The sequence below is a fragment of the Thioalkalivibrio sp. ALE20 genome (assembly GCF_000381405.1).
Lineage (GTDB): Bacteria > Pseudomonadota > Gammaproteobacteria > Ectothiorhodospirales > Ectothiorhodospiraceae > Thioalkalivibrio.
Genome location: NZ_KB906471.1, coordinates 392,949 through 616,764, shown reverse-complemented (window position 1 = coordinate 616,764; position 223,816 = coordinate 392,949). Strand labels below are relative to the sequence as shown.

Sequence of the window (223,816 nt, the reverse complement as noted above, 5' to 3'; positions counted from 1 at the left end):
CTGGAAGGCCAGGCCGATGCATTCGGCGTAGTCGGTCAGGCGCGCCAGCAGGGCGTCGTCGGCGCCGCCGGCCAGCCCGCCCAGGCGAACCGAGGCGCGGATCAGGGCGCCGGTCTTCAGCCGGTGCATGCCCTCCAGCCCCGGCAGATCCAGGCGCCCGCCGCAGGCTCCCAGATCGATGGCCTGGCCCCCGGCCATGCCCTGCAGGCCGGCGGCGCGGGCCAGTTCCTGCAGCATGACCGGGGCGCGCCCGGCCGGCAGTGCCGCCGTCCCGCTCGACAGCGTGACAAAGGCCTGCGCCTGCAGGGCGTCGCCGGCGAGGATCGCGGTGGCTTCGTCGTAGGCCCGATGACAGGTCGGGCGTCCGCGCCGCAGTTCGTCGTCATCCATCGCCGGAAGGTCGTCGTGGATGAGCGAGTAGACGTGGATCATCTCCACCGCCGCGGCTGCGGCATCCAGCGCGTCCTGCGGGGCCCCCAGGGCCTTGCCGGTGGCATATACCAGCAGCGGGCGCAGGCGCTTGCCGCCGGAGAGGGTGGCATAGCGCATTGCCTCGATCAGCCGGGCGTCGGGCGCGCCGGCCGGATCGAGGGCTCGGTCCAGGACCCCCTCGATGCGTTCCTGATACGCGGGGATGGCCTGTTCGGGCGAGGTGGTGGCTGTCACGTCGGGCGTCCGCGGGTCCGGATCAGAAGGGCACCGGGTCATCGTCATCCGTCGCGGGCGGGGTCCCGCTGGCGGCTTCCGGGTTGCCGGAGGTTTCGGTGGTCAGGGCTTCCATGCGCCGCTGGGCCTCGTCGAGGGCCCGCTGGCAGCGATCGACCAGCTGCATACCCTGCTGGAACTCCTCCAGCGACTGTTCCAGACCCAGCTCGCCCGACTCCATGCGGGCCACCAGGGTCTCCAGGGCCTCCAGGCTGGCTTCGAAGTCGGCCGGGGTTCCGGGTGCGGGATCGGGAGTCTCGTCGGACATGGCGATTGTCGGCTGCAAAAGCGGCCAAAGTACCGGATCCGCGCGTGCGTGAAAAGCACGAGGGGGCAGGTTGACAGGGCCGGGGACAGGGCATACATTTGCCGTACGGTTTAGACAGAGTCTAAATCACTGTCTGCACTCGATGCGACACTCGCTCGCTGTGTCTGTGTAGAACCCATACGAAGAAGGAGAGACATCATGGATCTGAAAGGCAGCAAGACCGAAGAAGCCCTGAAGGAAGCGTTTGCCGGCGAATCGATGGCGAACCGTCGCTATCTGTACTTCGCTTCGAAGGCGGACGTGGAAGGCTACAATGACGTGGCTACCGTGTTCCGCTCCACCGCGGAAGGTGAAACTGGCCACGCCCATGGGCATCTCGAGTACCTCGAGGACTGTGGTGACCCGGCCACCGGCCTGGAATTCGGTGGTACCGAAGCCAACCTGAAGACCGCGGTCGCCGGCGAGACCCACGAGTACACCGACATGTACCCGGGCATGGCCAAGACCGCGCGCGACGAAGGCTTCGACGAAGTCGCCGACTGGTTCGAAACCCTGGCCAAGGCGGAGCGTTCCCACGCCAACCGCTTCCAGAAGGCGCTGGACCAGCTGGACGACTGATCGTCGCGGCTCGTGTCCCGCAGCGGGGCCGGCTCAGCCGGCCCCGTCTTGTCTGCAAGAACAGAACAATCAGAACATCCGGAGGGATGAATGTCTGCGCCGACCCATCAACGTGAAGGCAGTCTCGAAGCCCCGACCCGCCATCCACTGGACTGGAAGAACCCCGAGTTCTACAACGAGGAATCGTTGTTCAACGAACTCGAGCGCGTCTTCGATATCTGCCACGGCTGCCGGCGCTGCGTCAGTCTGTGTCATTCATTCCCCACGCTGTTCGATCTGGTCGACGAATCCGAGACCATGGAAGTCGACGGGGTCGACAAGAAAGATTTCTGGCAGGTGGTGGATCACTGCTACCTGTGCGACCTGTGCTACCTGACCAAGTGCCCCTACGTCCCGCCGCACGAGTGGAACGTGGATTTCCCGCACCTGATGCTGCGGGCCAAGGCATTCCGGTTCCAGAACGAGGGTGCGAAGACCTCGCACAAACTGCTCTCCAGTACCGACACGGTGGGCAAGCTGGCGGGCATTCCGGTGGTGGCCGGCGCGGTCAACGCGGCCAACAAGAACGGAACCGTGCGCAAGCTGCTGGACAAGACCGTCGGCGTGCACCCGGACGCCCCGGTGCCCGAGTATCACTCGAACAAGGGCCGTTCGCGCGTGTCGAAGGTGTCCGGCGGGGTGAGCAACCCGGAACCGGCCGGTGCCACTCAGGGCCGGGTCGCGCTGTATGCCACCTGCTACGGCAATTACAACGAGCCGCACCTGGTCGAGGACCTGGTCAAGGTCTTCGAGCACAACGGCATCGAGGTCACGCTGGTCGAGAAGGAGCAGTGCTGCGGCATGCCCAAGCTCGAGCTGGGTGACCTGGAGTCCGTGGAGGCCTCCAAGGACGCGAACATCCCGGCGATGAAGAAGATGATCGACCAGGGCTACGACATCGTCGCCCCGGTGCCATCCTGCGTGCTGATGTACAAGCAGGAACTGCCGCTGATGTTCCCCGATGAGCAGGACGTGGCCACGGTACGCGATCGTATCTTCGACCCGTTCGAGTACCTGATGGAGCGCCACAAGGACGGCAAGCTGAACACCGACTTCCCGGAAAAGCTGGGCAAGATCGCGTATCACGCCGCCTGCCATCTGCGCGTGCAGAACATGGGCCTGAAGACCCGCGATCTGCTCAAGCTGGTGCCGGACACCGAGATCGAGACCGTCGAGCGCTGTTCCGGGCATGACGGTACCTATGGCGTGAAAAGCGAGTTCTACGAGACGGCCAGCAAGATCTGCCGTCCGGTCGTGAACCGCGTGACCAAGGCCGAGGCCGACCACTTCTCCAGTGACTGCCCGATGGCCGGCCACATGATCGAGAACGGCATGAAGGACGACGACAAGCAGCCCGAGCACCCGCTGACGCTGCTGCGTCAGGCCTACGGGCTGTAACACCCATCAGGAGGGAAGCGAATGGCCAGTGACAGCTACCACGAACCGGTCGAGGAGCTCAGCGACGAATCGCGCGAGATGCATCGCGCCATCGTTTCGCTGATGGAAGAGCTCGAGGCGGTCGACTGGTACCAGCAGCGCATGGACGCCTGCAAGGATCCCGAACTGAAGGCGATCCTCGCGCACAACCGCGACGAGGAGATCGAACATGCGGCGATGGTGCTGGAGTGGATCCGGCGCCGGAACCCGGTGTTCGATCGCGAACTCAAAGACAATCTCTGGTCCGACAAGGACTACACCGACAAAAGCCAGCATCACGACCACTGATGCCCCGTGCGGGTGATGTGGCTCCCGGTGCTCGAGGAGGTGAGAACATGGTAACGGAGGAAAACGTGGACAAGCTCAGCCGTGACGACCTGTATTCCCTGGAACAGTATTCCGAGGTACGGCCCAATTTCCGCCGCGACGTGATGGAGCACAAGCGCCACCGCGTGCTGCAGATCGGTCCTGCGGTCACCCTGCACTTCGAGGATCGCATGACCATGCAGTACCAGATCCAGGAGATGCTGCGGGTCGAGAAGATCTTCGACCGCGAAGGCATCGAGGACGAGCTGGGTGCCTACAACCCGCTGATCCCGGACGGCTCCAACTGGAAGGCGACCATGATGGTCGAATTCCCCGACGCGGACGAGCGCAAGGTGCAGCTGTCGAAGCTGATCGGCATCGAGCGCGTGACCTGGGTGCAGGTGGAAGGCCACGACAAGGTCTACCCCATCGCCAACGAAGACCTCGACCGCGAGACCGAGGACAAGACCTCGTCGGTGCACTTCCTGCGCTTCGAGCTGACCCCGGCGATGGTATCGGCGGTCAAGTCCGGCGCGGCCATCGCCGCGGGCGTGGAGCACGAGAATTACAACCACCGCGTGGACGCCGTGCCCGAGGGCATGCGCGAATCGCTGGCGGCGGATCTCGACGCCGTGAACTGACGCGCGGACTTCCACGCGCAGCAGTGAAAAAGGCGCCTTCGGGCGCCTTTTTCGTGTGCAGGCCCGGTCGAACCGGACGGCGGCAGGTTCAGGTTCCCGTCCGACGCTCGCGTGCCAAACCTCGCCAGAACTCCGAGCCGGACTATCCCATCCAATTCTGTCTTCACGACGTTATACAGATTCCGTATAGCATCTCCGGCCCCACCCGAATTGCCAACCCTGTACCGACGATTTCTGCCTCGCGCTAATCCGGTGCTGAGCAATGCCCCCGCCCTAGGGTCCGCCAGGCAACGCCCTGGTAGCGAAGTGATAAACCGTTCCGCCCGGACAGCTTATCGGTGGCCCACCTGTCGGTTAACTCCATGAAAACAGGCACGTTCCGGTGCCTCTCCGCCAAACCGCATCCCCTTCCGGCACGGCTTTCTGTCGCCATGAGTTCCCCCTCCCTGTTTAGCCATGATTCCATCATGGCTAAACTGTCGGAGCAGAAGCGGCCAGAGAAAGGAGCGGTGCCGCGAGGATCAGGTGATATACAGATTCTGTCTATCGGCAATATGGCAGATTCTGTCTAATCTGCTGTTAGGCAATGCAATCTGGAGAGTGGTGAATGCCGCTAAATAAAAAAGCTAGAAATGAAAGCGACGTATTCAAAGAACTAGAGGATCTTTGTCAATCTCCTGGTTACATTCACGCAATCGCATATTTCTGTTTTCGAGATAATACCATCAGGTACGCCGATGAAGTGAAGCCTGAAGACGTATTGCAACAATTCTCAATGGAGCGTTTGGTAAGAACAGAAATATCTACACTAATTGGACTGGCATGTAAAAAGGATATAGATGAAACATTGCCTTCGCCAGATCTGATGCAAGAGTATGTTAGTAGAACTGATGCTCTACTTCAGGAATTGCATCAATCCATGATGCCGCCAATGCAAGAGGTATTTAACCCCACTAAAATTGGGGATGATAACTTTAACCCATTCACCTCTGGCGCCTTATTAAGAGAATCAATTTTTTATGGTGGTGAATCAGCATATCACTTTCAGTATAGAGATTTATCAAAAGATAAGTATAGAAAAGATAATGCATGGCTGATTGAAAACAAGGGCTATTCACTAGAGCAAGCCATCTCCGCCATTTCGTCAATTCAGGCGTTACAGAACGATAAGATTAATGATGTCTTTGTTAGTCTGATTGATAAACATCCAGATGAATGGACTGTCTTTGAGGCCTATACCCTTTCCTTAGGAGAAATAGTCGAGAAGTCCGAATTGGATGCAGAGATTGTTAAAAATATTATTAAATCGTTTGTTTCACCAATTGGGCAGAGCGATTTTAAGTCCTTGGACGACTTTAATCCGATAAACGCCTATCCAATCATAAGGCTGCAAGAAGATAAATATCTATTGTTTCAGAATTACAGTTTGGTAGAGGCGTTCTACGAGACACCATTTTTCTGGTTTAATTCGGATGCATCGTATAAAAATATTGCGATGCGTCATCGTGGTGAGTTTACAGAAGAATTTTCAAGCAGACGGCTTAAGCGTGTTTTCGGAGAAAAGCGAGTCTTTCAAAACGTTGATATAGTAGACGATAAGAACAATAAAGCCGGTGAAATAGATGTGCTTGTTGTGTTTGCAAACAGAGCAATAGTGTTGCAGGCAAAGTCAAAAAAGCTAACTATAGCTGCTCGCAAAGGGAATGACTTATCTCTGAAGGACGACTTCAAGAACGCTGTGCAAGATGCATATGATCAAGCCCTTTCATGCTCGAATTATTTAAATGATAGTAACTACAAGCTTTTCGATGAACATGCTAATGAAATAGCGATTAACAGAGAGTTCAAGGAGATTTATCCTTTCTGCGTGGTTTCTGATCATTATCCAGCTTTGTCATTTCAAGCTAGGCAGTTCCTCGAGCAAAAGCCTACTGATGTGATCAAGCCAGCTTTTGTGATGGATGTCTTCTTCTTGGATGTCGTAACGGAGATGCTGGATTCTCCTCTGCATTTTCTAAGCTACGTCAATAGAAGAACGCTGTATGGCGATAAAATATTATCCACGCACGAGCTAACAATCTTGTCATACCATCTAAAACAAAATCTTTGGATGGATGGGGAGTATACAATGATGCAGCTAGAAGATGACATCTGCGCTGACCTAGATCTTGCAATGCTGGCAAGGCGGGATGGCATTCCTGGTAGCGAGACTCCAGATGGGATATTGACAAAGTACGAAGGAACGCACTTCGATAAATTGATCAAGGACATTGAAACACGCGACCATCCAGCCACTATAGATTTCGGATTTATGCTGTTGACACTTAGTGGCGACACAATCGAAATGATAAATGGCGGCATATCGAAACTAGTTGAGCTGGGGAAAAAAGATGGTAAGCATCATGATTTAACGCTTGGCATTAGTGAAGGCAGGACGGGGCTTACTATTCATTGTAATGATAACTCGGACGCCGAGGCTGCGAAGCGATTGGAGCGTCATTGTGAGCTAAGGAAATATGATCAGAAGGCTAACCAATGGTTCGGTGTGTGCATTGGCGCCAGCTCCCAAAGATTGAGATTTGGCGTTAATAGCGATTTCAAATGGCAGCAGTCAGATGAAATGGATGAGATGACTAAGGATCTTCCTAAGCCGCAATCGTTGAAAAGAAAAAAGAAGGTTAAGTTTGAAACAGTAACTAGGAAATCTAAGAAGATTGGGCGCAATGAAAAGTGCCCATGTGGAAGCGGGAGAAAATACAAGAAGTGCTGCTTAAGCTGAGGTCCTTGATCTAGCCATGCCTAACAAAAAGCTGCACTCGGATAAATTACTCGCTGCGCTCGTAATTTACCGGTGAGCAAGGCGTTAGCTCCTGGAGAGAGGATGGACTTCAAGACCTTCGTCGATATTCTTGCCTCACTTGCGGCGATTGTGGCTATTATCTCTGTTTTGGTCGGGTGGTACCGCAGCACTAGAAAACCCTTGAAAATTGTTCGAGTGGTCGTGCACAAGGCGTCGGAAGATATGACGTTCATCTTGGTGACGAAGAATCGACAGCCTTATCCGGTCACGACCAAGCGCATTGACTGTTATAGGAGAAAAATATTTGAGGTCCAGAAAAAGTTCGGAGGCGAGCCGGAGTACTCTGAACGTCTTTCCAGTCGAGAGGCGCTGTTCATGGGAAAGTCAGAGTTTGAAGTACCTGCAAATGCGAACACAGATCTTCGCATAAAGGTGACCGGAACCGCAGACATTCCGAACCGCCTGCTTTTTTCTATGGATACCTCTCATGGGTATCACGAGCTTTGGTGCGACGAAATTAGCGTCCTAGAAGTAGGAAGGACTGAAGTTTACAGCGTGGATTACAAGAAAGAGTACAAATCAAAGTTGGCGGCAAAGGTGATGTATCGCTGGAGATTAGTGCAAGAGCTAACCAGGCGCTGCAGCCGACGGCTTCGCCGCAGCTGAGCTTCAACGTTAGCTGTCAGGTCTCGCCTGGTTGCGTACCGCCAGAGAAGGTACCCGATTGGGGTGAGGGCTGGCGAGTGCGCAGTAGGCCGGGGGCGCTCGGCTACAGTGCGTCGAGGACTTCGCCCAGTCGCGAGACGGCGACCACCTCCATGCCCTTGATCGGCTTGCGCGGGGCGTTGGCGGCGGGGGCGATGGCGCGGGTGTAGCCGTGCTTGGCGGCCTCGCGCAGGCGTTCCTCGCCGTTGGGGACCGGGCGGATCTCCCCGGCCAGGCCCACCTCGCCGAAGGCCAGCAGTTCCTGCGGCAGGGGGCGGTCGCGCAGGCTGGACAGGGCGGCGGCCAGCATCGGCAGGTCGGCGGCGGTCTCGGTCACTCGGACGCCGCCGACGACGTTGATGAACACGTCCTGGTCGAACAGGGCCACGCCGCCATGGCGGTGCAGCACCGCCAGCAGCATGGTCAGGCGGTTCTGCTCCAGGCCCACGGTGATGCGCCGTGGCTGCGAGGCGTGGCTCTCGGCGACCAGGGCCTGGACCTCCACCAGCAGCGGGCGCGTACCTTCGCGGGTGACCATCACTACGCTGCCGGGCACCGGGTTCTCGTGGCGTGACAGGAAGATTGCCGAGGGGTTGGAGACGGGCTTCAGTCCGGTCTCCAGCATCGCGAACACGCCCAGCTCGTTGACCGCGCCGAAGCGGTTCTTGACCGCCCGCAGCATGCGGTAGCGCCCGTCCGGATCGCCCTCGAAGTACAGCACGGTGTCGACCATGTGTTCGAGGATGCGCGGGCCGGCCAGCTGCCCGTCCTTGGTCACGTGGCCGACCAGGATCACGGTGATGCCGCGCTGCTTGGCCAGCCGGACCAGCGCGGCGGCGGCATCGCGCACCTGGCTGACCGAACCCGGTGCGGACTGCGAAGCGGCGGTGAACAGGGTCTGGATCGAGTCGATCACCAGCACCCCGGGGCGTTCGCTTTCGCAGGTGGCGATGATGTTTTCCACCTGCGTCTCGGTCAGCAGGCGCAGGCCGTCCACCTCCAGCCCCAGGCGCTGCCCGCGCATGCTCACCTGCTGGGCCGATTCCTCGCCGGTCACATACAGGGTCTGCTCCGGTGGCAGGGCGGCCAGGGTCTGCAGCAGCAGGGTGGACTTGCCGATGCCGGGGTCGCCGCCGATCAGGATCACCGAGCCGGTGACCAGGCCGCCGCCCAGCGCCCGGTCGAGTTCCGAGATCCCGGTGGAGGTGCGCGGCAGCTCGCCCGTCTCGACCTCGCCCAGCCGGGTGATGCGTGCGCTCTCGCCGGCATAGCCGCCGCCGCGCGGCCCGGCGGAGGCGACCGGCGCGGCCTCCTCGAGGGTGTTCCAGGCGCCGCATTCCCCGCACTGGCCGGCCCATTTGGGCGAGGTCGCGCCGCAGGCGCGGCAGATGTACTGGGTCTTGCTGCGGGCCATGTCAGTCTTCCGGGGTGGTCGGGCTGTGGTGTTCCGGCGGGATGCGCACGGTGCGGATGGTGTTGTTCTTGATCTGCACGATGTCCATTACCACGCCGTTGATGCGCACGCTGACCGGGGCTTCGGGGATGCTCTCGAGGTGCTCCACGATCAGGCCGCTGAGGGTGCGCGGGCCGTCCAGCGGCAGGTCCAGCGCCAGCGCCCGGTTGATCTCGCGCAGGTGGATGCCGCCGTCGACCATGGCCGCGCCGTCGTCCTGGAACAGCACGTCGTCGCTCATGGTCGGCGAGTCGGTGGTGAACTCGCCGACGATGTCCTCCAGCAGGTCCTCCAGGGTGATCAGCCCCTGGATGTCACCGTATTCATCCACCACCAGGCCGATCCGGCGGCGCTGCTGCTGGAAGTTGATCAGCTGGCGGTTCAGCGGCGTGCCTTCGGGGATGAAGCAGGGCGGCGTGACGACCTGGCGCAGCTCGTCGGGGCCGAACTCGTCGCGCTCGATCAGCGGCAGGACATCGCGCAGGTGCAGAAAGCCCAGCACCCGGTCCAGTTCGCCCTCGACCACCGGCAACCGGGTGAAGCTGCCGTGCAGCAGCTGGTCCAGCACCTCGTTCCATGGCTCGGTCAGGTCCAGCACCACGATCTCGTTACGCGGGATCATGATGTCCTCGACCGTGGCCCGTTCCAGATCCAGCAGGTTGAGCAGCATGCGGCGGTGGTTCGGAGGGATCAGCGAGCCCGCCTCGGAGACCACGCTGCGCAGCTCGTCCGCGCTGAGGGCCGAGCGCTGGCGGGCATCCACCGGCACCCCGAACAGCCGCAGGAAGTTGTTGGCCAGCAGGTTGACCAGCCACACCACCGGCCACAGCACCCGCATCAGTACGCGGTAGATGCGCGCCGCCGGGTAGGCCACCCGCTCGCTGTGCAGGGCCGCCAGGGTCTTGGGGGCGGTCTCGGCGAAGATCAGCAGGGTCAGGGTCAGCACGCCGGTGGCGATGGCCACCCCGGTGTCGCCGAACAGCCGCCAGCCGATGATGGTTGCGATCTGGGCGATCAGGATATTGACGAAGTTGTTGCCCAGCAGGATCAGCCCGATCAGGCGGTCGGGCTGATCCAGCAGGCGCGCGGCGATGGCCGCCCCGCGATGCCCGGTCTGGGCGCGATGGCGCATGCGGTAGCGGTTCAGCGCCATCAGCGCCGTCTCCGAGCCGGAGAAAAAGGCCGACAGCAGGAACAGCACGAGCAGCGCGCCGAACAGGACGGACAGCGGGATCTCTTGCAACGGGGGGACCTGCGGTCAGGTGTGGGCGGATTCCATTTCAGGCAAGCCCCGCGAGGCTGTCAAGCGCGGGGGCAGGGGCTCAGACGCGCCCGAGGATGACCTCCAGCACCAGCTTGGTGCCGAAGTAGGCCAGCACCAGCGCGACGAAGCCGCCGGTGGTCCAGGCCAGCGCGCGCGATCCGCGCCAGCCCAGGCGCCAGCGCCCCAGCAGGAGCACGGAGAAGATGACCCAGGCCAGGATCGACAGCACCGACTTGTGCACCAGGTCCTGAGCGAACAGGTCGTCGACGAAGATCATGCCCGAGATCAGGCTCAGCCCGAGGAACAGCCAGCCGATGAAGATCATGCGGAACAGCCACAGTTCCATGGAGAACAGCGGCGGCAGGTAGCGTACGATCCCGCGCGTGTGGTGGTCGTGCAGGGCGCGGTGCTGGGCGGTCATCACCGCAGCCTGGGCGGTGGACAGGGCGAGGAAGGCCCAGCCCAGCGCCGAAAACAGTACGTGCACCGCGATTCCGGCCGAGGTAGCGTAGCGGGCGTCGCCGTCGCACAGCAGTGCGGTCAGTGCGGCCAGCAGGGTCAGTGGCAGGACCACCATGCCCAGGATCGCCAGCGGGTGGCGCAGGGCGGTGACCCACAGCAGGGCCGCCACCAGCCACATCGAGGCCGACAGGGCGTTGCCCAGGCACAGGTTCCAGCCGGTGCCGGTGACAACCGCCGGTACCAGCGCCACAACGTGGGCGATCAGCGCCAGCAGCCACACTGCCAGCGGTCCGCGTGGCTGCCCGGCGGCCAGCGGTCGGTCGCGTATCCCCAGGGCCAGGTAGCCCAGCGCGATCAGGTACAGAAAAACGGCGATGGTTCCGGCGATCGTGGTCATGCGCGGATTATCCCTTGTCACGCCCGCGAATGCACTTCGTCACCGCGGCTGCAGGGGACCCCCGGTCACGGGTATAATGCCCGATTCGATGCGGGCCGTACCCCCGCCGATTTCATCCGCAGGAGACACGTCCCATGTTCGACGGCCTTTCCAGTCGCCTCCAGGACACGATGAAGCGTCTGAAGGGTCAGGCGCGCCTGACCGAGGACAACATCCAGGAGGCCCTGCGCGAAGTGCGCATGGCCCTGCTCGAGGCCGACGTCGCGCTGCCGGTGGTGCGCGAGTTCGTGAAGGACGTCAAGGAAAAGGCGCTGGGCAAGGAGGTCATCGGCAGCCTGACGCCGGGGCAGGCCCTGATCAAGGTCGTGCACGACGAGCTGGTCGCGACCATGGGGGGCGAGAACGCCTCGCTGAATCTGGCCGCGCAGCCGCCGGCGGTGGTGCTGGTGGCCGGCCTGCAGGGCGCGGGCAAGACCACCAGTATCGGCAAGCTGGCGAAGCTCCTGCGCGAGCGCGACAAGAAACGCGTGGCGGTGGTCAGCTGCGACGTCTACCGCCCCGCCGCGATCCAGCAGCTGGAGACCCTGGCCGGCCAGGTCGAGGTGACCTTCTACCCCAGCGATACTTCGCAGAAGCCCGACGATATCGCCACCGACGCGGTGCAGCGGGCCCGCCGCGAAGGGATCGACGTGCTGCTGGTGGACACCGCCGGGCGCCTGCACGTCGACGAGGACATGATGGCCGAGGTGCAGACCCTGCACTCGGCGGTCGAACCGGTGGAGACCCTGTTCGTGGTCGACTCCATGACCGGGCAGGACGCCGCCAACACCGCGCGCGCGTTTGGTGACGCCCTGCCGCTGACCGGTGTGGTGCTGACCAAGGCCGATGGCGATGCCCGCGGGGGTGCCGCCCTGTCGGTGCGCCAGATCACCGGGGTGCCGATCAAGTTCATCGGCACCGGCGAACGCCCCGACGGGCTCGAGCCCTTCCATCCGGAACGTATCGCGTCCCGTATCCTCGGCAAGGGCGACGTGGTCTCTCTGGTGGAAGAAGCCTCGCGGCAGGTCGACGAGGAAAAGGCCGAGAAGCTCACGCGCAAGCTGAAGAAGGGGCGCGGCTTCGACCTGAACGACCTGCGCGAACAGCTGGCCCAGATGGAGAAGATGGGCGGCATGGGCAGCATGCTGGAAAAGCTGCCCGGCGGCGGCAAGATGCAGGAGGCGATCAAGAATCAGGCCGGCGACAAGGAGATCCGGCGCATGCAGGCCGTGATCTCGTCGATGACCGACGAGGAACGCCGCCACCCGGACATCATCAAGGGGTCGCGCAAGCGCCGCATCGCCGCGGGCTCCGGCTGCCAGATCCAGGACGTCAACCGCCTGCTCAAGCAGCACACCCAGATGAGCAAGGCGATGAAGAAATTTTCCAAGGGCGGCGCATCGAAAATGATGCGGGCCCTTGGAGGACAAATGGGCGGCATGGGCGGCCCTGGAGGCCCCGGAGGGGGGCTGCCGAAACGCTGACGACGGGGCTTCGGCCTTGTCTTGGCGCTGCAATTCGTTATAATCGCGCGTTTTCTCGCGAAACCGAACTTCACGGGGTTCAAGACTTCATGCTTACAATTCGTCTGTCACGCCGCGGCGCCAAGAAGCGCCCCTTCTACTCGATCGTGGTGACCGACTCCCGCGCCCGCCGCGACAGCGGCTACATCGAGCGCGTCGGTTTTCACAATCCGGTTGCCCGCGGTCAGGAAATCCCGCTGAAGATCGACCTCGAGCGGGTCGATTACTGGCTGAGCCACGGTGCCGGCATGTCCGAGCGCGTGGAGCACCTGGTCAAGGGGTACCGCAAGCAGCAGGCTGCGGCGGCCTGACCGCCGGGAGACGCAGGTGAGCGAGGCGGGTGAGCGCATCCGCGTCGGACGCGTCTCCGGGGTCTACGGCGTCAGGGGCTGGGTCCGGATCTTTTCCGAGACCGAGCCGCGTGACGCCATCACCGGTTTCCCCCGCCTGTGGATGAAGCAGGCCGAGGGATGGCGGCTGGTGGAGATTGAAAGCGGCCGCGCGCACGGCCCCGGCGTGGTCATCAAGTTCGCCGGGGTGGCCGATCGCGATGCCGCCTACGGACTGATGGGGGCCGAGCTGGCGATCGAACGCGAGTGGCTGCCCCCGGCGGAAGAAGGCGAGTACTACTGGGCCGACCTGCAGGGCCTGTCCGTTGAACATGTCGACGGCACGCCGCTGGGGACGGTCACCGGTTTCATGGAGACCGGCGCCAATGACGTGATGGTCGTGAGCGGTGAACGCGAGCGGCTGATCCCCTGGGTGCAGGGTCCGTACATCCTCGAGGTCGATCTCGAGGGCGGACGGATCCGGGTGGACTGGGATCCGGAATACTGACGCGGCGATGCGCTTCGACGTCATCACCCTGTTCCCGGAGCTGGTCGCATCCGTGACGCAATGGGGCATCCCGCGCCGGGCCGTGGAGGCCGGGCAGATGGACCTGCGGACCTGGAATCCCAGGGACTGGGCCAGCGGGGTGCACCAGGCGGTGGACGACCGGCCCTATGGCGGCGGCCCCGGCATGGTCATGCAGGTGCCGCCGCTGAAGGGGGCGCTGGACGCCGCCCGGGCCGATGGCCGCGAGGCGCTGCACGTGGTCGCGCTGACCCCGCAGGGACGGCCGCTGGATCAGCAGCGGGTTCGGGCCCTCGCGGCAAGGCCGCGGGTGGCGCTGGTCTGCGGCCGCTACGAAGGGATCGACGAACGCTTCATCGAAGCCGAAGTCGATGAAGAAATCTCGCTGGGAGACTACGTGCTCTCCGGCGGGGAACTGGGCGCCATGGCGATCATCGATGCCTGCGCCCGCCTCCGGCCCGGGGTGCTGGGGCATGCGGATTCCGCCGAGCAGGATTCCTTCAGCGAGGGCCTGCTGGACTGTCCGCACTACACCCGGCCGGAGGAACTGAACGGACACCGCGTCCCCGGCGTCCTCCTTGGAGGCGACCACGGCGCGATCCGCCGCTGGCGCCGCCGTGAGGCGCTGGGGCGTACATGGAGCCGCAGGCCGGATCTGCTGGCCCGGCTCGAACTGGGGGGCACGGATCAGGCCCTGCTGGACGAATACCGCGAGCGTCACCCGCGAGGTGGCGTCCGCTCCGAGAGCGATGATTGAGGTCGAGCAATGAATAACGTCATTCAGCAACTGGAAGCCGAGCAGATGAAATCCGATGTCCCGGATTTCGGCCCGGGCGATACCGTGGTGGTGCAGGTCAAGGTGCGCGAAGGAGAGCGCGAGCGCCTGCAGGCCTTCGAGGGCGTAGTGATCGGCAAGCGCAACCGCGGCCTGAACTCCGCGTTCACCCTGCGCAAGACCTCCTACGGCAACGGAGTGGAGCGCACCTTCCAGACCCACAGCCCGCAGATCGCCGAGATTCAGGTCAAGCGTCGCGGCAAGGTCCGTCGCGCCAAGCTGTACTACCTGCGCGATCGTACCGGCAAGGCCGCGCGCATCAAGGAAGACGTGCGCGCCCGGGCCAAAGGCCGCGGCTGACTTCCGGGCCGCGGTTGGTCCCGCGGACCCCCGCGCGAGCGCATGCAAGGCCGGCGCTGCATCCTCCCGGGTGCATCGCTGGCCTTTGTGTATGCCTGCGATCCCGAAAACTCCCTCCTCCTGCTCGGCTGGGAAGGCCATGAGACGCGGGTTTCCGTCCCGCTGCGCCTGCCCTTCGCTCCCGAGGTCTACGCCCGGGACCCGCGTGCCTGGGTTCCGCCCGATTGCCTGCCGCCCGGCAGCCCGCATCAGCAACGGGTCTGGCACGCGCTGACTCGCATCCCCGCCGGCGAAACCCGCACCTACGGCCAGATCGCCCGCGCCATTGGCTCCTCGCCGCAGGCCGTGGGCCAGGCCTGTCGTGCCAATCCCTGGCCCCTGTTCATCCCCTGTCATCGTGTCCTGCCGGCCGGCGCCGCCCCCGATCGCGGATCCGCGGGGGGATACGCCGGCCAGGTTGAGGGCCCCCTGGCCGCCGCCAAACAGGCCCTCCTGCGCCACGAAGCCAACCGGCAAACCGAAATCAACGGGCACTTTTTGCAAAAAGGGGAATAGATCCGTTCCCCGGGGCGTCTGCCTGTCGGTGCCGGACTGCAAGAACCCTTGAAAAACAGACTTTTAAAAAACGCTAATATAGCGTTTGTTTGTTGACACGGTGTTCACGCATTCCGCACTCTGCAGCGTAGGTTCGGGCGACGGAGACCCGGGCCCATCGAATAAAACCGTGTGATGGAGGTTTCCATGTTCAAGAAAGCATTGCTCGCCTTGCCCGTAGCAATGGCGGTCGGGGGCGCTGCCCAGGCCGGCGAATGGCAGGACCCGACCGATGTCCTGCAGAAGCTGCTCGACGCCAATCCCGATTCGGCGTATCTGCATCAGAGTGAGCAGAACATCATGATGATGCCGGACAACCCCGCCCTGTGGGTGGCGGAAGACGGCGAGCAGCTGTTCTACGAGGAACGCGGGCCGAACAACGCATCGCTGGAAGGCTGCGACTTCGGCAAGGGCGAGGGCGTGCTGGAAGGCGCCTACGTGGAGCTGCCGCGCTACTTCGAGGACGTCGGCAAGGTCATGGATTTCGAGCAGCGCCTGGTGCACTGCATGAAGGAAATCCAGGGCTACGACGCCGATGACGCGGCCGTCGCGCAGCGCCACGGCAGCGGTTCGGACATCATGCAGCTGACCACCTATATCGCCATGCAGTCTTCCGGCATGGAGTGGCAGCCGCAGAACGATCATCCCGAGGAACAGGCGATGATCGCGGCCGGCGAGAAGCTGTTCTTCCGTCGCGGCGGAGCCCAGGACTTCAACTGCGCCTCCTGTCACGGTCAGTCCGGCAAGCGCATTCGTGCGTCGGTCCTGCCCGAGATGCGTAACTCCCAGGAATGGACCAAGGCGGTCTCCTGGCCGGCCCAGCGTGCCGGGCACGACAACGTCCGCAGTCAGAACCACCGCATCCGTGGTTGCGTGTGGCAGATGCGCCACGCCGGCATCAAGCCGGACTCGATGGCCAACACCGCGCTCATCGCTTTCTGGAATGACGCGGCGCGTGGCGAACCGGCGATCCTGCCCGACCTGAAGCGGTAACCCCGGACGCAATAGGAGACAGCAAGCATGTTCAAGAAAAATACTGTTGCGGCCGGTGTGGCCGCCTTTGCAACCGTCGCGCTGGCAACGGGCTGCGCCGTGGCCGAGGGCAACAAGTCGGACGACGTCGACATCACTGCGATGAGTGCGGACGAGCTGGCCGAATACATGATCTTCGAGTCGGACAGCTTCCGCTATGACCAGGTCCCGCAGGAAGGCGGTACCATGGAAGAGCGCATGACCCAGGACGAGATCCAGGCGGCCTGCTCGATCGAGGGTGACCCGGACGGCGAGACCGCCGGCCGCGTGGTGGCCCTGGCCCGCGAGCAGTACGAGGCCCCGGAAGGCGACATCGAGCTGGGCGACTGGGAGCGTGGTGAAGAGCTGGCGTTCTCCGGCTACGGCTATCGGATCGGTCACCGTACCGATGACCATTCCACCCGCGAAGCCGGCGGCAACTGCGTCAACTGCCACGTGTTCGATCCGGAAGGTCCCACGCAGGGCACCATCGGGCCGAGCCTGGTGAACTACGGCGCAACCCGCGGCGACAGCCAGGCCATCCGGGAATACGTCCATCAGGTCATCCACAACCCGCACCAGTACTTCCCGTGTGCGGAAATGCCCCGGTTCCAGGGCCTCCTGAGCGAGGAGCAGATCAGCCACATCATGGCCTATCTGCTGGATCCGGAGTCCCCGGTCAACAACTGATCCGGGGCAGCCGCAAGGCTGCATGACGATCCGTTCGGCGGATCGTGACCCGGGCCGCCGCGTTCCTCGCGGCGGCCCCCTCCCGGGGCATTCGCCACGGGACCAGACATTATTCACCATCGCACCCGCGATCCGGGCTCAACCGGGCGCCGCCGTGCACCCTGCCGGTGCCGCCGGTGTGGCTGCGGTCGCGAGTTCGGCGGCGAAACGGAATCGGGGAGACATCAGGGATGCCAGGCCACAGGGTACGTTGGGGGTTGCCGCTTGCCGTGTCGGCGGCGTTGTTCACCACGGGGTGTCAGTTCTTCGGCGACGCCGATGAGGGCGAGATCGACATCGCCTCGATGGAGACGGACGAACTGGTTGAACATATCGTGTTCGAATCGGACAGTTATCGACTGGACCAGCCCGTTCAGGAAGGCGGTTCGGCCCGCGGGCGCATGGAGCAGGATGACCTGCAGCGTGCATGTTCCGTGGTCGGAGGGGAGCTTCCGGACGATCAGGTGCAGGAGGTGATCACCCTCGCCCGGGAGAGCTACGAGGCACCCCCCGGGGGGCCGCGTCTGGGTGACTGGGAACGGGGCGCGGAGCTCGCCCGTTCCGGCTACGGGTTCCGCGTGGGGCATCGCAACGATGACCACTCGACGCGCACTCCCGGCGGTAACTGCTACGCCTGTCACCAGATGGACCCGAACGAAGCGGTTTATGGCACGATCGGGCCGAGCCTGGCCGGGTACGGGAACGGCCGGGGTACCGACGAGGCGTCCCTGCGGTATGCGCATGAGGTGATCTCGAATCCGCACCAGTATTTCCCCTGTACGGAGATGCCCCGGTTCGGTTCCAATGAACTGCTGAGCGAGCGGGAGATCAGCCACATCATGGCCTATCTGCTGGACCCGGAGTCCCCGGTAAACCAGTAAACTGCCCCCGCAGCGGGCGCCGCGCTTCGTGACCCGGGGCCGGCCGCAAGGAAGTCCAGCCACCGTGGTCCGCTGCGGTGGTTTTTTTATGGCCGGGGCGAAAGGGAGCGAGCCATGCTCAGCTATCAGCACGACTACCACGCCGGCAATTTCGCCGATATCCACAAGCATCTGGTGCTGCGCGCGGTGCTGGCGGCATTGCAGCGGCGGAACAAGCCGTTCGTGGCGCTCGATCTGCATGCCGGGGCCGGGGTTTATGACCTGGACGGCGAGCGGGCGCGCAAGACCGGCGAGGCGGCGCTCGGCATCGAGCGCCTGCGCGCCTGTGCTTGCGAAACCGCGCTGCCGGAGGCGGTGACCGGGTTTCTGGAGACCGTGCAGCAGGTGGCCGGGACCGACGGGTATCCGGGATCACCGGCGTTGATCCGCGCGTCCCTGCGCGAGAATGACCGGCTGGTGGCCTGCGAGATGCACCCCGAGGCCCACGAACGCCTGCAGCGCGCGTTCGCCGGGGATGCGCGCTGCCATGTGCACCGGCGCGATGCGCGCGAGGCCGCCCGCGGGCTGTTCCCGCCGCAGCCGCGGCGCGGGTTCGCCCTGCTGGACCCTTCGTATGAACGCCCGGCGGAATACCGCGAAGTGGCGGAGATGGCGGAGACCATCCTGGCGCGCTGGAACACCGGGATGGTGCTGATCTGGTATCCGGTGCTGGCGGGGCGTCCCGATCACCCCCTGATGGAACGGCTGTGCACCCGGAGCATCCCCTGGGTGCGGAGCGAACTGCGCCTGCGTGATGATCCCGGCGTGGAGCGCGGGGCGCATCCCGGGCTCGCAGGCTCCGGCATGCTGGTGCTGCGTCCGCCGTGGCAACTGGAAGAAGAGCTGGCCGCAACGCTGCCCGCGGTGCTCGGCTGTCTCGATCCGGAGGGCGAGGGGGCGCTTTATCGAGCCGAGGGGCTTGAAGAAGGCGGCGGCGACCCCACCCTTCGGCGTGTTGCCAATGTCTGAACCCATCCGAACCCATCACGGAGTCGTAATCCCATGACCGAAACCCGGACCGAGCAAGCCGCCTGCGCGGAAACCCGCCAGTTCGAGACCGAGGTCAGCCAGCTGCTGCAGCTGATGATCCACTCGCTGTATTCCAACCGCGAGATCTTCCTGCGCGAGCTGATTTCCAACGGCGCGGACGCCTGCGACAAGCTGCGCTTCGAGGCGACCGCGAACCCCGACGAGATCCCGCAGCCGGCCGAGCTGCACATCGACGTGGACGTGGACAAGGATGCCCGCACCGTGACCGTGCGCGACAACGGCATCGGCATGTCGCGCGACGAGGTGATCCAGCAGATCGGGACCATCGCCCATTCGGGTACCCGGGCCTTCCTCGAGAAGCTGACCGGCGACCAGCAGAAGGATGCCCAGCTGATCGGGCAGTTCGGGGTCGGGTTCTATTCCTCGTTCATCGTGGCCGACCACGTGCGCGTGGAGACCCGGCGCGCCGGTACCGGGGTCGAGGCCGGCACGCGCTGGGAGTCGAAGGGCGATGGCGAATACACCCTCGCCGAATGCGAGCGCGCGGAACCGGGCACCGAGATCACCCTGACGCTCAAGGAAGACGCCGACGAGTTCCTCGAGCCGATGCGCCTGCGCCACGTGATCGGGCGCTACTCGGACCATGTGGCCTTCCCGATCCGCATGCGCCAGCAGGACGACGAAGGCAATCCGACGGACGAGTGGGAGACCGTCAACCGCGCCAGCGCGCTGTGGACGCGGCCGAAAAGCGAGATCTCCGACGAGGAATACCGCGAGTTCTACAAGCACGTCGCGCACGATTTCGAGGACCCGGTGGCCTGGACCCACAACCACGTGGAAGGTCGTCAGGAGTACACCACGCTGTTCTACATCCCCGGCCGGGCGCCGTTCGACCTGTGGGATCGCGACGCCCGCCACGGGGTGAAGCTGTACGTGAAGCGCGTGTTCATCATGGACGACGCGGAGAAGCTCCTCCCGAACTACCTGCGCTTCGTGCGCGGGGTGGTGGACTCGTCCGATCTGCCGCTGAACGTCTCGCGCGAGATCCTGCAGGATAACCGCCTGGTGGATTCCATCCGCTCGGGGTCGGTGAAGAAGATCCTCGGCCTGCTGGAGAACATCGCGAAGAACGAGCCGGAGAAATACGCCGGGATCTGGGACAACTTCGGTCGCGTACTCAAGGAAGGCCCCGGCGAGGACTTCGCCAACCAGCAGCAGATCGCGGGCCTGCTGCGCTTCGCCAGCACGCACAACGACGATGACACGCAGAACGTTTCTTTCGCCGACTACAAGGCACGCATGAAGGAAGGGCAGGCCGCGATCTACGTGATCAGCGCCGACAACGCCGCCGCCGCGCGCAACAGCCCGCACCTGGAGGTGTTCCGCAAGCACGGCATCGAGGTGCTGCTGCTGTCCGACCGGGTGGACGAATGGCTGCTGTCCAACCTGCGCGAGTTCGACGGTACGCCGATCCGGAACGTGGCCAAGGGCGACCTTGATCTCGACAACATCATCGGCGAGCAGGATTCCGACGACGCGGACAACACCGAGGACCGGAAGGATGACGAGCTGGGCGACCTGCCCGAGCGCATCCAGGGCGCGCTGGGTGACCGGGTCGACTCCGTGCGCCCGTCGAAGCGGCTGGTGGACTCGCCGGCCTGCATCGTCCTCGGCGAGCACGAGATGGCGCTGTATCTGCAGGAGCTGCTGAAGCAGGCCGGACAGGAGACCTTCTCCTCGAAGCCGGTACTGGAGGTCAATGCGCAGCACCCGCTGGTGGAGCGGCTGAAGACGGCGGAAGGCGACGACTTCAACGACCTCGCCTCGCTGCTGTTCGAACAGTCCCTGCTGGCCGAGGGCGGGCAGCTACAGGATCCGTCCGGGTTCGTGCAGCGCCTGAACCGGTTCCTGCTGCAGGCGGCCTGAGCGGCCGCCCGTCGCGGACTCTGTACGCAACGCATGCGCCGGGCTCCTGCCCGGCGTTTTTGTTTGCGGCAGGTCCCGGCGGCCTGCGTGTCCTGCCAGTACCGGGAGGCGGCCGGCACCGTGACACCGTGGCCGTCATCGCGACCCGCCAGGTTCTCCCTCCCCCGTCATCGCAAGTCGCCAAGCCTCTCCTGCCCCGTCATCGCGAGTCGCCAAGCCTCTCCTGCCCCGTCATCGCGAGTCGCCAAGCCTCTCCTGCCCCGTCATCGCGAGTCGCGAAGCGACGTGGCGATCTCCGGCCGAAGCCAACCGGATCCTGCGTGCAGCCAGCTTCGGCCGATTGCCACGTCGCCTTCGGCTCCTCGCAATGACGAGGACTAGTGGCTTCATGCACGGACGAAGACCAGTGGCTCCATGCAATGAGGGGGAAGTTTCCCTGTGACAGGGAACGGCGTTGCCTGAACACCGTGGCCGGGGCCTGTGACGCGAGGGGGGCGGTCACGTTACCCTGTCGGGCCATATCTCAAGAGAGCAAAGCCCAATGCAAGTCGCGCAGAACTCCGTGGTGTCCATCCACTACAAGCTCACCAACGACTCCGGTGAGACCATCGACAGCTCCGAAGGCCGCGAGCCGCTGGCCTACATGCACGGCAACGGCCAGATCGTGCCGGGCCTCGAGCGCCAGCTGGAAGGCAAGGCCGCCGGTGACAAGGTCCAGGCCACGGTGCCGCCGGAAGAAGGCTACGGCGAGAAGATCGACGCCATGGTCCAGGAAGTCCCGATGGAGGCCTTCCAGGGCGTCGACTCGATCGAGCCGGGCATGCAGTTCCAGGCCCAGACCGAAAACGGTCCGCTGACCGTGACGGTCACCAAGGTCGAGGGCGACACCGCCACGGTGGATGGCAACCATCCGCTCGCCGGCCAGACCCTCAACTTCGATGTCGAGGTGGTGGACGTGCGCGAGGCCTCCGCGGAAGAGCTGGAACACGGCCACGCCCACGGGCCGGGCGGTCACGAGCACTGATCCTGCCTGCCGGGCCGGCCCCCGCCCGGTCCGGGACCCCCGGCGGTCGCATCCCCGTGGCTGCCGGGTCTTTCTTCCCTCTCCCGTTTTCCTGAAGACCTAAAGTGCCAGCCGTGGCCAGTGCGCCGGCATGCGCCGGGGTGCGTGGGTCACGATGACCGTCTGCCGCGCCTCCAGCCAGGGCCCGATGCGCTCCAGGATCGCCGCCTCGGTGGCTTCGTCCAGTCCTGCAAAGGGTTCGTCCAGCAGGGCGACCGGCCGGTCCTGCAGCAGCAGCCAGGCCAGCGCCACCCGGCGTGCCTGCCCGCCGGAAAGATTGCCGGCATCCTCGCCCAGCGGATACTCCAGGCTGTAGCCCATGCGCTGCAGCAGCGGCGCGATGCGCACCTGATCCAGTACCGCCCACAGGCGGTCGGCGGGCAGATCCGGGCGGCCCAGGCGCAGGTTGGCGGCCAGGCTGTCGTCCAGCAGGCGCACGCGCTGGGGCAGGTAGCCGATCAACCGGTGGCGGGTGTCGGGATCCAGCGTGGTCAGATCCTGTTCGCCCCACCGCAGTTCGCCGCCGGTGGGTGCCAGCTCGCCGGCCAGGGTCTCCAGCAGGGCGGTCTTGCCGCGCCCGCTGATGCCGTGAATCACCAGCGGATAACCGGGCTCCGGCCGGATGTCCAGCGGGCCGGCCAGCGGGCGGTCGGCGCGGAAGCCGACGCTCAGGCCACGCGCTTCCAGCGGGCCGGAGGGCAGTTCGACCGGCTCTGCCCCGGCGGGCTCCGGACCCTCGGCTCCGGCCTCGGTCTCGCGCAGGCGCCGGGCCGCTTCCAGGCTCTCGCCGAGGCGCCACCAGGCGCCGGGCAGGCTGCCCAGCGCCTCGTTGAGGCCCAGGGTCATCAGGGTGAGCAGCACGGCGACCGGCCCGGAGATCAGCCCCTCGGCGTAGGCATGCAGCGCGTAGCCCAGCATGGCGAGGGTGGTCAGCATCACCACCAGCTGCACGCCCTGTTCGCCCAGCACCCCCGCGCGTTCCTGGGTCAGGCGCCGCGCGGCACCCTCGCGGGCCCGGCGGGCCAGGGCCGCCCGGTGCTCCTCCAGGCGGCCGAAGGCGGTGAGCTCCGGCAGCCCGCCGAAGTAGTCCAGCAGGGCCACGCGTTCATTGGACTCTTCCCGCACCAGCCGGCGGCCGTGGCGCTGACCGGCAGCCGCCGCGAGCCCGGCGGTGATCAGGGTGATCGCGGCGGCGACCAGCAGAATGACCGCGGCGAGCGGCGGGGCCAGCCACAGGGCGATCGCCACGGCGCCGACCAGCGCCAGCAGGGCCCCGACCATCGGTCCCACCACCCGCAGCGGGATGGCGTCCAGGGTGTCGATGTCGCTGGTCAGGCGGGCCTGCAGGTCGCCGCTGCGCAGACTCGCCAGGCTTCGCGCCGGCCAGCGCGCCAGCTGGCGGAAGGTGGTCGCGCGCAGGTCGGCGAGGATGCGCAGGACCGCTTCGTGTCCGGTCACGCGCTCGAAATAGCGGGCGATCGTGCGCAGCACCGCTGCCGCGCGAATCCCGCCGGAGGGCGAGTAGATGTCCAGGGTGGCGAGTACGCCGGCCCCGGCCAGCGCCGTGGCGGTGATGAACCAGCCCGACAGGGCGAGCAGCACGATGCCGCTGACCCAGGTCACCGCCAGCAGCAGCCAGGCCAGCAGGCTCCAGCCGAGGCGTGCGCGGAACAGGCGTTGCAGGTATTCGCGGTCCGTCATGCGAGGCTCTCCACGCGGCCTTCGGCCAGCCGGACCACCCGGCTGGCACGTTCCCGGACGGCACCGCGGTGGGCCGCGATGACCAGGGTGATGTCGTGCTCGGCGGCCAGGGCGAACAGGGTGTCCAGCAGGGCGGCCTCGGTCGCCTCGTCGAGCGCGCTGGTGGGTTCGTCCAGCAGCCACAGGGGATGCCCGGCGAGGATCCCGCGGGCCATCGCGATGCGCTGGGCCTGCCCCCCGGAGATCCCGGTGTTGCCTTCGCCGATGGCGGTATCCAGCCCGTCCGGCAGCTGCGGGTCATCCACCGGCAGGCCGGCGCGGGCGAGGGCGTTATTCATCGCCGCGTCGCTTACCGGTTCGGCGCTGGCCAGCTGCAGATTGTCGCGCAGGCTGCCATGAAACAGGTGGGCGTCCTGGCCGATCCACACGAACCGCTGCAGGTCGTCGGCCATGCGGATCTCGCCGCTGGCCGGGCGCAGGAAGCCGGCCAGCAGCGCCAGCAGGGTGGACTTGCCGGAGCCGCTGGGGCCGGTTACCGCCAGGTGTTCCCCGCGGCCGATCTGCAGGTCGATGTCGTGCAGGGCCGGTTGGGCGGTATCCGGATACTGCACCTGCACTCCGGCCAGGTGTACCGCCGTCCGCGGGCTGTCCGGCGCCCCGGGCGGGGCGGTGGCGGGGCCACCGGCCGGCTGCAACAGGGGCGCCAGGGACTCGGCCGCGGCCAGCGCGGCAGCCCGGTCGTGATAGCTCTGCGCGAACTGGCGCAGGGGCAGGAAGTATTCGGGCGCCAGCACCAGGATGAACAGCCCGGTGAACAGGGTCAGGCTGCCGGCCGGACCGTAGTCGATCGCCCCGAACAGGCCGAAACCGATATAGATGGCCAGCAGGCCGATGGCGACCGCGCTGAAGAATTCCATGATCGCCGACGACAGGAACGCGACTCGCAGCACGCGCATGGTCAGGCGGCGGTGTTCGTCGCTGGTGGCTACCACCGCCTCGCGGGCCGCCTGCGTGGCGCGCGCGCGGCGCAGAAAGTCGAGGCTGCGCAGGCGGTCGAGGAAGTGCCCGGCGAGGCGGTTCTCCTCGTCCTGCTGGCGGCGGTGGATCTGTTCGGCGCCCATGCCGACCAGGGCCATGAAGGCGGGAATCAGCGGTGCCGAGAGCAGCAGCAGTCCGGCGGCGAGCCAGTCCAGCCAAGCCACCGTCAGCAGCAGCACCAGCGGGGTCAGGATCACCATGCGGGTGCCGGGCAGGTAGCGGGCGTAGTGGCCGGTCAGGTCTTCCACTCGCCGCAGGTAGTGATCGACCCAGGCCCCTGAAGGGGCCCGGTGCGCCAGATGGACGGGGCCGTCGCGCCGGGCCGCGTCCAGCAGTTCCTCGCGCAGTTCACGCTTGACCGCATCCGCCAGACGATGGCCGGCGCCATCGCGCAGGGCCTGCAGGGCATAGCGCAAGACCGCCGCCACCGCCGCGCCCGCCAGCACCATGCCCAGTGGCAGACGGTCCGGTGCGAACAGCGCCATGTGGACTGCCCAGGCGATCAGGCCGGCCAGGGCCACGGTGGCCAGGGTGGCGCCCAGCCCGGCGGCGGTGGCGCCCAGCAGCCAGTGGCGGTGCGGACGCATGCGCGCCTGCAGCCAGGGGCCGGGGCGCGGAAGGCCGGAGTCGGGGGCGTCGGCGGGCATCGAAATCCTTCTGTGACGGGGCGGGGTCCGCGGGTCCGGGGCGGCCCCGGGACGGAAATTCGAAACTAATCTATAAGAAGATGCTGATCAATGGACCCGGCAACGGGTGGGGGCCGACACACCTGAAAAGAATAGTGTTGAAAAGCATTCTCATTAGCGGTAATGTCGCCTCATCCACCCATTGCCAAGGGCCGGAGCCGTCAAAGATGATTGTATGTGTCTGCAATGCCGTGCGCGAACGCCAGATTCGGGAGCTGGTGGCGCAAAGTGATACCCGCGTCCGTATGCGCGATCTGCGCGAACAGCTGGGTGTGTGCGGTGATTGCGGAAAGTGCGCACGGCGGGCCCGGGGGATCCTGCGCGACTGCGCGGATCGCGCGGGCGAGCCGGTGGCCGGACACGCTCCGGCCGGGGGCTTCGCGGGCATTCCGGTGACGGCCGGGAGCATGGCAGCGGGGGCCTGCGCGGCCACCTAGGATCGGTCCGGTGCGCCCCGCGCGCCCCTTCAGGCAACGAATTCGGGATCCAGCATGAATGCATTGATCGAGTCCCTGGCGGGCGAGCGCTTCGCCGGGTTTCTGGACGCGGGCGGGCCCGTGGTGGCCATCCTGCTGGTGGCGTCGGTGGTGGCACTGGCGTTCGTACTGGTAAAACTCTGGCAGCTCTGGCAGCTGCGGGTGACCGACGTGCGTCCGGCCGAACAGGCGCTGGAACTGTTCCACGGTGGGGACCCGGAGGCCGCCATTCGGCATGCCGAAGCCACGCCCAACCCGGCAGCGCGCGCAGTGGCGCGCGGTATTCGCGGACTGCGCTCCGGCGTGTCCGAAGCCACCGTGAGGGAAGAGGTCGTGCGGTATGGCAACGCGACCATCCAGTCCCTGCGCCAGGGTCTGCGGCCGTTGGAGGTGATCGGTGCGCTGGCGCCGCTGCTGGGTCTGCTGGGGACGGTCATGGGTATGATCAAGGCCTTTCAGGCGCTGGAAGAAGCCGGCAGCCAGGTGGATCCGGCGATCCTGTCCGGCGGCATCTGGGAAGCCCTGCTGACCACCGCCGTGGGCCTGGCCGTGGCGATCCCCGTGGTGGCCGCGCTGAACTGGCTGGAGACCCGCGTGGAGCGGGTGGCACATCGCATGGATGACGCGGTCACGCGGCTGTTCACCGGCCAGCTGATGACCCCGGCCCCGCGCGAGCAGGCCGCGGATGCGGAGCCTACCAGCCAATGACCGGTGCCCCGGCGGAACAGCCGACGCTGGACACCGGTCGCCCGCGCCGGCGTAACCTGATCAGCCTGACGCCGCTGATCGACGTCGTTTTCATTCTGCTGGTGTTCTTCATGCTCGCCTCCAGTTTCCTCGACTGGCGCGCCGTGGAGCTGGAGGCCCCGGCCGAGGCCGGGGGAGCCGGTTCCATGGAAGGCGCAATGCTGGTGGAGGTGCGGCCCGATGACCTGCGTCTGGGCGGCATTGCGGTACCCGCCGCTGAACTGCGCGAACGCGTGTCCGCGCGGCTGGCGGAGGATGCCGACACCCGCGTGCTGGTGATGCCGGTGGCCGGGGTGAACATGCAGCGCACTGTCGATGTCCTCGAGGCGCTGGCCGATGCCGGGGTCCGCGACCTGTCCGTGATCCGGGAGGGTGGCTCATGATCGGCCAGCGACGCCACTTTCATGTCGCGCACCGGCCGCACAACGACGACGAGAGCATACTGCCGCTGATCAACATCGTGTTCCTGCTGCTGATCTTCTTCATGGTGGCGGGGCAGCTGAGCGCGGTGGATCCGTTCGAGGTCGAGCCGGTGGAGTCCGCGGTGGATGGCCAGCCCGGCCCCGACGAATTCATGGTGATCGTGGGCACCGAGGGGCGTCTGGCGGTCAACCAGGACGAGATCGATCTCGAGGGCATGGCGCGTCTGGTGGGTGAGCACCTGCAGCGGCACGGCGATGCGGCGCGGGTGCGGGTGAAGGCCGACGGGCGCGCCGAGGCCGTCGAGGTGGTCGGCATTCTCGAACGCCTGCGCGAGGCGGGCGTGGAGCGTATCGATCTGCTGACCGTGCCGGAGACCTGAAGCATGCAGCCCGGCATTCGACACTGGGTGGTCGCACTGATCCTGGCCGTGGTGCTGCACGGACTGGTCGCGATGGCCCTGTTGCTGCGCGAGCCGCCCACCGGGGCCGAGGACGCCGGGGTCGGCGGCCTGGAGATCTCCATGGCGGCCGGGGGCTCCGCACCCCCGGCCGCCGCGGCGGAGCCGCCCGCGGAGACGGCCGAGGCCGAACCGGTCGAGCCCGAAATGCCCGAGCCCGCCCCGGCCGAGCCGGTCCGGCCGGAGGTGGCCGAGGCTCGGGAGCCGGAACGCCAGCCGGTCCGCGAAGCGGAGGAGGTCGAGCCGGAACCCGAACCGGAACCCGAACCGGAACCCGAGCCGGAACCCGAGCCGGAACCCGAGCCGGAACCCGAGCCGGAACCCGAGCCGGAGCCCGAGCCGGAGCCCGCTGGCACGGCCGAGACGGTCGCCGAAACCGATGCCGTGGCCGATGAGCCGGGCGAAGCGGACCCGGCGGCCGACGAGTCCGGCCCCGCCGGGGACGCGGAGGGGGCTGCCGAGACCGATGCCACGGGCGGCGGCGCCCCCGGGGCGGAGACTGACTACCTTGCCGAACTGCAGGCCTGGATCGAGCGGCACAAGCGCTATCCCAGGGCGGCCCAGCGTCGCCGGCAGGAAGGTACCGTGGAGGTCCGGCTGCAGCTCGCTCGTGATGGCTCGGTGATCGACTACGAGATCCAGGAGAGTTCCGGCTCCGGGATCCTGGATCGCGCGGTGGAAGACATGGTGCAGCGGGCCGACCCGTTCCCGGCGCCGGACAGTATCGGTCTGGACGGCTACGAGATCGTGGTGCCGGTGAATTTTTCGGTGCGCTGACGGACGACGGATCGACGAGTGGTGGAGGTAGGCGAGATGACACGAAAGCGGCAGATTCACGGCGGACTCGCGGCAGGCGTGCTGGGGCTGGTCCTGGCGCTGCCGGCACTGGCGGAGGACAGCGGCGGGATCGGCGTCCAGCTGAACAAGCTGGAGCCCGACGGCGACGACTGTCGCGCCCATCTGGTACTGGAGAACGGCCTGGATCAGGCGCTGGAGTCGCTGCAGCTGGATCTGGTGGTGTTCGGCGATGACGGCATCATCCAGAGCCGGACGCTGCTCGAGATGGCACCGCTGCGGGCGGGGAGCACCTCGGTGCGGGCCTTCCGCATGACGGATACGTCCTGTGATCGCGTCGGGCGCATCCTCGTCAACGACGTCGCCGCCTGCGAGGGCCCCGACGGCGCGGTCGCGGACTGTGCCGACCGCATCCGGCCTGAAAGCCTGGCGGAGCCGCCGCTGATTCGCTGAAGCACCGTTCCGGGAACAGGCGCCGCCAGCCCCTGCCGTTTCTGGTTTTATATGGAGCTATTGAAAACAGTTCTCATTCGCTATAGCATTCCCATACCTTGAGGCCATCTTGCATCGCGGAGCCCCCGCGCAGGATCCTGACAGGGGGCGCAGGCCGCTTCATGGCGCGGCTGCCGGACGCGCGGTGCTCGCCGCAATCAGCAACACAACGAGAACGAGAAGGAGAGTCACGATGCAGGGTGATAAGGAAGTAATCCGTTACCTCAACCAGGCACTCAAGGGCGAACTGACGGCCATCAACCAGTATTTCCTCCATTCCCGCATGTTCCGGGACTGGGGCCTGGAGAAGCTGGCCGCGGCCGAATACGAAGAATCGATCGACGAGATGAAGCATGCGGACGAGCTGATCAACCGCATCCTGTTCCTCGACGGCCTGCCCAACCTGCAGGATCTGGGCACGCTGAGAATCGGGGAGACCACGCGCGAGATCCTCGAGGCGGACCTGGCGCTGGAGCACGAGGGGGAAGCGGTCTACCGCGACGCGATCGCCCACTGTGAACAGGTCCGGGACTACGGGAGCCGCGATCTGCTCCAGAAGATCCTGGACAGCGAGGAAAGCCATATCGACTGGCTGGAGACCCAATTGCAGTTGATCGACCGGATCGGCCTGCAGAACTACGAACAGAGCCAGGCGGGCTCCGCCGAGTAAGGCTCCGGGGCATTGAATGCGGCCGTCCCGCAAGGGGCGGGGCGGCCGGGGAGGCAGAATGAGTTCCAGCGAAAACCGCCACCAGCCGGGATCCGTTCCGGAGCACACCGAGCAGCCCCGTGCCGGGGCCGGGCCGGAAGGCCGGCCCGCCGGCGTTCCACGGGAAATCGCCTCGAGCGACCTGCTGTGTGATGCCGATCGACTGTATATCCGCCATGAAGGCCAGTGCTACACCCTCCGGGTGACGTCCAGCAGGAAGCTGATCCTGACCAAATAAAAGCATTCCACGCCGTGGCGGCCGCCACGGCACCCGCCAGCCAGGGGACCCGCTCCCTCAGCCAGCCATTTTTCGTTACTTGAACCGCGACATGTCACCGGTCGAGGCGGTGCGTTGTCGCGCAAACCGAAGGGAGAAAGAAATGGCTCGCAGAGAACGAATGAGAAGCGTTCATTCCTATAGTTACCGGCGTGAGGCCGGCGTTGATCGGGAGCGCGGAATGGGGCCGGCAAGCTGGCGCCATCGCGCGGTAGCACTGGCGGTCCTGGGCGTCGCCGGGATGCCGATAGCCAACGCTCAGGATGCCGATACCGATCGTCTGGCACCGGTGGAGATCATCGGCGATTCGGCTCAGGCGCGGGAGCTGCCGGGTTCGGGGGCCGTCGTGGAACCCGAACAGCTGGAGCTCGACGGGACGACCGACATCCACCAGGCGCTGAAAACCGTCCCGGGTATGTACGTTCGCGAGGAAGAGGGCTTCGGCCTGCGGCCGAACATCGGGGTGCGTGCCGCACCTCCGGGGCGCAGCAGCAAGGTGACGATCATGGAAGACGGTGTGCTGATGGCGCCGGCGCCGTATTCCAATCCGGCGGCCTATTATTTCCCCACCACCAAGCGCCTCCATTCCATCGAGGTTCTCAAGGGGGCGCCGCTTCTGCGGCACGGGCCGCAGACCACCGGTGGCGTGATCAACCTGCGTTCCACGCCGATTCCGGCGGAACGCGCCGGCAGCATCGAGACCGTGGCCGGGGAGCACGGCGGTCTCGACGTGCACGCGACCTGGGGAGATCGTATCGGTGACTGGAGTTACATGATCGAGACGGTCCAGCGTCGCAGCGATGGTTTCAAGGACATCGACCGCAGCAGCCGTTACACGGGCTTCCGCATCGAGGACTACGTGGCCAAGTTGCGCTGGGACGGGGCGCGCCAGAGCGTTGAACTGAAGGCCCAGCATTCCGAGGAGACGTCCAACGAGACCTATCTGGGCCTGACTGACGATGATTTTTCGCGTGATCCCAATCGCCGTTACGGGCTGTCCGAGATCGACCAGATGAACAACGATCATCAGGGTGTCAGCCTCATTCACGAGTTCGACTGGACCCCGGAAGTGCGGCAGACATCGACCGTCTATCGTAACGAGTTCGCGCGCAACTGGTTCAAGCTCGATGGCAACCTGGTGGCGGACGCCAATGAAGGCGATGCGGACGCGCTTGGTACCTTGCGGGGCACCCGGGACACTACGGGTCTCGAGTACAAGAACAACAATCGGGAGTACGTCTCGCAGGGCGTGCAGACCGAGTTCGATCTGGCGCTCGGCGACCACTGGATCCGGACCGGCGTGCGGTACCACGAAGACGAGATGGATCGGTTCCAGCCCGTGGAGATCTACGATCAGGTCAACGGTTCGCTGGTGCGTCAGGGCCGGGTCGAGCCCTCCGGGGGCAACAATCGTTTCGAGGATGGCGAGGCCTGGAGTCTGTGGGTTACCGACGAGTGGCAGGTGAACGACCGGCTGCGTCTGAATCTGGCCATGCGGTACGAAGACGTGAAGACCTCGCGGGTTCAGTACGCGGACGCCAGCCGCAATACCGTGGACTATCGGCGGTCGAACTCTTACAGCGAATGGCTGCCCGGGGCTTCCATGACCTTTGACGTGGACGATCGCTGGCAGCTGCTGGCCGGTGTGCACCGCGGCTTTTCGCCGGCCGGAGGTGGAGCCGAGTCCGGTACCGCCCCCGAGACCAGTATCAACTGGGAGCTGGGCGGGCGCTATCGCTCCGGGAATCTCTTCGCCGAGGCGATCGGGTTCCACAGTGACTTTACCGACCAGAAGGAAGACTGCTCCGTGGGTTCGCCCTGCTCGGACGGTTCCACCTCGGGCACGTTCACTACCGGCGAGGCGGAGATCTCCGGGGTCGAGGTGCAGGCCGGGACGGAGTTCGCGGCAGGTTCTTTCCAGGTGCCGGTGTCGGCGGCCTACACCTATACCCGGGCGCGCATCAGCAGCGACAACCCGGCCTCGGGCCTGGAAAAGGGCGATCGTCTGCAGGATATCCCGCGCCATCAGCTGAATCTGCGGGCAGGCCTGGAGCATCCGAGCGGGTGGGATAACCACGCGGTGCTGAACTATACCGGTGCTTCCTGCAGCTCCGTTGGCTGTAACAACAGTGATTCGGATTTTGATGAGACCGAATCCCTGATGACCGTCGATCTGGTGAGTCGCTATGCGCTGACCGGGGATACCGACGTGTTCCTGCGGGCCCGCAATGTCTTCGACGAACAGCGTATCGTGGCACGTACGCCTTACGGGGCCCGTCCGAACCAGCCCCGGACGATTTCCGTCGGACTGACGCACCGGTTCTGAGCCGCGGGCGACCTCGCTCGCCGGTTGATCCCGGCAGCAATAAAAAGGCCCGACCGGAGACGGTTTCCGGTCGGGCCCGGTGGCCGGGAAATGCGGTCGCATCGCCCTGGCGGAGCATTCGGGCGGGACGATCAGAACTGGGGTTCGTCGTCGCCTTCCATGTCGCCACCCATGCCGTCGTCCATGCCATCGCCTTCGGGCTCCATTCCCTGGCCACCCATGTCACCTTCCGGCGGGGCGCCTTCCTGCATGCCGCCACCCATGCCGTCCTCGGCCGGCGGCGCGCCTTCTTCCATCTGCTGTTCTTCGAACTCGTCCATGCCCATGTCGTCACCGCCGCAGCCGGCGATCAGCAGGGCAAAGGGCACGATGGCGGTGGCTGCCAGCAGTTTCGTGGAACGTTTCATCAAGGTCCTCCTCATTGGGACAAGGGTAAGAATCAGGGACAGGGTCCCGTCACCCCTGCGTCTCCTGCCCCCGGGGGTGAGTTCCTGAGCCGCGCCGGCCGGATCCGCACGCAAGCGGGATGCCGGTGAAAAAAGAGAATGGCGTCACGCTCTGTGGTTCGCGTGCCCGACCGCCGTGGGGGACATCGACGCTGCGTTGTCCGGTCGGTACATTGCCGGCCGACATGTCCCGAACCGAGTTCGCACCATGAATGCATCAAATGATCCGCGCGGGCTGCTCGAGCAGGCGCGCGCGGCCTGGAGGGACGGAGACACCGCGCGGGCGGTGGACCGCTGGCAGCAGGCCGCCACCGCGGGTGATCCGCTCGCGGCCTACAACCTGGGGGTGCTGCTGGATGAAGGCACGCACATGCCGCGCGACCCGGCGCGTGCCGCGATCTGGTATCTGCAGGCGGCCGAGGCGGGCTGGCCGGATGCCGCGTTCAATCTGGCGGTGCTGTTCGAACAGGGCGACGGCGTGGAGGCCAGCCCGAACGAGGCGGCGCGCTGGTTCCATGCCGCCGCCGAGGGCGGCAATCCGCAGGCGATGTTCAACCTTGGCCTGAAGTTCGACGAGGGGCGCGGGTTGCCGCAGGACTCCGAGCAGGCGGCGCAGTGGTATCTGCTGGCGGCCGAGGCCGGCGAGGGCCGCGGGGCCGCCAACCTGGCGCGGCTGTTCGCGATGGGCGAGGGCGTGGAGCGCTCGGATGTCTCCGCCTTCAAGTGGTATGCGATCGCCGCGGAGATGGGCGTGGCCAGTGCGGCGCGCTATCGCGAGCGGGTGGCACGCGAACTCAACGCGGACGAGCGGCTGCATGCGGGGGAGCGGGCGCAGGAGTGGCTGGCGGAGTTCCCGCGGCGGGGAGACGCCTGAGTCCGCAGGGCGGCACCGCCGCGGTCAGACGACGATGTTCAGCTCGCGGCGGGGTTCCTCGGCCGGGCCGGCAAAGCTGAAGGCCAGTTCCACACGCCGGCGCAGGGCTTCGACCCCGGAATCCTCCAGTGCGCCGCCGTCGGCGATGCGCTCCTCGCCCGGACGGGCATCGTCGGCGGTGCCGGACTGAAACGCCTCGATCTCGGCCGCCAGGCGCGCCTGGCTGGCCATTTCGCGGTCGTTGCGGGGCAGAACCAGGTCGGCACGCGGGTCGCCCTCGTCCCCGTTGCGGTTGCGCTGCTGCTCGGCGCGGTCCTCGATCGGACGGCGCGCGGCCCCGGCTTCGGGGTCGTTCAGCGGGCGATCGAACTCCGATGGCGCGGACAGCTGGCCGAGACCCAGGCGGTCCGAACCGCTCGGCCGGGTGGCCGGGACGGTCGGCGGTGCCGGATTGGTCAGCGGTGCTTCCATGGTGTCCCTCGCTTCCGCGTCAGGCGCGGACGTCGAGCAGGCTCCCGATCATGCGGTCTTCGGCTTGCAGGGTCTTCACGTTCGCTTCCACGTGACGCTGGCTCGCGCTCATCTCGACCATCGCCGTGTTGCTCTGGCGGCTGCCGGCGTTCTCGGTGGCCACGGTGTGGGCCTGCTGACGCATCTGCGTCATGCCCTTCTGGATGCCCTGCAGGCCGCTGCTGCCGTCGATCATTTTCCGGTCCGGATTCGCACTTGTTTCAAATTATAGACCAGACCCCGAGAGATATGCTAAGGGCGCTCAGGAAGCCGCGGGGGCAGCCCCGAGATGTTCGGCCAGGCGGGCCGTGACCCGTTCGCGGGCCGTGGCCTGTCGTTCCAGCCATCGGGTCAGCCGCGTCTGGCGCTGCCCGGCATCCGGCAGGGTCGAAAGGGTCTCGAGAATCGCCCCGGCCACGGCATCGGGATCTTCTCCGCGGCGGATCAGGCCGGTGGTCTCCGCGGCGCGACGCAGACGGACCTCGTCTTCCGGGGCGTCGCCGCTGGCGGCCGGGCCGGTCACCACGGCACTGCCGCAGGCAAGGGGGCGTGCCAGATCCGGCGGGGTCCGCGTGGCCGCCAGGGTGCCGCCGGGCAGGGTGATGTCGGCGCAGGCGTAGGCGGCCTGCAGGGTCTGCGGATCCTCGATGTAGTAGACCCGGTTCTTGCGCGGGACGTACGACGTCATGAACCGGTTGTGGCGCACGATCGGCAGCGAGTACTTGATTGCGTCGCGGTAGACCGGCTCGTGGCGTTCGGGGTCCGCCGGCGCCAGCAGGAGCAGGGCGGCGGTCTTCTGCAGGACCGCGAACAGTACTGCGAAGGCGAACGCCTCCTCGTCCGGGCCGGTGTTCGGGGCCAGCAGAATCGGGTGGCCGCGCTCGCGGTATTCGGCGAAGCGTTCGCAGAACGCCCGCTCGGGATCCGGGTCTTCCGGTGCGGGGGGCAGGGATATGGCCCCGGCGAGCGGGTCGCCGGTGGTCTCGGCGCCCAGTGCCGGGTCCACGGCGCCATCCCGGGCGGCCAGCACGGTGGCAAAGGGGAGGCCTTCCGGGGCGGGGCCCTCGGCGTTGACCCAGGCCACGCGGGCCCCGGCGGCCACGACGGCCCGCAGCGCCTCGCCGGGGAGATCGACCGGGCCCAGCAGTACCACGGCCCGGGGGCGCAGGCGCGCCAGGCGCACCGGGGCGAGTTCGGGGGGCAGGGCCACCGCCGGCAGATCATCGGGGGCTCCGGGCACGGCGGCCTCCCTGTCACGGGGGGCATCGCTGACGCCCAGCAGCAGCGGGCCCAGGGCCTCGCCGAGACCGGCGAGCCAGTCGGGCGCCCGCGCGAGTTCGCGGTGCGAGGCGATGATCAGGGTGCGGCCGGTGTATGTGGACGGGACCGAGCGGGCCGTGATCCAGGCAGACAAACGTGAGATCATGCGTGATCGGACGCGGGGCGCCGGGTGGTTTGCGAGCCGCCCAGTATAGCGACCCCGCGAGGATTCGCGCAGGGGCGGCTCGGGAGCAGAAGTCGGCATGAATCTACGCTGGACCATCGGGGCGGTCGCCCTCGCGGGCATTCTGGCCCTGGCGATGTTCGTCTACATGCAGCCCGGCGGGCAGCAGACCCGGCAGTTCGACAGTCTGCCCTGGCAGGTGGAGGTGCTGGACCGGCAGCACACGCGGGTGCTGGGGATTACCCTGGGCGAGACCACCATGGCGGATCTCATGGGGCGGTTGCCGGTGCCCGAGATCCGGATGTTCGAGGATCCCGACGGGACGCGCTCGGTGGAGGCGTATTACGTGAATGCCCGCATCGAGCCGTTCGAGACCAACCTGATCCTGCGCCCCGATCTGGACGAGGCCGACCTGGACCGTATCGAGGCGGGGACGACCTCCGAACGGCCGATGCCGTCGGGTGCCCGGCGCTACGGCCTGGACGACGACACCCTTGCATCGCTGGGTAACGTGCCGGTGGTGGAGATGAGCTATATTCCCCGGGCACGCTGGGACGCGGATCTGCTGCGCCGGCATTTCGGCGAGCCGGCCGAGCGCATGCAGATCGACAGCGACCACGCCTACTGGCTGTATCCCGATCAGGGTGTGGCCGTGCTGCTGCCCGACCGCGGACGGCCGACCATGCACTACACCACGCAGGAGCGCTGGAGCCGGGTCGAGCAGCGCCTGCAGGAAGAGGGGCGCCGGCGGCTGGGCGAAGAGGACCACCGGGCGGAGACGCCGTGAGCGACGAACGGCCCTTTTACCAGCGCCCGCTGGAGGAACTCGACGCGGCCGAATGGGAGGCCCTTTGCGACGGCTGCGGGCGCTGCTGCCTGCACAAGTTCGAGGACGAGGATACCGGCGAACTGGCCCACACCTGGCTGGCCTGTGACCTGCTCGACTGCGAGACCGGCCATTGCTCCGACTATGCCCGGCGTCGCGAGTCCGTGCCGGACTGTCTGCAGCTGACCCTGGAGAAGGTGGCGCAATACGACTGGCTGCCGCCCACCTGCGCCTATCGCCTGCGCTTTGCCGGGCAGCCCCTGCCCAGCTGGCACCCGCTGCTGACCGGCGATCCGGACAGCGTGCGCCGCGCCGGGGTGTCGGTGGCCGGGCGGGTCCTGCGCGAATGCGATGCCCCGGATCTGCCGATCATCGATTACGTGGTGGACTGGCCGGGCGAGGTTCCGCTGGCCGCCCGCCTGTTGCAGCCGGCGTCGGAGCCGGAGGGTGACTCAACCGCAAAATAGAGCGGAGGTGGGGATCGGATCATGTCTTCCCCGTTCATCGACCTGTTCGTCTACGGCACGCTGAAGCGCGGTTATGCCAACTTTGCCGCGCATTGCGGCCATGCCCTGGAGGTGGTTCCGGCGAGCGTGCCCGGCTGGCTGTATCACCTGCCCCATGGGTACCCCGGGGCGGTCATTGCGCAGGAACGTATCCTGGCCGAGGGGTCGGACGACCCGGAGGCCGATGCGGCCCTGCAGTGGCGGCATGACCCTCCGGCCAGCCCGGCGCCGGTCTCCGGTTACGACCGCATTCAGGGCGAGATCATGCGTCTGCCCGAGCCACGCCGCAGTCTGCCGCCGGTGGATCGTCTGGAGGACTTCCGGGCGGACGGGCGGGGCATGTATCGCCGCGCCCTGGTACTCGCCGATCCCGACCCCTCTTCCGGTTCCGGGCCTGCGTCGGGGCCGCGTCCGGTGTGGATGTACTGGATGCCCGAAATCCCCGCCGGCCGGTATCTGCGGCGCGGGGTCTGGCCCGAGGGGTGATCAGCCGTCGCGCAGTGCGGCCGCCAGTTGCCGGGGCGCGGTGCCGGTCTGGCCATCCAGGTAGGTGGCCAGGCGCTGCGAGAAATCCGCCGGCACCGAGTCGCGTACCGCGTCCATCGCCTCCAGCCACTGCCAGCGCGCCGCCAGGCGCGGGAAGGATTCGGGGTCCCAGGGGCTGTCCTCGTGGGTGAGCAGCGCGTAGCGCATCAGCAGCGGCGCCAGGGTCGCATCCACCAGCGAGAACTCCACTCCGGCCAGCGTGCGGTCGCCGGCCATCTGGCGTTCCAGTCGCTCCAGACCTCGTGCCGCCTCGTGTGCGGCCCGTTCGAAGGCGTCCTCGTCGGCTGCGGTCATCCAGCGGTACTGCGCGAAGGTCTGTTCCGACAGGTACTCGATCCAGGCGCGGGCCCGGGCGCGTTCCAGCGGTTCCGGAGGCAGGCGTTCGGGCGGGGTAACGGCGTCGATGTATTCGTTGATGACTGCCGATTCGAACAGGACCGTGTCCCCGTTCACGATCAGGATCGGGACCTTGCCCAGCGGCGAGCGTTCCCGGAACCAGTCGGGCGGGTCGGCGAGGTCGATGCGGGTGAGTTCGTACGGCGCTGCCTTGTAATTCAGCGTGATGAGGCTACGCTGGACGAAAGGACAAATATCGAAGCTGACCAGGTGCAGATGCGGAAAGTCCATGGCATGGCCCGGTGGCCCGCGGGCCACCGGTTCCCCCTCCGGAAATATCGGTGCATGAAGGCGGCATTCTGGTCGCTCCGGTCCGCGGATAAAAGCCCGGGCCGACTACCGGTCGCCGGTGCGCGCGGGGCGCCCGCAGTGCTCGCGCGGGGGTGCTCATGAGCCGGACGGGTCCAGCGGCGGCGCCTGCGTCCAGCCTGCGTCTGGACAAGTGGCTGTGGGCGGCGCGTTTCTTCAAGACCCGCGCCCTGGCGACGGAGGCGGTGTCCGGCGGCAAGGTCCATGTCAACGGCGAGCGCTGCAAGCCCGCGCGCAAGCTGCATCCGGGGGATCGCGTGCGGGTGCACAAGGGGAGCTGGTCCATGGAGGTCGACGTGGTGGCGCTGGATGATCGGCGGCGCCCGGCGACCGAGGCGGAGCAGCTCTATACCGAAACCCCGGAGAGCCGCGAGTCGCGCGAGCAGGAGGCATCCCGCCGGCGGCTGGAACGCGAGGCACGGGCCCCGGCGCCCTCGGGGCGTCCGGACAAACGCGAGCGCCGCAAGATCCGGCGTTTCGTGCGGCAGGATCAGGGAGGAACCGATGAGTGACCGACGCCCGCGTACGCCGGCCCTGGCGGTGGATCTGGTGATCCGGCATGCCGCCGAGCCCGGCCGGATCCTGGTCATCGAGCGTCACAACCCGCCGCACGGGTGGGCGCTTCCCGGGGGCTTTGTCGACGTGGGCGAGAGCGCGGAACATGCCGCCGTGCGGGAGGCCCGCGAGGAAACCGGTCTGCAGGTCGAACTGCAGGCCCTGCTGGGGGTGTATTCGGCGCCCGATCGCGACCCCCGCGGGCACACCGTGAGTGTGGTGTATCTGGCTCAGGGGAACGGTCAGGCGCGGGCCGCCGACGATGCGCGCGACTGTGCCTGGCTGGACCCGGACGACCCCGGTCTGCCACTGGCCTTCGATCACCGCCGTATCGTGGACGACTACCTGCGCTATCGCCTTACCGGCGAAGTGGCTCCCCTGAGAACAAGGACGGATTAGCTGTTAAGATACGCCACCGAAGCCATTTTGACGGCCCTGCGTGACCCGCCCTGATACCGAAATCCCGGCCCCGGCCGAAACTGACCCCCGCGACGACGCCCCGCGCGCCGGCGACGCATCGGTCGTGCCTCGCGTCTACAGCCGCGAGGAGCACGGCATCTCGCGTGCGGCCATCGACAACAACGCGCTCAAGGTGCTCTACCGCCTGCGTGACGCGGGCTACCGCGCCTGTCTGGTCGGCGGCGGGGTGCGCGACCTCCTGCTGGGGCGTGAACCCAAGGACTTCGACGTGGCCACCGACGCCACCCCCGAAGAGGTCCGCGGGGAGTTCCGCAACTGCCGACTGATCGGTCGGCGGTTCCGGCTGGCTCACGTGCTGTTCGGCCGCGAGGTGATCGAGGTCGCGACCTTCCGTGCTCCGCACGATGCCGGTGGGGACGATGACGACGACGACGGCGACGTGGCCCTGAGCGACGACGGCCGCATCCTGCGCGACAACCGCTACGGCACCATCGAGCAGGACGCCCTGCGGCGCGATTTCAGCATCAACGCGCTGTACTACGACATCAACGACTTCTCGGTGCTGGACTACACCGGCGGCGTCGAGGACCTGCGCGAGGGCGTTCTGCGCCTGATCGGCGACGATCCCGAGACGCGGCTGCGCGAGGATCCGGTGCGCATGCTGCGGGCGGTGCGTTTCTCCGCCAAGCTGGGGCTGCGCATCGACCCGGCGGTGGACGAGGCGATGCACCGGCTGGCACCGCTGATGCAGGAAGTCGCGCCGGCACGCCTGTTCGACGAGGTGATCAAGCTGTTCCACAGCGGCGAGGCCGTCACCTGCCTCGACGAGCTCGAACGCTTCGGTCTGTTCGAGGCGATGTTCCCGTCCACCGCCGAGGCCTTCGACGACCCCGACGATCCCGAGGCCGGTCTCAGCCAGCGCGCCTTCCTGGTCGAGGCGCTGCGCAACACCGACAAGCGGCTGGCCGAGGACCAGGGCGTGCACCCGGCGTTTTTGTATGCCGCGCTGATGTGGGCGCCGCTGCACTGGGAGGCCACGGCGCGCATCGAGGAAGGCGAGGATCCGGCGCCGGCCTGGGATCAGGCGATGTCCCAGATCCTCGAGGAACAGGGCGAAACCGTCACTATCCCGCGGCGTTTTGCCCTGGTGATCCGCGAGATCTGGGAGATGCAGAACCGGCTGGAGACCCACTCCGGGGCGCGCGCCCTGAAGCTGCTGACGCATCCGCGCTTCCGCGCCGGTTACGATTTCTACTGCCTGCGGGCGCAGGTGGGCGAGGCCGACGAGCAGATCTGCAGCTGGTGGACCGAACTGCAGGAAAAGGACGAAGCCGGACGCAAGGAAATGACCGGGGCCTCCGGCGGGGATGGCAAGCGCAAGCGCCGCAAACGCAAGCCGCGGGGTCGCGCCGGCGGCTCGGGCGGGAAGAAGGCGGGGGAAGACTCGGCATGACCCGGATCCAGTCCGGCGGGCGCACTGCGGCCGTGTCGGCCTACATCGGCATCGGCGCCAACCTGGGGGATCCGGTGGCACAGGTTCGCGGCTCTTTCGCCCGTCTTGCCCGCGAGGTGCCCGGGACGCGTCTGGCCGGGCGCTCGCGGCTGTACCGCAATCCGCCGATGGGACCGCCGGAGCAGCCGGACTACGTCAATGCCGTGGCCCGGCTGCACACCCGACTGACGCCGCGCGAACTGCTGCATGCGCTGCAGGCCATCGAACAGCGCTGCGGGCGCGTGCGCGACGGCCAGCGCTGGGGGCCGCGGCTGCTGGATCTGGATCTGCTGCTGTACGGCGACCGGGTGCTGAACGAGCCGGGGCTGGCGGTGCCGCATCCGGGGGTGGCCGAGCGCAATTTCGTGGTCCTGCCGCTGCAGGAGCTGGCACCGGGGCTGGAGATCCCCGGGCGCGGCCCGCTGGCGGCGCTGGCCCGTGCCTTTGATCCGGCCGCCCTGATCCCGGTGGAGGAGTCGGGCGACAGCGCAGCGGAGGCCAACGCGGGGGAGCCACCACCGGGCCGTCGCGCGGGGGCGGGCGCATGAGCCTCGCGGATTTCGACTTTATTGCGGTCGAGGGGCCGATCGGCGTCGGCAAGTCCTCGCTGGCGCAGCGGCTGGCGGAACACCTGCGGGCGGAGCTCCTGCAGGAGGCCCCCGACGAGAACCCGTTCCTGGAACGTTTCTATCAGGATCCGGCCAAGCATGCCCTGGCCACCCAGCTGTATTTCCTCGTGCAGCGCGTGCGCCAGCTGACCCCGGTGGCGCAGAAGGGGCTGTTCCAGCAGGCGCATGTCGCCGACTACCTGATGGACAAGGACCCGCTGTTCGCCGAACTCAATCTGGCCCCGGACGAGCTGGAGATCTACCACGAGATGTTCCGCCGGCTGCGCCAGGGGCTGCCGCAGCCGGATCTGGTGATCTATCTGCAGGCGCCGGTGGACGTGCTGCAGGAACGCATCCGCCAGCGCGGACGGGCCTATGAACGCCGGATCGAAACCGCCTATCTGGAACGGCTGAACGCCGCCTACGCGGATTTCTTCTATCATTTCGAGGGACCGGCGCTGGTGATCGTCAACGCGACCGAGATCGACTGGGTGAACAACCCGGCCGATTTCGACCAGCTGCTGCAGTTTCTCGAACCGATCCAGGGCGGGCGACACTACTTCAACCCGCTGCCGATCACGCTGTAGGGGACACGCATGGGTGCGATCACCGTCAACACCCTGGCCGAGCGTCGGCGGGCCGGCGAGCGCTTTGCCTGTCTGACCGCCTACGACGCCGCGTTCGCGCGCCTGCTGGACGAGCAGGGCGTGGAGGTGATCCTGGTCGGGGATTCGCTGGGCATGGTGGTACAGGGACATGCGACCACGCTGCCGGTCACCCTGGAGGACATGGTCTATCACACCGCCGCGGTCGCCCGCGGTACCCAGCAGGCGCTGATCATGGCGGATCTCCCGTTTCTGGGGGATGCCGACCCGGCCACCGCGCTGGCCCAGTCCGGGGCCCTGATGCGGGCCGGGGCGCAGATGATCAAGATCGAATGCGGTGCCTCGCAGATCCCGGTGGTGCAGCGGCTGGTGGACGCCGGCATCCCGGTGTGTGCCCACCTGGGGCTGACCCCGCAGGCGGTGCACCGCATGGGCGGGTACCGCGTGCAGGGCCGCGACGCCGCCGCGGCGGCCGAGCTGGAATCGCTGGCCGGGCGGCTGGAACAGGCCGGGGCCCAGGTCCTGCTGCTGGAGGGCGTGACCGAGGCACTGGCCACCGCGGTGGCGCGGGCGGCCGACGTGCCGGTGATCGGGATCGGGGCCAGCCCGGCCTGCGACGGCCAGGTGCTGGTGATCGCCGACGTGATCGGCCTGACCGCGAATCCGCCGCGCTTCGCCCGCGATTTCCTCGCCGAGGGCGGCTCGCTGGCCGGAGCGGTGCGGGCCTATGTCGGAGCGGTGCGCGAGGGGCGCTTCCCGGAATCCGGCGTGCATACCTTTTTGTAGAGAACCCCGGTTCAGACGAGGCTCGGGACGGCCATGAGAATCCTTCGAGATCGACCCCAGATCCAGGCGATGCGCCGCGAATGGTCGCGCCGTGGCGGGCAGGAGACCATTGCCCTGGTGCCCACCATGGGGCACCTCCACGAAGGGCACATGGCACTGGTGCGCGAGGCGCGGGCGCGGGCGTCGCGCGTGGTGGTGTCGATCTTCGTCAATCCGCTGCAGTTCGACCGCGAGGAAGACCTCGCGAACTACCCGCGCAGCCTCGAAGAAGACTCCCGCCGGCTGGCGGATGCCGGCGTCGACGCCCTGTTCTGCCCGGACGAATCGGTGATGTACCCGGACGACGGGCTGCCGCCGGTGAAGGTGGTCGTGCCGGTGCTGTCGGAGATCCTCGAGGGGGCGTTCCGTCCGGGCCATTTCGACGGTGTGGCGACGGTGGTCGCCAAGCTGTTCAACCTGGTGCGCCCCGACATCGCCCTGTTCGGCGAGAAGGATTACCAGCAGTTCCGCCTGATCGAGCGCATGGTCGGCTCGCTGGACATGCCGGTGCGGGTGGATGCGGTGCCGACCGTGCGCGAGTCCGACGGGCTGGCCTGTTCCTCGCGCAACAGTCTGCTCTCGGCCGAGTCGCGCGCGCGGGCGCCGGCGCTCAAGCGCGTGCTCGACGAGGTCGCCATCGTCTGCCGGCGCGACCGCAGCGGCGCGGCCGACCGCGTCACCGAGATCGAGGCCGAGGCCTGTGATCGTCTGCGCGAGGCCGGGCTGGACGCCGAATACGTGGCCATCCGCCGGGCGATGGATCTCGCCGAGCCGGTAGCCGGCGAGGCCCTGTGCGATCAGGACCTCGTGATCCTCGGGGCCGCCTGGCTGGACAGCGTGCGCCTGATCGATAATCGCCGGCCCTGAGTCGGACGCGGGACATTGCCGCTCCCGCGTGCATCGCGCATAATTCCCGGCGCCGTGAAAAGACCGTTCGCCGACGGAAGACGCTTATGCTGGTCACCATGCTCAAGGGCAAGCTGCACAAGGCCCGAGTCACGCACTGTGAGCTCGAGTACGAGGGGTCCTGCGCGATCGATACGCGTCTGCTGGAGGCCTCCGGGATCCTGCCGTTCGAGCAGATCCAGATCTACAACGTGGACAACGGCGAACGCTTCACCACATACGCGATCGAGGCGGAAGCCGGGTCCGGGGTGATCTCGGTCAATGGCGCCGCTGCGCACAAGGCATCGGTGGGCGATCGCGTGATCATCTGTGCCTACGGCCAGCTGGATGCCGCCGAGGCGCGCGAGTTCACCCCCGATCTGGTGTATCTCGACGCCGACAACGCCATCGCCCGGACCGGGCACGATATCCCCGTCCAGGCCGCCTGAGTACGGCATTATTGGCCCGGGGCCCTGCATGAGCCCCGGGCCCCGGCCAGTGCGTGTCCCGCTCCGGTCTCAGCCGGTGTTGCGCATACCCGCGGCGATCGCGTTGATCGAGCGCAGCAGCGGCGAGATCCAGGGGTTCTCCCGGGCGTCCCCGTTCCCTTCGTTCTCGGCCTCGAAACCCCGTGACTGGCGCAGCAGGTGGATCTGGATGCTGTTGAGCGGATCCAGATAGGGGTTGCGCCGCTGCAGCGAGCGCGCCAGCAGAGGCGTTTCTTCCATCAGCCCGTCCAGCTGAGCCACCCGCAGCACCTCGTTGACGGTGCGGCTGTGTTCCTCGCGTACCCGCGAATAGATGCGCTCGGACAGGTCGGTGTCGTGCGACAGCCGGGCGTACTCGGCGGCGGTGCGCATGTCGGCCTTGGTCAGGGCCATCTGGCAGTTGGACAGCAGCGAACGGAAGAACGGCCACTCCTGATACATGCGCTGCAGCTGTTCCAGGCGTGCCGGATCGTCGCCGCGCCAGCGTTGCAGCGCGGTGCCGATGCCGTACCAGGCCGGCAGGGTGTGGCGCGACTGGGCCCAGCCGAAGACCCACGGGATCGCACGGATGGAGCTCTTGGACCGGTCGGTCTTGCGCCGGTGCGAGGGCCGCGAGCCGATGTTGAGATAGCCGATTTCCTGCACCGGCGTGATCTCGTAGAAATAGTCGAGGGTGCCCGGGGTGTGGTCGATCAGGTCGCGATAGGCCTCCTCGCCCAGACGCGCCAGTTCCTCCATGGTCTCGCGGTAGTCGTCACGGTCGCAGCGCGGCGGGCGGATCAGGCTGCGCGAGGCGAGCATCAGCCCGGTCGCGCCCATGCCCAGCTCGTACACCGCGGTCTCCACGTTGGAGTACTTGTACGACAGTACCTCGCCCTGTTCGGTGAACTTGATGCCGCCCTGCACGGTGGCCGGGGGCTGGGCAAGGATGGATTCGTGGGTCGGGCCGCCGCCACGCCCGACGGTGCCGCCGCGACCATGGAACAGCTGGCAGCGCACGCCGTAGCGGTCGGTGATGCCGACGATCTTCTTCTGCGCCTCGTACAAGTTCCAGCTGGAGGCCAGGATGCCGCCGTCCTTGCAGGAGTCCGAGTAGCCCAGCATCACGTCCTGGACGTTTCCGGAGGCGGCCAGCAGGCGCGCGTAGACCGGATTCGACAGCAGGCCCTCCAGGACGTCCTCGACGTGCAGGAGGTCCTCGATGGTCTCGAACAGCGGCGAGATGCGCAGGTGGCAGTACGCTCCGGTTTCCGGATCTTCGCCGGCCAGTCCGGCCAGGCGCCCCAGCAGCAGGACTTCCAGCACGTGCGAGGCCGCGTGGGTCATGGAGATGACGTAGGTGCCGATTCCGTCCGGGCCAACCTCGCCGCGCATGCGGCGGATGACCTCGAACACCTCCAGGGTCTCGCGGCTGCGCTCGCCGAGCGTGTTGCGGTCGGGCTGCGGCAGATCGTCACCGCGGCCGATCAGCTCCGCCAGACACTGCTGACGGGCGGGCTCGTCCATGGCCGCGTAGTCCAGGGACGGATCGATGTGGCGCAGGATCTCGGCGACCGCCTCGGTGTGCACGGTGGATTCCTGGCGCACGTCCAGATGGTGCAGGTGGAAGCCGAAGGTCTCGACCAGACGGATCAGGTCGGTGAGCGCGCCGCTGGCGATGTTGCGGTCACCGTGGCTGATCAGGGAGTCGCGGATCAGCTTGAGGTCGTGCAGGAAAGAGTCCGGCGTGGCGTAGGCGCTGTTGGTGGGCAGCACCGCGGCCTCGCCCCGGATCCGCCGGCTGACCGTACCCAGGGTCTCGCGCAGGCGGTAGCGCATGATGTAGAGCTTGCGCCGGTAGGGCTCGGTCTCGAAGCGGTCGGAGGCCCCCTGGAACACCGCGTTGGAGATGGTCGCGTCCGATTTCAGGCTGGCGAGGAATTCGGCCGATGGCTCGCACATGTAGGAGGAGTGCGTGAGGACGTTGCGCAGTTCGTTGACCCGCTTGATGTACTCGCGCAGCACCTGTTCCATCGCCAGACGCGAGGCCAGCGCGGTGACCTCCGGGGTGACGTTGGGGTTGCCGTCGCGGTCGCCGCCGATCCAGGAGCCGAAATGCAGGAACGCAGGGATGCGCACCGGCAGGGAGCCGTCCGGGTTGACCCCGTAGATGCGGCGGATCGCCTTCTCGAGGAAGCGGTAGCTCTGCGGCACCGCCTCGAACAGGCTCTCCTCGAAATAGAACAGGCCGTACTTGATCTCGTCCTGGACCTCCGGCTTCCTCACCCGGACCTCGTTGGTGCGCCACAGGATCTGGATCTGGCCCTCCAGCTCTTCGGTGATCAGGCGACGTTCCTCGTCGCCCAGTCCCGGCTGGTTGAGGCGGTCGGCGGTCTCGAACACCCGGCGCTGATTCTCCATGGTGGTCCGCCGCCGGGCCTCGGTGGGATGCGCGGTGAACACCGGCTGGTAGTGCAGCTGCCCCAGCAGTTCCTCCAGTTCCTGCGCGGTGACGCCGTCGTCGTGCAGTTCGCGCAGGGCCTGGTCGAAGGAGCCCAGCCACAGCGGCTCGCCACTGGAGACCTGGGCGCGGCGCCAGCGGTAGAACAGGTCTTCCTCGGCGATGTTGACCAGCGAGAAGTAGATGCTGAAGGCGCGGATCACGCGCTCGGTCAGGGTCGTGTCGAACTGCGTGATGTCATCCATCAGCCTCTGGCGCAGCTCCGGGTCTTCCTCCTTGCGCAGGCTGACAAATCCACGGCGCAGGGTCTCCACCGCGTCGAAGACGGTCTTGCCCTCGAGTTTCCAGATGACGTTGCCCAGCAATTCTCCGAACAGACGCACGCGCGCGCGCAGTTCCTTGTCCTGGGGCAGGAAACGGTCGTTGTGATCGGCTTGGTTCATGAGGCGGCCCGCGCAGCAGGGGGCCGGCCGCAGCCGGCCCCGCCGTGGTGGTTGCTTGCCTGCCGGCCCGTGCCGGTCGGCGGCGAAAGCCGGCGATTATAGCGCAGATGCGCCTGCGCGCGCCCGGGGGCGGTGTGCGCGATAGAGTTCGAGATAGGCCCCTGCGGCGACCTGCCAGTCGAAGTTCTGCTGCATTCCGGTGCGCATCAGCTGTTCCCAGCGGCCGTCGGCGCGGGCGTGGTAAAGCGCCAGGGCCCGCTCCAGGGCGTCGCCGAGCGCCGGGATGCTGTCCGGGGTGAAGCTGAAACCGGTGGCGCGGCCGTCTTCCAGGGTTTCGGGGGTGGCGTCGACCACGGTATCGGCCAGGCCGCCGGTGGCATGCACCACCGGCGGGGTGCCATAGCGCAGGCTGTAGAGCTGGTTGAGCCCGCAGGGCTCGAAGCGCGACGGCATCGCGAACAGGTCGGCACCGGCCTCGATCTGATGGGCCAGCGGTTCGTCGTAGCCGATGTGGACACCCACCCGACCCGGGTGGGCCCGCGACAGGGCGCCCGCGGCGTGCTCCAGATCGGTCTGCCCGGAGCCGACCAGCGCCAGCTGAATGCGCCCGGCCTCGGCCACCGGGGCGGCCACCGCCAGCAGCAGGTCCATGCCCTTCTGCTCGACCATGCGCCCGACGTGACCCAGCAGCGGGATGTCCGGGTCTTCGGCCAGTCCCAGGCGACGCTGCAGGGCGGCCTTGCAGGTGGCCTTGCCGGAGAGGTCGTCGGGCCCGTAGGCGGCGGCGATGTGCGGATCGCGGGCCGGGTCCCAGGCGCGGTAGTCGACGCCGTTGAGGATGCCGTGGAACACGTTGGCCCGCGCGCGCAGCACGCCGTCCAGGCCCATGCCGTGTTCCGGTTGTTGGATCTCGCGGGCATAGGTGGGCGAGACGGTGGTGATGGCGTCGCTGAACATCAGCCCGGCCTTCATGAAGGACAGCTGCTGGTGGAACTCGACGCCGTCCGGGTGCCAGAGCTCGGCGGGCAGCCCCAGCGCGGTCGCGGTTTCGGCAGGGAACAGGCCCTGGTAGGCCAGGTTGTGGATGGTGAACACCGACGCCGGTGCATCCCGCGTGCCGCAGGCCTCGCGCAGGTAGATCGGCAGCAGGCCGCATTGCCAGTCGTTGCCGTGGACGATCTCCGGGGTCCAGTTCAGCCCGGCGTCATCCGCGGCCACTCGGGCCACCGCACGGGCGAAGCCGGCGAAGCGCTGCGCGTTGTCCGGCCAGTCCTGGTCGTTGGAGGCGGTGTACGGGTTGCCGGCGCGCTGGAAATATTCCGGCCAGTCGACCAGGTAGACCGGCATGCGCGTGCCCGGTAGATGGCCCTCGATCAGCTGCCACGGAGCGTCTTCCGGTCCCGGGTGGGTGACCGGCCGGCGCAGGCGCTGCACCGCCTCGGGGTAGGCCGGCAGGATCAGGCGCGCGTCCTGTCGCCGGCGCCGCAGGGCGACAGGCAGGCTGGCGCTGACATCGGCGAGACCGCCGGTCTTGACCAGACCGTAGACCTCGCTGGTGGCAAAGAGGATGCGCATGACGGCTTCTCCGTGACGGGGCGTCCAGTGTAACGCAGTCGCAGGCGGTTCACGGCCGCGCAGGCTGACGGGCGCCGGGTCGCGGATTATGCTGGACCCGTATCCACGACGCGAGTTAAGTGCATGAACCGTTCCGATCGAATCGCCGCGCGCGAAGCCCTGCAGAACGAAGCCCGGCGCCTGGAGCAGGAGCACCTGCGCGAACTGCTGGCGCGTGAGCCGGAACGGGTGGAGCGTGATGTCCGCGAGGTGGCCGACCTGCGCCTGGACTGGACGCGCCAGCGGCTCGATGCCGATGCCTGGGAGGCGCTGTTCGCGGCGGCGCGGGCCGCCGATATCCCTTCGGCGCTGGAGCGGCTGTTCGGCGGCGAGCGGGTGAACGTGACCGAGGGGCGGGCCGCACTGCACACCGCGTTGCGCCTGCCCCGCGAGGCCCGCTGCGAGCTGGACGGCGAAGACGTGGTGCCGGCAGTGCATGCGGTCCTGGACCGGGTGGAGGCCTTCGTGCGGGAGGTGCAGGACGGGACCCACCGGGGGTTCACCGGGCGGGCGATCGACACGGTGGTGAACATCGGGATCGGCGGCTCCGATCTGGGGCCGCGGATGGTTTGCCGGGCGCTTGCCGAGCATGCACGCGCGACCGCCGATGGGAGTCCGCCGGAGATGCACTTCGTTTCCAACATTGATGGCGAGGCCCTGTGGCAGGTGCTGCGTCAGGTGGATCCGGAGACGACTCTGTTCGTAGTGGCCTCCAAGACCTTCACCACCCAGGAAACCCTGACCAATGCCCGGGCCGCGCGGGACTGGCTGGTGCGCCATGCTGGTGGTGACGAGTCCGCGGTCGCGGCCCATTTCGTGGCGGTGTCCACCGCGCGCGAGCGGGTTGCCGAATTCGGGATCGCCCCCGAGCGCATGTTCGGTTTCTGGGACTGGGTCGGCGGTCGCTATTCGGTGTGGTCGGCGATTGGCCTGCCGGTGGCGCTGATGCTGGGCATGGACGGTTTCCGCCGGTTCCTGGCCGGAGCCCATGCGATGGACGAACACGTGCGCACCGCGACGCTGGAGGACAACGCGGCGGTGCGCATGGCGCTGGTGGACCTGTGGAATCAGGACACCCAGGGAGCGGAGTCACGCGCAGTGCTGCCCTACGACGAGCGGCTGTATTTCCTGCCGCCGTATCTGCAGCAGGCGGAGATGGAGAGCCTGGGCAAGCGGGTGCGGCTGGACGGCACGCCGGTGGAGGGGGATACCGGGGCGCTGGTCTGGGGCGCGGTGGGCACCGACGGGCAGCATGCGTTCTATCAGCTGCTGCATCAGGGTACGCGGCGGGTGCCGGCGGAATTCATCGGCGTTGCGCGCGCCGAACACGACCTGCCGCAACAGCACCCGATGCTGCTGGCCAATCTGGTGGCCCAGGCCGAGGCGCTCGCCCTGGGGCGCAGCGAGGACGAGGCCCGGGCGGAGATGGCCGCCGCCGGTCGCGATGCGGCCGAGATCGAGGCGCTGGCGGCGCATCGCAGCTTCCCCGGCGACCGGCCGAGCACGCTGATCCTGATGGAAGACCTGGATCCGGAGCGCCTGGGGGCGCTGATCGCCCTGTTCGAGCACAAGATCTACGTGCTTGCGAGCCTGTGGGAGATCAACGCCTTCGATCAGTGGGGCGTGGAGCTGGGCAAGCAGCTGGCCGGCCGGGTGCTGGCGGATCTGGACCCGGCCGACGAGCCGGGTCCGCACGACCCGGCAACCACGGCCAGCATCGACTGGCTGCGCCGGCACATGCGCTGAAGCGCCCGCGGAGGGACCCGGCGGCGCGCGTTCAGGCCTGAATCGCGTCTTCGTCGTCCGGCAGCACCGGGACGTCGGTGGGCAGCGTGATGGTGCGGGTCTCGCCTTCCAGCCAGAAGCGCAATTCGGCTTCTTCGTCGTCCGGGGTGGTTCCCACGGCCTCGAGGAAGTCGATCGGGGTTTCCGGGCTGCGTCCGTTGACCTCCAGGATCAGCGCGCCCTGCTCGAGGCCGGCCTCGGCGGCGGCTCCCTCGGCTCGGCTGACGAGGACGCCGGGCTCGTCCGGCAGGCCCAGGGCCTCGCGCAGATCGTCGCGTGCTTCGATTACGGTGATCCCCAGCGCGGTGACGATCCCCTCGTCACCCGGGGCCTGGTAATCGAACGGGACATCCGCCTCGAGGATTTCCGGCGCCACGGCGATGGGCGCGCCGGTGCGAACGGCCAGCGCGAGGGCGTCGCTGGGCCGCGCGTCGATCCGGCGTGGTGCCCCCTCGCCGGGGACACGCAGTTCCAGCATGCCGAGGTAGGTGCCGTCTTCCAGCCCGTCCACGATGACCCGTTCCAGCTCCGCGTCGAGTTCGCGCAGCAGGTCGACCATCAGGTCGTGGGTCATGGGCCGCGGCACGTCGACATCCTGCATGGCCAGGAGGATGGCGCGGGCCTGGTCGGTTCCGATGACGATGGGTACCACCTCCCCGGATTCGGGGTCGCGCAGCAGCGCAATGGGCAGGCCGCTGTGCGAGTCCACCCCCACGGTGGCCAGCTCCACCGGCAGGAGGGTGTCCGGGTCGCTGGCCGGCTCGCGTGCGTCGGCGTGGGAGGTGGTGGCCACGGCGCCGAGGAGCAGCCCCAGGGCGGTGGCCCATGCAGCGATCCGGGAGCGGGCGGGACGATGCGGGTAGCGGGACATGGGGGCTCTCCGTAAAAGGGACCTGAATACGGATCATGGCAGTCCCGCACCCGCGGGGTCCATCGCGGACCTGAGGAACGTGCGGTCTTGCACGTGGGCGCTTCGGGCGTCGTTTATGCTGGGCCGGAACCCGCACACCGCAGACCGGAGAACCCCATGGAAGTGACGCAGCGCCCGTATGCCCCGGCGGCCGAACAGAACCGCGAGCCGATCCTGGGGATCCTGGAACAGTGGTTCATCCGTCCGGGTGCCCTGCTGGAGCTGGGGGCGGGGACCGGCCAGCATGCGGCTTTCATGGCGCCGCGCCTGGGGCATCTGCAGTGGCTGCCCACCGATGTCGCCGAACACCTGCCGGGCATCGAGGCGTGGCGGCGCGAGGCGGCGGCGCCCAACCTGCAGCCGCCGCGCGCGCTGGATGTCGCCGCTGATCCCTGGCCGGACGGTCCGTTTCGTTACGTCTACAGCGCGAACACCGTCCACATCCTGCACTGGTCGGGGGTGGAGGCGCTGTTCGCCGGGGTCGCCGGGGTTCTAGAGCCGGACGGGCTGTTCGCGCTGTACGGGCCGTTCGCGCACGACGGGGAGCACACGGCCGAATCCAACGCGCGCTTCGACCGTTCTTTGCGCCAGCAGGACCCGGGGATGGGGGTGCGCGATCGCGCCGACCTGGACGCGCTGGCGAGCGCCTGCGGCCTGACCCGGGAGGCGGTGGTGGACATGCCGGCGAACAACCAGATCCTGATCTGGCGGCGGGATACGGTCTGAGCCGTACGGTTTGTGGACCGGGTCACTGTCCGGCGGGAACTTCGGGCTAGGTGGCGACACCAATGGTCTACCATGAAGTGGCCATGGAAATGGATCCAGGGCGAATCATAGGATTAGGCGATCGGTGTGATTGATATAATAGAATTCACATCATAAGAATTCGCCGATATAGTGATGCACATGATCGATAACGATCATCTGCCACCAACCGAATGAACGGAAACAAGCAAAGGAGATAGCGATATGACGCTTCGTCTGGGCGATACCGCACCGAACTTCCAGGTCGACACCACCTCCGGCAAGATCGACTTCCACGAGTGGATCGGCGATTCCTGGTGCTTCTTCTTCAGCCACCCGGCCGACTTCACCCCGGTGTGCACCACCGAGATGGGTCGCACCGCGCAGCTTGCGAAGCAGTTCGCGGACCGCAACGTGAAGCCGCTGGGCCTGTCCACCGACACGGTGGAAGAGCACAACAAGTGGATCGAGGACGTGAACGACACGCAGAACACGACCCTCGAATTCCCGATCGTCGCCGACGCCGACAAGAAGATCTCGGAACTCTACGAGATGATCCACCCCGGCGAGAGCGACACCGCGGCGGTGCGTTCGGTCTACATCATTGATCCGAACAAGAAGATCCGTCTGATGATGACCTACCCGATGTCGCTGGGCCGCAACTTCGACGAGATCCTGCGTGCCATCGACGGCCTGCAGACCGCCGACAAGCACGGCATCGCGACGCCGGCCGACTGGACCCCGGGTGACCAGGTGATCATCCCGCCGACGGTCAGCAACGAAGAAGCGCAGAAGAAGTTCCCGCAGGGCTTCGACGAGATCCGCTCGTACCTGCGCTACACCAAGGTCTGAACCTCCGGGTTCCGACCACCGGTCCCGGGGTTCTGCCTCCCCGGGCCGGGTCTCTCCGGGCCCCTCCGGTTCTGCCGGGCGGGGCCTTTTTCGTGTGTGCGGCGCGCGTGTGCTTCAGGGCAGCAGCGGGGCGAAGCCGGCCCGGTAGTCGGGATAGCGGAAGCGGTAGCCGGAGTCCTGCAGGCGCCGGCTGTCGCAGCGCCGGCCGCGGGCCCCGTCGCGCGCATCCACGCGGTGGACCGCCGCGTCTGCCGGCAGGGTGCCCAGGCGCGCGGCGAGCCAGTGCAGCACTTCGCTTTTCAGGGCCGGTTCGGTGTCGACTCCGAGATAGACCGGATCGGGATCGGCCAGCGTGAACAGGTGGTGCAGGATGCCGACCGCATCATCGCGGTGGATGCGGTTGGTCCACGTCGGCGGTTCGTCATCGCCCAGCTGGCCGGCGCGCGCCAGGTCCAGCATGCGTTCGCGGCCCGGTCCGTAGATCCCGCCCAGGCGCAGGCGGATGCCCCGGTACGGCGAGGCCTCCAGCAGGCGTTCGGCCTCCAGCAGGCGGCGGCCGGAGAAGCGTTGTGGCAGGGCGGGGGTGTCCTCGTCGACCCGGCTGCCGTCATCGACGCCGTAGACGCCGGTGGACGACACGAAGATCACGCGTTCCGGCTGCAGGCCCTGGCGTTCCAGGGCGCCCAGCGCATGGTGCAGCGCATCGACATAGGCGCGGCGGTAACCCGTGTCGTCCATCCGGTCGGGGGTGGTGATGAAATACACCGCCCGTGCCGTTCGCGGCAGCTCCGGCAGGCCGTCGGGGTCCGTCAGGTCGCCCTGAAGGGGCCGGATCCATTCGGGCAGGTGTTCGGGATGGCGCCGCAGGCCCCAGACCCGGTGCCCGGCGTCGTGCAGCCGACGGCCCAGCCCGGTGCCCAGGTCTCCGCAGCCGAGGATCAGGATATCGTCCATGCGGTTCACTCCGGTGTGGCTGGGGGTTACGCTACTCCCTGCACTGGCGTGGGGGGATTTCCCGCGTCCCGATCATTTTTTCTCGGGGGGTCGAGATGGGTCGCCGCAAGCCGAAACCGGACAGCGTGAACTGCCCCTGCGGGTCCGGTCACCCGCGGGAACGCTGCTGCGGGCCGCGCATCGACGGCAGCGCCCCGGCGGAGACCGCCGAGGCGCTGATGCGTTCGCGGTACACCGCCTACACCGAGCACAACGAGGCCTACATCCTGGCGACCTGGGATCCGCAGACCCGCCCGGCCTCGCTGGAGCTGGATCCGGACCGGCGCTGGCTGGGCTTGAACGTGCGCGACACCGAGGCCGGCGGCCGCGAGGACACCACCGGGGTGGTCGAATTCGTTGCCCGCGCGCGGCTGCACGGCCAGGGCATGCGGCTGCACGAACGCAGCCGGTTCCGGCGCATCGACGGTCACTGGTACTACATCGACGGCGATACGCCGGACGCCTCGTGAACCCCGTCGTCGATGCCGCCGCGGGTGCGCGTACCGGGGGCGATACCGAAGTCGATCCGGGACTGCTGGCGGCGGTGGAACAGGGCGTGCGCGCGCAGGCCGCGGGGCAGACCGAGCACGCGCTGATCGCCCGCCTGCGTGACGCCGGCGTGGTGCCTTTCGCCGGAGCCGACCTGCGCGAACCGCTGGGGCTGTTCCGTACTCATTTCCTGCTGTTTCACTGCCTCTATCGCCTGCGCGACCGGCTGGCGGCCGAGGGCGAATGGCTGCGCATCCATTGCCTGGATATCGGTATTCAGGCGCGGGCCATGGCTGGCGCGGGGGCTGCGGCAACCGTCGGCACGGTCTCCGCGGCCCTGGTGCGCGAGGACCCTTTGCGGGCCTATTACCTCGACCTGAGCACTCTGGATCACATGGATGCGGCCGCGGTGCAGGCCCTGCTGGATGGCTTCTGGCGGCGGATGGACGGTGGCGACCGCCGGGCAACGGCGCTGGAGGTGCTGGAGCTGGCGGATCCGGTGGAGGACGCGGAGATCCAGTCCCGCTACCGCCGCCTGGCCCAGCGCCACCACCCCGACCGGGGCGGCGACACGGCCACCCTGCAACGCCTCAACGAGGCGCGCTGGATCCTGCTGGGGGGCTGATGCGGGAGCGTCAGTCGTCGGCGTCGTCCATGGTGGTCACGAAGGCCTGCTCCACGGTGTAGGTGCCGGTCCCCTTGTAGCTGGTCTGCACCCAGCCGTGCTCCTCCAGCCACTGGCTCATCTCGCGGTTCATCGCCGGGTTGCCGCACAGCATCACGCGATCCTGTTCCGGGTCCGCCGGCGGCAGATCCAGCGCCCGGAACAGCTCGCCGGAGCGGAACAGTTCGGCGCCGCGCTGGTTGTTGTCGAATGGCTGCTGCGCCACCGGACAGGCGAAGTCGTGATCCTCGCGGGTTACGGTGGGCATGTAACGGAAGCGATCGCTGATCTTTGCTTCCAGTTCCTCGCGATAGGCCAGTTCCTCCACGGTACGCACGCTGTGCACCAGGATGACCCGTTCGAAATGTTCGAACACCTCGTCGCTGCGGACCAGGGAGACGAACGGCGCGATGCCGGTGCCGGTAGCCAGCATGTACAGATGACGCCCGGGCTGCACGTAGTCCACCGTCAGCGAGCCGGTGACCTTGTTGTTGATCCAGATCGAGTCGCCCGGTTCGACATGGGCGAGGCGGCTGGTCAGGTCGCCGTCGGGCACGTGGATGCTGAGGAACTCGAGATCCTCGCTGGACGGGTCCGACACGATCGAATAGGCGCGCGGGATCAGCTTGCCCTCGGGGCGCAGGCCGAGGGTGACGAACTGGCCGTTGCGGAATTCGAAGCCTTCCGGCCGCGTGGTGGTGAAGCTGAAGGTCTTGTCCGACCAGCGATGCAGGGACGTGATCTGCTGTTCCGAATAGGGCATGACGAGCGCTTATCTCCTAGTGTTGTACTCAACAATTTAACAGCCGCGGGGCCGGCCTGCCGAAAGCGCCGGTAAGGGCGGGGGCTTCCCGCGCGCCGCAGGTGGACCCGAGAACGCGCACGGAAACGGGAATTTGTGGCCGCGGACTTGAACCCGGGTATGCGTGGCCCCATGGTTCAGGTCAGTTGCCAATTTCGAAGCGAGGATTAATCCAATGCGAATGGATCGCCTGACGACCAAATTCCAGAGCGCGATCTCCGACGCCCAGTCGCTGGCGGTGGGCCGGGATCATCAGTTCATCGAACCCGCCCACCTGCTGCTGGCCATGCTGGATCAGGAGGGCGGCACCACCCGCCACGTGCTCGACCGTGCCGGGGTCAACGTGCGCCAGCTGCGCTCCGCGCTGGGCGAGGCGCTGGATCGCATGCCGAAGGTAGAGGGTGCCGCCGGCGACGTGCACGTGTCCAGCGACCTGGGGCGCATGCTCAACGTGTGTGACAAGCTGGCCCAGGAGCGTAAGGACCAGTACATCCCCAGCGAGCTGTTTCTCCTCGCCGCCATCGACGAGAAGGCCGGCGTGGGCGAGATGCTGCGCAATGCCGGGGCCAACAAGGATTCCATCGAGGACGCGGTGGACCAGATCCGCGGCGGCGCCCAGGTGGACGACCCCAATGCCGAGGAGAACCGGCAGGCGCTGGAGAAATACACCACCGACCTGACCGAACGTGCGGAGCAGGGCAAGCTGGATCCGGTGATCGGGCGTGACGAGGAGATCCGCCGTTCGGTGCAGGTACTGCAGCGCCGGACCAAGAACAACCCGGTGCTGATCGGCGAGCCGGGGGTCGGCAAGACCGCGATCGTCGAGGGTCTGGCCCAGCGCATCGTCAACGGCGAGGTGCCCGAGGGGCTCAAGGACAAGCGCGTGCTGGCGCTGGACATGGGGTCGCTGCTGGCCGGGGCCAAGTACCGTGGCGATTTCGAGGAACGCCTGAAGTCGGTGCTCAACGAGATCTCGCAGGAAGAGGGTCGCGTGATCCTGTTCATCGACGAGATCCACACCCTGGTGGGCGCCGGCAAGGCCGAGGGCGCGATGGATGCCGGCAACATGCTCAAGCCGGCGCTGGCGCGTGGCGAGCTGCACTGCATCGGTGCGACCACGCTCAACGAATACCGCGAGAACATCGAGAAGGACGCCGCGCTGGAGCGCCGCTTCCAGAAGGTGCTGGTGGACGAGCCGTCGCAGGAGGACACCATCGCCATCCTGCGCGGGCTGAAGGAGCGCTACGAGGTGCACCACGGGATCGAGATCACCGACCCGGCGATCGTTGCCGCGGCGCAGCTGTCGCAGCGCTACATCACCGACCGTCAGTTGCCCGACAAGGCGATCGATCTGATCGACGAGGCCAGTTCGCGCATCCGCATGGAGATCGACTCCAAGCCCGAGTCCATGGACCGGCTGGAGCGGCGCCTGATCCAGCTGAAGATCGAGCGCGAGGCGCTGAACAAGGAATCCGACGAGGCCTCGAAGAAGCGCCTGGGCACGCTGGAGGAGGAGATCGAGCGCCTGGAGCGCGAGTACTCCGACCTGGAAGAGGTGTGGAAGTCCGAGAAGGCCTCGGTCTCCGGCGCCGCGCAGCTGAAGGAAGAACTGGAGCGGGCGCGCCAGGAGCTGGAGACCGCGCGCCGTGCCGGTGACCTGTCGCGCATGTCCGAGCTGCAGTACGGGAAGATCCCGGACCTGGAAAAGTCCCTGGCCATGGCCCACGAGATGGAGAGCCAGGAGACCCAGCTGCTGCGCAACAAGGTGACCGACGAGGAGGTCGCCGAGGTCGTCTCGCGCTGGACCGGGATCCCGGTGGCCAAGATGCTGGAGGGCGAGAAGGACAAGCTGCTGCGCATGGAAGAGGCTATCGGCGAGCGCGTGGTCGGCCAGAACGAGGCGGTGACCGCGGTGGCCAACGCCATCCGCCGTTCACGCGCCGGGCTGGCGGATCCCAACCGTCCGAACGGCTCGTTCCTGTTCCTCGGCCCGACCGGCGTCGGCAAGACCGAGCTGACCAAGTCGCTGGCCGGCTTCCTGTTCGACACCGAGGAGGCCATGGTGCGCATCGACATGTCGGAGTTCATGGAGAAGCACTCCGTGGCGCGGCTGATCGGGGCGCCCCCGGGCTATGTCGGCTACGAGGAGGGCGGCTATCTGACCGAGGCCGTGCGCCGCAAGCCGTACTCCGTGATCCTGCTGGACGAGGTCGAGAAGGCGCATCCGGACGTGTTCAACGTGCTGCTGCAGGTGCTGGATGACGGCCGCCTGACCGACGGTCACGGGCGTACCGTGGACTTCCGCAACACGGTGATCGTGATGACCTCCAACCTGGGCTCGCAGCAGATCCAGGAGATGGCCGGCGAGGACAACTACGATCGCATGAAGGGCGCGGTGATGGAGATCGTCGGGCAGCACTTCCGGCCCGAGTTCATCAACCGCGTGGACGACGTGGTGGTCTTCCACCCGCTGGAGCGCGAGCAGATCCGTGCGATCACCGAGATCCAGCTGCGCTATCTGCGCGAACGCCTGGAGGAGCGCGAACTGGGGCTGGAGGTCTCGGACGCGGCACTGGATCACCTCGGCGAGGCGGGCTTCGACCCGGTATACGGGGCGCGGCCGCTGAAGCGGGCGATCCAGACCCAGCTGGAGAACCCGCTGGCGCAGCAGCTGCTGTCCGGCGAGTTCGTCTCCGGCGACACCATCCGCGTGGACATGGAGGGCAACCAGCTCCGCTTCACCAGGGACGCAGCCGTCGCCTGATCCGTCCGATGCATTTCCCCACCTCCAGGGCCCGCCCTGCGCGGGCTTTTTCTGGGAGGGGGCGGGGAAACGATAATTATTGTTTGCTGACCGGGGGCTGCTGCGTCCGCAACGGGTTGCACGTTCAGCAGTGGTGCCGAGTCAGGTATAAGGCGTGCTGGAGTGCCCTACCCCATGATGCAGTAATCCTCTTGCCTCGGAATTGCATCACTCTGCCAGCCCGGTCAGGGCGTGTCGCAGTTCCTGTTCTTCCATGAAATCGGTGTCGATCACGATGATGGCATGGTCGTCGATCACCGAGAAAACGAAGGTGCCATGATCGGCCGTGCGGAAGTAGTAGTGGAGATGGCCCGAGACCTCCCAAACGTCCGTTTCCGCGTCGGCGACGAATATCCGCCGGAAGGCGTCGATGGCCGAGTTTGCACAGCTATCTTCGGCCTGTGAATCCAGGGTCGACCGGAAGAAATCGGGATAACTACATGCCCCGGTTTCCAGGTTGCCCCCCCGGGAGAGGCTGATATAGTCCTTTCCGGACTTTTCGCTGTACTTGATGATCAGAACATTGTCCTTGCCCCCCGCTGACCCTATGGCAACAGGGTTCGGAGGAAGCAGGTATTGCTGTCCGGAGTATGACAGTGTCAGCTGGTCACCTGATGTCGCATTGGGGCTGGCCAGCATGAGGGTGAACGAAAGCGCAAGTGCGACCGAAGCAAGTCGTTTGCTCATGATCACAACCCCATCAGCGCCATATTGATTCTCGACTTGTACGCAACGGCGACCTGACTGCGGCAGGTCTCGTACTGGGACGTATCGCCAGAGGCAATGCGCTTGCCAATCTTCGCCAGCTGCTTGGCCGCATAACGGGGCCCCGCCTTGGTAGCGCCAGGGCGCGGAACCATGTCCATTGCCGCTGTGCAGGACTGAGCTTCCTGAAGCGCTTCCAAGGCAACCTTCGCGACATTCCGGGTTACAGCATGGGGCGCTGCGGTGTCTTCACCCCAGAAATAGTTGATCACCGTGGAGATCCGTTCCCGGTCGTCGTGGTTCATCGCCAATCTCCTTTTGGCTGTTGCTATGTTGTCAACCCTACGTTCGGTCCGAATCGGTTTCAAGCTTGCCTCACTCGCCCTGCAGGCCACCCTTTCCGTCAGAAGTGGTCACCGCAGGTCGCGGGCTTTCTGGTGAGCTGTGCCTCCCCCATGGAAGCGCTGAACCAGGCCGCCCCCGGGGGGTGCTCCTCCGGGACGCTTTGGCGTACCCCCGCTGCGCCTGCACAACGGCCGATGCCCGAGCAGAGGCAATCGGGCCCGGGCATCGGCTCGTTTGTGGTCAGTGCCACCTGCGCGGTGCTGATGTTCCTGCTGCTGGTCGTGGCCGGCATGCTGGAACTGTCGACCCCGGGACCTCAGATGTGGCCCATGGCCTCCATGGCGCGGGCGACCTTGACGAAGCCGGCGATGTTGGCGCCGACCGAGTAATTGCCCGGTGAGCCGTATTCTTCGGCCGTCTCGAAGCAGGTCTGGTGGATGTTCGCCATGATCTCCTGCAGGCGTGCTTCGGTGTGTTCGAAGGTCCAGGAGTCGCGGCTGGCGTTCTGCTGCATTTCCAGCGCGCTGGTGGCCACGCCGCCGGCGTTGGCGGCCTTGCCCGGACCGAACGCGATGCCCGCCTCGCGGAAGGTCTGAATGCCCTCCGGGGTCACCGGCATGTTGGCGCCTTCGGCGACCGCGATGCAGCCGTTTTCGACCAGCGCCTTCGCGTCCTTGCCGGTCAGTTCGTTCTGCGTGGCGCAGGGCAGGGCGACCTCGCAGGGGATCTCCCAGATGCAGCCGTTTTCGCGGTATTTCGCGCTCGGCTTGCGTTCGGCGTAGTCCGAGACCGGCCCGCGTTCACGCTCCTTGATCTGGCGCAGCAGGTCCAGATCCAGGCCGTCCTCGTCGAGGATCACGCCACGCGAGTCCGAGCAGGCGATGACCTTCGCACCCAGCTGCTGTGCCTTCTGCGTGGCGAAGATCGCCACGTTGCCGGCGCCGGAGATCACCACCCGCTTGCCTTCGAGGGAATCGTTGCGGGCCTTCAGCATCTCCTGGGTGAAGAACACCGCACCGTAGCCGGTGGCCTCGGTGCGCGCGCGGCTGCCACCCCAGTCCAGACCCTTGCCGGTGAACACACCCGACTCGAAGCGATTGGTCAGGCGCTTGTACTGCCCGAACATGTAGCCGACCTCGCGCTGGCTGACACCGATGTCGCCGGCGGGGACGTCGGTGTATTCGCCGAGGTAGCGATACATCTCGGTGATCAGGCTCTGGCAGAAGCGCATGATCTCGCCGTCGGAGCGGCCCTTCGGATCGAAGTCGCTGCCGCCCTTGCCGCCGCCGATCGGCAGCCCGGTAAGCGCATTCTTGAAGACCTGGGAGAAGCCGAGAAACTTGACGATCCCCAGATACACCGACGGATGGAAGCGGATGCCGCCCTTGTACGGCCCCAGCGCGCTGTTGAACTGCACGCGGAAGGCACGGTTGATCTGGAGTTCGCCGCGATCGTCCTGCCAGGGCACGCGAAAGATGATCTGGCGTTCCGGTTCGCAGATGCGCTGGATGATCTTCAGGTCGGCGAATTCCGGGTACTTGACCAGAACCGGGCCCAGGGTCTGCAGCACCCCGTGCACGGACTGGTGAAACTCCGTCTCGCCCGGGTTGCGGTGCAGGACTTCCTGATAGATCGGCTCGAGTTTCTCGTCGAGACTTCCGTTCATGCGTGTCTTCCTGTGTGAATCATGGGCGCGCATTAAGGCATAACCCGGTATCCGGGACAATCCTGTCTGCTCTTTTGTGGTGCAAAATGCACATGGATGGTGCGGGCTGGACGGCCGGCGCGTGGCGCGGGAACATGCCCGGAATGGAAGCGTCGGGGACCCGCCGTAGGCCGGGCCGGAGGATGAAACCATGGATGAGCGGGCAGGGGGGGTGACGTGTTCCGCCGGGTGATGTGGCGGCTTGCGTGGATGCCGGTGCTGCTGGCCGTGGCGGTGGCCGGGACCGGCTGCACCCTGCTGGAGGCGCGCGGCCAGTTTGCCGCGATGCAGGGCGCCTGCGTACTGGAGGGCCGCATCGCCGGGGCCGGAGAGCTTGGCAAGGATTCGGACGACGGGGCCTACGTGGTGCTGGCGGTGCGCGAGCGCGGTGAGGGGTTGCCGCCGGAGGTGGTGGATCACGTGCTCACCGGGTCCGGCGGGCAGTGGTTCTTTGCCCTCGAACCGGGCGTGTGGTCGGTGCTGGGCTACTGGCAGGATGGCCGCGATGCGGATGCCGTGCCGGGGGCCGCTCATGCCTGGGAACGCGGTGCAACGCTCGATTGCGGCGCGGGCGAGCGCTACCTGGACCAGCGCATTCGGGTCGACGATCCCGCGAGGCGAATCGACGGGGCGTTCGACGAGGGCGGCCTGACGTTCCCGGGCGCGGCGGCGGAACGGGCGGCACACGAGGATGATTCGCTGCCCAGCCTCGGGCGGGTTACGGCCTTCGGTCTTGTCACCACGCTGGCGGACCCGCGATTCGATCCGGCGACTGCCGCCGCCAGTCAGTGGCGGCCGCTGGATTTCGTCCGCGATGGCTACGCCGGGGTGTATTTCCTCGATGGTCCCTACGACCCCGCGCGCGAGCCGGTGCTGTTCATCCACGGCATGAACGGTTCGCCCGTCTCCTTCGAGGCGCTGGTGGAGGATCTGGATACCCGCCATTTCCAGCCCTGGGCATATTACTACCCGTCGGGTGTCCCGCTGGAAGCGGCCGCGGTGCACCTGGCCCAGGTGATGGAAGAGCTGGAGCTGCGCCACGACCTGGAGCGGTATCAGGTGGTGGCGCACAGCATGGGCGGCCTGGTGGCGCGCGGTTTCCTGCTGGAGCGCGAGCGCCGTGGCGCGCCTGCCCGGGTGCCGCGCCTGGTGACCCTGGCCACGCCCTGGGGTGGCCACCGGATGGCCGCGACCGGGGTCGCGCATGCGCCGGTCGTGGTGCCGGTCTGGCGTGACATGGCGCCGGGCAGCGAATTTCTGGAAGGTCTGTTCGCCGGCTCGGCCGGGATTCCGGCCGAGACCCATCTGCTGTTTGCGCATCGCCGGGACAGCGGGCGCAGCCGCGAGCTCACCGACGGTGTGGTGAGCCTCGAGAGCATGTTGCGGCCGGAGGCCCAGGCGGCGGCCGCGAGTCTCTACGGGGTGGATGCCACGCATGCGGGCATCCTCGAGCATCCACGAACCCTTGAGCGGGTGCGGACACTGCTCGAGGGGCCCTGACGCGGGGCGCCGGAGGGCGTACTCTGGAGCGGTACCGGCAGACCGGGAACGGCGGGGAAGATCCATGCAGTTGTTCGAGTGCGAGGCCTGTGGCCTTGCGGTTCATTTCGACAATACCCGCTGCACCCGCTGCGGCCACCGCCTGGGTTTTCTGCCCGACCGCATGCGGGTGGCGGCCCTGGCCCCGGTCGGGACGGGCACCGACCGGCAGGGCCGCGAGGTCGCGGGGGGATGGTGGCAGGTGGCCGGGGATCCGGACGGCCCGCGCTATCGGCAGTGCCGGCATTATGCGGTGGACGGCATCTGTAACTGGATGGTGCCGGAGTCGGATCCGGATCCGTTCTGCCGCGCGTGCCGTCTCAACCGGACCATCCCCGATCTGAGTGTTCCCGGGAACCGGACGCTGTGGGCGCGTCTGGAGGCGGAGAAGCGGCGTCTGGTCTATGGCCTGCTGCGGCTCGGCCTGCCGGTGACGCCCAGGCGCGATGACCCCGCGGGCCTGGCATTCGATTTCCTGGCGTCCACCGCGCCGGCGTTTCAGGAGGGGGGTGGCGTGGTGACCGGGCATGCCGCCGGTCTCATCACCCTGGATATTGCCGAGGCCGATCCGGCGGTGCGCGAGCGCATGCGCGAGGCGATGGCCGAGCCCTATCGCACCATCCTCGGACATTTCCGCCACGAGAGCGGTCACCATTACTGGGAGCGCCTGGTGCGCGGTGGCCCGGCGCACGAGGATTTCCGCCGGGTGTTCGGCGACGAGCGCGCCGATTATGATGCCGCGCTGCGCCGGCATTATCGCGAGGGGCCGCCGGCCGACTGGCAGGAGCGCTTCGTCAGTGCCTATGCCAGTGCCCATCCGTGGGAGGACTGGGCGGAGACCTGGGCGCACTATCTGCACATTGTGGACACCCTGGACACCGCGCGGGCCTATGGCCTCGAGGTTGGCGCCGAGGGGCTGGCCGGCTCGGCGATGAGCCACGCGCCGGATTACGATCCCTATCATGCCCCGGACATCGATACCCTGATGGATCACTGGCTGCCGCTGACCAATGCCCTCAACAGCCTCAACCGCAGCATGGGGCATGGCCACATCTACCCGTTCACGCTGACCCCGGCCGCGATTGCGAAGCTGCGGTGGGTCCATGCGATCATTCGGGCCGCGCGCGACCGTGCGGGGCCGGGATGCGCGACCAGCCCGGCCGGCGAGTCGTTCACGCCCCGGCGGTCGTCCGCCTGACCCGCCCGCATCGGATCCGGAAACCAGGGGAACCATGTACAACGTTGCCACCCGCGGTCCGTTCAAGGGCCTGAACCCCCGTGTCGCCTTCGTCTCCATCGTTGCCGTGCTGATCATCGTGGCGCTGGCGATCTACCGCACCGATCAGGTGGATGCCGCGGTCAGCGGCGCGCGCGATTTCCTCAGCCCCCTGCTGGAGTGGTATTACGTCGCCGCCATGGCCTTCTTCCTGGTCCTGGTGATCTGGCTGGGCATCGGCCGTTACAAGGACGTGCGCCTGGGACGGGACGACGAGGTCCCCGAGTTCACCACCCTGTCCTGGCTGGCAATGCTGTTCGCCGCGGGCATGGGGGTGGGCCTGCTGTTCTGGGCGGTGGCCGAGCCGCTGAGTCACTACGGCGGCAATCCGTTCGTGGCCGGCGACGGCGACCCGGCGACGGCGGACATGTCCATGGTGCTGACTTATTTCCACTGGGGGCTGAACGCCTGGGCGGTGTTCGCGCTTCTGGCGCTGATGCTGGCGTATTTCGGTTTTCGCCGGGGCCAGCCGCTGGCCCTGCGTTCGGCCCTGCATCCGATGCTGGGCAAGTACGTGCACGGCTGGCCGGGCGACATCGTCGACCTGCTGGCGATCCTCGCGACGGTGTTCGGCATCGCCACTACCCTGGGCCTGGGCATCCAGCAGCTGGGGTCGGGGCTGGATCACCTGACGGGCATGGGTACCTCGGCGACCACCGAGGTGGTGATTACCGCGGTGCTCACCGCGATCGCGGTGCTGTCGGTGGTGACCGGGCTGCAGTCCGGCGTGCAGCGGATCTCGCAGGCCAACATGTGGCTCAGCGCAGGGCTGCTCGCGCTGCTGCTGATCTGGGGGCCGACCCAGTACCTGCTGGCGCTGGTGGTGCAGTCCACCGGCTCCTATCTGCAGAACCTGATGGGGCTGTCGCTGTACACCCATGCCCACCATACCGACGGCTGGCATGCGGACTGGACGGTCTTCTACTGGGGCTGGTGGCTGGCCTGGGCGCCGTTCGTCGGGCTGTTCATCGCGCGTATCTCGCGCGGGCGCACCCTGCGCGAGTTCGTAATGGGCGTGCTGCTGGTGCCCACCCTGATCACCTTCGTGTGGCTGGGCCTGCTGGGCGGGACCGCACTGTACGCCGAGTCCGAGGGGATGGCCGGCATCGCCGCCGCGGTCAGCGAGGACATGACCCGCGCGACCTTCCTGACCATGGAGACCCTGGAGCCGGGGATGATCGCGATCGGCGGCAGCCTGCTGGTCACGGTGCTGATCGCGACCTACCTGCTGACCTCCGCGAACGCCGGCATCGTGGTGATCAACACCCTGCTGGCGCACGGCTCCACCGAACATCGCACGGTGCACCTGGCGACCTGGGGTGGCGCCATGGGCCTGCTGACCGCGGTGCTGCTGCTGGCCGGCGGACTGGAGGTGCTGCAGAGCGCGGTCATCCTCGCGGCCCTGCCGTTCTCGCTGGTGATGCTGGTTATGATCGTCGGCCTGATCCGCGGGCTGGAGGAGGAGCGCTGGGCGCCGCGGCCGGGCGAGCACAACATCGTGCCCTCCGAGCCGTGGCAGGTGCCGCCCGACCGGGCCTACGAGGATTTCGACGTGGAGGACGACGCCCCGCTGGCGGAGGACTCGCCCGAACGCGATGACGAGGGCTGGCGGTCGCGCCAGGGCTGACCAAAGGCCCGCCGCTGCAAGGGCGGACTTTCCGTGCGCCCGGGCATGGCTTAGGGTGCCCGTCGCGAATCCCACGAAAACTTCAGAGCGCGAACGGAGACCGCTACATGAGCGACGAAACCCTGCAGCTGTCCGGTGAACTGATCCAGAAAGTCCAGGGCGTGCTGGCCGAGGCCGACCCGCGTGCCCAGCAGCCGCTGGTGGCCGTGCAGTATCTGAGTGCGATCACCGGCTTTCTGCTGGCGCAGATGCCCGAGTCGGTGGATGAACGCAAGGATTACCTCAAGCAGCTCGCCGCCTTCACCGAATCGGTGTTCGACGACGTGGAAGGCCAGAAGCAGCAGCAGCCCGCTGCGCCGCAGGAAGCCAGCGGCGTGTGGCGCCCCGGCGACGACTGAGCCGGGCGCTTGCGACGGGGACGCCGGGGCGGCCGGTCAGTCCTCGTCGTCCTGACGGCGCTGCCGCATCTGCCGCAGCATCGCCTCCTGTTCGTTGAAGCTGGGCATGCGGCGTTTCCCCCCGGCATCGCGATCGCGGTCGTTGGCACCGGCGGGGCCCGGCTGGCCCGGGCGTTCGCCTTCCTTGACCTCCTGGTATTCCTGCAGCTCGCGCCGGGCGTCCTCGTCGGAGGTGTAGCGCCCGCGATAGTCCTGCGGCGGGCGGTTGCCCTTGCGCAGGAAGGCCCGCATCCGCAGTTCCTTGTTGTAGCGCGTCACGCGGCGGTCGATCCATATCAGATCGAAGGCCGCCAGCGCGGCGACCGGGGCCGCCGAGAGCAGCCACCAGAGTCCGGGTGCGAATACGGCGAGGGCGGCGGTGGCCGCGCTGCCGGCGATGAACGCCACCGCACCGACGGGTTCGTGGAGATAGAAACGGTGCCCGCCGACGGGGAACAGCAGCCACGCGCCATAGGCCGCCGGCCGCGAGCGCATGGTACTGGCCAGCCGGGCGTTGACCGCCTGCAGCCCGCCACCTTCCAGATCGAGTTTCTTCCAGGCCTTGCTCATGGGGCGGAGTCTAGCCACCCGAGACGGCGGTGGCGATTGCGTGGGTCCGGCGCGGGGCCTTTGCGGGCCGCCCCGTCCGCATCTGCCGTGCCGGACAGGTGCTGGTAGCATGGCGTTTTTGCGCGCGAAGGGGTGAACGGGGCCGATGGCCGATCGACGCTTGCAGGTGTTTCTGACGGTGGCGCGGCAGCTGTCCTTTACCCGGGCGGCGGAGAGCCTGCACATGACCCAGCCGGCGGTGACCTTTCAGGTCCGCCAGCTGGAGGAGCAGCTGGACGCGCGGCTGTTCGATCGCAACCACAACCGGGTGGCCCTGACCGAAGCCGGGGAACTGGTGCGGCGTTACGCCGAGCGGATCTTCGATACCTACGGCGAGATGGAAGCCGCCCTGCGCGAGCTGAAGGGGGCCGCCGGGGCGCTGGTGATCGGCGCCAGCACCACGGTGGCCGAATACATGCTGCCGTCGCTGCTGGGGGCGTTCCGCCGTGCGCATCCGGAGATCGGCATCCGCCTGCGGGTGGGCAACACCGGCATGGTGGTGGGCATGGTCGAGGAAGGCAGCGTGGACCTGGGTATCGTCGAGGCGCCGGTGACCCATCGCAGTCTGGAGGTGCAGGCCTGTTTCAGTGACCGTCTGCAGCTGGTGGTACCGCCCGACCATCCGCTCGCCGGACGCGACAGTGTCGGGGTGGAGGCCTTCGTCGACGCCCCATTCATATGCCGTGAGGAGGGTTCCGGGACCCGCGAGGTCATCATGGAGTACCTTGGGCAGTCCGGGTACGACCGCAACGCCCTGCGCGGCTGCATGGAACTGGGCAGCCCCGAGGCCATCAAGGGGGCCGTTGCCGCCGGTATGGGGGTCTCGGTGCTGTCCGAGGCCGTGGTGGCCAAGGAACTGGCCCTGGGCGAACTGGCGGCGATCCCGCTCGATCCCGCGCTGGAACGGCCCATCTCGCTGGTCCATGCGCGACAGAAATTCCGGGTGCCGACGCTGGAGGTGCTCAAGCAGTTCCTGCAGGACTACTGCCGGCCCGGCCCCGACATGCCCAAATAAGGACAAAGTGCGATGAAGAACTACTGCGTAGTACAGCACACCTATTCCGAGTTCCTGGCCCTGATCGAGGCTCAGCTCGAAAAGCGCGACATCGGATTCTCCTACTACCGCCCCTTCGTCGGGCAGGACCTGCCCGGGTCGGCGGCCCAGTTCGACGGCCTGTGGCTGCTGGGCGGGGCCTGGCCCACGGCGGACCGCGAGAACAACCCGCAGGTCGCGGACGAACTGTCCCTGATCGACATCTTCCGCCGCTCGCAGCGCCCGGTGGTCGGTCTTGGCATGGGCGGACTGCTGGTGGCCGAGCAGGCCGGAGGTACGGCCAGCGAGGAGCCGCCCTACGTGGCGCGCTTCACCACCGCCCACAAGACCGCGGCCGGCGAGGGTGACCCGGTGGCCGAGGCGGTGGACGGCCACCGGGTGCTGCAGCTGCACCACGGCTCGGTGGAGCTGCCCGAAGGGCTGGAACCGATCATGGTGGATGACGATGGCCAGTGGCTGATGGTGCGGCCCGACGAGCTGACCTATGGCATGCTGTTCCGTCCGGAGGCCAAACCCGGGATGCTCGAGGATATCCTGATGGAGGGCGACCACAATCCGCCGCCGAACATGGGCGAACTGCTCGGCGAGGCGCGCATGGAATGGAACCAGATGCAGCAGGTCACCGACGAACTGCTCGTTGCTCTGGTCAAGCAGCTGTCGCTGATGCAGGAGCGGCGCAAGATGCCCGTGTTCAGTCTGCAGATCGAGGGTGATGGATGATCCCGCCGAAGGGCTCGACGGGCGCCGGCCTGCCCGGGGACCTCGGGCAGGTCCTGGCCGGAGGCCAGGGCGGGCGGCGGCGTGACGCGACCACCGAGGCAATCGCCGAGGTGGCCGCGCGCCTGTCCGAGGCGGATCGGGCGAGCCTGCTGAAGTTCGCGCGTTTTCTCGAGGCCCAGGGTGACGGTGCCGGTGATGGTGCCGGGGCGGGCGAGGAGGGCGTTGACCCTGCCGCTGCCTCCGAACCCGCCGGCGTGCCGGAACCCGAGCCCATCCCGCGGCCGGAGGGCGAGTCGGTGATCAAGGCGATGCGCCGGCTGACCGCCACCTACTACATGCTGGATCGCGGCAAGCTGCTCAACGAGGCCTCGTCCCTGATGGCCCAGCACGTGATGCAGGGCCGCGAGGCCGAAGAGGTCATCGACGAACTGGAAACGGTATTCTGGTCGCACTATCAGGCCAGGGTGCAGGCCGAGGACCCGCATCGCGGCGGCAACGACAAGGACAGCCCGACGTCATGATCGACATGCTCCGCCAGTGGTACCGGCGGCACTTCACGGATCCGCAGGTGGTGATCCTGGCCATGCTGTTGCTGGCCGGGTTCCTGGTGATCGTGTTCGCCGGGCGCATCCTTGCGCCGCTGCTGGCGAGCGTGATCATCGCCTATCTCCTGGAAGGGGCAGTGGCCAAGCTGCAGCGCCTGCGGGTGCCGCGCATCCTCGCGGTGATACTGGTGCTGCTGGGAGCACTGCTGGCCACGCTGGCCGCGCTGTTCAGCGTGGTGCCGCTGATGTCGCAGCAGGTGACCCAGCTGGTGCGCGAACTGCCGGGCATGATCTCCGAGGGGCAGAAACTGCTGCTGCAGCTGCCGGAGCGCTATCCCCAGCTGATCACCGACGAACAGGTGTTCGAGCTGATGGGCGCGATCCGCGCCGAGGCCACCCAGCTGGGACAGCAGGTGGTGACGTTCTCGCTGGCCTCCGCACGCCACCTGGTGGATGTGGTGATCTACCTGATCGTGGTCCCGCTGATGGTGTTCTTCATGCTCAAGGACCGTGACCAGATCCTCGGCTGGATCCGGGGGTTCATGCCTCGGGATACCCATCTGGCCAGCGAGGTCTGGGGCGAGGTGAACGTGAAGATCGCCAGCTACGTGCGTGGCAAGTTCATCGAGATCCTGATCGTCTGGGTGGTCAGCTTCACCACGTTCAACTGGTTTCAGCTGGAATACGCGGTGCTGCTGTCGTTCATGGTCGGCATCTCCGTGATCATCCCCTACATCGGTGCCGCGGTCGTGACCATCCCCGTGGCGGCGGTGGCATATTTCCAGTTCGGCCTCAGTTCCGAGTTCGCCTGGGTGCTGGTGGCCTATGGCGTGATCCAGTTCCTCGACGGCAACGTGCTGGTGCCGCTGCTGTTCTCCGAGGTGGTCAACCTGCATCCGGTGGCGATCATCGCCTCGGTGTTCATCTTCGGCGGGATCTGGGGCCTGTGGGGCGTGTTCTTCGCCATCCCGCTGGCCACCCTGGTGCATGCGGTGATCAAGTCCTGGCCGCGGTCCCTGCCACCCGGATCCCCGCCGGGCGATCCGCCGCCGTCCGACGGGGACGCGGATCCTGCCGCAGCGACCCCCGCGCGCGACTCCGCCTGAGGCGGAGTCGCGTTCCTTTTTCGTACACGCCGACCAAAGACCCCGCATGACCGGAACCGAACTGCTGATGAACGTCACGCCCCAGGAGAGCCGTGTAGCCCTGGTCGAGAACGGCGTGCTGACCGAACTGCACATCGAGCGCGCGCGTCAGCGGGGCATCGTCGGCAACATCTACAAGGGGCGCGTGGTGCGCGTGCTGCCGGGGATGGATGCCGCGTTCGTCGAGATCGGTCGCGACCGCACCGCCTTTCTGCATGCCTCGGACGTGATCTCGCGCAACGAGGACGAGGGGCGGGGCAGCGAAGGGATCCGCGATCTGCTGCACGAAGGGCAGGAGCTGCTGGTGCAGGTGACCAAGGACCCGATGGGTTCCAAGGGCGCGCGCCTGACGACCTACATCACCGTGCCGGCCCGTCATCTGGTGTTGATGCCCAACCAGAACAACGTCGGGGTCAGCACGCGGATCGAGGACGATGCCATGCGTGCCCGTCTGCGCGAACAGGTCGAGGCCCTGCGCGACGAACTGGCCCCGCAGCACGGCTTCATCGTGCGTACCGCGGCGGAGCTGGCGGACCACGAGGCCCTGGGTACCGACACCGCATTCCTGAAGAAGATCTGGGACAGCCTGCAGGAAGCCGCGCGCAGCGCGCCCGCCGGGACCGAGGTGTACGCCGACCTGCCGCTGGTTCAGCGCATCCTGCGCGACATGGTCGGGGTGGACCTGGAACGGGTCCGCATCGACTCGCGCGAGACCTACCAGAAGATCGTCGATTTCTCCCGGCGCTATCTGCCGGAGCTGACCGAACGCATCGAGCACTACCCCGGCGAGCGGCCGATCTTCGATCTGTTCAACATCGACGAGGAGATCCAGCGTGCGCTGGAGCGCAAGGTCGAGCTGAAATCCGGTGGCTACCTGATCTTCGATCAGACCGAGGCGATGACCACGGTGGACATCAACACCGGCGGCTTCGTCGGCCACCGCAAGCTCGAGGAGACCATCTTCAAGACCAACCTGGAGGCGGCTCAGGCCATCGGTCGCCAGCTGCGCCTGCGCAATCTCGGCGGGATCATCATCATCGATTTCATCGACATGCAGGACGACGAGCACAAGCGCCAGGTGATCCGCGCGCTGGAGAAGGCGCTGGAGCGCGACCACGTGAAGACCCAGATCTGCGACGTGTCGCCGCTGGGACTGGTGGAAATGACCCGCAAGCGCACCCGCGACAGCCTCGAACACCAGTTGTGTGAGCCCTGTCCCACCTGTGGCGGCCGGGGGTATCTCAAGACGGCCGAAACCGTGTGTTACGAACTGTTTCGCGAGATCCTTCGGGAGGTGCGCCAGTACGATGCCCGCGAGCTGCGGGTGCTGGCCTCGCAGAGCGTGATCGACCTGCTGCTGGACGAGGAGTCGGCGAGCCTGGCGGAGCTGCAGAACTTCGTCGGCATCCCCATCCGTTTCCAGGTCGAAACCCTCTACACCCAGGAGCAGTTCGACGTCGTGTTTGTCTGACGGGAGGTCGTCCAGCGTGAATGCAGCGGAGCGAACCGGGTACGCCCGGAACAGGCTGCGCACGATCGCTCGGGGGCTGCTGCCTGCGCTGCTGGTCGTGGTCCTGCTGCTGATGCTCGTGCTGCTGGGCCTGCGGCTGTTCCTGCCGCACTGGGACGGGTTGCACGAACGCCTGGAAACGGCCGCTTCCGAAACCTCCGGCATGCAGGTGCGGGCCGAGTCGGTGGAGCTGGGCTGGCGCGGCTGGACCCCCGAGCTGGTGGTGCGCGGGGTGCACGTGGTCGATGGCGATGCCGAGCCCCTAAAGGTCGAACGGGTCGGGGCCACCCTGGATCCGGTGGCGTCGTTGCGCGCGTGGGCGCCCCGCCTGCGGCTGCAGGCCATCGGCATGGAGGCCCGTCTGGTCCGCCAGGCGGACGGGCGGGTCACCTTCCATGGCCACACCATGGGTACCGGCGAGGGCGCGGTGCTGGAACATGCGCTGGAGGCCTGGCCGGAGTTCGATGGCGAGGCGATCTCGCTGGTGTGGGAGGACCGCGTTGCCGGTATCACGTCGGCCGCCCGGCTGGAACGTCTGAGTTTTCGCAGCGCCGCGGATGGCGACGGCCTACTGCGGCTGGCGGGCGCCCTGGACCCGGAGGCCGCCGGAAGCTTCGAACTGGGCGTGCGGATCCCGGCGTCCGCCGCTCGCGATGCCCGGTTCTTCCTCGAGGGCCAGAGCCTGGAGATCGCTCACTGGGCACCCTGGCTGGCCTATCTCGGCCTGCCGGCGATCGACGGCACCAGCGGGGCGCGGATCTGGGGTGACCTGGAAGACGGTCGCCTCACCCGCCTGCGCGGGTTCCATACCACCCGGCTGAACGGCGACGAGGACGCGCGCGAGCGCGAACTCGGACACCGCTTCGACTGGCACGTGGACGATGCCTGGCACCGCTCCGCCTGGACCGGCACGCGGCCCGGCTCCGGTGACCTGCGCATGCGCTATCGCCTGGAGACGGGGGCGCACGGCGCCGTGGTGGACCGGCTGGAGCTGGCCGCGCGCGGGCTGGATGCCGAGGTCTATGCCCCGTTCAAGCCCCTGCTGGATCATGCGGCGCCCGCCCTGGCGGACCCTGTGGCGCGCCTGCGTCCGCGCGGCCGGCTGGCGGACGGCACGCTGGTGGCGCGGCGCGATGACGACCGTCTGCGGATCCGCGAGGCGGAGCTCGATCTGCGCTCGTTCAGTCTGCGCACCGATGGCGACTGGCCGGGGGTGCGCGGCCTGGATCTGCGTGCATGGTGGGACGCGGAGACCGACGAGGCCGGCGCCACGTTCGATGGCGAACACCTGCGTGCGGAGTTCCCGCGCGTGCTGGGGGACGAGATCCTGTGGCTGGACCGCCTGCGCGGCGAGCTGCATGCACGACGGCATGCGCCGGACGACTGGACCGTGGCCGGGGAGGGGCTGGAGGTCCGGGCCGAGCAGGGGGCGGCTTCGCTGCGCGGAGAACTGCGCCTGGATGGTCACGAACAGGGGCCGCTGCTGGCCATGGCGATGGACATTCATCATGCCGACGGGGCCTACGCCGCTCGCTATCTGCCCGAGCGCTATCTCCCGGCGACCACTTATCAATGGCTGGCGCGCAGCATCGTCGACGGTCGGGGGACCGGCGGGGGCATGGCCTACCGGGGGCGCCCGCTCGAATTCCCGTTTGCGGACCACCAGGGGGTGTTCGATCTGTGGGCCGACATTGAGGACGGAGTGCTGGACTATCAGGAGGACTGGCCGCCGGCGGAGGAACTGGCGGGGCGTCTGTGGTTTCGCAACGAGGCCTTCCGCACCGAGGGTGCGCGGGGCCGTATCCTCGACACCCGCATCACGCGCGGCGATGTCACCGTGACTGACATGACCGGCGAGCCCGATCTCGAACTGGATGCGTCGGCCGACAGCAATGCGGCCGATCTGCTCGCATACCTGCGCCGGGCCGGGCTGGGCGACGAGCTGGCGGAGCTGCGCGACGGGGCCGAGGCCGCCGGCCCGGCGGGCCTGGACCTGCAGCTCCTGCTGCCGCTGGACAGCGATCGCATGGATGACCTGCGGGTGGCCGGGCGGCTGCGGCCGCAGGGGCTGGACCTGAACGTGCCGCAATGGCCGGTCGCACTGGACGGACTGCGCGGCGAGATCCGTTTCGATACCGCGGACCGGGTGCATGCCGAGGGGCTGGAGGCAGGGGTGCACGGCGAACGGGTGGCCCTGGACATCGACTGGCCGCTGGACGGCGAACGCGCCCGGCTGGGGCTGCGTGGTCCGCAGCCGCTCGAGCCCTGGCTGGAGGGGATCCCGGAACTGGCGGCCCATGCCAGTGGCCGCGCCCATTGGGACGCGGAACTGAGCCTGGGGGGCGGGATGGACGGGATGCGCCTGGATCTGCGTTCGGATCTGGAGGGCGTGGCCATCGACTGGCCCGACCCGCTGGGCAAGGCGGAGGATCAGCGACGCGATCTGACCGTCTCCCTGCCGCTGGACAACCGGCGGCCAGCGGTGGGGGGGCTGGGTCTGGGTGATGTCCTGCACGCGCGGCTGCGCCTGCTGCCGCAGGACGAACAGCGGCCGGCGCTGCAGGCGCTGGCGCTGGGCCTGGGGCGAGCCGCCGGCGATCCGCCCGGCCTGCCCTCGCAGGGCGCCGTGGTCGAAGGGCATTTTGCCGAGCTCGACGCGGAGGCCTGGGCGCGGGCCCTGCAGGCGGCGCCCTGGACGGGCAACGTGCAGGTGGCCGGCCCCGGCACCGACGCCCCGGAGGAAGCGGTCACCGGCGTGCCGCTGAATCGCGTGGTCCTGCGTGTGGGCGAGGCCTTGCACTGGGATGACCTGAGTGTGCCCGCGACCCGACTGCGCGCGGTACGCGACCCCGGTGGCTGGCAGGTGGAAAGTCGCTCCGACTGGCTCGCGGGGACCCTGGGCTGGCGCCACGGCCCGAGCGACCGGCGGGATCACCTGCAGCTGGAGCTGGAACAGGTGCACCTGCCCGAGCTGGAACCGGGCGGACCGGACGCCGATTCGCCCCCCGAAGAGACTCCGGCAGCGGAGGGGGTGAGCGATCCGCGCAACTGGCCGTCGGTGCGGCTTGCCCTCGACAGTCTGCGTCTGGGCGATTACCGTTTTGCCGACATCCGTGGTGACCTGATCCCCGATGCCGACGGTCTGGCCCTGCGGGACCTGGTGCTGCGCAGTCCCGAGCCGGGAATCCGTGCGGCCGGCCGCGGCGGCTGGCATGTGGATGCCGGGGGGCGAGGCCGGAGTCGCCTGGAACTCGATCTGGAGGGCGATGACTGGGGGCAGGGGCTGGATTCCAGCGGGCTGACCCGCGCCCTGCGTGGCGGCGAGGGGACCGCCGAGGTGCAGCTGGAATGGCCCGGCGCTCTGTTCCGGCCGAGCCTGGCGCGCCTGCAGGGAACCATGGAACTGACCCTGAGCGATGGCGAGCTCGCCGATGTCGAGCCCGGCGCCGGGCGGCTGCTGGGTCTGGTGAGCCTCGACCTGCTGCCGCAGCGGCTGCGTCTGGACTTCCGCGACCTGTTCGTCGAGGGCCTGGCCTTCAGCGAACTGCAGGGCAATGCCCGGCTGGCGGACGGCGTGCTGCATGTGCCGGAGCTCGGTCTGGAGACCGCCTCCGCGGCGATCCGGGTGCGGGGCGACACCAACCTCGTGGCACGCGAATACGACCAGGAAATCGTGGTCGTACCGCGACTGCGTACGGCACTGCCGATCGCGGGGGCCCTGCTGGGCGGCCCGGTAACCGGAGCCGCAGTGCTGCTGCTCGAACGCGTGCTGGGTATCGGCGATCAAATGGAAGAGGCGGCCCGGGTGGAGTATCGCGTGACCGGGCCGTGGGAGCGGCCGCGGGTGGAAACCCGGGTGGAACCGGCAGAGGACTGAACACTGATGAATCGGAATCACGACAAGGAGCGCGCATGACACCGGTGGCCGCCATTCAGATGGCATCCGGGACCCAGCCGCAGGCCAATCTGGCGGATGCCCGCCGGCGCATGGCCGAGGCGGCGGAGCAGGGCGCCCGCGTACTGGTACTGCCGGAGAACTTTGCCTTCATGGGGATGCAGGAGACCGATGTCCTCGACATCGCCGAGGCCCCCGACGGTCAGGGCCCGCTGCAGCGTTTCCTGGCCGAACAGGCGCGCGCCCTGGGGGTCTGGATCGTCGGGGGCACGCTGCCGCTGCGGGCGCCGGACGGCAGGCGCGTGCGCTCGGCGTGCCTGGTCTGTGACGATCGCGGCGAGGTGGTGGCGCGCTACGACAAGATCCACCTGTTCGACGTGCACCTGCCCGACAACAACGAGGCCTACACCGAGTCGCGGGTGTATCAGCCCGGCGACGAGGTGGTGACCGTGGACACCCCGGCGGGGCGTCTGGGGCTGGCGATCTGCTACGACCTGCGCTTCCCCGAGCTGTTCCGTGCGCTGCTGGACCAGGGTGCGGAATGGGTCGCGCTGCCGTCGGCGTTCACCGCGCAGACCGGCCAGGCCCACTGGGAGGTGCTGCTGCGGGCCCGCGCAGTGGAAAACCAGATGTACGTAGTGGCCGCGGCCCAGGGCGGTTTCCACGTGAACGGTCGCGAGACCTGGGGCCACAGTGCGGTGATCGACCCCTGGGGCCGCGTACTGGGGGAGCTGGGGCGCAACCCCGGGGTGCTGCTGGGGGAGATCGACGGCCGCGAGGTGGAACGCATGCGGACCGTGTTCCCGACCGTCTCGCATCGGCGTCTGGGCTGTGCCATTCCGGAGTGAGCCTGCCGGAGCGCGTGCGGGGTGCGAGAGCCCCCGCGGCTCGCGGGCTTGAAAGCGTTGCCCGGGCCCCAAGCATCATACTGACGAAAACGACCCAATCGAGGGATGCATGATCGACAACCTGGCCCGACAGACCCTGCTGGATCCCGCCGGTCTCGGCGAGTCCGAACTCTCCCGCCTGGTCGGAACGACCTTCGGCCAGGGCATCGACGGCGGTGACTGCTATTTCCAGTTCGCCTGCCAGGAGGGCTGGTCGCTGGAGGACGGGATCGTCAAGTCGGCGAGCTTCAACATCGAGCGCGGTGCCGGCATCCGCGTAGTGCGCGGCGAACAGACCGGCTTCGCGTATTCCGACGATCTCGCGATGCCCGCCCTGCTGGAGGCGGCGGGCACCGCGCGCAGCATCGCCCGAGCGGGCCAGAGCGGCGGCATGGCGGTGCAGGGGCGCACGCCCTCGCGCGAGCTTTACGTGCCCGACAACCCCATCGACTCCCTGGGCGAGCAGGAGAAGATCGACCTGCTCAAGGAGGTCGACGCCGAGGCCCGCGCCGCCGATCCGCGCGTGACCCAGGTGATGTGCTCGCTGGCCGGCTCGCGCGAGGTGGTGATGGTGCTCAACGCGCGCGGCGAGCTGACCACCGACGTGCGCCCGCTGGTGCGCCTGAACGTCCAGGTGATTGTCGAGCAGGGCGGACGCCGCGAATCGGGCAGCTCCGGCGGCGGCGGCCGCTTCGGTTATCGCCAGTTGATCGAGAACGGTCAGGCCGCTGCGCATGCGCGCGAGGCGGTGCGTCAGGCGCTGGTGAACCTCGAGGCGGTGGATGCCCCGGCCGGCAGCATGAAAGTGGTCCTCGGTCCGGGCTGGCCCGGCGTGCTGCTGCACGAGGCGATCGGCCACGGCCTGGAAGGCGACTTCAACCGCAAGGGCACCTCCGCCTTCGCCGGACGCATTGGCGAACGGGTCGCGGCCGAGGGCATCACCATCGTCGACGACGGCACGCTGGCCGGGCGCCGCGGCTCGCTCAATGTGGATGACGAGGGCAACCCCACCGAGGAAACCGTGCTGATCGAGGACGGCATCCTGCGCGGCTACATGCAGGACGAGCTCAACGCGCGTCTGAGCGGCACGCAGACCACCGGCAACGGTCGGCGCGAGTCCTACGCCCATCTGCCCATGCCGCGCATGACCAACACCTACATGCTGGGCGGTTCCGCCGATCCCGAAGAGATCATCGGTTCGGTGGAAGACGGCCTGTATGCGGTCAATTTCGGCGGCGGTCAGGTGGACATCACCTCCGGGAAGTTTGTGTTTTCGGCTTCGGAGGCCTATCTCATAGAGAACGGAAAGGTGACGCGGCCGGTGAAGGGTGCGACCCTGATCGGTAACGGTCCGGATGTCCTGACCCGCGTGTCGATGGTCGGCAACGACATGCAGCTCGACCCCGGCGTGGGTACCTGCGGCAAGGAGGGGCAGGGCGTGCCGGTGGGCGTGGGCCAGCCCACGCTGCGCATCGACGGCATGACCGTCGGGGGCACCCAGGCAGCATGACCCGGCAGCGTCCGGGGCGTCACCGGACCGGATCTGGCGAGCAAGAAAAGGAGAGCCGCATGAATACCGATTTTCTGGAACAGGAACGCTCCCTCCCGGAAGGCCACGGCCACGACAAGGTGGTGCAGTGGCACGTGTTCCGGGCCCGCGACAAGGCCGAGGAATTCGCCCGCCACGTCAATCTGGGCGAGGGCCAGGAGCTGATCGGCGGCTGGACCCGCGACAGCGTGGGCATGCTGTACTGGGTCGGCGTGCACGTGGATGACCTCGAACGCTGGGGCAACGTGGGCGCGGTCCACAAGCACGGCGCGCGCGTCTAGTCCGTCCTCGACACGGGGTCCGTGCCCGCCCCTGGTGGGGCGGGTGCGGACCCGTGGTTTTTTGTCTCCCCCATCGAACAACCGACCGGAATCCGCATGAGTCAACGTCCCGCAGTCGAGACCCCCGAAGCCGCCGCCCAGGCGCTGTCGCACAGCCCCGAATCCCTGCGCGCCCGCGTGCAGCAGGCGCTGGAGGAGGCAAAGAAGCAGGGGGCCACCGATGCCCAGGTGGTCGTCAGCCACAGCGTGGGTCTGGACCTGGGGGTGCGCAAGGGCGAGATCGAGACCCTGGAGCACGAACGCGACCAGAACCTGTCGCTGATCGCGCATTTCGGCCAGTCCAAGGGCGCGGCATCGACCACCGATTTCAGCGAGCAGGCCCTGCTCGACACCGTCGAGGCGGCCTGCCGCATCGCCCGCTATACCGAGCCGGATCCGTATGCCGGCATGCCGTCGATCGCCTTCAAGGCAGTGGACTGGGAAGATCTGGACCTGGATCACCCCTGGGAGCTGTCCATCGCGCAGGCCACCGAGCTGGCGCAGCGCACCGAACAGGCCGGGTTCGACGCCGAGTCGCGCATCGAGAACTCCGAAGGCGCCTCGGTGAATACCCGCCGCGCGATGGCGTTCCTCGGCGACACCCAGGGCTTCATGGGCGGCTATCGCAGCACCCGTCATTCGCTGTCCTGCGCCCTGGTGGCGCGCGGCGATGACGGCATGCAGCGCGATTATGCCTACAGCGTCAGCCGCCGCGCCGCCGATCTGGGCATCCCCGAGGACATCGGGCGCGAGGCGGCGGAGCGCACCGTGCGCCGGCTGGGCGGGGAAAAGCTCTCCACCCGCAGCTGCCCGGTGCTGTTCGCCCCGGAGATGGCGCGCACCCTGATCGGCAGCTTCACCCGCGCGATCTCCGGCCCGGCCCAGTTCCGCGAGAGCTCGTTCCTGCTGAATGCCCTGGACGAACGCATCTTCCCCGAATGGATGCGCATCGAGGAGCGCCCGCTGACCCCGCGCGGGCTCGGCAGCGCACCGTTCGACGGCGAGGGCGTGCAGACCCGCAACCGGCCGTTGGTGGAACAGGGCGTGCTGCGCAGCTACACCCTCGACAGCTACGCCGCCCGGCGCCTCGGCCGCGAGACCACCGGCAACGCCGGCGGCGCGCGCAACGTGACGGTGCGTCCGGGGACGCTGGACGCCCCGGGCATGCTGCGCGAGATGGGCACCGGGCTGCTGGTGACCGAGCTGATCGGTCAGGGCGTGAACCCGGTGACCGGCGACTACTCGCGCGGCGCGGCCGGGTTCTGGGTGGAAAACGGCGAGATCGTCCATCCGGTGGAGGAGATCACCATCGCCGGCAACCTCAGGGACATGTTCCGCGCCATCGTCGCCACCGGCTCGGACGTCGACTATCGCGGGAACATCCGCACCGGTTCGATCCTGATCGAGTCGATGACCGTCGCCGGGGAATAATCAGCCCCCGCAGCAGCGGTTGCGGCCGGCTTTCTTGGCCTGGTACAGAGCGTCGTCCGCTCGCGCGAGCACCGACTGCGCGTCGGCTCCGGGTTCTCCGACGGGGTCGAGGGTCGCGGCCCCCAGACTTACGGTGACCACCGGGGCCGCGCTGGAATGTTCATGCGGAAGGGCCAGCTCCTCAACCGCGTTTCTCAGTTTCTCGGCGACCTCCAGCGCACCGGATGTCGGAGTCCCGGGGAGCAGGGCCACGAATTCCTCGCCGCCATAACGGCACAGGGTGTCCCCGGGCCGGTTCAGCGTCCGCGCAAGTGTTTCAGCGACTTTCTGCAGGCAGCGATCCCCGGCCCCGTGCCCGTAATGGTCGTTGAAGCCCTTGAAGTGGTCGATGTCGAGCATGATCAGTGACAGGGGTTCCCCGTCGCGCTGACTGCGGCGGGTCTCCCGGTCCAGGTGCTCGTCGAAATAGCGACGATTGGGAATGCCGGTGAGGCCGTCGAGCATTGCGTACTGTTCCAGCAGGTCGGTCCTGCGCTTGAGCTTCACTTGCGTGTTGACACGGGCGCGGACGATCGCCGGGCTGAACGGCCGGGCGATGTAGTCCACCGCGCCCAGGTTCAGTCCGTGCTCTTCGTCGCGCGCGTCGTCGAGCGCCGTGACGAAGATAATGGCAATGTCGCTGGTGTGCGGGTCTTCCTTCAGACGTCGGCAGACCTCGTAGCCGTCGATGCCGGGCATCTGGATGTCCAGCAGGATCAGGTCGGGGCGCTCCGGGGCACCCTCTGCGGCCAGCGCCAGGGCCTTCTCGCCGTTGTTCGCAACCCGAATGCGGTAATCGTCCTTCAGAAGGTGTCCCAGCGCCTGGATGTTGGTCGGTTCGTCGTCGACCAGCAGCAGGGTCGGCTTCGGTTCATCGTGGTTCATGTAATGTTTCCTTGATCAGGCCCCTGCCCGGGTGTCAGCTCGTCGAGGGTTTGCAGGGCCTCATCGAATGCCATGCCTTGTACCTGCGCTTCCAGTCTCTCGCAGTCCAGACCGCGACCCCGCAGCCATGCCAGGGCCTCGCGCAGGGTTTCCTCTTCGATCAGTTCGCTGGCTTCCAGTTGCTGGCGCAGGGTGGCGACCGCGTGCACTGAACCAGCCGCATTGTCTTGTGCAATGTCGGGAAGGTTTGCGAGCGATTGTGAGGCTTCCCGGAATGCGGTTTCCAGACGATGTATGAGCCCGGCGGACACCGGGTCGCCGTCCTTGATCAGGCGGTCGATCTGTTCGGCCATGGACTGCAGGGTCGTGGCGGCGAGGGTACCGGCGACCCCCTTCAGGTTGTGCGCGAGCCGGTGCGCGTCGTCGTCCCGTGAGGCGCGCAGGTGGCCGATCAGCGGCTCGTAATCAGAGACCAGTCGGTCCCTGAAGTTGTGCAGCTGTCGGGAGTAAAGGGCCACATCGCCGCCGAAGTGCCGCAGACCCCTTGCCGGGTCGAAGCCTGGCAGCGTGGCGGGAAGAGCAGGGGAGGAAGAGTCTTCCTCTTCTGCGCCGGGCGTGGGCTCCGTTGTGGAGACGTCGAGATGGCTCGCGAGTGCGGCGTAGAGTTCGGTGCTGTCGACGGGTTTGCCGAGGTGTCCGTTGACCCCGGCATCCCGCGCGCGTTGGCGGTCTTCTTCCATGACCGCTGCCGAGAGGGCCAGAACGGGGCCCATGTAGCCATCGGCCCGCAGGCTCCGGGTTGCATCGAAACCGTCCATTACGGGCATCTGCAGATCCATCAGCACCAGATCGGGCTTTTCCGCGCGCACGGCCTCGACCGCCTCGGCGCCGTTGTCGGCTGTGGTTACGCGGGCGCCGGTTTTTTCAAGAAGCTCCCTGCCCACTTCCTGGTTGATCTCGTTATCTTCCACCAGCAGCACACGATGGCCGCCCAGCTTCGGCACCCGGGCTGCCTGCGGAGCACGATCAGGGGGGCCGCCACCTTCTGCCCGCACCAGGGCATCGTAGAGTGATGAGGCGGTGATCGGCTTGGCCAGGTAGTCGGTGGTCAGCCCTTCAGGCAGGGTGATTTCATCCCGGGCGTAGGCGCTGACCATCAGGATCGGGGGCCGCGTCCGCTTCAGTTCGCCGCGCTGGCGCAGGCACTCGAGGGCTTCGCAGGTCTCGCTGCCATTCATGCCGCCCGGCATCATCCAGTCCATCAGGATGAAGTCGAACGGCTCGCCGCGGCGTTCCGCCGCCACCACCTGCTCGACGGCGGCCTCGCCACTGTCGGCCTCCTCGGTGAAGTAATGGCAGTGGTGCAGGAGTTCGCGCATGATCTGCCGGGCACTGGCCTGGTCGTCGACGATCAGCACCCGGCGGCTCGTGGTCTCGGGGCACTCGACAATCGCCTGTCGGTCCTGGCCCAGCGGCAGGGTCAGGGTGAAGGCGAAGGTGCTGCCCTCGTCGGGGACCGACTCCACCTCCAGTTTGCCGCCCATGGCCTCGACCAGGCGGCGACTGATTACCAGCCCCAGCCCGGTGCCGCCATATTTGCGGGTGGTGGAGGTGTCGGCCTGGCTGAAGGGGCGGAACAGCCGGGCGAGCTGCTCTTCGCTCATGCCAATACCGGTGTCGCGTACAAAAAAGCGCAGGGTGGCCTGACCATCCGTCACCGGCCCGGCCGCGCGGATCCCGAGCTCCACCGTCCCGCCGCGCTCGGTGAACTTGGTCGCATTGGCGAGCAGATTGCCGAGCACCTGGGACAGGCGCAGGTCGTCGCCAACCAGGGCGCGCGGCAGGTCGGGCTGGATGTCGTAGAGCAGCTCCAGTCCCCCGGCGTGGGCCTTCTCGCCGAACAGCGTCGCCATCTGCTCGACCACCTCGCCGAGTCTGAAGTCACGCGCTTCCAGCTCCAGCTGGCCGGCCTCGATCTTGGAGAAGTCGAGGATGTCGTTGATGAGGCCGAGCAGCATCCGCGAGGATTGCTGGATCTTGTGCACCTGATCGCGCTGCTTCGCGTCCAGCTCGGTCTGTTCCAGCAGCTGGCTCAGGCCGATGACCGCGTTCATCGGCGTGCGGATCTCGTGGCTCATGTTGGCCAGGAACTCGCTCTTGGCGCGGCTGGCCCGCTCCGCCTGCTCGCGTGCCTGCTCGGACTGCTGCTGGGCCTGCTTGATCTCGGTGAGGTCATCGTAGACCGCGACGATCTCGCCGGAGGAGAGGCGGAAGATCCGGTTCTCGCGCCAGCCGGCGATGCGCTCATCGTGGTACTGGGACATCGGCAGCAGCTCCGGCTCCCCGGTCCGCGCCACCCGCTGGAAGGCCTGCAACAGCCCCATCTCGCGGACACCGGGGAAGCATTCGGTGAGCCGATGTCCGATGACCGAGTCGCGGGTGGTCCGGTCCATCTGCGCCGCCGCGGGATTGTAGTCGATGAACACGAAGTCCTCGCCGTCGTCCACCGGGCGGTAGACCGCCACCCCGCTGCCGGTCTGCTCGAATATGCCGGCGAAGCGCTCCCTGGATTCGCGCAGGGCCTGTTCCGCATTCCGGCGGTCGGTGACGTCGCGGATCAGACAGGCGAAACGTCCGCGCTCCGGCTGGAAGGCAGTGGTGGAAAAGTACCGCCCAAGCTCGGCGGCATAATCCTCGATGCTGCAGTTCTCCCCGGTCAGTGCGACGTGTCCGAAGTTTTCGATCCAGTGTGATTCGACCCCGGGAAGGATTTCGCGCACACGCCGGCCGACCGTCGTTTCGGCTTTCAGTCCGGTGAGTTGCTCGAATGCGGGGTTGACCGCGAGATAACGGTAATCCACCGGGTTCCCGTCGTCGTCGCAGATGATCTCGTGCAGAGCGAAGCCGTCCTGCAGCTCGCGGAACAGGACCTCGTACTGTTCTTGCGCATGCTGCTGTTCTTCCAGCAGGCGGATCTTGTTCCGCGCCAGCTCGACCAGGCCGGCAACCGAGGCGAGAAAACCGAGTTGCTGTTCGTCCGGTTCCGGCTGACGGTCCAGCCAGTTGAGGACCAGCAGATGGAAACCGCTCTGGCGAAAACCGAACGGATACCACAGCAGGGTTCCGATACCCATTTGGTCGTGCAGGATGCCGGTCGCGCCGTCCGCAACCAGGCTCGGGTGGGGCGCGTCTGCATGACTGTTCATCCAGCCCTGGCGGTTACGCATCTCGCGCAAGCCGTTGCCGAATACTGCCAGCGGGTAGGTGCCGATCGACGGCGTGATGGCAGGCCGTTCGGGATTGAGCCATTCCTCCCGGCCGGTGACCAGCTCGCGTTCGAAATCGATGTCGTAGACCAGCGCCCGGTCGGCACCCAGGGCCTCGCCCAGACTGCGGCAGGTGGTCTCCAGGATCGCCCCGACATCGTCCTCCGCGGCAATGGTATGGGCGATGGCGTCCACGGCTGTCCGGTGCCGACGCGTTGTCGACTCGATCTCGGCGGCGCGGGCCTCGGCCTGCTTCTGTTCGGTGATGTCGAGGATGAAACCGTCCAGCCAGGCGACCCCGCCCTGTTCGTCACGCACGGCGATGCCCCGTTCCTGGGCCCAGCGAATGGAGCCGTCGCGATGCCGGATCCGGTACCGGGTCTCCCAGGGCCGGTCGTCGGCGACGGCCTCCGCGACGGTCTGGTCGACCCGGTCGGCATCGTCGGGGTGGATCAGCTGTGCGTACGAGACGACGGTGTTATTGATCAGCTCCGCTGCGTCATAACCCGTCAGCGGGTCGGCTGCCCGGCTCATGAAGAGCATGGTCCAGGCGTCATCGTACAGGCAGCGGAAGGTGATCCCGGGGATGTTCTCCACCAGCGAGGCAAACTGGTTGCGTGCGTCTTCCAGTTCCTGGCGGGTCCGTTCGATATCGGAGATGTCCTGGATGATCGACCAGATCACCTCGCGTCCGTCCGGCGTCGTGGTCCTGAAGCCGTGGAGCAGGACCGGGTAGCGTGAACCGTCCTTGCGGATGTACTCCTTCTGGAACGGCCCGTAGCGGCCGGTGCGCTGCATCGATTCGAGCATGGCCTGTTCGTCGGCCATGTACTCTTCGGGAGTGACCTCCCAGTAGCTCAACTGCCGGAACTCCTCCCGGGTGTAGCCGGCGGGCTCATTGATGGCGGCATTGAAATCGAGGAATTCACCGGTGGCGAAGTCGTTCATGGCGATACCGACCGGGAAGAGCTCGAACAGTCCGCGGAATTTCTCTTCCTCGGCGGCGAGCCGCTGGCGGTTCGCCTCTTCCTCCGTGACGTCACGGTTGACGCCGACGACCCGGGTGGCCCGGCCGGCACTGTCCCGGATGACCTGGGCCTGACCGTGCAGGGTGCGTATGGTCCCGTCATCGGCGCGGCGAATGGTGATCCGGAGGTCGAATGGTGCGTCGGATTCAACGGCGGCCCGGAAGGCGGCCACGGCCGTATCCCGGGAATCCGGGGTCAGTGTCCCGGCCCAGTCCTCGAAGGCATTCCCGAACTCGGCGGGGTCGATGCCGTAGAGGCGGAACATGCCGTCGTCCCATTCCAGGTGGCCGCTGGCCATGTCGTAGTCCCAGATCCCCAGGCCGGCTGATTCCGTGGCCAGGGCCAGGCGCTCGCGGCTGCGCTCCAGCGCGGTGTTGACCAGCTTTTCAGCGGTGATGTTGCGGAACACGGCCAGGAAGAGGGTCCGCTCCTCGAACGGCAGCAGGACCACCGAGACGCGAACATCGATGACTGTGCCGTCCTTGCAACGGTGCCGCGTCTCGAAATCGTCCTGCCCCTGCTCAAGGATGGTCCGGATGTGCGCCTCGGTTTCCTCCGGTGTCTCCTGCGCCTCGTAATCGCCGATACGCAGGCCGGCGAACTCCTCGGCAGTGTAGCCGAGTTGCTCGTGGGCCAGCCGGTTGAACTGTACCGGCAGGCCGCTCTCCGGATCGATCAGCAGCGTGGCATCGGGATAGAGCTCGAACAGTGTGCGGAACCGCTCCTCGCCCACGGTCGAGACCTGCGCAGAACTGCCGTCACCAAGGGGAGGGGTCGCCATTCCGGGGTACACGCACCGCCTGTATGTAATGAAAGTCTCGCGCATTCCGGGGGGCGGTTGCGAGAGCCCGCTCGTGGTGGTTGGTTCCTCTCCGATCATGGGGGGCGTCGGCGATACGGTTCCGGCAGTATGAACCGGCATCACCTGAAGGGAGGGGAGAAACATGCAGGATTCAACCCGGAGACAGCGCGGACCCGTACGGCGCGCGGGGATCGTGGCCGCGTTCGTCGGGCTGGCGGCGGGGGGCGCGGTGGCCGGACCGCCGCAGGACATGGGCGAGGCTGCACGTGATTTCGTCGCAGCGGAAGGGTATTGCCGGGTCGAGAGCGGAGAGATACCGGACCTGTTGCGAGAGCGGCTGCCGCCGGAGCAGCGCGAATCGGTGCGGCCGTTCGAACGGGCCGGGCCGTGGACCGTGCCCGTCCTGCTGCTGGAGGGCCACGAGGGCCCGGCGGAACCGGCGCGTTACCGGATGCAGGCGGGCTTCGAGTGGATGGAGGGTAGTCCGCCCGGGCGGATGCGGGATCTGCATTTCGTGCAGATCGACCGTTTTGAACCTCCGGACGAGGACGCCGGCGACGGTAACGACGGCGGGGCGTGGGACGGGGTCTCCTGGCGCATGGTGATGAGCCCGATCCAGGGGTTCCCGGGTCACGTGGTCGCGGCCTCGCGCCGGAGCCTGGACGCATCGGCCATCGAACAGGCCCGCTGCCTCGAGCAGGCCTGTACCGATCCCGAACCGCTGGGTGACCGGGTCACGCAGTGGCGTGACAACGGCGAGGAGCTGTGGGATTTCGTCCCGCCATCGCTGCCCTCAACGCCGGAAGTCGGTCCGGACCCGGCATTCCTGCTGGGGTCCCTGCTGGATACCCGGCCGGGACAGCTGGAGGCCCGCGAGAGCGTCGGCTTCGCCGAGCCCTTCGCCGAGGCGGTGGTGGAAGTCGGGCTGGAGGAGCCGGGCGGCGTGGATATCCTGCTGCGCGACGGTGACCTGATGGACCACGAGCTGGAGGCGATCTGGCAGCGCCTGAGCGTCGGGCCGGACGCACAGGTCCGCACCGCCTGGGCGGTGGACCGGCGTCCGCCCCCGCCGTGGCTGGAGGAAGATGACGCCCCGGATGCCGCCCCGGACGACCCGGACGACGCCGGGAAGGACGGGCGGGATGCCGACGCCGGCAAGGGCGGCCAGCCCGCCGGTGCACTGCAGGGTTCGTGGCGTGCGGCGCTGGTCGAGGGTGACGTGCCGCTGGCGTATTTCAGCGTGTTTCACGGCCGCAGCGAGACCCGCGCGCAGGGCGATTTCCTGATGGGTAATGCCCGCGGGCCCGGGCTGGACGGGGCCAGCGGTGATCTGGATTCGGTGGAGCTTGCCGCAGACGGGGACCGCGTGGAACTGGTGTGGAACCCGACCCCGGACCGGCAGGAGAGTTACCACCTGGAGCTCGAACGCCTGGATGCGGACACCTGGGAGGGGCGCTTCCATGCGGCGCGCTATCCGCACGAACATGCGGTGCGGATGACGCGGCGCGGGGATTGAGACGGCCGGCCGGCGACGGGCGCCGGCCGGCGGGTCACAGGTCGAAGATCTCGGCCTTCAGGCCCCACTTGGAGGCCAGGGTCTCGGTGGCGTTGAGGAACTCCTCGGCGCGGGCCGGGTGGTTCCACTGGCCCTTCGCGATCCAGTTGAGTGCGGTGTCGCGATCGGGGGCCAGCGACAGGATGTGGATCAGCTCGCCGGCGTCACCGCCGATGACCTCGCCGCCCAGCAGGCCCCCGGTGTCCATGTCGCCGATCAGGCGGACGAAGCCCTCGGGCTCGTCCTGCCCCAGGGCGCGTGGCGAGGTCTCGAACGCGGCGAAGCCGACCGCGGGTTCCAGCTCTTCGTCCTCGGCATCGTCCTCGTCCATGCCCAGGCGCGCCATCTCCACCGCCGAATAGATGGCGATCGGCACGTAGCGCTCGTCCTGCTCGCGGGTGTTGCCGGTCTGGATGTTCTCCACCGCGATGGTGGCGTCGGCCAGCGCGTGGTTGGCGGTCTGCCATTCGCTGGCGACGTCGCCGATGGCATAGATGTGGTCGACATCGGTCTGCAGCGTGGCGCGCCGCTGCACGAAACCGCGCGCGTCCGTCTGCACGCCGACGGCCTCCAGGTTCAGGTCCGCGGTATGCGGCGTGCGGCCGGTGCCGAGCAGGACCCAGTCGACCTCGTGGCGTCCGCCGTCCTGATCGGTGATGACGACTCCGTTATCGGTGGTCTCCACGCTCTCGTAGCCCTTCACCCGGATCGGCTCGACGCCGTTCTCGCCCAGCTTGTCCTTCAGCGTCGACAGGGCCTGGGGGCTGAACTTCTGGCCGTTCAGGGGCTGCGAGCGGGTCAGCCAGGTCACTTCCTTGCCAAGCATGGAGAAGATGAAGGCGAATTCGGTGGCCACCACGCCGGAGCCGATGATCGCCACCCGGCGGCCCTGCGGCGGACGCTCGTCGAACAGCATGTCGGTGGTGATCACCCGCCCGGGGACGGCCTCGAACGGGGCGGGCACGGTGGCGGTGGCGCCGGTGGCGATGATGGTGTGCTTCGCCTCCAGGGTCTCGCTGCCGTCGGCGCCCGTGACCTCCAGGGTGCTGGCGTCGCGAAAGCGGGCGGTGCCCTCGCGGTACTGGATCTTCAGGTGCTTCATGTATTCCAGGTAGGAATCGCGCACCGAGGTCACGACCTCCTTCTGATGGTCCCAGGCCGGGTCCATCTCCGCGCTCAGCGAGCCCCGGATGCCGCGGCCCTCGAAGTGGCGCTGGGCGGCCACCGTGCGCGCGGTGTGGTACCAGTCCTTCTTGGGCACGCAGCCGCGGTTGAGGCAGCAGCCGCCCCAGGTGTCCTTCTCGATGATGACGACGGAGAGTCCGCGCAGGGCGCCGAGGACGGCGGCGCGATAACCGCCGGGGCCGCTGCCGATGATGGCCAGGTCGAAGGTTTCGCTCATGGATGTGCTCACGGATTGGGGTCTTCGGTCAGGTCGATGATGGGTTCGTGCCATTCCAGCGCGGTGAGTTCGAGTTCGAACACGCGCCCCCCGGCTTCGTAGTCGAAGCGCACGGGGATGTGGTTCAGGTCCGGGGCGAACCAGGCGGCGAGTTCGACATCGCCGTTGTCGCTGCGGCGGACCACGCGCACGGTGTCCAGCGAGCCGATGCCGGAGTCCACGGTCTCCTCGCCGTCGCGGCGGAATTCGTATTCGCGCAGGCGGTCGCGCTCCAGGGTGCGGATGCGGACGGTGTCGCCGGTGTTGCCCAGTTCACCGGTTTCCAGCTGCTGCATCATCATGTAGAGCGAGCCAAGGAAGTCGAGGGTGCCCTCGGGCACGTCGAGCGTGAACCGCTCGCTGTCGATGTGGCCGATGGCCTGCTGTTCCTCGTGGTCCAGGCGGGTTTCGACTTTGCGCTCCTCACGCGGGGTGACCTGGTGGGAGCGCGACGAGATCAGGTGCAGGCCGGAACCATTGGTGTTCAACAGCGATTCGCGGCTGAGTTCGAAGCGTCCGAGTACGCGCAGGAATCCGGTCACGTGGGCATCCATCGCCATGCGCGTGCGGAGGTCTTCGTGGTTGAGGCTCATGGAGGCATTCAGCGTGCTGGCCATGGCCGTGGCCTCGAAGCTGGCGGTGAACGGCGGGATCCGCGACGCGTCCGCCGGGTCCGCGTTGCTGTCGGCGGCAGGGGCGGCGGTCGGGAACGCCGTTGCGAGGATCGCGGCCAGCGCCAGGACGAGACCGGTCAGCAACCGCGCCGTGAAACGCCGTCGGGCGGCGTCAGGACGATTCACCTGGGGCATGGGAAGTCACCTCGTGATCGAGCTGCAGGGGCGCCTCCAGCGGGGCGCCATCGTACCGGATCGTGGGTTCCGACCACTGAATCCGCCCTGAACACACCAGCCCGGCTGCTGCGGGGTAGAGGCGGTGCTCGGCCTGCTGCACGCGCGCACTCAGGGAGGCTTCGGTGTCGTCGGCCAGAACCGGGACCCGTGCCTGCATGATAACCGGTCCCCCGTCCAGTTCCGGCGTGACGAAGTGCACGCTGGCGCCGTGTTCGGTCTCGCCGTCGGCCAGGGCGCGGGCATGGGTATCCAGCCCGCGGTACTTCGGCAACAGCGACGGGTGAATGTTCAGCAACCGTCCGGTAAAGCGTTCCACGAATCCCGGGGTCAGGATGCGCATGAACCCGGCCAGCAGCACCAGGTCCGGTTCGAACGCCTCGATGGTTTCGGCCAGGGCCGCGTCGAACGGTTCGCGCCCGGCGTAGTCGCGGTGGTTGAGGACCTGTTCCGGGATGCCGCGGGCGCGCGCAAACTCGAGTCCGCCGGCGTCGGGGCGGTTGCTGATCACGCCGACCACCCGGCCGTTGATCTCGCCGCGTTCACAGGCGTCGATCAGGGCCTTGAGGTTGCTGCCGCGCCCGGAGATCAGCACGACCAGGCGTTGCGGGGCCATGCCTGTCATCCCGCGGTGTACACCACGCCGGGTTCGTGTTCCGCGCACTCGGCGACCACGCCGACCGGCCAGGCCGGGACGCCGGCGGCCGCCAGTTCCGAAGACACCGCCTCCACGCTGGCCTCCGGCAGGATCAGCGTCATGCCGATGCCACAGTTGAAGGTCAGCAGCATTTCCTCGTCGGCGATGCCGCCCTGCTGCTGTAGCCAGCGGAACACCGCCGGCCACTGCCAGGCGTTCGTGTCGATGCGCGCATGCAGGGTCTCCGAGAGCAGCACGCGCGGCAGGTTCTCGGTCAGGCCGCCGCCGGTGATGTGGGCCGCTGCGTGCACCGGGTGGCGTGCCATGACCTCCAGCAGCGGCCGGGCATAGATGCGGGTGGGCGCCATCAGGGCCGCGCCCAGGGTCTCGCCGTCGCCGCCGGGCAGCGGCGCGTCGAGGTCCGCCTGCACGTGTTCCAGGATCCGCCGGATCAGCGAGTAGCCGTTGGAATGCGGACCGCTGGACGCCAGCCCGAGGATCACGTCGCCCGCGGCCACCTGGCTGCCGTCCAGCAGTTGATCCTTCTCCGCGATGCCGACCGCGAAGCCGGCGACGTCGTAGTCCTCGCCCTGGTACATGCCGGGCATCTCGGCGGTCTCGCCGCCGATCAGCGCGCAGCCGGCCTGCTCGCAGCCCTCGGCAATGCCGGTGATCACGTCGCCGGCGACATCGATGTCGAGGCGCCCGGTGGCGTAATAGTCGAGGAAAAACAGCGGCTCGGCGCGCTGCACGATGATGTCGTTCACGCACATCGCCACCAGATCGATGCCGATCGAGTCGTGACGATCGGTCTGCTGGGCGAGCCGCAGCTTGGTGCCCACCCCGTCGGTGCCGGACACCAGTACCGGGCGGCGGTAGCGATCCACGGGCAGTTCGAACAGCGCGCCGAAGCCGCCCAGGCCGGCCAGGACCTCGGGGCGCAGGGTGCGCTGCGCGTGCGGCTTGATGCGTTCGACGAGTTCCGACCCGGCGGCGATGTCGACGCCGGCCTCGCGATAGGTCAGACCGGAAGAGGATTCGGACATGGGCAACGTTCCCGGAAAAGGGCCTTCTGGCGGGCCGCGACGCTGCCCGCGGGCAGGCGCGCATTGAACCCAGGCATGTTAGCCGCCCGTGCCGGGGCGTGCAAAGCGCGGGCGGCGCGCCGGCGGCGGGCGCTGTGCTATGTTGAGCGGCGTGTTGCCTGCCTGCTGCCCGTGAGTCCCATGCCTGCCGTGTCGCGTTCCATTTCCGCTGTCGCTCTGTTCCTGTCCCTGTGGCTGGTCGCTCTGCTGCCACAGGCCGCGGGGGCGGGGACGCTGGTCGTTCAGAGCGATGCGGAAGAGCGCGAAGCGGCGCTGGCGGAAGGGCTCCACGCGGCGCTGGTGCGGGTAGCGGGGCTGGATTCCGACGCGGTGCGGGCGCTCGCCGACGAGCTGCGCGAGACCCCGGACGATGACGAACTGCCGGCGGCGCTGGAGCGCCAGCAGGCGCGCGAGGCGGGCGGCTACCTCCTGGAGTTCGACCGGACTGCCCTGCGCCGGTCGCTGCGCGACGCCGCCGTTCCGATGATCGTCGGCTCGCGTCCGTCCCTGCTGGTGTGGGCGGTGGAGGAGGCCGACGGCCGGCGTGACCTGCTGGGCACCGCGTCCGTCGGGGAGGACTCCGGCGTGCTGGCCGCACTGGAGACCCTGGCCGGCGAGCGGGACATGCCGCTGCTGTTGCCGCTGGGGGATCTGCAGGACCGGCGCGAGGCGCGCATCAGCGACATCGTCGGACGCGTGACCGAACCGCTGTTCGAGGCCGCTCGGCGCTATGGTCCGGACGGCCTGATCCTGCTGCACCTGCGACCGGCGGAAGGCGAGACCCGCGCGCGGGCCCTGCTGGTGCACCGGGACCGCGAATACCGTGCCGAGGCTACCGCCGCGGATGCCCCGGCGGCCGCGCGTCGGGCGACCGCCACGGCGCTGGACCGGATGGGCGCTGACCTGGCGCGGGTGCCGGATGAACCCGAGTGGATCACGGTGGGCTTTACCGGGGTGGCGGGTTTCGACGGTTTTCGCCAGTTGCGAGCCCGGCTGGGTGGCATGGAGGCCATCGAACGCGTGCAGCTGGACTCGCTGGGCGGGGCCGCCCTGACCCTGCGGTTGCGCACCGGTCTGGATGCCGAGGCCCTGGGCGAAGTGCTGCAGGACGCGGGTTTCACCGCGGCCGGGGAGGAGGAGCGGGAAGAGGCCGGACGCCCCGACGCCGCACTGTGGCTGGGTGTGCGTTGATCCGGAGGAGGATCCGATGAGCGCCGCAGGAACCCCGCCCCCCGGTGACCCGACCCCGGGAAACGTATCCGCCGCCACCGTGGCCGCCCTGCTGGGGCTGCTGGTCGTGGCCGGCGCGCTGTATCTGCTGGCGCCCATTCTCATGCCGTTTCTGGTCGCGCTGCTGGTGGGCTACCTGTTCAATCCGCTGGTGACCCGCCTGGGGGTGCGTCTGCAGACCTCCCGCACGGTGGCGACGCTGGTTATCTTCCTGCTGGTGATGCTGCTGCTGGCGGCGGTGGTGCTGGTCCTGATCCCGCTGGTCGCCGCCCAGCTGGAGCGGTTGTTCCTGTTCCTGCCGGAGATCATGGCGTGGTTCGACCAGCAGGCACGGCCATGGCTGGAGCGGCATTTCGGCGACGGCATCCCGGCGCTGGATCCGCAGGCGGTGCAGGACATGGTGGCGCGCCACTGGCAGGAGGCGGGCGGGCTGGCCGGCGGCGCGCTGCACTGGATCGGCAGTTCCACCACCGCGCTGGTGATGGGCGTGCTCAACCTGGTGCTGATCCCGGTGGTGAGCTTCTACCTGCTGCGCGACTGGCCGCGCCTGATCGACGGCCTGCACGACCTGCTGCCGCTGGGCTGGCGGCCCCCGGTGGAGACCTTCGCGCGCGAATCCGACGAAGTGCTGGGTGCGTTCCTGCGCGGGCAGCTGCTGGTGATGGTTTCGCTGGGCCTGTTCTATGCGGTGGCCCTGTCGCTGGTGGGCGTGGAGCTGGGGCTGGCCATCGGCGTGATCGCGGGTGTGGTGAGTTTCATCCCGTATGTGGGCGTGATCGTTGGTATTACCCTGGCCAGCGCTGCAGTGCTGTTCGCCGGCGACGGCTGGGTCCTGCTGCTGGTGGTGTGGGCGATCTTCGCGGTGGCGCAGGTCCTCGAATCGGTCTGGCTGACGCCGTGGCTGGTGGGGGACCGCACCGGGCTGCACCCGGTGGCGGTGATCTTCGCCGTGCTGGCCGGGGGGCAGCTGTTCGGGTTCGTGGGGGTGCTGCTGGCCCTGCCGGTGGCGGCGGTGCTGGCCGTTGCGGTGCGCCACGCGCTGGCGCATTATCGCGCGCTCAATCAGCCCGCCCCCGGAGGGGATGCCGACCCGTGACCCGAGATCCCGCCAGCGCCGACACCGACGTGGCCCAGCTCCCGCTGGACCTGCGGCTGCGCGATGCCTCGCGCTTTGCGGAATACCACGCCGAGGCCAACCGGATCGCGCGCGACACCGTGGAGAGCCTGGGGCGCAACGCCGGGCTGAGTCAGCCGCAGGTCTATCTGCACGGGCCGGGCGCGACCGGCAAGACCCATCTGCTGCAGGCCGCCTGCCACGTGGCGCACGAGCGCGGCGACCGGGCCGCCTACCTGCCGCTGGCCGAACTGGCTACGGCGCCGCCCGCGGCGGTGCTGGACGGGCTGGAGCGTGCAGGGCTGGTGGCGCTGGATGACCTCGCTGCGGTGGTCGGCTCGCCGGCCTGGGACGAGGCGCTGTTCGGCCTGCTCAACCGTCTGCGCGATGCCGGTTGTCGGGTGCTGCTGGCGGCGCCGGAACCGCCGGACGGCATGGGCGCCACCCTGCCGGATCTGAGCTCCCGTCTGGGCTGGGGGCCGGTATTCCGCCTGGAGCCCCCGGAGGAAGAGGACCTCCGGCGCATCCTGGTGGACCGCGCCCGGCGGCGCGGCCTGGAGATGCCGGATGCGGTCGCCAACTACGTACTGCGCCACCAGCGGCGGGACGTGGCCGCGCTGCTGGTCCTGCTGGAACGCCTCGATCTGGCGGCGCTGGCCGAACAGCGCCGCCTGACCATCCCCTTCGTGCGCGATCAGCTGGCGCGTTCGGCCGCCGACTGAGCCGCGCGGGCGCGGCGCGCGTCAAGCTTCACGAACAGCAGGCAGCCGGCGAACCAGGCCAGGCTGAAGCCCGTGACCAGCGCACCGTAGAGACGGTCGCTGGCGACCGATGCCAGTGTGATCCCGAGGGTGATGTAGGCCAGCGCCAGCAGGCTGGCCCAGGCATGGGTGTAGCGGCGCGCATGCAGGATCCCGCGCAGCGGGAACAGCAGCGGCACCAGCAGGATGGCCAGCGCGAGGGCGCGCGGCAGGGCCTCCGGCGGCTGTAGCCAGCCGGTGAACGCCAGCAGGGTGGCGAACAGGCCGAACCACCCGATCAGGGTCATCCAGCGGAACAGGGCCACGAGGTTCATGCCTTGCCGCCTCCCTGGCCCTCTGCGGCCTGCAGCCGCTGCGCCAGCCGTCCCACGCGTTCGCCCAGCGCGCCGGCGATGCGCTGTTCCTCGCGCGAGACCGGCGCCTCGCCGCGTTCTCCGGCCACGTGGCTGGCGCCGTAGGGCGTGCCGCCGGTGGTGGTCGCGGAGAGCTCCGGCACGGTGTACGGCACGCCGGCCCACAGCATGCCCTGATGGATCAGCGGCAGGGCCATGGTCAGCAGGGTGGTCTCCTGGCCGCCGTGCTGGCTGGCGGTGCTGGTGAACACCCCGAACGGGCGATCCACCAGGCCGCCGCTGGCCCAGAGCCCGCTGGTGCCGTCGAGGAAGTGCTTCAGCGGCGCGGCCATGTTGCCGAAGCGGGTCGGCGAGCCCAGCACCAGCCCGGCGCATTCTTCCAGATCGCGGGTCTCGGCCCACGGCGGGCCGCTGTCGGGCACCGCCGGGGTGTCGCCCGGGGTGCCGGTGGTCACCGGCGGGACCGTGCGCACCCGGGCGGTGGCCCCGGACTGCTCCACGCCGGTGGCCACGTGGCGAGCCAGTTCGGCAGTGGCGCCGTAGCGGCTGTAGTACAGCACCAGGACTTCCACGGCGGCGCTCATGGCAGGATCTCCAGGATCTGTTCGGGCGGCCGGCCGATGCGGGCGGCGTCGCCGTGGACGAGGATCGGGCGCTCGATCAGTTTCGGATGTTCGACCATGGTCCGGATCAGCGCCTCGTCGTCCAGCTCGGCGTCCTTCAGGCCGAGTTCGCGGTATTCGGCCTCGCCGGTGCGCAGGACATCCCGCGGGCCCAGGCCCAGGCGGGCGAGGATTGCACGCAGGGTGTCGGCATCCGGCGGGGTCTTCAGGTATTCGACGATCTCCGGCTCGATGTCGCGTTCACGCAGCAGGGCCAGCGCGGCGCGGGACTTGCTGCAGCGCGGGTTGTGGTACAGCGTAGGGCGTGGCGATTCGGACATGCACGGACTCCGGAGGTGAAGGATTCATGACTGAAGCCAATGATAACCGGGCCCGCCGCTGGCGTGTCAGCGGCCGGGTGCAGGGCGTGTTCTTCCGCGCCTCCACGCAGAAACAGGCGCGCCCGCTGGGCCTGACCGGCCATGCCCGCAATCTCCCCGACGGCAGCGTGGAGGTGCTGGCGGTGGGCTCGCCCGAGGCCCTCGACCGGCTCGGGTCGTGGCTGCAGGAGGGCCCGCGCCAGGCCCGGGTGGACGATCTGCAGGTCGAGGACGTTCCGATCCCGCAGCCGCCGCCGGAGCGGTTCACCACCGGCTGAGCCGGGTCGGGTCTTTCCCCCGACGCATTGCGGGTGTAGATTAGAACGAACGTTCGTTTTAGTGGGGCGTCGATGACCGCCAGTCCCGGAAAGGCTGTACGCGGGGAGACCCTGCGCAAGCTGGTGCTGGACACCGCGCTCGAGCGCTTCAGCACCGACGGCTATTTCAATACCTCCATCCACGACATCCGCCGCCAGGCCGGGGTGTCCATCGGTTCGATCTATCACCACTTCGGCAACAAGGAGGCCCTGGCCAAAGCGCTTTATGACGACCTGCTGCAGCGCATGGATGCCGGGCTGCAGCAGGTGATGGAGGAGAGTCAGGACTGCCGCACGCGCTGCGACGGGATCATCGCCTTTCTGTTCGAGACCACCGCACAGGCCCCGCAGACCATGCGCTTCGTGCTGGAGTCCCGCCACCGGGAGTTCCTGCCGGATGAACCGCCGGTGTGTTCGTCGCAGCCGTTCCAGCGCATGCGCGAATGCATCGAGCAGGGCATGGCGGCTGGCGAGCTGCGGCCGATGGAGGTGCCGGTGGCGGCCACCGTGGCCTTCGGTGGAGCCATCCGCCTGCTGCACCTGTACCTCGACGGCGTGCTGGACCGGCCGCTGTCCGACTTTTTGCCCGACATGCAGGAGGCGGCATGGCGGGCGATTGCGATGGATCCGCCTCGCAACACCACCCGGGAGAACGCATGATGATGAAAAGAATGGCCGTACTGCCGTTGCTGCTGGCGCTGGCCGCATGGCCAATGCTGGCGGTGTCCGCCGCCGAAGCCGGCGCTGAACCCACCGACGCGAAGGCGCTGGAGGGCGTCGAGACCGGGCGCGTGGTGTTCGATCTCAACAACAGCGACCCCGAGGGGCTGGCGCTGTACCTGATGGTGATCCGCGAGACCCACGAGGACTTCACCGACCAGGGCGTGGAGCCGGACATGATCCTCGCCTTCCGCGGGCTGGCGGTGACCATGGTCAGCGAGGACCGCGAGCGGTTCGAACTGACGCAGTTCGAGCATCTGGACGCGATCGAGGAGCACATCGCCGCGCTGCGGGAGAAGGGCGTGCGGATGGAGGCCTGTTCGGTGGCCACGCGCCTGTTTGGCGTGGAGAACCACAACCTTCTGCCGGGTATTGATCCCGTACGCAATACCTTCGTGTCGCTGACCGGGTATCAGGCGCAGGGCTATGCGGTGATCCCGATCTACTGAGCCCGAGTGGAGCAACCGGAAAACCACCAGGAGGAGGAAACTACATGAGAAAAACGATACTGAGCATCTTTTTCGCCTGCGTCCTGCCGCTCGGTCTGGCCGTGCCGGCGGTCGCCGACGACGAGGGCCTGGACAACCGTGAGGCCACGCAGGGGATCGAGACCATGCGGGCGGTCTACGACATGCGCAAGTCCGATCCGGACGTGATGCTGGCGTACCTGCGCGGCATCGCCACCAACCACGAGAACCTGCTCAAGGAGGGCGTGGAGCCCGACCTGCGGATGGTGTTTATCGCCGAGGCGGTCAAGTTCATCACCACCGATCCGGAGCCGGAGGTCGACATCGACCACGCGGAGACCCTGGAGGAGATCGCGAAGGCGGTGGACCGGCTGGATGAGCTGGGCGTGCAGATGGAAGTCTGCGCCGCGGCCACGCGCGCCTATGGCGTGGACAACGACACGATCCTGGAGCCGATCAAGCCGGTTCGCAGCGGATTCATCGCGGTGATGGGCTATCAGAACCAGGGCTACGCGCTGGTGCCCGTCTACTGAACCCGCACACCCCATCACACGGGGCCTTTGGGCCGTCGCATCCGTGCGCCGGCCTTTTTTTGTGCAGACGGCTGCGGGCGTAGCGCCCGCCGGGGCTCAGCCGCGCGCCAGCCGGCGGTTGAGCACCCATACGGACAACGGCGCGAACACCCCCGCGATCCCCGCCGCCCAGGCCAGCGATGCGAGCGCCGGGGCCGCGACCGCCCCGTCCGCGTTCATCAGCCCGCGCGCGGCGTCGGTCAGGAGCGACACCGGGTTGGCCTGGACGAAGCCCTGCAGCCACTCGGGCATGGTCTCCACCGGGACAAACGCCGAGCTGACGAACGTGACCGGGAACAGCGCGGTGAAGCCGAACAGCTGCACGTGTTCCGGGTCGCGCGCGAGCACGCCGACCAGCACCATCACCCAGGAGAACGCCACCGCGAAGGTCAGCACCAGCAGTACCATGACCAGCAGATGGCCGAAGGAGGTGGCCAGGCGGAAGCCCAGCAGGTAGCCCACGATCAGCAGCAGGGCGATGCACAGGAGCTGCTTCACCACGTCCGCGAGGATGCGCCCGGCCAGCGGCGCCCAGCGCGGGATGGGCAGGGCGCGGAAGCGGTCGAACACCCCGCGGGTCAGGTCGGTGTTGAGGCCGTGGCCGACATACACCGTGACGAACAGCATGTTCATCACGATTACGCCCGGCAGCACGAAGGCGAGGTAGTCATCCGGCGAGCCGGCGATGGCCCCGCCGAACACGAACAGGAACAGCACCAGAAACAGGATCGGCTGGATGGAGTAATCCCCCAGCTCCCAGGGGTTGCGGCGCACCTGCACCAGGCTGCGCCAGGCCAGCGCGAGGGTCTGGTCGAGGGCATTCATGCGGCATCCTCCCCACTGTCCCCGGCGGCATCGGCCGGCGCGTCGCCGCTGCCGGTCTGCCCGGTGAGTGACAGGAATACGTCGTCCAGGCTGGCGCTGCGCAGGCCCAGCTCCGCGACCTCGATCCCGGCGGCATCCAGCTCGCGCAGCACCGCCGGCAGCAGCGAGGCCTCGGCCACCGGTGCGCTGACGGTCTCGCCTTCTACATGCGGTTCGCTGCCGGTGAGCGTGGCCACCTGGCGGGCGGCCGCATCCGCCTGGTCCGCCCGCGCCAGGCGCAGGAACAGCGTGCGCGTGCCGACCCGGGCCTTCAGCTCCGCGGCCGTGCCCTCGGCGATCACGCGGCCCTGATCCAGCACCACGATGGAATCGGCCAGTGCATCGGCCTCCTCGAGGTACTGGGTGGTCAGCAGCACCGTGGTGCCCGCGTCCTGCAGCCGGCGTACCCGCGCCCACAGGTCGCGGCGGGCACGCGGGTCCAGTCCGGTGGAAGGTTCGTCGAGGAACAGGATGCGCGGGCGGCCGACCAGGCTGGCCGCCAGATCCAGCCGCCGGCGCATGCCGCCGGAATAGGTCTGCACCGGGCGGTGCCCGGCGTCCCGCAGGGAGAAGTCGGCCAGCAGCTCGTCGGCGCGGGCCCGGGCCGCGGCGCGTTTCATGCCCAGCAGGCGGGCGATCAGGATCAGGTTCTCGCGCCCGGTCAGCTTCTCGTCCACCGATGCGTACTGGCCGGTCAGGCCGATGATCTCGCGCACCCGCGCCGCCTCGTCGACGACATCGAGGCCGCCGACCCGCGCGCGACCGGCGGTGGGCGAGAGCAGGGTCGCTAGCATGCGCACCGTGGTGGTCTTGCCGGCGCCGTTCGGGCCCAGCAGTCCCAGTACATGGCCGGCGGGGACCTTCAGGCTGACCTCGTCCACCGCGCGGGTGCCGGCGAAATCCCGGACCAGGCCTTCCACCTCGATGGTGTTGTCCACGCTCACCTCCGCTCGTGCGCGGACCGTCAGCCGCGCTGCAGCTCGCGCCGGATCATCCAGTCCACGTACAGGAACCCGAAGGGCACCACGCCCATGATCAGCACCAGCAGCCACTTGAGTACCGACCAGCCGCGCATGTGGCTGGCCACCACCGTGGCGGCCGCATAGATCAGGAACAGGATGCCATGGATCCAGCCGACCCAGGTGACCGCCATGTGCATGTCCGCGTAGGTGCGCAGCGGCATGGCGACAAACAGCAGCGTGATCAGGGAGATGCCCTCGATCACGCTGATCGCACGAAAGTATTTCATGGCCTTCCGGTATCGCTGGTGAAACGGTCGCGAAGGTTAGCACGCGGGCGCGCCGTCGGCGGCATTCCCGGTGCCTGACGCAGCCCCTACGGCGTGATGGTGACCGGGGCCTCGAGGGCGCCAAGCAGGGCGTCGCCCTGCGGGCCGACCAGCAGCGGGCTGCGGCGGCCGAGCACCACTTCGGCCGCCGGCTGACGTTCCAGTGTGCGGAGCAGCTCGCGGGGAGCGCTCGAGCGCAGCGACTGAACCCGCACCGGAGGGTCGTCGGTCGCCGCCCATTCGCTCAGGGCCCGGTCCCGCTCCCGCACGGCGTCGGGGTCGCCCAGCGGGACGAGCAGCACGGTCAGGGGGCGCCGTTGCTGGCGGGCCCGGGCGCGGGCGAAGGCGAGCGCATCGTGCGCGGTCTCCGGGGCATCGACCACCACCAGGACCGGGCTGTCGGGGCGTGTCGGCCGGGTTCCGGTGAGGTGGACCCGTCCCGGGGCTTCATGGACCAGGCTGCGGGCGGTGGAGCCCAGGCGGCTGCCGGTCGCGGCCGACCATCCGATCTTGCCCAGCACGAGGAAATCACCCGGGGTGGTCAGCGCAAGCACCTCGCGGCGCACCGATCCGCGGCGGACCTCGAGCGAGCAGTGGATCCTTGCACGCGCGGCGGCCTGTTCGGCCGCACGGCGGAGGTGGGCGGCGCGGCGCCGCAGGCGGGTTTCCAGCGGCCCGGTTTCCAGCGGCCGCGGCTGCCCGGAGAGCGAACCGATCTCGCGGGTGAAGGGGTAGGCGGCGCTGCGCAGCAGATCGGCCTCCTCGACGAAGATCGCCTGCAGCTCGCCCTGCAGCGTGGCGGCCAGGGTCGCCGCGGCCTCGAGCGCGGCCTGGCTGGCGCGCGAGGCGTCGAGCAGGACCAGGATGCGCCCGGCCTCCGCCGACGGGAGCGGCTGGGTGCCCGCGGGGTCAGTCATTGTCCTCGTCCCGAGGAACGGGGCCGGCGTCCTCCGCGCCCGCGTCCTCGTGCCGGCGATGCCGCGCAAGGCGGGCGAAGGTCGCCAGCCGGTCGGCGACCGCGCGGTTGAAGCTCTCCGCCGGGAACTCGCCATCGGCGTCCGCCTCCCCGGGGGGCATGTCGGCGAGCAGGGCAACGGCGTCGTCCACCGAGCGCAGCGGGTACACGCGGAAGCGGCCGGCGGCCACGGCTTCGCGCACGTCGCGCCGCAGCATCAGGTGTTCCACGTTGCTGGCGGGGATGAGCACGCCGTGGCCGTTCATCTCGCCCGCTTCCCGACAGACATCGAAGAACCCCTCGATCTTTTCGTTGACCCCGCCGACGGCCTGGACCTCGCCGTGCTGGTTGACCGAGCCGGTCACCGCCAGCGCCTGCTTCAGCGGGATCCGCGCGATGGCCGACAGCAGGGCACAGATCTCGGCGACCGACGCGGAATCGCCCTCGATCCCGCCGTAGGACTGTTCGAAGGCGAGACTGGCCGACAGCGACAGCTCCGCATCCCCGGTGTAACGGCTGGCGAGAAAGCGTGAAAGGATCATCACGCTCTTGCTGTGGATCGGCCCGGCCAGTCTGGCCTCCCGCTCGATGTCGATGACCTGGCCCTTGCCCGGCCGCGCGGTCGCGGTGATGCGCATGGGGCGTCCGAACAGGTGGCTGCCCAGCTGCATCACGGACAGGCCATTGACCTGGGCCGTCTGCCTGCCTTCCGTGGCGATCATCACCGTGCCGCGGCGGATCTGCTCCAGGCTGCGCCGTTGCACGCGTGCCGAGCGCTCGATGCGTTCCTCGATCGCGCGTTCGATGTGGGCGGCGCCGATGGTTCCGGCCTCTGCCTGGCGCGCCCAGTGGTCGGCCTCCATCAGCAGGTCGCGCAGGGTGCGGTCATGGGCGGTGAGCCTGGTCTGGTCCCCGGCCAGACGGCTGGCGTGTTCGATGGTGCGGGCCACGGCGCCGCGGTCCAGCGGGCGCAGCTCGTCGCGCCGCGCCATGCTGGCGAGCATGCGCGCGTACAGGGCGTAACCGGCCTCGTCGCGCTCGAGGTCGTCCTCGAAGTCGGCCTCGACCTTGAACAGCTCGGCGAAGTCCGGGTCGTAATGCGACAGCAGGTAATACAGCAGGCGGTCGCCCACCAGCACCACCTTGGGCGAGACCGGGACCGGTTCGGGTTCCAGGCTGACCGTGCTGACCAGGCCGTAGAGCCGCTCCAGCGACTCGATGCGGATCTCGCCGGAGAACAGCACGCGCTTCAGGCTGTCCCAGGCCATCGGCTGCATCAGTACCCGCCGGGCGTCGAGGATCAGATAGCCGCCGCTGGCATGGTGCAGGGCACCGGCGCGGATCAGCGAGAAGTCGGTGTACAGCGCGCCGTTGTGCACGTGGTGTTCAATCTGGCCGGTCAGATGCTGGTGATTGGGCAGGTCCTCGTAGATCACCGGCGCCCCTTCGGTTTCCGCATGGTCCACCAGCAGATTGGCGCGGAAACGGGCCAGCAGCGCTTCCGGGGGCGCGTGATCCTGCCCGCTCTGCCCATCCTGCCCGCCGTGTTCGTCGTGGCCGCCGCGGAAGACCTCGGCGTGTTCCACCACGTGCCCGTGGATGGCGTCGAGCTGTTCCGCCACCCGCGGCAGGTGCGCCCACTTCTCCTTCAGTTCGCGGATCGGGCCGCCGAGGGTGAGCTGCACCATCTCCTCGTTCAGCGAGTGGACCTTCTCCCGCAGCTCCTTGCGCAGGCGGGGCACCTGCTGGATGGCCTGCTGCAGCTGTTTCTGCAGTTCCTCGGCCTTCTGCTCGATGCGCTCGCGTTCTTCCTCCGACAGCTTCTCGTATTCCTCCGGGTCCAGGACCTCGCCGTCACGGACGGGTGCGAAGGTGAAGCCGCTGGGGGTGCTGACCAGCTCGATGTCGTGCTTGTTGGCCTCCTCCTGGACCTCGCGGACGCCTTCGTTCTGGCGTTCGGACATCTCCTCCTGCAGTTCCCGCAGCCGCCCCTGGTATTCGTCGCTCTCGAAGGCGGCAGGGATGCTGGTGCGCATCTCCTCGACCAGATTCTCGAGATCATCGCGCAGCTGACGCCCCTCGCCGGCCGGCAGACGGATCGCGTGGGGGCGTTCCGGCCGGTCGAAGTTGAAGACATGGCACCAGTCCGGCGGGACCGCCTCGCTGGCCGCGCGGCGGGCGAGAAAGCGGCGCACCAGGTCGTGCCGGTCGCTGCCCTCGGGGCCGAGCACGAACAGGTTGAAACCCGCGCTGCGCATGCCCGCACCGAATTCCAGCGCGCGCAGCAGCCGGTCCTGGCCGCAGGGGAGTTCCAGTTCTTCCAGCTCTTCGGTGGTGTCGAACGCGAGCTGCTCCGGCGGGCAGCGATGGTAGGTCCGTTCCGCGTCCAGGGGTGTCGGTCGGGTCATGCCAGCTCTCCTTGATCCGTACCCCGGACCATAGCCGGATACCTGCCCCGGCGACAAAGGCCTGCACCCCGGGGTTGCCGGGCCGCGCTCCCGCAGCCGGGATCAGCTCTGTGTGTGGACCGAGTCCAGTTCCAGCAGCTCCAGGCGGTGATTGCCCGAGGGGTGCGGCTCGGAGGGGCCCTGGACGAGCAGGGCCAGACCTTCGTTGATTGCGTTCTCCGCGAGCCACTGGTGCGCAAAGTCGTTCCAGTCGCTGCGGTCCTCGGCCACGGCCTCCGGCCGGACACCGTAGGAAAACTGCAGGCCCTGAGCGGTCTCGGGGTGCGGCGTAAAGGCCGCGATCCAGCAGGGCAGGCCCAGGCCGGCGATGCGTCGGGCGGTGGCGCCGCTGAGCGTGGGCACCAGCGTGACCTGCGGTCGGCTCCGGTGCGCGGTGTGGAATACGCTGCGCGCGATCAGGTCGGCGGCACGCTCCTGCTCGGGCAGGTCGGGTTCGTCCGGGTGGTCGGTGCCCGCGGCGGCGTCGCGTTCCGGTTCGATCGAACGGGCGATGGCTGCCAGCATCGCCACCGACTCCACCGGATAGCGCCCCATCGCGGACTCGCCGGAGAGCATCACGCAGTCGGTGCCGCCGAGGATGGCATTCGCCACGTCGGTGGCCTCGGCGCGCGTGGGCCGGCGCGAGTTCACCATCGACTCCAGCATCTGCGTGGCGGTGATCACCGGGCGGTTGTGCCGGTTGGCACGGCGGGTGATGCGGCGCTGGGCCAGCGCGATGCTCGCGATCGGGATCTCCACCCCCAGATCCCCGCGCGCCACCATGATGCCGTCGGCCGTCTCGAGGATGCTGTCGAGCTGCTCCAGCGCATCGGCGCGCTCGATCTTGGCAATGATGAAGGGGTTGTAGCCCAGATCCTCCGCGGCCTTGCGCACCGCCAGGATGTCCTCGCCGTCGACCACGAAACTCTGGCTGACCGCGTCCACCCCGTGCTGCGCCGCAAACCGCAGCCATGCGTGATCGTCCAGCGTGAAGGCGCGGATGCCCAGATCGATGCCCGGCAGGTTCAGCCCCTTGCGCGAGCGCAGCTCCCCGCCGGTCTGCACGCGGCAGCTGACGTCGGGCCCGGCGACCGACTCCACCTCCAGCTCGATGTAGCCGTCGTTCAAAAACAGCGCATCGCCCGGCTGCACCGCCTCCGGCAACCCGGAGAACGACACGCTGACCCGCGAGGCGTCCCCGATGCACTCCTGCGTGGTCAGCGTGATGCCCTGACCCGGCTCCAGCTCGATCGGCTCCTCGGCCAGCTCGCCAATGCGCATCTTCGGTCCCGGCAGATCCCCGAGGATGGCCACACGGGTCCCGGTTTCCTGCGCCGCTTCGCGGATCCGAGCGATCAGACCGGCGTGATAGGCGGGGTCGCCATGCGAGAAGTTCAGCCGGACCACGTTCAGCCCGGCCTGCATCATCCGCCGCAGCGTCTCCGGTGAATCGGACGCCGGCCCGATGGTGGCCACGATCTTGGTCTTCTGTGCGGGAAACGGCATGACAGACCCTTGCTCGATCAATGCCATCGAGAGTAAACCGTCCGCGAAAGTCTGTCGCCACCGAGCCTGGCGGGCGTCCTCCATCCGGAACCCGGATACCTCGCAATGGTCCATGGGTATGTGTTTCGGGGCAGGGGATCGCCAGGCCGACAAACCACGGCTGTCAACATATCAAGCCGGAAGGGTGGTGCACGTGATACGGACGAACGGGATCTGCACATGGCCCATGGTCCTGGTGGCCGTGGCGCTTCTGGTGTTCGGCCTGAGCGGCAACGCGGCCGCCGGGGAACGGCAGGCCGAGATCGTGCAACTGGTGGAGGGCCTCGACGAGGACGAGCTCATCGTCTTTGAGCCGGAGGACCCCCGGTACACCGTGACGGTCTTTACCGACGTCAACTGCCCCTATTGCCGCGAGTTCCACCAGCAAATCGACGACTACCTCCTGTGGGACATCCGCATTCGCTATGCGGCGTTTCCCGTCATCGGCAACGCCTTCGAGCAGATGGAGGCGGTGTGGTGCAGTGACGACCGGCAGGATGCCATCACGCGGGCCAAGCTGGGCGGGACCGAAGTAAAGGCGGAAGGTTGCCCGAATCCCGTGGCCGATCATCTGGCCATCGCCCGGGAGCACCGTTTCCTGGGTACCCCCACCATCATCACCCCCAAGGGGCAGATCAGGTACGGCCTGGTCCCCGCTGCCGAACTCGCAGACATGCTGGAAGCCGAGGCGGCCCGGTAAGCAGCGTATTCTCCATGCGCTGGAGGCCCCCTCTGGTTCTTAGCGATATCGGTGGATGCCTCGGCGCTGACCGGGCCGGGGTAGCCACCTTGCCCGTCGCCCACCTGCTTGCCGCACTACGCGCCTGGTTGTTCGTTGGTCAGACGCCAGTTGCCGCTGACCCGGATGCTCCAGCGTCCCTTTGCAGTGCCCTTCAGTCGGTGCAGGTGGCACCCGGGAATATCCATGTCTTCGACCGTGGCCGCCGTATCCAGCGCTGCCAGCAGTATTCTCGGACGTCCTGCATGTCGAGGCTGTATGCCTGTCACGCTGCCTGACTCGTAGAAGCGGCGCAGTCCCTTGTGCCGACACGACTTGATCTTTGGCGAGCGCAGCGCATTGCGCGACACGCGATATATCATCGATTTGATCAGTCGAGAAAGGCGACGGCTTTGACGAGGGCGTGGGCGCGGGTGCCGGGTTGGAGGCGCAGGCGTTCGGCGGAGAGGCGGGTGAGTTCGGCCATCAGGGTCTGGCCGTCGTGCTGGCGGCAGACGGCGAGGATGCGCGCGGGACCGTGGTGGCCGGGGGCCTCGTCGAGGGACTCGATGGTGACCGGGACGATGTTGAGGACGGAGACGTCGTCGGGCGCGGAGAGGGCGAGGGCGACGTCGCGGGCATCGATGCGCAGGCGGGCCTGGCTCCCGGCGCCGTTGGTGGTGCCGGGGGTGGATGGTACGTGGTAGCGGGCCTCGGGCGGGCCGAAGGGGTGCAGGCCGTGTTCGTCGGGCGGGCCCAGTTCGCCCTGGAGGACGGAGACGGCGCCTTCGTCGCGGAACAGGGGGGAGTCGGCGCGGGCGAGGGCGTCGCGCAGGGGTTCCAGGCGTTCGAGCTGGCCGTCGTGCATGAAGGCGACGCGGGTGGCGAGGCGTTCGACCTCGTCCGGGGCGTGGGTGACGAGCAGGGTGGGGATGCCGGTCTCCTCGGACAGCCGCGCGAGGAAGGGCATGATCTCGCGCCGGGTCTGGGTGTCCAGGGCGTTCAGGGGTTCGTCGAGCAGCAGCAGGTCGGGGCTGGTGAGCAGGGCGCGGCCGAGGGCGACGCGCTGGCGCTGGCCGCCGGAGAGCGCCTCGGCGCGGCGCCCCAGCAGGTCATCGATGCCGAGCAGGCGGGCGACCTCGTCCAGGTGCAGGCGGCGCAGGGGCTCCGGTGTGCGCTTGTAGCCGTAGAGCAGGTTGCCGCGTACCGACAGGTGCGGGAGCAGGGTGGATTCCTGGAACACCAGGCCGACGCGGCGGCGGTGCAGCGGGACGAAGGTCTTGCCGGATTGCCAGGGGGTGGCGCCGAAGTGCACCTCGGCGCCGGGCGGGTGTTCCAGCCCCGCGATAATGCGCAGCAGTGTGGTCTTGCCGCAGCCGGAGCGGCCGAACAGGGCGGTGACGCCCTGCAGCGGGAAGGCGGTGTCCACGTCCAGGGTGAAGCCTGCGCGCTCCAGCCGCGCCTTGATCCGCAGGGTCTCGGTCATGGGGCCGGTCACGGGCGCACCGTGTCGAAGCGGCGGTTGATCGCGTAGACCACGAACAGCACCGCGAAGGCGAAGATCAGCAGGCCCAGCGACAGGCGGTGGGCGGCCTCGAAGTCCATGGCCTCGGCGTGGTCGTAGATCAGGATGGACAGCACCTGGGTCTCGCCGGGGATCGCGCCGCCCAGCATCAGGATCACGCCGAACTCGCCGAGGGTGTGGGCGAAGGCGAGGGTGGCGGCGACGATGAAGCCGCCGCGGGTCATCGGCAGGATGACGGTGAAGAAACGGTCGATGCGCCCGGCGCCCAGCGAGCCGGCGATTTCCACCGGGCGGCGGCCGAGGTTGGCGAAGGCCTGCTGCAGCGGCTGCACCGCGAACGGCAGGGAGTAGATCACCGAGGCGATCAGGATGCCCTGGAAGGTGAAGGCCAGGTGGTTCAGGCCCCAGTTCTCCAGCGTGCTGCCGACCGGGCCGGCCGGGCCCAGCAGGACCAATAGATAGAAGCCCAACACGGTGGGCGGCAGCACCAGCGGCAGGGCGACCAGTGCCTGCACCGCGGTGCGCAAGCCACCGGGGGCGCGGCCATTGGCCAGCCACCAGGCGATGGGCGTGGCGATCACCAGCAGGATCAGCGTGGTGTAGATCGCCAGCTTGAGGGTGACCTCGATCGCCATCCAGTCCGTGGGGCTCAGGTCGAACATGGGCGCTTACGGGGCGGCCGTGGCGGCTTCGGCGGAGCGGTTTTCGGCGAGGTCGTCGCCGGGCATCACGAAGCCGTAGCGGCGCATGATGTCGCGGGCGGTGTCGCCGTGCATGTAGTCGGCGAAGCGGCGCGCGGCCTCGTTGTGTTCGCCGCGTCGGGTGATGATGAAGCCCTGGGTGAGGGGTTCGTGCAGCGCGTCGTCGATCAGGTGGTGCGGGTGTTCGGCGAGGTCCGGGAACTCGGCCAGCGACAGCGCGATGATGCCGATCTCGGCACCGCCGGCCTGGATCATGCGTGCGGTCCGGGCGATGTTGTCGCCGTTGACGATCTTGGGCTGCAGATCCTCCCAGATACCGACGGACTTCAGCGCCTCCATCGCGCGCACGCCGTAGGGCGCGTGGGTGGGCGAGGCGATGGCGACGCGGCGGATGTCGTCGCGCGTCAGGTCTTCAAGCGTCATCTCCGAGGCATCCATGCGGTTGCTCCACAGCACGATGCGGCCGATGGCGTAGACCTCCGGTTCCGTCACGGCATGGCCCTCGGCGCGCAGCTTCTGCGGGTAGGCGATATCGGCGGAGAAGAAGACGTCGTACGGCGCACCGTTCATGATCTGCGTGGTCATGCGGCCGGAGGAGCCGTAGGTCACGCGGACCGCGTCGTCCGGGTGTTCGCGTTCGTATTCCTCGATGATCTCGTCCAGCGCGAAGCGCAGGTCGGAGGCGGCGGCGATGGTCAGCGGGTCGTTAGCGGCCACCAGGCCGGGCAGCAACAGGAGCAGGATCAGGAAGAGGGCGCGCAGGTGCATCATCGGTCGTCCTTTTCGGTTTGTTCTTTCACGCACGGGGGTGCTCGTGCTTTTTGCACGGGATCGGGCCACGGGTGGAGGATCCGGGTGTCGGGTCGGCGGGGATTTTTGCATTCGCGTTATGTTTAATGAAACATAACGGGCTCGATGAACCCGGTCAAGCATCGGGCGGTCGGGCCCGGTGGCCGCAGGGGCCGGGGGACCGCCGGCCGGCCGTGCATTCCGGATCCGGGATGCCTCGATTCAGCGCCTTTTTGAAGGAGTGCGCATGAGTAACGAAAGGAACGAACCGATGGACGAGCCGCAGCTGGAGATCAGCGTGGATGCGTCGCGCGAGCTGGTGGATATCGGGCTGGCGGTACTGCTGGACATCCGCCAGCCGTTCGAGCTGGAGCTGGAAGGCGCGGTGGATGGTGCGGTATCGGTGCCGCTGTTCCGGCTGAAGCAGCTGCTGGGCAAGCACCTGTCGGAAGAAGAGCAGGAGCTGCTGGATGCGGACGAGCCGGACGAGCGGGATTTCCAGCACTTCCTGTCGCTGATCAACCAGCACCATGTGCGCCAGGATCAGATCCTGCTGTGCCTGTGCAACAGCGGGCGGCGCAGCCTGCGGGCCGCGCAGCTGCTGCGCGATCTGGGGTATGTGCGCAGCCTGTCGGTGCGCGAGGGGTTTCGCGGGTGGCAGGGGGCCGGGGAGGCGGATTGAGGGTCGCGGGCCGCGGCGGTTTCGTCACGGCCGGGGCCCTTGAGGGCGTCGGGGTGTTCGCGTGCGAGCACGCTCCCACATACCCACATACCCACATACCCGCATAGTCCCATAGCCCATAGCCAATATGGTCAGATATGCGGGCTATTCGTTGTCGTCGCGGAGCAGCGGGCGCATGGCGTCGAGCTCGTCGCGGATGGCCTCGGCGGCGCGCTCCTCCATGCGGCGGTAGCGGGCGAGGACGTCCTCGCCCAGCGGCGTGACCCGCGCGCCGCCGCCCCGGGTGCCGCCGCGGGCGGTGTCCACCAGGGGTTCGCGGAAGCTGCGGTTCATGGTCTCCACCAGGTTCCAGGCCCGGCGATAGGACATGCCCATGTCACGCGCCGCACCGGAGATCGAACCCGCGCTCCGGATGGCCTCCAGCAGGCGTGCCTTGCCCGGTCCGAGGGCCGTCACCTCGCCCAGCAGGATCCGCAGGCGGGGCGTCGGGTCATGCCGGTTTCCGCTGTTGGGGGCGCTGTCGGGGTTGTCGGGGTCGCTGCTCATGGTCGGCCATGGTCGAAATCTGCGGGGATGGTGCCGTGAAAGGCCGCGGATTGCGAGGCATGTGCCGGGTATGAGCCCGGTATGGACCCGGTGTGCGCCCGGTGTAAGCTCGGCAGGCGGCGCGGTGCGGCGGGATCTGCGAGACTGAGGACATGGTGAGCAATCTTTCCAGATCGGCCCCGTTCCGTCTCGGCCGCGTCGGCCGCGGTGTCCGGTGGCGGCTGACCCGTTCGCGATGAGCGCGACGATGGCGCGGGAAGAAGCGGCGGCGCTGGAGGATCTGCTGGGCCCGCTGGATGCGGCGCTGTCCTCGCACGGGGCGGCGGTGCTGGTGGCCGAGCCCGGGGCGGGCAAGACGACCCGAGTGCCGCTGCATCTGGCCTTCGGGGATTCGCCCGGGCGCGTGGTGGTGCTGCAGCCGCGGCGTCTGGCCGCGCGCATGGCGGCTACGTTCATGGCCGGGCAGTGCGGCGAGGCCGTGGGGCAGACGGTGGGCTATCGCGTGCGCGACGCGCAGCAGGTGTCGGCGCAGACCCGGGTGGAGCTGGTCACCGACGGGATCTTCCTGCGCCGCATCCAGGCCGACCCGCTGCTCGAGGGCGTCGATACCCTGGTCTTCGATGAATTCCACCTGCGTCGGCCGGAGGCGGAGCTGGCGCTGGCCTTCGCGCTGCAGGTGCGCCGGCTGCTGCGCCCGGAGCTGCGCATCGTGGTGATGTCGGCCACCCTGGATGACGATGCGGTCGCGCGCCTGCTGGCCGGGGGCGGATCAGAGGGCGGGGCCGAACCCGTGCCGGTCCTGCGGGCACGCGGCCGGCAGTTTCCGGTGGATGTGCGGCATGCGCCGCCGGCGCCGGACGCGTCGCTGGCGGACGCGGTGGCCGGGGCGGTGCGCGAGGCGCTGGCGGCCGAGACGGGGTCCCTGCTGGTCTTCCTGCCCGGGGAGCGCGAGATCCGCGAGGTGGCCGCGCGGCTGCAGGCGGGCGGGGACGCCGGCCTGGATACGCCGTCCGGTTATGCGCGGGTCGTGCCGCTGTTCGGTCGTCTGGCCGCGGAGGAGCAGGCGCGCGCGGTGCAGCCGGCGCCGGCGGGCGAACGCAAGGTGGTGCTGGCCACCGACATCGCCGAGACCAGCCTGACCATCGAAGGCGTGCGGGTGGTGGTGGATGCGGGGCTGGCCCGCGAGCCGCGTTTCGATGCGGCCACCGGGCTTTCGCGCCTGGTGACGGTGGCGGCCTCGAAGGCCGCGGCCGAACAGCGTGCGGGGCGTGCCGGACGCACCGAACCCGGCGTCGCGATCCGGCTGTGGGCGCAGGCGGACGAGGTCGCCCGGCCGGATTACGCAACCCCGGGACTGCGCCAGGTGGACCTTCTGCCGCTGGCGCTGGAGCTGGCGGGCTGGGGCGAGCCGGTGGCCGGGCTGGACTGGCTGGAACCGCCCCCGGCGCAGGGACTGGCCTCGGCGCAGGCGCTGCTCGCGGAACTGGGCGCGGTGGACGCAGCGGGGCGCATCACCGATCACGGGCGTGCGCTGCTGCGCCTTCCGACCCATCCGCGGCTGGCGCACATGCTGCTGCGTGCGCAGGAACGCGGGTGGTCGCGGCTGGCCTGTGAGCTGGCGGTGCTGGTGGAGGAGCCGGGTCTGGCCGGACCGGAGATGCCCCTGGATCTGGAGTTGCGGCTGGAGCGGGCCCGGCGCGCGGGCGGACGTGCCTGGCAGCGATCCCTGCGGCGTCTGGAGCAGGGGCTGGAACGGGTCGCGGGTGCGGCCGCCGCCGGCGAAGCGGGGGCGAACGAGGCAATGGACGAGCCCGCCGCCCTGGACGTGCTGGCCGCGCTGGCCTGGCCGGAGCGCATCGCCCGGCATCGTGGCGGCACGGCCGGGCGTTTCGTGATGGGCAACGGCCGCGGCGCGGTGCTGCCGGAGCGCGAACGCCTGGCGCATGCGGAATTCCTGGTGGCGGTGGACTGCAGCGATGCCGAACGCGAGGCCCGCATCCGCTGCGCGGTGGCGCTGGATCCGGCGGTGCTGGAACGCGAGGCGCCGGAGCTGTTCCACCGCGAGACGCGCTGCGACTGGGTGGAGGACGGAGCGCGCCTGGAGAATGCGCGTATCCGCCGGGTCGGCACGCTGGTGATCGAACGGCAGATGATCGCGCTGGCGGATCCCGCCGACACCGTCGCCCCGTGGTGCGCACGGCTGCGCCGCGAGGGGCTGGAGCGGCTGCCGTGGGACGCGGCGGCCAGTCAGCTCCGCGCCCGCATCCACCTGCTGCACGAGGCGATGCCGGAGGCGGGGTTTCCGGATATGAGCGATGCCGCGCTGCTGGCGGACTTCGAGCAGTGGCTGGGGCCGTATCTCGCCGGGATCACGCGGCGGCGCGATCTGGAACGCCTCGATCTGGCGGCGATCCTGCGCGCACGCCTGGACTGGGCCCAGCAGCAGCAACTGGAACGCGAGGCGCCGGCGCGCATCGAGGTGCCGTCCGGTTCCGCCCACCGGGTCGACTACACCTGCGAGCCGCCGGTGCTGGCGGTCAAGCTGCAGGAGCTGTTCGGCCTGACCGATACCCCGACGGTTGCCGGCGGCCGGGTGGCGGTGATGCTGCATCTGCTGTCACCGGCCGGGCGCCCGGTGCAGGTCACCCAGGACCTGAAGAGCTTCTGGGCGAACGGCTACCCGGAGGTGCGCCGCGAGCTGAAGGGGCGTTATCCGAAGCATCCGTGGCCCGAGGACCCCTGGGATGCGCCCGCGACCCGGCATGCAAAGCGGCGGTGATCGCGGGGACCGCCCCCCGGAGTCCGGCTCCGGATCGGGTCCACGATGCGGCGCGCGGCGTTCTCGGGTAGTGTCGCGTTCAGCACCACTGCGAGAAGATTCCCCCGATGCTGAAGTTCCTGACCGCGATCCTGATCCTGCTGTTCATCTGGTGGCGGGTGTCGCGCTGGCTGGAGGTCCGCCGGCGCCGGGCACGCGGCGAGGACATCTCCTACGAGGTGCGGATCAAGGGTTATCGGCCGATCACCATCCTCAGCGTGATCTTCCTGATCCTGTACGGGGGGTATGTCGTCTGGTACCTGCTGACGGAACATCTGGGACTGCTGTAGTCCGTTCGTCCCGCGGGTCGAGCCACGGCTCAGCAGTCCCCGATGCGCTCGCCCTCGATCTCCATGATGATCGTCATCGGGCCCATGGGGCTGTCGACGTCGGTGGTCATGGTGCCTTCGGAACGCGTCCCCATGAAGCGCATCTCGCCTTCCATGGTGGCGCGGTCGCCCTGCGGATCGGTGCAGGTCATGGCGAAGTCGGCGCCGTCGGAGCGGACGTCCACGTGATCCAGGGTGCATTCTTCCGGAACCTCGATGACGTCCTCGCCCTTTTCGATGTCTTCCTGCGTCACGCATTCGCGGGTGACTTCGACCTGGTCCTGCATCTGGGGCATGCCTTCGATGGTGGTCGTATGGGTGTACTCCCATTCGCCGGGTTCGATGTTGGGGGTCTCGGCCTGGGCGGCCACGGGCAGGGCCAGCAGGGCCAGCGGGATCAGGAATCGCAGCATGACGGTTCTCCGGATGCGGAAAAGGGCTTTCCCGATCCATCTTGCATGGGGGCCGGAGGTGTGGCAACTCTGCGTTTGGAGGGGACGAGGAGTACGCAATGACGGGACGCTGGTGGTTGCCGCTGATCGTTGTGCTGGTCGCGGCCGGAGCCTGGCGCGAGCTGGTGCAGGACGACGCGCGGGAGGCGGACGCCCCGGCCCCGGCCGCGTTCGCGGAGCACCCGGTTGCGCCGGGGTGCCGGCTCCCGGTGACCTTTCATCTCGATCGGGTGGACACGGCGTTCGGTCTGGAGGAACACGAAGTGCGCGCGGCCCTGCGCGATGCCCGCCGGATGTGGGAGGCGGTGACCGATGCCCGGCTGTTTCGCGAGCGGGCGGGCGAGGGCGTGGCCGTGCGGCTGGTGTTCGACGAGCGGCAGGCCGAGGCCCTGCGGCGCGAGCAGGTCCGCTCGGGGCTGGAAGAACGGTACGCGGAGATCGAGCGACGGCGCGATCGTCTGGATCACGCGCGCTCCGCGCTGGAGGCGGACCTCCGCCGCCACGGGGAAGACCGCGAAGACCTGGCAGAGCGCCAGGCGGCTCACCGGCGCGACGTTTCCGCCTGGAATGCCGGCGAGGGGCGCCGCAGCGAGGCGCGTCGCGCGCGGCTGGAGCGCGAAGCGGAGGCCATCGAGGGCCAGCGGCGCCAGCTGAACCGCCGGGCCGAGCGCCTGGACGAGCGCCGCGAAGAACTGGAACAACGCCGGGCGGAGCTGGACGCGGCGATCGCGGACTACAACGCCCGTGCGGACGGCCACAACGAGCGCTCGCGCGGAGCGACCGGATTCAACGTGGGACTGTACGAACAGTCCGCCGACGGACGCGCCATCACGGTCTATCAGGCCGCCGACCGCGAACGGCTGACGCTGGTGCTGGCGCACGAGCTGGGCCATGCGCTGGGCATCGGCCATGTTGCGGATCCGGCGGCGGTGATGCACGCCAGTCTGGGTGCCGAGAATGCGGGGCGCGAGCGGCTCGCGGAGGCCGACCGGCGTGCGCTGGAACAGGCCTGCGACGTGACCACCGAGTCCACCGGGCCCACCGGGCCCGCACGGGGTCAGTAGCGGTAGCGCAGCCCTGCCGACAGGATGTTCACCCGCCCGCGGGTGCTGCCGCTGTATTCCACCGTGCCGGTGTCGAATTCGCGGGTCAGTTCGATGTCCTCGCTCGACACGTGGACGTAGGAGTAGCCGAGGTCGACGCTCAGTCGTTCCGACGGATGCCAGGAGGCCCCCAGCGACAGCCAGGTGCGGTCGCCGTCCGGGGTTCGGGTCGAGCGGTGGCTGTCGCGGGTGGGGGTGCGGTCGTACTGGATGCCGCCGCGCAGGGTCCAGGCCGGGTTGAGCTCGTATTCGGCCCCGATCGCCAGGGCGTAGCTGTTGCGATAGTCCTGCTCCAGCTCCTGTTCGGCCAGTGGGTGGCTGGACTCCACCGCGATCTCGTCGAAGTTCGACCACTTGAACCAGGTGTACTGCAGCAGCCCGGTCCAGCGTTCGTTGAAGCGATGGCTGAGCGCGGCGCTGGCGATGTCCGGGAGCTTGAGGTCGGCCTCGCCGGTGGCCACCACCGGCCCGGTCAGCGGCGGGCCGTTCTCCGGCATGGCGACGCGCGCCGTGCCCTTGAGCGTGTGGGTCACCCCGCTGCGATAGTGCAACCCGAGGCGAGTGGTGTCCGCGAGGTCGATCAGCACGCCGAGGTTGTACCCCACGTCCCAGCTGTCCCCTTCCAGGCGGTATTCGCCGTCGAGTGCCGGGTCCGGACCAATCGGGTCCGGGATGGCCGCACGCAGCGTGGCATCGGCGTACTGCAGGTCGATGCCACCGCCGACGGAGACCCGGTCGCTGACCTGCACGGCGATGCTGGGCTGCAGATTGAGCACCCGCAGGTCGGTCTCCAGCGAGTCGTAGCGGGCGAAGAAATCGTCGTCGTACTCGCCCTTCAGTCCGAAATGGGTGCCCAGGCCGAAGCCCAGCCATACGCGATCCGACTGCGGCTCGGCCCAGTAGAAACTGGGCAGCGGGGTGGGGTCGTAGGGGTTGTCGCCCTCGCTGCCCTCCACGGGCGACGTCTGGCCGTTCGCATTCGTGAAGCTCGAGCCGTCGTTGCGGGTGCTGGAGCGCGGGAACAGCAGATGCGCACCGGCCTGCACCTCGGCGCTTTCCAGGCGGGTCATGCCGGCGGGGTTGAAATAGATGGTGCTGGCGTCGGAGGCGATGGCGGCCTCGCCGGCATAGGCCCGGCCCAGGCCGGTGACCCCCTGTTCCTGCAGGTAGAAGCCGGCGGCCAGCACGGTGGCCGGGGCCAGACCGAGCGGCGCGGCGATGGCCGCGGCCGCGAGATGGCGCGGTCGAACAGGCATGGTTCCCCCCTTCACACCCGTGACACGGATTCTCGTGATCCGTCTGACAGCCGAAGGTAGCGACCCCGCCGGCCGGACACAAGGGCCGGCTTGCAACGGGGGCTTAAGGAAACACTGATCAATGTACACGCTCGCGCTCGAGTCGCTTTTGCGTGCGAACAAGGCGCGGCGACCGCCGTGCAGTCATTCTGCACAAGGAAGCCGCAACGCCGTGCGCGCGCAAAAGCGGCCGAGCCCCTACGGGGTTGGGCCCCGGGTTCCCCGATCCGGCGTTGCGCCGCTTGCGGGTAGAACCACTACCCGCTGCACGACGCGCCTTGTCTCGGAAAACCCGGGGCACCAACTCGAGCGTGTACATTGATCAGTGTTTCCTTAAATCAGCAGCAGGGCGAGCCCGATGGCGGCGGCCGCCGCGCCGCCACCGGCCAGCCCCAGGGTGCGGGCGGTGAAGCGGCCGATCACCGGGCGTGCCCGTTCGCGCCGGGTGAATGCATCCTGCACGGCGACCAGCGCGGTAATGGCGCCGGCGACCAGCAGGATGATGCCGAAGATGTCCAGCAGTGGGGCGTATTCCATGTCGGTGTCCCTGGCGGCGGTCGAGGCTGCTTTGGTGGATCATCCGGCGCGGCTGCGGGTTCCGCATCCCAACCCTGATCACGTCAGGGTTGGTTGTGAACGGGGTCTCAGTGCCCGAAGGTAGCAATGACCATTCAGGATAGTGGGTTGTCAGGAGACAGCCAATCGGGAGGGATCTCATGTCATCGATCTTGCTCAATCGTTCGCAGCATGCGCGTCACTGGTTTCGGTCGGGCCTGATGGTCGCCGGCGCGGCCATACTGATGGCCTGCGGCCCCGGCGAAGGGCAGTCCGAGGTGCCCGGGGTGGAGGCGTCCGCGCTGGCGCATCCGGAGGAAGCGGGCGAACTGGTGGTGGTCACCCGCAACGCACCCACCGCCTGGTTCTACGACCGCCATACCGAGACCGCGGGCCCCGAACACGATCTGGTGGAGGCGTTCGCCGACGCCCGCGGCTGGGACGTCGAGTGGCAGGTGGTGGATTCGGTCGATGCCGTGCTGCGGGCCCTCGCCTCGGGAGAGGTCCACATGGCCGCGGCCGGGCTCACGCACCTCGAGTCGCGCGATGCCGATTTCCTCCGCGGGCCGCAGCACACCGAGGTGACCGAGCAGGTCGTCTGTCATCGTGACCAGCGTCCGCAGCCGCAGACGGCCGCCGACCTGGACGGGCTGGAGCTGGCGGTGAGTGCCAGCAGTGCCTACGTGGAAACGCTGCAGGCGCTGGAGGAGCCCGTGCCCTACCGTGCCGAGCCCGAGGGTACCGAGCGGCTGCTGGCGGCCGTGGAAGAGGGCCGGCTGGACTGCACCGTGGCGGATTCGCATATCGCCGAACTCAACCGGCGGATGTTCCCGCATCTGGAAGTGGCCTTCGACCTGAGTGACGTCCGCGCGATCGGCTGGTACCTGCACCCCGATTTCGAGGGGCTGGCCGCACAGGCGCGCGCCTGGATGGACACCGACGAGGGCACGCAGGCCCGCGCCCGGGTGGACGAGCTGTACTACGCCTATGTACCCGAATTCGATTTCGTCGACCTGCGCGCGCTGACCCGGCGCATCGACCAGCGGCTGCCGGACTTCCGGCCGGTGTTCGAGGAGGCCGCGGACGAGTACGAACTGCCCGCCGACCTGCTGGCCGCGCTGGCCTACCAGGAGTCGCACTGGGATCCGGAGGCCCGCAGTCCCACCGGGGTGCGCGGCCTGATGATGCTGACGCAGCGCACTGCGCAGGAGCTGGGGATCGAGGATCGCCTGGATCCGGAGCAGAGCATTCGCGGCGGCGCGCGTTACCTGCGTCAGATGCACGAGCGCCTGGGTGAAGACATTCCGGAACCGGACCGCACCTATCTCGCGCTGGCCAGCTACAACATCGGCCGCGGGCATCTGCTGGACGCGCGGCGCCTGGCGCGCGAGCTGGGCCGTGATCCCGACCGCTGGGCGGACATGCGCGAGGTGCTGCCACTGCTGACCGAGGAGCGTTACTACAGCGACCTGCGTTACGGCTATGCGCGTGGCTACCAGCCGGTGTACTACGTCCAGCGCATCCGCAACTACCGCGACGTGATCCGGCCGGTGTTCGTCGAGGACGAATCGGCGCCGCTCACCGGGTCGCGGGTGGCGCTGGACTGAGCACGCTCCCGGTCAGGTCCTCCAGGGCCCGCGCCCAGGCCGGCAGCAGCGCGTCGGTTTCCAGCGCCGAGACGTCCACCGGTGGCGGCAGGCCGTCGGTCAGCCAGCTGTCCAGTCGCGCGGCCAGGGCCTCGGGGTCGCCGGCCGGATAGCGGTATTCGGGCGGATACTGCTCCGGGTAGCAAAGGGCGTCCGGGACCAGCGGACGCGCGCCGGCGCCGCTGGCCTCCAGCATCGACAGTCCCTGGAATTCGTGTGCGGTGGTGCTGACCACGATGCCCGCCCGCCGCAGCAGGGCGTCGTATTCCTCACGCGGCTGGCGCCCGTCGGCCACGACCCGTGCACCGAAACGCTCCCGGATGCGCTGCAGGGCGTCGGGGGGCGGTTCCGGGCGTGGACCCAGCAGGGCCAGGCGAAAATCCCGCCCGCGCGCGGCCAGTCTTTCCAGCGCCTCGGCGAAGAGTTCCGGGCGCTTGTCGTATTCCCAGCGATGGTTCCACAGGATCAGCCTCGGGTCGCGTTCCGGCGTGCCCCCGTCGGGTCGCCGCGGCGGCGCGACCGGGACCGGGAGTACGTGCGCCCGCTCGGCCAGGCGCTCGGGGACGCCGGGCGGGACTGCGTCGGGCATGCGCCGCAACAGGGCCCGCAGGCCGTCGAGGAAGGAATCGCGATTGAATGCGGAGTTGAATGCGATGCGCCCGGCGGACAGCGCGCCGTAGACCTGCACTATCTGCGGCTCGATGGAGCGCACCTGATGCTCGCCCACCGGGTAGGCGAACTGGTTTTCGTGGAAGTAGTACAGCGCGGGCAGGGCCGCCAGCGGCGGGTGCAGGCCCCGCAGCGTGGCCAGATCCACCATCGAGGTGGCGACGATCGCATCGGGGCGCACGCCTTCCAGCGCATCCAGCCACGAGATCGGGTTGCCGCGGATGCGCCAGCGGAAATGGCGCCCGGGCAGTTCGAAGCGCTGCCAGTCGATGCCGGGAAAGGCGGTCACCAGGGCGTCCGCCCACGCGGCATGGCTGTCGGCACGATAGGCCGACAGCAGCAGCACGCGTGGACGTATTTCCCGGTTCATTCGGGCTGCGCTCTGTCTCAGCCGCCGGTCGGGGCGGTCCAGCGTTCGCCCTGCATCGGCTCGTCCACCGGTGTGGCGGCGAGGTGGTTGGTGTAGTTGGACAGGGTCTTGAGGCCGATGGCGAGGATGACCTCCAGCATCTTCTGCGGGGTGTGGCCGGCCTCCAGAAAGGCCTGCTTGTCCTTCTCGTCCACCCAGCCGCGGTGTTCCAGCATGGCCCGGGCAAACCCGCGCAGGGCCTCCAGCGCGGGGTCCTCCAGCGGCCGGTCCTCGCGCAGGGCATCTACCACCGAATCGGCGACGCCGGCCATCCGCCCGGTCATGCTGTGGGCGGCCATGCAGTAATCACAGGCATGGAAACGACTGACGGTGAGCAGCAGCACGGCCTGTTCCTCGCCGCTCAGCGAGGTCTGCTGCAGGAGTTCGTTGAGATCGAGATAGGCCGCGGCCAGGGCCGGGGCGGTGGCCATCTTGCGGATCAGGTTGGGGACCATGCCGAAGGCGGCCTCGGCGCGGTCGAAACTGGCGGCGGCCGCGGGGGCCGATGCGCGGTCATGCAGGGGGAAATCGGATTCGGTCGTCATGGCGCGTCTCCGTCGGGATGGGTGGTGAGCAGCAGGTCCTGCAGCGCCGGGGCCAGGCGCAGGATGGTGTCCGCATCCTGTTCCGCCCGCGCCATCAGCAGGATGCCCTCCATCAGCGCGAGCCAGTGATCGGCGAGGCGGGCGGTGTCAGTGCGTGCGTCCAGTTCGCCGTGCGCGACGGCCGCGTCGAGGGGCGCGCGGAATTGCGCGCGGATCGCGTCCAGATGGCCCTGCATGGCTTCGCGCAGGCGCGGGCTCTGCGTGCCGGTTTCCACCGCCAGGCTGCCGAACGGGCAGCCGGGAAGGCGACCCTCCGCGGCCTGCATGCGTGCCTGGAATGCGTGGATCGCGCCGACGAAGGCGGTGATCCGCTCGCGCAGTCCTCCGGGTCCGTGCAGGGCGGGCTGCAGGACTTCCGCCGCGAACTCGCCGTACAGCGCCTCCAGCGTGGCGATGACCAGATCCTCCTTTCCCGGGAAGAAGTGATAAAGGCTGCCGCGCCGCACGCCGGCGCGCTCGCAGATGCCGGCGATGCCCACCGAACCGTAGCTGCGGGTGAGCACCAGACCACGGGTGGCATCCATCAGGGCCTGTCGGCTTTGGTCTCCGGTCGTCATGATCTACAGTCTAGTTGACCAGTCGGTCAACACAAGGGGAGGGAATCCAATGGGAGATCCAATGAACGAAGCGAAAGGCCTTGAGGGCGGCGTTTCGGATGACGGGGCCCCGGGTACCTCCGGTGGATCGGCCACGTCGCCGGTGCATGTGCCGGTGCGGTATCGCAGGACATGGGAGGATGGCTTCGGCGCGCGCGGCTGGAAGTTGGCCCTTCCGGGACTGGGCGAGGACGTGATTGCCGCGACGCCGTTCACCGGCGAACGCATCCCCACCTCGGTCTTCGTGCATGACATCGTGGACCACCACCTGTGCGGCTTCGCGCTGTCCGGCTACCTCGACGAGGCGGGGGCGCTGATGCAGCTGGCGCTGCGCACGGGCTCGGATCCGGTGGAGGACTATCGTCAGATGATCGACGAGGACCTGCTGCCCGGGCGTCCGGTCGCGGACGACTGGCCGGCCCTGTTGCCGCAAGCCCTGCGGCCCGGCTCGGATACGCGCCCCGATCCGGAGCATCTGCGCGGGCTGGCGCAGTGGGCGGGGCAGGGGGCCCTGCGGGCACTGCTGGTTGCGGGTTTCGTGCAGGCCGGGTACGCGCGTCTGGCGAGCGCGCGCGCGAACTGGGAAGGATACGGTCTGGACGTGCGGGCCCGGGAGGCCATTGCGCTGGCGCTGCAGCGCCTGTTCGACCGTCTGGACGAACGCATGCTGGCGGGCGACGTGAGGCACGCCGAGGGGGTATTCGAGATCACCGACCGGCGGGTGGCTTATCGCGATGCCGGCGGAGCGAGGGAGGATGCGGAGAGCGTAAAAAAAGACCCCGCCGATGCGTGACCGGCGGGGTCGGGGCGTGCCCGTGAATCAGCTCATCACGTGCGCGTCGCACCAGCCGGCTTCGTTGACCAGGACGTTCTGGAAATCCTGGTGGAAGCAGCCGCCCCAGCCTTCCGGGGCATCCACGTTGGCGTTCCAGAAGGCGCAGTTGTCGCAGCGCGCGCCTTCCTGGAACTGCGGGTGATCCGCGGCATCGGCCGCGTCGTTGACGTAGTCGTGGGCGTGACCGTCTTCGGCCTTCTCGTCCGCGGCGTGGACGGACTGCGTGCCCATCAGGCTCACCACCGGAATGGCGGCCACCGCGGCGGATGCGCGGCGCAGGAAGGCACGGCGATTGGCGTTGTGCTTGTCGGACATGGAAAACCTCCGTACTTGCGTAGGCTTGTGAATGTTCTTCGCTGACAACGTCCGGTGTTTTTTACTGTGTATTCCGGACGCTGTTTTCGAGTGTTACAGACCACGAGGGTTCCCGGCCAGATCCGGGATCCGTGTCGCGGGGCTCCGGTCTGCGCATCGGCCTCACCCTGAGTAGATGACACGGGCTCGCGGGAAATTCCTTCCGCTCCCGCCGGTGCGGTCGATCGGTAATGGCTGCGGCGGGCTTCCGGGGTATCGTCACCTGCCCCGGGCAGTTTTACGGAGCGGGTGTCAGCGTTAAACTACCGTGAAACACAAGCTTTTCCGGGAGTTCGACATGCAGGTACGCAGGATGATGTTCGCAATGGCCGCCGCCCCGCTCCTGGCGGTCGGCACCGCCAGTGCCGACGGGATGGGGCTCAACCCGAGCTTTGCGGTGATGGGGGGTGGCCTGTGGACCACCGACTCCGATCTGCGAGATGACCCGGCCTATGGTCTGGAAATCGGCGCCGACTGCCTGCTGTTCCAGCCGGACAACGGCGTGCTGCGCCATCGTCTGAGCGTGACCGAGTTCGACGACGGCCCGCTGCGGATGACCAGCACCGAACTGAACACCCACTGGGAGTTTGAAGTTGCCGACAGCGTGACCATGGGCTTCGGGCCCGGGCTGGGCTATGTAAACACCAAGCTGGACGGTGACCGCAACGGTCTGTGGGCCGGGCAGTTCGGCGGCTCGGTGCAGTACGACGTGGACGACACCCTGTTCGTCGGCATGGAAGCGCGCTACCAGATCACCGAGAGCGATCGCTTCGCCGGCTCGCGCGAGGACATGGACAACATGCGCGTGATGGCCAAGGTCGGTTTCAATTTCTGAACCGGCAGGGCCTTGACTGAGAAAAAGGGCCGTCCCGGGCGACCGGGGCGGCCTTTTTTGTGCGTTCTGTCACGGAATCGGCGGGCTTGTGGCCGGCGCCGAACTCCGACAGGATTGAACCGTGACGCACCAACCACCCGGATGAAGCCCGCCCATGGATGAATCCCGTCCCGATGCCCCCGACACCTCTGACACGCCCGGCGGCTCCGGGGACGATACCGGTGCCACCCCTCCGTGGCATGCACTGGAAGCCGACGAGGCCCTGCGGCGCCACGACGCCGCACGCGAGGGGCTGAGCAGCGACGAGGCCCGTGAACGGCTGGAGCGTTTCGGTCCCAACGCCCTCAAGCCGCCGGAGAAGGCCGGGGTACTGCGGCGCTTTCTGCGTCATTTCCACAACATCCTGATCTACATCCTGGTGCTGGCGGCCATCGGGACCGCCCTGCTGGGCCACTGGGTGGACACCGGGGTGATCCTGGCGGTGGTGCTGATCAACACGCTGATCGGCTTCGTCCAGGAGGGCAAGGCGGAAAAGGCGCTGGATGCGATCCGCAGGATGCTCTCGCCGCAGGCGGTGGTGCGGCGCGACGGCGAACGCCGCGAGGTCCCCGCCGACAGCCTGGTGCCGGGGGATATCGTGTATCTCCAGGCCGGGGATCGCGTGCCGGCCGACGTGCGGCTGTTCGAAACCCGCAACCTGCAGGTCGAGGAGGCGGTGCTGACCGGGGAGTCGGTGGCGGTCGAGAAGGATACGGCCGCGGTCGATGAAGGCGCCGACCTGGGCGATCGGCGCGGCATGGCGTTCTCCGGCACGCTGGTGTCCTTCGGCCGGGGTACCGGGGTGGTGGTGGCCACCGGCGGCGATACCGAGATCGGGCGCATCTCTACCATGCTGGGCGAGGTGGAGAGCCTCGAGACGCCGCTGGTGCGCCAGGTGGCGCAGTTCGGCCGCTGGCTGGCCGGCGTCATCATCGTCATCTCGGCGGCGACCTTTGCCTTCGGCTTCTGGGTGCGCGATTACCCGCTGGACGAGATGTTCCTGGCGGCCGCCAGTCTGGCGGTGTCCACCATCCCCGAGGGCCTGCCGGCGATCCTGACCATCGCCCTGGCCATCGGGGTGCAGAAGATGGCCCGGCGCAACGCGATCATCCGCAAGCTGCCGGCGGTGGAGACGCTGGGTTCGGTGTCGGCGATCTGTTCCGACAAGACCGGGACCCTGACCCGCAACGAGATGACCGTGCAGGCGCTGATGACCGGTGCCGGCGAATACGGGGTCAGCGGGGTCGGTTATGCGCCACACGGCGATTTCACGCGTGACGGGGCGGAGGTGGAGCCGACCGATGCCCCGTGTCTGGAAGAGGTCCTGCGTGCGGGGCTGCTGTGCAACGACGCGGAGGTCTTCGAAAAGGACGGTCAGTGGGTGATGCAGGGCGACCCCACCGAGGGGGCGCTGGTGACGGCGGCGTTCAAGGCCGGCCTGAGCGCGCGCCACGAGCACGAGTGCCTGCCGCGCACCGACGTGATCCCGTTCGAATCGGATCACCGTTACATGGCGACCCTGCATCACGACCACGACGGCCACGGGCGCATCTACCTGAAGGGGGCCCCGGAACGGGTGCTGGAGCTGTGCGAGCACCAGGCCACCGCCGACGGTCGCGAGCCGCTGCGGGCGGATGAATGGCATGCGTCGATGGACGCGATCGCCGCGCGCGGTCAGCGCCTGCTGGCCATCGCCCGGCGCGCCACCACCGCCGAGCAGCGCGAGCTGACCTATGGTGACGTGGAACAGGGCGGATTCATCCTGCTGGCGCTGGTGGGGATCATCGATCCGCCCCGCGACGAGGCGATCGCCGCGGTCGCCGACTGCCAGCGGGCCGGGATCCGGGTCAAGATGATCACCGGCGACCATGCGGCCACCGCGCGGGCGATCGGCGAGCAGCTGGGCCTGCGCGGCGAGGGCGGCACGCTGACCGGGCAGCAGCTGGAGGCCATGGACGACGACGAACTGGCGCGCGCGGTGGAAGACACCGACGTGTTCGCGCGTACCACGCCGGAGCACAAGCTGCGGCTCGTCAGGGCGCTGCAGGGCAATGGCCGTATCGTGTCCATGACCGGGGACGGGGTGAACGACGCGCCGGCCCTCAAGCGCGCGGATGTTGGCGTGGCCATGGGGCACAAGGGGACCGAGGCGGCCAAGGAGGCCTCGGAGATGGTGCTGGCGGACGACAACTTCGCCTCCATCGCGCATGCGGTGGAAGAAGGCCGCACGGTCTACGACAACATCCGCAAGGCCATTCTGCACATGCTGCCCACCAATGCCGGGCAGTCGCTGACCATCATGATGGCGATCCTGATGGGCCTGGCCCTGCCCCTGACCCCGGTGCAGGTGCTGTGGGTCAACATGGTGACCTCGGTGACCCTGGCGATGGCGCTGGCCTTCGAAAGGACCGAGCCGGGGGTGATGGGCCGTCCGCCGCGTGCGCCCGACACCCCGCTGCTGTCGGGCTTTTTGCTGTGGCGCATCCCGTTCGTGGCGATCCTGTTGTGGCTGGGGACCTTCGGCCACTTCGTGTACATGGAGGAGGTGCTGGGGGTGGCCGATGACCTGGCCCGGACTGTCGCCATCAACACCCTGGTGGCCGGTCAGGCCTTCTACCTGCTGAACCTGCGCCTGATCCATCAGCCGGTGCTGGCGGGCGGCGAGCTGTTCCGCTCGCGAGCGATGTGGATCGCCATCGGGGTGCTGGTCGTGCTGCAGCTGGCGTTCACCTACGTGCCGGTGATGCACACCCTGTTCGGCACCACCGCCATCGATACCGGGGACTGGGCGCGCATCCTGCTGTTCGGGCTGGCGGTGTTCCTGATCGTGGAAGGCGAGAAGCTGGTGTTCCGGCGCATGGGGTGGGCCGGGGCCGGTATCAGTCGGTGTGGGTGACCCACTCGCGGCCGGTGGCCTCTTCCCAGTCTGCGGGTGTGGGCGTGCTGCGGTCGTAGTCCAGCCAGGCCTCGTACACCTCGTCGGGCCAGTGCGACTGCAGCCAGTAGATGATGGCCTCGGCGTCTTCTTCGTCGATCTGTTCCTCGAACGAGGGCATGGTGCCGCCACGGGCCTGACCGCCGTACCGGATCATGTCCTTGAGCTGCCACCAGGGGTGGTGCCAGGTGTGGGCCGAGCCGTCGAGCGGCGGCGGGGGCCAGTTGCCGTCTTCGTCCGGCTGGTGCCAGTTCTCCGCCCCCTCGCGGTCCTCGCCATGGCAGGCCGCGCAGTACTGCTGGTAGAGGTGCTCGCCGCGCGCGAGGATCTCCGGGTTGTCGGTGCGTTCGCGGTGTTCCGGCTCGCTGGACCAGAAGCCGCCGTCACAGCCGGCCAGCAGCAGGGGCAGGGCCAGGGCGAGAAGCGGGGAGGCCCGCAGGGTCGCGGTCACTCGGCTTCCCCTTCGTCCGGCGAGTCGTCCCCGCCGAAGGCATCACGGACCCCGTCCCAGGCGTCGCGCGAGCCGTCGCGGATGCGGCCCCAGGCGTCCCGTGACCCGTCGCGTACGCCATCCCAGGCCTCGCGGGAACCTTCGCGGACGCCGCCCCAGGCCTCGCGCGAGCCGTCCCGCACGCCTTCCCAGGCCTTGCGCGAGCCTTCGCGGATCGATCCGCCGGCGCGCCCGCTGCGCAGCTCCATGTCGTCGTACCAGGCGGCCAGGGCATCGCGTTCGTCGTCCAGGGCCTGCAAGGCCCGTTCGCGGTTTTCGCGCGTGGTGTCGGCGAGATCGTCCCAGGTCTCGCTGGCCTCCCGGTGCAGGCGCTGCAGGGTGTCATCCATCGCGTCCAGGGTATCCCGGGTGCGTTCGCGTGCGGTCTCGTCGCCTTCTTCGGCATCGCGCTGCAGCTGCTCGCGGCGCTGCTGCCAGTCGTCGCGCAGGCTTTCCATCGACTCGCTGGTGGTTGCGGCGGCGGTGGTTTCGTCGCCGGATTCCGCCCAGGCGGCCGGTGGCAGCGCCAGCAGGAGCCCGAGCACGGCCAGGAGTAACAGTCGGGTGGCTGGATTGCGGGTCATGAGGAGTCTCCGGATGCCTCGATTTGTCCACCATGGTAGACGAGTGCGGCCCGGTGTAGTTTCCCCAGTTCCGTGCGCGACGGCCGACGAGGAGGTGAATCCGTGAAATTCGACGCTTTTGTCCGCGGTGCTCCGGGCCTGTCCGTGATCATCCCCGCGTGGAACGAGGCGGAATGGCTGCCGCGGACCCTGGCCGCGGTCCAGGGGGCGCTGGCCGGTGTCGAACGGGCCAGCGAGATCATCGTGGTCGACAATGCCTCCACGGATGCCACCCCGGAGATCGCGCAGCGCGCGGGCTGCCGGGTGGTGTACGAGCCCGAGCGTCGCATCAGTCGGGCGCGCAATGCCGGTGCCGGGGCGGCCCGCGGGCAGTACCTGCTGTTCGTGGATGCCGACACCTGGCCCGATGCCGAACTGCTGCAGGCCACGCTGGACGCGCTCGACCGCGGAACGGTGTGCGGCGGTGGTGCCCGGGTCGCCTTCGATCACCTCGACCATCGCATTTATCGCTGGGGCGCGGCCGCATGGAACGCCCTCTCCGCGCGCCTGGGGCTGGCGGCCGGCTGCTACGTGTTCTGCACCCGCGAGGCGTTCACGGCCGCGGGCGGTTTCAGCGAGGCGGTCTATGCCGGCGAGGAGGTGTTCCTGTCACGGGCGCTGAAACGTCGGGGCAGGGCGCGCGGGCAGCGTTTCGAAATCCTGCAGACGCCGGTGCTGACCTCCGGGCGCAAGGAGGACTGGTTTCACCCCGCGCGCCACGTCCTGGTGGTGCTGCAGGTGCTGCTGTTGCCCTGGAGCTTGCGTTCGCGGCGTCTGAGCTGGTTCTGGTACACGCGTCCCCCGCGCAATCCCTGATTCACACAGCGTCGAAGCGGCTGCGCCCCGAGGCCTTGGCCGCATACAGGGCATGGTCGGCGCGTTCGAGGATCTCGTCCACCGGTTCGCCGGGTTGTGCGAGATGGCCCCCGGCGCTGAAGGTCACCGGCGTGTCCTCCGGCGTCTCGACCCGGGCGGCGGCCTCCACGACGGTCTGCCCCGTCGCCGCCAGGCGGCCTTCGTCGCAGGGGTGCAGCAGGATCAGGAATTCGTCCCCGCCCCAGCGCGCGACCCGGTCGTCGGGGCCGAGGAATTCGCGCAGCCGTTCGGCGACCCGGGTCAGGGTCACGTCACCCTCGGCATGGCCGTGGGTATCGTTCAGCGGCTTGAAGTGGTCCAGATCGAGGTAGATCACGCCGAACGGCTCCCCGGAACGCCGGGCGCTCCGGACGTGGTCGTCCAGCAGTTCGTCCATGCCCCGCCGGTTCACCAGGCCCGTCAGCGGATCCTTGCGGGCCATCTCGTGCAGTGCCTCGGTGCGTTCGCGGACCTTGGTTTCGAGGTCGCGGGTGTGGCTGCGGATGGCCTCGGCCATGCCGTGGTAATGGCGGATCAGGCGGCCGATCTCGCCACGCCCCTCGGGCAGTTCGACCGGCCGCAGGTCGCCCGCCTGGATGCGCGCCATGGCCGTTTCCAGTGCGGCCACCGGGCGGAAGATCAGGCGCTGCAGCGCAAGGTGGACCAGCAGCAGCGTGAGCACCAGGGTGAAAGCGAAGACCACCAGGACCGGCGCGAAATGGCGCACCGGCATCACCTTGTCGAGGTCCAGCAGGGTGATTTCATACCAGTCGAGAGCCGGCAACCGGGCAATGCCCGCCAGCTGGCGCTGCCCGTCGACCTGGACGAAGTCGGTGCGCACCTCGCCTTCCGGATCGGACAGATTCCGCAGTTCGTCCATCATGGAGCGGATGCGCTGGTGGTCGCGGGGACGGTCGACCAGGCGTTCCACCGTGCTTTTCTGACCCTCCGGCTGCACCAGGCTGGCGAATTCGATGAACTCCGGATCGCGGTAGAGCTGGATGGCACCGCTGAAGTCGGCGAACACCGTGGTGATCCCCGGCTGCTCGATGTCGACGATGTCGCGCAGGATGCCGTCCAGTTCCAGGCCGGTCCCGGTCATGCCGAGGATCGAGCCGTCGCGGTCGCGGATCAGTACGTCGATCCACAGCTTGGTGACCCCCAGCTCGGTGTCCGGATTGACGTTGAGATGGAAGTCGCGTTCCTCCTCGATCAGGCGGAAGAACCAGGCATCATCGGGGTCGTCGGGGTCCAGGTGATAGCGCAGCGGGTCGTCGGCGAATTCGTCGTCGGCGTTGTTGTGGTAGTAGGCGCCGTTTTCGCGCAGGGCCACGAAGTAGTTTTCGTCGCGGAAATTGCCACGAAAGCTCTCCATCTCCTCGATGGCGGCCGCCTCCCTGTCGGGGTTGTCGGGTTCGCGGGCGAACCGGAGGATGGCGGTGGAGTCGGCCAGCTGGTGCGACAGGGCGATCTCGCGTTCCAGCGGCTGCTGCAGGCGGGCGCTGTCGTAGCGCACCTGAATTTCCGCGACGTGCTGCCCCCATTGCTCGATGATGCCTTCGGCAATGCGCTCGAAGGCGAACCAGACGCCGACCAGTCCGACCAGGAGCAGGGCGCCGGCGAGCATCAGGAAGCGGCTGCGCAGGCTCATGCCGGGGGCGGGAAGGGAGATGGGGGACCGTGCATGGTTCAAGTTTAACCCGCACGGAGCAGAGGGTCACGCGGCCCGTTTGCGCGCCAGTGTCAGGCCGTCGCCGATCGGCACCAGCGACAGGTCCACCCGGTCGTCCCGGTGCACGAACCGGTTGAATTCGCGAATCGCTACCGTGTCCTCGCGCTGATCGCTGCGGTCGGCCACCGTGCCGTGCCACAGGGTGTTGTCGATCATCACCAGGCCCCCGGGTGCCAGCAGGGCGAGGCAGTGTTCGTAGTATTCGCGGTAGCCGGTCTTGTCGGCGTCGATGAAGGCCAGGTCGAAGGGCTCGACTGCGGGGTCTTCTTCGCGCAGGGCCTGCAGGGTGTCCGCGGCCGGTCCGAGGCGCAGGTCGATGCGGTCCTCGACGCCGGCGCGGCGCCAGTAGCGGCCGGCGATGTCGGTCCATTCGCGGCTGAGATCACAGGTCACGATCCGGCCGTCGGCCGGCAGGGCCTCGGCGATGGCCAGGCTGCTGTAGCCGGTGAAGGTGCCGATCTCCAGGTAGCGCCGGGCACCCGTCAGCCGGGCGAGCAGGGCCATGAACTGCCCCTGTTCCGGGGCGATCTGCATGCGCGCCTCGGGCAGGGCCGCGGTCTCCGCACGCAGTTCTGCCAGCAGCGGCGATTCGCGCAGCGAGGCGTCGAGCAGATACGGGTGGAGTTCGTCGTCGAGACCGATGGACCGTGTGGACATGGCAACCTCCGGGTTAAGGAAACACTGCGCGCAGGCGTCGCTGCCGACATTGTCCGGGCTGGGGTCGGGTGGCGACTGGCGGGCGCGGCTTCCCGCCCCGACCAGCAGACCGGTGGCCAGCGCGGTGACCACCGCGCCGAGCCCCCGGACCACGGCCATCAGCGGTCCCAGCAGGATGTAGCTGATCGCCAGCGAATCGATCCCGATGCCGGGGCTGCCGATCAGGAAGGCCGTGGCGGGGCCGCGTCCGGCGCCGCCCCGGTGCAGGGCCAGGGCGGCCGGGATGGCGCCGCAGGAACACAGGGGCAAGGGCGCCCCGGCAACCGCCCCGCGCGCCGTGGCCCCCACCGATGATCCCCCGAGCCAGGCCTGCAGGCGTTCCTGAGGCAGCAGGGCGCGCACCAGCCCGGCGACCGCCAGCCCCGCCAGCAGCCAGGGCGCGGCGGCGAGCGCGAGTTGCAGGGTGGCCTGAAGGATGTCGCTTGCCATGCCTCCATCCTTCGCCGTGTATCGCGGGGGCGCAAGAGCGACCAGCGCGGGTGACGGTTCGGCACCGTCCGGCGCGAGCGGCTACACTGCCGCCCATTCACGCAATGCAACGAAAGGAGATGATAATGACGGGATACGCACTGGCGAACGTGCTCCACGTCCTGGCCGTGGTGATCTGGGTGGGCGGCATGTTTTTCGCCTGGGCCATCCTGCGCCCGGCGGCCAACGCGGAACTGGATGACGCCACGCGCCTGCGCCTGTGGCCGGCGGTGCTGGGGCGGTTCTTCCCCTGGGTGTGGGCGGCCATCGCGGTGGTGCTGGTGACGGGCTTCTACCTGATCTTCGGCGTGCTCGGCGGCATGGGCGGGGTGCATCCCAGCGTGCATACCATGCTGCTGCTGGGCATCATCATGATGCTGATCTTCGCGCACATCTTCTTTGCGCCGTATCGCCGGTTGAAGCAGGCGGCCGAGGCCGGAGACATCGCCGAGGGTCTGCGCCGGGTCGGCCAGATCCGCCTGTTCGTGGCGATCAATACCGTGCTGGGTCTGGTCACCGTGGCCGTGGGCTCCGGCGGCCGGTTGCCGCTGTAAAGGCCGCTCAGGGGCCCGGCCCGGACCGCAGGCGCGGGTGCCAGACGAGTTCCGGCGCCCGCGGCGGTTCGCACTCCACCACTGCGTTCTGCTCGAATTTTTTCAGCCAGTGGTCACGGATCGCCGGCGGGAGGTCGGGGATGCCGAAACCGGGTTCTTCGGGCCATTCTCCGTCCGGGTCGCCGCTGGTGGCCGGCCAGGCGGGTCGTCCCGCGCTGGTGATCGTGGCCCGCAGCTGTTCCTGGCGCCGGGCGTTCTCCGTCGCACCGGACGGCCGACTGAAGGGGTTGTGTGCGGTGATCAGCGTGATCCGTGCATGGCCCCGTGCGCTCAGCTGGCGCGCCAGTTCCGCGTGGGGCTCGCCAATGCGCAGGTCGAGAGTCGTGGCGGCGGTATGCAGGCTGCCGGTAGGGCCGGGCGGCAGCTGTACGCGGTAGTGCGCCGCGGCGTACACCTGCTCCAGACGCCGGATTTCTGCGCGGCTTCCGGGGGCAGACGATCCCCCGCTGCTTGTTTGTTCGGTCATGTCGCGGCACTCTCGAGGTTGCACCTGCACGGCAGGCGATTCGACAGGGGGAGCGGGATGTCGGTCAAGCCATGGATCCAGCGGGGCGGGACGTGAGCCGCGGGTCGGCCCCCGGTCGGGTCCCCGGGCGGACTTCGCATCTGACCGGGGCCTTTCTGCTGGTCCTGCTGCTGGTGGCGGCGGTGGCGGTGGTCAGCTGGTTGCGCGTGCAGCAGCTGCAGCAGGAGGTCCAGTCTCTGACCGCGGAATACGTGCAGCGGGTGGACAGTGTCCACCGCATGCGCGCGCTGGTGCGCGAGCGGACGCTGCGCGCGACGCTGGTCCTGAGCACCGATGACCCCGCCATGCAGGACCAGTACCGCCAGGAATTCCGCGACCTCGCCCGACGCTTCATCGAGGCGCGCGACGAGGTGGATCGGGCGATCGACGATCCCCGCCATGCGCGTCTGCTGGCGGAACTGCGCGAGATGACCGCGGTGGGGGCGCCGCTGATGAGCGAGATGATCGACCTGGCCCTTGCCGGCGGCCGTCAGGAGGCGTTGCCGACCCTGTATTCCCGCATCATGCCGGCGCAGGAGCGCACCCTGGAGCAGATCGAGCGCCTTCTTGCGGCCCTGGAACAGCAGAACGCGGCGGACATTCGCGCGATGGTGCGCCAGCACGAGGATACCCAGCAGGTCATGGTGATGGCCTCGGGCGTGGCCATGCTGCTGATCGCCGGCATCGGTTTTCAGGTGCGCCGGCGCATCCGCCAGGATCATTCGGCCCTGCAGGAGGAACTGGTGCAGCGCCGCCGGGCCGAGGCGCGCCTGCGCGAGACCCAGGCCGGGCTGGAGGCCGCGGTGGCGCGGCGGACCGCCGAGCTGGAGGATGCCTCCGCGCGCCTCGAGGAGGCCCAGCGCATCGCCGGCGTGGGGTACTGGGACTGGGGCATCCGCGGCGAGCAGCTCAACTGGTCGACCAATGTCTATGAGCTGTTCGGTCTGGATCCCGAACGGGACACGGCCGGTTTCGAGGCCTACATGCACGCCATCCATCCGGACGACCGGGTCCGGGTGCGCCAGGGCATCAACGCCGCGCTGGCCGAGGGCAGCCATTATCATCTGGAGCATCGGGTGGTGCTGCCCGATGGCGGTCTGCGGCACGTGCGGGTGGAGGGCGAGATCTCGCGCGATGCCGACGGGCGCCCGCAGCGGGTGCTGGGCATGGTGCGGGACATCACTCGCGACAAGCGCTCCGAGGAACGCCTGTGGCATCAGGCCCATCACGATTCGCTGACCGGACTGCCGAACCGCAGCCTGCTGCAGGAGCACCTGCGTCAGGCGCTGAGCCGGGCGCGGCGCAACGGCACGCGTCTGGCGCTGCTGGTCTGCGATCTGGACGGCTTCAAGCCGGTCAACGACCGTCTGGGTCACGATGCCGGTGACGTGGTGCTGGTGACCGTGGCCGCGCGCCTGCGCAGCGGGGTGCGCGAGAGTGACGTGGTCGCCCGCGTGGGGGGCGACGAGTTCGTCCTGCTGCTGGAGGCCGTGGGCGGACCCGAGGACGTGCGCGCCGTGGGACGCAAGCTGCACCAGCGTTTCGCCGAGCCGGTGGAGATCAATCAGGAGGCGGTGCGCGTGGGCCTGAGTCTGGGGGCGGCGATCTATCCCGACGACGGCGAACGGGCCGAGGAGTTGCTGCAGCAGGCGGACCACGCCATGTACGTCGCCAAGAACGGTTCCGGCCAGGAACTGGTGCTGGCGGATCAGAGGTAGGGTGTGAGCAGCCGGGCGGCGCCGTCGCGCAGGCGGATCGGCAGCGGGCGGCGGTAGATCTCGGTGAGCGTCAGCTCGCGCGAACGTTCCAGCAGGCCGTCGGCCCACTGCGTCAGGCGCCCGCCCAGCCCGGGGTCGTAGCATTCCAGGTTGAACTCGAAATTCAGGCGCAGGCTGCGCGGGTCCCAGTTGGCCGAGCCCGCCAGCACCCATTCGCCGTCGACCAGCATGATCTTGGAATGGTTGAACGGCGGCGGGGTCAGCCACAGGCGGCAGCCGCGTTCCAGCAGTTCCGCCTGGCCCGGCTGGCTGGCCCATTGCACCAGCCGCAGGTTATTGCGCTCCGGCAGCAGGATATCCACCCGGATCCCGCGCAGTGCGGCGGCCTTGAGTGCCCCCACCAGGGCATGGTCGGGCAGGAAATAGGGCGTGGCGATCACGATGCGCTCGCGGGCCTCGGCGATCGCCGCCTGCAGGGTGAAGTTGAGGACCTCGAAGTCCTCGTCCGGGCCGTCGGGCAGCCCGCGGCACAGCAGGGCACCGCCGTCGGCGTCCAGCGGCGGGAACCAGGTCTCGCCCTTCAGCTGTTCGCCGGTGGTGAATTCCCAGTCCTCGGCAAACACCCGTTGCAGCTGGCGGCAGACCGGCCCGCGCACGGCGAAATGCAGATCCTGGATCGGGTGACGTCCGGGGTCGCTGGGGCTGTGCCCGCGGCGGATATTCATGCCGCCGGTGAAGCCACGATACCCGTCGACCACCAGCAGCTTGCGATGGTTGCGCAGATTGAACGCGGCCAGGCTGCGCGGGATGTGGTGCACCGGCAGGAACTCGGCGGCGACGAGGTCGGCACGGCGCAGGTGCCGCACGGTGTTGCGCCGGCTGTAGCGCACGCCAATGCCGTCGACCAGCACGCGCACGGCGACCCCGCGCTCGCGCGCCGCCTTCAGGTGGCGCACGAAGCGCTGCCCCTGGGTATCGTAGTCGAAGATGTAGGTGGCCAGGGTGATGGAGTGTTCCGCCTGGTCGATCGCTTCGAGCATCGCCCCGAAGGCCTGGTCGCCGTCGAACAGCGGTTCCATCGCGTTGCCGCCGGTCAGGCGGAACGGGCTCAGGCGGTCGCCGCTGTGCACCAGGCGTTCCCAGCGCGCCGGGGGCGCCGGACGTGTCCCCTCGCGCGGCTGCAGGTCGGACAGCAGGTGCCCCTCGCGCAGGGCATGCGCACGGCGCCGGATGCGGTTGACGCCGAACAGCCAGTAGAGGATGGACCCGGCCAGCGGCAGCAGGAAGATCAGCCCGACCCACGCGATCAGCATGCCGGTGTCGCGCCGCTGCAGCAGGGCATGCGCGGCGGTGGCGACGGCGATCGCGAGCGAGACGACGGCGAAAACACTGGCGGCCCAGCCGCTGTCGAGCACAGCAGGTCTCCCGGTGACGGTGTGGCGTGGCGGCGTTGTGGATGAACCGCCGCAGGCCCGCTACAGTACGCGGGCCGGGCGGCAGCTTAAAGATTTTCCCCGGTGCCCGCCACGGTGGCCCGCGGGAATCCAGCCCTGTCGCCCTCCGTTTCGCTCCCCGGCCGAGAATCGCGCATGAGCCATTCCCTGACTCCCGAATCGTTCGCCAATGGCGAGCAGCTGCCGCTGAAGGATTTCACCGAGAAGGCGTACCTGGATTACTCCATGTACGTGATCCTGGACCGCGCCCTGCCGCATATCGGCGACGGCCTCAAGCCGGTGCAGCGCCGCATCATCTACGCAATGAGCGAACTGGGGCTTTCGGCCACCGCCAAGTACAAGAAATCGGCGCGCACCGTGGGCGACGTGCTCGGCAAGTTCCATCCGCACGGCGACGCCGCCTGTTACGAGGCGATGGTGCTGATGGCGCAGCCGTTCTCCTACCGCTATCCGTTCGTGGACGGGCAGGGCAACTGGGGCTCGCCGGACGATCCCAAGTCCTTCGCCGCGATGCGCTACACCGAGTCGCGCCTGTCGCGCTATGCGCAGCTGCTGCTGTCCGAGCTGGGCCAGGGCACGGTGGACTGGGTGCCGAACTTCGACGGCGCGCTGGAGGAGCCGAAGATGCTGCCGGCGCGGCTGCCGAACGTGCTGCTCAATGGCGGCAGCGGGATCGCGGTGGGCATGGCCACCGACATCCCGCCGCACAACCTGCGCGAGGTGGCCGCGGCCTGCGTGCACCTGCTGGAGCATCCGAAGGCCACGGTGGACGAACTGTGCGAGCACCTGCCGGGGCCGGACTTCCCCACCGAGGCGGAGATCGTCACCCCGCGCGCCGATCTGCAAAAGCTCTACGCCACCGGCCAGGGGTCGGTGCGCGCGCGGGCGCGCTACGAGCGCGAGGGCGACGACATCGTGGTCACCGCGCTGCCGCACCAGGTCTCCGGGGCGAAGCTGCTGGAACAGATCGCCGCCCAGATCCGCGCGAAGAAGCTGCCGATGATCGAGGACCTGCGCGACGAATCCGACCATGAGCACCCGACCCGCCTGGTGATCACCCCGCGCTCGAATCGCGTGGACATCGAGGCGCTGATGGCGCATCTGTTCGCCACCACCGACCTCGAGAAGAACTACCGCGTGAACATGAACGTGATCGGGCTGGACGGCCGCCCGCAGGTGCGCGATCTGCCCGGACTGCTGCGCGAATGGCTGGAGTTTCGCATCGAGACCGTGCGCCGGCGCCTGCAGTGGCGCCTGGAGAAGGTGCAGGCGCGGCTGCACGTGCTGGAAGGCCTGCTGATCGCCTATCTCAACATCGACGAGGTGATCGCGATCATCCGTGAATACGACGAGCCGAAGCCCGAACTGGTCAGCCGCTTCGGCCTCAGCGAGACCCAGGCCGAGGCGATCCTGGAACTCAAGCTGCGCCATCTGGCAAAGCTCGAGGAGATGAAGATCCGCGGCGAGCAGGACGAGCTCTCGCAGGAACGCGACCAGCTGGAGAAGACCCTGGGGTCCGAGCGCCGCCTGCGGACCCGGGTGCGCCAGGAGATCGAGAAGGACGCCGCCGACTATGGTGACGAGCGGCGATCCCCGCTGGTGGAACGCGAAGCCGCGCGGCCGCTGGACGAATCCGCGCTGGTGCCGGCGGAACCGCTGACCATCGTGCTCTCGGAGAAGGGCTGGGTGCGCGCCGCCAAGGGCCACGACGTGGACGCCCGTGGCCTGAACTACAAGGCCGGCGACGCCTTCCGCGCCGCGGTCGCCGGGCGCAGCAACCAGCCGGTTGCTTTTGTCGACTCCACCGGACGTGCCTATACCCTGCAGGCGCACAGCCTGCCTTCGGCGCGCGGTCAGGGCGAACCCCTGTCGGGCCGGGTGAACCCGGCCGAGGGGGCGCATTTCGTCGGCATGGCCACCGGGAGCGGCGAGGATCGCTGGCTGCTGGCCACCGATCATGGCTATGGCTTCATCACCCGGCTGGAGGATTTGCTGGGACGCCAGAAGGCGGGTAAGAACGTGCTGACCGTGCCGGCCGGGGCGGCGGTGCTGCCGCCGGTGGCGGTGCCGGATCCGGAGCGCGACCATTTGGCGGTGGTCACGACCCGGGGCTACCTGCTGGTGTTCCCCGCGGCCTCGCTGCCGGAGCTGGCCCGCGGCAAGGGCAACAAACTGGCCGGGATCCCGGCGGCGGCGATCAAGGACGGCTCGGAGCGGGTGCAGGAGGTGGTGGCCCTGGCTCCGGGCGATACCCTGGTGGTGCATGCCGGCAAGCGCTTCAAGGCGCTGGCGCCGGCGGAGTGGGGCGAATACGTCAGCGAGCGCACGCGCCGCGGGCGGCAGCTGCCGCGCGGCTACCAGAAGGTCGATTCACTGGAGGTACGCCGCTGACCCGCGCCGCGAGGTCTATGTACCGCGTTGCCCGGCGCCGGTGGCGTCCTGTGCCGGGGCGATCAGCGCGCGGGCATCGGCCTCGGGCAGCGGACGGTGATAGAGAAAGCCCTGGCCGACGGGGCAGCCCAGCTCCCGCAGCAGGTCGGCGTCGTCCCGGGTCTCGATGCCTTCGGCCACCGTCTCCAGGCCAAAGCCGCGACTGACCGCAAGGATCGCCTCGAACAGGCGGCGCATGTCGGGGTCGCCCGCGATGCCGTCCACCAGGGCACGGTCCACCTTGACGGTGGAGACCGGCAGCCGTCGCAGATAGGCCAGCGACGAATACCCCGTGCCGAAGTCGTCGATGGCGATGGAGACCCCCAGTTCGCGCAGCGCGTGCAGCTCTTCCAGGGCCTGATCGAGGTTGTGCATGATCGCGGTCTCGGTGATCTCGACCTCGAGGCACTTCGGCGGCGTGCCGGTCTGTTCCAGGGCCAGCCGTACGGCTTCGGTCAGCGTGTTGCCGCGCGCGGTCAGGGCCTCGAACTGGCGTGCCGAGATGTTGACCGCCACCGGGTAGCAGTCACCGGTCGATGCCCGCCAGCGGGAGGTCGCAGCCAGCGCCTCGCGCAGGGCCCACTCGCCGAGGTTGACGACCGCGCCGGTGGTCTCCGCCACCGGGATGAACTCCCCCGGCGAGACCCGGCCGAATTCGGGGTGATCCCAGCGCATCAGCGCCTCGAAACCGGTGACCATGCCATCGGGCAGGTGGATCTTGGGCTGGTACAGCAGCGACAGGCCCTGACCGTCATGGGCATGCGCGAGGTCGTGTTCCAGGCGGTGACGCCGGCGGGCGGCCTGCTCCAGTTCCGGGGCGTAGCTGAGCCAGGGGAGCTGCCGGCGGTCGGCCTTGGACAGCGTGAGCATGACCCGGCGGATCAGCTCGCCGGTGTCGTGGCCGGCCTCGGTGGTGCGCGCATGTCCGGCCACGATCTCCGGGCGTACCTCGTACTGGCCGATCTGCAGGCGCTGCAGGGCGGTGTCGAGCATGTCCCGCAGGGCGTCGTCCGTCAGCCCGTGTTCGCTGCGGGCCAGCAGCAGGAAGGTGGCGCCGCCCCAGAGCCCGCAGATCCCGCCATGGTGGCCTACCGCGGCGTCGAGGCGGCCCTGCAGGCGCTGGCCCGTCTCGCGCAGCATCAGATCCGCGGCGGCGTGGCCCTCCATGCGTTCCAGGGTCTCGTGGCCACTGACGCGCAGCATCACCAGATCGATCACCGTCTCCGCTGCATCCGCGAGCCAGCGTTCCAGGGTTTCCAGCAGCGCCGCGCGGTTGGGCAGGTCGGTGGCCAGATCGTGGTGGGCCAGGTATTCCAGATCGCGATCCTTGCGCTGCAGGGTCAGGGACTGGGTCTCGAGGCTCTGCGACAGGTCCTGCACCTCGTTGTGCGTGGCATTGTGCAGGGCCCGTACCCGCAGCAGGTTGCTGATGCGCTGGACCACCTCGGAGGCATCGAACGGCTTGGTGATGAAATCCAGGGCCCCGCCCGCTAGCGCCCGCTGCCGGGTGTCCGGGTCGATCTGCGCGGTCAGAACGATCACCGGCAGCCAGTCGCCTTCGCCCAGTTCCGCGTTCAGGTTCTCCATCACCTGATGGCCGTCCATGCCCGGCATGCGGATGTCCAGCAGGAGCAGATCGAAGGCCTCCTCGCGCCAGGTCTCCAGCGCCCGTTGCGGGCTGGTCTCGCCGTGCACGTTGGTGAACCCCGCATCTTCCAGGATGGTGCTCAGGAGCTCCACGTTCATCGGGTTGTCGTCCACGATGAGGATGCGGGCGGCGGTCTGGTGGTGCTCGGGTATCAGCATGTCGGGGACGGACTCGGACGTCAGTCGGCCGGCTGCAGGAGCCGGTCGAGGGTTTGCAGGAAAGCGGGGATATCCAGTGGTTTGGTCAGATAGTCCTCGAAATCGGGGTTCTGGTTCCCTTCGTCGATGCGCTCGCGGGAGGCATCGGCGGTCAGGGCGATCCGCGGGATATGGCGGGTATCCGGCCAGGCTTTCAGCACCCGTGCCGCCGCGGTACCGCTCATCCCGGGCAGATTGATATCCAGGATGACCAGATCCGGTTGCCACTCGCGCGCGGTGATCAGGCCCTGTTCCGCGCTGCCGGCCACGCTCAGTTCGGTATTCCCGCGATGGCCGATCAGCTCGCGCATCAGTTCCACGTTGACCGGGTTGTCCTCGATGTACAGCACCCGCCAGCAGTGGGTCGGTCGCCCGTCATCCGCGCCAACGGAGGGTCCGTCCGGGGCATCCGGGGAAGCCGGGCCCGCGACGTCCGCAGGCGTTCCGGTCTGTTCGCTGCGCGGCAGCACGATGCGGAAGCAGGACCCTTCGCCCACCGTGCTGGTGAAGTCGAGGTCGCCGCCCATGCGCGTGGCCAGTTCGCGCGCGATGACCAGGCCGATACCGGTGCCCTCGATGCCTCCGCCTTCCTGACCCAGACGTTCGAACGGCTGGAACAGGCGGTGGCGCTGTTCCTCCGGGATGCCGGGGCCGGTGTCGCGGACCTCGACCGCGAGGTACCCGGGGGCGGTGCCTTCGGCGTGTTCCGGGACGGAGGCCTCGGGTTCCACCACGACCTCCACGCGGCCGTTGTCGCGGTTGTACTTGATGGCATTGGTCAGCAGGTTGATCAGGATCTGGCGCACCCGGGTGGCGTCGGCATGCACCGGTGGCCAGTCGTGGTCCGGGGTCGGGTGATGCAGGCTGACCCCGCGTTCGCTGGCCTGCGGGCGTACCATCTCGAGCGCCTCGTACAGGATCGCATCGATACCGACGGGCTCCAGCGACAGGGTCAGGCGCCCGGTCTCGATGCGCGAGAGGTCGAGGACATCGGTGATCAGGTTGAGCAGGTGGGTGCCGCTCTGGCGGATGTGGGCGGCCTGGCGGGCCTGGCGCTGGCTCAGGGGTTCGCGCGGGCTCTCCGCCAGCAGCTGGGCGAAGCCGAGGATCGAGTTCAGCGGCGTACGCAACTCGTGCGACATGTTGGACAGGAACTGCGACTTGGCCTGGCTCGCGCGTTCGGCCTCGTGCATCGCCCGTTCGAGTTCCTCGCGGTCGCGGCGCCGCTCCTCGCGGTCGCGCAGCGCGCGGATCAGGATCGCGTAGGTTGCCGAGAACGGGGCGAGGAACTCGGCCAGCTCCTGGTCGTAACCGCCGGGGCGGTTGGCGATGCCGAACATGCCCACCAGCTCGTCGCCGTGGTAGAGCGGCATGCCGAGATACGGGCCGAGCTCGGGGTGGCCCTCGGGCAGGCCGCCGGCACGCGGGTCGTTCATGACGTCATCGGAGATCAGCATGCGCCCGTCGCGCATGACCTGGCCGATCAGGCTGTTCGCCCCGCACAGCCGCATGTCGCCGCTGAGCAGCTCCTGATAGAGCCGTTCGGAGGCATCGCTCCAGGCCAGGTTGGTGATCGCGTGGATCTTGAGGCACGGCTGGCCGTCGTGCCATTCGGTCTCGCCCATGAAACCGTAGTGACTGTCGGTCACCTGCAGCAGGGTGTCCAGCAGGAACGGCCAGACGTCCTCGGCGGAGTCGGTCTCCATGTATTGCGTGGTGGCCAGGCGCATGGCCTCCAGCAGATGCTGCTGGCGCTGCTGCTGCGCGGAGGCGTTGCGGTAGGCGTCGATGTCCTGGACGATGCCCAGCAGGTGTCGCGGGCGGCCACGGTCGTCGCGTTCCAGATCGCCCTGGGCGCGCAGCCAGCGCGGTGGCGAGGTGCGGATACGGAATTCCACGTCCAGCGGAGTCCCCGAGGCCAGGCTTTCGCTCAGCGCTCCCTGGACGTGGGGACGGTCCTCCGGCAGCACGATGTCGGTGAGGAAGCGCGGATCCTGCAGCGCGGGATGCTCGGCGCCTTCGGTCAGGGCGGCGGCCTCCGGGGTCCAGTCCAGCTCGCCGGTGACCGCGTCCACGCTCCAGTTGCCGATGCGCGCAAAGCGCTGCGACAGGCTGCGACGGCGTTCCGCCTCGCGCAGGGCATTCTGCGCACGGGTGATCTCGCTGAGGTCGTGGGCGACGGTGATGACGCCTTCGGAACGGCCGTCCTGGCCGACCAGCGGGGTCTTGATCAGTTCCAGTTCCCAGCTCCGGCCGTTGTGCTCGAAATGCAGCGGCTGGGTGCGGGTCTGGCCGGTGGTCATGACTTCGTGGTCGAGGGCGCGGGCATAGTCGGCCACGTCGGCACTGAAAAAATCGTGGGCCGTGCTTCCGAGGGCCTTTTCCGGCGCGAAGCCCAGCAGGGGTTCGCAGGCCGGGTTGGCCACCACGTAGCGGCCGTCGGCATCGCTGGCGTAGATCGGATTGGGGGCGCCGCGCAGCACCGCGTTGAACAGGCGGCTTTCGCGCAGTTCGCGTTCCTGCGCCTCGTGCAGTTCGGTCAGATCGTTGACGATGCCGATGTAGTGCTCTCCGCCGTCGATCCGGATGGAGGAGACCGCGAGCTGCATCGGAAAGGTGTGCCCGTCGCGATGCAGGCCGCGGACCTCGCGGCCGACCCCGATGATGCGCGCCTCTCCGGTAGTCTGGTAGTGGCGCAGGTAGTCGTCGTGCTGGCTCGCCCAGGGGTCCGGCATGAGCATGGACACGTTGCGGCCCAGGACTTCGTCGGCAGAGTAACCGAACAGGCGCTCGGCCGCGGGGTTGAAGCTCTCGATGAGGCCACCGGCGTCGATCTGGATGATGCCGGCGGCCGCGGTCTCGAGCACGGCGTGCAGCTTGCGGCTCTGGTGCTCGTGTGCAGAGCGGGTGGCGTCATAATCTCCACGCAGGAACTCGGTACGGAGGATGTGCCCGGCGAGCCCGGCGAAGTCCTCCAGCGCGCGGATCCGGTCCGCATCGAACCGGCGCGGCCGGGTATCCATCACGCTCAGGGTGCCCACCGCGAGGCCGTCTTCCAGGGTCAGGGGGATCCCCGCGTAGAAACGTACGCCGGGCTCGCCGGTGACCAGCGGGTTGTCGGCAAAGCGCGGATCGTCGGTCGCGTCCTCGACGATGGTGGTGTGCTGCGGGGTGGCGATGGCATGGGCGCAAAACGAGACCTCGCGCGGTATGCGGCGGTGACAGGCGCCGTGGGTGCCCAGCAGGCGCTGGTGGTCATGGTCGATCACCGAGACCACCGCGATCGGGACCTCCAGCCGTGCCGCTGCCTGACGCAGCAGCGGCGCGAACAGGCGTTCGCCGTCGGTCTCCTCGAGCAGGAGACGGCGGACGCCGGCCAGGCGCCGGTCTTCGTCTTCGGGGGTGGGGGGTGCCCGCATGCATGAACCTAGGCGGAGGATTGTCTACGAAGGGATGATACGTCATGCAGGCGACGGTGTGTGTGACCGGGACTTGAACCCGCGTGTATCGCCCCTATCTAATATACCGTCCGAAATGCCTGATTCCACCCGCAACGGAGAACGAGTTCATCCGATGAAACGCATACTGCTGTTCCTGGCCACCAACTTCGCCATCCTGATCGTGCTCAGCATCACGCTGCGCATCCTCGGGGTGGAGAGCATCCTCGACGAGCAGGGGGTCAACCTCGACCTGACGGCCCTGCTGATCTTCGCCGCGGTGTTCGGTTTTGGCGGCTCGTTCATCTCCCTGGCCATCTCCAAGTGGATGGCGAAGAAGACCATGAAGGTCCAGGTGATCGAGAAGCCTTCGAATGCCACCGAGCAGTGGCTGCTGGAGACCGTCCAGCGCCAGGCGAAGCAGGCGGGCATCGGCATGCCGGAGGTCGGGATCTACGATTCGCCGGACCCCAACGCGTTCGCCACCGGCATGAGCCGGAACAACGCGCTGGTCGCGGTCAGCACCGGGCTGATGCAGAACATGGGGCAGGGCGAGGTCGAGGCCGTGCTGGGCCACGAGGTCGGCCACGTGGCCAATGGCGACATGGTGACCCTGGCCCTGATCCAGGGCGTGGTGAACACCTTCGTGATCTTCCTGTCGCGCGTGATCGGGCACTTTGTCGATCGCGTGGTGTTCAAGAACGAGTCCGGTCACGGCCCGGCGTTCTGGATCACCGCCATCGTGGCCGAGATCATCCTCGCGATCCTGGCCTCCATCATCGTGTTCTGGTTCTCGCGCCAGCGCGAGTTCCGTGCCGACCAGGCCGGGGCCGAACTGGCCGGGCGCGAGAAGATGATCGGGGCGCTGGAGTCGCTGGCGCGGGCCTCCGGCCGGCCGGTGGACATGCCGGATCAGATGGCCGCCTTCGGCATCCGTGGCGGCATGGCGCAGGGCCTGAAGAAGCTGTTCATGAGCCATCCGCCGATCGAACAGCGCATCGCCGCGCTGCGCGCCGGGGCCTGAGGCAGGCCCCGCGCCGGGGTTCACCCGGCGAGCACGTGATCGGCGACGAACGGATTGCGCTGGCGCTGCTCGCCGAAGGTGGATTCCGGTCCGTGACCGGGGATGAAACGGACGTCATCTCCGAGTGGCCACAGTTTCTGCGTGATCGACTCGATCAGAACGCGCCCGTTACCGCCGGGAAAATCGCTGCGTCCGATCGCGCCGTTGAACAGCACGTCCCCCACCAGCGCCATCCGCGCGGACGGGCTGAAGAACACCACGTGGCCCGGGGTGTGCCCGGGGCAGTGCAGTACCTGCAGCCGTTCATTCCCCAGCTCCAGGGTCTCTCCGTCGTCCAGCCAGCGATCCGGGGTCAGCGGCGCGATCTCCGGAAATCCGAACATCGCGGCCTGCTGCGGCAGCTGCTCGAGCCAGAACGCGTCTTCGCGCTGCGGGCCGACGACGGGCACGCCGGACAGCCGTGCCAGCTCGGCCGCGCCGCCGGCATGATCCAGGTGGCCGTGGGTCAGCAGGATGGAATCCAGTTCCAGGCCCTGATCGCGCACGCGGGCGAACAGGGTCGGGGCCTCGCCGCCGGGGTCGACCCAGGCCGCGCGGCCGGTTTCGTTGCACCAGATTAGGGTGGCGTTCTGCTCCAGCGGGGTTACCGGAAGGGTGCAGTGTTCAAGCATCGGGGTATCGCTCCGCGGCGAACGCGTCGGGAGGGAATAGTTGTGTGGCGTATGCGTCTTACGGTTGTGCAGATCGCAAGCTTAGGAGAAAAACCGGTCCGGCGCGACCGCTTTCTGTTCGTCGCTCGCGGGAAGTGCTTGACAGGAATATCCTAATATTAGAAGATCTGCATACGCTGAATGTTGTCCCCCCTGACAGCATCGGCGGACTCCTCCATCCTCCTTTGGTGGTTTTCTTGGCGCGGGCTCTGTCCCGCGCTTTTTTTTGCCCGTTCGCATCGTCCGGCCGCCGCGCCTACCATGGCGGCATGCCCGCCCCCGGTTCCCATCGATCATGACGCGACGCCTGAACAGCCTGCGCAATGTGGTGGTGATGTTCATCCTGCTGCCGCTGCTCCTGTTGGTGGGTGCGGTGGTCGCGCTGGGCCTGCAGGAATTCCAGACGCAGATGGAAGACCGCATGCAGGACGACATCGAGCTGGTTGCGCGGGCGATCCGTCTGCCGGTGTCCACGGCGATTGTTGAACAGGACGTGGCGGCCGTTCAGGAGTCGCTGGATTCGCTGTTCCAGATCGACGAGGTCTTCGGGGTGTATGTCTACGACGCGCGCGGCGAGCTGGTGGCGACCTCCGGGCCGCCCAGCCCGTCGCTGCGGCATCGGGGAGAGGCGCAGGCGATCAGCGAGACCGGAACCCTGGGCGCGTTCGACGAACATCGCGGGCGCGAGGTTTTTTCGTTCTTCCTGCCGCTGGCGGACCACGCGGGACGAATCGTGGGCCTGCTCCAGGTGACCCGTGATGTGTCTCCGTTTCGTGCCTACGTCTCCCAGCTGCGCTGGCAGGGCGCGGTGCTGACCGGGGCGGTGACGGTGCTGTTTCTGGCCCTGGTGCTGGTGGGGTACCACCGGGCCGTGGGGCGCCACGTCGAGCGCCTGACCGGGGTGATGCACGACATTGGCGAAGGGGTGCGCGGCGTGCGGGCGCCCGAGGCCGGGCCGGCGGAGCTGCGCCATGTTGCGGCCACCATGAACGGGATGCTGGAACGGCGCGAGGCGTCCGAAGCCGCGCTGGAGGCGCAGCGGGCCGAGCAGCGAGCGCTGGAGGAAAAACTGCGGCATTCGGAAAAGCTGGCGGCGATTGGCCAGCTGGCGGCCGGGGTGGCGCACGAGCTGGGAACCCCGCTGGGGATCATCGCCGGACGCGCCCAGCGGGCCGCCCGCCGTCTGGCCGAGGACGACCCGGCGCGCAAGGAAATGCAGGAGCTGCGGGCAGAAACCGAGCGGGTGGAGACCATCGTGCGGCAGCTGCTGGATTTCGCCCGGCGCAATCCGCTGCAGCGCCGCAGCGTGAATCTGGACGAACTGGTCCGGGAACTGGTGGATCGCGTGCGCGGTCGGGGGCATTGTCCGGACGTGGAGTTCCGGCTGGAAGGCGCGCCCCTGCAGGTGGAAGCGGACCGGCTGCGGCTGGGCCAGGCGCTGGAAAACCTGATCGAGAACGGCGGGCAGGCAGCCCGGTCGCACGTGCGGATCACCTGGGGCGTGGAGGGCGAGCAGGTCGAAGTCACCGTGGCCGACGACGGCCCCGCCGCCGGAGGCGGTATCGATCCGGAGGCCGCGGAGCGCCTGTTCGAACCCTTTTTCACCACCAAGCCGACCGGAAAGGGAACCGGTCTCGGGCTGGCGGTGGCCCAGGTGGCGATGGAGGATCATGGAGGGTCGATCGCGCTGGATCGTTCGGACCCGGGCGAGACCCGTTTCGTGATCCGGTTTCCGCGGGCTGCGGATGCCACGGGAAGTGCCGCGCGGGATGGAGGGGATGGAACGTTGCCGGAGGAGGGTGCATGACCAATCCGGAGTCGGTGCTGGTGGTCGAGGACGATCGCGGTCACCGGGACCTGCTGGTGGAGGAGCTGCGCGAGGCGGGGCATGGCGTGGTGGCCGTGGGCAGCGCCGAAGAGGCGATGCAGGCCCTGGGCCAGCAACCCTTCGGCCTGGTGGTCAGCGATCTGAGACTGCCGGGCGAGGATGGCTTCCGCGTGCTGGAAGCCACGCGCGAGGCGGTGCCGGAGCCCGGTTTCATCATGCTCACCGGCTTCGGAACCATCGACCAGGCCGTGGCCGCGCTCAAGGCGGGGGCGGATGATTTTCTGACCAAGCCGGTGGATCTCGATCATCTGCGGCTGGCGGCCGACCGGGTGATCGAGGCCCGGCGGCTGAAGGCCGAGGTGCGCCAGTATCGCGAGCTGCTGGCGGCCGGCGAGGGATTTCACGGCATGCAGGGGAACAGTCCGGCGATGCTGCGGCTGTTCGACCTGATCCGGCGGATTGCGGCTTCCGACGGATCGGTGCTCATCACCGGCGAGTCCGGTACCGGCAAGGAGCTGGTGGCGCGTGCGCTGCACGCCGAGAGTGCTCGCCGCGACGGTCCCTTCGTCGCCCTGAACTGCGCCGGCATTCCCGAGAGCCTGCTGGAATCGGAACTGCTGGGGCATGTCGCCGGGGCTTTCTCTGGCGCCCGGGGCGCGCGCCGCGGCCTGTTCCGCGAGGCCGACGGGGGCACCCTGTTTCTCGACGAGATTGCCGAGATGCCGGTGGCGATGCAGAGCAAGCTCCTGCGGCTGCTGCAGGACGGGCGCGTGCGCCCGGTGGGCGGCAACGAGGAGGTGGACACCGACGTTCGCATCGTGGCGGCGACCCACCAGGACATCCCGGGGCGCATCGCGCAGGGCGAGTTCCGCGAGGACCTCTACTATCGGCTGGAGACCTTTCGTATCGAGATCCCGCCGTTGCGCGACCGGGGCGAGGATATCGAGCGCCTGGCCCTGCAGTTCCTGCGCCAGCACGCCCTGGCTCACGGGCTGCCGGAGCGCCGTCCGAGTCCCGAGGCGATGCGGGCCCTCCTCCACTATGCCTTCCCCGGCAACGTGCGCGAACTCTCCAGTCTGATGGAGCGCGCCGCGACCCTGTCTTCCGGTGACCAGATCGAGTTGCGCGACCTGCCGGAGCGGGTGCACGCATCGGCATCCGGCGGGACACCCGCCGGCACGTCCCCGGGTGACGGCGTTCCCGGCGCCCGGGACGCCCACTGGCCTTCGCTGGCCGAACTCGAGACCGATTACATCCAGCGCGTGCTGGAACACTGCGAGGGCAACAAGCAACGGGCGGCGCGCATGCTCGGGATCGGCCGCAAGACGCTTTATCGGCGGCTCGGCGAGTCCGATACGAACTGAGCCCTTTCCCTTGCACGATGTGTCATGCGGACGCGGTGACACGTTTCATTGCGACCCATGTGTCGAAAAGAAACAGTTCTGATCTTCTTTCTGTTCTCCTCCCGGCCGCACGGACGGCCTTCATGTCTCTGATTGAAGAGATATTTTTTTGTGTTCTGAATGTTGGCCCGTGGTTTGCTTCGTATGGGTTGTCCGTAGCGAAATCCGCAAACCACAGGAGGTCGCATGACGACTTTCCGCAAAACCGCAACGGCCATGGCGCTCGGTTCGGTGCTGACCCTCGGTTTTTCCGGGGTGGCCGCGGCCCAGGCGGGCCAGGGCGGTGCCCCCGCCGGCGACATGCCGCCCGAGGCCGGAACCCCCGGACAGGGCCAGCCACCCGAGCCGCGCCAGGACGCACCAGCACCGCGGGATGCCCCGGCACCCGGCGGGAGCGGCCAGGGCGGGGGGCTTCCGCCCGGCGGAACCGGACAGGAACGCGGGCTTCCGCCCGGTGGCCAGCCCCCCGAACCGCAAACCGGGCCGCAAACCGGGCCGGGGCAGCCGGATCGGCCGCAGGGTGCGCCCCCCGAGCCGCGTGACGCGCCGCCGGGGAGCATGGAGCCCGAGCGCACGGATCCGCGTGGCGGTGCCACCGGCCAGCAGATGCCGGCCCCGGGCGAGCGGCCCGAGGGCGAGGCGATGCCCGAGCCCGGCGAAGACCCGCGGCAGGGCACGGAGCGGGACTGGTAGTCCGGACCGCAGATCATGATTTTCGTGAATACAGACCGTCGTAAAGACCAAGGAGCAAACGCAATGATGAACTTTCGCAAGACCGCAATGGCTTTCGCCCTGACTTCCATGTTCGCCTTCGGTGGCGTGGCCTCCGCACAGATGGGTGGTGGCGCCGAGGGCGGTGCTCCGCCGGAAGGTGGCGCCCAGGGCGGCGCCCCGCCGCAGGGCGGTGCTCAGGGTGGCGCGGGCGCCCAGGGTGGCGCTCCGCCGGAAGGTGGCGGCGCCCCGATGCAGCAGCAGGCCCCCGAGGTCGACCTGTCCGATGAAGACATCGACACCTTCGTCGAAGCCTTTGTCGGTGTGCAGGAGGTCCGCGAGGACTTCTCCCAGCGCCTGCAGGAAGCCGAGGACGAGACCCAGGCGCAGCAGATGCAGCAGGAGGCCCAGGACGAGATGGTCGCGGCCGTGGAGGATGCCGGCATGACCGTTGAAGAGTACAATGAGGTCGCCATGGCCCTGCAGAATGACCCCGAGCTGATGCAGGAGGTCCAGCAGCAGGCCGAAAGCGCCATGTAAGCCCGCAAGGGACAGGCATGCGCCGGCGGGGCCGTCCTTCGGGGCGGCCCCGTCTTTTTGCGCGATCGCTCGTGGGACCCTTGAATGACGGGGTACAACACGGTATTCTTTCGCGCTTTCTGAATCGCCCCGACATCGGAGCATCGATACATGAGCACCATCAGCGCCAAGCCGGCAGAAGTCGAACGCGACTGGTTCCTTGTGGATGCCAGTGACAAGACCCTCGGTCGACTCGCCACGGAAATCGCGCGTCGGCTGCGCGGAAAGCACAAGCCCGTCTACACGCCGCACGTGGATACCGGCGACTACATCGTCGTGATCAATGCGGACAAGATCCGGGTCTCGGGCAACAAGGCCTCCGACAAGATGTATTATCGCCATACCGGTTATCCGGGGGGCATCAAGGAGGCGAACTTCTCCCAGATGATCGAACGTCATCCGGAGAAGGTGCTCGAGCTGGCCGTCAAGGGCATGCTGCCGCGCAATCCGCTCGGCCGGTCGATGCTCAAGAAACTCAAGGTGTATGCCGGAACCGAGCACCGGCATGCGGCCCAGCAGCCGCAGCCGCTGGACATCTGATCCGCGGCGCCGCCAACCAGAAACAGGGAAATCGATTCCAATGGCTATGAATCAGTACTACGGTACGGGTCGCCGCAAGACGGCTTCCGCGCGTGTCTTTCTGCGTCCCGGCTCGGGCAACGTGACCGTCAACGGCCGTCCGCTGGACGAGTTCTTTGGTCGTCCGACTTCGCGCATGGTTGTCCGGCAGCCGCTGGAAGCGGCCGAAGCCCTCGACGGCTTCGACGTGGTGGCCACGGTCTCCGGCGGGGGCGGTAACGGTCAGGCGGGTGCCATTCGTCTGGGTATCGCCCGCGCCCTGGTTGAGTATAATGAGGACCTGCGCAGCACGCTGCGTCGTGGCGGTCACCTGACGCGGGATGCCCGCGAGGTGGAGCGCAAGAAGATCGGCCTGCGCAAGGCCCGTCGCGCGACGCAGTACTCCAAGCGCTGATCCGGTTTTCGCCGGTGCACCCGGAGGTTTCGGGCACCGGCCAGAATTGGGGGATCGTCTAGCGGTAGGACTACGGACTCTGACTCCGTCAACCCAGGTTCGAATCCTGGTCCCCCAGCCATCCATGGAAAAGGGCCCCCCTCGCGGGGCCCTTTTTCATGGATATGACCGGCCAGGATGAGAACCTGGAAGGTTCGGCGGAGCGCAGCGGAGCAACGCACACGCGCAGCGTGTGCGGCCCGAAGGGTGAGGCGCGCAGCGCCGAATAACCCTGGTCCCCCAGCCATCCATGAAAAAGGGCCCCCTCGCGGGGCCCTTTTTCATGGATATGACCGGCCAGGATGAGAACCTGGAAGGTTCGGCGGAGCGCAGCGGAGCAACGCACACGCGCAGCTCTTTTACGGAATGTCGGTCTTTCTCCACGCGTCTGTGGTCTATAGTCAGTCCCAGGTTTCGAGCAAGGAGAAGCCATGTCCGTACCCGAGAATCCGTATCCCGAGGTCACTGTCGATACCCGCGCCCGCCAGGTGGAAGGGACCAATGCCTGGTACATGATCGGTCTGTCGGGCATCCCGGGCCCCGACAACGAGGGCCACACTTCCAACGCCGGTTTCGTGGTGACCGACGAAGGCGTAGTGGTCTACGACGCCCTGGGGACCCCGGCCCTGGGGTTCGAGATGATCCGGCGGATCCGGGAGGTCACGGATCAACCCATCCGCTACGTGATCGCGGGTCATTACCATGCGGACCATATCTACGGTCTGCAGGCATTCGCCGATCACACGGAAGCGCGCATCATCGGTCAGCGGCGTGCGGAAGATTATCTGCGCGGGCCGGGCGCCGAATCCCGGCTGCAGCAGCGCCGGGGCGTGCTCTATCCGTGGGTGGACGAAGACACCCAGGTGATCCCGCCGGACGAGCTGTTCGACGAGGAGTACACCATCGAGCTGGGCGGCAGGACCTTCCGCCTGCTGCATGCCGGTCCGGCGCATTCACCGGATGACGTCATCATGGTGGTCGAGGAAGACGGCGTGGTGTTTGCCGGCGATATCGTGTTTGATGGCCGCATCCCGTTCCTCGGCGATGATGCCCTGGATTCCGGCAACTGGGTGAACCGCCTGGAGCAGGTCGAGGCGATGGAGCCGAACTTTCTGATCCCGGGGCATGGCGACGCGACCGCCAATGCCCGGCGCGCGGTGCGCTTCACCCGGGACTACCTGGTGAAGCTGCGCGAGCACATGGCGGAATCGGTCGAGGACATGATGTCCTTCGAGGAGGCCTACGCTGCCATGGACTGGTCCGAATACGAAGACCTGCCGGCGTTCGACCAGACCAACCGTTCCAACGCCAATGCGGTGTTTCTGGAGATGGAATCCAAACTGTTCTGACGCCGCATTATCTCCGCAGCCGACCGGGCCCGGGCTGTTCCGGGCCCGGTGGGGCGTGCACGTCGATCAGGGTTTCCTTATTATTGCGCAATTACTTTGGTGCCAAAAGAATGGACCGCGAGTGCGAGATCGTGCTTTCGGTCCGGCTGGCCGTTAACCTTGCGCTTCACTCTGATCGGGAGGCCCCGCCTCAATGACCGCCGAACGCGTGCGCGAAATACCGTACAACTACACTTCCTTCTCCGACCGCGAAATCGTTATCCGCTTCCTCGGGTCCGATACCTGGGAGCTGCTCAACGAGCTGCGTGGCGAACGCCGTACCGGCGTGTCCGCGCGCATGCTGTTCGAGGTCCTGGGGGATATGTGGGTGGTCACGCGCAACCCGTACATCCAGGACGATCTGCTGGGGGACCGCAAGCGTCGCCGTTCCCTGATCGATGCGATGCAGCATCGCCTCGACCAGATCGAGGCGCGTGCCGAGGGCAACGAGAAGGCCCTGACCCTGGCCCGGCGCGCCCAGGCGGCGCTGACCGCGTTCGCGGAGGAGTTCGACAAAACGCTGGCGCTGCGCGACAAGGTTCGCAAGCGCATGAACGGGCTCACGCACAAGGACAATATCCAGTTCGGTGGCCTGGCGCGGGTCTCGCACGTGACCGATGCGACCGACTGGCGCGTGGAACTGCCGTTTGTGGTGCTCACCCCCGACTCCGAGGAAGAGATGGGGCCGCTGGTGGCGGCCTGCATTGAGCTGGGCCTGACGGTGATCCCGCGCGGCGGTGGTACCGGCTATACCGGCAGTGCCGTGCCGCTGTCCAAGCGCTCGGCGGTCATCAACACCGAAAAACTCGAAGGCCTGGGCGACGTGCAGCGGCGCAGCCTGCCGGGCGTGGACCGCGAAGTCCCGGTGGTGCACGTCGAGGCGGGCGTGGTGACCAAGCGCGTCTCCGAGCTGGCCGACAACAACGGCCTGGTGTTCGCGGTGGACCCGACCTCGCAGGACGCCTCCACGATCGGCGGCAACGTGGCCATGAATGCCGGCGGCAAGAAGGCGGTGCTGTGGGGTACCGCGCTGGACAACCTGGCCGCCTGGACCATGGTGACCCCCGAGGCGGACTGGATGTATATCGAGCGCCTCGATCACAACCTCGGAAAGATCCACGACGCGGAGACCGTGCGCTTCCGCGTGACCCGTTTTGAGGCGGACGGCCGGACGCAGAAGGGCGAGCCCGAGATCCTCGAGATGCCGGGGGCGCAGTTCCGGAAGACGGGGCTGGGCAAGGACGTGACCGACAAGACCCTGATGGGCGTGCCCGGCATCCAGAAGGAGGGCTGCGACGGTCTGATCACCTCGGCCGAGTTCATCCTCCATCGCATGCCGGACAATGCCCGCACCGTCTGCCTAGAGTTCTACGGCACCGATCTGCACGAGGCGGTCCCGGCGATCGTCGAGATCAAGGATGCGGTGGATGCCGAGGAAAACGTGCTGCTGGCGGGCCTCGAGCACCTGGACGAACGCTACGTGCGGGCGGTGAAGTACACCCCCAAGGGTGCGCGCGGCGACCTGCCGAAGATGGTCCTGGTGGCGGACATCGTGTCCGATGACGAGGACGCGCTGGGCCGCCTGGCCGCGCAGATGGTGCGCGCGGCCAACGCCCGCAACGGCGAGGGCTTCATCGCGGTGAGCCCGGAGGCGCGCAAGCGGTTCTGGGCCGATCGCGCCCGCACCGCGGCCATCGCCCACCACACCAACGCGTTCAAGATCAACGAGGACGTGGTGATCCCGCTGGAGCGCCTGGCGGAGTACACCGAAGGGGTGGAGACCCTCAACGTCCGCGAGTCGCTGACGAACAAGCTGGCGATGGTCGACGAGATGCTGGAATGCATGCGCGGCGACCATCCCGAGCTGCGCGAGCTGCTGGAGGACGCAGAGGGCGAGGGCCAGCAGTGGTTCGAGACCAAGCGCCAGCGGGCGGTGGAGGTGCTGGAATCGGTGCGTGACCGCTGGAACCGCATCGCCGACAACTTCCACACCCTGGCCTCCGAGTGCGACGAGCTGCTGGACGATGCGGCCCGTGCGGATATGCGCCCGCACGACAAGCTGATCCACCTGCTGCTGCGGCGCAGCCTGCGCATCTCCTATCGCGCGGAGGTCGAACGGCCGCTGTTCGACATCTTCAACGGCCACCAGATGGAGTCGGTGCGCAAGCGCCTGACCGCGATCCACGACCGCGTGCTCACCAGCCGGCTGTTCATCGCCCTGCACATGCATGCGGGCGACGGCAACGTGCACACCAACATCCCGGTCAATTCCAACGACTACCCGATGATGCACCAGGCCGAGCGCCTGGTGGACGAGGTGATGCGCCTGGCGCGCGAACTGGACGGGGTGATCTCCGGCGAGCACGGGATCGGCCTGACCAAGATGCAGTACCTGGACCGCGACCGCATCGACTCGTTCGCGAAGTACAAGAAGCAGATCGACCCGAACGGGGTGTTCAATGCCGGCAAGCTGCTGGAGGGCTCCGGCCTGAACAACGCCTATACGCCGTCGCTGCGTCTGGTGAAGCAGGAGGCGCTGATCCTTGAGCAGAGCGAGCTGGGCGATCTCAACGACGAGATCAAGGACTGCCTGCGCTGCGGCAAGTGCAAGCCCGAGTGCAACACGCACGTGCCGCGCGCCAACCTGCTGTACTCGCCGCGCAACAAGATCCTGGCGACCGGCCTGATCGTGGAGGCCTTCCTGTACGAGGAACAGACCCGACGCGGGCTGTCGCTGAATCACTTCGAGGAGATGAACGACGTGGCCGATCACTGCACGATCTGCCACAAGTGCCTGAACCCGTGCCCGGTCGACATCGACTTCGGCGACGTGACCATGCACATGCGCTCCATCCTCAACAAGAAGGGCAAGCGCAAGGCGTCGCCGGCCACCATGATGTCCATGGCGTTCCTCAACACCAAGGATCCGGCCGCGGTGAAGGGCATCCGCAAGGGCGCGATCCAGATGGGCTATGCGGCCCAGCGTCTGGGTCACTGGTCGTTCAAGAAGCTCGGCCTGACCGGCGAGGGCAAGCGGCCCCGCTCGACCACCGGCAAGGCGCCGGTGCACGAGCAGGTCGTGCATTTCGTGAAGAAACCCATGCCGGCGGGGCTGCCGAGTCAGACCACGCGGCAGATGCTGGGGCTGGAGGACTCGCGCTACGTGCCGATCCTGCGCGATCCGGTGAAGACGGACATGGACTCCGATGCGGTGTTCTACTTCCCGGGCTGCGGCTCCGAACGCCTGTTCAGCCAGGTCGGCCTGGCCACCCTGGCGATGCTCTACGATGCGGGCGCGCAGACCGTGTTGCCGCCGGGCTACCTGTGCTGCGGTTACCCGCAGAACGCCGGCGGCGACTTCGAGAAGGGTTCACAGATCAGCACCGAGAACCGGGTGCTGTTCCATCGCATCGCGACGACGCTGAACTACCTCGACATCAAGACGGTGGTGGTCTCCTGCGGGACCTGCATGGATCAGCTGCTGAAATACGAGTTCGAGAAGATCTTCCCGGGCTGCCGGCTGCTGGACATCCACGAGTACCTGATGGAGAAGGGCATCAAGCTTGAAGGGCTGCAGGGCGTGCAATACATGTACCACGATCCCTGCCATTCGCCGATGAAGTCGCACAAACCGACCGAGGTGGCCGGCAACCTGCTGGGCCAGGAGGTCCTGCAGTCCGATCGCTGCTGCGGCGAGGCGGGCACCTTTGCGGTGAGCCGCCCCGACATCGCGACCCAGGTGCGCTTCCGCAAGCAGGAGGAGCTGCACAAGGGCATCAAGCAGTTGACCGGCGAGGAGAAGGCGGAAAACGGCAACGTGAAGATGCTGACCTCCTGCCCGGCCTGCCAGCAGGGCCTGTCGCGCTATCGCGAGGACACCGGGCTGGACACCGACTACATCGTGGTGGAGATGGCCAACCGGCTGCTGGGCGAGGACTGGCAGAAGGGCTTCATCGACCGGGCGCGTGAAGGAGGCATCGAGAAGGTCCTGCTCTGAGCGGCGGTTTCCCGTACACTGCGCAGTGGAATAAACGGAGTTCACGGGGCGTCGCAGGGAAGGCCGTATCCCGCGGCCCCCTGCTGACGTCAACGGAGATCGCATGAGCTTTCGTCATTTCGCTGTTCGTTCGGGTGTGTTCGCCCTTGCCGCCGGCCTGCTGGCCACCCCTGTCACCCTCTCGGCCCAGCTGGCGGAGTTTCCGGGGCGTCATCTTTACGAACGCTTCGGGGTGGAGGCCATCGAGCTGTTCGACCTGCGCGGTCAGTTCAGCGGCTCGACCCTGGTGGACGTGCGCCCGCGCGCGGAATACGACGTGATGCGGATGCGCGACGCCCATCACGTAAATCTGCACGCCCCCGATTTCGACGAGCGTGTCCGCGACCTGGAAGCCCGGGAAGGCAGCCCGCTGGTGTTCTACTGCAACGGGCGCGACAGCCATCGGGCGTACCGTGCCGCGGCGCGGGCCAGCGATGCCGGGCTCGATGCCGTACTGGCGTATGACGCCGGCATGCATGACTGGGCGCAGAGCTATCCGCGCTTTTCCCGCCTGTTCGGCGAAGCGGTCGAGGACGGCGATCTGATCCCCGACGCGTCGTTCGAGGCGCGGCTGCTGGATGGCGAGACGTTCGCACGCCGGGCCCAGGAGGACGACAGCCTGCTGCTCGACATCAGTGGTGCCGGGGACGAGGATGACATCGCCCTGTTCGGCGGACGCGAACGGGTCATGCCGGTGAACGAGCCGGCGGCCCTGGACGACGCCCTGCGTGCGGCCGCCGCGGACGGCGACACCCTGCTGATCTTCGACCAGCACGGACAGCAGGTGCGCTGGCTGCAGTATCGCCTGCGCGAGCTGGGCATCGAGGACGAGCGTTATTACTTCCTCGAGGGCGGCATGCAGGCGTTCTACGATGAGGTGATGGGCTGAGAGAGCGGGGTCAGCGGCGGAAGAAGCCCAGGATCAGTGACAGCACGATGCTGACGATGATCATGGTCGTCAGCGGGAAGTAGAAGCGGCTGTCACCGCGTTCGATCACGATGTCCCCGGGGAGTCTTCCCCAGGGGATCTTTCCCAGCCAAGGCCACAGCAGCCCGATCAGGACGATCGCGCCGCCGATGATGATCAGCCACTTGCCGGTCTCGTTCATCGTGCCTCAGTGATGGTGGAGTTCGCGCACGCCCTTCTCGCTGCCGATCAGCATCACGTCGGCCGGGCGCCGCGCGAACAGCCCGTTGGTCACCACCCCGGCGATGTGATCGATCTCCGATTCCAGCTCCACCGGGTTCATGATGCGCAGGTTGTGGACGTCCAGGATGACGTTCCCGTTGTCGGTGACGAAACCTTCGCGCAGTTCCGGATTGCCGCCCAGGTTCGACAGCGCGCGGGCCACGTGGCTGCGGGCCATCGGGATGACCTCCACCGGCAGCGGGAAGTTGCCCAGATAGTTCGCGATCTTGGTGTCGTCGACCACGCAGACGAAGGTCTCGGAGGCCGCGGCCACGATCTTCTCGCGGGTCAGCGCACCGCCCCCGCCCTTGGTCAGGTGCAGGTGGGTGGTGGCTTCGTCGGCGCCGTCGACGTAGATCGGCAGCGGGCCGGCCGAATTCAGGTCCAGGACCTCGATGCCATGTTTGCGCAGGCGCTCCGCGCTCGCCTCGCTGGAGGCGACGGCCCCGTCGATGCGGTTCTTCATGCCCGCGAGGGCATCGATGAAATAGTTGGCGGTCGACCCGGTGCCGACACCGACCACCCAGCCGTCCTCGATCTTCGACAGGGCCGCTTCGGCCACCGCCTTTTTCATTTCGTCCTGAGTCATCGCTTCGTCTCGCATGTTCTTGATATAAACTGCCGAGCATAACCATCCCGACGTTGACGGGACAAGCGCCGCGCAGCTCTCGCGCCGTCATTGCGAGTCATGCCATGCCCAGTCATCGCGAGTCGCGCAGCTCTCCCCCCTCGTCATCGCGAGTCGCGGAGCGACGTGGCGATCTCCATCCGAAGCCACCTGTTCCTGCGTGCAGGCCATTGCGGCCGATTGCCGCGTCGCCTTCGGCTCCTCGCAATGACGGTGGAGGCGTGGATTCCCGTCATCGCGAGTCGCGGAGCGACGTGGCGATCTCCATCCGAAGCCACCTGTTCCTGCGTGCAGGCCACTGCGGCCGATTGCCGCGTCGCCTTCGGCTCCTCGCAATGACGGGGGCACGAACGGCCTCGCGCGAGGGAGTCACAAGGTATGCGGCGCGCGTGCTATCGTGCGAAGTCATGAAAGACTATCCCTATCTGGAGAAGATCCTCACCTCCAGCGTGTACGACGTGGCGCGCGAGACACCGCTGGATACCATGCCCACGCTGTCGAACCGGCTGGGCTGTGATATCCGCCTCAAACGCGAGGACCTGCAGCCTGTGTTCTCGTTCAAGCTGCGCGGCGCTTACAACAAGATCGCGCAGCTTTCGGAGGAGCAGCGCTCGAAGGGCGTGATCGCGGCCTCGGCGGGCAACCACGCCCAGGGCGTGGCGCTGGGGGCCACCCATCGCGGCATCCGTGCGGTTATCGTGATGCCGGTCACCACGCCGCAGATCAAGGTCGATGCGGTACGCCGTTTCGGCGGCGAGGCGGTGCTGTTCGGCGATTCCTTCGACGAGGCCGCAGCGCATGCCCGCGAGCTGGAGGCCGAGCACGGCTATACCTTCATCCACCCGTTCGACGATCCGGACGTCATCGCCGGGCAGGGCACGGTGGCCATGGAACTGCTGCGTCAGCACCCGGGACCGCTGGACGCGGTGTTCGTGTGTATCGGCGGGGGCGGACTGGTCTCGGGCATGGCGGCCTATATCAAGCGCCTGCGCCCGGAGATCCGGGTGATCGGGGTGGAGCCGGACGACGCCCCGTCGATGTACAAGGCGCTGCAGCAGAACCGGCGGGTCAGCCTGAAGCAGGTGGGGATCTTTGCCGACGGCGCCGCGGTGCGTCAGGTGGGCAAGGAGACCTTCCGCCTGACCCGCGAGTTGGTGGACGAGGTCCTGCTGGTGGATACCGATTCCATCTGCGCAGCGATCAAGGACATCTTCGACGATACCCGCGTGGTGGCCGAGCCGGCCGGGGCCCTGGCGGTGGCCGGCATGAAGCAGTACGCCCAGCGCGAGGGGCTGCGCGGCGCGCATCTGGCGGCGGTGCTCAGCGGCGCCAACATCAATTTCGACCGCCTGCGCCACGTGGCCGAGCGCGCCGAGATCGGCGAACACCGCGAGGCACTGTTCGCGGTGACCATCCCCGAACGGCCCGGCAGCTTTCGCGAGTTCTGCGAAGCGGTCGGCAAGCGCGGCATTACCGAGTTCAACTACCGCTACGCCGACGACAGTACCGCGCATGTCTTCGCCGGGATCAAGCTGGAAGGCGGCGATCCCGAGCGCGCGGAGATCCTCGCGAACCTGCGCGAGCGCGGCTACGAGGTCCTCGACATGACCGAGAACGAGGTCGCCAAGCTGCATCTGCGGCACATGGTGGGCGGCCACGGTGGCGAGGTGCGCAACGAGCGGCTCTACCGCTTCGAATTCCCGGAGCGTCCGGGGGCGTTGCTGAACTTCCTCAACCACATGGGGGAGACCTGGAACATCTCCCTGTTCCATTACCGCAACCATGGCTCCGCGCATGGTCGGGTGCTGGTCGGCATGCAGATCCCGAAGGAGGAGCGCAAGCGCTTCCGGGAATTCCTCGAGGAAGTCGGCTACCCGTGGCACGAGGAGACCGGCAACCCGGCCTATTCGCTGTTCCTGCGCTGAAGGTCGCGTGCGGGGTCAGTCTTCCGGGGCGTCCAGTGCATCCGCCGGCGGGGTGCCCTCGGTTTCGATCCCCTCGCGCATGGCTTCCTCCGCCTCCTGGTTGAGGACGATCAGGGTGATGCGCCGGTTCACCGCGGCCTCGGGGTTGTCCTCGTCGAAGGGGACGGTGTCGGACAGCCCCACCACGCGCGCGATCTGTTCCGGCTCGGTGCCGCCGGCGATCAGCTCGCGCCGCGCGGCGTTGGCGCGGTCGGTGGACAGCTCCCAGTTGGTGTAGTCCTCGCGCTGCAGCGGGCGGGCATCGGTGTGGCCGGTGATCGAGATCCGGTTGGGGACCTCGTTGATCAGCCCCGCGAGCTCGCGCAGGATGCCGCTGGCATGGTCCAGCGGCCGCGCGCTGGCGGTGGCGAACATCGGACGATTCTCGGCGTCGATGATCTGGATACGCAGGCCTTCCGGTGTGATGTCCATCAGCAGCTGGTCCTTGAACGGCTCCAGGGCCTGACTGCGGTCGATGGCTTCTTCCAGCGCTTCCTGCAGCGATTCCAGGCGCTCCCGGTCGCGTTCCAGCAGGGTCTCGTCATCGGCATCGTCCGGTACGGGCTCCGGGGGCGCATCGAGACGGTCGGGCAGGCCCTCGAAATCGATGATCGACGGATCGGCGCCGGTGCCGTCACCGATGGCCTGCGACGGAGCCATGGCCTCGCCCTCGAACGCCGAGGGGTTCTGGAAGTACTCCGACAGCGCGGCGCGATCGTCCGCCTCCAGCGCGGCCAGCAGCCACAGCAGCAGGAAGAAGGCCATCATCGCCAGGGCGAAGTCGGCGAAGGCGACCTTCCACGAACCGCCGTGGTGGCCGCCCTGGACCACCTTCTTCTTGACGATGATCGGCTGGGTCTTGTCCTCGACGCCCATGAGCGGTGTCCGGCCGGCCTCAGGCCGCCTTCACGTGTTCCTCGAGTTCGGTGAAGCCCGGGCGCACGTCGCTTTCCATGGTCTTGCGGCCGAATTCCACCGAGACCTGCGGGCTGTAGCCCTGCACGTTGGCGAGGATGCAGGCCTTGATGCACTGCATGTACTTGGTGTCCTCGTGCGAGCGGGCCTCCAGCGCGGAGGCCGTCGGGCCAACGAAGCCGTAGGCCAGCAGGATCCCGAGGAAACTGCCGACCAGCGCGGCGGCCACGTTCATGCCGATGGTCTCGATGTCGCCGCCGATGGCGCCCATGGTGTTGATGATGCCGAGGATCGCCGCGACGATGCCGAAGCCGGGCAGGGCGTCCGCCACCTTGTTCACCGCATGGCTGGGACGCTCCACCTCTTCGTGGTGGGTCTCCAGATCCACGTCCATCAGGGCGTCCAGCTCATGCGGGTTCATCGAGCCGGAGATGATCAGCCGGAGGTAGTCGGTGATGAATTCGACGGCATGGTGATTCTTCAGCACCCGCGGGTGGGCCTGGAAGATCTCGCTGTTTTCCGGATCATCGATGTCGACTTCGACCGCCATCAGGCCCTCCTTGCGGGCCTTGACGAACAGCTTGTACATCAGCGCCAGCAGGTCGAGGTAGTCGGCCTGCGCATATTTGCGTCCCTGCATCAGTTTGGGGATCGACTTGAAGACCGTAACCACCACGTGTGGCGGGTTGGCGATCAGGAACGCGCCCAGCGCGGCGCCGCCGATGATGATGTATTCGTAGGGCTGCCAGATGATGAAGATGTCGCCGCCGTGGGCCACGTAGCCCCCGAAGACGGCGCCCAGTACGACGAGAAAACCGAGGATGAACTTCACGCGCGCAGGTCCTGCGTTGCTATAGTCGGCCCGCCAACTTTAATCGAGAAACGCAGGCGAGGTACAGCAATGGCCCTGGATGAAACGGCGCCCTATGCCGGGCGGGCACGCAGCCTGGCGGAGACGGACTGGCCGGTACTGGGCTCCAGCGAGGCGGTTTTCGCCGACACCGACGCCCTGGTCAACCGCTCGCTGCGCGAGGTGGGGCTGTATGCCGAGCGCGATCCGGGGCTGGCGCTGCGGCTGATCCTGCGCGCCAACGCCCCGCGTCCGGGCCTCAAGCAGGAGGTGCATTCGGTACCGGATGCGATCGCGATGCTGGGCCTGCGGGCGGTGCACGAGGAGATCGAACGCGCACCAAGGGTGGAGGACATCCTCCCGGACCCGCAGCCGTACCGGCGGCGGGCGGCCCAGGCGCGCCTGGCGGCGCTGATCGTGGAGGAACTGGGACGGGTGCGCCACGACAGTGAACCGGGCGAGCTGGGGCTGGCCGCCCTGTTGAACGACCTCGGCATGCTGGCGCTGGAAATGACCGACGCGCCGGAACTGCCGGGGCTGCGCTCGATGCTGCAGCTGCGGGCGCTGCCCGATGAGGCCAGTTACGTGGCCCTGGGCTATGCCACCGACGATCTGTCGCGCGGAATGGCCGAGCACATGCACCTGCCGGAGCTGGTACGCGGTACCCTGCGCGCGGAGAACGCCGCTCACCCGCGGGCCATGGAGGTGATGGTGGCTTCGGCGGTGGCCGGCCAGATCTTCCACGGCATGGACACCCTGCGCGAGGACCGGGATCTGCGCCTGCTGGCCGAGTTGCTGGGCGAGCCCGACAAGGCGGCGGCGGATCGGCTCGGCCGTCTGATGGAGGGCTTCAACCGGGACGCCTGGCTGTATGCCATGGACGCCCTGGATCCCGCGGCGATCGCGCGCGTCTGGCGGGAGGACTGTTCGCCGGTGCCGCTGGGCCTGGCGCCGCGCGGCGACATCGCGGTCAGCGGCGAGCTCGCGCTGCAGCGCGAGCCACACCGGGGCGTGCGCCTGCGGCGCCTGTTGCGCGCCTGCCAGTTCGGCCTGGGGCTGAACAGGGTCGTGTTCGCGGAGCTGGCGCATGATGGTGACTGGCTGCAGGCGGCCGATCTCGTCGGTACGCTGCACGAGCCGGAGTTCAGCCATTTCGGCATCGGTCGCCATGACCTGGGCGCCATGGGCGCGGTACTGGAGCAGACCGATCCGGTCTGGTGGTCGCGCGATTATCCCGATACCCCGCTGCCCGGGGCCGTGGCCGGGCTGACCGGCGGGGTAGACTGCCTGCTGGCGCCGGTGCGGGAGCACGGGCGCTGCATCGGGATGATCTACGCCGACCGGCGCTCGCCGGCGCTGGCGCTGGATCCCCGGACCTTCGACGGCTTCGCCCGGCTGCTGGCGGCGGCACGGCGCTGAAGCTCAAGCCGCCCGGGCGGCGGCCGTTACCCCGTACAACGACACTCACGCGACGAGCAAAGGGCGCGCCGGCCGGCGCGCCCGCGGAGACCGAGCAGCATGCGCGAAAACCTTCCCGTCACGGGGACCGAATACCCTCTCAACGAGGGCGAGGACCTGATCTCGTCCACCGACCTGAAGGGCCGGATTCGCAACGCCAATGACGCCTTCGTGCGTGTCAGTGGTTTCGACTGGGAAGAACTCCACGGCTCGGCGCACAATATCGTGCGCCACCCCGACATGCCCGAGGCGGCCTATGCCGACATGTGGGCCACGCTGCAGTCCGATCGCGCCTGGATGGGCATCGTGAAGAATCGCCGGAAGAACGGCGACCACTACTGGGTGGACGCCTTCGTGACTCCGGCCTACGAGAACGGGCAGAAGGTCGGCTAAGAGTCGGTCCGCCGGGTCCCGTCGCGCGAGCACGTCGAGCGCGCGGAAAAGGTCTATGCCGCGATGAAGCGCGGGCGCCAGTTCCGCCGTCATCTCTGGGACAGCCTGCTGTTCCGGCTGCTGGGTGTCTGGGGTCTCGGCTTTGCGCTGGCGCTGGGGGTGCTACTGCTGGCGCCCTGGGGAGCACTGGCCCAGGGACTGGGTCTGGCCCTGGTGTTCGCCCTGGGGGGCGCGGCCACGCTCGGGCTGATGCAGCCGCTGCAGCGTACGATGCGGGGACTGCGGCGGATCTTCGACAACCCGGTGATGGAGACCATCTACTGCGGCCGGCGCGACGGTTCGGCGACGCTGGAGCTGTTCCAGCGCTTCCACGAGGCGCGGCTGTTCACCGTGCTCGACCGCATCGAGGAGCAGTCGGGGGCGGTAAGCGACGGCGCCCGGACCATGGCGGGTGCGGTGGAGCAGACCGCCAGCGGGGTCACCCGCCAGCAGGGCGAGATCGATCAGGTCGCCACGGCGATGAACCAGATGACCTCGACCATCCAGGAGATGGCGCAGAACTCGGCGCAGGCCGCGGACAGCGCCCATCACGCCGAGCAGGAGACCCGTTCCGGGGAGGAGGTGGTGAACGCCACCGTGGAAGCCATCAACCGCATGGCGGGCGAGGTCGAGACCACCGCGGAGAAGCTCAACCGGCTGGAGACCGACGCTGCGGAGATCGACAACATCCTCGGCGTGATCCGGGAGATCGCCGAGCAGACCAACCTGCTGGCCCTGAACGCGGCCATCGAGGCGGCGCGGGCCGGCGAACACGGGCGCGGCTTTGCGGTCGTGGCCGACGAGGCCCGCCGGCTGTCGCAGCGCACGGATGAGTCCACGGTGACCATTCGCCAGATGATCGAGACCCTGCAGAACGGCTCGCGGGAGGCGGTCAGTGCGATGCGCTCGAGCCAGGAACAGGCTGCCCACGGCGTGGAACAGGCGCAGTCGGCCGGTGAGTCGCTGGGGCGCATCCGCGAGGCGGTGGGGCGCATCACCGAGATGAACACCCAGATCGCCACGGCGGTGGAAGAGCAGAGCTCGGTCGCCGAGGAGATCAACCGCAACGTCACCTCCATCCACGACGTGGCCGGCGAGACCGGGACCGTGGCGGAACACGCGCGCCAGGCCAGCGCCGACATGGAACGCCTGGCCGGCGAGCTGAAATCCCTGATCCACCGTTTCGATACCCGCGCGTAGGAGGCCGGCCCTCCGGCCGATCCGGCGCCGGGGACTGCCCGGACGTCAAATCGGCCAGGGGGCTGGCCTCCTGCACGCGGGGTTCCCGCCCGGTGGCGGGCGGACGTATGCTGTGGGCTGCGACGCCGCCGAGTAGAGGAGCCCCGCCGGATGCCCATCGACTGGAAACACTACGATCCCGCCCCGTTTTTCGACGAGCTGATGGAAGGGGCGGGACAGCCGCGTGCAGCGGCCCGCGCGGTGGCCGATTACCTCGCCACGCTGGACGACGCCGAACTGCAGGGGCGCAAGCAGGCGGCGGACAACGCGATCCTCGAGATGGGGATCAGCTTCACGGTCTACAGCGAGGGCGAAAACATCGATCGCGCCTGGCCGTTCGACATCATCCCGCGGGTGATTCCGCGGCGCGAATGGGAGCAGGTCGCGGCCGGGCTGGAGCAGCGGATGACCGCGCTCAACCTGCTGATTGACGACATCTACAACGAACAGTGCATCTTTCGCGACGGCGTGATCCCGCGTTACGTGCTGGAGCAGTCACGCAATTTCCGCGAGCAGTGCGTCGGGATCCACCCCCCGCACGGGGTGTGGGCGCATGTCTGCGGCAGCGATCTGGTGCGCGCCGGGGACGGGCAGTTCCATGTACTTGAGGACAACCTGCGGGTGCCCTCGGGGGTCTCCTACATGCTGGAGAACCGGCAGGTCACCAAACGGGTGTTCCCGGAACTGTTCCAGGACAGCTCCATCCTGCCGGTGGACGAATACCCCGCGCAGCTGTTCGACATGCTGGCCTCGATCTCGCCGCGGCCGCAGGACTATCCCGAGATCGCGGTGCTGACACCCGGCATCTACAACTCGGCCTATTTCGAGCACTCCTTCCTCGCGCAGCGCATGGGTGCCGAACTGGTGGAGGGGGCCGACCTGATGGTGGGCGACGACGACTGCGTGTACATGCGCACCATCGACGGCCCCGAGCGGGTCGACGTGATCTACCGTCGCATCGACGACGCCTTCCTCGACCCCGAAGTATTCAATCCCGATTCCATGCTGGGGGTGCCGGGGCTGATGCGCGCATGGCGCAAGGGCAATGTGGGGCTGGCCAATGCCCCCGGGGCCGGCGTCGCCGACGACAAGGTGATGTATGCCTTCATCCCCGAGGTGATCCGCTATTACCTCGATCAGGATCCCATCATCCCGAACGTGCCGACCTGGCTGTGTTCCGACGACGAGCACCGCCAGTACGTGCTGGACCATCTGGACGAGCTGGTGGTGAAGCCGGCCAACGAATCGGGCGGCTACGGCATGCTGGTGGGGCCGCATGCGAGCAAGAAACAGCGCAGCGAGTTCGCGAAGCTGATCCGCCGGGATCCGCGCAACTACATCGCGCAGCCGACGCTGGATCTGTCGGTCGCACCCACGCTGTGCGGGGCGGAAATCGAGCCGCGCCACCTGGACCTGCGACCGTTCATCCTGCAGGGCGTGCGCACCGACGTGACCGCCGGGGGGCTGACCCGCGTGGCGATGCGCAAGGGCTCGCTGGTGGTCAACTCCTCGCAGGGCGGGGGCAGCAAGGATACCTGGATCGTGGACGAGGAGGACTGAGATGCTCTCGCGGGTGGCAGAACGGGTGTACTGGATGGCGCGCTATGTGGAACGGGCCGAGAACACCGCGCGCATGGTCATGGCCTTCAACCTGCTGGCGCTGGACATGCCGAAGGCGGTGCAGCTGTCGTGGAAGGGCCTGGTATCGGTCACCGGTCACGATGCCGAGTTCGAGTCGCATTACCAGCGCGAGGACGAGCGCAATTGCGTGAAATTCCTGCTGGCGGATGCCGACAACCCCGGCTCGGTGCTCTCGTCGCTGCGCGCGGCGCGCGAGAACGTGCGGACCACGCGTGATCTGGTGCCCTCCGAGGCCTGGGAGGTGATGAACGAGCTGTACCTGTTCGCCCGCGATCACATCGATCAGGGGATCACCAAGCGCGGGCGCTTCGAATTCCTGTCGCAGGTGATCCAGCGCTGCCAGATGCTGACCGGTCTGCTGGCCGGCAGCATGAGCCACGATGCGGCCTACGATTTCATCCGCCTGGGGCGCAATCTGGAGCGCGCCGACATGACCACCCGCCAGGTGGACGTCGGGGCACTGCGGCTGCTCAAACGCCACGACGAGCCGGCCGAGCCGTACGAAGGGCTGCTGTGGACCTCGATCCTGCGTTCGGAGGGCGGGTTCCAGATGTATCGCCTGCACGTGAAGCGCCGTATCAACGGCCCGGACGTGGTGCGCTTTCTGCTGCAGGACACGGCCTTCCCGCGGGCGGTGGCGCACGCCCTGACCGAGGTGCAGTCGGCGCTGGAGCGCCTGCCGCGCAACGAGATGCCGCTGCGGCTGGTCAGTCAGGCCCGGCGGCATGCCCTGAACGCCGATATCGACGCGCTGATCGCCGAAGGCGAGCTGCATGGCTTCCTGGAGGTCCTGCAGCGCGACGTGGCCGAGCTGCACCGCGCCAACGAGCGGACCTGGTTCCTGTTCCCGGAACACGCGCCCGCGCCGGACGCGGCCTGAGCCGGCCCGGGCTGTGTCGCGGCCCGGGCGTCAGGACTTCTTCTTCGCCCGGCGACTCACGCGAGTGCCGCGGTCCTTGCGCCCGTGGCGGTGTTCCCAGTCGAAGCGGGGCAGGTCGGTGAAGGCCTTCTTCACGTTTTCGTCCCAGGCATGCGTCAGCGAGCGCAGGTATTCGTCCTCCGCCTCCAGGCAGAGGTAGTGATCCATCTCCTGGGTGTCGCGCTCGTACACCAGCACCTCGATCGGGGGCCCCACGGTCAGATTGGAGCGCACCGTGGAGTCGATGGAGACCAGGGCGCAGCGCGCCGCGTCGCCCAGCGAGGTGTCCGCCTCGATGATGCGGTCGAGGATCGGCTTGCCGTACTTGCTTTCGCCGATCTGCAGGAAGCGGGTGTGCTGCGAGGTGGTGATGTAGTTGCCCTGCGGATAGACCAGAAAGATCGCCGGGGGCTCGCCGGCGATCTGGCCGCCGATGATCAGGGTGGCATCGGCCTTCATCCCCGACTTCGACAGCGCCTCGGAATGCTTCTCCTGTTCCTCGCGGTTGATGCGTCCGAGGTATTCCGCCGCCTCCGACATGTGGGCGACGGTCGCGAGGTTTGGTTCGGCGGCGCCTTCCTGGCCGGCTTCCTCCATTTCGCGCTGCAGGCGACTGACCACCGCCTGGGTGGTGGCGAGGTTGCCGGCGGCGAGGACCACGAACAGGCGCTGTCCCTGGACCTCGAAGGTATGCATCTTGGAGTAGGTGCTGACCTGATCGACGCCGGCATTGGTGCGCGAGTCGGAGGCGAACACCAGACCGTCGTCCAGATCGATGGCGACACAGTAGGTCATCGGGCGGGCAATCCGGGCAGGGCGGAGTCCCGGGATACTAGGCGCCGCCAGCGAGTGCGTCAACGCGGGCCGGTCCGCCACCCGGGTGCGCGGACCGGCGGCCGGCCTCTCAGTTCTGCAGGATGCCGTTGGGTGCGTGGGAGCGCATCCAGTCGCGGACCATGTGGCCGTATTCGTGGTCATCCTTGCGGATATGGTTCATCAGCCAGTCGCGCAGGGTCTCGCCCAGTTCGCTGGCCACGTCGTGGCCGTCGGCGAAGTCCTGCTGATACTGGCGGATCCGCTGGCTGAACGCCTCGTGCGACTTGCGATGCTGCTCCAGGTCGGGGTATTCCACGATCTCCAGCATCTCTTCCTCGAAGGCAAAGTGGGTCAGGGTGTAATCCACCACCTGGTCGAGCACTTCGTGGACCTCCTCGCGCGACGCGCGGCCCTCGACGGCTTCGCACAGGCGGTTGATGTATTCGACGATGCGCTTGTGCTGGTTGTCGATGACCGGGATCCCGGTATCCAGATCGTCCGACCAGTGAACGTACGGCATGGCTCCATCTCCTGGTGATGTTATCGGTATGCGGTGCCCGCCGCGTGGCGGCCCTCCTCCGCCACACGGGAGCGGCGCGGCGATCAGCGGCCGAAGAGCTTGCTGAACAGTCCCCGGTTGTGGGCCGTGTCGGCCCCGGTGTGCTGGCGCACGAGCTCGGCGTAATCGGCGTCGTCGTGCTTGATGTGATTGACCAGCCAGGTCTTGAGTACGGTGTGCAGTTCGCGGGCGATGTCCTCGCCGTTCTCGAACTGTTCCTTGAAGGTTTCCACCCGCCGGATGAACAGGCCGTGCACCCGCTGATGGGCGCGCAGGAACGGGTAGCCGGCTTCCTCCATCATTTCTTCCTCGAAGGTGAAGTGCGACTGGGTGTAGTCGATCAACTGGTTGATGACATCGCCCACCTCGTCGCGATCACTGCTCTCGATCGCGTGGTGGAGCTCGTTGATGTAGTCAACGATGCGCTTGTGCTGGTTGTCGATGACGTCGATCCCGGTGTCGAGATCGCTGGTCCATTCCATGTGTGCCATTCGTTGCTCCGGGCCACGGATGTGGGACTGAGAATATCGTCACGCGAGGATACGGGATGCGGACGCCGGTCACAGTGATTCGGCTCATAATCATCGGCGTTAGAGTTGTGCGCGGCCACGCCCGATCCGTGTACCCTCGGGTCTTTATGCAGGCCGTCCGCGGGAGAGGACATGACGCTGTTCTGGGTAACGCTGGTTCCGTTCGCACTGCTGTTCGTGCTCCTGGTGTTCCTGCGCCGGCCGGCGTACGAGGCGGCGCCGCTGGCGTGGCTGGCCACGCTGCTGATCGGGCTGTTCGTCTGGCAGTTGCCGGGCACGGTGGTGGCGACCAGTCTGGCCAATGCCGGGGTCGTGTTCCTGGAGGTGATGCTGATCATCACCGTGGCCCTGCTGATGCTGAACGTGCTGATCCGGACCGGGCACCTCGACACTATCCAGTGCGCGATCGCGCGGGTCTCGGACGACCGCCGGGTTCTGGCGATGCTGCTGGGCTGGGGCCTGGTCGGCTTTGTCGAGGGGATCGCCGGTTTCGGGACCCCGGCGGTGCTGGCCGCGCCGCTGCTGGTGTATTTCGGCCTGCCTCCGCTGAAGGCGGTGGCCATCGCCCTGATCGGCAATTCCACCGCGGTGCCGTTCGGGGCCGCGGGGACCCCGGTGGTGATCGGCTTTTCCGGGCTGGGGCTGAGCGAGGACACCATCGGCCAGGCGGTGTTCCAGACGGCGGCGATCCACGGGACCCTGGGGGTGTTCATCACGGTGTTCATCGCCTGGGTCGCGACCCTCGGCGAGGAGAAGGGCCGTTTTCGCGAGTTCATCCCGTTCGCGGTGTTCTCGGGTCTGGCCTTCGGGCTGCCGTATTTCCTGGTGGCCTGGCTGGTGGGGCCGGAACTGCCGGCGATCATCGGCGGGGTGAGTGCGATGGCCCTGATCGCCTGGGCGGCGCACCGCGGCTGGCTGCTGCCGGTGCGCGGGGGTCGCGAGGCGGCCGAGCCGGTGGATACGCGCGGGGTGTTGCGTGGCCTGGTTCCGTTTTTCGTGATGGCCGTGGCCCTGATCCTGTCGCGTACGGTGGGGCCCCTGCGCGAATGGCTGGCGGCAGTGGAGATCGGGTTTGCCGGGCTCCCGGGCGTCAGCCCGGATCAGACCCTGCAGCCACTGTTCACCCCGTATTTCTATTTCCTGCTGGCCCTGATCACCGCGATGTTCCTGTTCCGCGTGGATCGCGCGACCCTGGGCGGGGCGGCCGTGGCGACCTGGCAGCGGGTACGTATCGCCGCGATCGTTCTGGTGTTCATCATCAGCCTGACCCAGCTGCTGCTGATCTCCGCGGACAACGGTGCCGGGCTGCCGTCCATGCCGCAGGTTCTGGGACAGGGGCTGGCGGAACTGCTGGGCGGGGGCTTCGTGCTGTTCAGTGCCTTCGTCGGTGCCCTGGGCTCGTTCATGACCGGCAGTGCCACGGTCTCCAACCTCCTGTTCACCGGGCTGCAGGTGGATACCGCGGAGGCCCTCGCGCTGGCGCTCCCGTCGATCCTGGCCCTGCAGCTGATCGGCGCCGGCGTGGGCAACATGATTTCCCTGCAGAACATCGCCATGGCCGCCGGGGCGGCGGGGCTGGAGGCGCGCGAGGGTCAGGTGATCCGCGAGACGATCATCCCCGTGCTGGTGGTGTGTACCAGCGCCGGGCTGCTGATGCTGGTCTGGTGAGCCGCCCCCGGGACGGGGGCGGCGGGACACGCGGACCGGCTCAGTACAGGAAGTCCGGGAGGTGTTTGCGCAGGTCGGCGGGCTTTTCCACCTTGGTGACGTTCTTGGCCACCTCCGCGGTCACGGTCTGCGCCACCTGGCGGTCCAGGAGTTCGCGCAGGGCGCCCAGGAAGGAGGGCGCGGCCACGATCACCAGATGCTGAAAACTGCCCGCGTGGTGGGCCTCGCGCAGGCGCTCGGCGAGCTGACGGGCGAAACGGTCGCGTTCCTGAACACCGGGGTCGGTGGGATCCTGCATCGCATGGCGGCCGTCCCCGCCCGTGCTGCCCCAGCTGCGTCCGGGCCGGTCGGAGACCAGGTCCTGATTGTGGGCCCGGGATTCGCTGTGACTGAGGGCCTCGACATCCTGCATGTTGCTGCAGGCCCGGCCTTCACAACTGAGGATGCGCGCGCGCGCGGCATCGGCAACCACGATCCAGACGTTGTTCATGCATTTCCTCCCTTAGATTGACGTGGCGGGTGCCCGTGACGGCCGGGGACGTATCCCGGGCCGCGGGTCGGCCCAATTCGGGAGTGTAGATGCCGGCACGGCCCTTCGGGTGACGAATCCGCCGCGTGCGTGATCCGGATCACTCGACCGGGGCCGGGGTCTGCGACGGCGTACAGGCGGCCAGCGGGGCGGGCATCGCCAGGCCGTAGCCCTGGCAGTAGGGGATGCCCAGGGCGCGCAGGTGGTTGCCGATATGTTCGTTCTCGACATGTTCTGCGATGGTGGTCAGGCCGACGATGCCGCTGATGTCATGGATGGCGCGCACCATGGCGAGGTCGATGGGGTCGTGCTCGATGTCCTTGACGAAGCTGCCATCCACCTTGAGAAAGTCCACCGGCAGGTTCTTCAGATAGGCGAAGGAGGACAGGCCGCTGCCAAAATCGTCCAGCGCGAACAGGCAGCCTTCGCCACGCAGCTCGCGCATGAAGCGCGCGGTGCGGGTCAGGTTGCCGACCGCGGCGGTTTCGGTGATCTCGAAGCACAGGCGGTGGCCGGGGATGCCGGCCGAGCGCACCCGTTCCAGCAGGAATTCGGGGAAGGCCTCGCTGTTGAGGGCGGTGCCGGAGATGTTGATCCCGATGACCGGCAGTTCGGCACCGCGGGCCTGGCAGTCCTGCATCCATTCCAGTGCGGTTTCCACCACCCAGCGATCCAGCTGGCACATCAGATCGTATCGCTCCGCCGCCGGGATGAAGGTCCCCGGGGGAACCGGGTTGCCGTGCTCGTCGCGCAGCCGGAGCAGGAGCTCCTGGTAGGCGGGTGGTCCGTCGTCCAGTGCGAGCACCGGCTGAGCCCAGAGTTCGAATTCTCCGCGTTCGATCGCCTGGGGGATGCGGCTGACCCAGTGCATCTCGCCCGCGCGATCGGCCAGATCGACATCCTGCGGGGTGTAGACGCGGACCTGATTGCGTCCCGAATCCTTGGCTGCGTAGCAGGCGGTGTCGGCGTGGCGCAGCAGCTGATGGGTGGACTCCGATTCGGCGTCCACCGGCACGGCGCCCAGGCTGGCCGACAGGGCAAAGACGTTGTCTTCCCAGAACAAACGCATGCCGGCGATCTCGCTGGCGATGTCCACGGCCATCTGGCTGCCCTGCTCGATGTCGCAGTCCTGCATCAGGATGCCGAATTCGTCGCCGCCCAGACGCGCGAGGTGGTCCTGCGGCCGCATGATGCTGCGCAGCATGCCCGCGATCTGGCGCAGCATCTCGTCGCCGGCCTGGTGGCCGCGGGTATCGTTGATCAGCTTGAACTGGTCGAGATCGAGATAGCACAGCACATGCGGGCGTCCGTCGCTGCGGGCGCCGTGCAGGGCTTCCTCGACCAGCTGCTCGAAACGTCGCCGGTTGATCAGGCCGGTCAGGTCGTCATGCGAACTGTAGTAGGCCATGTGCTGCAGGGCCTCGCGGACTTCGGACACGTCGCGCAGAACGATGACGTGTCCGCGTGCGGTGCCGTCGGTGTCCTGCACCGGGGTGACGGTCAGCTGGACCGGCAGGCGGGACCCGTCAGAGCGCCGGAGGACCTGTTCGTCGGCGCCGTCGCCGCGTCCGCTGGCCGGGGGAGCGGCATCACCGCCGGGCAGCGGGTCCAGGGGGCGGCCAGTGCTTTGGTCTTCCAGCTGCAGCACCCGTTCGAGCGGCTGTTCGGTCAGTGCTTCGACCGGCTGGTGCAGCAGTCGGGCGGCCATCGGATTGGCGTAGTCGATCCGGCCGGTGGTGTCCACGGTCAGCACGCCGTCGCCAATCGAGGCCAGGGTGGTCTGCGCGCGGCGCTGTTCACGCGCATGGCGGGCACGCTGCTCTTCGATGATCGCCTGCTGATGCCGGCGTTCCAGGCGCATGCCCAGCCATTCGGCACACAGCCCGAGGAAACTGCGGACCACCGGGTCAGGCGGACGGCGGGTGCGGTGACTGCGGCGACACGCGGCCAGGACCACGGGCTCCGGCAGATCGGCCGGCACCCGCACGAGATCCACCCGTCCGGCCGCCGGCAGCTCCACTTCCTGTCCGGGGACGCTCCGGGGAACCGGCTCTTCGGCGCCGCGCGTGCACAGCGCGGCGGCCCGTTCCTCGATCAGACAGGCCGGGCGCTGCGGGTCGCGCGCCCAGTGGGCCAGACGCTCGATGCCCGTGTCGCCCTGCCGGAAAAGCGCGATCTCGTCACTGTCCAGCTCGCCGGCTGCGGCCTCCAGCAGACGGTGGAAGGCCCGGGCGTCGTCCTCCGCTTCCGGCTCGCGGGTCCCGGCCGTGACCGCGGCGAAGGCGCGCAGCACGTGGGTGTGCGACGCGAGCACGCGGATGCGCGCGAGCATGATGCCGAACAGCAGCCCGACCGCCGACGGGATGACGAACAGCTGTGGCGGGAAGCCTTCGACGGCGTAGACGAAGCGCACCTGGACCACCGCCAGCACGGCGACGATCGCCACGGCCAGCGCCGTATAGCGCAGATAGATCGGCCAGGTGTCCCGCCAATCCGGATGCTTTTGCATGTTTTCCCCCTTCAGGAAACGCACACATGGATCAGCGTTTCCTTAACAGACCGCGCGGCTTTTTTGTGCTCTGGCGGCCCCTCCTTTGGTCGCCGCATACGCTACACCGCGAGGCGCAGCGGGTACAGTCCGGCGGAACCGATCGCAGTGCCATCCGGGTGTGGGATACTGGCGGCATCAAGCGACCGCCGGGGGCGAGGATGACGACTGCGCTGACCTGGATCGGCGTGCTGCTGTGCCTGTCGCAGTCGGCGATCCTTTCGGGACTCAACCTGGGGCTGTTCGCCCGCAGCAAGCTGGAACTCAAGGTGGAGGCCAGCAAGGGGGACGCGCGGGCGCAGCGGGTCCTGCACCTGCGCGAGGATTCCAACTTTGCGCTGGTGACCATCCTGTGGGGCAACGTGGGCGTCAACGTCCTGCTGGCGCTGCTCTCCGGCTCGGTGCTCGGCGGGGTCGCGGCGTTTCTGTTCTCCACCGTGGTCATCACCATCTTTGCCGAGATCATCCCGCAGTCGTATTTTTCCCGCCACGCCCTGCGCGTGGCCTCCGTGCTTTATCCGGTGCTGCGTTTCTATCAGTTTCTGATGTATCCGGTCGCGCGGCCCACTGCGTGGGTGCTGGACCGCTGGCTGGGCGGGGAGGAGATCCGCTATTTCCCGGAACGCGACCTGCACCAGGTGCTGGATCTGCACATGCGTGCGGGCGAGAGCGAGATCGCGCGGGTGGAGGGGCGCGGGGCGCGCAATTTCCTCGAGCTGGACGACATCGCGGTGCGCCACGAGGGCGAGCCGGTGGATCCGGCCAGCATTCTGACCCTGGAGTTCGACGGGGACCGGCCGCGGTTTCCGCACATCGAGCCGCGGGTGGACGACCCGTTCCTGCGCAGTATCAATCGTTCGGCCTGCAGCTGGGTGATCGTCACCGACCCGAACGGCGCGCCCCGGCGGGTGCTGCGCGCGGCGGATTTCACCCGCGAGGCGCTGTTCGCGCCGGAGCGTTTCGACCCGCTGCATCACTGCCTGCACCCGGTGGTGGTGCGCGACGGATCGCGCCGCCTCGGCGAGCTGATTCCGCATTTCCGCGTGCGCCCGGCACACGAGGGGGACACGGTGCTGGGCGAGGACGTGATCCTGCTGTGGGACGAGCAGCGGCGGATCCTCAGCGGCACCGACATCCTCGGGCGGCTGCTGCGCGGGGTGGCCCGGCCGGCGCCGGAGTGACCGCGCGGGAGGCGCGCGGAGCGGTCCGGTTCAGTCCTTGCCCGGGTCCTTCAGGCGTTCGGCGAGGTCGGCGAAGGGGTTCCACGTCGCGCCCCCGGACGTCGCCGCGGTGCCGGACCCGCCGCCGGATGCCCCCGCCGCACGCGCCTCGCCATGGCGCTGGTGTTCGTTGTCATGGCAGTACAGGCACAGCAGCTCCCAGTTGCTGCCATCCGGGGGATTGTTGTCGTGGTTGTGGTCGCGGTGGTGCACGGTCAGTTCGTGCAGGTTGGCGCGGGTGAACTCGCGGCCGCAGCGCCCGCAGACCCACGGGTACATGCCCAGGGCCTGCTCGCGATAGCCGCGTTCGCGTTCGTCCCGCTCGCGCCGGGCGCGTGCGACCAGATCGTCCAGACGTTTCGAATCGCTCATGCCCGGAGCATAGCCGTGCGCGCTCAGTCGCGCGAGCGCGGGGGCGGCAGCAGGAATTCCGCCGGGTGGCGCCGCAGGTGGCGGCCGTAGGCGCGCAGCAGCCGCGCCGGGGAGCCGATGCGCACGCCGCGGGCGCGCAGCGCCACGTACAGTGCCAGGCCGAAGCTGACCCACAGGTTGATCGCACCGATCAGCAGCACGAACGCCAGGAACAGTCCGAAGGTGGCCAGGGCGAGTCCCTCGTTCACCGTGACGTAGCCCAGGTTGGCCGACGCGAACGCCACGTGCTGGATATCCAGCGGCAGCCCGGTGAGATAACCGACATAGCCGGTCGCCCCCAGCAGGGCCCCGAACACCATGTTGCCGAGCACGGCGCCATAGTGGTAGCCGACCCAGTTCGCCAGGCCGTGGCGCGCCCGCTGCGGCAGCAGGCGCCGCAGCAGCGGGTGTTCGCGCAGGCGCCCGGGCAGGTCGAGATAGGCGCAGCGGTTGTCCAGCCAGCCGGCCACCAGCCCGGATACGAACAGCCAGACCCCGGCGATGGCCGCGAACAGCAGGGCGAGCCCGGCGAGCGGGCGCAGGCCGTCCAGCAGATAGTCGGCCTTCGTGCTGTCCAGTACCGGCTGTTCGAAGACCGACAGCGCGAACAGGCCGATGAACAGGGCCATGGGCAGGGCCACACCTACGTTGCCGAGGATGGCGGCGAACTGCGAACGTCCCACCCGGACCAGCAGATCGGCGAGTTTCGACGGGTCGGCGGTGCCGCGTTCGGTCTGTTCGATGGCCGCGGCCATGCGTGCCGCGGTCATCGCGGGCTGCTTGGTGGCCACCGTCAGGTGCAGCATGTGGATCAGCACGAAGCCCAGGCCATAGTTGAGGCTGGACCAGAATGCGTACCAGCCCTCCGACAGTCCGAGGTGGCCGATCTGGATCTTGATCAGGGCCATCAGCGCGATGATCACCCCGGCCCCGGCGCCGGACCCGAGCATGCCGAAGTATTCCTGGCGTCCCCGGGTGATGTATTTCTCGCCGGTGTCGGAGACGTGCTGGGTCACGCTGCGCGAGACCTGGCGGATGTTGTCCTGCCACAGGGCGCGCACGCCGTGGCGCCGGGCGCTGGTGGTCACCAGCTCGCGGAACAGGCCGACGGCGGTGGCGCGGGTGGTCGCGGATTCTTCGGGCTCGAGCAGATCCAGCAGCTTGTGGATGCGCGCCAGCGTCTGGTTCAGCCGCTCCAGCAGGTGTGTCAGCGACAGGCTGTTGCCGCGGCTGTGCGACAGCGTGCGCAGCTTCTCGATCTGCTCGGCGCACTGCTCCAGCAGGACCCGCGCATGGCGGTCGTCACGGCGCTCGCGGGTCGGGTCCTGCAACCAGGCGCGGTACTCGCGCACGTAGGCCGCGATCTCGCGTTCCTGCGCCACGAAGGCCGAATTGCGCTCGGCGATCGACGGATCCAGACGCAGGAGTTCGGGTTCCAGCTCCTCCGCCGCGATCCAGATCGAGAGCATCTCCAGGGCGTAGAGGATCTCCTCGCGGGCCCGTTCCAGGACTCCGGGGTGTTCGCCGGAAAGACAGCCGAGCGCGCTCAGCAGGCGCAGCCAGGCATCGTCCGGCAGGCGTGCCACCCAGACCGCGTCGTCCGGATCGTGGAACACGTGATAGAGCACGTCGCGCAGGTCGGTGCGATCCATCGGCGACGGGTTGATGCGCTCGTACAGCAGTTCCGCGGCCTCGCGGAAGAAGCCGCGGCGCGAAAACAGTCCGATCCCGGTGTACAGCGTCAGGTGGCGGGCGTCTTCCAGCCCGGCTTCCAGGCGTTCACGCAGGCGTTCGCGCAGCGCAGGCTGATCCTGCAGGGCCAGTACCAGGGATTCCAGGCGCGCGATCACCGGAGCGACATTGCGCGGGTCGTCCGGGCGCAGCCAGTCGACCAGGCGCCGGAGGATCTCCGCCAGGTCGATGTCGGGGTCGTCTTCGAGGGCGGTCAGCAGGTCCGCGGGGTCATCGGCTTGCGACATGGGATTCGGGCTGGATTCCGGATGATGGCGCGAAGCTTATCATTCGTTCCCGGTGACCGCGCGCCCGCGGATTTGCCCGCGGATTTGATCGGTGTCGCCCCGCAGTCCAGAATACGCCCCCTGCGGCCGGCCCCGGCGACCTTCCCGACGAGATCGATGATCAAGCTCCGTACCTACGTCTACATGGACTCCCTGCAGCCGCAGCTGGCGGCCTACATGGCGACCGTCTCGCAGGGATTCCCGCCGGTGCCGGGTGACTCCTGCCTGTGGGTGGAGGTCTCGCCGGGCATGGCCGTGCACCGCCTGACCGACATCGCGCTGAAGTCCACCCGCGTGCACCTTTCGCAGCAAGTGGTGGAACGCGAATACGGTTCCATGGTGGTGCACCAGCGCGACGACTCCGACGTGCAGGAGGCCGGGCGCGTGCTGCTGTCGCGCATGGGGGCCGAGGTCTCCGACCGCCAGCAGTGCAACATCCCGTGGCAGGAGATCATCCGCGGGATGTCGCCCGACCACACGGTGCTGATCAACCGCCAGAACCGTCGCGGCTCGATGATCCTGCCGGAACAGAGCATGTTCATCCTCGAGGCCGAGCCGGCGGGCTACATCATCTATGCCGCCAACCAGGCGCTGAAGGCCGCGCACGTGACCCTGATCGACGTCAGTGCGGTGGGGGCCTTCGGCCGGCTGATCCTGGCCGGGAGCGAGGCCGACATCGACGAAGCGGCGCGCGCCGCCAGCGCCGCACTGGAACGCCCTGCGGGAACCTGAGCGCCATGCATCGCGAACAGCTGCTGCATCTGCTGCAACGTCACCAGACCCCGTTCATCGAAGAGGCGGGCTTTCGCCGCCGCGCGCTGGATTTCGTCCGCCGGCACCCCGACTGCTTCAACTGCGATCTGCTGCCGGCGCATGTCACCGGCTCCGCCTGGGTCCTCAGCCCCGACCGCGAGCGGGCGCTGATGTTGCTGCACGGGAAGCACAACCGCTGGTTCCAGCCCGGCGGCCATGCGGACGGTCAGGCCGACATCCTCCAGGTGGCCCTGCGCGAGGTGCACGAGGAGACCGGGCTGGCACGCGAGCACATCCGACTGGTCGCCGAAGACGTCTTCGACCTGGATATCCACACCATCCCCGCCAGCCCCGAGTTTCCGCAGCACGACCACATCGACGTGCGCTTTCTGGTGGAGATCGACGACCGTCTGGAGATCCCCGGCAGCCACGAATCGCACGCCGTGCTGTGGGTGCCGCTGCAGCATGTCTCGCGCTACAACAACAACCGCTCCTGCTGGCGCATGGTGGAAAAGAGCCGCCGACTGCGCACTGCCGAGCATGTCGACGACCCGGTGCCGGCCCACCGGGTGCCGGGTCCGGGCACCCGCCCGGGGTACTGATTCGCGGCCAGGGCCGCTCCTGCGACGCCTGTAGGGTGCCTGCTCGCAGGCGAACGGCCAGGGCCGTTCCCACGATGCCTGTGGGAGCCTGCTTGCAGGCGAACAGGGCCGGGCCGGCGCCGCATGTTCAGAACCGCCGGGAGCCATGCCCGGGCAGGGGCACCGCCTCCACGTGTACGCGCACGTTGCGCAGCTCCAGCGGCCCGTCGGAATCCACCCGGCGGGTCTCGCCGCGGCGCCAGCCGGAGCGCCACGGCAGGCGGGCCGCACCGAACTCGGTGCGGCCACGGGACGGCACGTCCAGCAGCAGGAGGCCTTCGCGGTAGGCGACCTTCATCTCTCCCGAACGTCGTTCGCTGTGGACCTCCACCGTGCGCGTCTCGCCATCCGCCAGGGTGAAGGCCAGCGGGGCATAGCGCCGTTCGCGGCCGCCGATGCGCATCCGCCCGCGCTCCAGGCTCACGCGGATCAGGTCACCGAAGTGCCCCTCCTCGCCGCGGTGGATGCGGTCGATGCGCGCCTGGCGTTCCGCGCGTTCGCGCGCCTCGATCTTCTGCTGCTCGCGCCGGGTCTGCTCGCGCTCCTTCTGCACCGACTCCCAGGCGCGCATCGCCTCCTGGCGCTCGGATGTGCTCATCTGCTCCCAGTGTTCCTCCGGCACGCCGTAAATGCGCGGGGCACAGGCCGCCAGCATCACGGCCAGGCTCAGCACGGCGGATATCAGGATGAGGCGGGCAACGGATCGGGTCATGGTCATGGCGGCAATCCCTGTCGGATGGAACATGATGGCCGCCGGGGCGGCTCGGTCAGTCTATCCTGCCGGGGCCGCCTGAGTGGCGGCTGAACGGCCATGCCCCTGGCGGCCGTGCCACCCGCTGCCGCGCGGTTTCAGGCTGGCGCCCGGCGGTTGTGGGAGATTGCTTGCAAGCGAAACGGGCTGCTGCCGGGCCTGACCGCTGCCGCGAGGCCTTGAGCTGGCGCTGCGGAGTCGGCGGCTTTGGCTACCGCCGGGGGTTGCGCTCTCTCGCGAGCGCGCCGCGAGGTCCTTTCTTGCTTGCCCAAGAAAGGACCCAAAGAAGGGCACCCCGACTGCCGCATCCCGGTCCGCTAACGCGGCCCGGGATCCCCTCGCTCCGAGGCCGGTCGCGGGCGGCGCTGAACTCGCGAAGCTGCGCTTCGCTCAGACAAGCAGCGCCTTTTCTCCCGCGCCCGACCTCTGCGCTCGGTGCGGCAAACGGGGGCGCAGGGCCACCGGTCGTTCCTTTTCCGCCAGGCGGGCAGGCCGGGGGTTATGAACGCCCCCGGCCGAGACCAGGACCGTTGGCAACCGATTGTGTCGGATCGGCGAGAGGGCTCGCCTCCCACCGTGTTGAAACCTGTTCCCGCAGGAGGCCGGCCCTCCGGCCGATCGGGGCCGGGATGCCGTGTCGCATGGGAAGATGTCGCCCCCAAAGGACACCACGAGCCTACGGTTCGCTTGCAAGCAAGCTTGTATGTTTACTCGTGGCAGGCCTAGAAAGGGTCTGTCGGGGCGGAGGGACGAAGCAAGCATCTCCCACAGTCACCGTTGCATACCCGGTACCGGGAGGGTGCCCGGGTAGGGCCATGGGCATGCCCTGCCGAGCCGCATGACCTTCTTCCATCAGGGCTTGGGGGTGGGCCGGCCCCTGCCCGCACGCGATTCCTTTGCAAGGATGGTTGGGAATGAGCTCTGCGAAGGGCCCGTACAAAGCTTGAACCCGTTGGTGCACCGGGCCGCCTTTGCATCAGAAGCCAGGAAACGCACGATTCGGGCGCCCCGCAACGAAGCGGGTCGGGACCGGGGCACCAATGGCCTGAACGCCTCCGGTTTACCCCCCCTCCCGTTGCGAGCCCCTTGCGGAGGGTGCCTCGCGCCGGAAACAAGGCGCCGGATGTCCGAGCGAAGCGCAGCTTCGCGAGTTCGGCGCCGCCGGCGCGAGGCGCCCGGAGCAAGGTTCCCGGGCGAGCTCCGGGTGCCCTTCTTTGGGTCCTTTCTTGGGCAAGCAAGAAAGGACCTCGCGGCGCGCTCGCGAGAGAGCGCAACCCCCCCGGCGGCAGCCAAAGCCCCGGACCCCGCAGCGCCAGCTCGAAACCCCGCGGCAGCGGTCAGACTCGGGCAGCAGCCCCTGCTCGCTTGCAAGCAAGCTCCTGCAGCCGCATCCGGGCGCCGGCGCGGATGGCGCCTATGCGCCGTGTCCCGTGCGTTCGCGCAGGGCCGCCACCAGTCCGTCCATCGGCAGGTGTTCGGCCTCGGCGGCGGTGCGGGCCTGGTATTCGAGTTCGCCGGCGTCCAGGCCGCGTTCGCCGATCACGATGCGGTGGGGGATGCCGATCAGCTCCATGTCGGCGAACATCACGCCGGGGCGCTGTTCGCGGTCGTCCAGCAGGACCTGGAAGCCGGCGGCCTCGAGCTCGTCGTGCAGCTGTTCGGCGGCCTCGCGCACGCGTTGCGACTTCTTCGCGCCGATCGGGCACAGGGCGATGTCGAACGGGGCAATGGCGGTGGGCCAGCAGATGCCGCGCTCGTCGGAGTTCTGCTCGATCGCGGCGGCGACCACGCGCGAGACGCCGATGCCGTAGCAGCCCATGGTGACGATCTGCTCGCGGCCGTCCTCGTCCAGTACCCGGGCGCCCAGGGCCTCGGAGTACTTGTCGCCGAGCTGGAAGATATGGCCGACCTCGATGCCGCGGCGGATCTCGATGGGGCCGGAGCCGTCGGGCGCGGATTCCCCCTCGGTGATGTTGCGCAGGTCGGCAGTCTCCGGGCGCGGCAGGTCGCGTTCCCAGTTGACGCCGGTCAGGTGGTGGCCGTCCTCGTTGGCGCCGACCACCATGTCGGCCATGCCGAGCACGGCGTGGTCGGCCAGCACCGGGATCGGGCTGTCCACCGGGCCCAGGGAGCCGGGGTCGGTGCCGAACACGGTACGGATCTCGGCCGCCTCTGCCATGCGCAGCGGCTCGGCGATCCAGGGGTGCTTTTCGGCCTTGACGTCGTTGAGTTCGTGGTCGCCGCGCAGCACCAGGGCAACCAGTTCGGCGTCGACCGCGTCGCTGGCGGCCACCACCAGGGTCTTGACCGTGCGTTCGGTCGGCACGTCGAGGAAGGCCGCGATATCGGCGATGGTGTGGACGTCCGGGGTGGCGACCTTCTGCAGCGTCTCGGCGGGGGCGGCCGGCGCGGCCGGGCCGGGGCAGGGCGCGAGTTCGACGTTGGCGGCAAAGCCGCCCGGGGAGAAGGCGATCGCGTCCTCGCCGGAGGCGGCCAGCACGTGGAACTCGTGCGAGGCGTTGCCGCCGATCGCGCCGGTGTCGGCCTCCACCGCACGGAAATCCAGGCCGCAGCGCTGGAAGATGCGGCAGTAGGCGTCGTGCATCTGCTGGTAGGTCTGCCCCAGCGAGTCGGCATCCAGGTGGAAGGAGTAGGCGTCCTTCATCAGGAATTCGCGGGCGCGCATCACGCCGAAGCGCGGGCGGCGTTCGTCGCGGAACTTGGTCTGGATCTGGTAGTAGTTGACCGGAAGCTGGCGGTAGCTGCGGATCTCGCGGCGGACCAGGTCGGTGATGACCTCTTCGTGGGTCGGGCCATAGCAGAAATCGCGTTCGTGGCGGTCCTTGATGCGCAGCAGTTCGGCCCCGTAGAAGTCCCAGCGTCCGGATTCCTGCCACAGCTCGGCCGGCTGGATGGCCGGCATCAGTAGCTCCAGGCCCCCGGCGCGGTCCATCTCCTCGCGTACGATGTTCTCCACCCGGCGCAGCACGCGCAGCCCCAGCGGCAGCCAGGTGTACAGCCCGGAGGCGAGGCGGCGGATGTAGCCGGCGCGCAGCATCAGCTGGTGGGAGACGATCTCGGCGTCGGCCGGGGTTTCCTTCAGGGTGTTCAGCGGGAATTGCGAGACGCGCATGGGGCTCGGGCCTTGTGGTCGGTGGTCGTTGAGCGGACGGAGTCGGGATCAGAACGTGGTGCCGTTGGTGCCCCAGAAATGGCGCGGGGCATCGGCGAACTCGATGTAGATGCGTGCCGGCTCCACGCCCAGTTCGGCCTGCACGGCGTCGCACAGCTTGCGTGACAGCTCGCGGGTCAGGCCCTCGGGCAGGCCGATGCTCTTGAGTTCGCAGTAGGCGAGGGGATCGGTGCTGCCGCCGAAACGCATGTGGGCGTTGTGGCCCAGGGCGACCATCACGTAGCCCTCGGGCTTGCCCAGCCATTCGGCCACTGCGGTCGACAGGCGGGCGGTGACGGCATCCGGATCGGCGGGCAGGGCAACGTTGGTCTCGATACGCAGCAGTGGCATGGCGGTCTCCCGGGAATGAAACGGCGGTCGGGGAACGTCCCCGTGCGGGTGCCGACATGATACGGACTGACGCGGCGCGGTGCAGGGGGTTGCAGGGCTTTGCTGCAAAACCGACGGGGAAAGCTATACTCCGGGCAGTTACCGGGGTTGCGGTCGGGGATTTGCCCGCCCGTGGCCGGCTCCGTTAAATTAGGGAAAACTAATATATTAAAGAACGGCCCCGTGACGGCTGATCGCCCCGCAAGAAGGGTGGCAGGAGAGGGCCGAATATCCGGAAGGGACCACACCATGACACGACTCCCGATCATCGGGGCCGCGCTGCTTGCGCTGGCTCTGCCGCTGGCGACTCAGGCCGATGACCTGCCCTTCGAGACGGTCGAGGCCGAGCGTCTGACCCTGCCGCAGGAGCGTCTGCTGGATGGCCGCGTCGAAGCGGTCCAGCGCTCCACCATCTCGGCCCAGACCTCGGGCCGCATCCGCGAGATCTACGTGGACGTGGATGACTTTGTCGAAGAGGACGAACTCCTGCTGCGCATCAGCGACGTCCAGCAACAGGCGCGCCTGAGTCAGGCCGAGGGTGACCTCGCCGATGCGCGGGCACGTTTCCGCGAGGCGCGCTCCGAGTTCGAACGCATCCGCGAGGTGTTCGAACAGGACGTGGTGTCGCGCTCCGAGTTCGAGCGCGCCGAGGCGCAGCTGGAATCGGCCCGTGCGCGCCTGCGCTCGGCCGAGGGGCGGGTGGACGAGGCCCGCGAACAGCTCGGCTACACCGAGGTCTACGCGCCGTACTCCGGGATCGTGACCGAGCGCATGGTCGAGGTGGGGGAATCGGTCTCGCCGGGTTCGCCGCTGCTGGCCGGGCTGAGCCTGGATCGCCTGCGGGTCGAGGTCGACGTGCCCCAGCGTCTGATGCCCGGGGTACGGGATCGGCGCGAGGCCGAGGTCCTGCTGGATTCCGGGGAGCGGATCGTCGCCGAGAGCCTGACCCTGTTCCCCTATGCACATCCGCAGAGCGCCACCTTCCGGGTGCGCGTGAACCTGCCCGAGGACGAGAACAACCGCGGTCTGTTTCCCGGCATGTTCGTGAAAACGAGCTTCGTGCTGGACGAGGTCGAGCGCCTGATGGTGCCGCAGGAGGCCGTCGCCTATCGCTCCGAGGTGATCGCGGTCTACGTGATCGACGACGAGGGCCGGGTGCGCTTCCGTCAGGTCCGCACCGGGCGCGAGCACGACGGCATGATCGAGATCCTTGGTGGCCTGCGCGAGGGTGAACGCGTGGCGCTGGATCCGGTGCATGCCGCGATCTATCTCAAGGAACACCAGCAGGTGACGCGATGAGCGGCGGCGGCACGGACGCGGCCCCGGAGCGCATGGGGATCTCCGGGCGCATTGCGAAGGCCTTCCTGACCACCCAGATCACCCCGTTGCTGGCCCTGGTGGGGCTGCTGCTGGGGCTGTTTGCCATCCTGGTGACTCCGCGCGAGGAAGAGCCGCAGATCAACGTCACCATGGCGGACGTGTTCATCCCGTTCCCCGGGGCCAGCGCCGAGGAGGTCGCCCATCTGGTGTCGACCCCTGCGGAGCAGGTGCTGTCCGAGATCGAGGGGGTGGACGACATCTATTCCACCTCGCGCCCGGACATGGCGCATATCACCATCCAGTTCGAGGTGGGCGAGGACCGCACCGCGGCGCTGGTGCGGCTGTACAACCAGGTCTTCTCCAACGACGACTGGATGCCGCGGAATCTGGGGGTCGGCGAGCCGATGGTGCGGCCGATGGGCATCGATGACGTGCCCATCGTCAACGTGACCCTGTGGACCGAGGACGAAGAACGTGGCGGACACGACCTGCTGCGCGTGGCCCACGGGCTGGAATCGGAACTCAAGCGGGTGCCCGGCACGCGCGACATCTACACCGTCGGCGGGCCCGACCACGTGGTCCACGTGCGCTTCCAGCCGGAGATGCTGGCGGCGCACAACCTCGCGGTGGACGACCTGCGCGAGGCCCTGGCGGTGTCGAATTTCTCGCGCGATGCCGGGCATCTGTATCAGGACGACGAGGAGATCCTGATCCAGGCCGGCGACTTCATCACCGAGCCCGAGGCGTTCGCGCGGCTGGTGGTGGGGATGCATGACGGACGTCCGGTGCATCTGGAAGACGTGGCCGAGGTCGAACAGGGCCCCGGCTATCCGAGCGAGCACGTACGCTTCGCCCATGGGGCCGCGGCCGAGGGCGGCGGGCACATTGGCCAGAGTCACCCGGCGGTGACCGTCGCGGTGGCCAAGCAGCCGGGCACCAACGCCCCCGATATCGCCGACCAGGTCATCGAGCGCCTGGACCAGCTGCAGGGCACCTACATCCCCGAGGGGGTCGAGGTCTCGATCACCCGCAACTACGGCGAGACGGCCGAGGACAAGGCCTCCACGCTGATCCAGAAGCTGATGCTGGCAACCGCGTCGGTGATCATCCTGGTGTGGATCGCGCTGGGCTGGCGCGAGGCGTTCATCGTCGGCGTGGCGGTCATCATTACCCTCGCGCTGACGCTGTTCGCGTCCTGGGCCTGGGGTTTCACCCTCAACCGGGTGTCGCTGTTCGCGCTGATCTTCGCCATCGGCATCCTGGTGGACGACGCGATCGTGGTGGTGGAGAACATCCACCGACACATGGTCCAGGGCGGGCGCAAGTTCCTCGAATCCATCCCGCTGGCGGTGGACGAGGTGGGCGGCCCGACCATCCTCGCGACCTTTACCGTGATCGCGGCGCTGCTGCCCATGGCCTTCGTCACCGGGCTCATGGGGCCGTACATGAGCCCCATCCCGATCAACGCCTCCATGGGGATGGTCCTGTCGCTGGCGGTGGCCTACGTGGTGACTCCGTGGCTGACCTACAAGGTGCTGCGGCGTCAGGCCGAACAGCACGAGGCCGGGGGCGGACACGGCGGACACGAGGCCGGCGAGGCGGCCTCCGATGGCCTGATGCGCCTGTTCAACTTCGTGCTGCGTCCCTTCCTCGGGACCGGCGGGCGCAAGAAGATCAACCGCATGGCGCTGTGGATCGGCACGCTGGTGCTGATCGTCGGCTCGGTGTCGCTGGCCTATTACCAGCTGGTGGTGCTGAAGATGCTGCCGTTCGATGACAAGTCGGAGTTCCAGGTGGTGCTGGACATGCCCGAGGGCACCAGTCTGGAACGCACCGGCCAGGTGCTGGGCGAGATGGCCGACTACCTCAAGACGGTGCCCGAGGTGCACGACGTGCAGACCTACGCGGGCACGGCCACGCCCATCAACTTCAACGGCCTGGTGCGGCAGTACTACCTGCGCGAGGGGAGCCATGTCGGCGACATCCAGGTGAACCTGACGCATGCCTCCGAGCGCGACCGACGCAGCCACGACATCGCGCTGTCGGTGCGCGACGAGATCAATGCCATCGCCGGGCGCTATGACGGCGCAGCGGTGAAGGTGGTCGAGGTGCCGCCGGGACCGCCGGTGATGTCGCCGATCGTCGCCGAGATCTACGGGCCGGACTACGACGGCCAGATCGAGGTTGCGAAACAGGTGCGCGAGGTGTTCGAGAACACCGAGGGCCTCACCGACATCGATGACTCGGTGGAACACCCGGGGCCGAAGAAGATCCTGCAGGTGGACCGCGAGCGCGCCGCGCATCTGGGCGTGCCCCAGCGGGCGGTGGTCGAGGCGATCGAGACCGCCCTGTCCGGCGAGGACGTAACCTATCTGTACGGCTCCAACATCAAGTATGCGGTGCCGGTGCGTCTGGAGTTCGATCGTGCGGAGAAGGGCAGCCTGGATCCGGTGCTCGGGCTGCGAGTCCGCTCGCAGAGCGGCGAACTGGTCCCGCTGGCCGAGGTCGTGAACGTGGTGGATTCGAGCCGCGAACACTCCATCCATCACAAGAACCTGCTGCCGGTGGTCTACGTGCAGGGCGATCTGGCGGGCGGAGTGGACAGCCCGCTGTACGGCATGTTCGACATGTTCTTCGGCCTGCGCGACCAGCCCATGGTCCATGGCGAGCCGCTGGAGCAGCGGTTCATCAGCCAGCCGGACAACCCGTACAACTTCAGCCTGAAGTGGGACGGCGAATGGCAGGTGACCTACGAGACCTTCCGCGACATGGGCATCGCCTACTCGGTGGGACTGATCCTGATCTACCTGCTGGTGGTCGCGCAGTTCCGCTCGTACATGGTGCCGCTGATCATCATGGCGCCGATCCCGTTGACGGTGATCGGGGTGATGCCGGGGCACGCGTTCGTGGATGCGTTCTTCATGGACGCCAAGTTCACGGCGACCTCCATGATCGGGATGATCGCGCTGGCGGGGATCATCGTGCGCAACTCGATCCTGCTGGTGGATTTCATCAACGAGGAGCTGCGCCGCGGGGTGGACACCATCGAGGCGGTGGTGCATGCCGGTGCGGTACGGGCCAAGCCGATCGTGCTGACGGGGCTGGCGGCGATGGTCGGCGCCGGGTTCATCCTCGATGACCCGATCTTCTCCGGGCTGGCGATCTCGCTGATCTTCGGGGTGTTCGTCTCCACGGTGCTGACCCTGGTCATCATCCCGGTGCTGTACTACCTGTACGTGCGCAACCGGGTGGATCAGATCCGCGAGCAGGCGGCGTAAGCCGGCCCCGTCATTGCGAGGAGCGTAGTGACGAAGCAATCGCCATGGCGGCCCCCGGCCCCGGTGCACTGCGGGCAGCAACCGATTGCCACGTCGCCTTCGGCTCCTCGCAATGACACAGGCGGGGGCGAGTAGCGGCCCCGGCACGTTGTCGCATGGCAATGGCACGACCGGAGTCCGGCGTTTTCGCCGGGCGACGGTACCGGCATACAATCGGGGGACCGAACGAACCGGAGTGGCTCGATGAATGTGGACATGGGAGACGAGGGCCTGGATGTCACCGGGATCAGTCGTGAACAGTGCGCGACCCTGGTGGAGGCCCTGAAGGCCAGCAGCGATCAGAGTTTCATGGAGGATCCGGAGCTGCGCAAGCTGTTCAAGCTGCTCGCCGTGCTGCAAAGTGATCTGTGGGACGAGATGACCGCGGGTCAGTTCGATTTCAGTCAGTACAAGAAGCAGTAAGCCACTGCAGGAGACTGTCATGTCCGATCCGTCCGGCGGCCGCCCCTCGAATTTCGTCATCGGCAATATCCTGCTGGGGCTGGCGGCCCTGATGCTGTTCTTCTTCGTTCCGCTGTGGGAGCGGATCGGCGTGGTGGCCCTGTTCCTGTGGATGGTCCTCGCTGCGGCGGGGGTGTACTTCATCGTGAAGGACAAGGACATAACGCCCGGTGGACCGCCGAACTGATGCCCCCGGAGCGGGGGAGCAGGCAGCCGGTTTCGAGGGTCCGGACACCGTGTCCGGCGGGCGCTCGCGGGCCGCTTTTCCGGCCTTTCTGAGCGCGCGCCTCGCACGCCTGCGCGACGCCGCGGGCGAGCTCGATCAGGGTGAATGCTCCGGGGACTGCGTGGATCGGCTGTATCGCGAGGTCAGCGCCCTGGCCCGCGTGGCCCGGACTCACGGGGTGCAGGAGATCCTGCGCCTGGCCGAGTCACTACAGGCCACCCTGGCCGGGCTGCGGGCCCGTCCGAACACTGCCGACCACGAACTGCTGCGTCTGGGCCTCGCGCGCCTGGAGGCCGCCGCGGAGGCCTGGGCGCGTCAGGAACAGGGGGTGCCGGAGACGCGCCTCCAGCCGCAGGTGTCGGCGGATGCGGGTGGCGGCCGGGTGCAGGTGGTCGCGGAGGACCCGGAGGTCGGCGAGGCAGTGGCGGGCATGCTGCGTGATCGCGGCTTCGCCGTGGTATTGGCCGGCGCCGTACCGGACGCGGCGGGCGCCGGCGGGATCACCGCGCGGGTGGTCTGCGTCGGCGAGGTGGCCCCGGAGTCCGCGGTGCTCACGCGACTGCAGGAGCCGGGACGCGGGTTTCTGCCGACCCTGGTGGTGGCGCGCTCCTGGAGCCCCGGGGCGCGCCTGCAGGCCGTGCGCGAGGGCGCTGCCCGCTGCCTCGATTACCCGCTGGCGGACGATACCCTGCTGGAGCAGCTGGTGCAGATCGGCGGGGTGGTCGCGGAAACGGGGTACCGGGTGCTCCTGGCGAGTGCCCGCCCCGAGGCTGCCGACGACACCCTGGCGGCGGGCCTGCGGGAGGCCGGACTGACGGTCGAGGTCCAGCCGGACCCCGATGCCGCGCTGGCCGGCCTCCACGGCGGCGAGGTCGAGGTCCTGTTGCTGGATCTGGACGAGGGGGGATGCAGCTTCGCGGAGTTCGCGGCGCTGCTGCGCACCCGCGACAACGGTTCCTCCATCCCCATGCTGGTCCTGACCGCCGATCCCGGGCGGGTGAACGAGCTGATGGTCCTGCACCCCGGGGCCAGCGGGGTGTTCCTCAAACCGGTGGAACCGCGCCGCCTGGCGGATGCGGTGGTGGCGCGTGCCCGCCAGCAGCGGCAGATGGACGGGGTGACCCGTGCTTATCGCCAGGCATTGTACGAGCGTGAGCGCGAACACCTGGCGGTCAACGAGCACGCGCTGGTGAGCATCACCGACGTGGCTGGCGACATCATCTATGCCAACGAGCGGTTCGCGCGGGTCAGCGGCTATAACGTATCCGATCTGCTGGGGCGCAACCATCGCCTGCTGAAATCCGGAATGCACGCCCCGGCTTTCTACGAGGAGCTCTGGGAGACCATTGCCGCGGGTCGCGTCTGGCAGGGCGAACTCTGCAACCGCGCGCGGGACGGCTCGCTGTACTGGGTCGAGACCACCATCGTTCCCTATCTGGACGGCGACGGCCTGCCGTATCAGTACGTGTCGATCCGCACCGACATCACCACGGTGAAGCGCCAGGAGCATCGCCTGCGCAGCAGCCAGCGCTTCGCCAACATGGGGACCTGGGAATGGACCCCGGGGCGTGAGGAGCTGCAGTGGTCCGAGCGTATCGCGCCCCTGCTGGGCCACTCTCACGGAGACCTCGAGCCCACGGTGGAAAACTTTCTCGGTGCGGTGCACCCGGAGGATCGCGAGCGGGTGGAAAACGCCATCCGCAGTTCCCTGCGTCGCGGGTCCTATCTCGAACTGGAGCACCGGGTGGTCTGGCCGGATGGCACGGTCCGCTGGCTGCTGCAGCGCGGTGACGTCGAGCGCGACGCCAGTGGCGACGTGCAGCACATGCTGGGCGTGTCACAGGACATCACCAAGCGCAAGCAGTCCGAGCTGGCGCTGACCCGGCAGACCACGCGACTGCGCGAAGCCCAGCGCCTCGCGCGCGTGGGGCACTGGGAGCACGATCCGGTGACCGGAGCGCTGTGGTGGTCCGACGTGGTCTACGAGATCTTCGCCCTGTCCCCGGGCGACGCCCCGGTGAGCATGGAGGGCTTTCGTGCGTTCGTGCACCCCGAGGATCGCGAGGGGCTCGACCGCGAATATGCCGGGGTGCTGGCCGAGGGGCGGGGCGAGGTGTTTCTGCGCATCCGGCGCGATGACGGCGAACTGCGGCACCTGCATCTGATTGCCCATGGCGAAAGCACCGGGGGCCGGGAACAGAACGGCCGGCTGACCGGAACCGTTCAGGATGTCACCGAGCTGCAGCAGGCCCAGGAGGAACTGTCGCTGTTCCGGCGCATCTTCGAGGCCTCGGAACAGGCGATCTCGGTCGCCGACCGGGAAGGCCGCATGGTGTACAACAACCCCGCGGTGCTGGAGATGACCGGCTTCGAGGAGGCCGATCTGGCGGGCCGATCCTATCGCGAACTGATCCCGGCGGAGGCGGAACAGTCGGCGCGCGAGATCGACGAAATCCGCGAGGCCGGCGGGGCCTGGACCGGTCAGCTGCCGATCCGCTGCCGCAACGGCGCGGTTTTCATGTCCAGCAGTACCATCGGCGTGGTGCGTGACAGCCGTAGCGAGCCGCAGTACATCTTCAACATCTTCGGGGATTTCACTGCGGAGCTGCAGCGGCGCACCGAGTTGCAGCGGGCCCGCGAGGAGGCCGAGCAGGCCAGCCGGGCGAAGTCCGACTTCCTGTCCAATATGAGCCACGAGCTGCGCACGCCGATGAACGCCATCCTGGGCTTTGCCCAGCTGTTGCAGCGCGACACGTCGCTGGGCGAGCGCCAGCAGAGTCAGCTGGACGAGATCGCCCGCGCCGGTCGGCACCTGCTGGAGCTGATCAACGAGATCCTGGACCTCGCGCGCATCGAATCGGGGCGGCTGCAGGTGATGCCGGAACCGGTGGACGTGGCGGACGTGGTGGACGAGTGCCTGTCGCTGCTGCGGCCGCTGGCGCAGGAGCGCGAGGTTCGCCTGGAAGGCGCGCGGGCGGCCACCGCGGATGCCCCGCGCGTGCAGGCCGACCGTACCCGGCTCAAACAGGTCCTGCTGAATCTCTTGTCCAACGCCATCAAGTACAACCGCGCAGGCGGGCGGGTGACGCTGCTGGGCGCTGCGGGGCAACAGGGGCTGCAGCTGGAGGTGCACGACACCGGCCCCGGACTGACCGCCGAGCAGCTGGAACGGCTGTTCCAGCCCTTCGACCGGCTGGAGGCGGACGCCAGCGGGATGGAGGGCAGCGGCGTGGGGCTCACCATCACCCGGCACCTGGTGGAGATGATGGACGGCCGGCTGGGCGTGACGAGCACGCCGGGCGAGGGTTCCTGCTTCTGGTTCGAACTGCCGCTGGCCGCGGACAGCGATCTCGGGGCAACACCCGGGGGCGGGCCCGATCACCCGGCCGCGGCCGGCGCACCGGAACTGCCGGCGTCCGGCACGCCGCGCACGGTGCTGTGCATCGATGATCAGCCGGCCAACCTGCGCCTGATGGAAGAGGTCCTGGGACCGGAGCCGGACCTGGAAACGGTGGTGGCCGAGACCCCCCTGAAGGGCCTGGAGGAGGCGGCGCGGCTGGCGCCGGACCTGATTCTGCTGGATCTGGCGATGCCCGGCATGGACGGTTATCAGGTGCTGCGCGCGTTGCGGGCCGACGACCTGCTGGCCGCCGTCCCGGTGCTGGCGGTGACCGCCGATGCCACCGACCCGACGCGTGAGCGTGCGCTGGCGGCCGGTTTCGCCGAGGTCATCACCAAGCCGGTGGATCCGGCGGGGCTGCGGGAGCGGGTGCGCGGGTTCGCCCGCGACGCGGGTCAGAGGTAGAGCCAGGCGACGATCGCGACTGCGGCGACCACCGCCACCGCGTCGGCGCTCAGCGCGGCGGCCAGGGTGTGGCGGACCCGCTTGACGCCGATCGCGCCGAAATAGACCGCAAGTACGTAGAAGGTGGTCTCGGTGGAGCCCTGCAGGGTGGACACCAGCATGCCGACGTGGGTATCCGGCCCGGTGGCCGGGTCCTGCATGATCCCGGCCATGATGCCGTAGGCCCCGGACCCGGACAGTGGCCGCAGCAGTGCCATCGGCAGGGCCTCGGCGGGCAGCCCGAAGGGCGTGGTCCACGGCCCGACCAGCCCGACGAACATCCCCAGCGCGCCGCTCTCGCGCAGCATGCCCACCGCGACCAGGATCGCCACCAGATACGGGATGATCCGCAGGGCCACGTTGAAGCCTTCCTTTGCCCCCTCGACGAAGACCTCGTATACCGGCACCCCGCGCAGCACGCCATAGGTGAGAAAGCCGACCACCAGTCCCGGGATGATCCACGGGGCGATGGCCTGGCCGTAGATGATGGTCAGCGGGATGATCGCCAGCACCCCCAGCAGGACCAGGAGCGAGACCCAGGCGGGGTAGCCCTCGGCCGGGACCTCGATGTTCATCGGCTGGGGCTGCTCGCCCGGCTCCGTGTCCCGGTCGGCATCGGAGCGCCGGTCCCCGGTGGGGTTGGTTTCCGCATCGGGGTCGTCAAGGCCGCCGGGCGGGATCTCGCGGGTGGCCGCCGGGGGGCGGAACCAGCGTTGCAGGACCAGCGCGCTGGTGATTCCGGCGACCGTGGCGAACAGCGTCGCGAACAGCGTGGTCGGCAGGATGGCGGCCGGATCCTCCGAGCCCAGCGAGGCACGCAGCGCGATCACCCCGGTGGGCAGCAGGGTGATGCTGGAGGTGTTGATCGCCAGGAACAGCGCCATCGCGTTGGTGGCGGTGCCCGGGTGGGGGTTGAGCTTCTCCAGTTCCTGCATCGCGCGGATGCCGAAGGGCGTGGCGGCATTGCCCAGGCCCAGAATGTTGGCGGAGAAGTTCAGGATCATCGCGCCCATCGCCGGGTGTTCCGGCGGGACGTCGGGGAACAGGCGCACCATCAGCGGCCGCAGCAGGCGGGCGAGCACGGTGAGCAGGCCGCCGGCCTCGGCGATCTTCATCAGGCCCAGGAACAGCGCCATCACCCCGACCAGCCCCAGCGCCAGTTCCACCGCGGCGCCGGCTGCCTCCACTGCGCCTTCGGAGAGGTCCGCCATGGGGCGTTCCTCCGGATCGGTGGAGCGCAGCTCGCGCAGCGCCGCGGTGGTGAACGCGATGACGACCAGCGCAAGAAAGATCGCGTTCATGCGCCGGGGGCCGTGATGTTCAGCGGTTCTCGCCGCGCGAGACCAGCCGCAGGAAGGCGTCCATCCAGCGCGCCGGCAGGATCGCCTTGAGGAAGGCGAACAGATGCGTGGGGAAGGTCACGCGGTAGCGCAGCTTCGGCCGCCGCGCCTCCAGGGCGTGGATCACGCAGCGGGTCACGGCCTCCGGCCCGAGGGTGAACGGGGCGTCGGCCTCCGCGTTGGCCATGCGCGCCTCGGCGGCCTCGTAGGTGCGGGCCCAGGGGCTGTGGGCGCGGTGGATGTGGTGGCGGAAGGCCTTCAGCGCGTTGGCGCGGAATTCCGAGCGGATCGGCCCGGGCTGGATCAGGACCACGCGGATGCCGCTGCCGTGGAGTTCCTGGCGCAGGGTGTCGGACATCCCTTCCAGCGCGAACTTGGAGGTGACGTAGGCCCCGCGCAGGCGCAGCGGGGCGAACCCCAGCACCGAGGAGTTCTGGATGATGCGCCCCTCGCCGGCGCGGCGCATCGCCGGGATGACCAGATTGGTGAGCTCCAGCCAGCCCAGCACGTTGGTCTCCAGCTGGGCGCGCAGGGCGGCGCGCGAGAGGTCTTCCACCGCCCCCGGCTGGCCGTAGGCGCCGTTGTTGAACAGGCCGTAGAGCTTCCCGCCGGTGCGGTGCAGCACCTCGTGCGCCGCACTGCGGATGCTGGCGGAGTCGTTGAGGTCCAGCTGCAGGGCCTCGAAGCCCTCCTTCTTCAGGCGCGAGACGTCTTCGGCGGCGCGCGCCGTGGCGAATACCCGGTAGCCGCGGTCGCGCAGGGCGCGGGCGGCGTGGGCCCCGATCCCGGAGGAGCAGCCGGTGATCAGGACGGCGCGGGCATCGTCTTCGGCGGAACTCACGCGGACCTCCGGGGGCCGGTCAGTAGGTCAGGGTGGCGACGCCGTCCTCGACGACCTCGCCGATGAAGGCCCCGCCGCCGCGCATGCCGTCGAGTTCGGGCACCGCGTTGTCCAGCGTCAGGCCGTTTTCGTCCATCGCGCCGGCGCAGGCGTAGAAACGCGCACCGGCCTCGTGGGCATCCTGCATGAAACTGTAGACCGATTTTTCCTGCGCTTCGCCCGGGTACATCTGTTCGGCTACGCCCCGGCGCAGCAGGCGTGTGGTGCTCGCGGCGAAGTAGATCTCCACTTCCAGATCCATGGCGGCGGCCACCGTGGCCTGAAAGAACGGCGCGCCCAGGGTGCCGGGGCGTTCCAGGTCCAGGTTCAGCAGCATGATCACGATCTTGTCGGCCATCTCGTCTCTCGCTTTTGGGCGTGGGCTCGGCATTTTTTCGGGATCGCCGCATGATCGGATCTCCGGGCGCGCGAAGCAATCGGCGCGAGTCCTTTTATTCCGGGCCGGTGCCCGCATAATACGGGCAATCCATACTGATCGATCCACGGACTCCGGGAGAATATCCTCATGCCGATCTACGAATACGCCTGCCAGCAATGCCACCAGGTCTCCGAGATCCTGCAGAAGATTTCGGATCCGCCCGCCACCACCTGCCCGCAGTGCGGTGCCGAGGCGCTGACCAAGCAGGTCTCGGCCGCCGGCTTCCGCCTGGCCGGGGGTGGCTGGTACGAGACCGATTTCAAACAGGGCGGCCAGCGCAACCTGAAGGAGGGCGGCGGGTCCGCCGGTGACAGTGGCGGCTCCGGGGGTTCCGGCAGTTCCGGCGGCGGTGATGGCGGGGGCAGCGCCGCCACGACCGGAGGCTGAGTCCGATGCTGGCCGCGCTCCGGCGTTACGTGATCGCGGGGCTGCTGGTCTGGCTGCCACTGGTGGTGACCGGCTACATCATCAAGCTGCTGGTGGACCTCCTGGACTACAGCCTTCTGATCCTTCCGGAGGAGTGGCGCCCGGAGGCCTGGCTGGGCTTCGACCTGCCGGGGGCCGGGGTGGTGATCGCGGTGGCGATCGTGCTGCTGACCGGCATGATCGTGGCCAACATCCTCGGGCGGCGACTGGTCCAGCTGGGCGAGGCGGTCGTGCGGCGCATCCCCCTGGTCAGCACCATCTACGGGGCGGTGAAACAGGTCACCGAGACGGTGTTCTCCGACGGTGGGGATTCCTTCCGCAAGGTGGTGCTGGTCGAGTATCCGCGCAGCGACGCATGGTCGGTGGCCTTCCTCACCGGTACCGGCACCCGCGAGACCCGTGAACGCACCGGCGAGGACATGCTGACGGTGTTCGTGCCCACCGCGCCCAATCCCACCTCCGGGTTCGTGCTGCTGGTCCCGCGCGAAGACGTGATCGAACTGGAGATGTCGGTGGAGGACGGGCTCAAGTTCGTGATGTCGCTGGGGGTGGTCACGCCGGCCGCGGACAGCCCCGGCAACGCGCCGCTTCCGGTTGCGCGGGACGGGGGCAGGCCGTAACATTTCCGGCCCTTTGACGGGCGTGACGCGCCCGTTTTCCCCGATCAACCCGCGCGGCCGCCATCACCGGCATGCCGCGCCCGGCAGCTGGAACGGCGCAATGCGAACGCATCTCTGTGGGCAGGTCACCGAACGCGACCTCGATTCCGAAGTGACCCTGTGTGGCTGGGTCAACCGCCGCCGCGACCATGGCGGCGTGATCTTCGTCGATCTGCGTGATCACGCGGGACTGGTGCAGGTGGTGTTCGATCCCGACCGGGCCGAGGTCTTTGCGCGCGCCGAGCAGCTGCGCAGTGAATACGTGATCCGCATGACCGGACGCGTGCGCCGGCGCCCGGAAGGCACCGAAAACCCCGAGCTGACCACCGGCGCGGTGGAGATCCTCGGGCTGGAGCTGGAGGTGCTGAACGCGGCGAAGACGCCGCCGTTCCCGCTGGACGACGAGGACGTGGGCGAGGATACCCGCCTGCGCTATCGCTACATGGATCTGCGCCGGCCGGTGATGCAGGAGCGCCTGCGCCTGCGCGGGCAGGTCACCGCGGCGATGCGCCGGTTCCTCGAGGAGCGCGACTTCCTCGACATCGAGACCCCGATGCTGACCCGCGCGACCCCCGAGGGCGCGCGCGACTATCTGGTGCCGTCGCGCACCCACGCGGGCAGCTTCTTCGCCCTGCCGCAGTCGCCGCAGCTGTTCAAGCAGCTGCTGATGATGTCCGGCATGGACCGCTACTACCAGATCACCCGCTGCTTCCGCGACGAGGATCTGCGTGCCGACCGCCAGCCGGAGTTCACCCAGCTGGACATGGAGATGGCGTTCGTCGACGAGGCCGACGTGATGGGCGTGACCGAGGAGCTGATGCGCCATCTGTTCCGCGAGGTCATGGGCATCGAGCTGGACGACCCGTTCCCGCGCATGAGCCACGCCGAGGCGATGACCCGCTTCGGCTCCGACAAGCCGGATCTGCGCATCCCGCTGGAGTTCACCGAGCTGACCGAGGTGATGCAGGCGGTGGAATTCAAGGTCTTCAACGCGCCGGCGAACGACCCCGAAGGGCGGGTGGCCGCCCTGCGCGTGCCGGGCGGCGCGGAGCTGACCCGCAAGGAGATCGACGGCTACACCGAGTTCGTCGGGCGCTACGGGGCGAAGGGTCTTGCGTACATCAAGGTCAACGACCCCGCCGATCCTGCGAACGGGCTGCAGTCGCCGATCCTCAAGTTCCTGCCCGAGGACGTGATCCGCGAGATCCTCGCGCGCACCGACGCGGCCGCCGGTGACCTGATCTTCTTCGGCGCGGACCGCGCCGACGTGGTGAACGAGGCGCTGGGTGCGCTGCGCGTGCAGGTCGGCCATGATCGCGGCCTGGTCGAGCCCGGCTGGCGCCCGCTGTGGGTGGTGGATTTCCCGATGTTCGAGTGGGACCCGGACGACAAGCGCCTGTACGCCCTGCATCACCCGTTCACCGCCCCGGCCACCGACAGCCCCGACGCCCTGCGCGAGAACCCGCGCGAGGCCATGTCGCGGGCCTACGACATGGTGCTCAACGGCACCGAGGTCGGCGGCGGGTCCATCCGTATCCACAACCCGGAGATGCAGCAGGCCGCGTTCGAGGCGCTGGGCATCGGCGAGGAAGAGGCACGCGAGAAGTTCGGCTTCCTGCTGGATGCGCTGAACTTCGGCGCCCCGCCGCATGGCGGCCTCGCCTTCGGTCTGGATCGTCTGGTGATGCTGATGAGCGGCGCCCACTCGATCCGCGACGTGATGGCGTTCCCCAAGACCCAGACCGCGGCCTGTCTGCTGACCGACGCCCCGGCGCCGGTGGGCGAGAAGCCGCTGCGCGAACTGGGCATCCGTCTGCGGGCCGGGGTTGCCGGCGACGGCGCGCAATAGGACCGGGGCAGCGCGGCGATGACGGCCATGCGGACCACGGTGGTGACCCTGCATGGCTGGCACATGACCGGGGCGGAGATGGTGCTGCTGCGGCGCCGTCTGCATGCGGCGGGTTACCGGGTGCGGGCGTTTCGCTATCCGTCGCGCCGGGCCAGTCCCGAGGAAGTCGCGCGCGCCCTGGCGGCCTGGCTGGAGACCCTGCCGGACGACATGGTGCACCTGGTCGGCCACAGCCTTGGCGGGGTGATCCTGCGGCACCTGTTCGCGGTGGCGCCGGTGCAGCGGCCGGGGCGCGTGGTGATGCTCGGTTCCCCGCTCGCCGGCAGTCGGGTGGCCGCGCGGCTGGCCGCCAACCGGGCCGGGCGCTGGTGGCTGGGGCGCGCGCTGGATCGCGGTCTGCTGGGCGGCAGCCCGGTGCTGCGCGGGCGTCAGGTGGGGATGATCGCCGGTACCCGCGGGCGTTTTCCGGGGCCGCTGCTGACCGAACTGCCCGAACCGCATGATGGCCTGGTCGCGGTGGAGGAGACCCGGGGGCCGGAAGTGTCCCGGCATCTCCAGGCACCGGTCACCCACATGGGCCTGATCTTCAGCGATCCGGTCGCGCAGGCCGTCGCGCATTTCCTGGAGCACGGGGAATTCGACCTCTGAACCCCGTTACACTGAGCAGCGTTTCCCTGAGCACAGGCAACGAGGAGGCGGAACACCATGGCCGGTCACAGCAAGTGGGCGAACATCAAGCACCGCAAGAGCGCGCAGGACGCCAAGCGCGGCAAGCTGTTCACCAAGCTGATCCGCGAAATCACCGTGGCCGCGCGTCACGGCGGGCCGGACCCGGAGACCAATCCGCGTCTGCGTCTGGCGTTCGACAATGCCCTGAAGAACAACATGACCCGCGACACCATCGAGCGCGCGGCGAAGCGCGGTGCCGGGGAGACCGAGGGCGAGGCCTACGAGGAGCTGCGCTACGAGGGCTACGGCCCGGGCGGTGCGGCGATCATGGTCGACTGCATGACCGACAACCGCAATCGTACGGTGTCGGAGGTGCGCCACGCCTTCAACAAGATGGGCGGCAATCTCGGCACCGACGGTTCGGTGGCCTATCTGTTCGAGAAGAAGGGCGTGATCAGCTTCCCGCCGGGGCTGGACGAGGAGACGGTGATGGAGCCGGCGCTGGAGGGCGGTGCCGAGGACGTGCTGGTGGACGATGACGGTTCCATCGAGGTCATCACCGACCCGGATGTCTATCAGGACGTGCGTCAGGCCCTGCTGGATCACGGTCTGGAACCGGAAAATTCGGAGGTCACGATGCGTCCGGAGACCCTTTCCCCGCTGGACGAGGAAACCGCCGAGACGGTGCTGAAGCTCCTGAACATGCTGGACGATCTGGACGATGTGCAGAACGTCTACACCAACGCCAACTTCCCCGAAGGGGTGGGCGGCGATGGTTGAGCTCCGGATTCGGGGGCGGGGCTGAAGCGGTGCGCATCCTCGGCATTGATCCCGGTTCGCGCCTGACCGGTTTCGCGGTGATCGAAACCGGGTCGCGGCAGTCGCGCTCGCTGGGGCACGGCGTGGTGCGCCCGCGGGCGAAGGCGTTCCCCGAGCGCCTCGGCGAGATCTTTGCGGGGATCGAGGAGGTGATCGCCGAGCTGGCCCCCGAGGTGCTCGCGATCGAGAGCGTATTCGTCGCACGCAATGCGCAGTCCGCGATCAAGCTCGGGCAGGCGCGCGGGGCGGCCATCTGCGCCGCCACCCGGGCGGGGCTGCCCGTCCACGAATACACTCCGCGCGCGATCAAGCTGGCCGTGGTCGGGGTCGGTGGTGCCGGCAAGGAGCAGGTCCAGCACATGACGCAGCAGATCCTTTCTCTCGGCGAACCGGCGTCCAGCGATGCCGCCGACGCCCTGGCCGTGGCGCTGTGCCACGCGCATACCGACGCCAGCCAGGCGCGGCTGCAGCCGGCCGCCGCCATCGGCGGGGGCCGCCCATGATCGCGCGCCTGGAGGGGACCCTGATCAGCCGCGAGCCCGGTGGCGTGCTGCTGGACGTCGGCGGCGTCGGCTACGAGGTGGACGTGCCGGTGTCCACGCTGGCCCTGTTGCCGGACCCGGGCGAGACCGTGGTGCTGGCCACCCATCTGGTGGTGCGCGAGGACGCGCATCAGCTGTACGGCTTTCATCATCGCCGCGACCGTGACCTGTTCCGCCGGCTGATCCGGGTCAACGGCATCGGTGCGCGTCTGGCGCTGGCGATGCTGTCGACCTACGCCGGCGACGAGCTCGCCGGACTGATCCGGTCCGGCGACACCGCCGGTCTGGCAAAGGTGCCCGGGATCGGCAAGCGTACCGCCGAACGCGTGGCCCTGGAGCTGGGCGAGCGTCTGGGCGAACTCGGCTTTGGCGGCGCGGCGCCGGAGAAGGGGGGCGATGCGGCGCCGGCCCCGGCCGGCCCGTCGATGGAGGACGAGGCCCTGGCGGCGCTGGAGGCCCTGGGCTATGCGCGTGCCAGTGCCGAGAAGATGGTGGCCGCGGTGCGCGAACAGGCGGATTCGGTGGAGACCCTGGTGCGCCTCGCCCTGCGTGCGACCGTGCGTTCCTGAGGCTGCAGGCCGGGCCGGCGTGATCCGGCCCGGATTCCGCGAAAACCACAGTCCCGGGCCCCTGTAAATGGTTCCCGGCAGGATGCATACTGCAGCGCATGGAATCCCGCCTGGTTGACATGCAGCATCAGTCCGAGGACGCCGGCGCCGAGGTGAGTCTGCGGCCGAAACGGCTGACGGACTACAGCGGCCAGCCGCAGGTCGTGGAACAGCTGGGTCTGTTCATCGATGCCGCCCGTGGCCGGGGCGAGGCCCTCGATCACACCCTGGTGGCCGGGCCGCCGGGACTGGGCAAGACCACCCTGGCGCATATCGTCGCCCATGAGCTGGGTGTGGGCCTGCGCCAGACCTCCGGGCCGGTGCTGGAACGCGCCGGGGATCTGGCCGCGATCCTCACCGCGCTGGAACCGCGCGATGTGCTGTTCGTCGACGAGATCCACCGCCTGCCCACGGTCGTGGAAGAGGTGCTCTACCCCGCGCTGGAGGACTCGCAGCTGGATATCGTGATCGGCGAAGGGCCGGCCGCGCGCTCCATCAAGGTTGATCTGCCGCCATTCACCCTGGTCGGGGCCACCACCCGCGCGGGGCTGCTGTCGGCGCCGCTGCGTGACCGTTTCGGCATCGTGCAACGCCTCAATCATTATTCCGTCACCGACCTGGCGCATATTGTCGAGCGGGCCGCCGGGCTGCTGGGCGTGGGCATCGATGCCGCCGGGGCCGAGGCCATCGCGCGGCGCGGGCGTGGCACCCCGCGGCTGGCCAATCGCCTGCTGCGGCGGGTGCGCGACTACGCCGAGGTGCGCGCCAGCGGGGTGATTACCGCCGAGGTCGCGGAGCACGGTCTGGATCTGCTGGCGATCGACGCCGGCGGCCTGGACGCCCAGGACCGGCGCCTGCTGGAGGTGCTGGTGGACAAGTTCGACGGCGGGCCGGTGGGCGTGGAGAGCCTGGCCACCGCGCTCAACGAGGATCGCGGGACCCTGGAGGACGTGGTCGAGCCGTTCCTGATCCAGCAGGGTTACCTGCAGCGCACCCCGCGCGGCCGCCAGGCGACCCGGCGCACGCTGGCGATGTTCGACCTGCCCGGCGGGGACGGGGACCTGCTGGCCGGCGGAGGGCGTGCATGACCGCAGCCACGGATTTTCACTGGCCCGTGCGCGTCTATTACGAGGATACCGATGCCGGTGGCGTGGTCTATCACGCCAATTATCTGAAATTCATGGAGCGTGCGCGCACCGAGTGGCTGCGGGAACTCGGCTTCGAACAGGACCGTCTGAGGGCCGACTGCGGCGTGGTGTTCGCGGTTCGCCGCGCCAGCCTGGACATGCGCCGGCCGGCGCGTTTCAACGAGGCACTGGAAGTGACCTGCGAACCGCGTCGCCTGCGTCGTGCCAGCGTCGAGTTCGTCCAGGTCGTGCGCCGCGACGGCGAGCCGCTGGTTACCGGCGAGATCATGATTGCCTGCGTGGATCCCGAGCGGGCCGTGCCGGCCGCCGTGCCGGAATCCGTTTACCGCGCGATGCACGCGGCGATCGCAACCGATACCGAAGCAACAGGCTGAGGGAGAAGATCCGTGGAAGTCGATTTTTCGATGTACCAGCTCATCATGGAGGCCAGCCTGGTGGTCCAGCTGGTGATGATCATCCTGGTCCTGGCCTCGGTGTTCTCGTGGCTGGCCATCATCGTGAAGGCGCGCACGCTGCGCGGCGTGGACCGTGCGGCCGACGATTTCGAGGAACGTTTCTGGTCGGGCGCGGATCTGTCCCATCTCTACGAGGGATTGCGGCGCAAGACCGTACTGAACCCGATGGAGCACGTGTTCTCCTCCGGGTTCAAGGAGTTCCTGCGTGCGCGCCAGCACGGCATGCCGCCCGCCGAGCCGGCCCAGGGCGCGATGCGGGTGGCGATCTCGCGCGAGCTGGACGGCATGGAACGCTATCTGCAGTTCCTGGCCACGGTCGGGTCGACCAGCCCGTACATCGGCCTGTTCGGCACCGTCTGGGGCATCATGCACGCGTTTCTCGGGCTCTCCGGGGTGCAGCAGGCGACCCTGGCGATGGTCGCCCCGGGCATTGCCGAGGCCCTGATCGCCACCGCGCTGGGGCTGTTCGCGGCGATCCCGGCGGTGATCGCCTATAACCGCTTCTCCGGGGACGTGGATCGTATTGCCGGGCGGCTGGAGAACTTCAGCGAGGAGTTCGCGGGCCTGCTCAACCGCCAGTCCCATCCGCGCGCAAGCGAGGCGTCGGTCGCCACGACCGGCGAATAAACCATGGCGAAGACCTCGCTCCGCAGTCAGCGTCGCAGCCGGCGGCCGATGTCGCAGATCAACGTCGTGCCGTTCATCGACGTGATGCTGGTGCTGCTGATCATCTTCATGATCACCGCGCCCATGCTGCAGCAGGGGGTGGAAGTGGATCTGCCCGAGGCCCAGGCCGAGGCGCTGGATGACGGGACCGAGGCGGCCGAACCGCTGGTCGTCACGGTGGACGCCGCGGGCGCGCTCAGCCTCAACCAGGGGCCGCGGGTGAATGAACCGCTGGCGCCCGAGGAGATGACCGAGATCGTTATCCAGTTCCTCGAGGACCACCCGGGCACGCAGACCTACGTGCGCGGCGACCGCAATGTGGACTACGGACGGGTGATCGACGCGATGATCGCGCTGCAGCGGGCAGGGGGCGGCCGCGTGGGCCTGATCACCGATCCGCCGCGCGACGACTGAACCGGCTGCCGTGTTCGAACTGCTGCGACAACATCCGTTTGCCCTGCTGCTGGTGCTGGCGCTGCATGGCGTGCTGTTCGCGGCGCTGTTGCTGAACGTCAACCTTGCGCCGGACAGCCGTTCCGGGGAACCCCTGGAGATTACGACCGGCGACGAGGTGGAAGTGGTCCAGGCCGAGGCGGTGGACGCCGAGACCTTCGACCGCATCCAGCATGAACGCGAAGTCGCGGAGCAGGAGGCGATCGCCGAGGCCCTGCGCGAGGAAGAGGAACGCCGCCGCGCCGAGGAACAGCGCAGGCTGGAAGAACAGCGCCGGCGCGAGGCCGAGGAGCAGGCCCGGCGCGAGGCACTGGAAGAGGCGGAGCGGGCACGCCGGCAGGCACAGGAAGAAGCCGAACGTCTGGAGCGTGAGCGCGAGGCCGCCGAACAGGCCCGGCGCGAGGCAGAAGAAGAGCGCGAGCGCGCGGAACAGGAACGGCGCGAACGCGAGGAGGCCGAACGTCAGGCCCGCGAGGAACAGGAGCGCCGCGAGCAGGAGGAGGCCGAACGCAGGGCACGCGAGGAAGCCGAGCGGCGCGCCGAAGCCGAGCGGGAACTCGAGGAGCAGCGCCGGCGCGAACGCATGGAAGAGGAGATGCAGCGCATGGCCGAGGCCGCGGAACGCCGCGAGGCGGCGCAGGCGGCCGCTGAACGCCGCGAGGCGATCGAGGAGTGGCAGGCACAGGCCAGCGCGGTGGTCCAGCGCCGCTGGCGCGAACCCGCGGACGTCAGCGCGTCGGACCGGGCGACGGTGCACGTGCGGGTCAACGAGACCGGGCGTATCATCAGTTTCGAGGTGGAGCGCTGCGCCGGAGGGCCGGCATTCTGCGCGTCCGTGGAGGAGGCGATCGAGCGCCTGCGTGCCCTGCCGGAGCCGCCGGATGCCGACGCCGCGGCGCGCGGGGTCCGGATCCAGTTCGAACCGCAGTGACGGTGAGGTTTCAATGGCATTGCAGGCACCAATGATGAAAAAGATGTTGCAGCCCCTGACGGGCCTGCTCGGGATTGCCCTGATGCTGGGGGGCTCCCAGGCGCACGCGGTGCTGGAGGTCACGGTGACCGAGGGCGTGTCGGGGGCGATCCCGGTAGCCGTGGCGCCGTTCGAGTGGCGCGGCGAAGGTGAGCCGGAGACCCGCATGAGCGGGATCCTGGGGGACAATCTGCACCGCAGCGGGCTGTTCGAGGTGCTGCGCGAGGACCTGCCTTCGGGGGCCACCGGGCCTGCGGACTTCATTCCGGAGCCCTGGGGTGCGGCCGGGGCCGAGTACGTGGTGGTCGGCAGCAAGCGCCCGGACGGCGATCGCGTGGTGGTGGATTTCCATGTGTTCGACGTCCTTGCCGAGGAACGCCTCGGCGGCTGGCGCATCCCGGTGCCGGCCGACATGCTGCGGCGCGGCGGGCACCGGGTGTCGGATCTCGTGTTCGAGGCCATCACCGGCGATCCGGGGGCGTTCAGTGCGCGCATTGCCTTCGTGCAGGTGCAGCGCGACGGCGACGGCCGCCAGTTCCGTCTGCAGGTTGCCGACTCCGACGGCGCGAATCCGCGCACCCTGTACCGCTCGTCGGATCCGGTGATGTCGCCGGCCTGGTCGCCGGATGGCAACGAACTGGTGTATGTGTCGTTCGAGAACCGGCAGTCCGAGGTCTTCCGCCACGACGTGCGCAGCGGCGAGCGGGTGAGCCTGGCCCGGTTCCGGGGAATCAACAGTGCGCCGGCGTGGTCGCCGGACGGACGCTACCTGGCGCTGAGCCTGTCGCGCGACGGCAGTCCCAATATCTATCGGCTGGATCTGCAGAGCGGGGACCTGGAGCAGCTGACGCGGTCCTCTGCGATCGAGACCGAACCGGCGTGGTCGCCGGACGGCGGGACCATCTATTTCACCTCCGACCGTGCCGGGGCACCGCAGATCTACCGCATGGACGCCGACGGCGGGGATGTCCGGCGGCTGACCTTCGAGAGCGGATATGCGGCGGGTGTCACGGTGTCCCCGGACGGTGATTCGGTAGTGTATGTGGAGGGGGGCGATGGCGGCTTCCGTCTGGCCCGCCTGGATCTCGGCGACCGTCGTGTCACGCGACTGACCGATTCCGGTAACGCCGAGTCCCCAAGCTTTGCTCCCAACGGAAGCATGATCCTTTACGCCATCAGCGAAGGCACTCGTGGCGTCCTGGGCTCGGTGAGCCGGGATGGCCGGGTACACCAGCGGCTGGAGGGCCGGGACGGCGAGGTGCGTGAACCGGCCTGGTCGCCACTCGGCGAATGAGGGGCTGCGCGGATTCTTTGATGATTGACAACACCCTGAGGAAACGAACGATGAATCACCTGATTCGCTGGGGCGTTCTGGCCCTTGTCGTGGGCTCGCTGGCGGCCTGCGCCCAGCCGGTGCGCGATGCCGAGGATCCGGCCGAGCGCGAGGCACGTGAGGCGGCACAAGCCGAGGCCGAGGCCGAGCGGGAGGCCCGCGAGCGGCGCGAGCGCGAGGCACGGGGACTGGGCGAGGACCGGCGTCTGGACGCCGCGGCACTGGATGACCCGGACAGCCTGCTGGCCGACCGCCTGGTGTATTTCGAATTCGACCGTGACGAGGTGAAGCGCGAGTACGAGGAGATGCTGGAGGCGCATGCCGAGTATCTCGCGGCCAACCCCGGTGCGCGGCTGCGTCTGGAAGGGCATACCGACGAACGGGGTACCCGTGAGTACAACCTGGGGCTGGGTGAGCGCCGTGCGCAGTCCGTGCGTCGGGTGCTGAACCTCAACGGGGCCGAGGACGAGCAGATCGAGGTCGTCAGCTACGGCGAGGAGATGCCGGTGGCCTTCGAACAGACCGAAGAGGCCTGGGCGCAGAACCGGCGCGTGGAACTGGTATACGACCGTCGGCAGTGATGATGGTGATGGATACGCGTCCCATGCAGGCGATTCGGCGGCGGGCCGGGCAGCGTTTCCCGCAGGGTGCCCTGCGGGGCGCCCTGCTGGCCGGGATGCTTCCGGTCCTGCTGCTGGCCGGGCCCCCGGTGCTGGCGCAGGAAGACGGCATCGTGGCGACGCAGTCGCAGGTGCGGGAGCTGGACCGCCGGCTGGATCGCATCGAACGCAGGCTGGATTCCAGTGCGCTGGCGGACATGCTGCGCGGCGTCGAGGAGATGCAGCGGGATCTGCGCAATCTGCGCGGAGAAGTCGATACCCTGAATCACCGCCTTGACCGCCTGGAAGAGCGCCAGCGGGACCAGTTTGCTCATCTCGACGAGCGGCTGGCGACGCTGGAGGCCGGCGGTGTCGCCAGCGAAGGCGAGGCGCCGCAAGAAGAAGTGGTGGATTTCGATCTGCCGGACGCGGGCGAGCAGGAGGCCTACCAGGAGGCCTTCTCGGTCCTGATGGACGGGGATTATGCCGGGGCGATCCGGCAGCTGGAGGCGTTCATCGAGCGGTTCCCGGACGGGGATTTTGCCGCCAACGCCTGGTACTGGCTGGCCGAAGCCAAATATGCCAGTGGCGATTTCGAGGCCGCGCTGGAAGACTTCGAGCGGTTGCGTGAGCAGTTTCCGGAGAGTGACAAGCAGGGCGATGCCCTGCTGAAGATCGGTTACTCGCATTACGAGCTCGAGGATTTCGAGGCCGCGCGCGAGGCGCTGGAACAGGTGCGCGAGGAATACGGCGGCACCACGCTGGATCGCCTTGCGCGCGAACGCCTGCAGCGGATGGACGGCTCGTGAGCGTGGAAGCACCGCTGCGCCGCACCACGGCACCGGCCTCTGCGTCCGGGAGCGCACCCCGGCTGCGCCTGAGCGAGATGTTCGTTTCGCTGCAGGGCGAGGCGGCGCAGGTGGGCTGGCCCACGGTGTTCGTGCGCCTGACCGGCTGCCCGCTGCGCTGTCGCTGGTGTGACACCGAATACGCCTTCGAGGGTGGCGAGACCACCGACGTCGACACGGTGCTGCAGAGGGTGACGGGCGAGGGGGTGCGCCACGTGTGCGTCACCGGGGGCGAGCCGCTGGCCCAGCCGGGCAGCCGTGCCCTGATCACGGGCCTGTGTGATGCCGGCCTGGCGGTCACCATCGAGACCTCCGGTGCCATGGACGTGAGCGACGTGGATCCGCGCGCCGGGCTGGTCATGGACTGGAAGGCACCCGCGTCCTGCGAGTCCGGGCGTAACCGGGCGGAAAACCTCGCGTATCTGGGGGAGGGCGACCAGCTGAAGTTCGTGCTCGCCAACCGGGCGGATTTCGAATGGGCGCGTGACGCCCTCCCCGGGATGGGCCTGGATCCGGCGGTGGAAGTCCTGTTTTCCCCGGTACATGGCGAGCTGGAGCCGCGGCTGCTGGCCGACTGGATCGTGGCCGAACGCCTGCCGGTACGTTTTCAGGTGCAGCTGCACAAGTGGCTGTGGGGCGACGAGCCGGGGCGTTGATGGCCACGGGGGCGAATGAACGCGCCGTGGTCCTGCTGTCGGGCGGACTGGACTCGGCCACCTGCCTGGCGCTGGCGCGGGAGCAGGGGCTGGAATGCCACGCCCTGTCGGTGGACTACGGGCAGCGCCACGCCACCGAGCTGCAGGCGGCGCGGCGTGTGGCCGCGGCCGCCGGGGTGGCCGACCATCGCGTGGTGCATGTCGACCTGGCTGCCATTGGCGGCTCCGCGCTGACCGACTCGGCCATCGAGGTGCCCGAGGCCGGCGGCGAGGGTATCCCGGTGACCTACGTGCCGGCGCGCAACACCGTGTTTCTGTCGCTGGCCCTGGGGTTTGCCGAGACCCTGGGCGCCCACCGTCTGGTGGTGGGCGCCAACGCGGTCGACTACTCCGGCTATCCCGACTGCCGCCCCGCGTTCATCGAGGCCTTTCAGTCGCTGGCGCGCGTCGCGACGGCGACCGGCGTGGAGGGCGCGCCATGGTCGGTGGAGGCCCCGCTGATGCATCTGAGCAAGGCGCAGATCATCCGCGAAGGGGCGCGTCTGGGCGTGGACTATTCGCTGACGGTGTCGTGTTACCGGGCCGACGCGGACGGGCGCGCCTGTGGCACCTGCGATTCCTGCCGCCTGCGTGCCGACGGTTTCGCGGCGGCCGGGATCCCCGATCCCACCCGTTATGCCGGATGAGGCCCGGCCCCGGGCCCGGCAGGTTCGCCCGGGGAAGCACGGAATGAAACCTCTCTCGATCTCGTCTGGTGGTCGATGTATGCTGCGCGGCCCTGAACGGCGAAACCGGATGCCCTGCTCCGGTCGGTCGTGCAGCCCGAGTGACAACTGATCAAGAGGGTTTGACGCATGGAATTCTCCAGCTTTTCCGCAGCCGCCACGGCGGTGCTGGTCGGAACGTTCATCCTCGCCTTCATCATGGGGGCGGTCGCCAACAAGACCAACTTCTGCACCATGGGTGCGGTCTCCGACTGGGTGAACATGGGTGACACCGGGCGCATGCGCTCCTGGCTGCTGGCCATCGCCGTGGCCATGCTGGGCGTGAGCACCCTGGAATTCTTTGGCGTGCTGAGCGCCGAAGGTTCGTTTCCTCCCTACCGCATGGATAACCTGAACTGGCTCGGACACGTGCTGGGCGGTTTCCTGTTCGGGATCGGCATGACCTACGGCTCGGGCTGCGGTAACAAGACCCTGGTGCGCGTGGGCGGCGGCAACATCAAATCGGTGATGGTGATGGTCCTGATCGGCATCGTCGCCTACTTCCTGCTGAGCACGCAGTCGGTGTTCGGCACCGGCGAGACCCTCAACCAGCTGCTGTTCGGCTGGATGGACGCCACCGCGATCACGCTGTCCGGCGGCCAGGATCTCGGCTCGATCGTCGCGGGCGATGCCGACGGCACCGCGCGTCTGGTGCTGGGCCTGGTCATCGGCGTGCTGCTGCTGGCGCTGATCTTCAAGGCGGCGGACTTCCGCAAGAGCTTCGACAACATCCTCGGCGGGCTGGTGATCGGCCTGGTGGTGATCGGTGCCTGGTGGCTGACCAGCAACGTGCAGGTGGCCGACGAGATGGGCGACACCTACACCCCGACGGCCTATCTGGCCGACTGGGACTTCCTGGGCGAGCCCGGTGAAGAGCGCCCGGCCGACCAGCTGCGTTTCTGGAACAACCAGTCCTTCACCTTCATCGCCCCGATGGGCCAGAGCGCGGCCTACGTGAAGGAAGGCTTCGACAGCCGCTTCCTGTATTTCGGCGTGATGGCGCTGGCGGGCGTGATCCTGGGCTCGTTCTTCTGGTCGTTGGTGTCGCGCAGCTTCCGCATTGAGTGGTTCTCGTCGCTGCGCGATTTCTGGAACCACTTCGCCGGGGGCATACTGATGGGCGTGGGCGGCATCCTCGCGATGGGCTGTACCGTGGGGCAGGCCATCACCGGGGTCTCCACGCTGGCGATCGGCGGGTTCCTGACCTTTATCTTCATCGTGTTCGGCGCGGCCCTGACCATGAAGATCCAGTACTACAAGATGGTCTATGAAGACGAAGCCAGCTTCGGCAAGGCGCTGATCACCTCGCTGGTGGACATGAAGCTCCTGCCGTCGAAGATGCGCAGCCTCGAGGCGATCTGATCGCCGGCGGGGCGGGAACCTTCCTGCCCGGGCGGGCCGCGATCGCGGCCCGCCTTGCGTTTTGGCGACGGGGCCGTACACTACGCCCCCGTTGCAGATCACACGGGTCGTTAGCTCAGTTGGTAGAGCAGTGGACTTTTAATCCATTGGTCGTAGGTTCGAATCCTACACGACCCACCATCTCCCCGGTCCCGGACCGGCACAAGGCCCGTTCAGCGGGCCTTTTGTGTTTCCGGCATGCAGACACGCTACAATGTCGGGTTACGAAACCAACGGCGAAAGTGGCGGAACTGGTAGACGCGCTGGGTTTAGGTCCCAGTGGGGTAACACCCGTGAGAGTTCGAGTCTCTCCTTTCGCACCAGGAACCCCGTCCGGCCGCGAGACGACGGCCCCGCGCCCGGACACGACTGATTTCCGAACCATTTGACGAGGCCCTCCATGCAAGTTTCCGTTGAAGCCACTGGCAACCTGGACCGCAAGATGACCGTCCAGGTCCCCTCCGAACGCGTCGACACCGAGGTCGACAACCGCCTGAAGAACCTCGCCAAACGGGTCCGGCTCGACGGCTTCCGCCCGGGCAAGGTGCCGCTCAAGGTGGTGCGTCAGCGCTACGGGGCCGGGGTGTACCAGGAGGTGCTCAGCGAAGTCCTGCAGGAGAGTTACCGCGAGGCGGTGCAGCAGGAGGGCCTGGAGCCGGCGGGCAGCCCGAGCATCGAGCCGAAATCGGTGGAAAACGGTCAGCCGATCGAGTTCGAGGCGTCCTTTCAGGTCTTCCCGGAGATCGAGGTCGCCGACCTGTCCGGGGTCGAGATCGAACGCCCGGTGGCCGAAATCGGTGACGAGGACATCGATCGCGTGATCGATACCCTGCGCGAACAGCACAAGGAATGGCAGGCGGTCGAGCGTGCAGCGGCCTCGGGCGACCGCATCACCCTGGACTTCGTCGGCAAGCTCGACGGCGAGGCCTTCGAGGGCGGACAGGCCGAGGACTTTCAGGTGGAGATCGGCAGCGGGCGCCTGCTGGCGGAGTTCGAGAACCAGCTCGAAGGCGTGAAAACGGGCGAGGAAAAGACCATCGAGGTCACCTTCCCGGAGGATTACCCGGCGGAGGTCCTCAAGGGCCGGACCGCGACCTTCGATATCACGGTCAAGGCGGTGGAAGAGGCCCGGCTGCCCGCGGTCGACGCGGCCTTCGCGGAGAAATTCGGCATCGAGGACGGCTCGGTGGAGAAACTTCGCGAGGATGTGCGGTCCAACATGGAGCGGGAGCTGAATCAGGCGCTGAAGAGCAAGATCAAGCAGCAGGTCATGGATGCGCTGGTGGAACGCCACGACTTCGACCTGCCGGATGCCCTGGTGAAGTCCGAAATCAATCGCCTGCGCGAAGACGCCGAGAAGCGCTTCGGCGGGGCGGAGCAGACGCAGCCGCTGCCGGACAGCCTGTTCGAGGAAGAGGCGAAACGGCGGGTGCGCCTGGGCCTGGTGCTGCGGCATCTGATCGACGACAAGGGTTTCGAAGTGGATCGCGAGCGGGTCGAGCAGGAGCTCGACAACATGGCCGCGACCTACGAAGACCCCGAAGAGGTCAAGCAGTACTACCGCACGCAGCCGCAGGCCATGCAGAACCTGGAGTCCATCGTCCTGGAAGACCAGGTGGTGGACTGGGTGGTGGAACAGGGCAATGTTACCGACAAGCCCACCACCTTCCAGGACGTAATGAATCCGAACAAGGAGTCGAGCGAATGACGCACGACATGGGCGATCAGGGTGCGCAGCATACCCAGGGCCTGAACCTGGTGCCGATGGTGGTCGAGCAGACCGCCCGCGGCGAGCGCGCCTATGACATCTACTCCCGGCTGCTGAAGGACCGGGTGATCTTCTGCGTGGGGCCGGTCGAGGACTACATGGCCAACGTGATCGTCGCGCAGATGCTGTTCCTGGAATCCGAGAATCCGGACAAGGAAATCAGCCTCTACATCAATTCGCCGGGTGGTGCGGTCACCGCCGGCATGGCGATCTACGACACCATGCAGTTCATCAAGCCGCAGGTGTCCACGCTTTGCGTGGGCCAGGCGGCGAGCATGGGGGCCGTGCTGCTGGCCGGCGGCGCCGAGGGCAAGCGCTACGCCCTGCCGCATTCGCGCGTGATGATCCACCAGCCGCTTGGCGGCTTCCAGGGTCAGGCGACGGACATCGACATCCATGCCCGCGAGATCCTCAAGATCAAGGAAGAACTCAACCGCGTGCTGGCGAAGCACACCGGTCAGACGGTGAAACAGATCGAGCAGGACACCGACCGTGACCGGTTCATGACGGCCTCCGAGGCGCAGGAATACGGCCTGGTCGACAACGTGCTGGCCGACCGCGCGGAAGCCGGCGAGAAATCCGGATCCTGATGCCTAGACCGCACGAACACTTGGCTCGTTTGCACCGGCCGGTGAAACGGGGCATGTTCGAAAGGAATTGCAATCCAATCGAGGGCAACGGATGAGCGACGACAAGAACCCTCCCGCGGACGGCAAGCTGCTGTACTGCTCCTTCTGCGGGAAAAGCCAGCACGAGGTGCGCAAGCTGATCGCGGGGCCTTCCGTGTTCATCTGCGACGAGTGCGTTGAGCTGTGCAACGACATCATCCGCGAGGAGATGCAGGAGGCCGGCCAGACCGAGCATGCCTCGCTGCCGCGGCCCCGTGAAATCCGGGACACCCTGGATGATTACGTGATCGGCCAGAACGACGCGAAGAAGATCCTCTCCGTCGCCGTCTACAACCATTACAAGCGCATGGAGGCGCGGGCCGGCAAGGATGAAGTGGAGCTGTCAAAGTCCAACATCCTGCTGATCGGTCCGACCGGATCCGGCAAGACCCTGCTGGCGGAGACCCTGGCCCGGGTGCTCAACGTCCCGTTCACCATCGCCGACGCGACCACCCTGACGGAGGCGGGCTACGTTGGCGAGGACGTCGAAAACATCATCCAGAAGCTGCTGCAGAAGTGTGATTACGACGTCGAGAAGGCGGAGAGCGGGATCGTCTACATCGACGAGATCGACAAGGTATCGCGCAAGGCCGACAACCCCTCGATCACCCGTGACGTCTCGGGCGAGGGCGTGCAGCAGGCCCTGCTCAAGCTGATCGAGGGCACGACCGCCTCGATCCCCCCGCAGGGCGGGCGCAAGCATCCGCAGCAGGAGTTCCTGAACGTCGACACCAGCAACATCCTGTTCATCTGCGGTGGTGCCTTCTCCGGCCTGGACAAGGTGATCCAGCAGCGGGCGGAGAAAGGGACCGGCATCGGCTTTTCCGCGGCGCTGGCGAGCAAGGACGAGGACGCCTCCTCGGACCACTGGCTGAAACAGCTGGAGGCCGACGATCTGGTGCGTTACGGCCTGATCCCGGAATTCGTCGGGCGTCTGCCGGTGCAGGCGACCCTGGACGAGCTGGACGAGGATGCCCTGATCACGATCCTCACGCAGCCGAAGAACGCGCTGGTCAAGCAGTATGCGCGGCTGTTCGAGATGGAAGGTGTCGAGCTGGAGTTCCGCGACGATGCGCTGCACGCGATCGCCGCGAAGGCGCTGGAGCGCAAGACCGGTGCCCGCGGCTTGCGGACCATCCTGGAGAACATCCTGCTGGACACGATGTACGAACTGCCGTCCATGGAGGGGGTCACCAAGGTCGTGATCGACGAGGCGGTGATCCGCGGGGACGCCGAGCCCTACCTGATCTACGACAACACCTCGTACACCCGGCAGGCCGCCGCGGACTCCTGAGCGGGAAACATCGGCGGGGCGACCCTTGAAAGCCGCGCGGGTCGCCCCCATTTCCCCCCTACATTCGCCCAGCCCTGAGGGGGCCACATGACCGACGACCGTCCTTCCCAGAACGAGGTGGAATCGCCCGTCAAGCGCGTTGCGGTGCTGCCGCTGCGCGACGTCGTGGTGTATCCGCACATGGTCATTCCGCTGTTCGTCGGGCGCGAGAAATCGATTCGCGCGCTGGATTCGGCGATGGCAGAGAACAAGCAGGTCCTCCTGGTCGCGCAGAAGAGCGCCGAGGTGGACGAACCCGACGCCGGGGATCTCCACGAGATCGGGACCCTCGGCAACATCCTCCAGCTCCTGCGCCTGCCCGACGGCACCATCAAGGTGCTGGTGGAAGGCGCGCAGCGTGCCCGCGTGATGGATGTCTCCACCACCGGGGATCCCGAGCAGGAAGAAGACTACTTCGTCTCCGACATCAAACTGATCGATGAGGAATTCGATACCGAGGACAAGGAACTCGAGGTCCTCGGGCGCTCCGCGCTGAACCAGTTCGAGCAGTACATCAAGCTGAACAAGAAGGTCCCGCCGGAGATCCTGACCTCGCTGGCCGGGATCGACGACACCTCGCGCCTGGCCGACACCATCGCCGCGCACATGTCGCTGAAACTCGAGGAGAAGCAGCAGGTCCTCGAGATCGCCAACGTGCGCGAGCGTCTGGAGCATCTGGTCGCCAAGATCGAGGGCGAGATGGACGTGCTGCAGATCGAGAAGAAGATCCGCGGCCGCGTGAAGCAGCAGATGGAGAAGTCCCAGCGGGAGTACTACCTGAATGAGCAGATGAAGGCCATTCAGAAGGAGCTGGGCGACCTCGAGGACGCACCCAACGAGCAGGAGGACCTGGCGGAGAAGATCGAGAACGCCGGGATGTCCGAAGAGGCGAAGAAGAAGGCGACCGCCGAGCTCAACAAGCTCAAGATGATGTCGCCGATGTCCGCCGAGGCCACGGTGGTGCGCAGCTACATCGACTGGCTGGTGTCGCTGCCGTGGAAAAAGAAGACCCGCGTCTCCAAGGATCTCAAGCGTGCCGAGAAGATCCTCAACGAGGATCACTACGGGCTGGAAGAGGTCAAGCAGCGCATCCTGGAATATCTCGCGGTGCAGTCGCGCGTGCGCAAGCTGAAGGGGCCGATCCTGTGTCTGGTGGGGCCGCCCGGCGTCGGCAAGACCTCGCTGGGGCAGTCCATCGCGCGGGCCACCAACCGCAAGTTCATGCGCATGGCGCTGGGCGGAGTGCGTGACGAGGCCGAGATTCGCGGTCACCGGCGCACCTATATCGGGTCGCTCCCGGGCAAGATCATCCAGAACCTGTCCAAGGTCGGGGTGCGCAACCCGCTGTTCCTGCTGGACGAGATCGACAAGATGGCCATGGATTTCCGTGGGGATCCGGCCTCCGCGATGCTCGAGGTGCTGGATCCGGAACAGAACCACACCTTCAGCGACCACTACCTGGAGGTCGACTTCGATCTCTCGGACGTGATGTTCGTGGCCACGGCCAACAGCATGCACATCCCCGGGCCGCTGCTGGATCGCATGGAAGTGATCCGCCTGTCCGGCTACACCGAGGACGAGAAGGTCAACATCGCGCACACCTACCTGATCCCCAAGCAGATCAAGACCAACGGTCTGAAGAAGGGCGAGATCAACATCTCCGATGCGGCGGTGCGCGACGTGGTCCGCTACTACACTCGCGAGGCCGGGGTGCGTGCGCTGGAGCGCGAGATCGCCAAGATCTGCCGCAAGGTGGTCAAGCAGCGCACCCTGTCGAAGGGCAAGGACGCCGACCGCATGACTTCGGTTACGCCCAAGACCCTGGACAAGTACCTGGGCGTGCGGCGCTACCGCTTCGGCCAGGCCGACGAGGCCGACCGGGTCGGCCAGGTCACCGGCCTGGCGTGGACCGAGGTCGGCGGGGAACTGCTGACCATCGAGTCCTCGGTGGTGCCCGGCAAGGGCAAGACCCAGCAGACCGGCAAGCTCGGTGACGTGATGCAGGAGTCGGTCCACGCCGCGCTCACGGTGGTCCGGTCCCGCGCCGCTGCCCTTGGCCTGGAAGAGAACTTCCACGAGAACAAGGACCTCCACATCCACGTCCCCGAGGGCGCCACACCCAAGGACGGTCCTTCGGCCGGGATCGGCATGTGCACGGCCATTGTTTCGGCGCTGACGAACATCCCGGTCCGTGCCGATGTGGCCATGACCGGGGAAATCACGCTCCGCGGGCAGGTCCTGCCGATTGGCGGGCTCAAGGAGAAACTGCTGGCGGCGCATCGCGGGGGTATCCGTACGGTCCTGATCCCGGAGGAAAACGAGAAGGATCTGGTGGATATCCCGAAGAACATCAAGCAGAAGCTGGATATTCGCCCGGTGCGCTGGATCGACGAGGTTCTGGAAGTCGCCCTGGCCGAGATGCCGGAAGCCCGTGCCGGCGAGTCGGCGGAGGGCGAGGCGCCCGCCGAGGAAGTCGTTTCCGACAAGAAGAAACCCTCGCGGGGTCGTGGCCGGGTCCGGCATCACTGATCCGTCCACACACCCGGGGGAGAGGGCCCGGGGCGAGGACTTTTGTCGAGCCGGTCGCAGGGAGCGGCGACCGGCGTTTGACACCTTTTTCGCAGCCTTGCTATAAACCGGATCGCATTGTCCGGATCCGGTTGTCGACCCCATTCCCGTTCCCTGCACAGGCCGTGGCGGCATCGGCCCGGATTGTTGTAAGCTTGGCCCTGCCGGCTGCACGCCCGAGTCACCAAAACGATAAGGAACCGTTTCATGAATAAATCCGAATTGATCGACGCGATCGCCGCGGAAGCCGATGTTCCCAAGGCTCAGGCCGGCAAGGTGGTCGATGCCATGGTCAGCGTAATCGGGGATTCCCTTGCCAAGGGTGATCAGGTATCATTGGTTGGCTTCGGGACGTTCCTCGTCCGCGAACGTGAGGCGCGCACCGGGCGCAACCCGCGCACCGGCGAGACGATCCAGATCGCCGCGTCGAAAACGCCCGGTTTCAAGGCTGGCAAAGCGTTGAAGGATCGGGTAAACTAAAGAGCTTTACCGGGTGCTTAGCTCAGTTGGTAGAGCGTCGCCCTTACAAGGCGAATGTCGGCGGTTCGAATCCGTCAGCACCCACCAGGCGCAGACCTGCTCGATGCGGCTGCGCTGAAAAGAATACGGAGCGGTAGTTCAGTTGGTTAGAATACCGGCCTGTCACGCCGGGGGTCGCGGGTTCGAGTCCCGTCCGCTCCGCCATATTTCGAAAGGCGCCCTCCGGGGCGCCTTTTTTGTTGGTGTGTCCGACAGACGGCGGAGGGCGCGCCTGCTACCATTGACCTGTTTTCCCTGCTGAACCCGAACGGACAAAACCAGCATGCTGCAAGCAATTCGAGATCGGGCGACCGGCTGGCTCGCCTACGTAATCATCGGCCTGATCGCGGTCCCCTTCGCCCTGTGGGGCGTGGGCGAATACTTCGGCGGAGCCGGCGACATCGTGGCTGCCGAGGTCAACGGCGTGGACATCGATACCCGGTCCGTGCATCAGGAGGCGCGTGCCCAGCGGGATGAACTCCGCCGCATGTTCGGCGGCGAGATCCCGGACGAATTCGATGACGAGGGGATCCGGCTGCAGGCGCTGGAGAGCCTGATTCGCGAGACCCTGTTGCGTCAGGCGGCCGGTGATCTCGGGTTTACCGCCGCCAGCGAATCGGTGCGCCGCGAGATCCGCGCGATGCCGGTGTTTCAGGAGGGCGGGCAGTTCAGTCCCGAGCGCTATTCCCAGCTGTTGTCGGCCCAGCGCATCAGTCCCGCGGATTTCGAGGATGACATCGGTCGCTCGCTGGTGATGTCGCAGATCCAGACGGGCATCCGCGAGTCGGGTCGCTTCGACGAAGGCCTGGTGGACGAGTACGCCGCGCTGCGCAATCAGGTGCGGACGGTGAGCTGGCGGGTGTTCGCGGCGGAGGATTTCGATCGCCCCGGCGTGGTGGACGAGGACGCCGTTCAGGCCTACTACGAAGCGAATCCGGAGGAGTTCACGACCGCAGAGCGTTTGCGGGTGGAGTATCTTCAGCTCGATCCGGCATCGCTGGAAGAGGCCGTCGAGCTGAGCGAGGAAGACATCGTGGAGCACTACCGCGCCAACCGGTCGCGTTACGAGGAACCGGAACTGCGCGATGTTCGGGTCATTCGCCTGGCAGACGAGGACGACGCCGAGGCACGGATTGGCGAGCTGCATCAGCGGATCGAGGACGGCGAGGATTTTGCGGAGCTTGCCGAGGAATACTCCGAGGATTCCCTGAGCGCGCCGCGGGGCGGCCGCATGGGGGAGCTGGCCCGCGGGGATCTGGGATCGTCGACCCTGGAGACGGTGATCTTCAGTCTGCCCGAGGGGATGGTGAGCCAGCCGGTGCGGACCGATCAGGGCTGGTACATCATCCAGGTGACTGCGGTCGAGGATGCCCGCGCACAGCCGCTGGAGCAGGTGCGTGACGACGTGGAATCCGACCTGCGCGACCGGCGTGCCGAGCAGATGCAGATCGATGCGCTGGACGACCTGATGTCGCTGAGCGTCGAGTTTCCGGAAAGTCTGGAGCCCGCGGCCGAGGCGACCGGGCTGGAGATCCGCACGACCGACTGGTTCACCCGCGACTCGGGCAGCGGCATCGCGGACTCGCGTTCCGTGCGCGATGCGGCCTTCGGCGAGCGGGTGCGCGAGCGCGGAGAGAACAGCGATGCCCTGGATCTCGATGATGGCTCGACGATCGTGCTTCGCGTGGCCGAACGGGAAGAGGCGGAGCTGCGCCCGCTGGCCGAGGTCGAGGACGAGATTCGGGCCCGGTTGCAGGCCGAAGCGGCCGCCGAAGCGGCGCGCGAAGCCGGCGAGGCCCTGCTGGAAGACCTGCGAGAGGCTGACGACTGGGCGGCTGCCATCGAAGACGAGGGCAGCTGGACGCGCTCGCGCGAGCTGCGCCGGGATACCCGCGACGGTGACGTGCCGGACGGCCTGGTGGCACCGGTGTTCCGTCTGGCCGCACCCGGAGAGGACGGGCCGCGACTGGCGGGCCTGACGCTGTCCGGCGGTGACTTTGCCGTGGTGGCCCTGGAGGCGGTGCAGGCCGGGGGCATGCAGGAGGATCCGGCTCTGCGCCAGCAGGCCCGCGACCAGCTGCGCAACGCCTACGGCGGTGCCGAGATGCGTGCCTATCTGGCGTGGCTGGAGTCCGAGGCCGATATTCAGCGTTTTCCGGAGAACCTGGAGTAGAGGGTAGAGGGAGTAGAGAAAGAGCCGGGCGGTATCAGGCCGCCCGGCCGCGCACAAAAAAAGGCCCGGCCAGATGACTGGCCGGGCCTTTCTCGGTTCAGAGCCCCGGCGGCCGGCAGGCCGCTGCTTGTGGCCTAGCTGTCGAGGCCGATCTCGTGCTGGCCGAGGCCCACGGTGTTGTAACCGGAGTCGACGTACATCACCTCACCGGTGATTCCCGACGCCAGGTCGGAGCACAGGAACGCCCCGGCATTGCCAACCTGATCAATGGTGACGTTACGCCGCAGCGGGGCGTTGCTCTCGACATGGTCGAGGATGCGCTTGAAATCCCCGATCCCGGATGCCGCGAGGGTGCGGATGGGGCCGGCGGAGACGGCGTTCACGCGGGTGCCCTCCGGCCCGAGGGTGTAGGCCAGATAGCGGACATTCGCTTCGAGGCTCGCCTTCGCCAGACCCATCACGTTGTAGTTGGGCATGGATCGCTGGGCGCCAAGGTAGCTGAGCGTCAGGATGGAGGCATCGCGATCCTTCATCATCGCGCGTCCGGCCTTGGCGAAGGCCGCCAGCGAGTAGGAGCTGACATCATGCGCGGTGCGAAAGCCGTCGCGGGTCATGTTGTCGAGGAAATCGCCGTCCAGTTCCTCCTTGGGCGCATAGGCCACGGAGTGAACCAGAATGTCGACGCCGTCCCAGTAGTCGTCCAGGTGTTCGAAGACCTGTTCGATCTCTTCATCGCTCTCGACGTTGCAGGGGATCAGGATGTCCGAGTCGAAATCGGCGACCAGTTTTTCCACGCGGTCGCGCATCCGTTCGTTCTGATAGGTGAAGGCCAGCTCCGCGCCCTCCCGGTGCAGCGCCGCGGCGATGCCATAGGCGATGGAACGGTTGCTGGCGACCCCGACGACCAGGGCGCGCTTGCCGGTGAGAAAGCCCATGAAACTCTCCTTGCTGGTTTGATGCGATTGGCGTCGCGGACGCGTGTTCCCGGGATCATACCGATGTGCCCCGGGTCGGGCCAGCGCGTCAGGTGTCCGCGCGGGCGACGGTCGCGTCGTCGTGATCGATGTGCAGGACCAGGGTCTCGCCGGCGCGGATGCGGTCGCCGTTAAGGCCGTTCCAGCGCCGCACGTCTTCCACCGAGACCTCGAAGCGCCGGGCGATGCCGGACAGCGAATCCCCCGGGCGGACCTCGTAGTGCACCGTGCCTTCATCGCCGTGTGCCGCCGCGACCTGCAGTACATCCCCGGGCTGCAGGGTGGTGTCGCGCCCGAGGTCGTTGACCCGGCGCAGCTCGCTCAGGCTCATGCCGGTGGACTGGCTGATGGTCCAGAGGCTGTCGCCGCGGCGGACTTCGTATTCCGTCAGTGAATCCGCATCGCCGGCCTCGGCGACGGCCGTGGCGGCCCCGGCGTCGTCCCCGCCCACCGGCAGGCGCAGGGTCTGGCCCGCGCGAATCAGGTCGCCATTGAGATCGTTCATCTGCCGCACGACCGCGACCTCGGTGCCGGCGTCGCGCGCGATACGGCCGAGGTTGTCGCCCGCGCGCACGGTGTATTCGCGGAAACGCAGTAGCGGATCGTCGCCGTGTTCCGCCAGCGCGGTTTCCAGACGGTCCGCGGCTTCGGCCGGCACGAACAGGTGCCGCGCATGTTCGGGATGCGTGGCGTGCCGGTGGTAGCCGGGGTTCAGGCGTTCCAGCTCGGCGGTATCCAGCTCGGCCATGTCCGCGACCAGGGCCAGATCCGCCTGGCGTTCCGGGCGGACGATCTCTAGCGCCGGTTCGTTGGCCACGGGGGTCAGGGTCACGCCGTGTTCATCCGGCGCGCGGAACAGCTCGCGCAGGGCCAGCAGGCGGGGAACGTAGGCATGCGGTTCGGCCGGCAGGTCAAGGCTCCAGTAGTCGGTGTCGCGGCCCTGCGCGGCATTGGCCTCCATCGCCCGGCGGACGTTCCCCTGGCCCCAGTTGTAGGCGGCCAGGGCGAGGTACCAGTCGTCGAAGCGGGAATGCAGGTATTCGAGATAGTCGAGTGCCGCCAGGGTCGACTGGTAGACATCGCGCCGGCCGTCGTACCAGTCGTCGCGGTGCAGGTCGAAATGATCCCCGGTGGACGGTATGAACTGCCAGATCCCGGCGGCACGTCCGCTGGAGGTGGCTTCCGGGGCATAGCCGCTCTCCACGATGGGAAGCAGCAGGAGTTCCGCCGGCATGTCACGAGCCTCGAGCTCCGACAGGATAAAATAGGCGAAGGGTTCGGCCCGCCGCGTGGAGAGTTCGATGATGCGCGGCTGATCGCGATAATGGTCGAGATAACGCTGGACGCGATCGTGGTCGAGTTCGTCGCTGAAACCGTAGTTCAGCCGGGCACGTTCCCACAGGTCGTCGGTTTCGGCGGCACGCTTTTCCGCCTTTTCGGCCTGGCGCTGCATGGCGGATTCGACGTCCTGGGCGTCGTAGGTGCGCGCCTGTGGGGTACGCGCCTCGGCCGGACTCCCGGTACCGGTGTCGGCGGTATCCAGTGACCGCTCGCGGTCGTGTAGGCTACAACCGGAGAACAGGGCCACGGTAACGGCGAGGGCCAGCGGGCGAACGGGAACAGCGGGGCATCGAAGTTTCATGGGGACGAAGGATAAACCAGCCAACCCGGAGCACCAAGCACGGGCACGCGATTGCCTCGCCCGGTGGTATGCCCAGCCTCAGGGCCAGCGGGTGCGCGAGCGCCTGCTGGATCGCATGCGCCGCCACGCGACCGGGAGCCCGCTGAACGTTGCGGTGGAACTGGCGCCGGCGCCGTTGATGGATCCCGACGCCCCGGATCAGGCACGGGTGCTGCGCGTGGCGGATCCGGGGGCGCAGGTCCGGATCGATCCGGAGGCCTGGGCGCTGGAATCCGCCGGGGCGCGGATCATCGTGCTGGGCCATCCCTGCAGCTGGAGTCCGGAGCCGCAGGTGGTGGTCAACGAGGCGGCCCGAGTGCTGGAGCCCGAGGGGCATCTGTTCATGCTGGAGGCCAACCGGCTGCACGGCGATCCGGAAGCCGGGCTGCGCCCGTCCCCGCTGCCCGAGGGACTGCGCAGCGTACGCTATCGGGGGATGCTGGCGGCCGCCGGCCTGGAAGTGCTGGAGCAATGGAACCTCAGCGTGCTGCCGCCCGGCCTGCCGGTGGCCTGGCAGCGCCGGCTGGCACGCCTGGACCGCTGGGCTCTGCGTGGACTTCCCCCGCTGGCCGGGGTCATTCTGACCATCGCGCACAAGCGGGTGGAGGAGCCCCTGCGGCCGGCACGAGCGCTGCGCTTCGCGCCGCCGACGGGTGCTCCCGGCGTGGCCGTTTCGCGCGTATCATGCGCCGGCGAACGCGGCCGAACGAGGGACGGCAATGAGTGACGACGACGAGCGGGTGTACATCTATACCGACGGCGCCTGCCGCGGCAACCCCGGTCCCGGCGGCTGGGGGGCGGTGCTGCGCTACCGTGGGCACGAGCGCGAGCTGTACGGCAGCGAGGCCGAGACCACCAACAACCGCATGGAGCTGACCGCGGCCATCCGCGCGCTGGAGACCCTGCAGCGACCCTGCCGGGTGGAGCTGGTGACCGACTCCAAGTATGTGAAGCAGGGCGTGACCGAATGGCTGCCCGGCTGGAAACGGCGCAACTGGCGCTCGGCCAGCGGCCAGCCGGTGAAGAACCGGGACCTGTGGGAAGCCCTGGATGCCGAGGCGGCGCGCCATTCCATCGAGTGGTACTGGGTCCGCGGCCACAGCGGGCACCCGGAGAACGAACGCGCCGACGAGCTGGCGAATGCCGGCATCGACGAACTCCTGAGCGGGGCGGCCAGCTGAGCCATCCGCGGGACGACCGAACCGAAGGGAACGCAACATGCGCCAGATCGTGCTGGACACCGAGACCACCGGCCTGGAACCGGCGGACGGGCACCGCATCATCGAGATCGGCTGTCTGGAGGTGGACAATCGCCGGCCGACCGGCCGGGTGTGGCATCACTTCATTCAGCCGGATCGTGAGATCGATGCCGGTGCGGTGGCGGTGCACGGGATCGACAACGAGTTTCTCGCGGACAAGCCGCGTTTCGCCGACCTGGCGGGGGAATTCGTGGAGTTCGTGCGCGGGGCGGAACTGGTGATTCACAACGCCCCGTTCGACATCGGCTTTCTCGATCACGAGCTGGCGCTGCTGGGCGAGCGGGCGCCGGCGACTTCCATCGGCGAGATCTGCGGGGTGCTGGATTCGCTGGTGCTGGCGCGGCGCATGCATCCGGGCAGCCGCAATTCGCTGGATGCGCTGTGCAAGCGCTACGGGGTGGATGCCTCGGACCGGACGCTGCACGGCGCGCTGCTGGACGCGGAGCTGCTGGCCGATGTCTATCTGGCGATGACCGGCGGGCAGGTGAGCCTGACCCTGGACAGCGACAGCGAGCAGGATACTGGGGATCAGGCGCCGGCGCGGGCACGGCGTTCGGGGCAGCCCCTGCCGGTCGTGGAACCGTCGGCGGAAGAGGCGGCCGCCCATGCCGAGCTGCTGGCAGTGCTGGACGAGGCGGCCGGGGGTGCCTGTCGCTGGCGCGCGGCCCGCGAGTGAGCCCGCATCAGCCGTTCTTCATGATGCGCGCGCGTTCGCGCTGCCAGTCCTTTTCCTTCTTGTCGGCGCGCTTGTCGTAGGCCTTCTTGCCCTTGGCCAGGCCGATCTCCACCTTGGCCCGGCCGCGTTTCCAGTACAGGGCCAGCGGGACCAGGGTGAAGCCGCGGCGTTCCACCGCACCAATCAGTCGGTTGATCTCGGAGCGGTGCAGCAGGAGCTTGCGCGTGCGGCTCGGATCCGGGTTGATGTGCGTGGAGGCGGTGGGCAGCGGGGTAAAGTGGGCGCCGAACAGGTACGCCTCGCCGTTGCGCAGCAGGACATAGGCCTCGCTGATCTGTGCGCGGCCGGCCCGCAGCGACTTGACCTCCCAGCCCTCGAGGGCCAGCCCGGCTTCCAGCCGGTCCTCGATGTGGTAGTCGTGACGCGCGCGGCGGTTGAGCGCGATGGTACTGGAGCCGTCTCCGGCGGTTTTCTTCTTCTTGCCCATGGGGGCGGAGTGTACTCCAGGCGTCAACGGCGGGCATCCATGGACCGGCACTCAGTTGAGTGCCGGCCGGCCTTGGCTCACAATCCACGGGCAAAAACACGGAGATCCGCATGCCACCCACCGCATCGATCCATGGTCAATGGACCACCCGCCTGGCCTTCATCCTCGCGGCGACGGGCTCGGCCGTCGGGCTCGGGAACATCTGGCGTTTTCCCTACATCGCCGGCGAGAACGGCGGTGGCGCCTTCGTGCTGGTGTATCTGGGCTGCATATTGCTCATCGGCCTGCCGGTGATGATCGCCGAGATCATGCTCGGCCGGCGCGGGCGGCAGTCACCGATCAATACCATGACCAGCCTGTCGCGCGAGGAAGGGGTCTCGGTCGGCTGGGTCTCGATCGGCTGGATCGGCGTGGTGACCGGCTTCCTGATCCTGTCGTTCTATTCGGTGGTCGCGGGCTGGGCCCTGTCGTATATCTTCAAGAGCGGGGCCGGCGGCTTTGTCGGCCTGGACGCCGGGGGTTCCGAGGCGATGTTCGACGGCATGCTGGCCTCCCCCGAGGCGCTGCTGGCCTGGCACACCATCTTCATGGTGATGGTGGGCATCGTGGTTGCGCGCGGGGTGCAGTCGGGGCTGGAGAAGGCCGTGACCATCCTGATGCCGCTGCTGTTCGTGATGCTGCTGGTGATGGTCGGCTATGCGGTGGTGCAGGGCAACTTCGCCGAGGGTCTGGCGTTCATGCTGGCGCCGGACTTCTCCGAGTTGTCCGCCAACGCGGTGCTGCTGGCCATGGGGCAGGCCTTCTTTACCCTGAGCCTGGGCATGGGCGCAATCATGATCTACGGCAGCTATCTGCAGAGCGACGCCTCCATCCCGCGCACCGCCGGGGTGGTCGTGGGGGCGGATACCCTGGTCGCGATCGTGGCCGGGCTGGCGATCTTCCCGATCGTGCTGGGCGCCGGGCTGTCGCCGGGCGAGGGG

At 67.9% G+C, this 223,816-nt stretch carries 207 protein-coding genes, 5 tRNA genes, 1 other RNA gene and 4 pseudogenes (2 of these 217 only partly in view); 138 read left to right on the top strand and 79 right to left on the bottom strand.

What is annotated here, in order from left to right; genetic code table 11:
* Window positions 1–708, bottom strand: the 5' portion of a protein-coding gene (ispA, locus tag F790_RS0102970) for a (2E,6E)-farnesyl diphosphate synthase (RefSeq protein ID WP_051075351.1). Its footprint begins 231 nt before the window's first position; 708 of the gene's 939 nt are visible here — the first part of the coding sequence; its start codon is at window positions 706–708; its stop codon lies off the left edge, out of view.
* Window positions 689–973 (bottom strand): exodeoxyribonuclease VII small subunit, encoded by a 285-nt coding sequence (gene xseB, locus F790_RS0102965; RefSeq protein WP_018870616.1) that lies wholly within the window; start codon window positions 971–973, stop codon window positions 689–691. Before xseB ends, ispA begins: the two co-directional genes overlap by 20 nt.
* A gap of 198 nt (window positions 974–1,171) precedes the next feature.
* Here xseB and F790_RS0102960 point away from each other — a divergent pair, with 198 nt between their 5' ends.
* The 6 genes from F790_RS0102960 to F790_RS14470 all read left to right on the top strand — a co-directional run bounded on the left by F790_RS0102960 (window position 1,172) and on the right by F790_RS14470 (window position 7,480).
* On the top strand, window positions 1,172–1,591 hold the full coding sequence (locus F790_RS0102960) for a rubrerythrin family protein (protein WP_018870615.1): 420 nt from the start codon (window positions 1,172–1,174) through the stop codon (window positions 1,589–1,591).
* 90 nt (window positions 1,592–1,681) lie between these two features.
* Window positions 1,682–3,028 (top strand): heterodisulfide reductase-related iron-sulfur binding cluster, encoded by a 1,347-nt coding sequence (locus F790_RS0102955; RefSeq protein ID WP_019021379.1) that lies wholly within the window; start codon window positions 1,682–1,684, stop codon window positions 3,026–3,028.
* 21 nt (window positions 3,029–3,049) lie between these two features.
* Window positions 3,050–3,355 (top strand): encapsulin-associated ferritin-like protein, encoded by a 306-nt coding sequence (locus F790_RS0102950; protein ID WP_019021378.1) that lies wholly within the window; start codon window positions 3,050–3,052, stop codon window positions 3,353–3,355.
* A 47-nt stretch (window positions 3,356–3,402) separates the two neighbouring features.
* A complete protein-coding gene (locus tag F790_RS0102945; RefSeq protein WP_019590802.1) occupies window positions 3,403–4,014 on the top strand; it encodes a DUF3501 family protein in 612 nt (203 codons plus the stop codon).
* 607 nt (window positions 4,015–4,621) lie between these two features.
* Complete coding sequence (locus tag F790_RS14780) at window positions 4,622–6,793, top strand: SEC-C metal-binding domain-containing protein (RefSeq protein WP_083938850.1); 2,172 nt, start codon at window positions 4,622–4,624, stop codon at window positions 6,791–6,793.
* A 102-nt stretch (window positions 6,794–6,895) separates the two neighbouring features.
* On the top strand, window positions 6,896–7,480 hold the full coding sequence (locus F790_RS14470; protein ID WP_156824317.1) for a hypothetical protein: 585 nt from the start codon (window positions 6,896–6,898) through the stop codon (window positions 7,478–7,480).
* A 103-nt stretch (window positions 7,481–7,583) separates the two neighbouring features.
* Here F790_RS14470 and radA read toward each other — a convergent pair whose 3' ends face one another.
* The 3 genes from radA to F790_RS0102930 all read right to left on the bottom strand — a co-directional run bounded on the left by radA (window position 7,584) and on the right by F790_RS0102930 (window position 11,095).
* Window positions 7,584–8,933 (bottom strand): DNA repair protein RadA, encoded by a 1,350-nt coding sequence (gene radA, locus F790_RS0102940; RefSeq protein WP_018870611.1) that lies wholly within the window; start codon window positions 8,931–8,933, stop codon window positions 7,584–7,586.
* A gap of 1 nt (window position 8,934) precedes the next feature.
* Complete coding sequence (locus F790_RS0102935) at window positions 8,935–10,215, bottom strand: HlyC/CorC family transporter (protein WP_019590801.1); 1,281 nt, start codon at window positions 10,213–10,215, stop codon at window positions 8,935–8,937.
* 79 nt (window positions 10,216–10,294) lie between these two features.
* Window positions 10,295–11,095: an inner membrane protein YpjD gene (locus tag F790_RS0102930; RefSeq protein WP_019590800.1), complete on the bottom strand. Its 801-nt coding sequence runs from the start codon at window positions 11,093–11,095 to the stop codon at window positions 10,295–10,297.
* 134 nt (window positions 11,096–11,229) lie between these two features.
* Between F790_RS0102930 and ffh the strand changes: the two genes are divergently transcribed.
* The 12 genes from ffh (at window position 11,230) to F790_RS0102870 (ending at window position 21,841) form a co-directional block, all read left to right on the top strand.
* Window positions 11,230–12,618, top strand: coding sequence for a signal recognition particle protein (gene ffh, locus F790_RS0102925; RefSeq protein WP_019021373.1), 1,389 nt, complete (start codon window positions 11,230–11,232; stop codon window positions 12,616–12,618).
* 89 nt (window positions 12,619–12,707) lie between these two features.
* Complete coding sequence (gene rpsP / locus F790_RS0102920) at window positions 12,708–12,968, top strand: 30S ribosomal protein S16 (protein WP_018870607.1); 261 nt, start codon at window positions 12,708–12,710, stop codon at window positions 12,966–12,968.
* Between the two features lie 16 nt (window positions 12,969–12,984).
* Complete coding sequence (rimM, locus tag F790_RS0102915) at window positions 12,985–13,494, top strand: ribosome maturation factor RimM (RefSeq protein WP_018870606.1); 510 nt, start codon at window positions 12,985–12,987, stop codon at window positions 13,492–13,494.
* Window positions 13,495–13,501: 7 nt separating this feature from the next.
* Entirely contained in the window at window positions 13,502–14,269 is a 768-nt protein-coding gene (gene trmD / locus F790_RS0102910) for a tRNA (guanosine(37)-N1)-methyltransferase TrmD (protein WP_018870605.1), read from the top strand.
* A gap of 9 nt (window positions 14,270–14,278) precedes the next feature.
* Window positions 14,279–14,647, top strand: a complete 369-nt coding sequence (gene rplS / locus F790_RS0102905) for a 50S ribosomal protein L19 (RefSeq protein WP_018870604.1) — start codon at window positions 14,279–14,281, stop codon at window positions 14,645–14,647.
* Between the two features lie 42 nt (window positions 14,648–14,689).
* Window positions 14,690–15,202 (top strand): methylated-DNA--[protein]-cysteine S-methyltransferase, encoded by a 513-nt coding sequence (locus tag F790_RS0102900; RefSeq protein ID WP_019590799.1) that lies wholly within the window; start codon window positions 14,690–14,692, stop codon window positions 15,200–15,202.
* Window positions 15,203–15,424: 222 nt separating this feature from the next.
* The gene (soxA, locus tag F790_RS0102895) at window positions 15,425–16,234 is read left to right on the top strand and encodes a sulfur oxidation c-type cytochrome SoxA (RefSeq protein WP_019021372.1); all 810 of its coding nucleotides are present in this window, start codon (window positions 15,425–15,427) and stop codon (window positions 16,232–16,234) included.
* Window positions 16,235–16,261: 27 nt separating this feature from the next.
* Window positions 16,262–16,942: a sulfur oxidation c-type cytochrome SoxX gene (soxX, locus tag F790_RS0102890; RefSeq protein ID WP_018870601.1), complete on the top strand. Its 681-nt coding sequence runs from the start codon at window positions 16,262–16,264 to the stop codon at window positions 16,940–16,942.
* A gap of 230 nt (window positions 16,943–17,172) precedes the next feature.
* Complete coding sequence (soxX, locus tag F790_RS0102885; protein WP_038033127.1) at window positions 17,173–17,862, top strand: sulfur oxidation c-type cytochrome SoxX; 690 nt, start codon at window positions 17,173–17,175, stop codon at window positions 17,860–17,862.
* A gap of 114 nt (window positions 17,863–17,976) precedes the next feature.
* Window positions 17,977–18,870 carry a 23S rRNA (adenine(2030)-N(6))-methyltransferase RlmJ gene (locus tag F790_RS0102880; RefSeq protein WP_019590798.1) on the top strand — a complete coding sequence of 298 codons (894 nt, stop codon included), beginning with the start codon at window positions 17,977–17,979 and terminating at the stop codon, window positions 18,868–18,870.
* Between the two features lie 33 nt (window positions 18,871–18,903).
* Window positions 18,904–20,817, top strand: coding sequence for a molecular chaperone HtpG (htpG, locus tag F790_RS0102875; RefSeq protein ID WP_019590797.1), 1,914 nt, complete (start codon window positions 18,904–18,906; stop codon window positions 20,815–20,817).
* Between the two features lie 541 nt (window positions 20,818–21,358).
* Window positions 21,359–21,841, top strand: a complete 483-nt coding sequence (locus F790_RS0102870) for a peptidylprolyl isomerase (protein ID WP_018870597.1) — start codon at window positions 21,359–21,361, stop codon at window positions 21,839–21,841.
* Between the two features lie 99 nt (window positions 21,842–21,940).
* Here F790_RS0102870 and cydC read toward each other — a convergent pair whose 3' ends face one another.
* Together cydC and cydD are read right to left on the bottom strand one after the other, a co-directional pair.
* Entirely contained in the window at window positions 21,941–23,581 is a 1,641-nt protein-coding gene (gene cydC, locus F790_RS0102865; protein WP_019590796.1) for a thiol reductant ABC exporter subunit CydC, read from the bottom strand.
* Window positions 23,578–25,266, bottom strand: coding sequence for a thiol reductant ABC exporter subunit CydD (gene cydD, locus F790_RS0102860; protein ID WP_019590795.1), 1,689 nt, complete (start codon window positions 25,264–25,266; stop codon window positions 23,578–23,580). The genes cydC and cydD overlap by 4 nt, the downstream gene beginning before the upstream one ends.
* 206 nt (window positions 25,267–25,472) lie before the next feature.
* Here cydD and F790_RS0102855 point away from each other — a divergent pair, with 206 nt between their 5' ends.
* The 9 genes from F790_RS0102855 to F790_RS0102815 all read left to right on the top strand — a co-directional run bounded on the left by F790_RS0102855 (window position 25,473) and on the right by F790_RS0102815 (window position 32,007).
* Window positions 25,473–25,742: a (2Fe-2S)-binding protein gene (locus tag F790_RS0102855; protein ID WP_019590794.1), complete on the top strand. Its 270-nt coding sequence runs from the start codon at window positions 25,473–25,475 to the stop codon at window positions 25,740–25,742.
* Between the two features lie 54 nt (window positions 25,743–25,796).
* Entirely contained in the window at window positions 25,797–26,489 is a 693-nt protein-coding gene (locus tag F790_RS0102850) for a MotA/TolQ/ExbB proton channel family protein (RefSeq protein WP_019590793.1), read from the top strand.
* A complete protein-coding gene (locus F790_RS0102845) occupies window positions 26,486–26,911 on the top strand; it encodes a biopolymer transporter ExbD (RefSeq protein WP_019590792.1) in 426 nt (141 codons plus the stop codon). The genes F790_RS0102850 and F790_RS0102845 overlap by 4 nt, the downstream gene beginning before the upstream one ends.
* Complete coding sequence (locus F790_RS0102840) at window positions 26,908–27,330, top strand: biopolymer transporter ExbD (protein ID WP_019590791.1); 423 nt, start codon at window positions 26,908–26,910, stop codon at window positions 27,328–27,330. The genes F790_RS0102845 and F790_RS0102840 overlap by 4 nt, the downstream gene beginning before the upstream one ends.
* A gap of 3 nt (window positions 27,331–27,333) precedes the next feature.
* Window positions 27,334–28,185 (top strand): energy transducer TonB, encoded by an 852-nt coding sequence (locus F790_RS0102835; RefSeq protein ID WP_019590790.1) that lies wholly within the window; start codon window positions 27,334–27,336, stop codon window positions 28,183–28,185.
* Window positions 28,186–28,221: 36 nt separating this feature from the next.
* Entirely contained in the window at window positions 28,222–28,656 is a 435-nt protein-coding gene (locus tag F790_RS0102830) for a hypothetical protein (RefSeq protein WP_026332834.1), read from the top strand.
* A 232-nt stretch (window positions 28,657–28,888) separates the two neighbouring features.
* Complete coding sequence (gene bfr / locus F790_RS0102825; protein WP_019569229.1) at window positions 28,889–29,365, top strand: bacterioferritin; 477 nt, start codon at window positions 28,889–28,891, stop codon at window positions 29,363–29,365.
* Between the two features lie 58 nt (window positions 29,366–29,423).
* Window positions 29,424–29,642 carry a hemin uptake protein HemP gene (locus F790_RS0102820; protein ID WP_019590788.1) on the top strand — a complete coding sequence of 73 codons (219 nt, stop codon included), beginning with the start codon at window positions 29,424–29,426 and terminating at the stop codon, window positions 29,640–29,642.
* Between the two features lie 220 nt (window positions 29,643–29,862).
* Window positions 29,863–32,007 carry a TonB-dependent receptor domain-containing protein gene (locus tag F790_RS0102815; protein WP_019590787.1) on the top strand — a complete coding sequence of 715 codons (2,145 nt, stop codon included), beginning with the start codon at window positions 29,863–29,865 and terminating at the stop codon, window positions 32,005–32,007.
* Between the two features lie 131 nt (window positions 32,008–32,138).
* Here the strand turns inward: F790_RS0102815 and F790_RS0102810 are convergent, their stop codons facing one another.
* Window positions 32,139–32,414 (bottom strand): hypothetical protein, encoded by a 276-nt coding sequence (locus F790_RS0102810; RefSeq protein WP_019590786.1) that lies wholly within the window; start codon window positions 32,412–32,414, stop codon window positions 32,139–32,141.
* Between the two features lie 247 nt (window positions 32,415–32,661).
* On the opposite strand from F790_RS0102810, the gene F790_RS0102805 reads away from it, so the two are divergent.
* Window positions 32,662–33,327, top strand: coding sequence for a tetratricopeptide repeat protein (locus tag F790_RS0102805; protein ID WP_018871164.1), 666 nt, complete (start codon window positions 32,662–32,664; stop codon window positions 33,325–33,327).
* 24 nt (window positions 33,328–33,351) lie between these two features.
* On the opposite strand, the gene F790_RS0102800 is transcribed toward F790_RS0102805, so the two are convergent.
* The 3 genes from F790_RS0102800 to F790_RS0102790 form a co-directional block, all read right to left on the bottom strand.
* On the bottom strand, window positions 33,352–33,798 hold the full coding sequence (locus tag F790_RS0102800) for a hypothetical protein (protein WP_019021357.1): 447 nt from the start codon (window positions 33,796–33,798) through the stop codon (window positions 33,352–33,354).
* 19 nt (window positions 33,799–33,817) lie between these two features.
* On the bottom strand, window positions 33,818–34,033 hold the full coding sequence (locus F790_RS0102795; protein WP_018946554.1) for a hypothetical protein: 216 nt from the start codon (window positions 34,031–34,033) through the stop codon (window positions 33,818–33,820).
* 66 nt (window positions 34,034–34,099) lie between these two features.
* The gene (locus F790_RS0102790) at window positions 34,100–35,263 is read right to left on the bottom strand and encodes a hypothetical protein (RefSeq protein WP_026332832.1); all 1,164 of its coding nucleotides are present in this window, start codon (window positions 35,261–35,263) and stop codon (window positions 34,100–34,102) included.
* A gap of 97 nt (window positions 35,264–35,360) precedes the next feature.
* On the opposite strand from F790_RS0102790, the gene F790_RS0102785 reads away from it, so the two are divergent.
* Genes F790_RS0102785 through F790_RS0102775 form a run of 3 tightly spaced genes read left to right on the top strand, consistent with a single transcriptional unit; the run spans window position 35,361 to window position 37,099 of the window.
* Window positions 35,361–36,068 carry a hypothetical protein gene (locus F790_RS0102785; RefSeq protein ID WP_018871160.1) on the top strand — a complete coding sequence of 236 codons (708 nt, stop codon included), beginning with the start codon at window positions 35,361–35,363 and terminating at the stop codon, window positions 36,066–36,068.
* Window positions 36,065–36,574 carry a YcgN family cysteine cluster protein gene (locus tag F790_RS0102780; RefSeq protein WP_019021355.1) on the top strand — a complete coding sequence of 170 codons (510 nt, stop codon included), beginning with the start codon at window positions 36,065–36,067 and terminating at the stop codon, window positions 36,572–36,574. Before F790_RS0102785 ends, F790_RS0102780 begins: the two co-directional genes overlap by 4 nt.
* 21 nt (window positions 36,575–36,595) lie before the next feature.
* A complete protein-coding gene (locus F790_RS0102775) occupies window positions 36,596–37,099 on the top strand; it encodes a gamma-glutamylcyclotransferase (RefSeq protein WP_019590784.1) in 504 nt (167 codons plus the stop codon).
* Here the strand turns inward: F790_RS0102775 and F790_RS0102770 are convergent, their stop codons facing one another.
* Complete coding sequence (locus tag F790_RS0102770; protein ID WP_026332831.1) at window positions 37,100–37,786, bottom strand: glutathione S-transferase family protein; 687 nt, start codon at window positions 37,784–37,786, stop codon at window positions 37,100–37,102.
* 158 nt (window positions 37,787–37,944) lie between these two features.
* On the opposite strand from F790_RS0102770, the gene F790_RS0102765 reads away from it, so the two are divergent.
* The 8 genes from F790_RS0102765 to panD all read left to right on the top strand — a co-directional run bounded on the left by F790_RS0102765 (window position 37,945) and on the right by panD (window position 43,703).
* A complete protein-coding gene (locus F790_RS0102765; RefSeq protein ID WP_019589205.1) occupies window positions 37,945–38,376 on the top strand; it encodes an RNA-binding S4 domain-containing protein in 432 nt (143 codons plus the stop codon).
* A complete protein-coding gene (locus F790_RS0102760; protein WP_018871155.1) occupies window positions 38,369–38,818 on the top strand; it encodes an NUDIX hydrolase in 450 nt (149 codons plus the stop codon). Before F790_RS0102765 ends, F790_RS0102760 begins: the two co-directional genes overlap by 8 nt.
* A gap of 40 nt (window positions 38,819–38,858) precedes the next feature.
* A complete protein-coding gene (gene pcnB / locus F790_RS0102755; RefSeq protein WP_019590782.1) occupies window positions 38,859–40,292 on the top strand; it encodes a polynucleotide adenylyltransferase PcnB in 1,434 nt (477 codons plus the stop codon).
* Window positions 40,289–40,879, top strand: a complete 591-nt coding sequence (gene folK, locus F790_RS0102750; RefSeq protein WP_019590781.1) for a 2-amino-4-hydroxy-6-hydroxymethyldihydropteridine diphosphokinase — start codon at window positions 40,289–40,291, stop codon at window positions 40,877–40,879. The genes pcnB and folK overlap by 4 nt, the downstream gene beginning before the upstream one ends.
* Window positions 40,876–41,526 carry a deoxynucleoside kinase gene (locus F790_RS0102745; protein ID WP_018871152.1) on the top strand — a complete coding sequence of 217 codons (651 nt, stop codon included), beginning with the start codon at window positions 40,876–40,878 and terminating at the stop codon, window positions 41,524–41,526. Before folK ends, F790_RS0102745 begins: the two co-directional genes overlap by 4 nt.
* 9 nt (window positions 41,527–41,535) lie before the next feature.
* Window positions 41,536–42,330, top strand: a complete 795-nt coding sequence (panB, locus tag F790_RS0102740; RefSeq protein ID WP_019590780.1) for a 3-methyl-2-oxobutanoate hydroxymethyltransferase — start codon at window positions 41,536–41,538, stop codon at window positions 42,328–42,330.
* A 33-nt stretch (window positions 42,331–42,363) separates the two neighbouring features.
* Window positions 42,364–43,236 carry a pantoate--beta-alanine ligase gene (panC, locus tag F790_RS0102735; RefSeq protein ID WP_026332830.1) on the top strand — a complete coding sequence of 291 codons (873 nt, stop codon included), beginning with the start codon at window positions 42,364–42,366 and terminating at the stop codon, window positions 43,234–43,236.
* Between the two features lie 86 nt (window positions 43,237–43,322).
* Window positions 43,323–43,703: an aspartate 1-decarboxylase gene (panD, locus tag F790_RS0102730; protein ID WP_018871149.1), complete on the top strand. Its 381-nt coding sequence runs from the start codon at window positions 43,323–43,325 to the stop codon at window positions 43,701–43,703.
* 69 nt (window positions 43,704–43,772) lie between these two features.
* Here the strand turns inward: panD and ppc are convergent, their stop codons facing one another.
* Together ppc and glgA are read right to left on the bottom strand one after the other, a co-directional pair.
* Window positions 43,773–46,625: a phosphoenolpyruvate carboxylase gene (gene ppc, locus F790_RS0102725; RefSeq protein ID WP_019590778.1), complete on the bottom strand. Its 2,853-nt coding sequence runs from the start codon at window positions 46,623–46,625 to the stop codon at window positions 43,773–43,775.
* Window positions 46,626–46,721: 96 nt separating this feature from the next.
* Complete coding sequence (glgA, locus tag F790_RS0102720) at window positions 46,722–48,200, bottom strand: glycogen synthase GlgA (protein ID WP_019590777.1); 1,479 nt, start codon at window positions 48,198–48,200, stop codon at window positions 46,722–46,724.
* Between the two features lie 123 nt (window positions 48,201–48,323).
* Between glgA and pgi the strand changes: the two genes are divergently transcribed.
* Complete coding sequence (gene pgi, locus F790_RS0102715) at window positions 48,324–49,985, top strand: glucose-6-phosphate isomerase (protein ID WP_019590776.1); 1,662 nt, start codon at window positions 48,324–48,326, stop codon at window positions 49,983–49,985.
* Window positions 49,986–50,016: 31 nt separating this feature from the next.
* Here the strand turns inward: pgi and F790_RS0102710 are convergent, their stop codons facing one another.
* Window positions 50,017–50,895 carry a bifunctional nuclease family protein gene (locus F790_RS0102710; RefSeq protein WP_019590775.1) on the bottom strand — a complete coding sequence of 293 codons (879 nt, stop codon included), beginning with the start codon at window positions 50,893–50,895 and terminating at the stop codon, window positions 50,017–50,019.
* 156 nt (window positions 50,896–51,051) lie between these two features.
* Here F790_RS0102710 and F790_RS0102705 point away from each other — a divergent pair, with 156 nt between their 5' ends.
* The gene (locus tag F790_RS0102705) at window positions 51,052–51,660 is read left to right on the top strand and encodes a DUF938 domain-containing protein (RefSeq protein WP_019590774.1); all 609 of its coding nucleotides are present in this window, start codon (window positions 51,052–51,054) and stop codon (window positions 51,658–51,660) included.
* A 243-nt stretch (window positions 51,661–51,903) separates the two neighbouring features.
* A complete protein-coding gene (locus F790_RS0102700; protein ID WP_018871143.1) occupies window positions 51,904–52,530 on the top strand; it encodes a peroxiredoxin in 627 nt (208 codons plus the stop codon).
* Between the two features lie 114 nt (window positions 52,531–52,644).
* Here F790_RS0102700 and F790_RS0102695 read toward each other — a convergent pair whose 3' ends face one another.
* Entirely contained in the window at window positions 52,645–53,484 is an 840-nt protein-coding gene (locus tag F790_RS0102695; RefSeq protein ID WP_018871142.1) for an SDR family oxidoreductase, read from the bottom strand.
* A 95-nt stretch (window positions 53,485–53,579) separates the two neighbouring features.
* Here F790_RS0102695 and F790_RS0102690 point away from each other — a divergent pair, with 95 nt between their 5' ends.
* The gene (locus F790_RS0102690) at window positions 53,580–53,993 is read left to right on the top strand and encodes a YchJ family protein (protein WP_019590773.1); all 414 of its coding nucleotides are present in this window, start codon (window positions 53,580–53,582) and stop codon (window positions 53,991–53,993) included.
* Complete coding sequence (locus F790_RS0102685) at window positions 53,990–54,637, top strand: DNA-J related domain-containing protein (protein WP_019590772.1); 648 nt, start codon at window positions 53,990–53,992, stop codon at window positions 54,635–54,637. Before F790_RS0102690 ends, F790_RS0102685 begins: the two co-directional genes overlap by 4 nt.
* Window positions 54,638–54,647: 10 nt before the next feature.
* Here F790_RS0102685 and F790_RS0102680 read toward each other — a convergent pair whose 3' ends face one another.
* Complete coding sequence (locus F790_RS0102680) at window positions 54,648–55,439, bottom strand: ferredoxin--NADP reductase (protein WP_019590771.1); 792 nt, start codon at window positions 55,437–55,439, stop codon at window positions 54,648–54,650.
* 220 nt (window positions 55,440–55,659) lie between these two features.
* Here F790_RS0102680 and clpB point away from each other — a divergent pair, with 220 nt between their 5' ends.
* Entirely contained in the window at window positions 55,660–58,242 is a 2,583-nt protein-coding gene (gene clpB, locus F790_RS0102675; RefSeq protein WP_019590770.1) for an ATP-dependent chaperone ClpB, read from the top strand.
* 207 nt (window positions 58,243–58,449) lie between these two features.
* Here the strand turns inward: clpB and F790_RS0102670 are convergent, their stop codons facing one another.
* The 3 genes from F790_RS0102670 to gdhA all read right to left on the bottom strand — a co-directional run bounded on the left by F790_RS0102670 (window position 58,450) and on the right by gdhA (window position 60,997).
* Window positions 58,450–58,968 (bottom strand): hypothetical protein, encoded by a 519-nt coding sequence (locus F790_RS0102670; protein WP_231372012.1) that lies wholly within the window; start codon window positions 58,966–58,968, stop codon window positions 58,450–58,452.
* Between the two features lie 2 nt (window positions 58,969–58,970).
* Window positions 58,971–59,291 carry a hypothetical protein gene (locus F790_RS0102665; protein ID WP_019021337.1) on the bottom strand — a complete coding sequence of 107 codons (321 nt, stop codon included), beginning with the start codon at window positions 59,289–59,291 and terminating at the stop codon, window positions 58,971–58,973.
* A 356-nt stretch (window positions 59,292–59,647) separates the two neighbouring features.
* The gene (gdhA, locus tag F790_RS0102660) at window positions 59,648–60,997 is read right to left on the bottom strand and encodes an NADP-specific glutamate dehydrogenase (RefSeq protein ID WP_019590769.1); all 1,350 of its coding nucleotides are present in this window, start codon (window positions 60,995–60,997) and stop codon (window positions 59,648–59,650) included.
* 249 nt (window positions 60,998–61,246) lie between these two features.
* On the opposite strand from gdhA, the gene F790_RS0102655 reads away from it, so the two are divergent.
* The 4 genes from F790_RS0102655 to F790_RS0102640 all read left to right on the top strand — a co-directional run bounded on the left by F790_RS0102655 (window position 61,247) and on the right by F790_RS0102640 (window position 65,876).
* The gene (locus tag F790_RS0102655) at window positions 61,247–62,536 is read left to right on the top strand and encodes a lipase family alpha/beta hydrolase (RefSeq protein ID WP_369773025.1); all 1,290 of its coding nucleotides are present in this window, start codon (window positions 61,247–61,249) and stop codon (window positions 62,534–62,536) included.
* A 64-nt stretch (window positions 62,537–62,600) separates the two neighbouring features.
* Window positions 62,601–63,773, top strand: coding sequence for a putative zinc-binding metallopeptidase (locus tag F790_RS0102650; protein ID WP_019590767.1), 1,173 nt, complete (start codon window positions 62,601–62,603; stop codon window positions 63,771–63,773).
* Between the two features lie 34 nt (window positions 63,774–63,807).
* Window positions 63,808–65,478 (top strand): BCCT family transporter, encoded by a 1,671-nt coding sequence (locus F790_RS0102645; RefSeq protein WP_019590766.1) that lies wholly within the window; start codon window positions 63,808–63,810, stop codon window positions 65,476–65,478.
* Between the two features lie 107 nt (window positions 65,479–65,585).
* Complete coding sequence (locus F790_RS0102640) at window positions 65,586–65,876, top strand: hypothetical protein (RefSeq protein ID WP_018871131.1); 291 nt, start codon at window positions 65,586–65,588, stop codon at window positions 65,874–65,876.
* A gap of 36 nt (window positions 65,877–65,912) precedes the next feature.
* Here the strand turns inward: F790_RS0102640 and F790_RS0102635 are convergent, their stop codons facing one another.
* Window positions 65,913–66,485 (bottom strand): hypothetical protein, encoded by a 573-nt coding sequence (locus tag F790_RS0102635; RefSeq protein ID WP_019590765.1) that lies wholly within the window; start codon window positions 66,483–66,485, stop codon window positions 65,913–65,915.
* Window positions 66,486–66,630: 145 nt separating this feature from the next.
* Here F790_RS0102635 and F790_RS0102630 point away from each other — a divergent pair, with 145 nt between their 5' ends.
* The 10 genes from F790_RS0102630 to pmbA all read left to right on the top strand — a co-directional run bounded on the left by F790_RS0102630 (window position 66,631) and on the right by pmbA (window position 79,580).
* Window positions 66,631–67,539 carry a LysR family transcriptional regulator gene (locus tag F790_RS0102630; protein WP_019590764.1) on the top strand — a complete coding sequence of 303 codons (909 nt, stop codon included), beginning with the start codon at window positions 66,631–66,633 and terminating at the stop codon, window positions 67,537–67,539.
* A gap of 12 nt (window positions 67,540–67,551) precedes the next feature.
* Window positions 67,552–68,298 (top strand): type 1 glutamine amidotransferase, encoded by a 747-nt coding sequence (locus tag F790_RS0102625; protein WP_019590763.1) that lies wholly within the window; start codon window positions 67,552–67,554, stop codon window positions 68,296–68,298.
* Entirely contained in the window at window positions 68,295–68,819 is a 525-nt protein-coding gene (locus tag F790_RS0102620; RefSeq protein ID WP_019590762.1) for a hypothetical protein, read from the top strand. Before F790_RS0102625 ends, F790_RS0102620 begins: the two co-directional genes overlap by 4 nt.
* Entirely contained in the window at window positions 68,816–69,949 is a 1,134-nt protein-coding gene (locus tag F790_RS0102615) for an AI-2E family transporter (RefSeq protein ID WP_019590761.1), read from the top strand. Before F790_RS0102620 ends, F790_RS0102615 begins: the two co-directional genes overlap by 4 nt.
* A 46-nt stretch (window positions 69,950–69,995) precedes the next feature.
* Window positions 69,996–71,459: a ribonuclease G gene (rng, locus tag F790_RS0102610; RefSeq protein WP_019590760.1), complete on the top strand. Its 1,464-nt coding sequence runs from the start codon at window positions 69,996–69,998 to the stop codon at window positions 71,457–71,459.
* Window positions 71,460–71,475: 16 nt separating this feature from the next.
* Window positions 71,476–75,375, top strand: coding sequence for a YhdP family protein (locus F790_RS0102605; protein WP_019590759.1), 3,900 nt, complete (start codon window positions 71,476–71,478; stop codon window positions 75,373–75,375).
* A 35-nt stretch (window positions 75,376–75,410) separates the two neighbouring features.
* Complete coding sequence (locus F790_RS0102600) at window positions 75,411–76,241, top strand: carbon-nitrogen hydrolase family protein (RefSeq protein ID WP_019021326.1); 831 nt, start codon at window positions 75,411–75,413, stop codon at window positions 76,239–76,241.
* A gap of 109 nt (window positions 76,242–76,350) precedes the next feature.
* Window positions 76,351–77,790, top strand: coding sequence for a metalloprotease TldD (gene tldD, locus F790_RS0102595; protein ID WP_019021325.1), 1,440 nt, complete (start codon window positions 76,351–76,353; stop codon window positions 77,788–77,790).
* Between the two features lie 59 nt (window positions 77,791–77,849).
* Window positions 77,850–78,110, top strand: a complete 261-nt coding sequence (locus F790_RS0102590; RefSeq protein WP_018870123.1) for a hypothetical protein — start codon at window positions 77,850–77,852, stop codon at window positions 78,108–78,110.
* 96 nt (window positions 78,111–78,206) lie between these two features.
* Window positions 78,207–79,580 carry a metalloprotease PmbA gene (pmbA, locus tag F790_RS0102585; RefSeq protein ID WP_019021324.1) on the top strand — a complete coding sequence of 458 codons (1,374 nt, stop codon included), beginning with the start codon at window positions 78,207–78,209 and terminating at the stop codon, window positions 79,578–79,580.
* Here the strand turns inward: pmbA and F790_RS0102580 are convergent, their stop codons facing one another.
* Window positions 79,581–80,504 carry a diguanylate cyclase gene (locus F790_RS0102580; RefSeq protein ID WP_019021323.1) on the bottom strand — a complete coding sequence of 308 codons (924 nt, stop codon included), beginning with the start codon at window positions 80,502–80,504 and terminating at the stop codon, window positions 79,581–79,583.
* Window positions 80,501–85,579 (bottom strand): PAS domain S-box protein, encoded by a 5,079-nt coding sequence (locus F790_RS0102575; RefSeq protein WP_198004651.1) that lies wholly within the window; start codon window positions 85,577–85,579, stop codon window positions 80,501–80,503. The genes F790_RS0102580 and F790_RS0102575 overlap by 4 nt, the downstream gene beginning before the upstream one ends.
* 214 nt (window positions 85,580–85,793) lie before the next feature.
* Here F790_RS0102575 and F790_RS0102570 point away from each other — a divergent pair, with 214 nt between their 5' ends.
* Complete coding sequence (locus F790_RS0102570) at window positions 85,794–87,116, top strand: hypothetical protein (protein ID WP_019021321.1); 1,323 nt, start codon at window positions 85,794–85,796, stop codon at window positions 87,114–87,116.
* Window positions 87,117–87,150: 34 nt separating this feature from the next.
* Here the strand turns inward: F790_RS0102570 and F790_RS0102565 are convergent, their stop codons facing one another.
* From F790_RS0102565 to purM, 4 genes are read right to left on the bottom strand one after another with little or no spacing between them, the layout of a single operon-like run.
* Entirely contained in the window at window positions 87,151–88,557 is a 1,407-nt protein-coding gene (locus tag F790_RS0102565; RefSeq protein WP_019021320.1) for an NAD(P)/FAD-dependent oxidoreductase, read from the bottom strand.
* A gap of 8 nt (window positions 88,558–88,565) precedes the next feature.
* The gene (locus tag F790_RS0102560) at window positions 88,566–89,405 is read right to left on the bottom strand and encodes a DUF3108 domain-containing protein (RefSeq protein WP_026300768.1); all 840 of its coding nucleotides are present in this window, start codon (window positions 89,403–89,405) and stop codon (window positions 88,566–88,568) included.
* Window positions 89,383–90,060, bottom strand: coding sequence for a phosphoribosylglycinamide formyltransferase (gene purN / locus F790_RS0102555; protein WP_019021318.1), 678 nt, complete (start codon window positions 90,058–90,060; stop codon window positions 89,383–89,385). Before purN ends, F790_RS0102560 begins: the two co-directional genes overlap by 23 nt.
* Window positions 90,061–90,065: 5 nt before the next feature.
* Window positions 90,066–91,127: a phosphoribosylformylglycinamidine cyclo-ligase gene (gene purM, locus F790_RS0102550; protein ID WP_019021317.1), complete on the bottom strand. Its 1,062-nt coding sequence runs from the start codon at window positions 91,125–91,127 to the stop codon at window positions 90,066–90,068.
* 180 nt (window positions 91,128–91,307) lie between these two features.
* On the opposite strand from purM, the gene F790_RS0102545 reads away from it, so the two are divergent.
* The 3 genes from F790_RS0102545 to hda are packed head-to-tail and all read left to right on the top strand — an operon-like array spanning window position 91,308 to window position 94,232.
* Window positions 91,308–92,357, top strand: a complete 1,050-nt coding sequence (locus F790_RS0102545; RefSeq protein ID WP_019590757.1) for a DUF2066 domain-containing protein — start codon at window positions 91,308–91,310, stop codon at window positions 92,355–92,357.
* 16 nt (window positions 92,358–92,373) lie between these two features.
* A complete protein-coding gene (locus F790_RS0102540; RefSeq protein ID WP_019590756.1) occupies window positions 92,374–93,492 on the top strand; it encodes an AI-2E family transporter in 1,119 nt (372 codons plus the stop codon).
* Entirely contained in the window at window positions 93,489–94,232 is a 744-nt protein-coding gene (gene hda, locus F790_RS0102535) for a DnaA regulatory inactivator Hda (protein WP_019590755.1), read from the top strand. The genes F790_RS0102540 and hda overlap by 4 nt, the downstream gene beginning before the upstream one ends.
* On the opposite strand, the gene F790_RS0102530 is transcribed toward hda, so the two are convergent.
* From F790_RS0102530 to arsC, 3 genes are read right to left on the bottom strand one after another with little or no spacing between them, the layout of a single operon-like run.
* Complete coding sequence (locus tag F790_RS0102530; protein WP_018870111.1) at window positions 94,205–94,585, bottom strand: DUF2069 domain-containing protein; 381 nt, start codon at window positions 94,583–94,585, stop codon at window positions 94,205–94,207. The two genes, hda and F790_RS0102530, sit on opposite strands and share 28 nt — an antisense overlap.
* Window positions 94,582–95,208 (bottom strand): NAD(P)H:quinone oxidoreductase, encoded by a 627-nt coding sequence (wrbA, locus tag F790_RS0102525; protein ID WP_019589243.1) that lies wholly within the window; start codon window positions 95,206–95,208, stop codon window positions 94,582–94,584. The genes F790_RS0102530 and wrbA overlap by 4 nt, the downstream gene beginning before the upstream one ends.
* Complete coding sequence (gene arsC / locus F790_RS0102520) at window positions 95,205–95,567, bottom strand: arsenate reductase (glutaredoxin) (protein WP_018870109.1); 363 nt, start codon at window positions 95,565–95,567, stop codon at window positions 95,205–95,207. The genes wrbA and arsC overlap by 4 nt, the downstream gene beginning before the upstream one ends.
* A 26-nt stretch (window positions 95,568–95,593) precedes the next feature.
* Here arsC and F790_RS0102515 point away from each other — a divergent pair, with 26 nt between their 5' ends.
* The 4 genes from F790_RS0102515 to F790_RS0102500 all read left to right on the top strand — a co-directional run bounded on the left by F790_RS0102515 (window position 95,594) and on the right by F790_RS0102500 (window position 97,643).
* A complete protein-coding gene (locus F790_RS0102515; RefSeq protein ID WP_019590754.1) occupies window positions 95,594–95,884 on the top strand; it encodes an acylphosphatase in 291 nt (96 codons plus the stop codon).
* Window positions 95,885–95,956: 72 nt separating this feature from the next.
* Window positions 95,957–96,583, top strand: a complete 627-nt coding sequence (locus F790_RS0102510; RefSeq protein WP_018870107.1) for a TetR/AcrR family transcriptional regulator — start codon at window positions 95,957–95,959, stop codon at window positions 96,581–96,583.
* 2 nt (window positions 96,584–96,585) lie between these two features.
* Window positions 96,586–97,092: a DsrE family protein gene (locus tag F790_RS0102505; RefSeq protein WP_026332690.1), complete on the top strand. Its 507-nt coding sequence runs from the start codon at window positions 96,586–96,588 to the stop codon at window positions 97,090–97,092.
* Between the two features lie 44 nt (window positions 97,093–97,136).
* Entirely contained in the window at window positions 97,137–97,643 is a 507-nt protein-coding gene (locus F790_RS0102500) for a DsrE family protein (RefSeq protein WP_019590753.1), read from the top strand.
* A 96-nt stretch (window positions 97,644–97,739) separates the two neighbouring features.
* On the opposite strand, the gene F790_RS0102495 is transcribed toward F790_RS0102500, so the two are convergent.
* From F790_RS0102495 to pyk, 6 genes are all read right to left on the bottom strand, one after another.
* The gene (locus tag F790_RS0102495) at window positions 97,740–98,507 is read right to left on the bottom strand and encodes an ABC transporter permease (RefSeq protein WP_019021309.1); all 768 of its coding nucleotides are present in this window, start codon (window positions 98,505–98,507) and stop codon (window positions 97,740–97,742) included.
* The gene (locus F790_RS0102490; protein ID WP_026332827.1) at window positions 98,504–99,484 is read right to left on the bottom strand and encodes a daunorubicin resistance protein DrrA family ABC transporter ATP-binding protein; all 981 of its coding nucleotides are present in this window, start codon (window positions 99,482–99,484) and stop codon (window positions 98,504–98,506) included. Before F790_RS0102490 ends, F790_RS0102495 begins: the two co-directional genes overlap by 4 nt.
* 26 nt (window positions 99,485–99,510) lie before the next feature.
* On the bottom strand, window positions 99,511–99,795 hold the full coding sequence (locus F790_RS0102485) for a DUF3817 domain-containing protein (protein WP_019590751.1): 285 nt from the start codon (window positions 99,793–99,795) through the stop codon (window positions 99,511–99,513).
* An 86-nt stretch (window positions 99,796–99,881) separates the two neighbouring features.
* Window positions 99,882–100,751: a universal stress protein gene (locus F790_RS0102480; RefSeq protein WP_019590750.1), complete on the bottom strand. Its 870-nt coding sequence runs from the start codon at window positions 100,749–100,751 to the stop codon at window positions 99,882–99,884.
* Window positions 100,744–103,197 carry a Lon protease family protein gene (locus F790_RS0102475; protein WP_019590749.1) on the bottom strand — a complete coding sequence of 818 codons (2,454 nt, stop codon included), beginning with the start codon at window positions 103,195–103,197 and terminating at the stop codon, window positions 100,744–100,746. The genes F790_RS0102480 and F790_RS0102475 overlap by 8 nt, the downstream gene beginning before the upstream one ends.
* A gap of 102 nt (window positions 103,198–103,299) precedes the next feature.
* Entirely contained in the window at window positions 103,300–104,742 is a 1,443-nt protein-coding gene (gene pyk / locus F790_RS0102470) for a pyruvate kinase (RefSeq protein ID WP_019590748.1), read from the bottom strand.
* Between the two features lie 226 nt (window positions 104,743–104,968).
* Between pyk and F790_RS0102465 the strand changes: the two genes are divergently transcribed.
* On the top strand, window positions 104,969–105,481 hold the full coding sequence (locus F790_RS0102465) for a DsbC family protein (protein ID WP_018870098.1): 513 nt from the start codon (window positions 104,969–104,971) through the stop codon (window positions 105,479–105,481).
* A 116-nt stretch (window positions 105,482–105,597) separates the two neighbouring features.
* On the opposite strand, the gene F790_RS14100 is transcribed toward F790_RS0102465, so the two are convergent.
* The 4 genes from F790_RS14100 to modA are packed head-to-tail and all read right to left on the bottom strand — an operon-like array spanning window position 105,598 to window position 108,493.
* Complete coding sequence (locus F790_RS14100) at window positions 105,598–105,882, bottom strand: type II toxin-antitoxin system RelE/ParE family toxin (protein WP_081694108.1); 285 nt, start codon at window positions 105,880–105,882, stop codon at window positions 105,598–105,600.
* Between the two features lie 8 nt (window positions 105,883–105,890).
* Window positions 105,891–106,997 carry a molybdenum ABC transporter ATP-binding protein gene (modC, locus tag F790_RS0102460; RefSeq protein ID WP_026332691.1) on the bottom strand — a complete coding sequence of 369 codons (1,107 nt, stop codon included), beginning with the start codon at window positions 106,995–106,997 and terminating at the stop codon, window positions 105,891–105,893.
* Window positions 106,994–107,686, bottom strand: coding sequence for a molybdate ABC transporter permease subunit (gene modB, locus F790_RS0102455; protein WP_019590747.1), 693 nt, complete (start codon window positions 107,684–107,686; stop codon window positions 106,994–106,996). Before modB ends, modC begins: the two co-directional genes overlap by 4 nt.
* Window positions 107,687–107,692: 6 nt before the next feature.
* Window positions 107,693–108,493 carry a molybdate ABC transporter substrate-binding protein gene (modA, locus tag F790_RS0102450; protein ID WP_026332826.1) on the bottom strand — a complete coding sequence of 267 codons (801 nt, stop codon included), beginning with the start codon at window positions 108,491–108,493 and terminating at the stop codon, window positions 107,693–107,695.
* A gap of 268 nt (window positions 108,494–108,761) precedes the next feature.
* Between modA and F790_RS0102445 the strand changes: the two genes are divergently transcribed.
* The gene (locus F790_RS0102445) at window positions 108,762–109,196 is read left to right on the top strand and encodes a rhodanese-like domain-containing protein (protein WP_026332825.1); all 435 of its coding nucleotides are present in this window, start codon (window positions 108,762–108,764) and stop codon (window positions 109,194–109,196) included.
* A gap of 144 nt (window positions 109,197–109,340) precedes the next feature.
* Here F790_RS0102445 and F790_RS0102440 read toward each other — a convergent pair whose 3' ends face one another.
* Window positions 109,341–109,742, bottom strand: coding sequence for a winged helix-turn-helix domain-containing protein (locus F790_RS0102440; protein WP_018870093.1), 402 nt, complete (start codon window positions 109,740–109,742; stop codon window positions 109,341–109,343).
* A 247-nt stretch (window positions 109,743–109,989) separates the two neighbouring features.
* On the opposite strand from F790_RS0102440, the gene hrpB reads away from it, so the two are divergent.
* Together hrpB and F790_RS0102430 are read left to right on the top strand one after the other, a co-directional pair.
* A complete protein-coding gene (hrpB, locus tag F790_RS0102435; RefSeq protein ID WP_019590744.1) occupies window positions 109,990–112,521 on the top strand; it encodes an ATP-dependent helicase HrpB in 2,532 nt (843 codons plus the stop codon).
* Window positions 112,522–112,628: 107 nt separating this feature from the next.
* The gene (locus tag F790_RS0102430; RefSeq protein ID WP_018870091.1) at window positions 112,629–112,850 is read left to right on the top strand and encodes a hypothetical protein; all 222 of its coding nucleotides are present in this window, start codon (window positions 112,629–112,631) and stop codon (window positions 112,848–112,850) included.
* 29 nt (window positions 112,851–112,879) lie between these two features.
* Here the strand turns inward: F790_RS0102430 and F790_RS0102425 are convergent, their stop codons facing one another.
* A complete protein-coding gene (locus tag F790_RS0102425; protein WP_019590743.1) occupies window positions 112,880–113,302 on the bottom strand; it encodes a DUF3617 family protein in 423 nt (140 codons plus the stop codon).
* 98 nt (window positions 113,303–113,400) lie between these two features.
* Here F790_RS0102425 and F790_RS0102420 point away from each other — a divergent pair, with 98 nt between their 5' ends.
* The gene (locus tag F790_RS0102420; protein WP_019590742.1) at window positions 113,401–114,405 is read left to right on the top strand and encodes a matrixin family metalloprotease; all 1,005 of its coding nucleotides are present in this window, start codon (window positions 113,401–113,403) and stop codon (window positions 114,403–114,405) included.
* Here F790_RS0102420 and F790_RS0102415 read toward each other — a convergent pair.
* Together F790_RS0102415 and F790_RS0102410 are read right to left on the bottom strand one after the other, a co-directional pair.
* A complete protein-coding gene (locus F790_RS0102415) occupies window positions 114,399–115,700 on the bottom strand; it encodes an OmpP1/FadL family transporter (protein WP_019590741.1) in 1,302 nt (433 codons plus the stop codon). The genes F790_RS0102420 and F790_RS0102415 overlap by 7 nt on opposite strands.
* A gap of 372 nt (window positions 115,701–116,072) precedes the next feature.
* Window positions 116,073–116,276, bottom strand: coding sequence for a DUF3185 family protein (locus tag F790_RS0102410; RefSeq protein ID WP_018870087.1), 204 nt, complete (start codon window positions 116,274–116,276; stop codon window positions 116,073–116,075).
* 179 nt (window positions 116,277–116,455) lie between these two features.
* Here F790_RS0102410 and mltF point away from each other — a divergent pair, with 179 nt between their 5' ends.
* Complete coding sequence (mltF, locus tag F790_RS0102405) at window positions 116,456–117,901, top strand: membrane-bound lytic murein transglycosylase MltF (RefSeq protein WP_019590740.1); 1,446 nt, start codon at window positions 116,456–116,458, stop codon at window positions 117,899–117,901.
* Here the strand turns inward: mltF and F790_RS0102400 are convergent.
* From F790_RS0102400 to F790_RS0102390, 3 genes are read right to left on the bottom strand one after another with little or no spacing between them, the layout of a single operon-like run.
* Window positions 117,873–118,979, bottom strand: a complete 1,107-nt coding sequence (locus tag F790_RS0102400; protein ID WP_038036486.1) for a DUF3524 domain-containing protein — start codon at window positions 118,977–118,979, stop codon at window positions 117,873–117,875. The two genes, mltF and F790_RS0102400, sit on opposite strands and share 29 nt — an antisense overlap.
* A 17-nt stretch (window positions 118,980–118,996) precedes the next feature.
* Window positions 118,997–119,563 carry a carboxymuconolactone decarboxylase family protein gene (locus tag F790_RS0102395; RefSeq protein ID WP_019590738.1) on the bottom strand — a complete coding sequence of 189 codons (567 nt, stop codon included), beginning with the start codon at window positions 119,561–119,563 and terminating at the stop codon, window positions 118,997–118,999.
* Window positions 119,560–120,147, bottom strand: coding sequence for a TetR/AcrR family transcriptional regulator (locus tag F790_RS0102390; RefSeq protein WP_019590737.1), 588 nt, complete (start codon window positions 120,145–120,147; stop codon window positions 119,560–119,562). The genes F790_RS0102395 and F790_RS0102390 overlap by 4 nt, the downstream gene beginning before the upstream one ends.
* An 82-nt stretch (window positions 120,148–120,229) precedes the next feature.
* On the opposite strand from F790_RS0102390, the gene F790_RS0102385 reads away from it, so the two are divergent.
* The gene (locus tag F790_RS0102385) at window positions 120,230–121,012 is read left to right on the top strand and encodes a hypothetical protein (RefSeq protein ID WP_026332823.1); all 783 of its coding nucleotides are present in this window, start codon (window positions 120,230–120,232) and stop codon (window positions 121,010–121,012) included.
* 27 nt (window positions 121,013–121,039) lie between these two features.
* Here the strand turns inward: F790_RS0102385 and F790_RS0102380 are convergent, their stop codons facing one another.
* A complete protein-coding gene (locus F790_RS0102380) occupies window positions 121,040–121,369 on the bottom strand; it encodes a high-potential iron-sulfur protein (protein ID WP_019021286.1) in 330 nt (109 codons plus the stop codon).
* A gap of 337 nt (window positions 121,370–121,706) precedes the next feature.
* Here F790_RS0102380 and F790_RS0102375 point away from each other — a divergent pair, with 337 nt between their 5' ends.
* Both F790_RS0102375 and F790_RS0102370 read left to right on the top strand, forming a co-directional pair.
* Complete coding sequence (locus F790_RS0102375; RefSeq protein WP_019589264.1) at window positions 121,707–122,243, top strand: outer membrane beta-barrel protein; 537 nt, start codon at window positions 121,707–121,709, stop codon at window positions 122,241–122,243.
* Between the two features lie 154 nt (window positions 122,244–122,397).
* Complete coding sequence (locus tag F790_RS0102370; protein ID WP_019590735.1) at window positions 122,398–125,178, top strand: cation-transporting P-type ATPase; 2,781 nt, start codon at window positions 122,398–122,400, stop codon at window positions 125,176–125,178.
* On the opposite strand, the gene F790_RS0102365 is transcribed toward F790_RS0102370, so the two are convergent.
* Window positions 125,162–125,668 carry a cytochrome c gene (locus tag F790_RS0102365; protein WP_019590734.1) on the bottom strand — a complete coding sequence of 169 codons (507 nt, stop codon included), beginning with the start codon at window positions 125,666–125,668 and terminating at the stop codon, window positions 125,162–125,164. The genes F790_RS0102370 and F790_RS0102365 overlap by 17 nt on opposite strands.
* The gene (locus tag F790_RS0102360) at window positions 125,665–126,291 is read right to left on the bottom strand and encodes a hypothetical protein (RefSeq protein WP_019590733.1); all 627 of its coding nucleotides are present in this window, start codon (window positions 126,289–126,291) and stop codon (window positions 125,665–125,667) included. Before F790_RS0102360 ends, F790_RS0102365 begins: the two co-directional genes overlap by 4 nt.
* A 102-nt stretch (window positions 126,292–126,393) precedes the next feature.
* On the opposite strand from F790_RS0102360, the gene F790_RS0102355 reads away from it, so the two are divergent.
* Entirely contained in the window at window positions 126,394–127,146 is a 753-nt protein-coding gene (locus tag F790_RS0102355; protein ID WP_019590732.1) for a glycosyltransferase, read from the top strand.
* A gap of 1 nt (window position 127,147) precedes the next feature.
* Here the strand turns inward: F790_RS0102355 and F790_RS0102350 are convergent, their stop codons facing one another.
* The 3 genes and pseudogenes from F790_RS0102350 to F790_RS14770 all read right to left on the bottom strand — a co-directional run.
* On the bottom strand, window positions 127,148–128,836 hold the full coding sequence (locus F790_RS0102350) for a GGDEF domain-containing protein (protein ID WP_019590731.1): 1,689 nt from the start codon (window positions 128,834–128,836) through the stop codon (window positions 127,148–127,150).
* 66 nt (window positions 128,837–128,902) lie between these two features.
* Window positions 128,903–129,574 (bottom strand): O-methyltransferase, encoded by a 672-nt coding sequence (locus F790_RS14775; protein WP_026332841.1) that lies wholly within the window; start codon window positions 129,572–129,574, stop codon window positions 128,903–128,905.
* Window positions 129,575–129,733: 159 nt separating this feature from the next.
* Window positions 129,734–130,063 (bottom strand): annotated as a pseudogene (locus tag F790_RS14770) (permease); the annotation flags it as partial.
* A gap of 125 nt (window positions 130,064–130,188) precedes the next feature.
* On the opposite strand from F790_RS14770, the gene F790_RS0102335 reads away from it, so the two are divergent.
* Window positions 130,189–130,656 carry a CopD family protein gene (locus F790_RS0102335; RefSeq protein ID WP_018870073.1) on the top strand — a complete coding sequence of 156 codons (468 nt, stop codon included), beginning with the start codon at window positions 130,189–130,191 and terminating at the stop codon, window positions 130,654–130,656.
* A 7-nt stretch (window positions 130,657–130,663) separates the two neighbouring features.
* On the opposite strand, the gene F790_RS0102330 is transcribed toward F790_RS0102335, so the two are convergent.
* Window positions 130,664–131,110, bottom strand: coding sequence for a DUF3293 domain-containing protein (locus tag F790_RS0102330; protein WP_019590729.1), 447 nt, complete (start codon window positions 131,108–131,110; stop codon window positions 130,664–130,666).
* Between the two features lie 143 nt (window positions 131,111–131,253).
* Here F790_RS0102330 and F790_RS0102325 point away from each other — a divergent pair, with 143 nt between their 5' ends.
* Window positions 131,254–132,939, top strand: a complete 1,686-nt coding sequence (locus F790_RS0102325; RefSeq protein ID WP_019590728.1) for a diguanylate cyclase domain-containing protein — start codon at window positions 131,254–131,256, stop codon at window positions 132,937–132,939.
* On the opposite strand, the gene cls is transcribed toward F790_RS0102325, so the two are convergent.
* Window positions 132,930–134,354, bottom strand: coding sequence for a cardiolipin synthase (gene cls / locus F790_RS0102320; protein ID WP_019590727.1), 1,425 nt, complete (start codon window positions 134,352–134,354; stop codon window positions 132,930–132,932). The two genes, F790_RS0102325 and cls, sit on opposite strands and share 10 nt — an antisense overlap.
* Window positions 134,355–134,528: 174 nt before the next feature.
* On the opposite strand from cls, the gene parC reads away from it, so the two are divergent.
* Window positions 134,529–136,784, top strand: a complete 2,256-nt coding sequence (parC, locus tag F790_RS0102315; protein WP_019590726.1) for a DNA topoisomerase IV subunit A — start codon at window positions 134,529–134,531, stop codon at window positions 136,782–136,784.
* Between the two features lie 15 nt (window positions 136,785–136,799).
* Here parC and F790_RS0102310 read toward each other — a convergent pair whose 3' ends face one another.
* A complete protein-coding gene (locus F790_RS0102310; protein WP_019590725.1) occupies window positions 136,800–138,629 on the bottom strand; it encodes an EAL domain-containing protein in 1,830 nt (609 codons plus the stop codon).
* 20 nt (window positions 138,630–138,649) lie between these two features.
* Window positions 138,650–142,087, bottom strand: a complete 3,438-nt coding sequence (locus F790_RS0102305) for a PAS domain S-box protein (protein ID WP_019590724.1) — start codon at window positions 142,085–142,087, stop codon at window positions 138,650–138,652.
* Window positions 142,088–142,241: 154 nt separating this feature from the next.
* Here F790_RS0102305 and htpX point away from each other — a divergent pair, with 154 nt between their 5' ends.
* A complete protein-coding gene (gene htpX, locus F790_RS0102300) occupies window positions 142,242–143,129 on the top strand; it encodes a protease HtpX (protein WP_019021272.1) in 888 nt (295 codons plus the stop codon).
* Between the two features lie 20 nt (window positions 143,130–143,149).
* On the opposite strand, the gene F790_RS0102295 is transcribed toward htpX, so the two are convergent.
* Window positions 143,150–143,800, bottom strand: a complete 651-nt coding sequence (locus tag F790_RS0102295; protein WP_019021271.1) for an MBL fold metallo-hydrolase — start codon at window positions 143,798–143,800, stop codon at window positions 143,150–143,152.
* 334 nt (window positions 143,801–144,134) lie between these two features.
* Here F790_RS0102295 and F790_RS0102290 point away from each other — a divergent pair, with 334 nt between their 5' ends.
* From F790_RS0102290 to F790_RS0102240, 11 genes are all read left to right on the top strand, one after another.
* Window positions 144,135–145,646: an ATP-binding protein gene (locus F790_RS0102290; RefSeq protein ID WP_019021270.1), complete on the top strand. Its 1,512-nt coding sequence runs from the start codon at window positions 144,135–144,137 to the stop codon at window positions 145,644–145,646.
* Window positions 145,643–147,031 (top strand): sigma-54 dependent transcriptional regulator, encoded by a 1,389-nt coding sequence (locus F790_RS0102285; protein WP_018870063.1) that lies wholly within the window; start codon window positions 145,643–145,645, stop codon window positions 147,029–147,031. The genes F790_RS0102290 and F790_RS0102285 overlap by 4 nt, the downstream gene beginning before the upstream one ends.
* Window positions 147,032–147,256: 225 nt before the next feature.
* Window positions 147,257–147,763, top strand: a complete 507-nt coding sequence (locus F790_RS0102280; protein WP_026332822.1) for a hypothetical protein — start codon at window positions 147,257–147,259, stop codon at window positions 147,761–147,763.
* A gap of 66 nt (window positions 147,764–147,829) precedes the next feature.
* Complete coding sequence (locus tag F790_RS0102275; protein WP_026279505.1) at window positions 147,830–148,321, top strand: DUF4168 domain-containing protein; 492 nt, start codon at window positions 147,830–147,832, stop codon at window positions 148,319–148,321.
* Window positions 148,322–148,471: 150 nt separating this feature from the next.
* Window positions 148,472–148,900, top strand: a complete 429-nt coding sequence (gene rplM, locus F790_RS0102270; protein ID WP_018946445.1) for a 50S ribosomal protein L13 — start codon at window positions 148,472–148,474, stop codon at window positions 148,898–148,900.
* Window positions 148,901–148,940: 40 nt separating this feature from the next.
* A complete protein-coding gene (gene rpsI / locus F790_RS0102265; protein ID WP_024328551.1) occupies window positions 148,941–149,333 on the top strand; it encodes a 30S ribosomal protein S9 in 393 nt (130 codons plus the stop codon).
* Between the two features lie 47 nt (window positions 149,334–149,380).
* Window positions 149,381–149,454, top strand: a tRNA-Gln gene (locus F790_RS0102260).
* A gap of 35 nt (window positions 149,455–149,489) precedes the next feature.
* A non-coding RNA gene (locus F790_RS14085) (RtT sRNA) lies at window positions 149,490–149,619 on the top strand.
* Between the two features lie 184 nt (window positions 149,620–149,803).
* Window positions 149,804–150,721, top strand: coding sequence for an MBL fold metallo-hydrolase (locus F790_RS0102250; protein WP_019589280.1), 918 nt, complete (start codon window positions 149,804–149,806; stop codon window positions 150,719–150,721).
* Window positions 150,722–150,914: 193 nt separating this feature from the next.
* Entirely contained in the window at window positions 150,915–154,757 is a 3,843-nt protein-coding gene (locus tag F790_RS0102245; RefSeq protein WP_019590722.1) for a DUF3683 domain-containing protein, read from the top strand.
* Window positions 154,758–154,860: 103 nt separating this feature from the next.
* On the top strand, window positions 154,861–155,685 hold the full coding sequence (locus tag F790_RS0102240) for a rhodanese-like domain-containing protein (RefSeq protein WP_019021265.1): 825 nt from the start codon (window positions 154,861–154,863) through the stop codon (window positions 155,683–155,685).
* 10 nt (window positions 155,686–155,695) lie between these two features.
* Here F790_RS0102240 and F790_RS0102235 read toward each other — a convergent pair whose 3' ends face one another.
* Together F790_RS0102235 and rpiA are read right to left on the bottom strand one after the other, a co-directional pair.
* Window positions 155,696–155,905 (bottom strand): DUF2905 domain-containing protein, encoded by a 210-nt coding sequence (locus F790_RS0102235; RefSeq protein ID WP_019021264.1) that lies wholly within the window; start codon window positions 155,903–155,905, stop codon window positions 155,696–155,698.
* A 6-nt stretch (window positions 155,906–155,911) separates the two neighbouring features.
* On the bottom strand, window positions 155,912–156,574 hold the full coding sequence (gene rpiA / locus F790_RS0102230; protein ID WP_018946441.1) for a ribose-5-phosphate isomerase RpiA: 663 nt from the start codon (window positions 156,572–156,574) through the stop codon (window positions 155,912–155,914).
* 446 nt (window positions 156,575–157,020) lie between these two features.
* Here rpiA and ilvA point away from each other — a divergent pair, with 446 nt between their 5' ends.
* The gene (gene ilvA, locus F790_RS0102225) at window positions 157,021–158,538 is read left to right on the top strand and encodes a threonine ammonia-lyase, biosynthetic (protein WP_019021263.1); all 1,518 of its coding nucleotides are present in this window, start codon (window positions 157,021–157,023) and stop codon (window positions 158,536–158,538) included.
* A 15-nt stretch (window positions 158,539–158,553) separates the two neighbouring features.
* On the opposite strand, the gene motB is transcribed toward ilvA, so the two are convergent.
* The gene (motB, locus tag F790_RS0102220; RefSeq protein ID WP_019021262.1) at window positions 158,554–159,453 is read right to left on the bottom strand and encodes a flagellar motor protein MotB; all 900 of its coding nucleotides are present in this window, start codon (window positions 159,451–159,453) and stop codon (window positions 158,554–158,556) included.
* 19 nt (window positions 159,454–159,472) lie between these two features.
* Window positions 159,473–160,324, bottom strand: coding sequence for a flagellar motor stator protein MotA (motA, locus tag F790_RS0102215; protein ID WP_019021261.1), 852 nt, complete (start codon window positions 160,322–160,324; stop codon window positions 159,473–159,475).
* 69 nt (window positions 160,325–160,393) lie between these two features.
* On the opposite strand from motA, the gene F790_RS0102210 reads away from it, so the two are divergent.
* The 4 genes and pseudogenes from F790_RS0102210 (at window position 160,394) to F790_RS0102195 (ending at window position 165,992) form a co-directional block, all read left to right on the top strand.
* On the top strand, window positions 160,394–161,761 hold the full coding sequence (locus F790_RS0102210) for an HDOD domain-containing protein (RefSeq protein WP_019021260.1): 1,368 nt from the start codon (window positions 160,394–160,396) through the stop codon (window positions 161,759–161,761).
* Between the two features lie 99 nt (window positions 161,762–161,860).
* Window positions 161,861–163,432: pseudogene (locus F790_RS13680) on the top strand (methyl-accepting chemotaxis protein).
* Between the two features lie 150 nt (window positions 163,433–163,582).
* Entirely contained in the window at window positions 163,583–165,031 is a 1,449-nt protein-coding gene (locus tag F790_RS0102200) for a circularly permuted type 2 ATP-grasp protein (RefSeq protein WP_019021257.1), read from the top strand.
* 1 nt (window position 165,032) lies between these two features.
* Window positions 165,033–165,992 carry an alpha-E domain-containing protein gene (locus F790_RS0102195; protein WP_018870048.1) on the top strand — a complete coding sequence of 320 codons (960 nt, stop codon included), beginning with the start codon at window positions 165,033–165,035 and terminating at the stop codon, window positions 165,990–165,992.
* A gap of 30 nt (window positions 165,993–166,022) precedes the next feature.
* Here the strand turns inward: F790_RS0102195 and F790_RS0102190 are convergent, their stop codons facing one another.
* From F790_RS0102190 to F790_RS0102180, 3 genes are all read right to left on the bottom strand, one after another.
* The gene (locus F790_RS0102190) at window positions 166,023–166,826 is read right to left on the bottom strand and encodes a proteasome-type protease (protein ID WP_018870047.1); all 804 of its coding nucleotides are present in this window, start codon (window positions 166,824–166,826) and stop codon (window positions 166,023–166,025) included.
* Window positions 166,827–166,935: 109 nt separating this feature from the next.
* Complete coding sequence (locus tag F790_RS0102185) at window positions 166,936–167,367, bottom strand: bacteriohemerythrin (protein WP_019021256.1); 432 nt, start codon at window positions 167,365–167,367, stop codon at window positions 166,936–166,938.
* An 83-nt stretch (window positions 167,368–167,450) separates the two neighbouring features.
* Window positions 167,451–167,897, bottom strand: a complete 447-nt coding sequence (locus tag F790_RS0102180; RefSeq protein ID WP_019021255.1) for a bacteriohemerythrin — start codon at window positions 167,895–167,897, stop codon at window positions 167,451–167,453.
* Window positions 167,898–168,068: 171 nt separating this feature from the next.
* On the opposite strand from F790_RS0102180, the gene F790_RS0102175 reads away from it, so the two are divergent.
* Complete coding sequence (locus F790_RS0102175; RefSeq protein WP_019589286.1) at window positions 168,069–169,604, top strand: L-lactate permease; 1,536 nt, start codon at window positions 168,069–168,071, stop codon at window positions 169,602–169,604.
* A 40-nt stretch (window positions 169,605–169,644) separates the two neighbouring features.
* On the opposite strand, the gene F790_RS0102170 is transcribed toward F790_RS0102175, so the two are convergent.
* Both F790_RS0102170 and F790_RS0102165 read right to left on the bottom strand, forming a co-directional pair.
* Entirely contained in the window at window positions 169,645–170,094 is a 450-nt protein-coding gene (locus F790_RS0102170) for a host attachment protein (protein ID WP_018870043.1), read from the bottom strand.
* A gap of 139 nt (window positions 170,095–170,233) precedes the next feature.
* Entirely contained in the window at window positions 170,234–172,642 is a 2,409-nt protein-coding gene (locus tag F790_RS0102165; protein ID WP_038036516.1) for an EAL domain-containing protein, read from the bottom strand.
* Between the two features lie 200 nt (window positions 172,643–172,842).
* Between F790_RS0102165 and F790_RS0102160 the strand changes: the two genes are divergently transcribed.
* A complete protein-coding gene (locus F790_RS0102160; RefSeq protein WP_019021253.1) occupies window positions 172,843–173,862 on the top strand; it encodes a DUF21 domain-containing protein in 1,020 nt (339 codons plus the stop codon).
* A gap of 30 nt (window positions 173,863–173,892) precedes the next feature.
* Here the strand turns inward: F790_RS0102160 and F790_RS0102155 are convergent, their stop codons facing one another.
* Window positions 173,893–174,273, bottom strand: a complete 381-nt coding sequence (locus F790_RS0102155; RefSeq protein ID WP_019021252.1) for a YajD family HNH nuclease — start codon at window positions 174,271–174,273, stop codon at window positions 173,893–173,895.
* A 23-nt stretch (window positions 174,274–174,296) separates the two neighbouring features.
* Complete coding sequence (locus F790_RS0102150; RefSeq protein ID WP_018870040.1) at window positions 174,297–176,291, bottom strand: site-specific recombinase; 1,995 nt, start codon at window positions 176,289–176,291, stop codon at window positions 174,297–174,299.
* A 156-nt stretch (window positions 176,292–176,447) separates the two neighbouring features.
* On the opposite strand from F790_RS0102150, the gene F790_RS0102145 reads away from it, so the two are divergent.
* Window positions 176,448–177,062, top strand: coding sequence for a BMC domain-containing protein (locus F790_RS0102145; protein ID WP_018870039.1), 615 nt, complete (start codon window positions 176,448–176,450; stop codon window positions 177,060–177,062).
* A gap of 5 nt (window positions 177,063–177,067) precedes the next feature.
* A complete protein-coding gene (locus F790_RS0102140; RefSeq protein WP_019021250.1) occupies window positions 177,068–177,685 on the top strand; it encodes an NUDIX hydrolase in 618 nt (205 codons plus the stop codon).
* A 127-nt stretch (window positions 177,686–177,812) separates the two neighbouring features.
* On the opposite strand, the gene F790_RS0102135 is transcribed toward F790_RS0102140, so the two are convergent.
* From F790_RS0102135 to F790_RS0102125, 3 genes are all read right to left on the bottom strand, one after another.
* The gene (locus F790_RS0102135; protein WP_019021249.1) at window positions 177,813–178,442 is read right to left on the bottom strand and encodes a hypothetical protein; all 630 of its coding nucleotides are present in this window, start codon (window positions 178,440–178,442) and stop codon (window positions 177,813–177,815) included.
* 1,447 nt (window positions 178,443–179,889) lie between these two features.
* The gene (locus tag F790_RS0102130) at window positions 179,890–181,608 is read right to left on the bottom strand and encodes a proline--tRNA ligase (protein WP_019590720.1); all 1,719 of its coding nucleotides are present in this window, start codon (window positions 181,606–181,608) and stop codon (window positions 179,890–179,892) included.
* A 48-nt stretch (window positions 181,609–181,656) separates the two neighbouring features.
* Complete coding sequence (locus F790_RS0102125; RefSeq protein WP_019590719.1) at window positions 181,657–181,998, bottom strand: phenylpyruvate tautomerase MIF-related protein; 342 nt, start codon at window positions 181,996–181,998, stop codon at window positions 181,657–181,659.
* Between the two features lie 288 nt (window positions 181,999–182,286).
* Between F790_RS0102125 and F790_RS0102120 the strand changes: the two genes are divergently transcribed.
* From F790_RS0102120 to F790_RS0102100, 5 genes are all read left to right on the top strand, one after another.
* Window positions 182,287–183,336, top strand: a complete 1,050-nt coding sequence (locus F790_RS0102120; protein WP_019590718.1) for an efflux RND transporter periplasmic adaptor subunit — start codon at window positions 182,287–182,289, stop codon at window positions 183,334–183,336.
* Window positions 183,333–186,635, top strand: a complete 3,303-nt coding sequence (locus F790_RS0102115) for an efflux RND transporter permease subunit (protein WP_019590717.1) — start codon at window positions 183,333–183,335, stop codon at window positions 186,633–186,635. Before F790_RS0102120 ends, F790_RS0102115 begins: the two co-directional genes overlap by 4 nt.
* 243 nt (window positions 186,636–186,878) lie before the next feature.
* Window positions 186,879–187,097, top strand: a complete 219-nt coding sequence (locus tag F790_RS0102110; RefSeq protein WP_018870032.1) for a hypothetical protein — start codon at window positions 186,879–186,881, stop codon at window positions 187,095–187,097.
* Between the two features lie 19 nt (window positions 187,098–187,116).
* The gene (locus tag F790_RS0102105) at window positions 187,117–187,323 is read left to right on the top strand and encodes a hypothetical protein (RefSeq protein ID WP_018870031.1); all 207 of its coding nucleotides are present in this window, start codon (window positions 187,117–187,119) and stop codon (window positions 187,321–187,323) included.
* Window positions 187,307–191,167 carry a PAS domain-containing protein gene (locus tag F790_RS0102100; protein ID WP_019590716.1) on the top strand — a complete coding sequence of 1,287 codons (3,861 nt, stop codon included), beginning with the start codon at window positions 187,307–187,309 and terminating at the stop codon, window positions 191,165–191,167. Before F790_RS0102105 ends, F790_RS0102100 begins: the two co-directional genes overlap by 17 nt.
* On the opposite strand, the pseudogene F790_RS14980 reads toward F790_RS0102100, so the two are convergent.
* The 4 genes and pseudogenes from F790_RS14980 to F790_RS0102085 form a co-directional block, all read right to left on the bottom strand.
* Window positions 191,158–191,787 (bottom strand): annotated as a pseudogene (locus F790_RS14980) (spore maturation protein); the annotation flags it as partial. The gene F790_RS0102100 and the pseudogene F790_RS14980 overlap by 10 nt on opposite strands.
* Window positions 191,788–191,877: 90 nt before the next feature.
* A pseudogene (locus F790_RS14975) lies at window positions 191,878–192,507 on the bottom strand (nucleoside recognition domain-containing protein); the annotation flags it as partial.
* Between the two features lie 19 nt (window positions 192,508–192,526).
* Window positions 192,527–193,387 carry an SDR family oxidoreductase gene (locus tag F790_RS0102090; RefSeq protein ID WP_019021244.1) on the bottom strand — a complete coding sequence of 287 codons (861 nt, stop codon included), beginning with the start codon at window positions 193,385–193,387 and terminating at the stop codon, window positions 192,527–192,529.
* A 19-nt stretch (window positions 193,388–193,406) separates the two neighbouring features.
* Window positions 193,407–193,784: a DsrE family protein gene (locus F790_RS0102085; RefSeq protein WP_018870027.1), complete on the bottom strand. Its 378-nt coding sequence runs from the start codon at window positions 193,782–193,784 to the stop codon at window positions 193,407–193,409.
* Window positions 193,785–193,952: 168 nt separating this feature from the next.
* Between F790_RS0102085 and F790_RS0102080 the strand changes: the two genes are divergently transcribed.
* From F790_RS0102080 to F790_RS0101945, 28 genes are all read left to right on the top strand, one after another.
* On the top strand, window positions 193,953–194,252 hold the full coding sequence (locus F790_RS0102080; protein ID WP_019021242.1) for an FmdB family zinc ribbon protein: 300 nt from the start codon (window positions 193,953–193,955) through the stop codon (window positions 194,250–194,252).
* A gap of 5 nt (window positions 194,253–194,257) precedes the next feature.
* Entirely contained in the window at window positions 194,258–194,911 is a 654-nt protein-coding gene (locus tag F790_RS0102075) for a DUF502 domain-containing protein (protein WP_019590715.1), read from the top strand.
* Between the two features lie 100 nt (window positions 194,912–195,011).
* Window positions 195,012–196,799, top strand: coding sequence for an aspartate--tRNA ligase (aspS, locus tag F790_RS0102070; RefSeq protein ID WP_019590714.1), 1,788 nt, complete (start codon window positions 195,012–195,014; stop codon window positions 196,797–196,799).
* Window positions 196,800–196,817: 18 nt separating this feature from the next.
* Window positions 196,818–197,447 carry a triacylglycerol lipase gene (locus F790_RS0102065; protein ID WP_019590713.1) on the top strand — a complete coding sequence of 210 codons (630 nt, stop codon included), beginning with the start codon at window positions 196,818–196,820 and terminating at the stop codon, window positions 197,445–197,447.
* Between the two features lie 57 nt (window positions 197,448–197,504).
* The gene (locus F790_RS0102060) at window positions 197,505–198,248 is read left to right on the top strand and encodes a YebC/PmpR family DNA-binding transcriptional regulator (protein ID WP_019590712.1); all 744 of its coding nucleotides are present in this window, start codon (window positions 197,505–197,507) and stop codon (window positions 198,246–198,248) included.
* A gap of 29 nt (window positions 198,249–198,277) precedes the next feature.
* Complete coding sequence (ruvC, locus tag F790_RS0102055) at window positions 198,278–198,790, top strand: crossover junction endodeoxyribonuclease RuvC (RefSeq protein WP_019021239.1); 513 nt, start codon at window positions 198,278–198,280, stop codon at window positions 198,788–198,790.
* Window positions 198,787–199,398 (top strand): Holliday junction branch migration protein RuvA, encoded by a 612-nt coding sequence (gene ruvA, locus F790_RS0102050; protein ID WP_019569118.1) that lies wholly within the window; start codon window positions 198,787–198,789, stop codon window positions 199,396–199,398. The genes ruvC and ruvA overlap by 4 nt, the downstream gene beginning before the upstream one ends.
* Before the next feature lie 98 nt (window positions 199,399–199,496).
* Window positions 199,497–200,525 (top strand): Holliday junction branch migration DNA helicase RuvB, encoded by a 1,029-nt coding sequence (ruvB, locus tag F790_RS0102045; RefSeq protein WP_018870019.1) that lies wholly within the window; start codon window positions 199,497–199,499, stop codon window positions 200,523–200,525.
* Complete coding sequence (gene ybgC / locus F790_RS0102040; protein WP_019021237.1) at window positions 200,522–200,959, top strand: tol-pal system-associated acyl-CoA thioesterase; 438 nt, start codon at window positions 200,522–200,524, stop codon at window positions 200,957–200,959. Before ruvB ends, ybgC begins: the two co-directional genes overlap by 4 nt.
* 30 nt (window positions 200,960–200,989) lie before the next feature.
* On the top strand, window positions 200,990–201,667 hold the full coding sequence (gene tolQ, locus F790_RS0102035; protein ID WP_026300757.1) for a protein TolQ: 678 nt from the start codon (window positions 200,990–200,992) through the stop codon (window positions 201,665–201,667).
* A gap of 3 nt (window positions 201,668–201,670) precedes the next feature.
* Complete coding sequence (gene tolR, locus F790_RS0102030; protein WP_019589295.1) at window positions 201,671–202,120, top strand: protein TolR; 450 nt, start codon at window positions 201,671–201,673, stop codon at window positions 202,118–202,120.
* Between the two features lie 10 nt (window positions 202,121–202,130).
* On the top strand, window positions 202,131–203,090 hold the full coding sequence (gene tolA, locus F790_RS0102025) for a cell envelope integrity protein TolA (RefSeq protein ID WP_019021235.1): 960 nt from the start codon (window positions 202,131–202,133) through the stop codon (window positions 203,088–203,090).
* A gap of 43 nt (window positions 203,091–203,133) precedes the next feature.
* The gene (gene tolB, locus F790_RS0102020) at window positions 203,134–204,423 is read left to right on the top strand and encodes a Tol-Pal system beta propeller repeat protein TolB (RefSeq protein WP_019590711.1); all 1,290 of its coding nucleotides are present in this window, start codon (window positions 203,134–203,136) and stop codon (window positions 204,421–204,423) included.
* A 50-nt stretch (window positions 204,424–204,473) separates the two neighbouring features.
* The gene (pal, locus tag F790_RS0102015) at window positions 204,474–205,043 is read left to right on the top strand and encodes a peptidoglycan-associated lipoprotein Pal (RefSeq protein ID WP_019590710.1); all 570 of its coding nucleotides are present in this window, start codon (window positions 204,474–204,476) and stop codon (window positions 205,041–205,043) included.
* Complete coding sequence (gene ybgF / locus F790_RS0102010; RefSeq protein ID WP_019590709.1) at window positions 205,043–205,870, top strand: tol-pal system protein YbgF; 828 nt, start codon at window positions 205,043–205,045, stop codon at window positions 205,868–205,870. Before pal ends, ybgF begins: the two co-directional genes overlap by 1 nt.
* On the top strand, window positions 205,867–206,565 hold the full coding sequence (gene queE, locus F790_RS0102005) for a 7-carboxy-7-deazaguanine synthase QueE (protein WP_019590708.1): 699 nt from the start codon (window positions 205,867–205,869) through the stop codon (window positions 206,563–206,565). The genes ybgF and queE overlap by 4 nt, the downstream gene beginning before the upstream one ends.
* A complete protein-coding gene (gene queC, locus F790_RS0102000; protein ID WP_019590707.1) occupies window positions 206,565–207,251 on the top strand; it encodes a 7-cyano-7-deazaguanine synthase QueC in 687 nt (228 codons plus the stop codon). The genes queE and queC overlap by 1 nt, the downstream gene beginning before the upstream one ends.
* A 168-nt stretch (window positions 207,252–207,419) precedes the next feature.
* On the top strand, window positions 207,420–208,691 hold the full coding sequence (locus F790_RS0101995; RefSeq protein ID WP_019021230.1) for a YeeE/YedE family protein: 1,272 nt from the start codon (window positions 207,420–207,422) through the stop codon (window positions 208,689–208,691).
* A 104-nt stretch (window positions 208,692–208,795) separates the two neighbouring features.
* Window positions 208,796–208,871: transfer RNA gene (locus F790_RS0101990), tRNA-Lys, on the top strand.
* 95 nt (window positions 208,872–208,966) lie between these two features.
* Window positions 208,967–209,053, top strand: a tRNA-Leu gene (locus F790_RS0101985).
* A gap of 77 nt (window positions 209,054–209,130) precedes the next feature.
* A complete protein-coding gene (tig, locus tag F790_RS0101980) occupies window positions 209,131–210,438 on the top strand; it encodes a trigger factor (protein WP_019021229.1) in 1,308 nt (435 codons plus the stop codon).
* The gene (clpP, locus tag F790_RS0101975; RefSeq protein ID WP_019589299.1) at window positions 210,435–211,088 is read left to right on the top strand and encodes an ATP-dependent Clp endopeptidase proteolytic subunit ClpP; all 654 of its coding nucleotides are present in this window, start codon (window positions 210,435–210,437) and stop codon (window positions 211,086–211,088) included. The genes tig and clpP overlap by 4 nt, the downstream gene beginning before the upstream one ends.
* 91 nt (window positions 211,089–211,179) lie before the next feature.
* The gene (gene clpX, locus F790_RS0101970) at window positions 211,180–212,460 is read left to right on the top strand and encodes an ATP-dependent Clp protease ATP-binding subunit ClpX (protein WP_019569109.1); all 1,281 of its coding nucleotides are present in this window, start codon (window positions 211,180–211,182) and stop codon (window positions 212,458–212,460) included.
* Window positions 212,461–212,547: 87 nt separating this feature from the next.
* Window positions 212,548–215,028 carry an endopeptidase La gene (gene lon / locus F790_RS0101965; RefSeq protein ID WP_019590706.1) on the top strand — a complete coding sequence of 827 codons (2,481 nt, stop codon included), beginning with the start codon at window positions 212,548–212,550 and terminating at the stop codon, window positions 215,026–215,028.
* A 231-nt stretch (window positions 215,029–215,259) separates the two neighbouring features.
* Window positions 215,260–215,547: an HU family DNA-binding protein gene (locus tag F790_RS0101960; protein WP_255349426.1), complete on the top strand. Its 288-nt coding sequence runs from the start codon at window positions 215,260–215,262 to the stop codon at window positions 215,545–215,547.
* A gap of 11 nt (window positions 215,548–215,558) precedes the next feature.
* Window positions 215,559–215,634: transfer RNA gene (locus F790_RS0101955), tRNA-Val, on the top strand.
* 40 nt (window positions 215,635–215,674) lie between these two features.
* Window positions 215,675–215,751: transfer RNA gene (locus F790_RS0101950), tRNA-Asp, on the top strand.
* Window positions 215,752–215,869: 118 nt separating this feature from the next.
* Window positions 215,870–217,759: a SurA N-terminal domain-containing protein gene (locus F790_RS0101945; protein ID WP_019021226.1), complete on the top strand. Its 1,890-nt coding sequence runs from the start codon at window positions 215,870–215,872 to the stop codon at window positions 217,757–217,759.
* Between the two features lie 134 nt (window positions 217,760–217,893).
* Here the strand turns inward: F790_RS0101945 and F790_RS0101940 are convergent, their stop codons facing one another.
* A complete protein-coding gene (locus F790_RS0101940) occupies window positions 217,894–218,694 on the bottom strand; it encodes an enoyl-ACP reductase (protein ID WP_018870002.1) in 801 nt (266 codons plus the stop codon).
* Window positions 218,695–218,782: 88 nt separating this feature from the next.
* A complete protein-coding gene (locus tag F790_RS0101935) occupies window positions 218,783–220,375 on the bottom strand; it encodes a LysM peptidoglycan-binding domain-containing protein (RefSeq protein WP_051075349.1) in 1,593 nt (530 codons plus the stop codon).
* Between the two features lie 91 nt (window positions 220,376–220,466).
* On the opposite strand from F790_RS0101935, the gene F790_RS0101930 reads away from it, so the two are divergent.
* Genes F790_RS0101930 through dnaQ form a run of 3 tightly spaced genes read left to right on the top strand, consistent with a single transcriptional unit; the run spans window position 220,467 to window position 222,349 of the window.
* Complete coding sequence (locus tag F790_RS0101930; RefSeq protein ID WP_019589303.1) at window positions 220,467–221,141, top strand: hypothetical protein; 675 nt, start codon at window positions 220,467–220,469, stop codon at window positions 221,139–221,141.
* On the top strand, window positions 221,134–221,595 hold the full coding sequence (rnhA, locus tag F790_RS0101925; RefSeq protein ID WP_019021223.1) for a ribonuclease HI: 462 nt from the start codon (window positions 221,134–221,136) through the stop codon (window positions 221,593–221,595). Before F790_RS0101930 ends, rnhA begins: the two co-directional genes overlap by 8 nt.
* A gap of 37 nt (window positions 221,596–221,632) precedes the next feature.
* Window positions 221,633–222,349 (top strand): DNA polymerase III subunit epsilon, encoded by a 717-nt coding sequence (dnaQ, locus tag F790_RS0101920; RefSeq protein ID WP_019589304.1) that lies wholly within the window; start codon window positions 221,633–221,635, stop codon window positions 222,347–222,349.
* Between the two features lie 7 nt (window positions 222,350–222,356).
* Here dnaQ and smpB read toward each other — a convergent pair whose 3' ends face one another.
* On the bottom strand, window positions 222,357–222,836 hold the full coding sequence (gene smpB / locus F790_RS0101915; protein WP_018869997.1) for an SsrA-binding protein SmpB: 480 nt from the start codon (window positions 222,834–222,836) through the stop codon (window positions 222,357–222,359).
* Between the two features lie 110 nt (window positions 222,837–222,946).
* Here smpB and F790_RS0101910 point away from each other — a divergent pair, with 110 nt between their 5' ends.
* A protein-coding gene (locus F790_RS0101910) for a sodium-dependent transporter (protein ID WP_019590705.1) crosses the window boundary here: on the top strand, window positions 222,947–223,816 show its 5' portion. It continues 489 nt past the right edge of the window; only the first 870 of its 1,359 coding nucleotides appear in the window; it begins with the start codon at window positions 222,947–222,949; its stop codon lies off the right edge, out of view.

What these genes read in the sequence shown, in the direction of transcription:
- xseB (WP_018870616.1), bottom strand. Translation starts at nt 973, where the DNA reads ATGTCCGACGAGACTCCCGATCCCGCACCCGGAACCCCGGCCGACTTC.
- F790_RS0102960 (WP_018870615.1), top strand. Translation starts at nt 1,172, where the DNA reads ATGGATCTGAAAGGCAGCAAGACCGAAGAAGCCCTGAAGGAAGCGTTT.
- F790_RS0102955 (WP_019021379.1), top strand. Translation starts at nt 1,682, where the DNA reads ATGTCTGCGCCGACCCATCAACGTGAAGGCAGTCTCGAAGCCCCGACC.
- F790_RS0102950 (WP_019021378.1), top strand. Translation starts at nt 3,050, where the DNA reads ATGGCCAGTGACAGCTACCACGAACCGGTCGAGGAGCTCAGCGACGAA.
- F790_RS0102945 (WP_019590802.1), top strand. Translation starts at nt 3,403, where the DNA reads ATGGTAACGGAGGAAAACGTGGACAAGCTCAGCCGTGACGACCTGTAT.
- F790_RS14780 (WP_083938850.1), top strand. Translation starts at nt 4,622, where the DNA reads ATGCCGCTAAATAAAAAAGCTAGAAATGAAAGCGACGTATTCAAAGAA.
- F790_RS14470 (WP_156824317.1), top strand. Translation starts at nt 6,896, where the DNA reads ATGGACTTCAAGACCTTCGTCGATATTCTTGCCTCACTTGCGGCGATT.
- radA (WP_018870611.1), bottom strand. Translation starts at nt 8,933, where the DNA reads ATGGCCCGCAGCAAGACCCAGTACATCTGCCGCGCCTGCGGCGCGACC.
- F790_RS0102930 (WP_019590800.1), bottom strand. Translation starts at nt 11,095, where the DNA reads ATGACCACGATCGCCGGAACCATCGCCGTTTTTCTGTACCTGATCGCG.
- ffh (WP_019021373.1), top strand. Translation starts at nt 11,230, where the DNA reads ATGTTCGACGGCCTTTCCAGTCGCCTCCAGGACACGATGAAGCGTCTG.
- rpsP (WP_018870607.1), top strand. Translation starts at nt 12,708, where the DNA reads ATGCTTACAATTCGTCTGTCACGCCGCGGCGCCAAGAAGCGCCCCTTC.
- trmD (WP_018870605.1), top strand. Translation starts at nt 13,502, where the DNA reads ATGCGCTTCGACGTCATCACCCTGTTCCCGGAGCTGGTCGCATCCGTG.
- rplS (WP_018870604.1), top strand. Translation starts at nt 14,279, where the DNA reads ATGAATAACGTCATTCAGCAACTGGAAGCCGAGCAGATGAAATCCGAT.
- F790_RS0102900 (WP_019590799.1), top strand. Translation starts at nt 14,690, where the DNA reads ATGCAAGGCCGGCGCTGCATCCTCCCGGGTGCATCGCTGGCCTTTGTG.
- soxA (WP_019021372.1), top strand. Translation starts at nt 15,425, where the DNA reads ATGGCGGTCGGGGGCGCTGCCCAGGCCGGCGAATGGCAGGACCCGACC.
- soxX (WP_018870601.1), top strand. Translation starts at nt 16,262, where the DNA reads ATGTTCAAGAAAAATACTGTTGCGGCCGGTGTGGCCGCCTTTGCAACC.
- soxX (WP_038033127.1), top strand. Translation starts at nt 17,173, where the DNA reads ATGCCAGGCCACAGGGTACGTTGGGGGTTGCCGCTTGCCGTGTCGGCG.
- F790_RS0102880 (WP_019590798.1), top strand. Translation starts at nt 17,977, where the DNA reads ATGCTCAGCTATCAGCACGACTACCACGCCGGCAATTTCGCCGATATC.
- htpG (WP_019590797.1), top strand. Translation starts at nt 18,904, where the DNA reads ATGACCGAAACCCGGACCGAGCAAGCCGCCTGCGCGGAAACCCGCCAG.
- F790_RS0102870 (WP_018870597.1), top strand. Translation starts at nt 21,359, where the DNA reads ATGCAAGTCGCGCAGAACTCCGTGGTGTCCATCCACTACAAGCTCACC.
- cydC (WP_019590796.1), bottom strand. Translation starts at nt 23,581, where the DNA reads ATGACGGACCGCGAATACCTGCAACGCCTGTTCCGCGCACGCCTCGGC.
- cydD (WP_019590795.1), bottom strand. Translation starts at nt 25,266, where the DNA reads ATGCCCGCCGACGCCCCCGACTCCGGCCTTCCGCGCCCCGGCCCCTGG.
- F790_RS0102855 (WP_019590794.1), top strand. Translation starts at nt 25,473, where the DNA reads ATGATTGTATGTGTCTGCAATGCCGTGCGCGAACGCCAGATTCGGGAG.
- F790_RS0102850 (WP_019590793.1), top strand. Translation starts at nt 25,797, where the DNA reads ATGAATGCATTGATCGAGTCCCTGGCGGGCGAGCGCTTCGCCGGGTTT.
- F790_RS0102845 (WP_019590792.1), top strand. Translation starts at nt 26,486, where the DNA reads ATGACCGGTGCCCCGGCGGAACAGCCGACGCTGGACACCGGTCGCCCG.
- F790_RS0102840 (WP_019590791.1), top strand. Translation starts at nt 26,908, where the DNA reads ATGATCGGCCAGCGACGCCACTTTCATGTCGCGCACCGGCCGCACAAC.
- F790_RS0102835 (WP_019590790.1), top strand. Translation starts at nt 27,334, where the DNA reads ATGCAGCCCGGCATTCGACACTGGGTGGTCGCACTGATCCTGGCCGTG.
- F790_RS0102830 (WP_026332834.1), top strand. Translation starts at nt 28,222, where the DNA reads ATGACACGAAAGCGGCAGATTCACGGCGGACTCGCGGCAGGCGTGCTG.
- bfr (WP_019569229.1), top strand. Translation starts at nt 28,889, where the DNA reads ATGCAGGGTGATAAGGAAGTAATCCGTTACCTCAACCAGGCACTCAAG.
- F790_RS0102820 (WP_019590788.1), top strand. Translation starts at nt 29,424, where the DNA reads ATGAGTTCCAGCGAAAACCGCCACCAGCCGGGATCCGTTCCGGAGCAC.
- F790_RS0102815 (WP_019590787.1), top strand. Translation starts at nt 29,863, where the DNA reads ATGGGGCCGGCAAGCTGGCGCCATCGCGCGGTAGCACTGGCGGTCCTG.
- F790_RS0102810 (WP_019590786.1), bottom strand. Translation starts at nt 32,414, where the DNA reads ATGAAACGTTCCACGAAACTGCTGGCAGCCACCGCCATCGTGCCCTTT.
- F790_RS0102805 (WP_018871164.1), top strand. Translation starts at nt 32,662, where the DNA reads ATGAATGCATCAAATGATCCGCGCGGGCTGCTCGAGCAGGCGCGCGCG.
- F790_RS0102800 (WP_019021357.1), bottom strand. Translation starts at nt 33,798, where the DNA reads ATGGAAGCACCGCTGACCAATCCGGCACCGCCGACCGTCCCGGCCACC.
- F790_RS0102795 (WP_018946554.1), bottom strand. Translation starts at nt 34,033, where the DNA reads ATGATCGACGGCAGCAGCGGCCTGCAGGGCATCCAGAAGGGCATGACG.
- F790_RS0102790 (WP_026332832.1), bottom strand. Translation starts at nt 35,263, where the DNA reads ATGATCTCACGTTTGTCTGCCTGGATCACGGCCCGCTCGGTCCCGTCC.
- F790_RS0102785 (WP_018871160.1), top strand. Translation starts at nt 35,361, where the DNA reads ATGAATCTACGCTGGACCATCGGGGCGGTCGCCCTCGCGGGCATTCTG.
- F790_RS0102775 (WP_019590784.1), top strand. Translation starts at nt 36,596, where the DNA reads ATGTCTTCCCCGTTCATCGACCTGTTCGTCTACGGCACGCTGAAGCGC.
- F790_RS0102770 (WP_026332831.1), bottom strand. Translation starts at nt 37,786, where the DNA reads ATGGACTTTCCGCATCTGCACCTGGTCAGCTTCGATATTTGTCCTTTC.
- F790_RS0102765 (WP_019589205.1), top strand. Translation starts at nt 37,945, where the DNA reads ATGAGCCGGACGGGTCCAGCGGCGGCGCCTGCGTCCAGCCTGCGTCTG.
- F790_RS0102760 (WP_018871155.1), top strand. Translation starts at nt 38,369, where the DNA reads ATGAGTGACCGACGCCCGCGTACGCCGGCCCTGGCGGTGGATCTGGTG.
- folK (WP_019590781.1), top strand. Translation starts at nt 40,289, where the DNA reads ATGACCCGGATCCAGTCCGGCGGGCGCACTGCGGCCGTGTCGGCCTAC.
- F790_RS0102745 (WP_018871152.1), top strand. Translation starts at nt 40,876, where the DNA reads ATGAGCCTCGCGGATTTCGACTTTATTGCGGTCGAGGGGCCGATCGGC.
- panB (WP_019590780.1), top strand. Translation starts at nt 41,536, where the DNA reads ATGGGTGCGATCACCGTCAACACCCTGGCCGAGCGTCGGCGGGCCGGC.
- panC (WP_026332830.1), top strand. Translation starts at nt 42,364, where the DNA reads ATGAGAATCCTTCGAGATCGACCCCAGATCCAGGCGATGCGCCGCGAA.
- panD (WP_018871149.1), top strand. Translation starts at nt 43,323, where the DNA reads ATGCTGGTCACCATGCTCAAGGGCAAGCTGCACAAGGCCCGAGTCACG.
- ppc (WP_019590778.1), bottom strand. Translation starts at nt 46,625, where the DNA reads ATGAACCAAGCCGATCACAACGACCGTTTCCTGCCCCAGGACAAGGAA.
- glgA (WP_019590777.1), bottom strand. Translation starts at nt 48,200, where the DNA reads ATGCGCATCCTCTTTGCCACCAGCGAGGTCTACGGTCTGGTCAAGACC.
- pgi (WP_019590776.1), top strand. Translation starts at nt 48,324, where the DNA reads ATGAACCGTTCCGATCGAATCGCCGCGCGCGAAGCCCTGCAGAACGAA.
- F790_RS0102710 (WP_019590775.1), bottom strand. Translation starts at nt 50,895, where the DNA reads ATGTCCCGCTACCCGCATCGTCCCGCCCGCTCCCGGATCGCTGCATGG.
- F790_RS0102705 (WP_019590774.1), top strand. Translation starts at nt 51,052, where the DNA reads ATGGAAGTGACGCAGCGCCCGTATGCCCCGGCGGCCGAACAGAACCGC.
- F790_RS0102700 (WP_018871143.1), top strand. Translation starts at nt 51,904, where the DNA reads ATGACGCTTCGTCTGGGCGATACCGCACCGAACTTCCAGGTCGACACC.
- F790_RS0102695 (WP_018871142.1), bottom strand. Translation starts at nt 53,484, where the DNA reads ATGGACGATATCCTGATCCTCGGCTGCGGAGACCTGGGCACCGGGCTG.
- F790_RS0102690 (WP_019590773.1), top strand. Translation starts at nt 53,580, where the DNA reads ATGGGTCGCCGCAAGCCGAAACCGGACAGCGTGAACTGCCCCTGCGGG.
- F790_RS0102680 (WP_019590771.1), bottom strand. Translation starts at nt 55,439, where the DNA reads ATGCCCTATTCGGAACAGCAGATCACGTCCCTGCATCGCTGGTCGGAC.
- clpB (WP_019590770.1), top strand. Translation starts at nt 55,660, where the DNA reads ATGGATCGCCTGACGACCAAATTCCAGAGCGCGATCTCCGACGCCCAG.
- F790_RS0102670 (WP_231372012.1), bottom strand. Translation starts at nt 58,968, where the DNA reads ATGAGCAAACGACTTGCTTCGGTCGCACTTGCGCTTTCGTTCACCCTC.
- F790_RS0102665 (WP_019021337.1), bottom strand. Translation starts at nt 59,291, where the DNA reads ATGAACCACGACGACCGGGAACGGATCTCCACGGTGATCAACTATTTC.
- gdhA (WP_019590769.1), bottom strand. Translation starts at nt 60,997, where the DNA reads ATGAACGGAAGTCTCGACGAGAAACTCGAGCCGATCTATCAGGAAGTC.
- F790_RS0102655 (WP_369773025.1), top strand. Translation starts at nt 61,247, where the DNA reads ATGCCGGTGCTGCTGGCCGTGGCGGTGGCCGGGACCGGCTGCACCCTG.
- F790_RS0102650 (WP_019590767.1), top strand. Translation starts at nt 62,601, where the DNA reads ATGCAGTTGTTCGAGTGCGAGGCCTGTGGCCTTGCGGTTCATTTCGAC.
- F790_RS0102645 (WP_019590766.1), top strand. Translation starts at nt 63,808, where the DNA reads ATGTACAACGTTGCCACCCGCGGTCCGTTCAAGGGCCTGAACCCCCGT.
- F790_RS0102640 (WP_018871131.1), top strand. Translation starts at nt 65,586, where the DNA reads ATGAGCGACGAAACCCTGCAGCTGTCCGGTGAACTGATCCAGAAAGTC.
- F790_RS0102635 (WP_019590765.1), bottom strand. Translation starts at nt 66,485, where the DNA reads ATGAGCAAGGCCTGGAAGAAACTCGATCTGGAAGGTGGCGGGCTGCAG.
- F790_RS0102630 (WP_019590764.1), top strand. Translation starts at nt 66,631, where the DNA reads ATGGCCGATCGACGCTTGCAGGTGTTTCTGACGGTGGCGCGGCAGCTG.
- F790_RS0102625 (WP_019590763.1), top strand. Translation starts at nt 67,552, where the DNA reads ATGAAGAACTACTGCGTAGTACAGCACACCTATTCCGAGTTCCTGGCC.
- F790_RS0102620 (WP_019590762.1), top strand. Translation starts at nt 68,295, where the DNA reads ATGATCCCGCCGAAGGGCTCGACGGGCGCCGGCCTGCCCGGGGACCTC.
- F790_RS0102615 (WP_019590761.1), top strand. Translation starts at nt 68,816, where the DNA reads ATGATCGACATGCTCCGCCAGTGGTACCGGCGGCACTTCACGGATCCG.
- rng (WP_019590760.1), top strand. Translation starts at nt 69,996, where the DNA reads ATGACCGGAACCGAACTGCTGATGAACGTCACGCCCCAGGAGAGCCGT.
- F790_RS0102600 (WP_019021326.1), top strand. Translation starts at nt 75,411, where the DNA reads ATGACACCGGTGGCCGCCATTCAGATGGCATCCGGGACCCAGCCGCAG.
- tldD (WP_019021325.1), top strand. Translation starts at nt 76,351, where the DNA reads ATGATCGACAACCTGGCCCGACAGACCCTGCTGGATCCCGCCGGTCTC.
- F790_RS0102590 (WP_018870123.1), top strand. Translation starts at nt 77,850, where the DNA reads ATGAATACCGATTTTCTGGAACAGGAACGCTCCCTCCCGGAAGGCCAC.
- pmbA (WP_019021324.1), top strand. Translation starts at nt 78,207, where the DNA reads ATGAGTCAACGTCCCGCAGTCGAGACCCCCGAAGCCGCCGCCCAGGCG.
- F790_RS0102580 (WP_019021323.1), bottom strand. Translation starts at nt 80,504, where the DNA reads ATGAACCACGATGAACCGAAGCCGACCCTGCTGCTGGTCGACGACGAA.
- F790_RS0102575 (WP_198004651.1), bottom strand. Translation starts at nt 85,579, where the DNA reads ATGGCGACCCCTCCCCTTGGTGACGGCAGTTCTGCGCAGGTCTCGACC.
- F790_RS0102565 (WP_019021320.1), bottom strand. Translation starts at nt 88,557, where the DNA reads ATGAGCGAAACCTTCGACCTGGCCATCATCGGCAGCGGCCCCGGCGGT.
- F790_RS0102560 (WP_026300768.1), bottom strand. Translation starts at nt 89,405, where the DNA reads ATGCCCCAGGTGAATCGTCCTGACGCCGCCCGACGGCGTTTCACGGCG.
- purN (WP_019021318.1), bottom strand. Translation starts at nt 90,060, where the DNA reads ATGGCCCCGCAACGCCTGGTCGTGCTGATCTCCGGGCGCGGCAGCAAC.
- purM (WP_019021317.1), bottom strand. Translation starts at nt 91,127, where the DNA reads ATGTCCGAATCCTCTTCCGGTCTGACCTATCGCGAGGCCGGCGTCGAC.
- F790_RS0102545 (WP_019590757.1), top strand. Translation starts at nt 91,308, where the DNA reads ATGCCTGCCGTGTCGCGTTCCATTTCCGCTGTCGCTCTGTTCCTGTCC.
- F790_RS0102540 (WP_019590756.1), top strand. Translation starts at nt 92,374, where the DNA reads ATGAGCGCCGCAGGAACCCCGCCCCCCGGTGACCCGACCCCGGGAAAC.
- F790_RS0102530 (WP_018870111.1), bottom strand. Translation starts at nt 94,585, where the DNA reads ATGAACCTCGTGGCCCTGTTCCGCTGGATGACCCTGATCGGGTGGTTC.
- wrbA (WP_019589243.1), bottom strand. Translation starts at nt 95,208, where the DNA reads ATGAGCGCCGCCGTGGAAGTCCTGGTGCTGTACTACAGCCGCTACGGC.
- arsC (WP_018870109.1), bottom strand. Translation starts at nt 95,567, where the DNA reads ATGTCCGAATCGCCACGCCCTACGCTGTACCACAACCCGCGCTGCAGC.
- F790_RS0102515 (WP_019590754.1), top strand. Translation starts at nt 95,594, where the DNA reads ATGACTGAAGCCAATGATAACCGGGCCCGCCGCTGGCGTGTCAGCGGC.
- F790_RS0102510 (WP_018870107.1), top strand. Translation starts at nt 95,957, where the DNA reads ATGACCGCCAGTCCCGGAAAGGCTGTACGCGGGGAGACCCTGCGCAAG.
- F790_RS0102505 (WP_026332690.1), top strand. Translation starts at nt 96,586, where the DNA reads ATGAAAAGAATGGCCGTACTGCCGTTGCTGCTGGCGCTGGCCGCATGG.
- F790_RS0102500 (WP_019590753.1), top strand. Translation starts at nt 97,137, where the DNA reads ATGAGAAAAACGATACTGAGCATCTTTTTCGCCTGCGTCCTGCCGCTC.
- F790_RS0102495 (WP_019021309.1), bottom strand. Translation starts at nt 98,507, where the DNA reads ATGAATGCCCTCGACCAGACCCTCGCGCTGGCCTGGCGCAGCCTGGTG.
- F790_RS0102485 (WP_019590751.1), bottom strand. Translation starts at nt 99,795, where the DNA reads ATGAAATACTTTCGTGCGATCAGCGTGATCGAGGGCATCTCCCTGATC.
- F790_RS0102480 (WP_019590750.1), bottom strand. Translation starts at nt 100,751, where the DNA reads ATGACTGACCCCGCGGGCACCCAGCCGCTCCCGTCGGCGGAGGCCGGG.
- F790_RS0102475 (WP_019590749.1), bottom strand. Translation starts at nt 103,197, where the DNA reads ATGACCCGACCGACACCCCTGGACGCGGAACGGACCTACCATCGCTGC.
- pyk (WP_019590748.1), bottom strand. Translation starts at nt 104,742, where the DNA reads ATGCCGTTTCCCGCACAGAAGACCAAGATCGTGGCCACCATCGGGCCG.
- F790_RS0102465 (WP_018870098.1), top strand. Translation starts at nt 104,969, where the DNA reads ATGGTCCTGGTGGCCGTGGCGCTTCTGGTGTTCGGCCTGAGCGGCAAC.
- F790_RS14100 (WP_081694108.1), bottom strand. Translation starts at nt 105,882, where the DNA reads ATGATATATCGCGTGTCGCGCAATGCGCTGCGCTCGCCAAAGATCAAG.
- modB (WP_019590747.1), bottom strand. Translation starts at nt 107,686, where the DNA reads ATGTTCGACCTGAGCCCCACGGACTGGATGGCGATCGAGGTCACCCTC.
- modA (WP_026332826.1), bottom strand. Translation starts at nt 108,493, where the DNA reads ATGCACCTGCGCGCCCTCTTCCTGATCCTGCTCCTGTTGCTGCCCGGC.
- F790_RS0102445 (WP_026332825.1), top strand. Translation starts at nt 108,762, where the DNA reads ATGAGTAACGAAAGGAACGAACCGATGGACGAGCCGCAGCTGGAGATC.
- F790_RS0102440 (WP_018870093.1), bottom strand. Translation starts at nt 109,742, where the DNA reads ATGAGCAGCGACCCCGACAACCCCGACAGCGCCCCCAACAGCGGAAAC.
- hrpB (WP_019590744.1), top strand. Translation starts at nt 109,990, where the DNA reads ATGGCGCGGGAAGAAGCGGCGGCGCTGGAGGATCTGCTGGGCCCGCTG.
- F790_RS0102430 (WP_018870091.1), top strand. Translation starts at nt 112,629, where the DNA reads ATGCTGAAGTTCCTGACCGCGATCCTGATCCTGCTGTTCATCTGGTGG.
- F790_RS0102425 (WP_019590743.1), bottom strand. Translation starts at nt 113,302, where the DNA reads ATGCTGCGATTCCTGATCCCGCTGGCCCTGCTGGCCCTGCCCGTGGCC.
- F790_RS0102420 (WP_019590742.1), top strand. Translation starts at nt 113,401, where the DNA reads ATGACGGGACGCTGGTGGTTGCCGCTGATCGTTGTGCTGGTCGCGGCC.
- F790_RS0102415 (WP_019590741.1), bottom strand. Translation starts at nt 115,700, where the DNA reads ATGCCTGTTCGACCGCGCCATCTCGCGGCCGCGGCCATCGCCGCGCCG.
- F790_RS0102410 (WP_018870087.1), bottom strand. Translation starts at nt 116,276, where the DNA reads ATGGAATACGCCCCACTGCTGGACATCTTCGGCATCATCCTGCTGGTC.
- mltF (WP_019590740.1), top strand. Translation starts at nt 116,456, where the DNA reads ATGTCATCGATCTTGCTCAATCGTTCGCAGCATGCGCGTCACTGGTTT.
- F790_RS0102400 (WP_038036486.1), bottom strand. Translation starts at nt 118,979, where the DNA reads ATGAACCGGGAAATACGTCCACGCGTGCTGCTGCTGTCGGCCTATCGT.
- F790_RS0102395 (WP_019590738.1), bottom strand. Translation starts at nt 119,563, where the DNA reads ATGACGACCGAATCCGATTTCCCCCTGCATGACCGCGCATCGGCCCCC.
- F790_RS0102390 (WP_019590737.1), bottom strand. Translation starts at nt 120,147, where the DNA reads ATGGATGCCACCCGTGGTCTGGTGCTCACCCGCAGCTACGGTTCGGTG.
- F790_RS0102385 (WP_026332823.1), top strand. Translation starts at nt 120,230, where the DNA reads ATGGGAGATCCAATGAACGAAGCGAAAGGCCTTGAGGGCGGCGTTTCG.
- F790_RS0102380 (WP_019021286.1), bottom strand. Translation starts at nt 121,369, where the DNA reads ATGTCCGACAAGCACAACGCCAATCGCCGTGCCTTCCTGCGCCGCGCA.
- F790_RS0102375 (WP_019589264.1), top strand. Translation starts at nt 121,707, where the DNA reads ATGCAGGTACGCAGGATGATGTTCGCAATGGCCGCCGCCCCGCTCCTG.
- F790_RS0102370 (WP_019590735.1), top strand. Translation starts at nt 122,398, where the DNA reads ATGGATGAATCCCGTCCCGATGCCCCCGACACCTCTGACACGCCCGGC.
- F790_RS0102360 (WP_019590733.1), bottom strand. Translation starts at nt 126,291, where the DNA reads ATGACCCGCAATCCAGCCACCCGACTGTTACTCCTGGCCGTGCTCGGG.
- F790_RS0102350 (WP_019590731.1), bottom strand. Translation starts at nt 128,836, where the DNA reads ATGAGCCTGCGCAGCCGCTTCCTGATGCTCGCCGGCGCCCTGCTCCTG.
- F790_RS14775 (WP_026332841.1), bottom strand. Translation starts at nt 129,574, where the DNA reads ATGTCCACACGGTCCATCGGTCTCGACGACGAACTCCACCCGTATCTG.
- F790_RS0102335 (WP_018870073.1), top strand. Translation starts at nt 130,189, where the DNA reads ATGACGGGATACGCACTGGCGAACGTGCTCCACGTCCTGGCCGTGGTG.
- F790_RS0102325 (WP_019590728.1), top strand. Translation starts at nt 131,254, where the DNA reads ATGGATCCAGCGGGGCGGGACGTGAGCCGCGGGTCGGCCCCCGGTCGG.
- parC (WP_019590726.1), top strand. Translation starts at nt 134,529, where the DNA reads ATGAGCCATTCCCTGACTCCCGAATCGTTCGCCAATGGCGAGCAGCTG.
- F790_RS0102310 (WP_019590725.1), bottom strand. Translation starts at nt 138,629, where the DNA reads ATGCTGATACCCGAGCACCACCAGACCGCCGCCCGCATCCTCATCGTG.
- F790_RS0102305 (WP_019590724.1), bottom strand. Translation starts at nt 142,087, where the DNA reads ATGCGGGCACCCCCCACCCCCGAAGACGAAGACCGGCGCCTGGCCGGC.
- htpX (WP_019021272.1), top strand. Translation starts at nt 142,242, where the DNA reads ATGAAACGCATACTGCTGTTCCTGGCCACCAACTTCGCCATCCTGATC.
- F790_RS0102295 (WP_019021271.1), bottom strand. Translation starts at nt 143,800, where the DNA reads ATGCTTGAACACTGCACCCTTCCGGTAACCCCGCTGGAGCAGAACGCC.
- F790_RS0102290 (WP_019021270.1), top strand. Translation starts at nt 144,135, where the DNA reads ATGACGCGACGCCTGAACAGCCTGCGCAATGTGGTGGTGATGTTCATC.
- F790_RS0102285 (WP_018870063.1), top strand. Translation starts at nt 145,643, where the DNA reads ATGACCAATCCGGAGTCGGTGCTGGTGGTCGAGGACGATCGCGGTCAC.
- F790_RS0102280 (WP_026332822.1), top strand. Translation starts at nt 147,257, where the DNA reads ATGACGACTTTCCGCAAAACCGCAACGGCCATGGCGCTCGGTTCGGTG.
- F790_RS0102275 (WP_026279505.1), top strand. Translation starts at nt 147,830, where the DNA reads ATGAACTTTCGCAAGACCGCAATGGCTTTCGCCCTGACTTCCATGTTC.
- rplM (WP_018946445.1), top strand. Translation starts at nt 148,472, where the DNA reads ATGAGCACCATCAGCGCCAAGCCGGCAGAAGTCGAACGCGACTGGTTC.
- rpsI (WP_024328551.1), top strand. Translation starts at nt 148,941, where the DNA reads ATGGCTATGAATCAGTACTACGGTACGGGTCGCCGCAAGACGGCTTCC.
- F790_RS0102250 (WP_019589280.1), top strand. Translation starts at nt 149,804, where the DNA reads ATGTCCGTACCCGAGAATCCGTATCCCGAGGTCACTGTCGATACCCGC.
- F790_RS0102245 (WP_019590722.1), top strand. Translation starts at nt 150,915, where the DNA reads ATGACCGCCGAACGCGTGCGCGAAATACCGTACAACTACACTTCCTTC.
- F790_RS0102240 (WP_019021265.1), top strand. Translation starts at nt 154,861, where the DNA reads ATGAGCTTTCGTCATTTCGCTGTTCGTTCGGGTGTGTTCGCCCTTGCC.
- F790_RS0102235 (WP_019021264.1), bottom strand. Translation starts at nt 155,905, where the DNA reads ATGAACGAGACCGGCAAGTGGCTGATCATCATCGGCGGCGCGATCGTC.
- rpiA (WP_018946441.1), bottom strand. Translation starts at nt 156,574, where the DNA reads ATGACTCAGGACGAAATGAAAAAGGCGGTGGCCGAAGCGGCCCTGTCG.
- ilvA (WP_019021263.1), top strand. Translation starts at nt 157,021, where the DNA reads ATGAAAGACTATCCCTATCTGGAGAAGATCCTCACCTCCAGCGTGTAC.
- motB (WP_019021262.1), bottom strand. Translation starts at nt 159,453, where the DNA reads ATGGGCGTCGAGGACAAGACCCAGCCGATCATCGTCAAGAAGAAGGTG.
- F790_RS0102210 (WP_019021260.1), top strand. Translation starts at nt 160,394, where the DNA reads ATGGCCCTGGATGAAACGGCGCCCTATGCCGGGCGGGCACGCAGCCTG.
- F790_RS0102200 (WP_019021257.1), top strand. Translation starts at nt 163,583, where the DNA reads ATGCCCATCGACTGGAAACACTACGATCCCGCCCCGTTTTTCGACGAG.
- F790_RS0102195 (WP_018870048.1), top strand. Translation starts at nt 165,033, where the DNA reads ATGCTCTCGCGGGTGGCAGAACGGGTGTACTGGATGGCGCGCTATGTG.
- F790_RS0102190 (WP_018870047.1), bottom strand. Translation starts at nt 166,826, where the DNA reads ATGACCTACTGTGTCGCCATCGATCTGGACGACGGTCTGGTGTTCGCC.
- F790_RS0102185 (WP_019021256.1), bottom strand. Translation starts at nt 167,367, where the DNA reads ATGCCGTACGTTCACTGGTCGGACGATCTGGATACCGGGATCCCGGTC.
- F790_RS0102180 (WP_019021255.1), bottom strand. Translation starts at nt 167,897, where the DNA reads ATGGCACACATGGAATGGACCAGCGATCTCGACACCGGGATCGACGTC.
- F790_RS0102175 (WP_019589286.1), top strand. Translation starts at nt 168,069, where the DNA reads ATGACGCTGTTCTGGGTAACGCTGGTTCCGTTCGCACTGCTGTTCGTG.
- F790_RS0102170 (WP_018870043.1), bottom strand. Translation starts at nt 170,094, where the DNA reads ATGAACAACGTCTGGATCGTGGTTGCCGATGCCGCGCGCGCGCGCATC.
- F790_RS0102165 (WP_038036516.1), bottom strand. Translation starts at nt 172,642, where the DNA reads ATGCAAAAGCATCCGGATTGGCGGGACACCTGGCCGATCTATCTGCGC.
- F790_RS0102160 (WP_019021253.1), top strand. Translation starts at nt 172,843, where the DNA reads ATGACGACTGCGCTGACCTGGATCGGCGTGCTGCTGTGCCTGTCGCAG.
- F790_RS0102155 (WP_019021252.1), bottom strand. Translation starts at nt 174,273, where the DNA reads ATGAGCGATTCGAAACGTCTGGACGATCTGGTCGCACGCGCCCGGCGC.
- F790_RS0102150 (WP_018870040.1), bottom strand. Translation starts at nt 176,291, where the DNA reads ATGTCGCAAGCCGATGACCCCGCGGACCTGCTGACCGCCCTCGAAGAC.
- F790_RS0102145 (WP_018870039.1), top strand. Translation starts at nt 176,448, where the DNA reads ATGATCAAGCTCCGTACCTACGTCTACATGGACTCCCTGCAGCCGCAG.
- F790_RS0102140 (WP_019021250.1), top strand. Translation starts at nt 177,068, where the DNA reads ATGCATCGCGAACAGCTGCTGCATCTGCTGCAACGTCACCAGACCCCG.
- F790_RS0102135 (WP_019021249.1), bottom strand. Translation starts at nt 178,442, where the DNA reads ATGACCATGACCCGATCCGTTGCCCGCCTCATCCTGATATCCGCCGTG.
- F790_RS0102130 (WP_019590720.1), bottom strand. Translation starts at nt 181,608, where the DNA reads ATGCGCGTCTCGCAATTCCCGCTGAACACCCTGAAGGAAACCCCGGCC.
- F790_RS0102125 (WP_019590719.1), bottom strand. Translation starts at nt 181,998, where the DNA reads ATGCCACTGCTGCGTATCGAGACCAACGTTGCCCTGCCCGCCGATCCG.
- F790_RS0102120 (WP_019590718.1), top strand. Translation starts at nt 182,287, where the DNA reads ATGACACGACTCCCGATCATCGGGGCCGCGCTGCTTGCGCTGGCTCTG.
- F790_RS0102115 (WP_019590717.1), top strand. Translation starts at nt 183,333, where the DNA reads ATGAGCGGCGGCGGCACGGACGCGGCCCCGGAGCGCATGGGGATCTCC.
- F790_RS0102110 (WP_018870032.1), top strand. Translation starts at nt 186,879, where the DNA reads ATGAATGTGGACATGGGAGACGAGGGCCTGGATGTCACCGGGATCAGT.
- F790_RS0102105 (WP_018870031.1), top strand. Translation starts at nt 187,117, where the DNA reads ATGTCCGATCCGTCCGGCGGCCGCCCCTCGAATTTCGTCATCGGCAAT.
- F790_RS0102085 (WP_018870027.1), bottom strand. Translation starts at nt 193,784, where the DNA reads ATGGCCGACAAGATCGTGATCATGCTGCTGAACCTGGACCTGGAACGC.
- F790_RS0102080 (WP_019021242.1), top strand. Translation starts at nt 193,953, where the DNA reads ATGCCGATCTACGAATACGCCTGCCAGCAATGCCACCAGGTCTCCGAG.
- F790_RS0102075 (WP_019590715.1), top strand. Translation starts at nt 194,258, where the DNA reads ATGCTGGCCGCGCTCCGGCGTTACGTGATCGCGGGGCTGCTGGTCTGG.
- aspS (WP_019590714.1), top strand. Translation starts at nt 195,012, where the DNA reads ATGCGAACGCATCTCTGTGGGCAGGTCACCGAACGCGACCTCGATTCC.
- F790_RS0102065 (WP_019590713.1), top strand. Translation starts at nt 196,818, where the DNA reads ATGACGGCCATGCGGACCACGGTGGTGACCCTGCATGGCTGGCACATG.
- F790_RS0102060 (WP_019590712.1), top strand. Translation starts at nt 197,505, where the DNA reads ATGGCCGGTCACAGCAAGTGGGCGAACATCAAGCACCGCAAGAGCGCG.
- ruvA (WP_019569118.1), top strand. Translation starts at nt 198,787, where the DNA reads ATGATCGCGCGCCTGGAGGGGACCCTGATCAGCCGCGAGCCCGGTGGC.
- ruvB (WP_018870019.1), top strand. Translation starts at nt 199,497, where the DNA reads ATGGAATCCCGCCTGGTTGACATGCAGCATCAGTCCGAGGACGCCGGC.
- ybgC (WP_019021237.1), top strand. Translation starts at nt 200,522, where the DNA reads ATGACCGCAGCCACGGATTTTCACTGGCCCGTGCGCGTCTATTACGAG.
- tolQ (WP_026300757.1), top strand. Translation starts at nt 200,990, where the DNA reads ATGTACCAGCTCATCATGGAGGCCAGCCTGGTGGTCCAGCTGGTGATG.
- tolR (WP_019589295.1), top strand. Translation starts at nt 201,671, where the DNA reads ATGGCGAAGACCTCGCTCCGCAGTCAGCGTCGCAGCCGGCGGCCGATG.
- tolB (WP_019590711.1), top strand. Translation starts at nt 203,134, where the DNA reads ATGTTGCAGCCCCTGACGGGCCTGCTCGGGATTGCCCTGATGCTGGGG.
- pal (WP_019590710.1), top strand. Translation starts at nt 204,474, where the DNA reads ATGAATCACCTGATTCGCTGGGGCGTTCTGGCCCTTGTCGTGGGCTCG.
- ybgF (WP_019590709.1), top strand. Translation starts at nt 205,043, where the DNA reads ATGATGGTGATGGATACGCGTCCCATGCAGGCGATTCGGCGGCGGGCC.
- queC (WP_019590707.1), top strand. Translation starts at nt 206,565, where the DNA reads ATGGCCACGGGGGCGAATGAACGCGCCGTGGTCCTGCTGTCGGGCGGA.
- F790_RS0101995 (WP_019021230.1), top strand. Translation starts at nt 207,420, where the DNA reads ATGGAATTCTCCAGCTTTTCCGCAGCCGCCACGGCGGTGCTGGTCGGA.
- tig (WP_019021229.1), top strand. Translation starts at nt 209,131, where the DNA reads ATGCAAGTTTCCGTTGAAGCCACTGGCAACCTGGACCGCAAGATGACC.
- clpP (WP_019589299.1), top strand. Translation starts at nt 210,435, where the DNA reads ATGACGCACGACATGGGCGATCAGGGTGCGCAGCATACCCAGGGCCTG.
- clpX (WP_019569109.1), top strand. Translation starts at nt 211,180, where the DNA reads ATGAGCGACGACAAGAACCCTCCCGCGGACGGCAAGCTGCTGTACTGC.
- lon (WP_019590706.1), top strand. Translation starts at nt 212,548, where the DNA reads ATGACCGACGACCGTCCTTCCCAGAACGAGGTGGAATCGCCCGTCAAG.
- F790_RS0101945 (WP_019021226.1), top strand. Translation starts at nt 215,870, where the DNA reads ATGCTGCAAGCAATTCGAGATCGGGCGACCGGCTGGCTCGCCTACGTA.
- F790_RS0101940 (WP_018870002.1), bottom strand. Translation starts at nt 218,694, where the DNA reads ATGGGCTTTCTCACCGGCAAGCGCGCCCTGGTCGTCGGGGTCGCCAGC.
- F790_RS0101935 (WP_051075349.1), bottom strand. Translation starts at nt 220,375, where the DNA reads ATGAAACTTCGATGCCCCGCTGTTCCCGTTCGCCCGCTGGCCCTCGCC.
- rnhA (WP_019021223.1), top strand. Translation starts at nt 221,134, where the DNA reads ATGAGTGACGACGACGAGCGGGTGTACATCTATACCGACGGCGCCTGC.
- dnaQ (WP_019589304.1), top strand. Translation starts at nt 221,633, where the DNA reads ATGCGCCAGATCGTGCTGGACACCGAGACCACCGGCCTGGAACCGGCG.
- smpB (WP_018869997.1), bottom strand. Translation starts at nt 222,836, where the DNA reads ATGGGCAAGAAGAAGAAAACCGCCGGAGACGGCTCCAGTACCATCGCG.